Consider the following 222474-nt stretch of genomic DNA (forward strand, 5'->3'; position numbering starts at 1 on the left):
CCGAGCAGGGCATCGCCCAGGAGGATCTGGGCATCCTGCGCGCGGGCGGTGTTGCGGGCGGCGATCACCTCGCGCGCCGCGGCCTCGGCGGCGCCGCGCACCGCCGAGCGCACCCTGGCCGATGGCCAGACGGCGCTTTCCCGCCGCGACTACGGCGCCGCCGAGGCCGCGGCGCGCGAGGTGATCGCCGCCCGCAACACCGCCCGCGCGCAGGATGCCCAGATCCTCCTGGGCGATGCCCTGCTCGGCAAGCGGGAGTTCCAGAACGCCGCCCTGGCCTATGACGACGCCTATCGCCGCAACCGCAGCAGCGGCCGTGCGCCCGAGGCGATGCTGGGCCTGGCCAATTCCTTCCTGGGCTTCGGCGCCAAGCGCGAGGCCTGCGCCACGCTGGATGACCTGCGCAGCGAGTTCCCGCGCCTGTCCGGCGGCCTCGCCGACCGCGCCGCCGAGGCCCGCAAGCGCGGCGGCTGCCGCTGATCCTGGAAAGCGGGGGCGCCGCCGGCACCCCGGATTTCGAAGCTCGGCTTGGCGCCCTCGGGCCTTTCGGCCCTGCGCCTCGGATGGCGGTGGGCGTCTCCGGCGGCCCGCATTCCCTGGCCCTGGCGCTGCTGGCCGCGCGCTTCTGCGCCGCGCGCGGCGGCGACGCGCTGGCGCTCATCGTCGATCACGGGCTGCGCGACGGGAGCGCGGCGGAGGCCGCCTGGACGGCCCGCACCCTGGCCGGGCGCGGCATCGCCTCCGAGATCCTGACCCTGGGCCTGCCGCGTGGCCCCGCCTTGCAGGAGCGCGCCAGGGCGGGCCGCCTCGCGGCGATGCTGGCGCGCTGCGGCGCGCTCGGCCGCCCCTGGCTGCTGCTCGGCCAGCACCGCATGGACCAGGCGGAGACGGTGCTGTTCCGCGCCCTGCGCGGCAGCGGCGCGGCGGGCCTCGCCGGCATGGCGCCCTGGCGCGCGGCGGAGGCGGCGGTGATCCTGCGCCCGCTGCTGGGCCTCCCCCCGGTGGCGCTGGAGGCGCTGCTGCGGCGCGAGGGCCTCTCCCCGCTGCGCGACCCCTCCAATGCCGATCCGCGCTTCACGCGCGTCGCCCTGCGCGCCGCCCTGGCGGACCCGGATGGCACCGGAACGCGCGTCGCCGCTCTGGCCGGGGCGGCGGCGGCCTTCGCCCGGCGCCGCGCGCAGCAGGAGGCGGCGGTGGCGGAGCGCCTCGCCGGTGCTCTCCATCTGGCCCCGGAAGGCTGGGCGCGGCTGGACGCGGCGGCGCTGGGCCGGGACGCGGTGGCGGCCTCCGCCCTGGCGGCGCTGCTGCGGCTGCTCTCTGGCGCCGAGCACGCTCCGGCTTCGGCGGCGGTGCGGGCCCTGCTGTCGCGTGGGCAGGGCACGCTGCACGGGGTTCTGTGGTCGGACGGGGTGCTGTGCCGGGAGCCCGCCGCCTGCGCGCCGCCGGTTCCGGCCGCACCGGGGGCGATGTGGGATGACCGCTGGCGCCTGCGGGCCACCTGGCAGGCGCCGGAGGCAGAGGAGGGGTTGTGGCTCGGTGCGCTGGGCAGGGCAGGGGCGGCGGCCCTGCCGCGCGCTGTGCGGCGTGGCCTGCCGGCGCGGGTGCTGGCCGGGCTGCCGGCGCTGTGGAGGGGCGGGGAGGCGGTCTCGGTCCCGCCGCTCGGCCTCGGATGGCCGGTGGCTGCCGATTTTGCTCCCTCTGGCGGGCCGTTGTGCGCCTATAAATAACGTCTGTGCAAGATGACGTGCGCGGCAAGGTTTCAGAATGGTGCCGGGCGCCCTATCTTGTCATGGCGCTGGGCCAGGATGCCTCCTCGGGCCGGCACACGGATGGGAACCGCACGGTGAACAATTTCGGCCGCAATCTGGCGCTCTGGGTGATCGTGGCGCTGCTGCTCGTGGCGCTGTTCAATCTCTTTCAACCTTCTTCCTCCACCCGCCAGACCGGCCAGCAGGTCGCCTACAGCGACTTCCTGAACGAGGTGAATGGCGGCCGGGTGCGGGACGTGACCATTCAGGGCCGCACCCTCACGGGGCAGCTTTCGGACGGCCGCACCTTCAGCACCTACACGCCCGAGGACCCCGCCCTGGTCAGCCGCCTGACCGACAAGGGCGTGCGGGTGGTGGCCAAGCCGGAGGAGAGCGACGTCAACCCGCTCTTCCACTACCTCCTCTCCTGGTTCCCGATGCTGCTGCTGATCGGCGTCTGGATCTTCTTCATGCGCCAGATGCAGGGCGGCGGCGGCCGGGCCATGGGCTTCGGCAAGAGCCGCGCCCGGCTGTTGACCGAGAAGCAGGGCCGCGTCACCTTCGAGGACGTGGCCGGCATCGACGAGGCGAAGGGCGAGCTGGAGGAGATCGTGGACTTCCTGCGCGACCCGCAGAAGTTCCAGCGCCTCGGCGGCAAGATCCCGAAGGGCGTGCTGCTGGTGGGCCCGCCCGGCACCGGCAAGACGCTGCTCGCCCGCGCCATCGCCGGCGAGGCGAATGTGCCCTTCTTCACCATCTCGGGCTCCGACTTCGTCGAGATGTTCGTGGGCGTCGGCGCCAGCCGCGTGCGCGACATGTTCGAGCAGGGCAAGAAGAACGCCCCCTGCATCATCTTCATCGACGAGATCGACGCGGTGGGCCGCCATCGTGGCGCCGGCCTCGGCGGCGGCAACGATGAGCGCGAGCAGACCCTGAACCAGATGCTCGTGGAGATGGACGGCTTCGAGGCGAATGAGGGCGTCATCCTCATCGCCGCCACCAACCGGCCGGACGTGCTGGACCCGGCGCTGCTGCGCCCCGGCCGCTTCGACCGCCAGGTGGTGGTGCCGAACCCCGACGTGTCGGGCCGCGAGAAGATCCTCCGCGTCCACATGCGGAAGGTGCCGTTGGCGTCCGACGTCGATCCCAAGACCATTGCGCGCGGCACGCCGGGCTTCTCGGGCGCCGACCTCGCCAACCTCGTCAACGAGGCGGCGCTGCTGGCCGCCCGCTCGGGCCGCCGCACCGTCGGCATGCACGAGTTCGAGATGGCCAAGGACAAGGTGCTGATGGGCGCCGAGCGCCGCAGCCTGGTGATGTCGGACGACGAGAAGAAGATGACGGCCTATCACGAGGCCGGCCATGCCCTCGTCGCCCTGCACGAGCCGGAATGCGACCCGGTGCACAAGGCCACCATCATCCCGCGCGGCCGGGCACTGGGCCTCGTCATGTCCCTGCCCGCGGGCGACCGCTACAGCAAGCACAAGAGCAAGCTGAAGGCGGAGCTGGCGATGGCCATGGGCGGCCGCGTCGCCGAGGAGCTGATCTTCGGCGCGGACAAGGTTTCCAACGGCGCCTCGGGCGACATCAAGATGGCCACCAACCAGGCCAAGATGATGGTCACCGAGTGGGGCATGAGCGAGAAGCTCGGCATGATCGCCTATGGCGACAACAGCCAGGAGGTCTTCCTCGGCCACTCCGTGACGCAGTCGAAGAACGTCTCGGAGGCCACCGCGCGGGAGATCGACAGCGAGGTGCGGGCGATCATCGACGACGCCTATGCCCGCGCCAAGCACACGCTGCAGACCAACATCGAGGAGCTGCACGCCCTGGCCAAGGGCCTGCTGGAATACGAGACCCTCTCGGGCGACGAGATCCGGCAGGTGATCAAGGGCGAGCCGGTGGTGCGCAACCGCCCCGACGAGCCGACCGCCGCCGGCCGCGGCAGCGTGCCCAGCTCCGGCCGGCCGACGCGGCCGGGCGGCTTCGGCAACCCGGCGCCGCAGCCGGGCGCCTGAGGCGCCCCTGGTCCTGCGGCGGGAAGCTGCGATAAGGAAAGGGCTCCGGAGACGGGGCCCTTTTTCTTTGGCCGGTCGCGAGGGACGGGAAGATGGTCGAACGTTGGATCGAGCCGGCCGGCCTGCTGCATGGGCCGGTGGCACTCCAGGCGGTGCGCGACGGGCACGCCCTGCCGCTGGCCGGCGGCCCCGCCGCCTTCCCGCTGGCGCGGCTGATCGAGGAGGGGCGGGACCTCGGCATCCACCCCGTCGCGGAACTGCCCGGCGATGGCTGGGAGGCGCTGCTGCCGCCGCTGACGCGCCGCCCTCTGCCCTTCGCCGGCCTGCCGAACGACCGCCCGCTGGTGATGGGCATCCTCAACACCACGCCCGACAGCTTCTCCAATGGCGGCCAGCACCTCGACCCGCGCGCCGCCATCGCCGCCGGCCACGCCATGCTGGAGGCGGGGGCGGACATCCTCGACATCGGCGGCGAGAGCACCCGCCCCGGCGCCCCGCCCGTCGGCCCGGAGGAGGAGATGGCGCGGGTGCTGCCCGTGGTGCGGGAACTGGCCAAGGCGGCGGTGGTGAGCGTGGACACCCGCCACCCCGCCACCATGCGCGCCGCCCTGGATGCGGGGGCCGAGATCATCAACGACGTCACCGCGCTGCGGCAGGAGCCCGCCTCCATCCAGGTGGTGCAGGAGGCGCGGGCGCCGGTGGTGCTGATGCACATGCCGGTGCTGGACCCGCGCCGCATGCAGCAGGAGACGAACTACGCCGATGTGGTGCTGGAGGTGGCCCGCTTCCTGCGCCAGCGGGTGGAGACGGCCGAGGCGCTGGGCATCCCGCGCGGGCGCATCGCCATCGATCCCGGCCTCGGCTTCGGCAAGACGGGGGCGCAGAACCTGCTGCTGATGCAGCGCCTGCCGCTGCTGGCGGGCATCGGCTGCCGCATCCTGGTCGGCGCCTCGCGCAAGCGCTTCATCGGCCAGGTGACGGGGGTGGAGGAGGCGGCCGGGCGGCTGGCCGGCAGCCTGGCCGTGGCCCAGGCCGCGGCCAGCGCGGGGGCCAGCATCCTGCGCGTGCACGACGTGGCCGCGACGGTGCAGGCGCTGCGCATGTGGCGGGCCTGCACCGACGGCGCCGCGGCCGAACTGGGCTGAGGGCGGCCTCGCTTGCGCGCGGCCTCCCGGCGCCGCTACAGCAACCCACGGGGATTGGAGAGGAAGCCCGGCATGAGTGAAGCGGTGCGCCGCCTGTTCGGCACGGACGGCATCCGGGGTGTCGCCAACCGGGCGCCGATGGACGCCTCCACGGCGCTGCGCCTCGGCCAGGCCGCCGGCCGCTTCTTCAATCGCGGCGCCCACCGGCACCGCGTCGTCATCGGCAAGGATACGCGCCTCTCGGGCTACATGCTGGAGCCGGCGCTGACGGCGGGCTTCGTCGGCGCGGGCATGGACGTGGTGCTGGTCGGCCCGCTGCCGACGCCCGCCATCGCCATGCTGACGCGCTCCCTGCGGGCCGACCTCGGCGTGATGATCTCGGCCAGCCACAACCCGTTCGAGGACAACGGCATCAAGCTGTTCGGCCCCGACGGGCTGAAGCTCTCCGATGCCGAGGAGGCGGAGATCGAGGCGCTGATGGCGGGCGATCTCTCCGCCCAGCTCGTTGGCCCCTCCCGCCTCGGCCGCGCCAGCCGGCTGGAGGATGCGCCGGGCCGCTACATCGAGGCGGTGAAGGCGAGCTTCCCCAAGGGCCGCAGCCTCGCCGGCATGCGCATCGTCGTCGATTGCGCCAATGGCGCCGCCTACAAGGTGGCGCCCACCGTGCTGTGGGAGCTGGGCGCCGAGGTGGTGCCGGTGGGCGTTGCGCCGGACGGCTTCAACATCAACCGCGAATGCGGCTCCACCGCCCCCGCCCGCATGGCGGAGCTGGTGCGCGAGCGCCGCGCCGATCTCGGCATCGCCCTCGATGGCGACGCGGACCGGCTGGTGCTGGCCGACGAGAAGGGCCAGATCATCGATGGCGACCAGATCCTGGCCGTGGTGGCGCAATCCTGGGCGAAGCAGAAGCGGCTGCACGGCAAGGCGGTGGTGGCCACCGTCATGTCCAATCTCGGGCTGGAGCGCTTCCTGAAGGGGCAGGGGCTGGAGCTGCTGCGCACCAAGGTGGGGGACCGCTACGTCTCCGAGCGGATGCGCGAGACGGGCTGCAACCTCGGCGGCGAGCAGTCCGGCCATATGATCCTGAGCGATTTCGGCACCACGGGCGACGGGCTGGTGGCCGCGTTGCAGGTGCTGGCCGTGCTGGCGGAGGAGAGGCGGCCGGCCAGCGCCATCTGCCGCTGCTTTACGCCGCTGCCGCAGCGCCTGGTGAATGTCCGCTACGCCGGCGTGAGCCCGCTGAAGGACGCCGCCGTGCAGGAGGCGATCACCGCCGCCGAGGCGCGGCTCGCCCAGCGCGGCCGGGTGCTGATCCGCGCCAGCGGCACCGAGCCGGTGATCCGCGTGATGGCCGAGGCGGAGGAGGAGGCGCTGGTGGAGGAGACGGTGCAGGGCCTGGCCGCGCTGATCCGCGCCCGCGCCGCCGCCGGCGCCGTGGCCGAGCGCCCCGCGCCCGACGCCACGGTGGAGGGCGGCGCGTGATGCGGGGGCGCGTCCTTATCATCGCCGGCTCCGATTCCGGGGGCGGCGCCGGCATCCAGGCGGACATCAAGGCCTGCACGGCGCTCGGCGCCTATGCGGCCACCGCCATCACGGCGCTGACGGCGCAGGACACGCTGGGCGTCCATGCCGTCCATGGCGTGCCGCCCGATTTCATCCGCCTGCAGATCCGCCTCAGCCTCGAGGATATCGGCGCCGACGCGCTGAAGACCGGCATGCTGGCCGATGTGCCGACCATTGAGGCGGTGTGCGACGCGGTCACGGCGCATGGGCGCGGCATCCCGCTCGTCGCCGATCCGGTGATGGTGGCCAAGGGCGGCCATGCCCTGCTGGCGCCGGAGGCGGTGGAGACGCTGCGCCGCCGCCTGCTGCCGCTCGCCGCCCTGCTGACGCCCAACCTGCCGGAGGCCGAGGTCATCACCGGCCAGCCGGTCTCCACCGTGGAGGAGATGAAGGCTGCGGCACGGCGGATGCTGGCGATGGGCACCCCCGCCGTGCTGCTGAAGGGCGGCCACCTGCCGGGCGAGACGCTGGTGGACGTGCTGGCCACCGCCGAGGGCATCGAGACCTTCGAGAGCCCGCGCATCGACAGCCGCCACACCCATGGCACGGGCTGCACCCTGGCCTCCGCCATCGCCGCCGGGCTGGCGCAGGGGATGCCGATGCGGGACGCGGTGGCGCGCGGCCGCGCCTATGTGCAGGCGGCGCTGCGCTCCGCGCCCGGCCTCGGCCGTGGCCACGGGCCGCTGAACCACGCGGTGACGCTGGACCCGGCGCGACTCGCAACCCTGGCATGACGCGGCGCCGCCTTCGCGCCTGCGGCATGGCTCGGGCAAGCTGGGCCGCGACAACGCCCGGACCAAGCCGCCATGAGCCTGCCGCCCCCGCCCACCACCCCGCCGCCTGACCGGCTGCCGCGCAGCGTCCCGGTCTATCAGGTCGATGCCTTCGCCGAGCGCCCCTTCGCTGGCAACCCCGCCGCCGTGGTGCCGCTCGATGCCTGGCTGCCGGATGCGCTGATGCAGGCCATGGCGGCCGAGCACAATCTCAGCGAGACGGCCTTCTTCGTCCCCGATGGCCCGGGCCAGTGGCATCTGCGCTGGTTCACCCCCATCACCGAGGTGGCGCTCTGCGGCCACGCCACCCTGGCCACCGCCTTCATCCTGGCCAGCGAGATGGGGCAGGAGGGGGCGCTGCGCTTCCGCACCGCCTCCGGCATCCTCGGTGTCAGCCGGGAAGGGGAGCGCTTCGTGCTGGACTTCCCGGCGAACCCGCCGCGCCGCGCCGCCTGCGCGCCGCAGGGCCTCGCCGCCGCGCTCGGCGCCGTGCCGCGCGAGGTGTGGAAGGCGCGGGACTGGATCTGCCTGTTCGACAAGGCCGAGACGGTGCGCGCCCTGGCGCCGGACCACAACCGCATCGCCACCCTGCCGGACCCCGGCGCCGCCGGCTCCCGCGTCATCGCCACCGCGCCGGGGGATGACGGGGTGCACGACATCGTCTCGCGCTACTTCGCCGCTCGTGTCGGCATCAACGAGGATGCGGTGACGGGGGCGGCGCATGTGCAGCTTGTGCCGCTCTGGGCGGAGCGGCTGGGGCGGGAGCGGCTGGTCTGCCGGCAGGCCAGCGCGCGCGGCGGCACGCTGTGGTGCGAGCGGGCGGGGGAGCGTATCCGCATGGGCGGGCACGCCGTGCTCTACGCCCGCGGCAGCGTGGTGCTGCCGCCCGCTTGATCGTGGCGGCCGGCGGGCGCAAACCCGCCCCGCCTTCCTGAAGCAGTGAGTTCCATCGCATGGCGCAGCCCCACCCCAAGCCGACCCGCCGCCCGGCCAATCCGTGCTTCTCCTCCGGCCCCTGCGCCAAGCGGCCGGGCTGGTCGCTGGCGGCGCTGGAGGGCGCGCTGCTCGGCCGCAGCCACCGCGCGAAGGACCCCAAGGCGCGGCTGGCCGAGGTCATCGCCCTGTCCCGCTCCGTGCTGCGCATGCCGGAGGGCTGGCGCCTCGGCATCGTGCCGGCCTCGGACACGGGGGCGGTGGAGATGGCGCTGTGGTCGCTGCTGGGGCCGCGCGGGGTGGATGTGCTGGCCTGGGAAAGCTTCTCCGCCGAATGGGCCAACGACATCACGAAGCAGCTCCGCCTGCCGGATGTGCGGCTGATCCAGGCGCCCTACGGCCAGCTGCCCGACCTCGCGCGGGTGGACCCGGCGCGGGATTGCGTCTTCGTCTGGAACGGCACCACCAGCGGCGTGCGCCTGCCCGATGCCGGCTGGATCAGCGCGGAGCGCGAAGGGCTCGCCATCTGCGATGCCACCTCCGCCGCCTTTGCCATGGATCTGGACTGGCGGAAGCTCGATGTCGTCACCTGGTCCTGGCAGAAGGTGCTGGGCGGCGAGGCGGCGCATGGCATGCTGGCCCTCTCGCCGCGCGCGGTGGAGCGCCTCGAATCCCACAGCCCCGCTTGGCCGCTCCCAAAAATCTTTCGCCTGACCAAGGGCGGCCGGCTGATCGAGGGCATCTTCCAGGGCGACACCATCAACACCCCCTCCATGCTCTGCGTCGAGGATGCGCTGGATGGGCTGCGCTGGGCTGAGGGCATCGGCGGCCTGCCGGCGCTGGTGGCGCGCTCCGAGGCCAATCTCGCCGCCGTGGCGGATTGGGTGGCGGGGCAGGACCGCTTCGCCTTCCTGGCCGAGCGGCCCGAGACCCGCTCCTGCACCTCCATCTGCCTGAAGCTGGTGGCGCCGTGGTTCGCCGCGCTCGACGAGGCCATCCAGGCCCGCGCCACGAAATCCCTCGCCGCGCGGCTGGAGGCCGAGGGGGCCGGGCTGGACGTGGCGCCCTATCGCGATGCCCCGCCCGGCCTGCGCCTGTGGGGCGGCGCCACGGTGGAGACGGACGACCTGCGCGCCCTGCTGCCCTGGGTGGACTGGGCCATGGATGCGGTCGAAGCCGAGTTCCGCCCGGCTTGAGGCCGGGGAGGCAGGGCTGTTTTGCGGAACAGCCTGCCTCTCCGGGGCGTGAGCGCGGAAATATCTTCTGTTTTTCGGGAAAAGACAGAAGGGGCTTCTGAATCGCGCCCCCGCCGCCGCCTACTTCGGTAAGAACGCCTGACGCAAATTCCCTACCCTGTGGCCACGGATCAACGCCGAGGCCACAGCCATGCGTCTGGCATCATCGCTCGCCAACAGCCCCTCCGGGCCACGCTGGGTCCTGGTGTTCCTGTTCCTCTGCGCGCCGCTGCTCTTCGCCAGCAACATGGTGGCGGCCCGCTGGCTGAGCGGCTCCGTACCGCCGGTGACGCTGGGCTTTGGCCGCTGGCTGGTGGCGGCGCTGGTGCTGCTGCCGGTGGTGTGGGCGCCGCTGCGGCAGGGCGCGCTGCGGCAGGCGCCGCCCGGCGTGCTGGCGCTCCTGGCGCTGCTCGGCGGCGTGGTCAGCGTGGCGCCGCAATACGGCGCGGCGGCCTATACCAGCGCCGGCAACATCGCCCTCATCGCCGCCATGTCGCCGCTGCTGGTGGCGCTGATCGAGCGGGTTGTCTGGGGGGTGCGGCTGCGGCTCTCCGTGGTGGCGGGCATCGCCTGCGCCTTCACCGGCATCGCCGTCGCCACCTTCCGGGGCGATCTTGCCGCGCTGCTGCGGCTCGAGTTCAACCCGGGCGACGCGCTGATGTTCTTCGCCATCCTGGCCTGGGCCGGCTACACGGCGCTGCTGCGGCACCGCCCGGTGGCGCTGCCGCCGCTGCTGCTGCTGTGGGCGGTGGCGGCGGGCGGCGCGCTCGGCATGGCGCCGCTGATGCTGCTGGAATGGTCCAGCCTCGGCGTGCCGCATCTGGGCGTGCGGGCGGTCTGGGGCATGCTGTTCCTCGGGCTGGTGGCGGGGGTGGGGGCCTATGGCGCCTTTGCGCGCGTCGTCAGCCAGGTCGGCGCCGCCCGGGCCAGCATGTCCATGTACCTGATCCCGGCCTATGCGCTGGCGCTGGGCGCCACGCTGCTGGGCGAGAGCCTGCATGGCTACCACGCCGTGGCCATGGCGCTGGTGCTGGGCGGCGTGGCGCTGGGCACGCTGCGCCCCCGCCCCCTGTCGACATGAGCCGCCGCCGCCCCAGATAAGCCTGGCCGGACAGGTTCCGTCCGGCCGGGAAACGGGAGGGAGAGACATGGCGACGAACCGGCTGCTGCCACGCCTGGCAGGTGGCTTCGCGATGATGGTGCTCGGCGCCTCCGGGGCGGCCGCGCATCATGGCTGGTCCTGGGCGGAATCGGAGCAGATGGAGCTGCGCGGCACCGTCCGCGAGGTGCGGATCGGCCCGCCGCACCCCACCCTGCGGGTGGAGACCGCGGATAACGGCGTCTGGACCGTGGAACTCGGCAATCCCTCGCAGACCCAGCGGGCGGGCTTCGCCGAAGGCTCGGCCAAGGTGGGCGACAGCATCACCGCCATCGGCAACCGCGCCCGCGAGGGCGACGAGAAGCGGATGAAGGCCGTGCGCCTGCGCACCGCCGACCGCATCTACGACATCTATCCGGAGCGCATCCGCGGCAACTGAGGGCGCGGCCTTGGAATGGATCGAGGCCCTGGCGGCCTGGCCGGGTGCCGCGCTGCGGCGCTCGGCCATCGCCTATCCGCTGGCCAATGCGGCGCACATCTTGTCGATTGGGGTGCTGCTGGGCGCCATCGTCACGCTGGACCTGCGGCTGCTGGGGGTGTTCCGCGGCGTGCCGCTGCCGCATCTGGCCGGGCCGCTGGCGCGGATGGCGGGGTGGGGGCTGGGCTTCGCGCTGCTCACCGGGCTGCTGCTGTTCAGCGTCTCGCCCGGCGCCTATCTCGGCAACGCCGCCTTCCAGATCAAGCTGGCCCTGGTGCTGGCCGGCACGCTGAACGCGCTGGCGCTGCACCGCGGCGCCCCCTGGCGCCGCGCCCTGGCGGAGGGCGAGACGGGCGCCGCGCTGCGCGTGGCGGCGCTGCTCTCGCTGCTGGTCTGGACGCTCGCCGTGCTGGCGGGACGATGGATCGGCTTCCTCTGAGTTGACGCCCGGCGCCGGGCCCGCGCAGATGGGCTGCTCCCGTGCCGGGGGCCAGGAGCGAACCCCATGCCCGCCGCACCGGAAGAGGATTTCCCCCGCGCCGTCCTGGTGCCCGAGTTGCTGGTCGCCAGCCTCGGGGCCAGCCTGCGCTTCTGGCGCGACCTGTGCGGCTTCCGGGTGGCCTATGCGCGGCCCGAGGAAGGCTTCGCCTATCTCGACCGCGGCGGCGCGCAGGTCATGCTGGAGGAATGGGGCAGGGGAAGGAACTGGATCACCGGCCCGCTGGAGGCGCCGCTCGGCCGGGGGCTGAACCTGGAGATCACGGTGCCCACCCTCGCGCCGGTCCTGGAGGCGCTGGAGCATGAGGGCTGGCCGCTCTTCATGCCGCCCGAGGAGAAATGGTACCGGGCCGGGGAAGCCGAGCTCGGCGTGCGGCAGTTCCTGGTGCAGGACCCGGATGGCTACCTGCTCCGCTTCTCCGCGCCGCTCGGCCGGCGGCCATGGGCCGGGCCGGAGGCGTAGGGCCGCATTTTCCGCGCCCCGCGCCGTGCCCCGCGCGCCCCGATCCGCTATAGCTCCGCGCCCTGAACAGGCGGAGCCCGGGATGACAGTGGAATGACGGTCGGCATCGACATGGGCAGGACGACGGCGGGGCAGGCGGGGATGCTCGACCTGGAGGAGCTGCTCGCCACCCGTCTTCTCGTGCAGGGCAATTCCGGCTCCGGCAAGTCGCACCTGCTGCGCCGGCTGATGGAGCAGTCCGCCCCCTGGGTGCAGCAGGCGGTGATCGACCCGGAGGGCGATTTCGTCAGCCTGGCCGACCGCTTCGGCCATCTGGTGATCGACGCCTCCCAGCACACCGAAGGCGCCTTGCAGCGCGCCGCCGACCGCGTGCGGGCGCACCGCGTCTCGGTGGTGCTGAACCTCGAGGGGCTGGACGCGGACGGCCAGATGCGCCACGCCGCCGCCTTCCTCGGCGGGCTGTTCGATGCCGAGCGCGACCACTGGTCGCCGATGCTCGTGGTGGTGGACGAGGCACAGCTCTTCGCCCCCGCCGCCGCCGGCGAGGTGTCGGACGAGGCGCGCCGCGCCTCGCTCGGCGCCATGGCCAACCTGATGTCGCGCGGGCGCAAGCGGGGGCTGGCCGGCATCATCGCCACGCAGCGCCTGGCCAAGCTGGCCAAGAACGTGGCCGCCGAGGCCAGCAACTTCCTGATGGGCCGTACCTTCCTCGACATCGACATGGCTCGCGCCGCCGACCTGCTGGGCATGGAGCGCCGCCAGGCGGAGATGTTCCGCGACCTGCCGCGCGGCAGCTTCGTGGCGCTCGGCCCGGCGCTCTCCCGCCGGCCGCTGGCCATCCAGATCGGGCCGGTGGAGACGGAATCGCGCGGCACCAACCCGGGGCTGGTGCCGCTGCCGCAGACCGCGCCGGAGGATGCCCGCGAGCTGATCCTGGCCGCCACGGCGGAACCCGAGGCGCCGCGCCCGCCGCCGCGCCGCGCCCCCGCGCCGCCGCCGCCCGACATCCTGACCCAGCTCGCCCAGGCCCGCCCCACCATGCCCGCCCCGCGCGCCGAGCCGGAGCCGACGCCCGAGGAACGCGCCGCCCGCAAGCGGAGGCTCGACGAGATCCTGCGTCAGGTGCTGGCGGAGCCGGAGGCGTCCTTCCGCAGCACCTCCGTGCTGTACCAGGATTTCCTGGTGCGGCTGCGCATCCATGCCGTGCCCGGCAAGCCGCCGGAGATCCCCGCCTTCCGCCGCATGCTGGCGGTGGCGCGCGCCGGCATCAGCGCCGAGGCGGCGGAGGGCGAGGAATGGCAGCAGGCCGAGGCCCGCGCCGGCGCCCTGCCGGAGGACATGCAGGGCGTGTTCCTGATGCTGGCCCGCGCCGCGCTGGAGCGGCTGCCCTGCCCGCCGGATGCGGCCATCGCCCAGGCCTATGGCACGCGCTCCGTGGGGCGGGCGCGGCGGGTGCTGGCCTATATGGAGGAGCAGGGGGCCATCGTGCTGCGGCCGGACGCGCAAGGGCGGCGCATCCTGGCGCTGGTGGGCCTTGGCTGGGAGACGGCGCCGGGCGACCCCGGCGCCGCCGGCTGATCAGAGCAGGATCTCCACCAGCGAGGCGACCTTCTGCCCCAGCTCCCGCGTGGCATCGAAGAAGGTGACCACCTGGTAGGTGGCGACGAACCCGGCCGCGTAGAACAGGCCGGGCGAGAGGCGCTGGAAGCGCAGCGCCCCCTCGAACAGCCGGCGGGTGAGGCCCGAGCGGATCACCAGCGCCGCCACCGCCAGCCCCAGCACCGCCCCGCCCAGGATGTCGCTGGGATAATGGAAGCCGGCATAGACGCGCGGGATGCAGGCCACCACCAGCGCCCACAGGAAGGCCAGCGCGCCCAGCCTGCGCGAGGCCATGAAGATGCCGAGCGCCATGGCGAAGGTCATGGCCGCGTTATCGCTGGGGAAGGAGCTGTAGTTGGCCAGGTAGCCTTCCTCCAGCCCCAGCAGCGCGTTGATCCCCAGGTCGAGGTTGTGGATGGGGCGCGGCCGCTCCCACATCACGTTCTGCACCAGGCGGGAGAGCAGCGCGGCCAGGATGGCGCCGCCCAGCCCGGCGAAGGCCAGATAGCGGCCGTCCCGCCGGCGGGGGCCGAGGTCGGTGAACCACATCCACCAGTAAGCGGCGACGAAGGGCGCCGTCTTGAACAGGTGATTGTTGGTCAGGGTGAAGATGATCCGGTCGGCGGCGAAGCTCTCGCCGGCAAAGCCGTTGAAGAAGTGGAGAACCCAGAGGTCCAACGCCTGCAGCATACCCGTTCTTATCCTTGGGCCCGCATTCTGGGCTGCGTGTTGCGCCGCCATGGTCCGGTTTTGCTCGGCACATTCCGGACCACGGATTGTCAGGCCGGGCCGTCCTGCCCGCCATTGTCCTGAAACAATTCCGTCACAATGGGGAAGCCAAACGAAGCTTGGCAAGAAGAGCAGGAGGCATGGCCGGTCACAGCGTGGTCAGGGCCGTCTCAGCGGGGCGGCACGACGCCTCGTGCAACCGCCTCGAATTCGCTACGCCTGGTTGCGAAGCGCGTCTTCTCTTCTGTGCATACAGTTGTGGTGCGGCCGCGAGGCGTTTCCACGATAGCAAAAAGCGTGCGCAATTCCTGGCCGCGTTGCGGAAGGTCGGGCCGCGGGCGCAAATCGGCCACCAGCAGGACGCCTTCAAGGCCGCTGTGGGCGAAGGCTTCCACGCTGATCACGTTGTAGAGCGGTTGGAGCGTGGCCATCAGCACGCGCTGCCATCCCGGCGCGCGGGCGAGGCGGTTCAGGTCCTCCTGGCGCAGCGATTCGTTCTGCGGCGCGGGCACGAAGGCAACCTGGCAGCCGGTGTCGCTGTCCTGCGGGCGGCGCACCGCCATGCGGGCCTGCTGCGCGCCCTGCACCGCCATGGGTGTCGCGGCATAGCCGGGCGGCGGATCGACGGCGAGGCCGGTGGCGGCATCGCGCAGGGGCTGGGCGGCGGCCGGCGCCGCCACCGACAGCGTGGCCAGCAGGAAAGCCGCGGCCGGAAAGGTTCTCATGCCGCGCAGGGAAGGCCCGGCGGGCCGGGCTGTAAAGGCCGGCACCGTCGCAGGGCCGGCTAGTCCGCGCGGGGTGGCTGGTCCGCCGGCTGGGCGAGGGCGTCGCGCACCACGGAGCGGAACTCGCGCCGGTGCAGTTCCCGCAGCACCAGCAGGCTGCTCAGGATCAGCGCCACGGGGTGCAGGATCCAGGCCAGCGCGGCCAGCCCGAAATAATAGGCGCGCAGCCCCGTGTTGAAGTGCCGCGCGGCGCGGTTGGCCACCTCGGCCGCCACCAGCGCGTGCGGGATGGCCGCCGCCGTGCGGTCCAGCCCACCCACGCAGATGCTGCAGTAGTTGAACTGCCGCAGCGCCCAGGTCAGCTCGAAGAAGGCGCGCACGAAGATGAAGATGAGCAGGAAGATCCGGATCTCCCAGGCCGCGTCGTCGGGCGGCACCTCGGCGAAGGGCACGGCGCCGAAGACGCGGCGGCCGAGATCCGGCGTGCCCAGTATCGCCACCAGCGCGCCGAGGATGAAGATGCTGGTGTTTGCCAGGAAGGAGGTGGAGGTCATCAGGTTGCCGATGATGCTGATATCGGCGATCCGGTTCTCCCGCTCCGGCACCTGCCGCATCCAGCGGCGGCGGTGCTCGTCCATCGCGGCGATGACGCTGCGGGCGCGGATGCTGGGCACCCGGTCCACCACGGCGGAATAGCCGATCCAGCAGGCGGTGAAGACGGCGAGGGCGAGCCAGTCGAGGGCGGTCAGCGGCAGGAGCATGACCCGCTGCATAGCATTGCCGTGACCCCTGCCGCAGCCCTCCAGGCGTGGCTTGTGGCGGGCGGCCTGGCGGGCGAAGCCAGGGCGCAACCATCCGCCGGGACCCTTCATGCCGATTCCCCCCGACCCGCGCGCGGCGCGGCTGGCCATCCGCCTTGTCTTCCTGGTCAATGGCGCAGTGCTGGCGGGCTGGGCGCCGCTGGTGCCGCTGGCCAAGGCGCGGCTGGGGCTGGATGAGGGGCAGCTCGGCCTGGTGCTGCTGGCGCTCGGCGCGGGCGCGATCCTGGCCATGCCGCTGGCGGGAATGCTGATCGCGCGGCATGGCAGCCGGGCGGTGAGCATCGCGGCCGGGCTGGCCTTCGCCGCGCTGCTGCCGCTGCTGGCGCTGGCGCCCGACTCGCCCGCGGCGGGGGCGCCGCTGCTGGCCCTGGCGCTGTTCGCCTTCGGTGCCGCCAACGGGCTGATGGACGTGGCGATGAATGCCCAGGCGGTGGCGGTGGAGGCGAAAGGCACGCGGCCCATCATGTCCTCCATCCACGGCATCTTCAGCATCGGCGGCCTGCTGGGGGCGGTCTCCGTCAGCCTGATGCTGCGTGCCGGCCTCTCGCCGGTGGCGGCGGCGCTGGCCCTGGGCGCGGCGGCCATGGCGCTGCTGGCGGCGCAGGCCCGCGCCCTGCTGCCGCGCGCCGAGGACCGGCCGGGCGATGGCCATGGCTTCGCCCTGCCGCGCGGGCCGGTGCTGGCCTTCGGGCTGCTCTGCTTCATCATGCTGCTGGCGGAGGGCTCGATGATCGACTGGAGCGCCGTCTACCTGGTGCAGCAGCGCGGCATGGAGGTGGCGCTGGCCGGGCTCGGCTTCGGCGCCTTCTCGGTGGCGATGGCGGCGGCCCGGCTTTCGGGCGACGCGCTGAACGCCCGGCTCGGGCCGGTGCGGCTGCTGCGGGGCGGGGCGCTGCTGGCGGCGCTGGGGCTGGCCGTGGTGGTGGTGGTGCCGCAGGCCTGGGGGGCGCTGCTGGGCTTCGTGCTGGTGGGGCTTGGCATCGGCAATGCCGTGCCGCTGCTGTTCAGCGCCGCGGGCCGGCTGCCGGGGGTGGCGCCCGGCACCGCCATCGCCGCGGTGGCGACGCTGGGCTATGCCGGGCTGCTGGCCGGCCCGGCGCTGATCGGCTTCGCCGCGCGGCTCACCAGCCTGCCCGTGGCGCTGGCCGGGGTGGCGCTGCTGGTGCTGGCCGTGGCGGCGTGGGCCGGCATCGCGCGCAACGAGGCCGGCCGCTGAGGGGAGGCTACTCCTTCCCCTCCGCCGTGCGGCGCGACCAGATGCGTGCATCGATGTGCGGCGCCACCTCCGGCATGCTCTGCGCCAGGAACACCGGCAGCTGGCCGGCTTTGCGCTGTTCCAGATAGTCGCGCGTCAGCCGTGCCACCTGGCCGGAGAGCAGCAGGATGGCGACGAGGTTGATGGTGGCCATCAGCCCCATCGAGGCATCGGCGGCGTTGAACACGCTGGCCACGCTCTCCATCGCGCCCCAGAACACCATGCCGAGCAGCGCCAGCCGCAGCACCGCGCGGCCCAGCCGGCCATTGCCGCCGAGGAAGGTGAGGGCGCTCTCGGCATAGGCGTAGTTGCCGATGATCGAGGTGAAGGCGAAGAAGAAGATGGCCACCGCCACGAAATAGGGGCCGGCGGCGCCGATATGCGCCTCCATCGCCGCCTGGGTAAGCTGGGTGCCGGTGGGGCCGCCGGCCGGGTCCAGCGTGCCGGAGAGCAGGATCAGCAGCGCCGTGGCGGTGCAGATCAGCAGCGTGTCGATGAACACGCCGAGCGCCTGCACGAAGCCCTGGCTCGCCGGGTGGTGCGGGTCGGGCGTGGCGGCGGCGGCGATGTTGGGGGCGCTGCCCATACCGGCCTCGTTGGAGAACAGGCCGCGCTTCACGCCGTTCAGCATGGCGGCCGCCATGGCGCCGGCCACGCCGCCCGCCGCCGGCTCCAGCCCCAGCGCGCTGCGGAAGATGAGGCCGAGCATCGCCGGCACCTCGCCCGCGTGGGACAGCACCGCGTAGAGCGCCACCGCCAGATAGGCCACCGCCATGAAGGGCACCACCACCGAGGCCACGCGCGCGATCAGCCCGATGCCGCCGAAGATGATGACGCCCGAGAGCACCGCCAGCCCGAGCCCGGTGGCGGGCTTGGGCAGGCCGAAGGCGCCCTCCATGGCATCGGCGATGGAATTGGCCTGCACGGCGTTGAACACCAGTCCGAAGGAGAGGATGAGGCAGGCCGAGAACAGCGCCCCCGCCCAGGGCGCGCCGAGCCCGCGGGCGATGTAGAAGGCCGGCCCGCCGCGATACTGCCCCTCGCCGTCGCGGATCTTGTAGAGCTGCGCCAGGCTGCTCTCGGCGAAGGCGGTGGCCATGCCGAGCAGCGCCACCAGCCACATCCAGAAGATGGCGCCGGGTCCGCCCAGCTGCAGCGCCACTGCGACACCCGCGATGTTGCCGGTGCCGACGCGCGAGGCAAGGCTGGTGCACAGCGCCTGGAAGGGCGAGATGCCCGCGCGGTCCGCTGCGCGGGAGCCGCTGACGGCGCGCAGCATCTCGGGGAAGTGGCGGATCTGCAGGAAGCCGAGGCGCAGCGTGAAATAGGCGCCCACGGCCAGCAGGCCATAGATCAGGACATAGTCCCAGAAGATGGTGTTCAGGAAACCGATGATGCTGTCCATGGCGCCGGCCGTTCCTCCCCGCGCGGGCGGAGGCGGCGGTATGCGCGCGGCCCGTCCCGGCTGAGGGATGAAGCGCACAGCCCGCGCTCGCGTTGCCCGCCGCCGCGGCGAAAGCGGCGGCCATGAAAAAGGGCGGGCGCCATGAAGGCGCCCGCCCGCGTCAGGCCCGCAAGGGCGGGAGCCTCAGAGGCCCATCTTCTTCTTCAGGTTCTCGTCCAGCTTGGCCAGGAAGTTCTGGGTGTTCAGCCAGGGCTGGTCCTTGCCGATCAGCACGGCGAGGTCCTTCGTCATGTGGCCGCTCTCGACGGTCTCGATGCAGACCTGCTCCAGCGCGTTGGCGAAGTCGGTGACGTCCTGGGTGCCGTCGAACTTGCCGCGATAGGCGAGGCCGCGGGTCCAGGCGAAGATCGAGGCGATCGGGTTGGTGCTGGTCTCGCGGCCCTTCTGGTGCTCGCGGTAGTGGCGCGTCACCGTGCCGTGGGCGGCTTCCGACTCAACCGTGTTGCCGTCCGGGGAGAGCAGCACCGAGGTCATCAGGCCGAGCGAGCCGAAGCCCTGCGCCACGATGTCGGACTGCACGTCGCCATCGTAGTTCTTGCAGGCCCAGATGTAGCCGCCTTCCCACTTCAGGGCGGAGGCCACCATGTCGTCGATCAGGCGGTCCTCGTAGGTCAGGCCGCGCTTCTCGAACTCGGCCTTGAACTCGGCGTCGTAGATGGCGCGGAAGATGTCCTTGAAGGTGCCGTCATAGGCCTTCAGGATGGTGTTCTTGTGGCTGAAGTAGACCGAGTAGTTGCGCGCCAGGCCGTAGTTGAAGGAGGCGCGGGCGAAGCCCTCGATCGACTTGCTCAGGTTGTGCTGCATCATCGCGGCACCGGCACCCTTGAAGTCGAACTGGCCGATCTCCTGCGGCTCGCCGCCCTCGGGGGTGAAGGTCATCTTCACCGTGCCGGCGCCGGGCACCTTCATCTCCACCGCGCGGTAGATGTCGCCATAGGCGTGGCGGCCGACGACGATCGGCTTCGACCAGTGCGGCACCAGGCGGGGCACGTTCTGGCAGATGATCGGCTCGCGGAAGATGGTGCCGTCGAGGATGTTGCGGATGGTCCCGTTCGGGGACTTCCACATCTTCTTCAGGCCGAACTCCTTCACCCGCGCCTCGTCGGGCGTGATGGTCGCGCACTTCACGCCCACGCCGTACTGCTTGATGGCGTTGGCGGCGTCGACCGTCACCTGGTCATCGGTCTGGTCGCGGTACTCGATGCCGAGGTCGTAGTACTTCAGGTCCACATCCAGGTAGGGGACAATCAGCTTGTCCTTGATGAACCCCCAGATGATGCGGGTCATCTCATCGCCGTCGAGCTCGACGACGGGGTTCTTCACCTTGATCTTGGCCATGCTGATCCTCGTCTGGACGCCTGCGTTCGCCGCCAGGGCCGCAGGAGAGGCGGCCGGGACATTCTGGCGACAGGGTGGCGCGGACAATCGCACCGGGCGCTGAACGGGGCAAGGGTGCCATGGGCCGATCCGGTGCCAGGGCGAGAGGGGCCAGGGCGAGCGGCGGACAACTGCCGGGGCCGGGGCGCGTTAAGGGGTTCCCGGACCCAATCCCGAACCCGGCAACAAGGAATTCCCGCGCATGAGCATCTTCGGCTCCATCCTGTCCAAGATCACGGGCCGCAAGCCCCAGGCGGCGGAGCCCGCCGCCACCGCCCCGGTGGCCGACGAGCAGCCGAAGCCCTCCGCCGCCGACATCCCCGCCGGTTCCGCCGCCACCCCCAGCGCGGCTCCCACCACCCCGCCCGGCCCGGTCTCCGCCATGCCGAGCGGCGCCGCGGCGGCGACGCCGGCCCCGGGCGTCGCCACCGCCCCGGCCGAGCCTGTGGATGTGGAGGCGGTGCTGAACGACATGGCCGCCAAGAACGGCCAGTCGCTCAACTGGCGCACCTCCATCGTCGACCTGATGAAGCTGCTCGGGCTGGACAGCAGCCTGGAGAACCGCAAGGCGCTGGCGCGCGAGCTGGACTATTCCGGCGACATGGGTGACTCCGCCAGCATGAACATCTGGCTGCACAAGCAGGTGATGCGCAAGCTGGCCGAGAATGGCGGCAAGGTGCCGGCCGACCTCAAGGACTGAGTAGCGGCCCCGCCTTGCCCCTACAGGGGCAGGGCGGACCGCCCTCAGGCGCCTTCGGCCGGATCGTAGAGCACGCCGGCCGCGCTGAAGCCGCCATCCACGTTCAGCACATGGCCGGCGAGGATCACCGCTGCTTCCGCGAAGTTCATCGTCCCTTGATCCTCAAGGGCGATGAAGCGGCCTGGCGAATCGCCGGGAGGCCGCAGGCCGGTGGGCGGCCTTCTCCCGGCCGCCCCTGGCCGGTGCGGCGCGCAGGGCGCCGCACCGGCCATGCCGCGGTGGCTCAGACCACCTGGCGGGCGCGCAGCGCGGCGATCTCCTCGGCCGAGAGGCCCATCCCGGCCAGGATGGCGTCGGTGTGCTCGCCCAGGGCGGGGGGGTGGCTCACCACCTCGCTCGGCGTGCGGCTGAGGCGGAAGGGCTGGCCCACATAATCCTGCGCCGCGTTGCTGCCGCCGTTCAGGTGGCGGGCGATGCCCAGATGCTTCACCTGCGGGTCCGCGAACATCTGGTCGATGGCGTAGATCGGGCCGCAGGGCACGCCGGCGGCGTTCAGCTTCTCAACCCAGGCGGCGCTGTCATCGGTGACGGTGACGGCCTCGATCTCGGCGTTCAGCGCGTCGCGATTCTGGCTGCGGGTGCTGCCGCTGGCGAAGCGCGGGTCCTGCGTCCACTCCGTCTTGCCCAGCACCTGGCAGAGCCGCTCCCAGATACGCTGGCCGGAGGCGGCGATGTTCATGTGCCCGTCGCGGGTCTTGAACACGCCCGTCGGGATGCTGGTGGGGTGGTTGTTGCCGGCCTGCTTCGGCACCTCGCCCGCCTGCAGCCAGCGCGCCGCCTGGAAGTCCAGCATGAAGATCTGCGCTTCCAGCAGCGAGGTCTGCACCCACTGGCCCTTGCCGCTCACCTCGCGCTCCAGCAGCGCCACCATGATGCCCTGCGCGGCGAACAGCCCCGAGCAGAGATCGGCGATGGGGATGCCCACGCGCACCGGCCCCTGGCCCGGCAGGCCGGTGATCGACATCAGACCGCCCATCCCCTGCGCGATCTGGTCGAAGCCGGGGCGGTTGGCATAGGGCCCGTCCTGGCCGAAGCCGGAGATTGAGGCGAGGATGATGCGCGGGTTGACCGCCGCCAGCGCCTCGTAGTCGATGCCGAGGCGGGACTTCACGTCGGGGCGGAAATTCTCCACCACCACGTCCGCCTTCTCGACCATGCGCTTGAACAGGGCGACGCCGTCCGGGTTCTTCAGGTTCAGCGTCATGCCGCGCTTGTTGCGGTGCAGGTTCTGGAAATCCGGGCCCTGGCGCGGGCCGCCCATCGGGTCGCCAGCGTCGATGCCCTCGGGCATCTCGATCTTGATGACCTCCGCGCCCCAGTCGGCCAGCTGGCGGACACAGGTGGGCCCCGAGCGGACCCGCGTCAGGTCCAGCACGGTGAAGCGCGAGAGGGCCGTGGAAGCCTTGGGGTGGGCATGCGTCATCATGTGTTCTCCCTGGAGCGGGAGGCTAGCACCCGTTCAGCCTTGTGCAAACTGTTAACAGAGGACATCCGGTGTCCGTTGCTGACAGTAGACAGAAGGGGGGCGGATTTGGCAGTTTGGTCCCCATGGCCGAAAGCTCCGTCTCCCCGCTCCACATCGTCCGCACCCAGTCGCTCGCCTCGCTCGTCGCCGACGAGCTGGAGCGCATGATCCTGTCGGGGGAGATACCACCGGGCACGCGCCTGAACGAGCAGGCGCTGGCGGCGCGGCTCGGCGTCAGCCGCGGGCCGGTGCGTGAGGCGGTGCGCGGGCTGGACCGCTCCGGCCTGGTGGTGACGGTGGTGAACCAGGGCTCCTTCGTGCGCCAGCTCAGCGCCGAGGAGGCGATGGATGTCTACGACCTGCGCGTGGCCCTCACCGGCTATGCCTGCGAGCGCCTGGCCGGCCGCGCCACGCCGGAGCAGATCGCCACGCTGGAGGCCATGGTGCGGGGCATGGAGGCGGCGGCCGAGGCCGATGACGCCGCCCGCTACTACGCGCTGAACCTCGATTTCCATTCCGCGCTGATGAGCATGGGCGGCAGCAGCCGCGCCGTCCGCCTCTACGACGACCTGGGCAAGGAGCTGACGCTGTTCCGCCGCCGCGCCCTGGTGGTGCGGGAGAACATGCGCGAGTCGAATGCCGAGCACGCCAAGATCCTGCGCGCCCTGACCGACGGCGATGGCGCCGCGGCGCGTGTGGCGGGCGAGGCGCATATCCGGGGTGGCAAGCGGCGCTTCGCCACCTCCACCCCAACCGGGGGCACCGAGCCCCCCGGCCAGAAGCGGCCCGGCGAAGCGGCCGCGCGAGGAGAGGAAGACCATGTTCGAGACGAGGATTCCGCCGGATGACACCACCCCCGGCGCCTGGAGCCGCCGCCGGGCGCTGACCGGGCTCGGCGCCCTGGGCGCGGGGCTGCTGGCCGCCCCCGCCCTGCTGCGCGCCCAGCCCGCCTTCGGCAGCCGCCCGATCGAGGTGGTGACGCATGCCGGCGTCGGCGGCGGCACCGACATCACCGCACGCATGATGACGGCCCAGGCCCCCGCCGTGCTGGGGATGGACTTCACGGTGGTGAACAAGACCGGCGGCAGCGGCGCCGCCGCCCTGGCCTATGCCGCCAGCCGGCCGAAGGACGGCCACACCCTGCTGCTGATCACGCAGACCCACCTCATCACCATGCTGCGCAGCAAGTCGCCGCCGGTGCAGATCGAGGACATCGTCGGCATCGCCCGCGCCACGGAGGACCCGCAATTCGTCATGGTGCGGGCCGACAGCCCGCTGCGCTCGGCCGACGAGCTGGCCTCGGTGGGGCAGAAGCGGCCGCTGCGCTTCGGCATCACCCATGCCGGCAGCGTGGACCATGTGGCGGTGGCGGGCTTCTCCAAGGCGGCCGGAATCCAGCACGCCGCCGTGCCCTTCCGCGGCGGCGGCGACATCGTGGTGAACGTGGTCGGCGGCAACATCGACATCGGCCTGCTCAACTTCGCCGAGGCGGAGGCGCAGATCCGCGCCGGCGAGGTGAAGCCGCTGATGGTGCTGGCCGCCAGCCGCGTCTCCTCCGCGCCCGACGTGCCGACGGCCAGGGAGCTGGGCATCGACTTCACCGCCGCCACCACCCGTGGCTTCTGCGTGCTGAAGGGCACGCCGGAGGACCGCGTGGCGAAGCTGTCGGACGGGCTGGTGAAGGCGATGAAGACGCCGGTCTACCAGACCTACCTCAGCAGCTCCGGCCAGTCGGCCGAGAGTGTGGCGGGCCGGGCGGTCTGGCAGGCGCAGATTGAGGATTTCTGGAAACAGGGCAAGGATGCCCTGGCGGCCCTGGGCATCCCCACGGGCTGAGCCAGAAGGCCGCGCCATTGGGCGGGCGGGGGAGGGGCCTCCGCCGCCCGCCAGGAGACCCATGCCCATGACCGCCGCAGCCGCCGACCTCGTGGCCTGGCGCCGCCACCTGCACACCATCCCGGAGCTGGGCTTCGCCGAGCATGAGACGGCCACCTTCGTCGCCGCCCGGCTGGCGGAGATGGGCTGGTCGGTGGCGGCGGGGGTGGGCGGCACCGGCGTGGTCGGCACGCTGCAGGCGGGCCGGGCGCCTCGCACCGGCGGCCCGCGCGCCATCGCGCTGCGGGCCGACATGGATGCGCTGCCGATCGCCGAGGCGGTGGCCCGGCCCCATGCCTCGCGCCATGCGGGGCGGATGCATGCCTGCGGGCATGACGGGCACATGGCCATGCTGCTCGGCGCGGCGCGCGAACTGGCCGCGCGGCCGGATTTCCACGGCACGGTCCACCTGATCTTCCAGCCCGCCGAGGAGCATGGCCGCGGCGCCGCCGCCATGCTGGCCGACGGCCTGCTGGAGCGCTTCCCCTTCGACGAGGTCTACGGGCTTCACAACATGCCGGGCCTGCCCTTCGGCCGGTTCGCCACCCGCCCCGGCGGGCTGATGGCGGCGGAGGACAATTTCGAGATCGTGGTGGAGGGCGTCGGCACCCATGCGGCGCGGCCGCATATGGGGCTCGATCCGCTGGTGGTCGGCGCCGAGATCGTGCTGGCGTTGCAGGGCATTGTCGCGCGGCGGCTGGACCCGGTGGCGCAGGCGGTGGTCTCGGTCACCGAGTTCCTGACCGACGGGCAGCGCAACGTGCTGCCCGGGCGGGTGACGCTGCGCGGCGACACGCGCAGCTTCGACCCCGCCGTCAGCGCCATGATCGAGGCACGCATGGCGGCCATCGCCGCCGGCCTCTGCCAGGCGCATGGGGCGGGGCACCGCTTCCTCTACACGCGCGAGTTCCGCCCGACCGTGAACAGCGCGGCGCAGACGGCCTGGGCCCTGGATGCCGCGCGTGCCGTGGCGGGAGCAGAGGGAGCAGAGGGGGCGGAGGGGGATTGCGCGCCCGTCCTGGCCTCGGAGGATTTCGGCGCCTTCCTGGAGCGCGTGCCGGGCAACTTCATGTTCCTGGGCAGCGGGCTGGCGGGCGAGACGGGCGGCGTGCCGCTGCACAACGCGGCCTATGATTTCCAGGACGGGCTGCTGCCCCTGGGCGCGGCCTATTTCGCCACCCTGGCGCGTCAGAGGCTGGCCGGCTGAGGCCGCTACCAGCGCCTGCCATAGCCGCCATGGCCATAGCCACCATGGCCGTAGCCATGCGAAGGGCGGCCATAGCCGTGCCCGCGGCCGTAGCCATGGCCGCGCGACGGGCGGCGGTAATGCCGGCGGTCGTCATCGTCGTTCAGCGAGCCCGCGATCAGACCCGCGGCCAGGCCGGCACCGGCGCCCAGCGCCAGGGTGCTGCCCCAGTCGGTCGAGCCGTCCGGGTTCTGGCAGCCGGTCAGGGACAGCATGCCGGCCAGAGCCAGGGGAGCCAGGATGCGACGCATGGTGGAACCTCCTCCGATCCTTCGCAACCTAGCGCACGGTCAAGGCGGCATGGCAGCGGAACCGGGGCGTTCCTGTGGCGCATCGTGGCAATCGGGGCGCCGACGCCGCGCTTTCCCCTCCACCTCCTCCTGCGCCGCCCCGCCCTTCAGCCCCGCGCGCCGGAGAAGGCGTTGAAGGTCTGCAGCGTGTAGGTGTCCTTCACCCCCTCCACCGACTGCACCTTCTCCACCACGAACAGGCCAATATCGCGGTCGTTCTCCAGGTAGAACTTGCCCAGCAGGTCGTACTGGCCGGAGATGGAGTGCATCTCCGACAGCTCCTCGATGGTGTCCGCCATCTCGCGGGCCACCTGGTAGGCCTTGCCCATCTCACATTTCAGCATGACGAAAATGGCGCGCATCGCTTCCCAACCCTTGCCTGAGTGCCCGGCTCCGCCGCGCGGCGGCGGGGCCGGGGCCAGCATCGCCCGATCCTGGCCCCGCGCACAGGACCTAGAGCAGATGCCCGCCGCGATGAAGGCCCGGCCGGAGCGGGGAGAGGGCGGACCGGCGGCGGGCGGTGGCATGGCAGGGGTCCGTTAACGGCCGCCCTCCCAGGCTGGCCGCCTTGCCCAACCCAGCCTGCGAGGCCCCTCCGCCCATGACCATCCCTGGTCTTTCCCCGGCCCTGACGGCCGCCCTGGCAGCCGCACCGCGCCGCCTGCTGCCCGCCCTGCTGCTCTGCCTCGCCACCTGGCCAGCCCTGGCCCAGGGGCGGCAGGACTTCACCCTCATCAACCGCACCGGCTACGAGATCCGCGAGGTCTATGTCGGCCCCACCCGCAGCGACAGCTGGGGCCGCGACGTGCTGGGCGACGGCGTGCTGCCCGCCAATGCGCGCCGCGAGATCCGCTTCTCCGCCCGCACGCGGGACTGCATGTTCGACATCAAGGTGGTCTACAGCGACGACGACAGCACCGCCGAGTGGCGCAACCTCGACCTCTGCTCCATCTCGCGCATCTCTCTCTACTGGGACGCCAAGCGCCAGGTCAGCCGCGCCGAGTGGGAGTGAGCGCCCTCCGGAAATCCCCTGGAAATCACGCCAGGGCCGGGTAGCCCTGCCGCGCGCCCTCGGCTAGCTTGCCGCCCTGGTTGTCATATGACTGGCCGAGGGAACGAGACCATGGACGGGATGAGCACAGTTGGCCGCACGGGCGGCCAGCTTCTGGCCGACGCGCTGGTGGCGCAGGGCGTCACGCACGCCTTCTGCGTGCCGGGCGAATCCTATCTCGACCTGCTCGACGGCCTCTACGCCAACAGCGACAAGATCAGCCTCACCACCTGCCGCTTCGAGGCGGGCGCGGTGAACATGGCCGAGGCCCATGGCAAGCTCACCGGCCGCCCGGGCGTGGCCCTCGTCACCCGCGGCCCCGGCGCCGCCCATGCCGCCATCGGCGTGCATGTGGCGATGCAGGACAGCACGCCGCTGGTGCTGATCGTCGGCCAGATCCCCTTCGCCGAGACGGACCGCGAGAGCTTCCAGGAGGTGGATTACCGCCGCATGTTCGGCTCCGTCGCCAAGTGGGTGACGCAGATCGACGACGCCGCGCGCATTCCCGAGCTGATGGCGCATGCCTTCGATGTCGCGACCAGCGGCCGCCCCGGCCCGGTGGTGGTGGCCATCTCGGAGGAGATGCAGAAGGCCCAGGTGCAGGTGCCCGATATCGGTCCCGCCGAGGTGGCGGCGGCCCACCCCTCGCCGGCGGCACTGGAAAAAATGCTGGCCATGCTGGACGCGGCCGAGCGCCCGCTGGTGGTGCTGGGCGGCTCCCGCTGGAGCGCCGAGACGCGCCGCATCGTGCGCGAGTTCTGCGTGGCGCGGGACCTGCCCGTGGCCGTCGGCTTCCGCCGCCAGAGCCTCTATGACTGCACCCTGCCCAACTATGCCGGCGACCTCGGCGTCGGCGCCGATGCCGGGCTGGTGGCCAAGGCGAAGCAGGCCGACCTGATCCTGGCCCTTGGCACCCGCATCGGCGAGCCGGTGAGCCAGGGCTACACCCTGTTCGACATGGCGGGCCAGGGGCCGCAGAAGATCATCCACGTCTACCCGGACCAGGCCGAGATCGGCCGCGTCTACCGCCCGGCGCTCGGCATCACCGCCGAGATCAACGCCTTCGCGGAGGCGCTCGCGAAGCTGCCGGCACCCACCGGCCCGGCCCGCTGGTCGGCCTGGACGCAGGAGGTGCACGCCGCCCGCGTCAAGCAGGCCGAGGCGCCGGACTATGCCGGCCCGCTCAACCTCGCCCGCGAATTGCAGGCGCTGGAGAAGGTGCTGCCGGCCGACACCATCTTCACCTGCGACGCCGGCAACTTCGCCACCTGGCCCAACCGCTTCATGCACATGACGGAGCAGCAGGAGTTCCTGGGGCCCACCAACGGCGCCATGGGCTATGCGGTGCCGGCGGCGATCGGCGCCAAGATCAGCTTCCCCGGGCGCACCGTCATCGGGCTGGTGGGGGATGGCGGCTTCCTGATGACGGGGCAGGAGATCGCCACCGCCTTCCAGTCGGGCGTGGCGCCCATCGTGCTGGTGTTCAACAACGGCATGTACGGCACCATCCGCATGTACCAGGAGCGCGCCTATCCCGGCCGCGTCTCCGGCACCAAGCTGACCAACCCCGACTTCACCAAGTTCATCGAGAGCTTCGGCGGGCATGGCGAACTGGTGGAGAAGGATGGCGAGCTGGTGCCCGCCTTCCAGCGCGCCGTGGCCAGCGGCAAGCCCGCCGTCATCGAGGTGCGGATCAACCCGGAGCAGGTGACGCACCGCGCCACCATCAGCGACCTGCGCGCGCAGGGGAACACCAAGAAGCACTGACAGGCAGTCCGGGGGAGTGAACTCCCCCGGGCCCCCTCCTTTTTCTGTCAGGCTGCCGCAGTCGGGTTGAGAAGCGGGACGCTCTGACCGCAGCGTCCCGCCTCTCCGCCAGCCCGCGGCAGCCTTGCAGACTCAATCGCCGAGGGCGGCGCCCTCGCGGCGGGGATCGGCGCCACCGAGCAGGCCCTGCGGCGTCACCACGATGGCCTGCAGGCCCGAGGGCTGCGGGCGGATATCGGTCTTGTGGCCGCGCGCCTGGAGCTCGCCGGCCAGGGTGGCGGCGGGGCTGCCGGCCTCCAGTTCCACCGCGCCGCCCAGGCTGTTGACGCGCGGCAGCGAGACGGCGGCCTGCGGGTCCAGCTTCCAGTCCAGCAGCCCCAGCAGCGTCTGCGCCACATAGCCGATGATGCGCGCCCCGCCCGGCGAGCCGAGGCTGGCCACCAGCTTTCCTTCCGCGTCGAACACCAGCGTCGGCGCCATGGAGGAGCGGGGGCGCTTGCCGCCCTCCACCCGGTTGGCCACGGGGCGGCCCTCCATCTCGGGGCGGAAGGAGAAGTCGGTCAGCTCGTTGTTCAGCATGAAGCCGCGCACCATCAGCCGGGCGCCGAAGGCATCCTCCACGGTGGTGGTCATGGAGAGGGCGTTGCCCGCCGCATCCACCACCGAGACATGGCTGGTGCCGTGCTCCGGCTGCTCCGGCTGGGGCGCGAGGCCGGCCTGCCGCCAGCGCGGATTGCCGGGGCGAACGGCGGGGGCGGCGCGGTCCGCGTCGAGAAGCTGGGCGCGCAGGGTGAGGTAGCTGTCTTCCGTCAGCCCGCGCACGGGAACGGGCACGAAGTCGCTGTCGGCGAGGTAGAGGTTGCGGTCGGCATAGGCGAGGCGGCTGGCCTCCGCCAGCAGGTGCGCCGCCTGCGGCCCGCGCGGGTCGAGCCGCGCCATGTCGAAATGCTCCAGCAGGCCGAGGATCTGCGCCACCGCGACGCCGCCCGAGGAGGGTGGCGGGAAGCCGCAGACGCGCCACACCCGGTAGGGGGTGCAGAGCGGCTCGCGCTGCTTGGGGCGGTAGGCGGCGAGGTCGGCCTCCGTCATGCCGTTGCCGGCGCCGCCATGCCGCGCCACGGCGGCCACGATGCCGCGCGCCACCGGCCCTTCCGTCAGCGCCTTGCTGCCCTGGGCGGCCAGGGCGCGCAGCGTCTCGGCCAAGGCGGGGTTGCGGAGCACATGGCCGGCGGGGAGGGGGCTGCCATCGGGCGCCAGGAAATAGGCCGCTGAAGCCGGGTCCTGCCGCAGCCGCGCCGCATCGGCGGCGATGGTGCCGGCCAGGCGGGGAGAGATGGGGAAGCCCTGCTCCGCCAGCCGGATGGCGGGGGCGAAGAGATCGGCCCAGGGGAGCCTGCCTTCCGCCTTGTGAGCGGCCTCCAGCATCGGCATCACCCCCGGCACGCCGACGCTGCGGCCGGAGAGCACCGCCTCGTAGAAGGTCAGCGGCGTGCCGTCGGCGCGCAGGAACAGGGTGGGCGTGGCGGCGGCGGGGGCGGCCTCGCGCCCGTCCCAGGCGGAGAGGGCGCGGCCGGCTGCGTTCCAGTGCAGCAGCAGCGCGCCGCCGCCGAGGCCGGAGGATTGCGGCTCCACCAGCGTCAGCACCGCCTGGATGGCGATGGCGGCATCGACCGCCGCGCCGCCCTGTCGCAGCATCGCGCGCCCGGCTTCGGCGGCCAGCGGGTGGGCGGCGGCCACCATCTGCCGCTCGGCCCGCACCGGGGCGCGGCTGCCGGCGAGCGCACCCGGCATGGATTGCGTGTCCTGCGCCCGGGCCGGCGGGGTGGCGGGCAGGGCGAGCAGCCATGCGCCAAGGAACAGGGAGAGGCGCGTCATCGGTCGATTCCTCCGCGGGACCGTGCCAGGATAGGCGGGTTGCGGCCGGGCTTGCATCCGGCGGCGCTGGCGTCACCTATGGAGCATGACCCTCCAGGCGACGGAAAAGGCGTGATGGAACAGGACGAAACGGGCGCTGGCGGCCGCATCCGCCAGAAGCTGGTGGAGACGAAGCAGGCCTGGGCCAAGGCCGGCCGGCTGCTGACCGGCGAGACCGCCCGCCCTGAGGAGCAGCGCCTGCCCCCCGGCCAGCGCCTGGTGAAGGACTTCCCCGTTCTCGACCTCGGCATCCAGCCCGACGTGCCGGAGGGCGCCTTCCGGCTGACGCTGGACGGGCTGGTGGAGAACCCGGTGACGCTGGACTGGGCCTGGCTGAGCGAGCTGCCGCAGGAGGATCGCTTCAACGACATCCACTGCGTCACCCAGTGGTCGCGCTACGACAACACCTGGACCGGCGTGCCGGTGCAGGCGCTGCTGGACCTGGCGCGGCTGAAGCCGGGCGCGAAGTTCGTCAGCTTCGAGGCCTATGACGGCTACACCACCAACCTGTCGCTGGAGGATTTCGCCCGGCCCGAGAATCTGCTGGCGCATTCCTGGGAAGGCGAGCGCCTGACCCGCCAGCATGGCGGGCCGCTGCGGGTGGTGGTGCCGCATCTCTATCTCTGGAAGAGTACCAAGTGGGTGAAGCGCATCACCTTCCTATCGGCGAACCAGCCGGGCTTCTGGGAGGTGCGCGGCTATCACGACCGGGGCGACCCGTGGCTGGAGGAACGCTATGGCTGAGCTTCCGCGCCGCGCCATCCTGCGCGCGGCGCCCCTTCTGGCGGTGCCGCTGCGCCCCGCGCGCGCGGCCGACGAGGCCGCCCGGGGCCATGATTTCCGCTTCGAGGACATCGATGGCGGCGAGATCGACCTCGGCGATTTCCGCGGCAAGCCCCTGCTGGTGGTGAACACCGCCAGCTTCTGCGGCTTCGCCCGGCAGTTCGAGGGGCTGCAGGCGCTGCACGACAGCTACGGCCCGCGCGGCCTGCTGGTGCTGGGCGTGCCCTCCAACGACTTCAACCAGGAAGCGGCCGACCGCAAGACCATCAAGGATTTCTGCGAGGCCACCTTCCGCGTCGCCTTTCCGATGGCGGCGCCCTGCCACGTGAAGGGGCCGCAGGCGCATCCCTTCTTCGCCTGGGCCGCCGCGCGCAGCACGGCGCCGCGCTGGAACTTCTTCAAGTATCTCGTGGCGAGGGACAGCCGCCTGTTGCAGGCCTTCCCGAGCAATGTGGAGCCGGACGCGCCCGCCTTCCGGCAGGCGATCGAGGCGGCGCTGGCGTGAGCGCGGCCTGGCGCCCGATGGCGCCCGGAGACCTGCCGGCGGTGAGCCGCATCGCCGCCGCCGTGCATCCCGGCTACCCGGAGGAGGATGCGGTGCTGGCCGAGCGGCTGGCCCTCTTCCCCACGGGCTGCTGGATGCTGGAGGGGGCGGGCGGCCTGCTGGGCTACGCCATCAGCCATCCCTGGCACCGGGCCCGCCCGCCGGCCCTGAACACCCGGCTCGGCGCGCTGCCGGAGAACCCCGGCACCCATTACGTGCATGACGTGGCGCTGCTGCCGGAGGCGCGCGGCCAGGGTGCCGCCGGCCGCCTGATGCCGCTGCTGCTGGAGGCCGCGCGGGGCCTGCCGGAGCTTTCCCTGGTGGCGGTGGGCGGCTCCGTGCCCTTCTGGCGGCGCCAGGGCTTCCAGCTGGTGGACGACCCCGCCCTGGCCGCGAAGCTGCGCAGCTACGATGCCGAGGCGCGCTTCATGGCCCGCCCGGCCGGTCCTCCGGGAGCGGCGGCCTGAGCGGCCCGGCAGGGCCGCGGCACGGCTTCACGCTGAAAATGACAGGCTTGTCATGACAGGTGCTGCCGCTCCCATGGCCGGCTGGTGGCGGAACAGGGGCGGCCGCGCCGGAATCGCCGCGCTCCACGGAAACATTTTGTTTCGGTTATTCAATTCCATATCATTTTCGCCTTCTCCTCCGCCCTGCCTAGACTGAGCAGGTGATTGCCGGAAATTCATCCGCGTGACGCGGGCCCGGTCTGTCTGGCGATCCTCCGGCTTCTTCGGGCCTCCCTGGCCGGAGCGGCTGCCGCGATGGAGGGGCTGGAAGCCTGGATGCCGCACACGCAGAGCCCCGGGCGGGAGCCCACCCTGTCCGTCTTCGATGCCGTCGTGATCCTGGTGGGCATCGTCGTCGGCATCGGCATCTTCAGGACGCCCTCGCTGGTGGCCGCGCATGTGGAGAGCGAGGCCGCCTTCATCGCCGTCTGGGTGGCGGGAGGTGTCGTCACCCTGGTCGGCGCACTCTGCTACGCGGAGCTGGCGGCCGCGCACCCGCATGCCGGCGGGGAATACCATTTCCTCTCCCGCGCCTATGGCCGGCCGGTGGCCATGCTGTTCGGCTGGGCCCGCGGCACGGTCATCCAGACGGGCGCCATCGCCGGGGTGGCCTTCGTGCTAGGCGACTACGCGGCCCGCGCCCTGCCGGCCGGGCCGCACGGCCCCGCCCTCTACGCCGCCCTCGCGGTCATCGTGCTGACGGGGGTCAACGTCGCCGGCACGTTCCAGGGCAAGACGCTGCAGATCGCCGTCACGATCCTCGAGATCGCCGCCATCCTGGCCATCATCGCCTTCGGCCTGTCCGGCACCGCCACGCCGCCCGTGCCGCCGGCGGAGACCGCCCCCGCCCAGGCCGCCGGGCTGGGCATGGCGATGATCTTCGTGCTGCTCACCTATGGGGGCTGGAACGAAGCGTCCTACCTGACCGGCGAACTTAGGGACGCACAGCGGAGCATTCCGCGCGTGCTGCTGGCCGGCACGGCGTTCATCGTGGCGCTCTATGTTCTGGTCAACCTGGCGCTGCTGATGGTGCTGGGGCTGGAGGGGCTGCGCGCCTCGCCGGCGGTGGCCGCCGACATGATGCAGCGCGTCGCCGGCCCTGCCGGCGCCGGGCTCGTCACCGCCGCCATCGTCGTCGCGGCGGTGTCGACGCTGAACGCCACGATCTTCACCGGCGCCCGCACCTGCGCCGCCATGGCGGAGGACATCACCGTCCTCGCCCGGCTCGGGCGCTGGAGCGGGCGCGGCCGGACCCCGGCCAACGGCCTGCTGGCGCAGGGCGCCATTGCCCTGGCGCTGGTCGGGCTGGGGGCCGTCACGCAGGATGGCTTCCGCACCATGGTGGATTACACCGCGCCGGTCTTCTGGGCCTTCCTGCTGCTCGTCGGCATCGCGCTCTTCGTGCTGCGCCGGCGGGAGCCGCGCCGCGTGCTGCCCTACCGGGTGCCGCTCTACCCCCTCACGCCGCTGCTCTTCTGCCTGACCTGCCTCTACATGCTGCATGCGAGCATCGCCTACACCGGCATGGGTGCGCTGGCCGGGTTGGCCGTCGTCGCCGCCGGCACGCCGCTGCTGCTGTTCCGCCGGCGGGAGGAGGGGAAACCCGATGCAACCCTGCCGGCCGGGAAGGCCGCGCTGTCCCGCCCGACACGCTGACGATGGAGAGATCCGCCATGACACGCCTGCCCCTCCTCGCCACGGCCTGCCTCTTCTCCTTCTGGGGTGGGCAGCCCGCCGCCGCCCAGCCTGCCATCGGCACGCCGGCACCCGCCTACGCCCCCTCGGTCGGCCAGACCGGCAAGGACGTCGTCTGGGTGCCGACCCATCAGGAGCTGGTGGACCGGATGCTCGACATGGCCAAGGTCACGGCCGAGGACTACGTGGTCGATCTCGGCTCCGGCGACGGGCGGACGGTGATCACCGCCGCCCGGCGCGGCGCCCGGGCGCACGGCATCGAGTACAACCCGGATCTGGTGGCGCTGTCGCAGCGCAACGCGCAGGCGGCGGGGGTGGCCGGCCGCGCCACCTTCGCCCAGGGCGACATCTTCCAGTCGGATTTCTCCGACGCCACGGTCGTCACCCTCTTCCTGCTGCAGACGCTGAACGAGCGGCTGCGGCCGACCCTGCTGGCGATGAAGCCCGGCACCCGGGTGGTCTCCAACACCTTCACCATGGGCGACTGGGAGCCGGACCAGTCCTTCGAGCGGGATGGCCAGTGCACCAGCTTCTGCCGCGCCTATCTCTGGATCATCCCCGCCCGGGCCGGGGGGGCGTGGCAACTGGGGGAGGAGGGCCGGCTCACCCTGGAGCAGACCTTCCAGATGCTGAGCGGCACCCTGACGCGCGAGGGCCGCGAGCTGCCCCTCAGCGAAGCCCGGATGACGGGCGACCGCATCACCTTCACCGCCGGCGGGCAACGCTATTCCGGCACGCTGGAGGGCGACCGGATCGCCGGCCAGATCGAGGGCGGCGGCGCGTGGAGCGCCACCCGCGCCGCGCGCTGAGCGGGGGGAAGGGCGGGAGCAGTGGGGCTCCCGCCCTTCCTGTCACTCGAAGCGGTTGTTGCGCGGGAAGCCGTTGGGCGGCTGGCGGCCGGCGCCGGCGCGGTTGCCGCGCCAGGTGGTGAGGTCGGTCTCCAGCCGCATCCGCTCGCCGATGCGCCAGGTGAGGCCGGCCGTCCCCTGGAACACCTTCACGTCCGAGAGCCGCCCATCGCGGTAGCCCTGCAGCGCCACGCCGCGGCCGCGCGTCATCTCCGGCACCTGCTCCAGCGGGAAGACCAGCAGCTTGCGGTTGGTGCCGATGATGGCCACCGTGTCGCCCTCCACCGGCACGCAGGCGGCCGCCTCGTGGCCGGCCTCCAGCGTCAGCACCTGCTTGCCGGTGCGCTTCTCGGCCACCAGATCCTCGGAGCGGATGACGAAGCCGCGCCCGTCATCGGCGGCCACCAGGTACTTGCGGCCCTCCTTCCAGACGAACAGCTCAACCACCTCGTCCTCGTTGGTGAGGTCCACCATCAGCCGCACCGGCTGGCCGTCGCCACGGCCGCGCGGCAGGGCCTCGGCCTTGATGGTGAAGCTCTTGCCGTTGGTGGCGAAGAGGCAGAGGCGGTCGGTGGTCTCGGCGTGCAGGGCGATGCGGAGCCGGTCGCCCTCCTTGAACTTGTGCTCCGTCTCCAGCGGCACATGGCCCTTCAGCGCGCGGATCCAGCCCTTCTCGGAGAGGATGACGGTGACCGGCTCGCGCTCGACGAAGGCGCGCTCGTCGATCACCACGGCGGCGGGGGCGGTGTCGATGGCGGTGCGGCGGCGGCCGAGCTCCGTCTCCTCGCCAAATTTCTCCCGCGTCGCGGCGATCTGCTCGGCGAGCTTCCTCCAGCGCAGCTTCTCGCTGCCGAGCAGGGCCTGCAGGGATTTCTGCTCCGCGCTGAGCTTCTTGTGCTCCTTGCGGATCTCCATCTCCTCCAGCTTGCGCAGGGAGCGCAGCCGCATGTTCAGGATCGCCTCGGCCTGCATGTCGGTCAGGCTGAAGGTGCTGATCAGCACCGGCTTGGGCTGGTCCTCCTCGCGGATGATGCGGATCACCGCGTCGAGGTTGAGATAGGCGATGAGGTAGCCGTCCAGGATCTCCAGCCGGCGGGCGATGGCGTCCAGCCGGTGCTGGCTGCGGCGCACCAGCACCTCGTGCCGGTGGTCGAGCCAGGAACGCAGGACCTCCTTCAGCCCCATCACGCGCGGGGTGCGGCTGGCATCCAGCACGTTCATGTTCAGCGAGAGGCGGGATTCCAGCGGGGTCGCGCGGAACAGCGTCTCCATCAGCACCGCCGGCTCCACCGTGCGGTTCTTCGGCTCCAGCACGATGCGCACCACGTCGGTGCTCTCGTCCCGCACATCGGCCAGCAGGGGGAGCTTCTTCTCCTCCATCAGCTGCGCGATCTGCTCGATCAGGCGGGACTTCGCCACCTGGTAGGGGATCTCGGTGACCACCACCTGCCAGGTGCCGTTCTTCAGCGCCTCGCGCTCCCACCGGGCACGGACGCGGAAGCCGCCGCGGCCGGTGGCATAGGCCTCGCGGATCGCCTCCGGCGATTCCACCAGCACGCCGCCCGTGGGGAAGTCCGGCCCCCGCATGTGGCGCAGCAGCTCGTCGATCTCGGCCTTCGGGTTCTCGATCAGCGCCAGCGCGGCGGCGCAGAGCTCGCCCGCATTGTGCGGCGGGATGGAAGTGGCCATGCCCACCGCGATGCCGTTGGCGCCATTGGCCAGCAGGTTGGGGAAGGCGGCGGGCAGGACGATCGGCTCCTGCTCCTCGCCATCATAGGTGGCGCGGAAATCGACCGCGTTCTCCTCGATGCCTTCCAGCATCGCGCTCGCGATGGCGGTGAGCCGCGCCTCGGTGTAGCGCATGGCCGCGGCGTTATCGCCGTCGATATTGCCAAAATTGCCCTGGCCCTCGACCAGCGGGTAGCGGGCGGCGAATTCCTGCGCCAGCCGCACCATGGCCTCGTAGATCGAGGCATCGCCATGCGGATGGTACTTGCCCATCACGTCGCCGACGATGCGGGCGCATTTCTTGAAGCCCGCCGCCGGGTCCAGCCGCAGCTGGTGCATGGCCCAGAGCAGCCGCCGGTGCACCGGCTTCAGCCCGTCCCGCACATCCGGCAGCGAGCGCGCCGTGATGGTGGACATGGCATAGGCCAGGTACCGCTCCGAGAGGGCGGCGGAAAGGTTGGTCGGCCTTACGGCGCCGCCTTCGGGCAGTGTGGTCAGGTCGTCGGGCATGGCGGTACTCCAGCACTCTCGGCACGCGCATGTGTCGGGGAGGGGCTAGCGCAGCGGGGCGCGTCGCACCAGGGGCTTCCCGCCGGAATAGAACAAAAAATGAACGAACAGCCAAGCCTCACAACGCCGTGTGACCGGGCCCGCAGGGGCTGACGCCGGCGAAGCGCGGCGGCCATAGTGGCAGCCGACCAACCCAAGAAAAACAAGAACGAATTCGGGAGAAATTCAGGAATGAGCGCCAGCGCGGACGCCATTGTACAACGCGGCATCGAGGCCGAGGACGATCCTTATCGCCTCACCAAGGACGGGGTCATGGAGCCCCCGGTCGGTTGGAGGCACTCGCTGAAGCATCTGGGGCCGGGGTTGATCCTCAGCGCCTCCATCGTCGGCTCGGGCGAGCTGATCGTCACCACCACCCTTGGCGCCACGGTGGGCTTCGCGCTGCTGTGGATGGTCATCTTCAGCACCTTCGTGAAGGTGGCGGTGCAGATCGAGCTGGCCCGCTGGTGCATCTCCACCGGCCAGCCGGCGCTCACCGGCTACAACAAGGTGGGGCCGCATGTCGGGCGGCTGAGCTGGATCAACCTGCTCTGGGCGCTCATGGCGCTCTCCAAGGTGCTGCAGATGGGCGGCGTGGTGGGTGGCGTGGCCCTGGCCATGAGCATCCTGCTGCCGCTTTCCGGGCCGCCCATGGGCGCCACCTCGATCACCATCTGGACCGTCATCGTCGCGGTGGGCAGCATCGCGCTGCTCTACAGCAACAAGTACAGCCGCATCGAGCGCGGCGCCGGCATCCTGGTGGTGATCTTCTCCTTCATCACCATCGGCATCGCCCTGGGCCTGCCCTTCACCCCCTACGCCTATTCGATGGACGACATCGCCAGCGGCCTGTCCTTCGCCATCCCGGCGGGGGCGGTGGGCGCCGCCATCGCCATGTTCGGCATCACCGGCGTCGGCGCCGACGAGCTGACCTTCTACACCTACTGGTGCATCGAGAAGGGCTATGCCCGCCATGTCGGGCCCAATGACGGCAGCGAGGCCTGGCAGCGCCGCGCCAAGGGCTGGATCAGCGTCATGTACAAGGACGCCTTCCTCTCCTGGGTCATCTACACCTTCGGCACCATCGCCTTCTTCATCATGGGCGCCGCGGTGCTGAACCCGCAGGGCGTGGTGCCGCAGGGCAACGAGATGATCACCGCCCTCTCGCGCATGTACACCGACACGCTGGGCCAGTGGGCCGGCACGGTGTTCCTGCTGGGCGCGGTGGTGGTGCTGGGCTCCACCCTGTGGGCGGCGGTGCCGAGCTGGTCGCGCATGTACGTCAACCTGCTGGCTGAGATGGGCGTGCTGGAATGGCGCGACACGGCGGCCCGGCTGCGCTGGATCCGCATCTTCACCATCGCCCTGCCGCTGATCTGGGGCGCCGCCTACCTGTTCATGCGCTCGCCGGTGCTGATGGTGCAGATCGGCGGCATCGCCACCGGCATCTTCCTGCTCGCCGTGGTGGTGGCGGTGTGGCACCTCCGCCGCACCGAGACCGATCCGCGCCTCTACGGCAGTGGTCCGTTCAACGCGCTGCTGGTGGTCAGCAGCATCGCCATCGTGCTGCTTGGCATCTACACGGGGCTGAGCGCGCTCAAGCTGGTCTGAGGCAGGGCCAGGGGGCGCAGCCCCCTGGATCCTTCCCTTGTCACGGCGCGATGCGCCTCTCCTCCAGCAGGCGGGTCAGCATCTCGATCTGCCGCTCCTGCTTTTCCAGCAGCGCCGTCATCTGCTCGGCGCGCAGCCGGTCCAGCTTCTCGTGCAGGGCCATGATCTCGATCTCGGCCTTCAGGTTCACCTCGTAGTCATGCGCCGCCACCAGCCGGTCCTTCGCCGATTGCCGGTTCTGGCTCATCATGATGATCGGCGCCTGCAAGGCCGCGATCATCGAGAGCAGCAGGTTCAGGAAGACGAAGGGGTAGGGGTCGAAGGGCTGGCGCAGCAGCCAGAGATTGGCGCCAGTCCAGAGCACCAGCAGCAGCAGGCTGAGCAGGATGAAGCTCCAGGAGCCGCCGAAGCTGGCCACCTTGTCCGCCACCCGGTCGCCGAAGCTCAACTTCTCGGAGAAGGCCTCGTTGGTGTCGTGGCTGAGCGGGCGGCGCTCCAGCGCGCGGCTCAGCGCGCGGTGCTCGGCCTCGCCCAGCGCCTCGCCGGCGCCGAACCAGCGCGCGGCGGCCTCGCGGAACTCCGGCTTCGGGGATTCGGACATGGCGGCGGCTCCGGGGCGCGGGGAAGCTTTCAGGGGCGGGCGTGGAACCACTGGCCCAGCGCCAGCCAGGGCCGCGCATCCCAGAAGCGGCTGGCCTGGCCGGAGGTGGAGGGCATCACCCAGACGGGCGGGAAATCCGCCGGCCCCTCCACGCGGCCATAGGGGATGGCGCCGGTGCGGCGGCCGAGGAAGGCGGCGGCCGGCGCCTTGGCGGTGAAGGCCACCGCCTGCGGCCGCACCGCGCGGATGCGGGCGGCGAAGCCCGCCGGGTCGTAGGCGCCGGGGGGGAGCTGGTCGTCATTGCCGGCGGCGTGCTTGGCCATGTCGGTCAGGCCGATGCCGTGACGCAGGAGCTCCGGATACTCGGCCGGCGCCAGCCGCCGCGGCGTCAGCCCCGCCTGGTGCAGGATGCCCCAGAAGCGGTTGCCCGGATGCGCGTAGTAGGCGCCGCGCGCCGCCGAGACGAGGCCGGGCGCCGAGCCGCAGAACACCAGCCGCAGCCCGGGCGCCAGCAGGTCGGGCAGCACCGGGTCTGACATAGTGGGGTCAGGCATCGGCGGGAGCCTCGGGCGGCGGTGGCAGCAGGGCCTGGATGCGCGTCTCCAGCCATTCCCGCGCCGCCGGCACGGGGCGGTGGCGGCTGCCGAAGGCGTCGCGCGTCAGGAAGTGCCCGGTCAGCCGCAGCCCGGCGAGCCATTCGGCCGGGTCCGCCTCGGCCTGCCCGCCCTGCAGGAACAGCGGCAGCGGCAGAAGCCGCCCGGCATAGGGCGCGGCAGCCTCGGCGCTCACCGCCCGGCCGCTGCGGGGGGAGACATGGGTGAGGTGCCCGGCCGTGCCGGTGACGGCGCAGGCGGAAAGGTCCAGCCCATAGCCCAGCGCCTCCAGCAGCAGCGCCTCCCAGCGTATGTAGTCGGCCAGCAGGGCCGGGGCGCCGCGCCCGAGATTGGCCATCAGCGCCAGCAGGCCGGAGAAGACGCGCGGCTGTGCCTCGCGCTCCGGCAGCGCGTCGGCGGCGAGGGCACAGGCGGAGTTGAGCAGGGCGAGGGCGAGGGGGTCGTCCAGCGCCAGGGCGGCGGTGGGGTGCACCATCTCGCCGCTGAAGGCGCCGAGCTGCTCGGAGAGCCGCGCCACCCAGCGCACCTCGACCAGGTTGCCCGGCTGCCACAGCCCCGCCTGGGCGCGGGAGGCGCCGCCCTTGGCCAGCCCCAGGTGCCGCCCCTGCGCCTCGGTCAGCACGCCGACGACGGCGCCGCCCTCGCCATGCGGGCGGGCCTCCAGCACGATGGCGGGGGCCTGCCACTCCATGGGCTCAGGCCGCGATCGCCGGAAGCGTGGATCGCCGGCTCAACACCCCGGCCCCTAGCCCGCGTCGTCCAGGCCGATGGCGCGCAGCCGGGCGCGCTCCTCGTCCCAGCCCTGGCGTTCCTTGACGTTGAGGAACAGGTGGACGCGGCGCTCCAGCAGCTTCTCCAGCTCGGCGCGCGCCCGGCGGCCGATCTCCTTCACCTTGGAGCCGCCATCGCCGATCAGGATCGCCTTCTGCGTGGCGCGGCCGACATAGATGGTGCAGTCGATCCGCACCGAGCCGTCGCGCCGCTCCTGCCACTGCTCGGTCTCCACCGTGGCGTGGTGCGGCACCTCCTCATGCGTCTGCCGCAGGATCTGCTCGCGCACGATCTCGGCGGCCAGCATCCGCTCCGGCAGGTCGGAGAGCTCGTCCTCCGGGAACAGCCAGGGGCCGTAGGGCAGGCGGACGGCCAGCGCCGTCATCAGCCGGTCCAGCCCGTCGCCCTTCTCGGCGCTGATCATGAAGGTCTCCTCGAAGGAGAGCTGCTCGTTCAGCGTGGCGGTCAGCGGCAGCAGCCGCTTGGTGTCGATCAGGTCGGACTTGTTCAGCACCAGCCAGATCGGCACCTTGCTGCGCTTGAGGACGGAGATGATGGATTCCACCGCCTCCGTCATGCCGGCGCGCGCATCGACGATCAGCAGCGCCACATCGGCGTCCTGCGCGCCTTCCCAGGCGGCGGCGACCATGGCGCGGTCGAGCCGCCGGCGGGGTGCGAAGATGCCCGGCGTGTCGGTCAGCACGATCTGCGTGCGGTCCTGCATCACCACGGCGCGGATGCGGAAGCGGGTGGTCTGCGGCTTCGGCGAGACGATGCTCACCTTGCTGCCGGCCAGCCGGTTCACCAGGGTGGACTTGCCGGCATTCGGCGCGCCCACCACGGCGACAAGGCCGCAGCGCGTCGGCGCCTCCGGTGTTCCGGCGGCGGGCGGGGGGGTGTTCGGGGTGTCGTTGGGCGGTGTGTCGTCGGTCATGTCTTGTTGCGTCCTGCCAGCCAGGCCTCGGCCGCCGCCTGCTCGGCCGCGCGCTTGGATTCGCCCTGTCCCTCCGCCTCGCGCCCGGCGGCGCGGACGGCCACGACGAAGACCGGCATATGGGACGGCCCGGTGGTGGAAACCAGCCGGTATTCGGGGAGGCCCTCGGCGCGCCCCAGCGTGTATTCCTGCAGCCGGCTCTTGGCCGACATGGGCGGGGTCGGGTCGGCTTCCATGAAGGCGCCCCATTCGCGGCGGATGAAGCCGCGCGCCACCTCCAGCCCGGCATCGAGATAGAGGGCGCCGATCAGCGCCTCGGTCGCGTCGGCGATGACGGTGAAGCGGCCGCGCAGGCCCGTGCGCCCCTCGGCGGGGGGGATGCGCAGCGCGGCGGGCAGGCCGATCGCCTCGCCCACCTTGGCCAGCGTCTCGGCCGCGACCAGCACGGAGAGGCGCTTGCCGAGCGCCCCCTCGCGCTCCTCGGGGAAGCGCTCGGCCAGCCATTCGGCCATCACCAGCGCCAGCACGCGGTCGCCCAGGAATTCCAGCCGCTCGTTGGAATCGAGCATGCCGCGCCTGGGATCGGCAGCGGAGCGGTGGGTGAGGGCGTGCGAGAGCAGCCCCGGATCGTTGAAGCTGTGGCCGATGCGGGACAGGAAGGCCGCCCCGTCCGGCAGGGCGGGACCGGCCTTGCTCATGCCGCCCGCTCCCTCACCGCACGCCCGAGAAGATGCGGTCCCAGCGCACCGCGAAGGGCCAGGCCCAGACTTCCCACCACGCCGCCGTGCCATCGACCGAGAAGAAGATCATCTCGGCGCGGCCCACCAGGTTCTCCACCGGCACGAAGCCCACCGCGTTCATCTCGCGGCTGTCGAGGCTGTTGTCGCGGTTGTCGCCCATGGCGAAGACATGGCCGGCCGGCACCACGTATTCGGTGGTGTTGTCGTACTGCCCGTCATCCGAGGCTTCCAGGATCTCGTGCCGCACGGGCGCGCCGCCGCCGGCGGCGGGCAGCGTCTCGCGGTAGCGGCGCACCGTCATGCGCGGGCCGTCGCCCTCCACCGTGTAGAGGCCGAGCCCCTCGCGCGGCACTTCCTGTCCGTTCAGGAACAGCCGGCCGCCGCGCACCTGGATCCGGTCGCCGGGCAGGCCGACGATGCGCTTGATGTAGTCCGTGCTGTTGTCGCGCGGGTACTTGAACACCGCCACGTCGCCGCGCGCCGGCAGCGAGCCGAAGATGCGGCCCTGGAACAGCTCCGGGCTGAACGGCATGGAGTGCCGCGAATAGCCATAGGCGTATTTCGAGACGAACAGGTAGTCGCCCACCAACAGGGTGGGGATCATGCTGCCCGAGGGAATGTTGAAGGGCTCGAAGGCGACGGTCCGGATGCCGACGGCGATAAGCCCGGCATAGACCACGGTCTTGATGCTTTCGAGCCAGCCGCCGGTTTTCTTCGTCATCGGATGGTGTGCGCGAGGCCCTGCTTCGGTACGCCGCGCCAGCCGCCGCGACCCAGGAGGGGGGTAGAGCGCGGCGCGGGGGGCGCTGTCAAGGAAGGGCGGGAGTCGGGCGGAGGGCGCCGGCCGCCCCGGCGCCGCCCGGAGCGCCCGCTGCCAGGCCGAAGGCACCGGCCAGCAGGCTGAGGGATTCGCGCCGCGCCGCCGGGTCGTGCACCGGTGTCAGCACCGCCACCTCCTCCGCGCCGAGTTCGGCCGCCAGCGCCTCCAGCCGCGCCTTCACCTGCTGCGGCGTGCCGATGATGGCCCGCGCCTGCATCCGCGCCAGCTTCTCCCGCTCCGCCTCGGTGTAGGGGTGCGCCGCGGCCTCCTCGGGCGTCGGCAGGGGCGGGTAGATGCCGCGGTCCCGCGAGAGGCGCCACAGCGCGCGGGAGGAGAACAGCCGCGCCGCCTCCGCCTCCGTGGCGGCGCAGAGGGCGAAGACGGCGATCGCCGCGCGAGGCGCCGGCAGCCGCCCCGCCTCGGCGCGGAAGCCCTGGCGGTAGAGCGACAGCGCCTGCTCTGCCCCCGCGCCATCGGTGATGAAATGCGCGAAGCAGTAGGGCAGGCCGAAATAGGCGGCGAGCTGGGCGCCGTAGTCGGAGCTGCCCAGCATCCACAGCTCCGGCCGCGTCGGCACCTCGGGCTGGGCGTGGACGTCGCGGAAGGGGTGGTTCACCGGCAGCCCCTCGCCGAGCCAGCCCAGCAATTCCTGCACCTGGGCCGGAAAGCGGTCGCCCTGGCCCAGCAACCCCTGCGCGGCAGCCGGGTTCAGCGCATAGGCGGTGCGCCCGTCGCTGCCCGGCGCGCGCCCCACCCCGAGGTCGATCCGCCCCGGCGCGATCGCCTCCAGCACGCGGAACTGCTCGGCCACCTTCAGCGAGGAATAATGCGGCAGCATCACCCCCGCCGAGCCGACGCGGATGCGCCGCGTGGTGGCGGCGATGGCGGCGATCAAGATCTCGGGTGCGGCGCCGGCATGGCTGCGGCTGTTATGGTGCTCCGCCAGCCAGTAGCGGGCGTAGCCCAGCGCATCGGCATGCTGCGCCATGGCCAGGGTCTCGCGGATCGCCGCGTCGGCGCCGCGGCCGGAGGCGATGGTGGACTGGTCGAGGATGGAGAGAACGAGTGCCATGGCGGCAGGTTAGCGCCTTGCCGTCCCACGAAAAGGAAAAGCTGCCATGGGGGAGGAAACCGCCAGCCGCGCCATGGTCGCGGCGCATACCGCCGTGATGCGCCGGCAGTTCGCGCTGCTGGGCTCCAGCCGGCTGCCGGCGGTGCGCGGGATGGAGCGGATCTGGTGCTTCATGGAGGCGGTGCGGGCCGCCCAGCGCGGCACGCGGCTGACGCAGAAGGATCTCTATGCCCTGAGCTCCGGGGCGCTGAGCATGGCCACCCTCTCCCGTGCCGTGGCCGACGGGGTGGAGCTTGGCTACCTGATGCAGCGCCCGGCGCCGGAGGACAGCCGGGTGCGGCTGATCGAGCCCACCCCTCTCGGCCTGCGCCGCCTGGCGGAGCTGGCGCCGGAGGCGATGGAGGAACTGCGCGCCGTGCTGGCCGGGGAGGAGGAGGACAGCACCCCGGCGGCCGACTAGGGCCGGCCCCCTCCGCCGCGGCCCGGGGGAGGCGCTGCGGCCTGCCCCGCCGCCGGGGCGCCCGCGCGCCCGGGGTGGCGGTGCGGCTGGTGGTCGAGCGGGCCTTCCACGAGCCAGTCCGCCCCGTCGGCGGTGGCGAAATCCGGCCCCAGCGGCGCCTTGCCGGCGCCGCCCGGCAGGTCCAGCACATAGGCCGGCCAGGCCAACCCGGTGAGCCGCCCCCGCAGCGCCCGCAGGATGGCGCGGCCCTCCGCGACCGGCACCTCGAAGCGCGCCGTGCCGGGGGCGCGATCCAGCTGGTGCAGGTAGTAGGGCTTCACCTGCGCGGCCAGCATGGCGCGGAACAATGCCGCCAGCGCCTCGGGGCTGTCGTTCACCCCGCGCAGCAGCACGCTCTGGCCGAGCAGCGCCACGCCGGCGCGGCGCAGCACCCGCAGCGCCGCCCGCGCGGGAGCGGCGAACTCCCGCGCGTGGTTGGCGTGCACGCAGAGGAACAGCGCCTTCTCGGTGCCCGCCAGGGCCTCGGCCAGGGCGGGCGTCACCCGCTCCGGCGCCGAGACGGGCACGCGCGAGTGCAGCCGGATGATGTCCAGATGCGGAATGGCCGAGAGCCGCGCCAGGATGTGCGCGAGGCGCCGGGGCGAGAGCATCAGCGGGTCGCCGCCGGTCAGGATCGCCTCGCGCACGGTCGGGGTGGCGGCGAACCAGTCCAGCGCCGCCTCCAGCTCCGCCTCCGAGAGCAGCCCGCCATCCGGCCCCACCACCTCGCGCCGGAAGCAGAAGCGGCAATAGACGGGGCAGGCCAGCAGCGGCTTCAGCAGGGCGCGGTCCGGGTAGCGGTGCACCACGCCCTTCACCGGGGTGAAGGGGGCGTCGCTGGTCGGATCGCTGCGCTCCTCGGGAAGGGTGGTCAGCTCGGCGATGTCGGGCACATATTGCCGGGCGATGGGGTCGGCCGGGTCGGCGCGGTCGATCAGCGCCTGCACCGCCGGGGTGAGGGCGATGGCGTAGGTCTCGGCCAGCCGCTCCAGCCCGGGCGCCAGATCGGGCGGCACCAGCCCGGCTTCCACCAGGGCGGCGGCGTCGCGCAGGGTGCGGGGCTTCAAAGGCGGGGAACCGTCGGGCATGGTGCGCGCGCCTTACGCCCGGAGGCCGCAGCGCCGCAATGCCCGATCCCGCAACCCAGCCTTCCCTGCCCGTGTGGCACCCCGAGAGCCTGGCCCGCCGCCTGCCGGCGCTGCGCCGCCGTGCCCGCCTCGCCGCCGAGACCCGCGCCTTCTTCGCCGCGCGCGGCTACACCGAGGTGGAGACCCCCGCTCTGGTGCCGGCGCCGGGGATGGAGGTGCACCTCGCCGCCTTCCGCAGCGAGTTCCGCCCGATACTGGGTGAGGGCGGCTTCCCGCTCTGGCTGCGCACCTCGCCGGAGCTGGCGATCAAGCGGCTGCTGGTGGCGGGCTGCGGGCCGGTGTTCGAGATCGCGCGGGTGTGGCGCAATGGCGAGGTCAGCCCGCGCCACGCGCCCGAATTCACCATGCTGGAATGGTACCGCCCCGGCGCCACGCTGGCGGGGCTGATGGACGAGACGGAGGAATTCTGCCGCGCCGTGCTGCCGCCGCGCGTGGCCTTCGGCGGCGTGGAGACCGACCTGGCGGCGCCCTTCGAGCGGCTCACCGTGGCCGAGGCCTTCGCCCGCCATGCCGGCGGCCTCGACATCCTGGCCACGCTGGACGCGGCGGGGGAGGGCGACACGGCGGCGCTGCACGCGGCCGCCCGCGCCGCCGGCTTCACGCCGCGGCCGGCCGAGAACTGGGAGGATCTGTTCTTCCGCATCCTGCTGGAGCGGGTGGAGCCGGCGCTGGGCCGGGTGCGGGCCACCTTCCTCACCCACTGGCCGGCGCCCCAGGCGGCGCTGGCCCGGCGCGACCCGGCCGATCCGCGCGTGGCGCTGCGCTTCGAGCTGTTCATGGCCGGCATCGAACTGGCCAATGCCTTCGACGAGCTGACGGATGCGGCGGAGCAGGCCACCCGCTTCGCCCGCGACGTGGCCGAGCGCCAGCGCCTGTATGGCGAGGGCTGGCCCGTGGACGGGGATTTCCTGGCCGCCCTGGCGCAGGGCATGCCGCCCACCGCCGGCATCGCGCTCGGCTTCGACCGGCTGGCCATGCTGGCGGCGGGGGCGGGCAGCGTGGCGGAGACGCTGTGGCTGGGCCACTGGCCCTATCCGGCAGGTCCCCTCGCGGATGAAACCGGGGAAGGGTCTTCAGGCCCCTGAATCCCGGAACGATTCCCGGAAGAGTTCGCCGCCCCGCTCAGCGCCAGCGGGACAGCCAGCCCCGGCGCGGCGCCTCGCCCCCGGCGCGGCGCGCGCTGAGGGCCAGGGCGGCGGGGAACTCCACCGCGTTCAGCGTGACCGAATCGAAGCCCGCCTCGATCACGCCGCGCCAGGCATCGGCGCCGTATTCGGTCTGCACCCGCCAGTCCTCGCCGCTCTGCGCCGGGTCGCCATGGTAGCTGGGAGGCAGCCCGGCCCGGCTGCGACTCATCCGCCCGACGATGATCGGCACCGTGTAGGCCAGCGTGCCGCCCGGCCGCAGCACGCGGTGGCATTCGCGCAGCGCGGCCGCCGGGTCCGGCACATGCTCCAGCGTGTCGGAATGCAGCACGGCGTCGAAGCTCGCATCGGCGAAGCTCAGCGCCTGCATGTCCTCCTGCGGATAGGTGGCGAGGCGGTAGCCGGGCATGGGCTTCAACGCCTCGCCCAGGCCGGCGGCGCCGTTCAGATCCAGCACCCGCAGCCGGCGCGCGGCGCGGCTGGTGGCGAAGCGGGCCAGCACCGGCCCGCCTTCCCAGGCCGCGAGCAGGGCGCGCGCCAGCGCCATGGCGCGCAGATTGCCGCCGCAGGCGAGGCAGGTGCGGCCCTGCTGCCGGTCGATATAGGCGGCCTCCTCGGCCGACAGCTCCCACTCCGCGATCAGGCCGGGCCACAGCACCGGCCGGTCCTCGAAGGCGGTTCCGCCGCAGATGGCGCAGAAGGTCATGCCCGGCCTCTCCCTACCAGCTGGTGCCCGGCGCGCGCAGCCCGCCGACGGTGAAGCCCGCATGCCGCGCCACGAAAGGCATCAGCCGCTCCAGCGCGTGCAGCATGGTGCCGTCATAGGGCAGCGGCTCCTCCGGATAGTCCTCCCAGCCCAGATCCAGGGCCAGCAGCGGCCGCAGCGCCGCGGGGCGGGCCCAGAACATGGTGCCGAGCGGGAAGTCGAAGGCCTCGTCCAGCGGCTGCGGCAGGCCCATCCGCGACGCCAGCGCCTCGGCCACCGCCCGGTTGCCGTCCCAGCCGACGATGTGCGGGTCCTCCGCCATCAGCAGGCCCAGCGCCGGACGCGCGGCGAAGGCCGCGGCGGCGAGGTCGAGCATGGCGTGCTCGCCGCCCACCAGATTCTCCCACAGGAAATCGCACCAGACGCGCCCCAGCGTCGTATCGACCGAGATGCTCTTCTTGCCGTGCACATGCCCCACCACGTCGTAGCCGCCTTCGGCGATCTCCCGCGCGAAGCCGGTGAGGAAGGGGCCGATGTCGCGGCCGCGGTTCGGCACCAGCCGCACCGTCACGGCGCCATGGTGGTGGCGGAAGGCATGCCGCAGCGTGGCGGCCTTGCCCTCGCTGTCGGTGGACAGCAGCAGGTCGCAGGCGTTGCGGTTGGCGGCGAGGCGGCTGGCCAGCTCCGGTGCCATGTCGGTGTAGTGGAAATGCGCCTGCAGCGCCATGCGCGGGGCCGCCCCCGGCGCGGGCGGCGGGCTGGCGGGCGAGAACACCTCGCGCAGCCAGGGGCCGGCGGGGCGGCCCTGCTCCAGCCAGTGCGTCACCGGCTCCGCCTCGGCCTGCGGGCCATCCAGCCCGTGGGCGCGGGCATAGACCTGCGGCTGGAAGCCGGCGAAGGGCCGCCGCAGCAGCGGCGTGGGCGAGGCCTCCCGGATGCCGGACCACAGCGCCCATTGCCGCACGGCCAGCCGCTCGGCCGCGCCCGGCTCCTCCGGCGCGGTGCCGGGGGCGAAGGCCATGTCCGGATCGACCAGGCCGGAATCGATCAGCCGGTCGGTCCGCGCGCGGCGGGCCGGGTCGGCGGCGGCGCGGCCCCAGGCGTCGATCTGCCGCACATAGGCGTCCATGTCGTAGGCCCGGGCGCCGACGCGGGCGACCTGCTCGCGGCTGGCCGCCCGCAGCGCCGGGTCCTCCGCCAGCCGGCAGAGCGCCTGCGCGGCGGCATGGGCATCGAGATGCGGCACCACCATCCAGGCGATGTCCGGGTCGGAGGCCAGGATCTCGGCCGTGCCGCAGGCGCCGGCGAAGCAGACCGTCGGAATGCCGCGGGTGACGGCGTCGATGCCCACATTCGGCTGCGGGTCGAGCCGCGAGCACATGAAGAAGGCGTCGGTGGCGGCATAGACCGGCTCCAGGTCGCTCACGGCGTCCATGAAGGCGAAGCTGTCCCCCAGATCCGACTGCGCGATCTGCTCGGCCAGGTAGGAGGAGTAGGTGTTGTCCTTCTCCGGGTCATAGCCATGGCCGATCCAGACGAAGCGCAGCTTCAGGTCGGGCCGCAGCCGCCGGGCGGTGGCGGCGGCGGCGATGAACAGGTCCACCCCCTTGCGGATGTGCACGAAGCCGGCCCCCAGCACCAGGAAGGCGTCCTCCATGCCGGGCGGGCGCAGGATGGCCCGCTGCCGCTCCGACAGGGGCTCGGCCTCGCCCGCGGGCATGGTGGGGTCGGAGCGGCCCTGCGGCATGATGTGCACGCCGCGCCGCTCGCGCAGCTCGGGGAAGGCCTCGAAGGAGGAGCGGGCGACGACCTGCGCCGGGAACACCACGTGCTCGGCATGGTCGTAGATGTCGCGCATCCGCCGCAGCGGCCGGGTGTAGGTGGCGAATTCGTGCACCAGCGCCACCACGGGCACGCCGAGCCGCGTCAGGGGCGGCACCATCAGGTGCGTCTCGATGCTGTTGGCCACCGCGTAGAGCGGCTGGTACAGCGCCACCAGCCGCTCGGCGATGCGCTGCATCTCGGCCGCCTTCCATTCCTCCCAGACCAGCGGGCCGATGACGACGCTGGCCATGCGGGCGAAATCGGCCTCCAGCTCGCCGCCATGCATCATCAGGCAGACGATGCGGTAGTCCCGGGAGAGGCGGCGGATCAGGTTCCAGCCCAGCACCGGCGCGCCGGTGCGCGAGCCGTCATGCGAGATGAACAGCATCACCGGCCGCCCGTCTTCCGGCAGGGGCGGGAAGCTGAGGCGGTTCACCACCGGGCGGGCGGGGCGGCCTTCGCGCTGGCCGTGCTCGATGTAGTGCAGCAGCGGATGCACGCCCGCGGCCGCGAGGTCCGGGTTGCTTTCCAGGTAGAAGACGGGGTCGAAGCTGTCGCCCGGCTGCCAGCCCAGCAGCTCCCCGATCAGCACGTAATGCGTCACTGGGTCCAGGCCCGCGGGCAGCTGGCGGCCATAGGCCGCCTCGTCGAACACCGCGCCGGCGCGGATGCGGTCGGCGAGCACCTGGGCCTCGGCCGGGTTGCGCGGCAGGGGGCTCGGCGTCATCAGCGACAGCTCGGCCCAGACCAGGCCGGGCGGGCCATCGTGGCCGGACGCGCTGTAGTAGGGCCGCAGGAAATCGCTGGAGAAGCCGGGGCCGGGTTCCAGCCCCAGTCGCCAGCCGGTGCTCAGGTAGTGGCCGGCGGCGTCCGCCATCTCCGGCAGGTCGGCCTCGGCGCGGTAGAACAGCTCGTCCAGCACGCCGGATTCGCGCAGCAGCGCGGCATCCTCGGCGCTGGACGGCGAGGCGGCGGGGTCCAGCGCCGCGCTCACGGGCGGCCCTGCCCGACGAGGCGGTCGCGCAGCCTGTGCCGCAGCGGCCGTGGCACCAGGCGGGCCAGATGCAGCACCCCCAGGCGGTGCAGCCGGGCGATCCGCTGCGCGCGCATCTCGGCCTCCTGCGCATCCTGCCGTGCCCGCTCGGCCGCCTCCAGCCGCAGGCGCTCCAGCTCGGCCATCTCGGCTTCCGTGGCGCCGGTGTTGCCGGCCGGCACCGCGCCGCGCGGCGGGCGCCGCCGGAAGGCCTGCCGCAGCGCCGCGTGCTGGCGCCGCAGCCGCTCCATCTCCCCTTGCAGCCCTTCCGCTTGGCCGTGGAGCAGGCCGATCTCCTCCCGCGCCGCGCTCAGCTCGTCCTGCAGGCGGGCGATGGTGGCGACGTTGTTCCGGGCATTCTCCTCGTAGATGGCGGCCTGCGTGGCATAGGCCGCGAGCTCCCGCCGCGTCGCCTCCGGGATCTCGCCCACGGGGGGGAGCGTGCTCGCCTGCACCAGGCCCTGGATCTCGCTGGTCTCGATGAAGAGCGAGTTCGGCACGTCATCCACCGCCGAATCGGAGGCGACGGCGATGAGGTAGGGGGGGCGGGGCAGGGCGCCGCTGGCCTCGTAATGCGCCGGGCCGCGCTTCTCGAAGGTCAGGGTGCGGGCCGGGCCGGTGCCGTCATCCGCCACCAGGGCGGAGCCCATCATCGGCCGCTGCGCGAGGAGATGCACCCGCGGGAAGAAGCGGCGCAGCAGCGCCTCGAATTCCGGGCGGGACAGCTCGTTCACATGGTAGGGGTTGGCCGCGCTGCCGGGCGGCGAATACACGTCCCGCTCGGGGGAGGAGATGATGAGGCGCCCGCCGGGGCGCAGCACCCGGCGCACCTCCGCCATGAACTGGTCGTGCTCGTAGAAATGCTCGAGCGTCTCGAAGGAGACCACGGCATCGACGCTGGCATCGGCCGCCGGCAGGCGGCGCGCGTCGCCCTGCTGGTAGCGCAGGTTCGCGGCGGGGTAGGCCCGCGCCGCGTGCTCCACCGCCTGGGCCGAAAGCTCCACGCCCAGCACGGAGCGCGCCGCCTGCGCCAGCAGGGCGGAGCCATAGCCTTCGCCCGCGGCCACATCCAGCACGTCCAGGCCGCGGCACAGGCTGCGCGCCAGGAAGTAGCGGTGCAGGTGCTCGATCTCGACCTGCCCGGAGGTGGCGGTGGTCAGACGCTCGCCCGTCCACTCCAGAGGCGCCGCGGGCATCACCCGTTCGAAGATCTCACCCACGCGCTTGGTCTCCCTTCCGCTGTTCTGCTGCCCGCATGACGCGGCCGGGCGGGCCGCGTCGCCTATCTCAGCCCATGGTCGAGAGCGTGGCCGCGCCGGCCAGGTCGCTCAGGGTCCGGCTCATGCCCTCGGCGAAGGACAGGCGGGGCGCCCAGCCCAGCACGTCGCGCGCCCGGCGGATGTCCAGCACGCTGACCGGCACGTCGAAGGCCCTGCCGGGCTCGCGCCGCACGGCCAGGCGGCGGCCGAGGCGCGCCTCCAGCTCCGCGATGATGGTGTTGAGGCTGGTGCCCTGGCCGCTGCCGATGTTGACGACCCAGTTCTCCCCGACCTCGGGGCAGGTGGCCAGCGCCGCCATGCCGGCCGCCGCGTCGGCGATGTGGATGAAGTCGCGCACCACCTCGCCATCGCCCCAGATGGTGATGGGCTGGCCGGTGAGGGCATGGTGCAGGAAGGTGGTGGCGGCGCCCTGGCCGCGCGCGAGGTCCTGCCCGGCGCCGAAGGGATTGGCGAGCCGCGCCACCCGGCAATCCAGCCCGTAAAGGGCGCGGTAGAGGCCGAGATACAGCTCCACCGCCGCCTTGCCGGCGCCATAGGCGGTGATCGGCGCGAGGGTGTGCTCCTCCGGCACCGGAACCTGGCGCAGCCGGCCATAGACCGTGCCACCGGAGGAGGAGAAGACCAGCCGCGGCGCCGCCTTGCCCCGCCGGCGCATGGCCTCGAGCAGGGCGAGGGTGGGGGTGGTGTTCAGGGCGAGGTCGCGGGCAGGGTCGGCATTGGCGCTGGCCGGCAGCGAGGCCCAGACATAATGGTGCACCACCGCCACGCCTTCGAGCATGGCGTCCCAGTCGGCGGTGGCCAGGTCGGCGGTGCAGTGGCCGATGCGGTGGCGGACCGCCTCGGGGTAGGTGACGGAGAGCGGCGCCCTGTCGCAGAGCATGACCGTCTCCCCGGCCTCGGCCAGGAGCAGCGCCACATGGCGGCCGATGAAGCCGCAGCCGCCAAGGATGAGATGATGGCGGGTCCCGGTCATGGCGCGAAGGAATCCAAGCTTTGTCTTTCCGTGAACAGGGCCATGAGCAGAACGCCGGGCCCTGAGGGGCCCCCGCGCTTATAGGCGAGGTGGGGAGGGCGCGCCACCACCCCTCCCAGCGCGGCTCGGGACGTGGCCCAGGGGAGCGTGGCCCGGGGGAGTGTGGCTCAGGGCGTGGCGGCGGTGGCCAGGGTGGCGGTGCCCGCCTCCGGCATGCCGCCGCGCGGCAGCGGGCGCCAGGTGCCGCCGGCCAGGATCTCGCTGGGGTGGAAGCGCGCCTTGTAGGTCATCTTGCGGCTCTGCGGCACCCAGTAGCCGAGATAGACGTAGGGCAGCCCCAGCTCCACCGCCCGCCGCACCAGCCACAGGATGATGAAGGTGCCGAGCGAACGCTTCTCCAGCTCCGGCTCGTAGAAGGAGTAGACGGCCGACAGCCCGTCGCTCAGCCAGTCGGTCAGGCAGCCGCCGAGCAGCCGGCCATCGGCGTCGCGGAACTCCACCAGCCCGGTGGTGATCGGCGTGTCCTCCACCATGGCGCGGTAGTCGTAGAAGCCCATCGCCGCCATGTCGCCATCCTGGTGGCGGCTGCGCTGGTAGCGCTGGAACAGCGAGAACTGCTCGGCCGTGGCGCGCGCCGGGGCGGGGCTGCCCTGCACCCCCTCATTGGCGCGGGCGACGCGGCGCTGCGTGCGGTCCGGCCGGAAGCCGGCGGCGTCGATGCGGATGGGAATACAGGCCTGGCAGCCCGGGCAGACCGGCGAATAGGCGATGTTGTGGCTGCGGCGGAAGCCGGCGCGCGAAAGCCGGTCGTGCAGCGGCTCGGCATCGGGGCCGGTCAGCTCGGTCACGATCTTCCGTTCCAGCCGGCCGGCCAGGTAAGGGCAGGGCAGCGGCGCGGTGGTGTAGAAGAATTGCGGGCGGCGGGTGGAGCGGTGCAGCATCTGTTCCCCTACTTTCCCTGCCCGCGCGCCACGATGCAACGGTGGATGCGCACCTTCCGCCGCCTCATTCGCCCGTGGCCCCGCCGGGCACCAGGGTGAACTGGCCGCCCGCCTGCTCCGGCACGGCGCCGAGGCGCAGCAGCCGCGCCCCTTCCGCGCCCTGTCCCGCCCAGAGCGGCGCCTGGTCTCCCCAGTGGCGGGAGAGCGGGTGGCCCGACTGCCCGGTGGCGATCACCGCCCAGGCGCCGTCGGGCGTGGCGAGGTCGAACACGGCGCGCAGGCCGGGGCCGTGCACGTGGCGGAAGCCGCCATCCATGCCGCCGCGGTTGACCGTCTCGCCATCGCCCGGCGTGGGCAGGGCGATGGCCGTCCAGCCGCCGAGGCCGGGGAGGAAGCGCAGCAGCGGGTGCTCGAACCGCACTTCATGCGCATCCCCCCAGCGCCAGGCCGCGGGGTCCGGGCCGAAGCGCGCCACCAGCGCCTCCACCGCCTCGGTCAGCGCGGCGGCGGCGAGCGCGGCACAGGCGCCGCCGGGGGCGAATTCCGGGGCCGGGCGGGGCGCGCCAGCTTCGGCGGCGGGGCGGCACCAGTGCGCGCCGCGCCCGTCCGGGTGCAGCACGAAGCGCAGGAACTCCGCCGTGGGCGGCCAGCCGCCCTCCGGCACGCCGCCATGCGCCAGCGCCATGCGGGTGGCCAGCTTCCACCAGGCGTTGAAGATGAGCGGCTGCGGCCGGTCCACCGCCATCTCGCCCTCCCAGCCCAGCAGCAGGTCGCGCGCCACGCCGGCCGGGCCGCCGGGGCGGGGCAGGGCCAGCAGCACCGGCAGCACCTCCCGCGCGAACAGGCTGGTGGCATCCTGCTGGATCGCCGCCTGGTCCTGCGGCGTGTGGCGCCCGCGCTGCGCCAGCAGGCCGTGGATGCGGCGGAAGCGCCAGTCGCCATGCCAGTCGCGGCCGAGATAGGGCTCCGCGCCCTCCGGCTGCACGCGGTTGTTGGCGTTCACCAGTGCGCCGCCGGCGGGGCGCTCGGCATGGGGCAGCGCGTCGAAGGGCAGGAAGCCGGCCCAGTCATGGCTGCCATCCCAGCCGGGCGCGGGCAGGCTGCCATCGCCCGCGCGGCGCAGCGGCGTGCGGCCGGTGAGGTACATGGCGATGCCGCCCGCCGCCTCCGCCACCATCAGGTTCTGCGGCGGCGCGGTGATGCGGGCGGCCGCCGCCCGCGCCGTGGCGAGGTCGCCCGCGCGGTTCAGCGCCAGCAGCCCGGCGGCGGCGCTGTCGCCCGGCTCCAGATTGGCCATTTGCACCGCGAGCACCGTGCCGTCCGCCGGGCTGCCCTCCAGGTCGGAGATCACCGGGCCGTGCCGCGTCTCGCGCACCCGCAGCACCTGCTCCTCCTGGCCGCGGATGGCGATGCGCTCCTCCCGCACGGCGAAGGGGCGGGGGCCGTCCGGCGTCTCGTAGCCCTCGGCGCCGGAGAGGCGCTCGATGAACAGGTCCTGCGTGTCGGAATGGGTGGTGGTGAAGCCCCAGGCCAGGCTCTCGTTGCGGCCGATCACCATGAAGGGCACCCCCGGCGCGGTGGCGCCCGCCAGGAAGCGGCCGCCCGGCAGCTCGATCCGCGCCAGATACCACAGGATCGGCGCCTGGAAGCCGAGATGCGGGTCGGACGCCAGCAGCGCGCCGCCACTGGCCGAGCGGGCGGGCGCCAGCGCCCAGGCGTTGGAGGCGACATTGGGCAGCGGCGCATCCTCGGGGAAGCGCGGCAGGGCGGCGGCGAGGCGCGCCATCCGCCCCGGCTCCAGCAATCCCGGCTCCAGCGCCGCCTGCCGCTCCGCCGCGCCATCGGGGCGGCCGGGGCTGTCATCGGCCGGCCACAACTCGGCCAGCCGCGCGGGCGGCAGCAGGGCGGCGAGGCGGGCGCGGTCCAGCTCCGTGCGCCAGTTGTTGGAAAGCCACAGCCCCATGGTCTTGGCCCAGAGCAGCGAATGCGCCGGCTGCCACGGCTCCGGCACGCCGAGCGCCAGGAATTCCGGCGCGGCGAGGCGGCCGCGCGCGCCGATCCAGGCGTTCACCCCCTCGGCATAGGCCTCCAGCACGGCGCGCGTGTCGGGCGGCAGGGCGTCGTAATCGGCCTCGGCGCGCTGGCGGAGCCCGAGGGTGCGGTGGAAGCGGTCCAGCCGCAGCGCCGCCGGGCCGGCGATCTCGGCCAGGCGGCCGCTGGCGTTGCGGCGCATCAGCTCCATCTGGAACAGCCGGTCCCGCGCATGCAGCCAGCCCAGCGCGCGCGCCGCGTCCGCCTCGGTGCGGGCGGTGATGCGGGGGATGCCGTGCGAATCCTCCACCACCTCCACCGGGGCGGAGAGGCCGGGCAGGCCGATGCGCCCCGCGCGCGGGGGCAGGCTGGCCCAGAGCAGCCCGGCCGCGCCGAGGCCGGCCAGGATCAGGATCAGGGCGGCGGCGATCAGGCCGCGACGGAAGAAGCGGCGCAGCCGGCCGGGGCGTCTCTGCATGCTTCCCGATGTGGGGCGGAAGGCGCGCGGCCACAGCCCGGCTTGCGCCGTTTCACGCCTGCGTGAAGAGTGGCGCGATGCGCCGCACGCCCGAGACACGCGCCGCCGCCACGATGCGCGGCCAGCAGGCGGAGGAAGCCGTGGCCGCCCGGCTTGAGGCGGCGGGCTGGGCGGTGCTGGCGCGCCGCCTCCGGGGCGCGCGCGGCGGCCCCGCCGGAGAGATCGACCTCGTCGCCGAGCGGGAGGGGCTGCTGGCCTTCATCGAGGTGAAGGCGCGGGCGGAGCTGGCGGGCGCCGCCCTGGCGCTCGGCCCCCGCCAGCGCGCCCGCCTGCTGGCGGCGGCGGAGGCCTGGATGGCGGCGAACCCCGGCCATGGCGCGGCCGGCGTGCGGTTCGACGTGGTGCTGGTGGACGGGGCCGGGCGGATGCGGCGCATTGCCGATGCCTTCCGGCAGGAAGGATAGGCGCCGCCTCAGGGCACCAGCCGCACCGCCGCGATGATGACGATGGCCTGGGCGTAGGGATACTCGTCGGTCATGGTCAGGCTGACCTGGGCGCCGTAGCCCTGCGGCGTGATGGCGTCCAGCCGCTGCGCCGCGCCGCCGGTGAGGCGCAGCGAGGGCTGGCCGGTGGAGAGGTTCACCACCCCAAGGTCGCGCCAGAACACGCCCGCCCGGAAGCCGGTGCCGAGCGCCTTGGAGGCCGCCTCCTTGGCGGCGAAGCGCTTGGCATAGGTGGCGGCGCGCAGCTTGGGCGTGCGCGATTCCGCCTTCTTGCGCTCCAGCGGGGTGAAGACCCGGTCGAGGAAGCGGTCGCCGTAGCGCTCGATGGAGCGCTCGATGCGGCGGATGTCGACGATGTCGTTGCCGAGGCCGATGATCATGCCAAGGCTTTAGAGCAGAATCCCGCTAGGCAAAATCACCTCCGGGACAGCTCAGCGCTTGCGCACGAACTCCGTGCGCAGCACCAGCCCCTTGATGCTCTCATGCTTGCAGTCGATCTCGTCCGGGTCGTCGGTCAGGCGGATCGAGCGGATGACGGTGCCCTGCTTCAGCGTCTGGTTGGCACCCTTCACCTTCAGGTCCTTGATGAGGGTGACGGAATCGCCATCGGCCAGCAGGTTGCCCGCCGCGTCGCGCGGCTGCGGCCGGGCCGCCTCGGCGGCGGCGGCCAGCTCGGCGGCCGGGCGCCACTCGCCGGTGGCCTCGTCATAGACATACTCGTCGCTGCTCTCGGCCATGGCCGGCTCTCCCGCGGATAAGGCGCGGGTTCTCCCCCCGCCGGGGGAGGCCGGCAAGGGGTCTCAGCCCTTGCTGCGCTCCACCTGGATGATGCCGGGGCAGGCGCGCAGCGCCGCCACCACGTTGGAAAGGTGGCGCAGGTCGCTCACCTCCAGGTCCACCACCACCTCGGCATAGTCCGGCGCGCGGTGGGCGAAGCGGAGGTTGTGCAGCTTGCCGTTCTGCTTGGCGATGACGACCGTCATGGCGGCGATGGCCGAGTCCTCGTTGGCCGTCACCACGTCCAGCCGGCCGAGATGCGCGCCGCCCGAGCCGGCCTCGTAGTCCCAGTCGATGTCGAGGAAGCGCTCGGGCGTGGCGGAGAAGGCCTCAAGGTTGTGGCAGTCATGCTTGTGCACCGTCACCCCCTTGCCGGTGGAGACGATGCCGACGATGCGGTCCCCCGGCACGGGGTGGCAGCAGCCGGCGAACTGCACCGCCATGCCCGCGACCAGGCCGGTGATGCCGGAGCTGGCCTCCCGCCGCCGCTCGGGGCGCATGACGGTGGCGCCGGGCTTGCCGCGGGCGCGGGCCAGCGGCAGGTGGTCCATCGGCCGCGGCGGGCCGCGCAGCTCGGGGATGGCGGCGTGCAGCACCTCCCGCGCCGAGAGGTTGCCGTTGCCGACGGCGACGCACAGCTCCTCGAAGCCCGGCTGCTTGAAGGCCTTGAGGGCGGGTTCCAGCAGCTTCTCGGAGAATTCCAGCCCCTCCTGCCGGAAGGCCTTGGCGATGGCGCTGCGCCCCTGCTCCTGGAACTCCGTTCGCTGCCGCGCCATGACGAAGCGCTTGATGCGCGCCTTGGCCTTGCCGGTGACGACGAAGCGCTCCCAGGCCGGGTTCGGCGTGCCGCCGCGCGCGGTGATGATCTCGACCTGGTCGCCATTCTCCAGCTGGTGGCGGAGCGGCACGATGCGGCCGTTGATCTTGGCGCCGACGCAGGCATCGCCCACCTGGCTGTGCACCTGGTAGGCGAAGTCGATCGGCGTGGCGCCGCGCGGCAGGGCGATCAGGTCGCCCTTCGGCGTGAAGCAGAAGACCTGGTCCTGGTGCAGGGCGAGCTTGGTATGCTCCAGGAACTCCCCCGGCTCGGCGGCGGATTCGAGGATCTCCAGCAGCTCGCGCACCCAGGGGTAGCGGCGCTGCTTCGGCGCCTCGGCCGTGGGGCTGCCGCCCTGCTTGTACATCCAGTGCGCGGCCACGCCGTACTCGGCGATCTCGTGCATGTCCGGCGTGCGGATCTGCACCTCGATCTTGGCGTTGCGACGCTCCGGCACCGTGACGCCGGTGTGCAGCGACTGGTAGCCATTGGGCTTGGGCGTCGAGATGTAGTCCTTGAACCGCCCGGGCACCACGCGGTAGGCGGAGTGGATGGCGCCCAGCGCCGCGTAGCAGTTCGCCTTGTCCGTGGTGACGACGCGGAAGGCCATGATGTCCGAGAGCTGCTCGAACTCCACCTTCTTCTCGTGCATCTTCATCCAGATCGAGTAGGGCGATTTCTCGCGCCCCGTCACCTCGACCACCGGCACCTCCGCCTCCCGCAGCCTGGCCTTGAGGTCGGTGGCGACGTCGTCGATCAGGTCGGCGCCCTGGCCGCGCAGGAAGGCGAGGCGGGCGGTGATGGTCTGGTAGGCATCCGGCTGCAATTCCCGGAAGGAGAGGGATTGCAGCTCGGTCTTCACCGCGTCCATGCCGATGCGCTCGGCCAGCGGCGCGTAGATCTCCATCGTCTCGCGGGCGATGCGGGCGCGGCTCTCCGGCTTCGGCTTGAAGTGCAGCGTGCGCATGTTGTGCAGCCGGTCCGCCAGCTTCACCAGCAGCACGCGGATGTCCTCGCTCATGGCGAGGACGAGCTTGCGGAAGTTCTCCGCCTGCTTGGTCCGCTCCGATTGCAGCTCCAGCCGCGTCAGCTTGGTGACGCCGTCGATCAGCCGGGCGATGTCGGCGCCGAAGCGCTTCTCCAGCTCCGGCAGGCCGAAGCTGGTGTCCTCCACCACGTCGTGCAGCAGGGCGGTGGCGATGGTGGCGGTATCCAGCCGGTAGCCGGCCAGGATGCCGGCCACGGCCAGCGGATGGGTGATGTAGGGGTCGCCATTCTCCCGCGCCTGGGAGGCGTGCGCGGTGGCGGCGATGTTGTAGGCGGATTCCAGCAGCGCCACATCGGCGCGCGGATCATAGGCGGCGACCCGCCGGGCCAGCTCGGTGCCCGGCGTCTCCACCGGCGGCGGCGGCGCCGGCACGGCGATGGCGGGGCCGGATGGCAGCCCCTCGGGCGCACGCGGCGCCGGGTTGAAGCTCGGCCCGGCGCCGGGTTTCAAGCGCGCCCCCGGCTCAGCGGCGGCCGCCGCCGCCGCCGAGCTGGGCGGCAATCGCCGCCTCGATGTCGTCGGGCGAGAGATCCTCGAGGCCGGCGCCCTCGGGCGAGTTGTCCTCGCTCACATCCATCACGCCGAAGATGTTCTCGTCGGTGGCGATGAGGTCGATCACCTCCTCCTCCACCGGCTCCGGCTCCGGCGCGCGCAGCAGGGACTTCACGAGGTCCTCGTGCAGCGCGTCCAGCTCCACCGTCTCGTCGGCGATCTCGCGCAGGGCAACGACGGGGTTCTTGTCGTTGTCCCGGTCGACCGTCAGCTCCTCGCCCCGGCTGATGTTGCGGGCGCGCTGCGCGGCGATCAGGACCAGCTCGAAGCGGTTCGGGATCTTCAGGATGCAGTCTTCGACCGTGACGCGGGCCATGGGCGGCCTCCAACTCAAAATCTGTGCTGAACGCCTGAGATAGCCACCGCATCCGCGAATAGCAAGCTTCTGGCGCCTTTGTGCGCCGCGCGGCCGGCGCGGCGGCCGCGTCAGAGAGGCCGCATCGGCGCCGCCGGCAGTTCCGCCAGCAGCGCTTCCACGCTGCGGCCGAGGCGCGGGTGCACCCAGCCCGGCGCCACCTCGGCCAGCGGCTCCAGCACGAAGCGGCGCAGATGCGCGCGCGGGTGCGGCAGCACCGGGTCCGGCGCGTCGCGCACCGTCTCCCCCATGGCCCCCATGGCGATGATGTCGAGGTCCAGGGTGCGCGGGGCGTTGGGGTAGGGGCGCTGGCGGCCGGCCGCCTGCTCCAGCGCCTGCAGCGCCGCCAGCAGCACCGCGGGACCGAGGCCGCCGGCGCAGCGCGCCACGCCGTTCACATACCAGGGCGCGCCGGGCAGGGGTGGCTCCGGCGCCGTCTCCCACCAGCGCGAGACGGCCTCCAGCCGCAGGCCGGGAATGCCGTCCAGCGCCGCCGCGGCGGCCTCGCAGGTGGCGCGCGGGGCGCGGCCATCCGTGCCGGGGAGGTTGGCGCCGAGCGCGATCAGGATCATGCGGGGGGTTCCGGCCGGGCGTTGCGGCGCCCCCATGCCACGGAAGCGCGCCGCCATGGAAGGGTGCCCTGCCGCGTCAGGCGGCCCGCACCTGGTCGCGCCCGCCATGCTTGGCGGCATAGAGGGCCGCGTCGGCCCGGTGGATCAGCGCCTCGAGCGACTCGCCGCGCTGCCAGGCGGCGACGCCGCCGCTCACCGTCACCACCAGGCGGCCGCCCTCCCAGGACACCGGGTTCTCCGCCTGGGCGGCGCGGATCCGCTCGGCGATGGCGCGGCCCCCCGACGCATCGCAGCCCGGCACCAGCAGCATGATCTCCTCGCCGCCATGCCGGCCCAGCAGGTCCTGCGGCCGGCAGAGGCGGGCGGCCAGCCGGCAGAAGCCGACCAGCGCCGCATCCCCCGCATTGTGGCCATGGGTGTCGTTGAGCTGCTTGAAGCGGTCGAGATCGAACAGCACGAGGGCGAAGCCGGGGCCGCCATGCTCCGCCTCCGCCAGGATCTGCGCCGCCCGCTCGGCGAAGCGGCGGCGGTTGAGCAGGCCGGTCAGCGGGTCGGTGCCGGCCAGCCGGTCCAGGCGGCGGTTGGCGGCGCGCAGCTCGCGGGTGCGCTCATCCACCAGCCGGGTCAGCTCACGCTGGCGGTGGCGCAGATAGGCGGTGCGGCCCTGCACCAGCCCCATCACCGCCAGCCCGCAGACCATCAGCGCCAACAGGCCGAACCAGGTGCTCTCAAACCAGCGCGGCGGCACAGCCAGGACCAGCGAGGTCTCGGCCGCGGGGCCGGCGCCCACGGGTCCGGTCCAGGCGCGCACCTGCAGGCGGTGCAGGCCGGGAGGCAGACGCTCGAAATGGGCGGCGGGGTCCTCCGGGTTGGCCTCGGTCCATTCCTGGTCGAGGTCAGCGAGGCGGTAGGCGTAGCGCGTGCCGGCGGGGGCGTGGAAGTCGAGCAGGGCGAAGTCCACCCGCAGCCGCCGCACGCCTGTGGGCAGGTCGAGCCGCGTGCCGGCGGTGGGGGCGAGGCCTGGCGGCATCGCGTGGCCATCCAGCGCCATGCCGGTGAAGCCGATGCGCGGCGGCGGGCGGGGCTGCTCGGCCCGCCCGGGCAGCACGATGGAAAGGCCGCCCAGCCCGCCGAACAGCAGCTCGCCCCCCGGCGCCCGGGCGGCGGAGCGTGGCAGGTAGGTGCGCACCCGCACCCCGTCGCGCATGGTCAGCACGCGGGCCGGCCCGCCATCGGCCGGGATCATCGTCAGGCCCCGGGCGGTGGAGGCCCAGATCCGGCCCTTCGCATCCGGCAGCAGGGCGGCCACGCTGTTGTCGCTCAGCCCCTGGCGGGTGGTCAGGGTGCGGAAGCGCGGCGCCTCGCCCGGCGGCGGCGGCCAGCTGCCGACCACCCCCACCCCGCCGCCGAAGGTGCCGACCCAGATCCGCCCCCGCGCATCGGCCAGCACGGAGCCGATGTTGTCGTGCGGCAGGCTGTCGGGCCGGCCGGGGTCGTGCCGCAGGGTGATGGGCTCGGCACTGCCGGATAACGAGGCGGAAGGCGGAAAGAGGCTGAGCCCCCCCGCCGTGCCAACCCAGGTGCCGGCGGCGCCGATCTGGTCGATGCCGTGCACCGGCGTATCGGCCAGGCCGCTGTCCGGCGTGATGCCGCGCTGCCAGCGGCGCAGCACCCGCCCCGCCGCGTCCAGCCGGAGCATCCCCTCCTGGGTGCCCACCAGCAGCCCGTCGCCATCCCGTGCCAGCGCGTTCACCACCTCGCCCTCCAGGGCGGGAATGGCGGAGGGCGTGACCTCCAGGCTGCGGCCGTCGATGCGCGCCACGCCGCGGGCGCCCGCCAGCACGCTGCCATCCGGCAGCGGCAGCAGCGCCTGCACCTCGCGCGCCGTCTGCGGGTCTTCCAGCTGCAGCCGGTGCAGCGCGCCCGTGGCGGGGTCCAGCACGTCGATGCGGCCCTGGCCGAGGCCCAGCCAGGCGCGGCCCTGCCGGTCCACCGCCACGCTGTGGACGTTCTGGTCCGAGAGGGTGAGCGGCGACAGGGGCGAGGGCAGCACGGAGAGCACGGCCCGCGCCTGGGTGTCGTGCCGGTTCACGCCGCGCTCGGTGGCGATCCAGACATTGCCCGAGCGGTCCCGCAGCATCGCCCGCACCGCGTCGCCGGAGGGCGAGACGGGCAGGGCGGGGTCGTGCTGGATCAGGGTGGGGGCGTGCTCGCCATCCACCGCGATGATGCCGATGCCGTCGGTGGCGGCCCAGAGGAGGCCGGGGCTGGGCTCCAGCAGGGCGGTGATGGTGCGGCCGCCCGCCTGGCCCTGGCGGCCGGACAAGCCGGGGCGGGAATGCACCACGCCGTCCTCGACCCGGCCCAGGCCGCTGCGGCCCGTGCCGAACCACAGCCGCCCCGCCGCGTCCTGCAGCAGCGACCACACCGCGTCCTCCGCCATCTCGCGCGCCAGGGCGGTCTCGGCCTCCAGCGGGCGGAAGATGGCCTTGTCCGGCAGGCGGCGGCGCAGCCCGGCGCCGCTGCCCACCCAGAGTGTCCCGTCCGCCTCCTCCAGCACCGAGAGGGCGCTGAGCTGCGGCCAGCCGGGTACGGGCTCTATGCGTTCGGCGCCGGCCGGCCAATGGGCCAGCCCGGCCTCGCTGGCCACCCAGGCGCCGCCGTCGCGCGCAGGGGCGAGGGCGAGGATGCGGCTCCAGCCCGGTGCCCTGTCCGGCGGCTCGATGGCGATGAAGGCGTCCGTGTTGGGGTCGAAGCGCGCCAGTCCGCCGGCATGGGTGCCGACGAGCAGCCCGCCATCCGGCAGGGCGAGCAGCGCCCGCACATGGTTGTCCGGCAATCTGTCGCTCTCGCCCGGGCGCGCCACATAGGGCTGCACGCGGTAGCCGTCATGCCGGGCGAGACCCCCCAGCGTGCCGATCCAGATCGCCCCCTGGCGGTCCTGCGTCAGGGCGGTGGCGGTCTCGTAGGGCAGGCGGCGGGCGGCCGCGATCGGCTCGAACACCCGGGTGGCGAAAGCCTCCCAGTGCGAGGCGGCGGCGGCCGGCGCGAGCCCGGAAAGGGCCAGAGCCGCGAGCAGACAGCCCACCAGCCGCAGCGGGACGCTGCGCGGCAAGGTATGGAACCCGAGACGGCCGGCCGGCTAGCGCCGCCCGGCGAACTCCGGATTGAGGCGCAGCGCGTCCGTCGTGTCGAAATCGCGCAGCACGGCGTCGTCCGCCATTTCCACCTCCACCACGCGGTCAGCGTATTTGCCGGCCAGATGGCGGGCTCCCACATCACCCGTGATCTGCATCATTTCCGGAAGAAACTCCCGCGACCAGAGCATTGGATTACCCTGTTTCCCGCGGAAGGTGGGCATCACGATAGCGCGGCCCTCCTCCGGGTCGAAGGCGGCGAGCAGCCGGTCGAGCATCGGGCCGGTGATCAGCGGCATGTCGCCCAGGCAGATGAGCACCCCCTCCGCCTCCGGCGGAAGCGCGGCGAGCCCGGCCTTCAGCGAGGCGGAGAGGCCCTCGGCATAATCCTCCGTCTGGGCGATCAGCACGGGGCGGCCGGCCAGCGCCTCCTCCACCCGCTCGCGCTCGTAGCCGGTGACGGCGATGACCGGCCGGGCGCGGCTGTCCAGCACGTTGGCGACGACGCGCGCCACCATGGGCACGCCCTTGTTGTCCGGCACCAGCAGCTTGTTGAGCGGCGCCATGCGGCGGGAGCGGCCGGCGGCCAGCACCAGCGCCGCCACCAGCAGCGGCCGGCGCGGCGCGGCGCCGGTGGGGGCGTTGCGCGGCGCCGCCTCGCGCGGCAGCGGCCGCGCCTCGATCTCCTTCAGCAGCCCGCCGACGCCCATGCCGGCGATCTCCCGGCTCCCCACCGGCAGGCCGGCGAAGAGGCGCTGCAACACCCAGTCGAAGCCGTTGAGCTTGGGGCTGCGGGCGCAGCCGGGCAGCACCAGGGCCGGGATGGTGCCGATGCGGCCGAGGCAGAGCAGGTTGCCGGGATCGACCGGCATGCCGAAATGCTCGATCCGCCCGCCGGCGCGGACGATGGCGGCGGGGCCGACATCGCGGCGGTCCACCACCGCCGATGCGCCGGCGATCAGCAGCATCTCCGCCCCCGCGCGCTTCAGCCGGGCCAGCGCCTCGGCGATGGCGGCCTCCTCGTGGCGGCAGCGCTCGGGCGGCAGGAGCTGGCCGGCGAGGCCCGCGATGCGCGCCTCGGTCGCCTCCACGGCGCCTTCCATGATGCTTTCCTTGAGGCCGGGCAGCTCGGTCAGCACCAGCCCCACCTTCAGCGGGCGGAAGGGATGGATGGCCAGCGCCTGGCCGGAGCGCGCCACGGCCTCGGCCACCTGCAGCACGCCGCCCGGCACGGCGAAGGGGATGACCTTCACCGTGGCCAGCATCTCCCGCGCCGAGACGGGGGTGTGGTTGGGCAGGGTGGCGAGCGTCAGGCTCTCGTCCAGCGCGTTGAGGCGGTTGACCAGCGCCTCGTTCACCACCAGCAGCCCGGCGGCGTCGGCCTGCAGGTTCACCCGGCCGGTGGCGGCGCGGGTGCGGGCCAGCAGCGGCCCCATCAGCGCCTCGCCGATGCGGTGGGCGGCCTCGTTCTCCGGCACGTCGCCGCTTTCCAGCCGGGCGGCGATCACCTCCCGCTTGCCGGCCTCGCGCAGCGCGGCGATGGCCTCGGCATCCAGCACCGTGCCCTTCTTCAGCACCCGGCCGGGCAGGCGCAGCGTGTGGGCGAGCACGGCGCCCTGGGCGTCGTCGAGCGGCGTGGGGCCGAACTGCATGGCTTGGGCCTATCGGTCGGCGAGGGCGGCGCCGCGGCGGCGGGCGACGATCTCGGCCATGATGGAAAGGGCGATCTCGGGCGCCGTGACGGCACCGATGGACAGGCCCACGGGGGCGGCGATGCGCGCCATGGCCTCCTCCGGCAGCCCGGCCTCGGCCAGCCGCGCCACGCGCTTGGCATGGGTGCGCCGGCTGCCCAGCGCGCCGATGTAGAAGGCGGGGCTGCGCAGCGCCACCTCCAGCGCCGGGTCGTCCAGCTTCGGGTCGTGGGTGAGGGTGACCACGGCGGTGCGGGTGTCGGGGGCCAGGGCCTGCATGGCCTCGTCCGGCCATTCGTCGACCAGCGTCACGCCGCCGCCGAAGCGCTCCTCGGTGGCGAAGGCGCGGCGCGGGTCGACCACGGTGACGGCGAAGCCCAGGCCCAGCGCCATCGGCACCAGCGCCTGCGCCACATGCACCGCCCCCACCACGATCAGCCGCAGCCGCGGGTTGTGCGGCTGGATGAACCAGGGCGCGCCCTCATGCGCCAGGTTGGTGGCGGCGTCGGCGGCCAGCGCGGCCTCGGCGGCGGCGGCCAGCGGCGCGGGCAGGCCGTCCTCCGGATGGAGGTACTGGGTGCCGTCGGAGAGGCGCGTGGCCACCGCCACGGCGCGGCCGGCGGCGCGCGCGGCCTGGAGGCGGGCGAGGAAGGCCGCCTTCACGCCACCCGCTCCCCCTCGAGCTTCTCGACGAAGACCTTCAGCTTGCCGCCGCAGGCCAGCCCCACCTCCCAGGCGCGCTCGTCGCTGATGCCGAAATCGAGCAGCTGCGGCGTGCCCTCGGCCATCGTCTTGCGGGCGGCCTCGGCCACCGCGCCCTCGATGCAGCCGCCCGAGACGCTGCCCGCCATCCGGCCGGAGGCGGTGACGGCGAGGTTGGAGCCGGCAGGGCGGGGCGAGCTGCCCCAGGTCTCCACCACGGTGGCCAGCGCCACCGTCTCGCCCTCGGCCAGCCAGCCGGCGGCGGTGGCGAGGATGTCTTCCTGGTCGCTCATCGTGATCCTCCGACAGGTTGGCCCATGGGCTGGCGTGGCGCGGGGCCGGAGAGGGTCCGCACCAGCGCGCGCAGGCTCTCGATGTTGTGGACCGGGCGGTGCTCATGCACCAGGGGGAGCATGGTGCGTATGCCCTGCGAGCGGGGCTGGAAGCCGCTGTAGCGCAGCAGCGGGTTCAGCCAGATCAGCCGGCGGCAGGAGTGGCGCAGCCGCTCGGTGGCGGCGGCGAGGCGGGCGAGGTCGGCCGCGTCGCCGCGCTCCAGCCCGTCGGTGATCAGCAGCACCACGGCGCCCTGGCCGAGCACGCGGCGGCCCCATTGCCGGTTGAACAGGTCCAGCGCCTCGCCGATGCGGGTGCCGCCCGACCAGTCCGGCACCAGGTGGCTGACCATCTCGAAGGCCACCTCGGCGTCGCGGTGCCGGAGCGGGCGGGTGATGTTGGTCAGCCGGGTGCCGAACAGGAAGGTGGAGACGCGGTCCCGGTCGTTGGTCACGGCGTGCAGGAAGTGCAGCAGCACCTGGGCGTAGCGCGCCATGCTGCCGGAGATGTCGCAGATGGCAACCAGCGGCGGCGGCCGCTCCACCCGGCGGGAGCGGTGCAGCGCCGAGACCTCGCCGCCCTGGCGCATGGCGTGGCGCAGCGTGGCGCGCAGGTCGGCGCGCGGCCCGGCGGGGTCGGGGCGGAAGCGGCGTGTCGGCCGCTTGTCGAGCGGCAGGGCGAGGCGGCGGATCTCCTGCCGCGCCGCCGCCAGCTCGGCCGCGCCCATCGCCTCGAAATCCATTTTTGCGAGTGCCTCGCTGGCGCTCACCGTCAGGCTGGCATCGACCTCCCGCTCGGGCTTCTGCGGCGGCGGCGGCGGCGGGGCCTGGCCGCCCAGCGCCGCGGCCAGCCGCCGGCCGTCCGGCGGCGGCTTGGGCGGCGGCTGGCCCTGGCTCAGCGCGTCCATGGCGGCGGCGTGGCGGCCGGCCTCGGGGTCGCGCCACCAGAGGCGGAAGGCGTGGTCGAACAGGTGCTGGTGCTCGTGCCGGTGCACCAGCGTGGCACGCAGCGCCGCCTGGGCCTGCCGGCGGTCGGCGAGGTCGATGCGGGTCAGCGCCTCGGCGCCGGCCAGCATCTCGGCCGGGCCGATCGGCAGGCCGGCGCGCCGCAGCAGCCGGCCGAAGCCGAGCAGGTTGGCGGCCAGCGCGCCGGCGGGCGGCGCGCCGCTCATGCCGGAAGGCGGCCCGTCACCGCTCCGGGCATCAGAAGGGCATGGCCGGGGCGGGGGGCTGCTTCACCGCCTCCACCAGCCTCGCCGTCTCGGCACCGCGCAGCTTGGCGATGTCGTCCTGGTACTTCAGCAGCGCGCCCAGGGTCTCGTCCACCAGCACCGGCTCCAGCTCGGTGGCGTCCAGGGCGCGCAGCGCGTTGGCCCAGTCGATGGTCTCCGCGACGCCCGGCAGCTTGAAGAAATCGCCGCCGCGCAGCTTCTGCACGAAGGCCACCACCTGCGCCGAGAGCGCCTCCGGCAGGCCGGGGGCGCGGCTGGCCAGGATGGCGCGCTCGCGCAACGCATCCGGGTAGTCCACCCAATGGTAGAGGCAGCGGCGGCGGATGGCGTCGTGCACCTCCCGCGTGCGGTTGCTGGTCAGCACCACGATGGGCGGCGTCTCGGCCCGCACGGGGCTGTGCTCGGGGCCCAGCTCCGGGATGGAGAGCTGGAAATCGGCCAGGATCTCCAGCAGGAAGGCCTCGAAGGGCTCGTCCGCGCGGTCCAGCTCGTCGATGAGCAGCACGGCGGGCGGGCCGGAGAGGGCGGCCAGCAGCGGCCGCTCCTGCAGGTAGCGCCGGTCGTAGATGCCGGCCTCCAGCCGGGCGCGGCCCGCTTCGCCCTGCGTCTCGCCGGCGGCCTCGGCCAGGCGGATGGCCATGAGCTGGCGCGCATGGTTCCACTCATAGGCCGCCGCCTGCAGGTCCAGCCCATCATAGCATTGCAGCCGCACCAGCCGGCGGCCGAGGCCGCTGGCCAGCACCTTGGCGATCTCCGTCTTGCCGGTGCCCGGCTCCCCCTCCAGGAAGAGGGGGCGGCCCATGACCAGCGCCAGATGCACGGTGGTGGCCAGCGCGCGGTCGGCCACATAGCCGCCGAGGGCCAGGAGCCTTTCCGTCTCCGCGACGGAACCGGGCAAGGCGGAACCGGGCGGCGGCGAGGCCGGGGAGGAGGCGGGCATCGGCGCCATGGCTCAGCCGAGCACGAACAGCAGGAACAGGATCACCAGGAACACCGCCGAGCCGCCCCAGAACAGCAGCGGCAGGCCCATGATCTCGGCCGGCAGAAGCTGGAAGATGGAGAGGCCGGGCGAGGGCGCGGCCACCGGCGTGGCATAGCCGCGCTTCGGCGCGCGCTCGTGGCTGGTGTGGCCGCCCGTCTGCAGCGTGGCGGGCTTGCCGCCGGGCGGGGTCTCGCCGGCATGCTCGGCCAGACCCGCGCCGATCAGCGTGGCGGCGCCGAGGCGCTCCACCGGCGCGGCGTCGCCCACCTCGGTGCCACGGGCGGGGGTGGGCACGGCGCCGGGGGGCAGGTCCGGCTCCTGCGAGGGGCGCGGGGGGGCGCCGGCGGCGGCGGAGCCGGGGGTGGGCGCCGCCTCGGGCGGGGTGGAGACGATGGCGGCGAAGCGGTCGAAGAACTGGTCGGCCATCTGCTTGGCCGTGCTGTCGATCAGCCGGGCGCCGAGCTGCGCCATCTTGCCGCCCACCTGCGCCTTGGCGTTGTAGCGCAGCAGGGTGGTGGTCGGGCCCTGCTCCTCCAGCGCCACGTCGGCGCCGCCCTTGGCGAAGCCCATGGCGCCGCCATTGCCCTCGCCGCCGATGGTGTAGGAGACGGGCGGGTTGATGTTGGTGAGCTGCACCTTGCCGGTGAACTTCGCCGCCATCGGCCCGATCTTCACGGCAACCCGTGCCTGGAAGCTGTCATCGCCCGTGCGCTCGACCGACTCGCAGCCGGGGATGGCGGCGCGCAGCACCTCGGGGTCGTTCAGCCCCTCCCAGACCGTCTCGCGCGGCGCCTCGATACGGCGTTCACCGGTCATCTCCATGGCGACTCTCCCTCTCTGCTGTGCGGAAGCTAAGGCGGGCCGGCGCCGGGGGGAAGGGTGGCGCGGCCGATGGTGTGTTCGGGGGCGGGTGGTGCCCCGGCCGGGGCTGGTGTAGGGGCGGTGGCCGGGAAAATTGCCGCGGCCGCCCTTGGGGCCGGCCGCCCGAATCTGAAGGAAACGGTCGATGCCGGGGGTCTGGTCGCGCCGCGGGGTCGCGCGTGTGGGGGCGGCGCTGCCCTCGATTCTGGTCGGGCTGATGGCCGCCGCCCCGGCGCTGGCGGCCCAGGGGGCAGTGCAGGCGGTAGGGCCGGGGGCGGCGGAGCACGCGGCGCCGGCCCTCTCGGCGCTGTGGGCGCTGCCCTTTGCCGGCGTGCTGCTCTCCATCGCGCTGATGCCGCTGCTGGCGGGGCATCTCTGGCATCACCACTACGGCAAGATCGCCGCGGGCTGGACGGCGCTGTTCCTGCTGCCCTACGCGCTGGCCTTCGGCGCCGGTCACGCCTGGCATGAGTTCACGCACGTCCTGGTGGGCGAATACCTGCCCTTCATCACCCTGCTCCTCGCGCTCTACACCACGGGCGGCGGCGTGCTCCTGAAGGGCAACCTGGTCGGCACGCCGGGCACCAACACGGCGCTGCTGGCGGTGGGCACCGCCATCGCCAGCCTGATGGGCACGACCGGCGCCTCGATGGTGCTGATCCGGCCGCTGCTGCGGGCCAACGCCGGGCGGCAGCGGAAGATGCACAGCTTCGTCTTCTTCATTTTCCTGGTCAGCAACATCGGCGGCAGCCTGACACCGCTCGGCGACCCGCCGCTCTATCTCGGCTTCCTCAAGGGGGTGAGCTTCTTCTGGCCCACCACCAACCTGTTTGCGCCCTTCCTGTTCTGCACCGCGCTGCTGCTGGCGCTGTACTGGGTCATCGACACCCTGGCCTACGGGCGCGAGCGCAAGGCGCCGATCGCCCCCGCCGCCGAGCGCGCGACGCATGCCGACCATGCCGAGGCGCCGCCCGGCGAGAAGCTCGGCATCGATGGCTGGGTGAACGTGGCGCTGATCGGCGCGGTGGTGGCCGGCGTGCTGATGCAGGGCGTGTGGCTGCCGGGCGAGATCTCGCTGCTCGGCCAGCCGATCGGGCTGGAGCGGGTGGTGGCGATGGCGCTGTTCCTGGCCATCACCGCCGCCTCGGTCTGGCTGACGCCGGCGCGCATCCGCGAGGCCAATGGCTTCACCTGGGGGGCCATCCTGGAGGTGGCCAAGCTGTTCGCCGCCATCTTCCTCACCATGGCGCCGGTGCTGGCCATGCTGAAGGCCGGCGCCCACGGCCCGTTCGCCGGCTTGGTGGCGCTGACCTCGGACGCCGCCGGCCAGCCGCTCCCGGCCATGTATTTCTGGCTGACCGGCGCGCTCTCCTCCTTCCTCGACAACGCGCCGACCTACCTCGTCTTCTTCAACATGGCGGGCGGCGACGCCGCCACGCTGATGGGGCAGGGGGCGCTGACGCTCGCCGCCATCTCCTGCGGCGCGGTGTTCATGGGCGCCAATTCGTATATCGGCAACGCGCCCAACTTCATGGTGAAGGCCATCGTCGAGGAGCAGGGCGTGCGCATGCCGAGCTTCTTCGGCTATTGCGGCTGGGCGCTGGTGTTCCTGGTGCCCACCTTCGTCCTGGTCACGTTCCTGTTCTTCTGAGACCGCCCGAGAGGAAACCGCCCATGCCCTACGTCATCGCCGACGACCTGCCCGAAGCCCCCGCCGGCCAGCGCTTCCGCGCGCTGCTGGAGCGGCCGCAGATCCTGCGCATGCCCGGCGCGCATCTCGGCATCGCGGCGCTGCTGGCGAAGCAGGCGGGGTTCGAGGCGCTCTACATGTCGGGCGCCGCCATGTCCGCCACCATGGGCCTGCCCGATCTCGGCATGATCACGGTCGATGACGTGTCCTGGCACATCCGCCAGGTGGCGCGCGCCTCGGCCCTGCCGGTGCTGGTCGATGGCGACACCGGCTATGGCGAGGCGCTGAACGTGATGCACATGGTGCGCAGCTTCGAGGAGGCCGGTGCCGCCGCCGTGCACCTCGAGGACCAGCTCCTGCCCAAGAAGTGCGGCCACCTGAACGACAAGAAGCTGGCCGATGCGCGCGACATGGCCGCCAAGGTGGCCGCCGCCCGCAAGGCGCGCCGCCACCTCTACCTGATCGCCCGCACCGATGCCGCGGCCAGCGAGGGCATGGACGGCGCCGTGGCCCGCGCGAAGCTCTACCTGGAGGCCGGCGCCGACGCGATCTTCCCCGAGGCGCTGACCACGCGCGAGATGTTCGAGGAGTTCGCCCGCCGCATGCCGGGGGTGAAGCTGCTGGCCAACATGACCGAGTTCGGCCGCACCCCCTTCTTCACCGCTGAGGAATTCGAGGCCATGGGCTATTCCATGGTCATCTGGCCGGTGAGCCAGCTCCGCGTCGCCGCCCGCGGGATGGAGGAGCTGTATGCCGCCATCGCGCGGGATGGCGGCACCCACAAGATGATCAACCGGATGCAGACCCGCGCCGAGCTGTACGAGACCATCGGCTACCACGACTACGAGTCGCTCGACTCCACCCTGGTGAAGACCATCGTGCCCGAGGGCATGCCGCAGGACCGCTGATCAGCCGGCCAGCACCTCCGCCAGCGCCTCGGCGGCGGGGGAGAGGCTGGCGCCGCGGCGGCGCAGCAGCACGATGCGCCGCCGCAGCAGCGGCGTGTCGATCGGCCGTGTCTCCAGCAGCGGCGCCACGCGCAGCTCCACGGCGGTGGCAGGCAGCACGGCGATGCCGAGCCCGGCCCGCACCAGCGCCACCGCCGTGCTCATGTAGGTGGCCTCGTAGGCCGGGCGGACGCTGAGGCCGGCGGCGGCGAAGGCCTGCTCCACCAGGGCGCGCAGGCTGCTCTCCGGGTCGGTCAGCACCAGCGGCGCGGCGGCCAGCGCCGGCAGGGTGAGGTTCGCCGTGGCGGCGAAGGCATGGCCGGGCGGCAGCACCGCCACCAGCGAATCCTCGAAGAGCGGCGTCTCCTCCAGCTCCGGCTCCGGCCCGGCGGCGTGGCCGATGCCGAGCTCCGCCTCGCCCGCCTTCACCAGCGCCGCCACGCGCCGCGCGACCGCGTCCCGCACCATCACCCGGATGCCGGGATGGGCGGCCCGCAGCCGCGCCAGCGCCCCCGGCAGCAGGTTGGCCGCCACCGAGGGCAGCACCGCCAGATGCACCACGCCCGAGCGCCGCTGCGCCTGCTCCCGCGCGCCGGTCACCACCGTCTCCAGCTCGTCCAGGATGCGCTGGAAGGAGAGCGCCAGCGCCTGCCCCGCCAGGGTGGGCCGCACCCCGCGCGCCGAGCGGTCGAACAGCGCCACGCCGAGGCTTTCCTCGAGGGCGCGGATCTGCAGGGTGAGGGCGGGCTGCGAGACGTGCAGCCGCGCCGCCGCCCGGCCGAAGCTGCCTGTCTCCACCGCCATGGTCAGGGCGCGGATCTGCCGCAGGGAGTAGCTCATAATTTTTCCCTATGACTGCGCCAGGAAAAACTCAATGGACTTATGGCCGGCGGCACGGCGAGATGGCCGGGAAGGGGCCGGCTGAGCCCCAACCGGTTGGAGACGGCACCATGACCCACCCCACGCTTCGCCGCCGCGCCCTGCTGGGCGGCGGCCTCGGCCTCGCCGCCCTGCCGCTCGCGGCGCCCGCCCTCCGCGCGCAGGAGGCGTGGCCGAGCCGCCCCATCCGCATGGTGGTGCCCTTCGGCGCCGGCACCAGCACCGACATCATGACGCGCCTCGTCTCCGTCCCGATGTCGAAGACGCTGGGCCAGCCCGTGGTGGTGGAGAACCGTGCCGGCGCCGGCGGCGTGGTGGGCAGCGACGGCGTGGCGAAGGCGGCCCCCGACGGCTACACCCTCTGCATGGGCAGCATCGCCTCGCATTCGGTGAACGTCTCGCTGATGCCGAACATGCCCTACGACGTGCTGCGCGACTTCACGCCGATCTCCCTGGTGACGGAGGCGCCGAACCTGCTGGTGATCTCGCCCAAGGTGCCGGCGAAGACGCTGCCCGAGTTCATCACCTGGGCGAAGCAGCAGCGCGGCGGGGTGAGCTACGCCTCGGCCGGCAACGGCACCTCCAGCCACCTGGCGGGGGAGCTGCTGAAGCTGCGCACCGGCGCGCCGCTGGAGCACGTGCCCTACCGCAGCGGCGCCCAGGCGGTGACCGACGTGATGGCCGGCAACGTGCCGATGATCGTCTATCAGGTGACGGCGGTGCTGCCCTTCGTGCGCGAGGGCACGCTGCGGGCGCTGGCCTCCACCTCCGCCGCGCGGCTGGAACTGACGCCGGAGATCCCCACCGCCATCGAGCAGGGCATCGCCGAGTTCGACGTCGCCGCCTGGCACGGGCTGTTCGCCCCCGCCAGCCTGCCGGCGCCGGTGCGGGACCGGATCTACGGTGCGCTGAAGGCGGCGCTGGATTCGCCCGAGCTGCGCGCCCAGCTGCGCGAGCAGGGGCTGCAGCCCGTGGGCATGGCGCCCGCCGAGTTCCGCCCCTGGCTGGAGGCCGATATCGCCAAGTGGCGCGAGGTGGTGCGCGTCTCCGGCGCCCGCGCGGATTGAGGGCGGCAGGCATGGCTCCCGACACCCTCCTCCGCATCGGCTGCGGCTCCGGCTTCTCCGGCGACCGGATCGACGCGCCCGGGCCAGTGGTCGATGCGCTGATCGCCGCCGGCGGGCCGGCCGCGCTGATGCTGGAGGTGCTGGGCGAGCGCACCCTGGCCCTGGCCCAGCGTGAGCGGCTGCACCGCCCCGAGGCCGGCTACGAGCCGGCGCTGATCGACCTGCTGCGGCCCATCCTGGCGCGCTGCGTGGCGCATGGCATCCCCATCGTCACCAATGGCGGCGCCGCCAATCCGCGCGGCGCGGCGCAGGCGGTGCTGGCGCTGGGGCGGGAGCTCGGGCTGCCCGCGCTCCGCATCGGCGTGGTGGAGGGGGACGACATCCGCGGCACGGACGCGCTGGACGACCTCGACCCCTGGGAGGGCGATGCCGGGGCGGTGCTGGAGCCGGCACGGGTGATCGCCGCCAATGTCTATCTCGGCGCGGCGCCGATCGCCGAGGCGCTGCGCGGCGGCGCGCAGGTGGTGATCACCGGCCGCTGCTCCGACCCTGCCCTGGCGCTCGGCCCCATGCTGGCGCATTTCGGCTGGAGCGAGGATGACTGGGACCGCCTCGCCGCCGGCACCATGGCCGGGCACCTGCTGGAATGCGGCTCGCAGATCACGGGCGGCTACTTCGCCGACCCCGGGGTGAAGGACGTGCCGGGGATGGCCACGCTCGGCTTCCCCATCGCCGAGATCGGCGCGGATGGCGCGGTGCTGATCACCAAGCCCGCCGGCACCGGCGGCGTGGTGGACCGCCGCACCGTGACCGAGCAGCTTCTCTACGAGCTGCACGACCCCTCGGCCTACCTCACCCCCGATGTGGTGCTGGACATCACCGGCGTGCGCATCACCGAGGAGGCACCGGACCGGGTGCGGGTCGCCGGCGCGCGCGGGCGGCCACGTCCGGAGCAGCTGAAGGCCACGGTCAGCCTGCCCGGCGGCTGGCTGGGCGAGGGCGAGATCTCCTATGCCGGCCCCAATGCCCGCGCCCGCGCCGAACTGGCCGGCCGCACCCTGCGCGAGCGGCTGCGGATGCTGGGGCTGGAGGCCGCGGCGCGGCTCGACCTGATCGGCGTGGTCAGCGTCTTCGCCGGCGATGACGGGGTGCCGGCCGGCACCGGGGATCTGGCGCCGGCCGATCTGCGGCTGCGCCTCGCCGTGGCCACCGAGACCCGCGCCGAGGCGGAGCGGGCGGTGCGCGAGGTACTCTCCCTCTACTGCTGCGGCCCGGCCGGCGGCGGTGGCGTGCGCACGCGGGTGGTGGACCGCATCCGCACCCTCTCCTTCCTGGTGCCGCGCGAGCGGCTCGCCCCCCGCGTCATCCTGCTGGAGCTGGAAGCATGAGCGCCGTGCCGCTGTATCGCCTCGCCCACGCCCGGGCGGGGGACAAGGGCAACCGCCTGAACATCGCCCTCATCGCCCACCGCGCGGAGGACTGGCCGCATCTCGCCGCGCAGGTGACGGAGGCGCGGGTGCTGGCGCATTTCGCGCATCGCGGCGCCAGCGCCGTGCGGCGGCACGACCTGCCGGGCCTCGGCGCCTTCAACTTCGTCATCGAGGATGTGCTGCAGGGCGGCGTGAACGGCGCGCTGAACCTGGACGGGCATGGCAAGTCGCTCTCCTTCCACCTGCTCGCCCTGGAGGTGGAGCCGCCCGCGCCGGGCTGAGGCGGCACCCCCTGTTGCTCCCCCTGGGCGGCGGCGGCGCGCCTGCTAGACTTCGCGGCATGGGAACGAAACGCCGAGACCTGCTGCTGGCGGCCGCCATGGCGCCGCTGGCCGCCCGCCTGAGCCTGCCCCGCCCCGCCCTGGCGCAGCCTGCCACCGCGGCGGAGCCGCCCCCCGTGCTGCTGATCCACGGGAATGGCGACCACGCCGCGCTGTGGATGACCACGCTGTGGCGCTTCGAATCGAATGGCTGGCCGCGCGGGTGCCTCGCCGCCCTCAACCTGCCCGACCCGCTGGCGCGCGACGACGACGCCATCCCGCAGCCCCGGCGCAGCGGCACGGAGGATTTCCGCCGCGCGGTGGAGGAGGCCGTGGTGGCGCTTCGCCAGCGCACCGGGGCCGCGCGGGTTGCGCTGGTGGGCAACAGCCGTGGCGGCTACCCGATCCGGGATTTCGTGGTGCATGGCGGCGGCGCCCCGCAGGTCTCCCACGCGGTGCTGTGCGGCACGCCGAACCGGGGCGTCTATGACTGGGAGTGGAACCGCAACCGCGAGTTCAACGGCCGCTCGGATTTCCTGCGCCGGCTGAACGGCGGCGAGACCGATGTGGTGCCCGGCACCGCCTTCCTCACCCTGCGGAGCGACGGCAACGACGTCTACACCCAGTCCGACGGCGCCGCCTATGGCCGCCCTGGCACGCCCACCGGCATCGACGCCACGGGGCCGGCGCTGCGCGGCGCGACCAACCTGGTGCTGGGCCAGCTCGACCACCGCGAGGTGGCCTACCACCCGCGCGCCTTCCGCGAGATCTACCGCTTCATCGCGGGGCGGGAGCCGGAGCGGCTGGCGATCGTGCCCGAGGCGCGGCCGGTGCTGGATGGCATCGTCAGCGGCACGCCGGAGGGCGTGCAGACCAACCGCCCCTTGCCCGGCGCCACCGTGACGGTGTGGCGCACCGACCCGGAGAGTGGCGCGCGGACGGGCGAGGCGCTGCACTGCCGCACCACGAGCGAGGATGGCCGCTGGGGCCCCGTGGCCGTGGCCCCCGACTGGACCCTGGAGTTTGAGGTGGCCGCGCCCGGCCATCCGGTTACGCATTTCTACCGTTCGCCCTTCCCGCGTTCTTCCGAGGTGGTGCATCTGCGCCCGGCGCGGCCGATCTCGGCCGAGGACCGCGCGGCGGGAGCGGTGCTGCTGTTCACCCGGCCGCGCGGCTATTTCGCCCGCCCGCGCGACGCCATCATCCTGGATGGCCGGGAGCCGGAGCAGGTGCCCCTGGGCCTGGCCCGCGTGGCGACGGTGACGCTGCGCCGCCCGGTGGCCGAACTGGGCCGCACGGTGGTCGCCCAGTTCAATGAGGAGCGCGTGGCCGCCCGCCTCTGGCCCGTGGCCGAGGACCGCGTGACGGTGGCCGAGCTGACATCCTGACTCGAAGAAAAAAGAAGGGGGCCCGGGGGAATTCATTCCCCCGGCCTTGTTGTTCAGGCTGCCGCCAGTTCCGCCAGCACCGCCGCCGTATCGGCCCCCAATGCCGGCGCTGGCGCCACCCAGGCGCCGAGCCCTGGCAGGCTGGGCATCGGCATCTCGCCCAGTTCCGGCTGCGCCATCATCGGCGCCGCGCCAACCGCCCGCACATGCGGGTCCGCCAGCCAGTCCAGCGGGGTGTTCACCTTCTCCGCCAGCAGCCGGGCGGCGTGCAGGGCGCGCAGCCAGTGTTCAACGCTCTCGCGGGCGAAGATCTCGCGCAGCAGGGGGAGCAGGGCGTCGCGGTTCCGGTCGCGGTCCGCGAAGGTGGCGAAGCGCGGGTCCTGCGGCAGGTCCGGCCGGCCGATGGCGCCGCAGAGCGCGACGAACTCGGCCTCGCGCACCAGCGCCACCATCACCCAGTTGCCGCAGGCGGCGCGGTAGCTGCCGGCGGGCACGTTCAGCGCGGCGGGCGCCTGGCCGAGCAGCCCCGCCTCGGCGATCGGCATGGCCAGCAGGGCGGCGGTGCCCGCCATCAGCGAGATGTCCAGCACGCGGCGGCGCGGCGCCGCGTCGAGCTGGCGCTGGGCCAGAGCGGCCTGCACGGCGGCGAAGGCGGAGATGCCGGTGACGACATCGGCCACCAGGCAGCCCACCTTGTGCGGCGCGCCGTCGGCGCCCGTGTTCAGCGCCACCAGCCCGGTATAGGCCTGCGCCACCGAATCGGTGCAGGGCCGCTCGGCATAGGGGCCGGTCTGGCCGAAGCCGGAAATGGAGAGGCAGACGGCATTCTCCGGCGTCGCCTCCGGCCCCAGCCCGAGGCGGGCGGCGACGCCGGGGCGGAACGCCTCGATCAGCACGTCCGCCCGCGCGGCGAGGGCGCTGGCGGCGGCGCGGCCCTCGGGCGACTTCAGGTCCAGCACCACGCTGCGCTTGCCGCGGTTGAAGGTGGTGTGCATCACCGACTGACCGTCGCGCCGGGTGGAGAGGCCGCGCGACCAGTCGCCTTCCGGCGGTTCCAGCTTGATGACATCGGCGCCGGCGGCCGCCAGCAGCATGCCGCAATAGGGCCCGGCGATGCCCTGGCCCGCATCCAGCACGCGCAGCCCGCGATAGGGCTTCAGCCCGTGGTCCATTGCATTTCCTCCCTCATCGTGCGGCGATGGTGGGACGAGACAAGAAAATAGGGAAGGGAACCTCCATCCATGCGCATCACCCGCAGGGCGGCGCTCGCCGCCATGCCCATGCTCGCCGCGCTGCCGCCCGCCGCCTCCGTGGCACAGGGGAGCTGGCCCACGCGCCCCCTGCGCTTCGTCGTGCCCTACCCGCCGGGCGGGCCGACCGACATCCTGGGGCGGGTGGTGACGCAGCAGCTTTCGCAGCGCCTGCCGCAGCCGGTGATCGTGGAGAACCGCAGCGGCGCCTCGGGCATCGTCGGCAGCGGCGAGGTGGCGCGGGCGGCGCCGGATGGCGCCACCTTCCTGGTGAACGCCTCGCTGCACGTCATCATCCCGCACCTCAACCCGCAGATGCCCTTCGACACGCTGGCGGCCTTCGAGCCGGTGACGAACATCGCCCGCGTGCCGCTGATGCTGGTGGTGAACAAGGACCTGCCCGTGCGCTCGGTGCCGGAGCTGATCGCCTGGCTGAAGCAGAACGGGGGGCGGGCCGCCTACGGCTCCTCCGGCATCGGCGCGGCGCCGCATCTGGCGGGGGAGCTGTTCAAGCAGCTCACCGGCACGCAGATGGCGCATGTGCCCTATCGCGGCTCCGGCCCGGCGCTGGCGGACCTGCTGGCGGGCAACATCCAGCTGATGTTCGATTCGATGCCCAGCAGCGCCGGCGCGGTGCGGGACGGGCAGTTGCGGGCGCTGGCGGTGAGCACCGCCGGCCGCGTCGCCGCCTTCCCCGACCTGCCCACCGTGGCCGAGGCAGGGGTGCCGGGCTACGAGATCGCCACCTGGTACGGCATCTGGGCGCCGGCCGGCACGCCGGCCCCGGTGGTGCAGGCCCTGCAGCAGGCGGTGGCGGCGGCGGTGGCCACGCCCGAGGCCCGCGAGCGCCTCGCCACGCTCGGCGCCGACCCGGTGGCCGACACGCCCGAGGCCTTCGCCGCCTTCACCCGCGCCGAATACGCCCGCTGGGGCAAGCTGGTGCGCGACGCGAAGATCGAGGCCCAATGAAGGAGACTCCGTGATGCGCGCCATCGTCTGCGAATCCTGGCGCGACTTCGACGCGCTGGAGATGAAGGAGATCCCGCCGCCGCCGCTGCGGCCGGCGGGCGTGCGGCTGCGGGTGGAGGCGGTGGGCGTCTCCTTCGCGCAGCAGCTTGTCGTCGCGGGCAAGTACCAGCGCCGGCCGCCGCTGCCCTTCGTGCCGGGTACCGAGGTGGTGGGCACGGTGCTGGAGGCGGCGCCGGACGCCGTGGCGCCGCCGCCCGGCACCCGCGTCTTCGCGGCGCTGGACTGGGGCGGCATGGCGGAGGAGGCGGTGGCGGACGACATCCATGTGGTGCCGCTGCCCGCCACCCTGGCCGATGGCCCGCAGGCCGCCGCCGCCGTGGCGATGCCGATCAGCTACCCCACCGCCGCCTCCGCCCTGCTCTGGCGCGGAAGGCTGGAGCCGGGGCAGTGGGTGCTGGTGCAGGGGGCGGGGGGTGGCGTCGGCCTCGCCGCGCTGGAGGTGGCGCGGGCGGTGGGGGCGCGCGTCATCGCCCGGGCGGGTGCCGCCAAGCACCCGATGCTGCATGCGCGCGGCGCCGATGTGGTGCTGGACAGCGCCGCGCCCTTCCGCGAGGCCACGCGGGCTGCCACGGGCGGGGAGGGCGTCGCGCTGGTGCTGGACACGCTGGGCGGCGAGGCCTTCGACGAGGGGCTGCGCTGCCTGGCCGATGGCGGCACGCTGCTGACGCTGGGCTATGCCGGCGGCGCCATTCCGCAGCTGGGCGTGAACCTGCTGCTGCTGAAGAACATCGGCGTGGCCGGGCTGAACTGGGGCACCTATCTCGGCTGGTCGCCCGGCGACAACCGCCGCGCCCACGCGCCGCGCGTGCGCGCGCTGTGGGAGCAGCTGATGACGTGGTGGGCGGCCGGCCAGCTCCGCCCGGAGGTGCATGCCGCGCTGCCCCTGGAGCGGTTCCGCGAGGCGATGGCGATGGTCCGCGACCGCCAGGCCGTGGGCCGCGTGGTGCTGACCCCCTGATGGCGGGGTCCGGGGGGATACCATCCCCCCGGCGGGGGTCCAGGGGGCGGCGCCCCCTGGCGCTTCAGTGCCCGGCGGCCAGCGTCGCCCCCGGCTTGTCATGGACGCCGAGCCGCTCGACCATGGCCGCGCTGGCCTCGTTCATCCCTTCCACCGCCACCTCGACGCCGCGGTTGCGGAAGCCCAGCACCACGCGGTCCAGCGCGCCGATGCCGCTGATGTCCCACAGATGCGCCTGCCGCACGTCGATGACGACGCGGGCGAGATCCTCCTTCAGGTCGAAGGCGGCGATGAAATCCTCGGCCGAGGCGAAGAACACCTGCCCGAGCACGGTGTAGCGCCGCTCGCGCCCGTCGGCCGAGAGGGTGGAGGAGATGCTGAACATCCTCCGCACCTTGCCGGCGAAGAAGATGCCGCTGAGTAGCACGCCCGCCAGCACGCCCTTGGCGAGGTCGTGCGTGGCGAGCACCACGGCGACGGTGGCCAGCATCACCACCGAGGAGCTGCGCGGATGCGTCAGCAGGGTGCGCAGCGAGGCCCAGTTGAAGGTGCTGATCGAGACCATGATCATCACCGCCACCAGCGCCGCCATGGGGATGCGGCGGACGAGGTCGCCCAGCGCCAGGATCAGGAACAGCAGCACCACGCCCGCCACCAGGGTGGAGAGCCGCGTGCGCCCGCCCGAGCGGACGTTGATGACCGATTGCCCGATCATGGCGCAGCCCGCCATGCCGCCCAGGAAGCCGGTGGCGAAGTTGGCGACGCCCTGGCCCACGCATTCGCGGTTCCGCTGGCTGCCGGTGTCGGTCATCTCGTCGACCACGGCCGCCGTCATCAGCGATTCCAGCAGGCCCACCGCCGCCAGCGTGGCGGAGTAGGGCAGGATGATGCGCAGCGTCTCGAAGGTGAAGGGCACGTCGGGCAGGAAGAAGTGCGGCAGCGCGTCCGGCAGGGCGCCCATGTCGCCCACGGTGCGGAGGTCGAGTCCCAGCGCCCAGGCCAGCGCCGTCAGCACGATGATGCAGACCAGCGGCGAGGGCACCGCCGTGGTCAGGCGCGGCAGCAGGTAGATGATGGCGAGGCCCGCCGCCACCATCGGGTAGGTGAGCGCCGGCACGCCGATCAGCTCCGGCAGCTGGGCCATGAAGATGAGGATGGCCAGCGCGTTGACGAAGCCCGTCAGCACCGAGCGGGAGACGAAGCGCATGACGCGCCCGAGCCGCGCCGCGCCGGCCAGCACCTGGAGGATGCCGGTGAGGATGGTGGCGGCGAAGAGGTATTGCAGCCCGTGGTCCTTCACTAGGCTGACCATCACCACGGCCATGGCGCCGGTGGCGGCCGAGATCATGGCCGGGCGCCCGCCCGCGATGGCGGTGATGACGGCGATGGAGAAGGAGGCGTAGAGCCCGACCTTGGGATCGACGCCGGCGATGATCGAGAAGGCGATGGCCTCCGGGATCAGCGCGAGGGCGACGACGAGGCCGGAGAGCAGGTCGGCACGGACATTGCCGAACCATTCGGCGCGCAGCCGCGCGGGATTGAGCATGAAGGGGAACTTCCGGGAAGCGGGGACGAAAGGAGCGCCAGCCACGCACGGCGTAGGACGCGCCAGTCTGGCGCGGCATAACGCGGCGGATCAATCAGGGCTGGCGTCGGCCTACATCGGACTTGTCGTCTCTCCGGGAGGAGGCGCCTTGTGCGGCGCAGCAAATCGGCTCCGCCTTAACGCCGTTCCAGGGGCGGCGCAACCCTGCTCAGCCCCCCGCCAGCCGCAGCGCCAGCCCGGCCAGCGCCGCCAGCGCCAGCACCTTGGCCACGCCCATGCGCAGCCCGAGCAGGGCGATTCCCGCCAGCACCGCCAGCCCCAGTGCCGCCAGGTCCAGGCTGGCCGGCACCGGCAGTTCCAGCCGCAGAGGGCCGGCCTGCCAGGGGGTGCGCTCCGTGAAGATCAGGCGCAGCGCGAACCAGGCCGCCAGGTTGGCGATGACGCCGACCACCGCCGCCGTCACCGCGGCCAGGGCGCCGCGCAGCCGGGGCATGGCGTGCAGCCGCTCGATGAAGGGGGCGCCGAGGAAGATCCAGGCGAAGCAGGGCGCGAAGGTGACCCAGAGGGTCAGCAGCGCGGCGGCCACGGCGCTGACCGGCCCCTGCTGCCAGCCAGCCAGGAAGCCCACGAACTGCAGCACCAGGATCAACGGCCCCGGCGTCGTCTCGGCCAGGCCGAGGCCGGCCAGCATCGCCTCGGCCGAGAGCCAGCCGTAATGCTCCACCGCCTCCTGCGCCACATAGGCCAGCACCGCGTAGGCGCCGCCGAAGGTGACCACGGCCATGCGGGCGAAGAACCAGGCGACATCGCCGAACAGCCCGGTGCCCATCAGCAGCGCCACGGACCACGCCCAGAGCGCCAGCACGGCCAAGCCGGTGCGGCGGGCGCTGCGCGCCATGCGCTGCGGCCGGCCCGGCTCCTCGGCCAGCAGGCGGTCGATCATGGCCGGGGGGCCGGATGCCGACACGGCGCCGGCGGCGGGCGCGAAGGTGGCGGGAAAGGCGGCGCCGAGCAGCATGGCCGTGCCCACCACCAGCGGGAAGGGCAGGTTGAAGGCGAACAGCGCCAGGAACGCGCCGAGCGCCAGCAGGAGGGCGAGCGTGCCGTGCAGCGCGCGCCGCGCCACCTTTAGCAACGCCTCCACCACAAGCGCCAGCACCGCGCATTGCAGGCCGAAGAACAGCGCCTCGACCGCCGGCACCCGGCCGAGCGTGACATAGAGAAAGGACAGCGCGAGCATCACCGCCGCGCCGGGCAGGATGAACAGCAACCCGGCCAGCAGGCCGCCGCGGACGCCGTGCATCAGCCAGCCAAGATAGGTGGCGAGCTGCTGCGCCTCCGGCCCCGGCAGCAGCATGCAGAAATTGAGGGCGTGCAGGAAACGGGCCTCGCCCACCCAGCGTTGCTCCTCCACCACCTCGCGGTGCATCAGCGCGATCTGCGCCGCCGGGCCGCCGAAGGAGAGACATCCGATTCGCCACCAGAGGCGGGCGGTCTTGCCAAGGCTGGGATAGGAACTCGGCTCTCCGTCGCGCATCGCTGCCACCTTCTTCCGGCGCAGGCGTTTAGACAGGAAGGCGGGACGGGAGGGAAGGGGCGTGGAGGGCCTGAAAAAGCGGACGGCGCCCGGACATGGCCTGGGCGCCGTCATACGCTCTTTCTCCGTCCCTTTAGCGGGACTGTTCCTCCCCAAACTCGGCCTGCAGAGCAATCCCGAGAGACCTCATCTTAACAGGTCTTGTATAAGACACAAGTCTATCTTCTGGAACGCCTTGATCCGGCTACGCAGATCGTGAACAGAGCATTTCCAGATCCTGTGACGGCCGAAGGACCATGCTGCTCTCCATGCCGATGACCGCTGCCCGATGACGGCCACTTCCTCCCGATCCCGCCTGGATGCCCGCCCGCTCTATCGCCAGGTGGAGGAGATCCTGCTCGGTCGGATCGTCGGCGGCACCTGGCCTCCGGGCCACCTCCTGCCGGCCGAGCCGGAGCTGGCGAGCGAGCTGGGCGTCTCGCAGGGCACTGTCCGCAAGGCGCTGGCCGCGCTCGAGCGCCGCCACCTGATCGACCGCCGGCAGGGCCGCGGCACGACGGTGGCGAAGCACACCAGCGACACGGCCCGCTTCCACTTCTTCCGCGTGCGCGACCTCAGCGGCCGCGCCGTGGTGTCGCGCATCATGATCATCTCCTGCGCCCAGGGGCAGGCGGCGCCATGGGAGGCGGCGGCGCTGGGGCTGGAGACGGGTGCCCCGGTCTACCACCTGCGGCGGATTCGCATGCTGGACGGCAGCCCGCGAATCTTCGAGCGCTGCACCCTCTCCGGCGCCGTCTTCTCCGGATTCGCGCTGCCGCCGGGCGAGCAGCCCTCCGAGCTCTACGTTTATTTCCAGCGTACCCATGGCGTGACGGTGGAGCGCGCCGAGGAGGAGCTGTCGGCCGCCGGCGCCGATGCCGAGACGGCCGCCGCCCTGGGCAAGCCGGAGGGCACGCCGCTGCTGATGGTGCAGCGTATCGCTTATGATGTGGCGGACCGGCCGGTGGAAGTGCGGCTCTCCATGATCGACACCGAGCGGCACCGCTACGCCGTCCGGCTGGACTGAGAATCAGCGCCCCCGGCCGGCCCTGCGGCCGGCTCTCCGGCGGCCCCCGCCGCGTGGCGGCCGGCGCATGGCGCTTGCACCCGGGGGGGTGGGGTGGTAATGGCGCGGCCTTCCTGATTTACCGCTGACTACGACAGCACGTTAAGAAGAGAGGCCCGGCGCCATGGCCGTTCCGAAAAAGAAGGTTTCGCCCTCCCGCCGCGGGATGCGCCGCAGCCACGAGGCCCTGTCCACCCAGGCACACCACGAGTGCCCCAACTGCGGCGAGCTGAAGCGCCCGCACCATATCTGCGCCTCCTGCGGCCACTATGACGGCCGCGAGGTCGTTGCCGCCGGCAAGGCCCTGAAGGCGGCGGTCCGCACCTGATTGTTCCGGCCCGCCGAGGGGATTTGACACCTTGTCGCAGGTGACACTGCCGCAGGGCAGCGCCCCGCAGCAACCGCCTGCGGGGGGCTTCGCCCTGGCCATCGATGCCATGGGCGGCGACCATGCACCGGAATCGGTGCTGGACGGTCTGGAACTCGCGGCGGAGCGGCACCCGAAGGCGCGCTTCCTGCTGGTGGGTGACGAAGCCCGGCTCGGCGCGCTGCTGGCGCGCCGGCCCAAGGCCGCGCGCGTCTGCGCCATCCGCCATGCGCCGGAATCCATCCCGGGCGACATGAAGCCGACGGCCGCGCTGCGCGTCCGCAACTCCTCCATGCGCATCGCCATCGACGCGGTGGCGGCGGGGGAGGCGGCGGGTGTCGTATCCGCCGGCAACACCGGCGCGCTGATGGCGCTCGGCAAGATCGTGGTGAAGGCGCTGCCGGAGGTTGACCGGCCGGCGCTTGCCGCCATCGGCCCCTCGGCGCGCGGCGACGTGGTGCTGCTCGACCTTGGCGCCAACATCGTCTGCGACCCGCGCAACCTCGTCGAGTTCGCCGTGATGGGTGACGCCTTCGCGCGCGCGGTGCTGGGGCTCACCAAGCCCAGCATCGGCCTGCTCAACGTGGGCAGCGAGGAGCTGAAGGGCGACGACCGTGTCCGCCAGGCGGCCGAGATGCTGCGCGAGACGGTGCTGGCCCCCAATTTCCACGGCTTCGTCGAGGGGCACGACATCACCGCCGGCACTGTCGACGTGGTGGTGACGGACGGCTTCACCGGCAATGTCGCGCTCAAGACCGGCGAAGGCGCCTTCAAGCTGGTGGGCACGCTGCTGAAGCAGGTCTTCACCTCCTCGCTGGCGGCCAAGCTCGGCTACCTTCTCGCCCGCCCGGCGCTGGACCGGCTGCGCGAGTGGATGGACCCCCGACGCTACAACGGCGCCGTGCTGATCGGCCTGAACGGCGTGGTGGTGAAAAGCCATGGCGGCACCGATGCGCTGGGCTTCGCCCATGCGGTGGACGTCGCCATGGACATGGTGAACCACCGCTTCAACGACCGCATCCGCGAGGTGCTGGCGACGCTGCCGCCGCGCGGCAAGCCCGCCGTGGCCGCCGCCGCCGAGCCCGGCGTCAACGCCCGCTGACAGGCGGCCCCTGGGACCTCGCCGCATGACCTATCGCGCCCTGATCGCCGGCACCGGCGCCTACCTCCCCGAGCTGGTGCTGGACAACGAGGCCCTGGCGGCACGCCACGGCCTCGACACTTCCGACGCCTGGATCCGCGAGCGCACCGGCATCCGCCAGCGCCACCTGGCGGCGCCGGGCGAGCTGGCCAGCGACATGGCCGCCGCCGCCGCCCGCGCCGCCCTGGCGCAGGCCGGCCTCGGGGTGGAGGCGGTGGACGCCGTCATCGTGGCCACCGCCACGCCGGATTCGGTGTTCCCCTCCACGGCGGCGCGGGTGCAGGCCAAGCTCGGCGTGACGCAGGGATTCGCCTTCGACATCGCCGCCGCCTGCACCGGCTTCGTCTATGCCCTCTCCGTGGCGGATGCGATGATGAAGGCGGGGCAGTGCCGCTGCGCGCTGGTGATCGGCGCCGAGGTGTTCTCGCGCATCCTGGACTGGGCGGACCGCGGCACCTGCGTGCTGTTCGGCGACGGTGCCGGCGCGGTGGTGCTGTGCGCCGCGGAGGCCGGCAGCACCGAGCGCGGCCTGCTCTCCTGCCATTTGCACGCCGATGGCCGGCATGGCGACATCCTGCAGGTGGAGGGCGACAGCGGCCTGCTGCGGATGACCGGCAAGGAGGTGTTCCGCCACGCCGTCAGCAAGCTGGCGAGCGTGGTGGACGAGGCGCTGCAGGCCAACGGACTCGACAAGTCGGACGTGAAGTGGCTGGTGCCGCACCAGGCCAATCTGCGCATCATCGAAGCGATGGGCCGCAAGCTCGGCCTGCCGCGCGAGCAGGTGGTGGTGACGGTGGACCGCCACGCCAACACCTCCGCCGCCTCCATTCCCCTGGCGCTGGCCGAGGCGACGCGGGACGGGCGCATCCGCCAGGGCGACCTGGTGCTGATGGAGGCGATCGGCGGCGGTCTTACCTGGGGCGCCGCGCTGGCGCGCTTCTGAGCCGGCCGGTCCCGGCTCCTCGCTGCGCTACCAGGTTTGTGACTCGTCCTCACAGGCATGCGTGTTGCGTGGAACGGCTCGGTGGCGTGAACGTTCCTGCGTGCAGATCCCGGTAACGGGTCCTCAGGCAGTGGAGCTTTCATCGAGATGTCGCCGGATATTTCCGCCGAGCCGGCCAACCGGTCCCTGGCCGACCGCAGCGAGTTGCCTTCGCGTGGCGATTGGCAGAAGGTCCAGCGCCCCGCCTACCATTCCGAGGAAGGCGAGGGCGACCGTTCCGACTGGACGACGCTGTTCAAATCCGCCCTGGTGGTGATGCTCGGCGTCGCGGGGCTGACGGCGTTTCTCTCCGGCGTGATGGCGCAGTAGCCGCCACCGGGCGCTTCCTGCCCCCGGAAGTGCCATCCTGCTGAAGCGGCCGGCAAATTGCACAGGCTCAGCGGAAATTTCATGGGGTAAGCCATACAACCGCCTCTTGGCTTCGAGGGGGGCGGCCCTGTATGGTCCGGCCGCCCTCAGGGGAAGGTTCGCGGGAACTTTTTCCCGAAGGCCGGGGGATCGAACCAATGCTGATTACGCTGCCGCCGGACTATCGGCCGTCTGACACTGAAGAATTCATGAACCCCCAGCAGCAGGAATATTTTCGCCAGAAGCTGCTGCGCTGGCGTCAGGATCTGCTGCGTGAGGCCGGAGACACGCTGGCCAGTCTGAGCGAGGGCGGTATCAGCGAGGCCGATCTGGCGGACCGCGCCAGTGTCGAGACCGACCGGGCGCTGGAACTGCGCACCCGCGACCGTGCCCGGAAGCTGATCTCCAAGATCGATCAGGCGCTGGAGCGGATCGCGAACGGCACCTACGGCTATTGCGAGGAGACGGGCGAGCCGATCGGCCTGCGCCGGCTGGAGGCGCGCCCCATCGCCACCCTCTCCATCGAGGCGCAGGAGCGCCACGAGCGCATGGAACGAATCCACCGCGACGACTGAGGGCGGGCCAGGGGAGGGGGACGCGCCCTCCTCAGCCGCCCCGCAGGCCCTGGGAGGCGCCGGCTAGGCCTAGCCTCGGCTGGATTGCCACCCTCCGGCAGCCTGCCTTGGACGAAGCCCGGCCCCTCCTTCATCATTCGCCTGCCGGTCGCGGCGCTCCGGGCCAGGAAGGCGGCGCCGGCTATGCCACGGCCGGTGCCGGCATAGCTGCCCACCCGGGCCATGCGGCCGGGCTCGCTCACCGCGAGCAGGGCGTTGCTCCGATGCCTGCCGCCCTCAGAGGCGGAAGCAGGGGCGCCTCGGGGCCGGTGATCCGTGCCTCCCGCCCCCTGCCGCCAGGATAGCGACTGCGCCGGGACAGGCCGGTCCGGCCGCGCATTCAGGCCGGAGCGGAGGGTGGCATGGATGCCGCGGATGCCCATATCCGGAGAGGCCGGCACTCCCGCCCCATCCTCTCTGCAACGAGCAGTGACATGGCTTCGCCGTGACGGACGGGGAGAGCGTTCCTACTTACCGCTTGCAATACACCCCGATCCGGTGCATCTGCGCCGCGACGGTGGGTGCGGTGAATCGCCCGGCGGTTTGGCCGCGCCCTCGGATCCGGCAGGCCCTGCGGTCCTGCGGCAGCGGTGGGCTGAGGGCAATGGTCCGGCCCCCCGAGGCCGCCGCCAAGGCTTGGGCGGTCCCGGACCGGCAAACAGAGCTTCAGGCGAGGGCGCGGAGGGAAGGCCGAGCCCATCGCGCATACCCCTTTCCCACGCGGCACCTGCCGCGTATGTCTTCCGCGCGGCAGCCGCCGCGTGACTTTTCCGCGCGGCTGGCGCCGTGCAATTTTCAGCGCGGCAGCCGCCGCGACGCGTATGGAGGCCCCCGTGGCGCGCACCCCGCTCGAGAAGATCCGCAACATCGGCATTACGGCGCATATCGACGCCGGCAAGACGACGACGACCGAGCGGATCCTGTATTACACCGGCAAGTCCCACAAGATCGGTGAGGTCCACGAGGGCAACACCACGACCGACTACATGGAGCAGGAGCGTGAGCGTGGCATCACGATCACCTCCGCGGCCGTGACGGCGATGTGGAACGACCACCGCATCAACATCATCGACACCCCCGGCCACATCGACTTCAACATCGAGGTGAACCGCTCGCTGCGCGTGCTCGACGGCGCGGTGTTCGTGATCGAGGGCGTGGCCGGCGTGCAGCCGCAGTCCGAGACCAACTGGCGCCTGGCCGACCGCTACAACGTGCCGCGCATCATCTATGTCAACAAGCTGGACCGCACGGGCGCCGACTTCTACCGCGCCGCCGCGACGCTGACCGAGAAGCTCGGCATCACCTGGGTGACGCTGCAGCTGCCGATCGGCATCGAGGACACGCTGAAGGGCATCGTCGACCTCGTCACGATGAAGGCGCTGGTGTGGGAAGGCGACGAGCTCGGCGCCAAGTACCACGAGACCGAGATCCCCGCCGACCTGGCCGACAAGGCCGCCGAGTACCGCCAGCTGCTGCTCGACACCGCCCTCTCGGTGGATGACGCGGCGATGGAAGAGTATTTCGAGAAGGGCGACGTCTCGGTCGAGACCCTGAAGAAGTGCATCAAGAAGGGCACCATCGCCGGCACCTTCCGCCCGGTGCTGTGCGGTTCCTCCTTCAAGAACAAGGGTGTGCAGCCGCTGCTGGACGCCGTGGTCGACTACCTGCCGAGCCCGGTGGACGTCGAGGGCATCAAGGTCGCCCCCGAGGAGGGCCAGGACGACGACCCCAGCGCCGAGCGCCGCGTCATCGAGATCAGCGAGCAGGCGCCCTTCTCGGCGCTGGCCTTCAAGATCATCAACGACAAGTACGGCAACCTGACCTTCATCCGGGTGTACTCGGGCGTGATCAAGCAGGGTGACACCATGCTGAACACGACCAAGGGTCACAAGGAGCGCATCGGCCGCATGTTCCAGATGCACGCCGACAAGCGCGAGGAGGTCAAGGAGATCTTCGCCGGCGACATCGTCGCGGTGGTGGGCCTGAAGGACACCGGCACGGGCGACACCCTGGCCGACCCGTCCGACCCGGTGGTGCTGGAGCGCATGGCCTTCCCGGTGCCGGTCATCGACATCTCCGTCGAGCCGAAGACCAAGGACGGCGTCGAGAAGATGACGCTCGGCCTGCAGAAGCTGGCCAGCGAGGACCCCTCGCTCCGCCTGAAGACCGACCAGGAGACCGGCCAGACCATCCTGTCCGGCATGGGCGAGCTGCACCTCGAGATCATCATCGACCGCCTGCGCCGCGAGTACGGCGTGGACGCCAACATCGGCGCGCCGCAGGTGGCCTACCGCGAGACGATCACCAAGCCGCACACCCACACCTACACGCACAAGAAGCAGTCGGGTGGTTCGGGCCAGTTCGCCGAGGTGAAGATCACCTTCGAGCCGAAGGAGCGGAACGAGGGCATCGAGTTCCACAACGGCGTCGTCGGCGGCTCGGTGCCGAAGGAGTATATCCCGGCGGTCGAGAAGGGCATCAAGGTCCAGGCCGACACCGGCGTGCTGGCCGGCTTCCCGACGGTGGACTTCAAGTACACCCTGACGGACGGCAAGTACCACGACGTCGACTCCTCGGCCCTGGCCTTCGAGATCGCCGCCAAGGCCTGCTTCCGCGAGGGCATGAAGCTGGCCGGCCCGGTGATCCTGGAGCCGATCATGGACGTCGAGGTGACCACCCCGCAGGACCATGTCGGTGACGTGGTGGGCGACCTCAACCGTCGCCGCGGCGTGATCCAGAGCCAGGATATGGCGGGCACCTCCGTCATCGTCCGCGCCCATGTCCCGCTGAAGGAGATGTTCGGCTACATCTCCAACCTGCGTGGCATGACCAAGGGTCGCGCCTCCTTCTCGATGCAGTTCCACCACTACGATCCCGTGCCGCGCAACGTGGCCGACGAGATCATGAAGCAGTCCGCCTGAGGCTGACGATGCGGCTCCGCTGGCAGCGCGGCCGCATCGAGGATCCGGGGCCCGGCGCGGCAGATCCGCACCGGGCGCTGGAATGGGTTGGTTGCGACGACGCGGGCGATCCCATCGCCCGCGTCGTTCGCGTTCGTGGGCCGGTGATGTTCCGCTGGCACTGGCGCCATGCCGTGGCGCTGGACGACGAGGCGCGGGTGGTGGAACTCCGCCCCGACATGCCGGAGGACCGCTGGCTGGTGGTGGTGCGGGAGCGCGTTGTGGGCCGCGCCAGCCTGCCGCTCGCCGCCGTGCGCCGGGCCGAGGCGATGCTGCGTGGCGGCTAGCCCCCCGCCTCAGCTCGGCAGGCAGCGGATGATGTCGCGGTGGCCGCGGGCCAGCACCGGGCGCGTGCCGTCCGGGCAGGCCATGCCGGCGTCGCGCCGGGCGGGGGCCAGCCCCGCATCCCAGGCGCCGCCGCCCGGCGCCCTGTCCATCGCGCGGTCGCAGCGGCCGGGCACGCCCTTCACCGGGGCGCCGCCATTCGGGCAGAGCCAACGGCGTATGGCCTCGAGCTGCGCGGCATTCGGCCGGCGTGGCGGCTCGGCCCAAGCGACGGGAGCCGTGCCGAGCAGGAAGAGGGCCAGCAAGGCCGCGTTGCGCCAGCGATGCGTCATGGGTCGCTGCATAGCATGCCGGGCGGCGCGGTGCCGATTTCAACATGACAAATCGGAAAGGTCTTGAACCGGAACCGGTTTGGCGCAACATCATGCTCCATGGACCCGCGATCGCACGACCGCCCTGTTCTCGACATGACGCCCGAGGGCGAATTCCGTGGCCCCGCGCCACGCCCGACGACCTGGCTTGACCGGCTGCTGATGCGCCTTGGCGGCGTGGCCGCGCTGGTGGCCATCGTCGCCGTCGGCATTGTCGTGGCCGGCATCGCGGTGGCCTTCTTCGCCCTGGCGCTGCCGGTGGCCCTGGTGGCGGGGCTGGTGGCCTTCGGCAGCCTGTGGTGGCGCGCCAAGCGCAACGGGCAGGCCTTCCGCATGTCCGCCACCATGATGCGGCGCTGACGACGGAACGCTCACCTTCTCCTTTCTCCATCAACCCGGGCCGTCTCTACGAGGTCCGGGACGATGGGCGCGTCTATACCGAGGAACAGCCCGGGCAGCCCGAGGCGGTTGGCCGCATCCGCGCCATACGCCTGTGGTGGATTGCGGCCGTGGGCGCCAACGTGGTCAGCATGGGGGCGGCCGCCGGCGGCTATATCCTGCTGGGCCTGCGGGCCGGTGCCCTGCTGGGCCTGCTGGTGATGGCGACGGTGCCGCTGCTGGCCGTGGCGCCGCTGCTCGACTGGCGCCGGCAGCGCATGGCGCGGCAGTGGCACGCCGCCCGGCCGCGCCGCTTCGGGCTCTAATTCACCGGCTGTGGCTGGCGCAGGCGCTGCCGGTAGGTCAGCGCCTCGGCCATGTGCGGCCGGGCGATCCGCTCCGCCCCCGCGAGATCGGCGATGCTGCGCGCCACCCGCAGGCAGCGGGTGAAGCCGCGGTTGGATAGCCCCAGGCGCAGCGCCGCCTGCTCGGCCAGTGCCAGCGCCTCGGGCTCTGCCAGGGGGGTGAGCGCCTCGAGCGGTGCCTCGGCATTGCTGGGCGGCCCGCCGGCGCCGAAGCGCGCCACCTGCCGCCGCCGCGCTGCCGCCACCCGCGCGGCGATGTCGCGGCTGGTCTCCCCGGACGGTGCCCGCGCCAGTTCGCCGGGCGGTATCGGCGCCATGCCGATGGTGAGGTCCATCCGGTCCAGCAGCGGGCCGGAGAGCTTGGCCTGGTACTGCTCGCCGCAGCGGGGCGCCTGGCCGCATTCGCGAGACGCCTCGCCCAGATGGCCGCAGCGGCAGGGGTTCATCGCCGCCACCAGTTGCAGCCGCGCCGGGTAGCGCACATGCGCCGCGGCGCGGCTGATGACGCATTCGCCCGTCTCCAGCGGCTGGCGCAGCGCCTCCAGGGCAGGGCGGGGAAATTCCGGCAACTCGTCCAGGAACAGCACGCCCCGATGCGCCAGGCTGATCTCGCCCGGCCGTGCCCCCGGCCCGCCGCCGATCAGCGCCGCCTGGCTGGCGGAATGGTGCGGGTCCCGGAAGGGCGGGCGGGCGGAGATGCGGCCGGATTCGATCAGCCCGGCCACGCTGCGCACCAGGCTCACCTCCAGTGCCTCCGCCGGCGTCAGGTCGGGCAGCAGGCCGGGCAGGCGGGCGGCGAGCATCGACTTGCCCGCGCCGGGCGGCCCGACGAGAAGCAGATTGTGCCGCCCGGCGGCGGCGATCTCCAGCGCCCGCTTGGCGCTCTCCTGCCCCTTCACCTCGGAGAGGCAGGGGCCGGGCGGAGCATCCCGCTCCAGCGCCGGGGGCGTGGGGGGCGTCATGAGCTGCCGCCCCGTCAGGTGCGCGATGAGCTGCCGCAGATCCTCCGCCGCCAGGATCTCGATGGAGCCGGCCCAGGCCGCTTCCGGCCCCTGTGCGCCGGGGCAGATCAGCCCCAGCCCGCGGCCCGCGGCGCCCAGCGCGGCGGGCAGGATGCCGGCCACCGGCCCGATGGCGCCGTCCAGCGCCAGCTCGCCCAGCGCGGCGAAGCCCGCCAGCTCCTCGCGCGGCACGATGTCCATCGCCGCCAGCAGCGCCAGGGCGATGGGCAGGTCGAAATGGCTGCCTTCCTTCTGCAGCCCGGCGGGGGCGAGGTTCACCAGCACCCGCTTCGGCGGCAGCGCCAGCCCCAGCCCGGTGAGGGCGGCGCGCACCCGCTCCCGGCTCTCGGCCACCGCCTTGTCCGGCAGCCCCACCAGGATGAAGGCCGGCAGGCCGGGGGCGATCTGCACCTGCACCTCCACCGGCAGCGTCTCGATGCCGGAGAAGGCGAAGCTGGCCAGGCGGGCAATGCTCATGGAACGGACGATACGGTTCCGCTCCAGAGTGTTCAACCTATTGGTTCTTCAGCGGCCCCAGCCGGTGAGGAAGCGCTCCAGCAGCCCGCCAATCTTCTCGGCATTGTAGCCGCCCTCCTGCACCACCGCCGTGGGCAGGCCGAGGCCGGAGAGCATGGCGCCCGCGCGGGCGAAGCCGTCCGCGCTGACGCGCAGGTAGCTTAGCGGCTCGTGCTCCGAGGCGTCGAAGCCGAGCGGCACCACCAGCGCCTCGGCGCCGAACTCCCGCGCCCGCGCGGCGGCGGCGGCGACGGCCTCCAGCCACGCATCGTCGCCGCTGCCCTGGGGCAGGGGCAGGTTCAGGTTGCAGCCGGCGCCCGCGCCGCCACCCGTCTCGCCGGCATAGCCGACATACCAGGGATAGTAGCCCGCCGGGTCGCCATGAACCGAGACGGTCAGCACGTCGCCGCGCTCCCAGAAGATGCCCTGTGTGCCGTTGCCATGGTGGGCGTCGATGTCGATGACGGCGACGCGCTTCGCCCCCGCCCGGCGCAGATGCTCGGCGGCGAGCGCGCTGTTGTTGACGTAGCAATGGCCGCCGGCGCGGGCGGCATAGGCGTGGTGGCCGGGCGGGCGGCTCAGCGCGTAGGTGGTGCCGCCCTGGGCCGCCACATCGGCCGCCGCCAGGGCGCAGCTCGCCGCGCCGAGGATCGATTCCCAGCTTCCGGGGCCGATCGGGCAGGCGGTGTCGGCCGTGTACCAGCCGGTGCGGCCGACGATGCCGCTGGCCATGGTGGCGCCCTGCGCCAGCATCTCGGGCGCCGGGTGCATGTTGGCCACCACCTCGGGGCCCTTCTCGGGCAGCGCCGCCCAGGCCTCGGCGGCCTCGGCGAGGAAGGCCACGTAGCCTTCGTCATGCACGGCGAGCAGCGCCTCGCGCGGGGCGGTGGGCGCCATCTCCGGCGCCGCGCCCATGGCCTCTAGCGCGGCGAGCAGGGCCTCGGCCCGCCCCGGCACCTCGAAGTTGCGGCGCACCTGGCCGCGCTGGAGGAAGAATTGCGGCGTGTGCCGCGACTGGTCGGGATGGGCAAAGGCTCGCATGAACGGAGGTTATGCCTGCCATGCGCCCTTGTCGATCCGCCCAAGGCAGGGCTAGCGTTCGTTCCAGGGAAGTTTCATCGGGAGAACCCAAATGGGTCTGTCACGTCGTGGCCTCATGGCCACAGCGATCGTTTCCCCCTGGCTGATGCGCGCCGGGGATGCGCTGGCGCAGGGCATCCAGCCCAAGCGGGGCGGCACGCTGACCACCATCGTCAATCCCGAGCCGCCGGTGCTGCATGTCGGCGTCAACAACCAGGCGCCGACGCTGATCGTCGGCGGCAAGATCTTCCAGGGGCTGCTGCGCTACAGCGCCAAGCTGGAGCCGATGCCGGAGCTGGCGAAAAGCTGGGAGGTGAGCGCCGACGGGCTGGAATACACCTTCCACCTGCAGGAGAACGTGAAGTTCCACGACGGCCAGCCGATGACGGCCGAGGACGTGGTGTTCTCCATCATGAAGTTCCACATGGAGGTCTCGCCCCGCGCCCGCGGCGTCTTCGCCCGCATCAAGGAAGGCGTGGCGGTCGACGCGAACACGGTGAAGTTCGTGCTCTCCGCGCCCTTCGAGCCCTTCCTGCTGATGTTCGACGTGACGGTCTCGGCCATCGTGCCGAAGCACCTGTTCGACGGGCAGGACTACCGGCAGGCGCCGGCGGTGCAGAAGCCCATCGGCACCGGGCCGTTCCGCTTCGTCGAGTGGCAGCGCGGCAACTTCATCAGGCTGGAGCGGTTCGACGGCTACTGGAAGCCGGGCCAGCCCTATCTCGACTCGATCATCTACCGCGTGGTGCCGGACAGCCAGAGCCGCCGCCTGGCGCTGGAGACGGGCCAGGTGCAGCTCACCCAGTCGAACGACATCGAGCCCTTCGACGTGCCGCAGATGCGCGCGCGCCCCAACCTCGAGGTGCAGACGGCGGGGTGGGAATATTTCGGCCCGCTGATGTGGCTGGAGCTGAACCACCGCGTGAAGCCGCTCGACGACGTCCGGGTGCGCAAGGCGCTGGCCCATGCGGTGAACCGCGACTTCATCGCCCAGCGCCTGTGGTTCGGCATCGGCAAGCCGGCCACCGGCCCGGTCGCCAGCTCCACCCGCTTCTACGACGCCAGCGCGAAGATGCCGGCCTACAATGTCGAGGCGGCGAAGAAGCTGCTGGACGAGGCGGGGCTGAAGCCGAACGGGCAGGGGGTGCGCTTCACCATCCGCCACCTCTCGCTGCCCTATGGCGAGGTGTTCACCCGCCTCGGCGAGTTCCTGCGGCAGTCGCTGCGGCAGGTGGGTGTCGACCTCCAGCTTGAGAGCGTCGATGTCGGCACCTGGGCGCAGCGCACGGCGAACTGGGAGTTCGATACCACCATCAACTACCTCTACCAGTATGGCGACCCGACGCTCGGCGTCGAGCGCAGCTATGTCTCCACCAACATCAAGAAGATCCTGTTCTCCAACGTGGCCGGCTACGCCAACCCGAAGGTGGACGCGCTGTTCACCCAGGCGCGCGATGCGGCCGACCCGAAGGCGCGGCAGGCTGCCTTCAGCGAGGTGCAGAAACTGCTGGTGGAGGAGGTGCCGCTGGTCTGGCTGATGGAGATGGCCTTTCCCACCATCTACGACAGGAAGCTGAACAACGTCATCACCTCGGGCGCCGGGGTGCATGCCAGCTTCGACGACGTGTTCCTGGCCTGATGGGGGCCTCGAAGCTGCCGGGCTACCTGCTGGGCCGCGTGGTGAAGGCGGCGGTCGTGGTGCTCGCGATCGTCGTCTGCAACTTCTTCCTCATCCACGCCGCCCCCGGCGACCCGGCGAGCATCATCGCCGGGCAGTCGGGCGCGGCCGACGCGAAATTCCTGGAGCAGCTGCGCGCCCAGTTCGGACTGGACCAGCCGCTGCACGTGCAGCTCTGGCTCTACCTGAAAGGCGTGCTGACGCTCGATCTCGGCTTCAGCCACCGCCAGCAAATGCCCGTCTCCACCCTGCTGTGGGACCGGCTGCCGGCGACGCTGCTGCTCACCGGCGCGGCCTTTCTCTTCGCGGTGGGTCTCGGCGTCACCATGGGGGCGCTGGCGGCGCGGCGCGTCGGCACCTGGGGGGATTCCGTCATCACCGTGCTGGCGCTGGCCTTCTACGCCACGCCGCTGTTCTGGGTAGGGCTGATGCTGGTGCTGCTGTTCAGCGTGACGCTGGAATGGCTGCCCTCCTTCGGCATGGCCTCGGTCGGCGTCGAGATGAGCGGGCTGGAGGCGGTGCTGGATGTCGGCAGGCACCTGATCCTGCCCGGGCTGACGCTCGGCCTGTTCTATGTGGCGGTCTATGCGCGGCTGACGCGCGCCACCATGCTGGAGGTGGCGGACCAGGATTTCGTCAAGACGGCGCGCGCCAAGGGCGTGCCGGAGGGGCGCATCCTGCGCCGGCACATCCTGCGCAACGCGCTGCTGCCGGTCATCACCTTCGCCGGCATCCAGGCGGGGCAGCTCGTCGGCGGCTCGATCCTGGTGGAGACGGTGTTCGCCTGGCCCGGCATCGGGCGGCTGGCATTCGAGGCGCTGCTGGCGCGCGACTACCAGGTGCTGATGGGCGTGTTCTTCTGCACCAGCGTCATGGTGGTGCTGTTCAACCTGGTCACCGACCTGCTCTACGCCCTCGTCGATCCGCGCGTGGAGGCCTCGGCATGAAGGACTTCTGGCGCAACTTCGCGCGCAACCGCGGCGCGGTGGTGGGGCTGGTCATCCTGCTCGGCGTGCTGGCGCTGGCCGCGCTGGCGCCGCTGCTCTACCCCGGCAGCCCGTGGGACATGGCGGGGATGCCCTTCGCGCCGCCGGGCGAGATGGGCATGCTGCTCGGCACGGACAGCCTGGGGCGCGATGTCGCCGCCGGCATCGCGCATGGCGCGCGCGTCTCGCTGCTGGTGGGCGCCGTCTCCACCGTGGTGGCGCTGGTCATCGGCGTCTCGCTCGGCGCCTTCGCCGGCTATCTCGGCGGCTGGGCGGATGACGTGGTGATGCGCTTCACCGAGTTCTTCCAGACCATCCCGAGCTTCGTGCTGGCCATCCTGCTGGTGGCGATCTTCACGCCCACCATTGGCAGCATCGTCTTCGCCATCGCCGTGGTGTCCTGGCCGCCGGTGGCGCGGGTGGTGCGGGCGGAGTTCCTGTCGCTGCGCTCGCGCGAGTTCGTGCAGGCCTCCGAGGTGCTGGGCAAGTCCCGCCTTGCCATCGTCTTTGGCGACATCCTGCCCAACGCGCTCTCGCCCATCGTCGTGCTCGCCTCGCTGATGGTGGCCTCCGCCATCCTGCTGGAGAGCGCGCTCTCCTTCCTCGGCCTCGGCGACCCGAACATGATGAGCTGGGGCTTCCTCATCGGCTCCGGGCGCAGCGTCATCCGCATCGCCTGGTGGATGAGCGTGTTTCCCGGCATCGCCATCTTCCTCACCGTGCTGTCGCTCAACCTGGTGGGCGAGGGGCTGTCGGACGCGCTGAACCCGCGCCTCGCGCGCAACCGCGGAGGCAAGGCATGACCCGGCTCCTCACTGTCGAGAACCTCACCGTCGCCCTGCCCGCGGGCGCCGACCGGCCGCATGCGGTGGAGGATCTCTCGCTGCATCTCGATGCCGGCGAGATCCTCTGCGTGGTGGGCGAGAGCGGCTCGGGCAAGTCGATCACCGCCAACACGGTGATGGGGCTGCTGCCCAAGGGCCTGCCGGTGACGGCGGGCCGCATCACCTTCGAGGGGGAGGAGATCCTCGGCCTCTCCGCCGAGGCGCTGCGCTCCCGCCGGGGCCGCCGCATGGCCATGGTGTTCCAGGAGCCGATGACGGCGCTGAACCCGCTGATGAAGGTGGGCGACCAGATCGCGGAAGCCCTGCAGGTGCATGGCCAGGGCCACGCGGCGCGCGCCCGCGTGCCGGAGCTGCTGGCCGCCGTGAACCTGCCGGACCCGGCGGCGATCGCGCGCATGCACCCCTTCCGCCTCTCGGGCGGCCAGCGGCAGCGCGTGATGATCGCCATGGCCCTCGCGCTCGAACCGGCGCTGCTGATCGCCGACGAGCCGACCACCGCGCTCGACGTGACGACGCAGATGCAGATCCTGCGGCTGATCCGCGAGATCCAGTCCCGCAAGGGCATGGGGGTGATGTTCATCACCCATGATTTCGGCGTGGTGGCGGAGATCGCGGACCGGGTGGCGGTGATGCAGCAGGGCCGCATCGTCGAGCAGGGGCCGGCGGCCGAGATCCTGAACGCGCCGCGGCACCCCTATACCCGCGCCCTCGTTGCCGCCGTGCCGCATGGCGCGGCCGCCGCGCGCGCCGCCATCCGCCCCGCGCCGGTGCTGGAGATGAAGGGGGTGCAGAAGACCTACCAGCGCGGCGGCTGGTTCGGCGCCCGCGCCACGGTGCGCGCCATCCACGATGCCGACTTCACGCTGAACAAGGGCGAGACGCTGGGGCTGGTGGGCGAGAGCGGCTCGGGCAAGTCGACCCTCGCCCGCTGCGTGGTGCGGCTGGTGGAGCCGGAGCAAGGAGAAATCCTGTTCCACGGCACCGACCTGCGGCCGCTCTCGCGCCAGGGCTGGCTGCCCTACCGGCGCCGCATCCAGATGGTGTTCCAGGACCCCTACGCCTCGCTCAATCCGCGCCGCAAGGTGGGGGAGGCGATCATGGAAGGCCCCATCACCCACGGCGTGCCGCGCGCCGAGGCCCTGGCACGGGCGCGCGAGCTGCTGCGGCTGGTGCGGCTCGACGAATCCGCGCTGGAGCGCTACCCGCACGAGTTCAGCGGCGGGCAGCGGCAGCGCATCGGCCTGGCCCGGGCGCTGGCGATGCAGCCGGAGCTGCTGATCGCCGACGAGCCGGTCTCGGCGCTCGATGTCTCGGTGCAGGCGCAGGTGCTGGAGCTACTCGCGGAAATCCGCCAGCGGCTGGGGCTGACCATGCTGTTCATCACCCACGACCTGCGCGTGGCCGCGCAGATCTGCGATCGCATAGCGGTCATGCGGCGCGGCGCCATCGTCGAGCTGGGCGCGACGGATCAGGTGTTTGGCGCGCCGAAGCACGAATACACCCGCGCCCTGCTGGACAGCATCCCCGGACGGGAGTGGACTCCTCCCGAACTTTCCGAATCTGCCTGAAGGACCGATCATGTCGACACTCGATTCCGGCGTCCGCCGCGCCATCCTCGACGCCGTGCAGGCGCTGGAAGGGGAGGCCGTCGCGGCGCTGGAGCGTCTGGTGCGCTGCCCCTCCACCCTGGGCAACGAGGCCTCCGCGCTCGACGAGATGGCGCGCAACTACCAGTCGCTCGGCCTCGACCCGATCCGCATCCCCACCGTGCCGGAGCAGCTGGCCGGCCACCCCGGCTTCTCGCCGCCGCTCGTCTCCTATGAGGGGCGGGACAATGTGGCCGCCGTGTTCAAGCCGCGCGAGCGGAAGGGCCGCAGCCTGGTGCTGCAGGGCCATGTCGACGTGGTGCCGGAGGGGGCCGCCGAGATCTGGGAGACGCCGCCCTACGAGCCCAGCATCCGGGCGGGGCGCATGTATGGCCGTGGCGCCGGCGACATGAAGGCGGGCGACATCTCCAACGTCATGGCCTTCCGCGCGCTGCAACTCGCGGGGCTGCAGCCGGCCGCCGAGGTGCAGTTCCACTCGGTCATCGAGGAGGAATGCACCGGCAATGGCGCGCTGGCCTGCATGATGGCGCTGCCGAAATGCGATGCCGTCATCATCCCCGAGCCCGGCCCCGGCGTGGAAGGGCTCTACACCGCCGAGGTCGGCGTCATCTGGGCCTGGGTGACGGTGACAGGCCGCCCCGTGCATGTGCGCGACATGCAGGCGGGGGTCAACGCCATCGAGGCGGCCTATGTCATCTCCCAGCGCTTCAAGGCCTATGAGGCGGAGATGAACCGGGCGGAGAACATCCACTCCTCCTTCTTCGGCGTGAACCACCCGGTCAACGTCAATTTCGGCACGGTGCAGGGCGGCGAGTGGAACAGCTCCGTCCCCACCCGCGCCAAGATCGGCCTGCGCGTCGGCATCATGATGGGCAACACGGCGAAGGCCGTGAAGGCCGATATCGAGCGGCTGGTGGCCGAGGCGGCGGCCGATGAGCGGCTGCGCGGCACCAAGGTGGCGCTGGAATTCGCCGGCTTCATGGCCGACCCCTGCGTGTTCGACAAGGAAGCCACCATCGTGAAGATGGTGCAGCGCCACTTCTCGGAGGCCAATGGCCGCGAGCTGCGCGACTATCCCGCCTCCGGCCTCACCGATGGCCGCTTCTTCGAACTGTACCAGAAGACGCCGGTGGCCTGCTTCGGGCCGGATGCCGATGCCATCCACGGCATCGACGAGAGCGTCGGCCTGGAGAGCTTCCACGCCACCACGCGCACCATCGCGCTGACCATGGCCGAGTGGTGCGGGGTGGAGAAGGCATGAGAAACCTTCCCGTCAACAATCTTCCCGTCTCCGGTGCCCGCCTCTGGGAGAGCCTGATGGAGATGGCGCGGATCGGCGCCACGGCGAAGGGCGGCTGCAACCGCCAGACCCTGACCGATCTCGACGGCGAGGGCCGCGCCCTGCTGCAACGCTGGGCGGAGGAACTCGGCTGCACCGTGCGCGTGGACCGCGTCGGCAACATGGTGATCCGGCGCGAGGGGCGGGACCCTTCGCGCCCCGCCGTGGCGATGGGCAGCCATCTCGATACCCAGCCGACGGGCGGAAAGTATGACGGCGTGCTGGGCGTCCTCGCGGGGCTCGAGGTGCTGCGCGCGCTGCACGAGGCGGGCATCGAGACAGAGGCGCCCATCGTCCTGGTCAACTGGACCAACGAGGAGGGTGCCCGCTTCGCGCCGCCGATGATGGGTAGCGGCGTCGCCATGGGCCTGTTCGAGGAGGTCGAGGTGCTGGCCAAGACCGACCCGGCCGGCGCCGTGTTCGGCGAGGAACTGCGCCGCATCGGCTGGCAGGGCGAGGCCGACCCGGCCGAGCTTCAGAAGCTCGGCGCCTATTTCGAGGTGCATATCGAGCAGGGGCCGCTGCTGGAGGCGGATGGCATCCCGGTGGGGGTGGTGGACCGCGCGCTGGGGCAGCTCTGGTACGATGTCACCGTCACTGGCGAGGACGCCCATGCCGGCTCCGCCATGGGGCCGCGGCGGGATGCGATGGTGGCCGCCGCCATCCTCGTCCAGGCGGTGGAGGAAATTGCGCGCGAGGCGGGCGGCGACGGGCGTGGCACGGTCGGTCGCCTCACCGTGGTGCCGGACAGCCGCAACGTGGTGCCGAGCCGCGTGTGGTTCAGCGTCGACTTCCGCCATGGTGACCCGAAGGCGCTGGCCCGCATGGGCGAGGCGCTGGAGGCGCGTGCCGAGGCGCTGGCCGCCGCGCGCGGCGTGGAGGTGGAGGTCGCGCCCTTCTGGGAATTCCCGCTGACGCCCTTCGACCCCACCCTGGTCGCCGCGCTGCGCCAGGCCGCCGAGGGCCGCAACCTGCCCTACCGCGTGATGCCGACCGGCATCGGGCATGACGCCGTCTATCTCGCCCGCCGCGTGCCGACGGCGATGATCTTCGTCCCCTGCGAGGGGGGCATCAGCCACAACGAGGCCGAGGCCATCACGCCCGAATGGGCGGAGGCCGGGCTGGTCGTGCTCGCCGACGCGGTGCTGGCCACCGCCGGGCGGGCGACAGGGGAGTGAAGTCCATGCGCATCGCCATCGGCGGTTTCCTGCACGAGAGCCATTCCTTCGCGCCACGCTCGACGGAGTGGGAGGATTTCGTCCATCCCGGCGGCTTCCCGGCCTTCCAGCGCGGTGCCACGCTGCTCGACACGCTGCGGCCGAGCGCGGTGCCGGCGGCCGGCGCCATCGCGGTGGGCGAGAAGCGGGGCGACACGCTGGTGCCGCTCGCCTGGGCCTTCGCCAACCCGGCCGGGCCGGTGCGCGCGGCGGCCTTCGAGCGCATCGCCGCCTGCATCGTGGCCGACCTCACCGCGGCGTTGATGGAGGCACCGCTGGACGGCGTCTATCTCGACCTGCACGGCGCCATGGTGGCCGAGGACTACCCCGATGCCGAGGGCGAGCTGCTGCGCCGCGTGCGTGCCGTGGTGGGCGCCGAGGTGCCCATCGCCGCCAGCCTCGACCCGCATTGCAACCTGACCGAGCAGATGGTGCGGCTGGCCGATGTGCTGGTGCCCTTCCGCACCTATCCGCATGTGGACATGAAGCCGGCCGGCGCCCGCGCCATGGAGCTGCTCGGCGCCCGCATCGCGCGCGGCGCGCCCTATGCCCGCGCCTTCCGCCAGCTCGACTACTGGATCTCGCTCACCGCGCAATGCACGCTGGTGGAGCCGATGAAGGGGATCATGGACCTCCGCGCCAGCCTCGCCGAGCGGCCGGGCGTGGTGGAGCTCGGCTTCTGCTTCGGCTTCCCCTATGCCGACTTCGCCGATTGCGGCGTGGCGCTGGCCTGCTACGCCGAGGACCAGAACGCCGCCGATGCCGCCGCCGACGCGCTGCTGGCCGAGCTGGCGGCGCGCGAGCCGCGCTTCGCCGGCGGCGTGGCGCCGGCGGCGGAGGGCGTGGCCGAGGCCATCGCCATCGCCGCGCGCAACCCCGGCAAGCCGGTGGTGCTGGCCGACACGCAGGACAACCCCGGCGGCGGCGGCCATGGCGACACCACCGGCCTGCTGGCCGAGCTGGTGCGGCAGGGCGCCGATGCCGTGCTGGGCCTGATCAACGACGCCGAGAGCGCGGCCGCCTGCCACGCGGCGGGCGAGGGCGCCGAGGTGACGCTGAAGCTCGGCGGCAAGTCGGATGGCGCGCCGCTGGAGGTGACGGGGCGGGTGCTGCGGCTCTCGGACGGGTGCTTCACCTGCACCGGCCCGATGACCGGCGGCAACACCGCCGATCTCGGCCCTTCGGCGCTGCTCGGCATCGGTGGCGTGAAGGTGGTCGTGGTCAGCCGCAAGATGCAGGCGCATGACCAGGCGCTGTTCCGGCACCTGGGCGTGGAGCCGGCGGCGGAGAAGATCGTGGCGGTGAAGAGCAGCGTGCATTTCCGCGCCGACTTCCAGCCGCTGGCGGAGCAGGTGATCGTCGTGGCGGCGCCCGGCCCCGTGGTGGCCGACCCGTCCTCGCTGCCCTTCCAGAATCTCCGCGAGGGGCTGCGCACCCGGCCGCACGGCGCCAACGCCTGAGAGGAGAGGGGTCGTCGTGGGGGGAGCGCGCTCCCCCCACGGGCCTCAGATCATGTTCGTCGCGCGGAAATCCATGGATTCCACGGGGTAGGCCTGCCACGCGATCGTGGCCTTCTTGCCGTAGAACATGGTCAGGTCGTGCAGGGCGGTGCCCGGCGGGTCCACCTCGTCGTAGATCTCTAGCATCCGGCGGAAGGCGCGGCGGCGCTCCGCAGTGTCGAGCGAGCTTTGCAGCACCGGGCAGAGCGCGTTGAACTCCTCGTTCGTCCAGGCCTTGATGACGCGCTGCACGTTGCTGCCGGGGCCGTAGCGGCGCACCATCGCGCCCACCGGGTCCTGCCAGAAGATCGTGTCCGAGGCGTCGCAGATGCCGAGGCCGGGCTGGTAGACCTGCGACCAGTTCTCCTTCACCTCGATCTCGACATTCAGCCCGACGGCGCCCCACATCTCCTTCAGGATCTGGGCTGTCTGGACCTGCAACGTGTAGTAGTTGTTCAGCACGCGGTAGGCGATGCGCCGGCCGCCATAGCCCGCCTCCTTCAGCAGGGCGCGGGCCCTGTCGGGCTGGAAGCCGGGGCCTTCGTAGTCGGCCAGGTAGAGATCGCCATAGCTCCTGTCCTGGTGGCCATTCGGCACCCAGGTGCGGCCGCCATAAAGGCTGTCCACGATGGCCTGCCGGTCGATCGCCATGGAGAGGGCGCGGCGGACCCGCGCATCGGCCAGGGCAGGCTCGAACTTGTTGTAGACGATGGCGCGCACGTTCTGGATGGCACCGCCCGCCACGGCGCGCCCGGCCATGGACTGGATGGTCGGAATCTGGTCGGGCGAGACCTCGGTGATGAAATCCGCCTCGCCGGTGGCCAGCTGGTTCAGGCGGCTGGCCAGCTCCGGCACGACGCGGAACTCCAGCTCGTCCACCACCGGCCGGCCGCCCCAATAGGCGTCATGCGCGGTGAAGACGAAGCGCCGGTCATAGGAGAACTCCTTCACCTTGAACGGGCCGGTGCCGACCGGCGCCTGCTCCCAGGCGGAGAAGCTGGGTGCCGCGAGGAAGGCGCGCTTGCTGATGACCTGGCTGCCCCAGCCCGCCAGGCGCCGCTCCAGCAGCGGGTCCGGCCCGGTGGTGGTGACGCGCACCGCCATCGGGCCGATGGCTTCCACGCCGGCGATGGTCGGCAGGAAGGGGCGTGTCTGCAGATAGCCCGGCGCCTTGGGGTCGGACATGCGCTCGGGGCCGAAGGTGAAGGCGACATCCTCCGCCGTCATCGGGCTGCCGTCATGGAACAGCACGCCCTCGCGCAGCGTGAACGCCATCTCGGTGGCCGAGAGGCGCTCCCAGCGCGTGGCCAGGCCCGGCACCAGCTTCGCGCCATCGCGGTAGTCGATGCCGATCAGCGTATCGTAGAGATTGTAGCCCATGCGGAAGGAGACGTTGCCGTAATCGCGGCTGGGCTCCAGCGTCGCCGTGCCGGGCGAGTTGGGCATGGCGATGACGATGCGGCGGGGCGTGGCGGCGCGCAGCGGCCGGGCGGCGAGCAGGGTGCCCGCGCCCGTCAGCACGCCGCGCCGGGTGAGGAGGAGAGACATGGGGCCTGTGTCCTTGCCGTTGCAGGCCCGCCGCGGCCCCGCATGGCCAGGGCATGCGCTGTGGCCCCGGCCGGCCCTTTTGCCCCGCAGATACCCTCGCCGCGTGACGCCGGTGTGACCGCTTGCCCGCCCGAATGATGACGTTGGCGGTGCCCGCTCAGCCCTGCGCCCGCTCAGCCCTGCGCCAGGAAGGCGCGCACCGCCTCGGCCTTCGGCATCGGCGCCACCGCGCCATACCCCGTGGTGGCCAGCGCGGCGGCGGCGTTGGCGTAGCGCGCCGCTTCCTCCAGCGTGTCCCCCGCCACGAAGCGTGCCAGGAAATTGCCGGCGAAGGTGTCGCCCGCGCCGGTGGCGTCCACCGCCTTGACCTTGCGGCCGGGCAGGGTGGTGCGCCCCTCGCGCGTGGCCACCATCACGCCATCCTTGCCGAGCTTCAGGATCACGCGCGGCGCCATCTCCAGGTAGAAATCGGCGATGGCGTCCGGCTGCTCCAGCCCGGTCAGCGCGGTGGCGTCGTCGTAGCTGGGCAGGGCGATGTCGGCCATGCGCAGCGCCGCGTGGATGGTGGCCCGCGCCCGCGGCAGCGGCCAGAGGGCGCGGCGCAGGTTGGTGTCGTAGGAGACGGTGACGCCGGCCGCGCGGGCGATCTCCATGGCGCGGAAGCAGGCATCCGCCGCGCTGGCCGAGATGGCTTGGCTGATGCCCGAGACATGCAGCACCCTGGCCGCGCGGATGGCGTCCTCCGGCATGTCATCGGGCGCCATGCGGCTGGCGGCGCTGCCGGCGCGGTAGAAGGTGAAGGCGTGCCCCTCCGGCCCGTGAGTGACGAAGTAGATGCCGGTGGGCGCGTCCTTGCGGCGGGTCACCGTGCTGGAATCCACCCCCTCGCGCGCCCAGAGCGCCATGAAGCTGTCGCCCGGCGCGTCCTGGCCGAGGGCGGTGATGTAGCCAGCCCTGGCCCCCGCGCGCGCGGCGGCGACGGCGGCGTTGGAGGTGTCCCCGCCATGGCCTTCAAGGTAGAGGGCGCGGCCCGTCTCGTCGGGCGGGAGCTGGTTGAACTCCAGCATCGGCTCGCCCAGGCAGAGGATCTCCGCCGCGCTCATGCCTGCATGATTCCGAGCGCCTCGCGCGCCGCGGCCTGCACCGCCTCGCGGTTGCCGGCGGCGATCGCCTTCTCGTCCACCAGCTTGCCGCCGATGCCGACGAAGGCGGCGCCGGCTGCGATGTACTCGCCCGCGTTGCGCGCATCGACGCCGCCCGTGGGGCAGAAATCGACGCCGGGGAACACCGAGCGCAGCGCCTTGACGTGCGCCGGGCCGCCGACCGAGCTGGCCGGGAAGATCTTGACCACGTCGGCCCCGGCGGCGCGGGCGGCACGCACCTCGGTCGGCGTCAGCGCGCCCATCATCAGGCAGGCGCCGGCCTCGCGGGCGGGCGCGGCGAGGGAGGGATCGACCCAGGGCGAGACCAGGAAGCGCGCGCCGGCCTGGATGCAGGCCTCGGCCCGGGCGGCATCCGGCACCGTGCCGGCGCCGACCAGCAGGCCCGGCTCGGCCGCCAACTCGCGGATGACGGAGAGCGCGTCCGGAATGGTCAGGGTGATCTCGAAGATGGTGATGCCGGCATCGCGCAGCCATTGCGCGGCGGTGGCAGCATGGGCGGCGGTGCTGGTGCGCACCACGGGCACGATGCGGGCGGCGCGAAAGGTGTCGATCAACGGATGCGGGGCCACGGGGACTGTCCTTCACGGCGTGCAGGGCGTGCGTCGCGCCCAGGGGCGCGGGGGCCGCAGGCTAGCCGCGCGGGGCGGGGCCGTGAAGCGGGTGGCGGCATTTTGCCGGCCGTGACCGGAAGGCGGGAAGCCAGGCGGCTTCAGGCCATCGAGGCGAGCTTGCCGGCGGTCTTTTCCAGCGTGCGCGCGGCAACGTGGGCGTGCTGCACCTTCTCGGCGGTGCGGCCGAGCGTCTCCTGGTAGCTGTGCACCTGGGTGGCGAGGCCACCCGTCGCGTCGCGCAACGCGGCGAGGTTCTGGCGGAACTCGGCGACGGCGTGCGCCTGGGCGGACAGGGCGGTCTCCAGCTTGCGCAGGGCCAGGCGGAGCCGGTCCTCCGGGGTCTGGGGGAAGGCCAGCAGGGGGGCGGGTTCAGGCTCCATGCGGGATCTCTCGGCTATATGTTAACGGGATGTGAACGGTAGCCGATCGCAAAACCTGGGATAAGTCAAAAAATAGATAACCGCTTTGCCATCTTCGCGAGCAAGGCGAGCCGAATCGCCATTCCCCCGCCGCGCCCGATCTGCTCTAACGCCCGGCCCTCGAACGGCCCGGGCATGCACCATGTCGGACATCATCGGCATCGACTTCGGCACCACGAACAGCGTCATCGCCCTGCGCGACGGGGAAGGGCGGGTGGCGACGGTGCGCTACCAGGTGGGCGGCAAGGTGCTGGACACCTTCCGCTCCCTGCTCTGCTTCTGGGTGGAGGAGACCGGCCCCTCGCGGGGGAAGCTGCAGCACGCCGCCGGCCCGCACGCCATCGAGGCCTATCTGGACGACCCGCTCGGCAGCCGGCTCATCATGTCGATGAAGAGCTACCTGGCCAGCCGCAGCTTCACCGAGACCCGCATCTTCGGCCGGAGCTACGGGCTGGAGGAGCTGATCTCGCTGTTCCTGCGCGCGCTGGCCGGGCACGCCATGGGCGGCGCCGCGCTGGGTGCCGCGCGGGTGGTGGCGGGGCGGCCGGTGCGCTTCGTGGGCGAGCAGGCGGATGACGCGCTGGCCGAGCGCCGGCTGCGCTCCGCCTTCGCCGGCGCCGGCTGGGAATCGCTCGACTTCGCGCTGGAGCCCGAGGCGGCGGGGCACCGCTTCGCCGCCGGGCTGGACGGGGCCGCGCATGTGCTGGTGGGCGATTTCGGCGGCGGCACCAGCGACTTCTCGCTGCTGCGCTACGAGCCGGGCGCGGCGCGGCGCGTCACCGCGCTGGGCCATTCCGGCGTCGGCATCGCCGGCGACGCCTTCGACTACCGGATCATCGACAACGTGGTTTCGCCGCGCCTCGGCAAGGGCGGCAGCTACCGGGTGATGGGCACGGCGCTGCCGGTGCCGCCCAGCTTCTACACCAGCTTCGCCCGCTGGCACCGGCTCTCGCTGATGCGCGCGCCGCGCACCCTGCGCGAGATCGGCGAGGTGGCGCGCGCCGCCGACCATCCGGAGCAGCTGCACCACCTGATCCGGCTGGTGGAGGACGAGGCGGGCTATGCGCTCTACCAGGCCGTCTCCGGCGTGAAGGCGGCGCTCTCCGGCGCCGAGGTGGCGGTGCTGCGCTTCCGCCACGGCGGCTTCGCGCTGGAGGAGACGGTGCGGCGGGCGGATTTCGAGGCCTGGATCGCGCCCGAGCTGGCGCAGTTCGGCGGGGCGGTGGACCAGGCCCTGGCCGAGGCCGGGCTGCCGGCGGGGGCGGTGGACCGCGTCTTCCTCACCGGCGGGTCCTCCCTGGTGCCGGCGGTGCGGCGGCTGTTCGAGGCGCGCTTCGGCGCCGAGCGGGTGGCGCATGGCGGCGAGTTCGTCTCGGTCGCCGAGGGGCTGGCGTTGATCGGCGCGGAGCGGGTGGCGGCCTAGCCGGCCTCCCACTCCGCGGGCGCCGGCCGCGTCTGGCGGCGCAGGGCGAGGGCGGCGGCGCAGGGCACGGCCAGCAGCAGCAGCACACCCGCCCAGCCCAGCCCCTGCGCCCCGCCAAGGCCCAGGCTGCCGGCCGCGCCGGCCAGCAGTGCCAGCAGCAGGCTGACCAGCCGGTGCGGCCTGCCCGTCTCGGCCGTGGGTGCCAGGGCGGCGCGCCACAATGCGGCGCCACGCTCCGGCATCGTCGCCAGGGCGGCGAGGCCGGCCAGGGCGCGGTGCCCGCGGGGCGCCAGCAGCGCCGCCTGCGCCAAGCGGAACAGCGGCAACATCAGCGCCGGCAGCAGGAAGGGCAGCAGGGGCGCGGCCTCCAGCAGGCGCGCGGCGGCCAGGGCCAGGGTCCAGGGCAGGGCGAGCACCGCCAGGGCCAGCCACAGCGCATCGCCCGCCGCGGCCGCCGGCTCGGCCAGCAGGTGGCGGCGCTGCGCCGGCGAAAGGCCGCGGTGCCGCGGGTTCAGCAGGGCGGCGCCATGCCGGCGCAGCCCGTGCAGCAGCCCCGCCACGCTGGCCTGCGGCACCGCCGGCACATGGCCGGCGGCCAGGCCATCGGCCAGCTCCAGCCCGTCCCAGCCCTGGCGCAGCAGGCGCAGCCCCAGCTCGGCCGGCTTGCAGGGGGCGGCCTCGTTCCAGCAGCCCGCCATCTCCAGCGCCGGCCGGCGGATCAGCGCCAGGGCCAGGCGCAGCGGCACGGCGCGGTGTTCGTTGCGGGCCCGCTGCACGCGCGGCCAGCGCGAGGCATCGGCCGCGTGGGCCACCCGCTCGGCCAGCAGCGCGCCCCGCTCCGGCGCGCAGGCGGTGCCCTGCACGAAGCCGAGGCCGGGGTCGCGGAAGAAGGGCACGGCGTGGCGCAGCCAGTCCGGCTGCACACGGCAGCCCGGCTCCAGCGTGGCCACCAGCGCGGCATCCGGCGCCATCTCGCGCAGGGCGAAGTTGCGCGCCGCCCGCTGCCCGGCGCCGAGATGGAAGAAGCGGAAGCGCGGGCCGAGCCGGGCGCAGTGCTCGGCCACCGGCTCCCAACTCTCGGGGCTATGGCTGCTGTCCAGCACCAGCACCTCCAGCGCGCCGTAATCCAGCTCCGCGAGGTGGTCCAGCGTGTCGCGCAGCAGGGCAGGCGGCATGTCCTGCGTCGGCAGATGCACCGAGACACGCGGCTCCGGCCCGCCTGCCTGCCCCAGCGCGGGGTGGCGGCGTCGGTAGGCGCGCGCGAACAGCGAATCGGCCAGCAGCCGCGCCTCCCACAGCAGCAGCAGCGCCATGGGCAGGAGAAGGACGAGCAGCGCCAGCCAGGCCGGATGCGACGCCAGCCCCTGCCGCGCCAGGACAGCCAGCCCGCCGGCCAGGAGTTGCCCCGGCAGCGCCACCATCAGCAGGCCGGGCCAGCGCAGGCCGCCCGCGCCGCGCAGCGCCCAGGCGCCGCCGAGCAGGCCCGCCAGCGCCGCGCCGCCTCCCCAGGCAATGGCCCCGCCGCCGCCCGCCGCCCACCATGCCGCCCCCTGCGCCAGCGCGAGCAGTGGCAGCAGCACCCAGAGCAGCGGAGCGGGCGCGTGGCCACCCCGCCCGCCCTGCCGCAGTGGCATGGGAGCGGCGGAGAGGCCGGCATTGCCCGGAACAGGGCGTAGGGCGCGTGCATTCATGGCGTTCCGACTCCAGACGGCGGTGCGCGTCGCGCGATGACTCCTCCTATGCGGGTGCCCTGCGGCGGTGGATCGGCGTCTTGATGGCAGGAATGGGGCCTGAAGGCGTGACCCATCCCGGGCGAGAGGCTAGAACCGCCGCCTGCACCCCCAACGGAGACCGCCCCGCCATGGGTATCGCCATCGAGATCGGCGTGATTTTGCTGCTCGTCCTGCTGAATGGCGTCTTCGCGATGAGCGAGCTGGCGATCGTCTCCTCGCGCCGCGTGCGGCTGCTCGGCCTGCAGCGGAGCGGACGGGCCGGCGCCAGCACGGCGCTGGAACTGGCGGAGGATCCGCAGCGCTTCCTGCCCACGGTGCAGGTGGGCATCACGCTGGTCGGCGTACTGGCGGGCGCCTTCGCCGGGCAGGGGCTGGCGCAGCGGCTGGGCGGGCTGCTGGCGCAGATCCCGGGGCTCGAGACCTATGCCAGCCAGATCGCCCTCGGGCTGGTGGTGCTGGGCATCACCTATCTCTCGCTGATCCTGGGCGAGCTGGTGCCGAAGCAGCTGGCGCTGCGCAACCCGGAGGCGGTGGCGGTGCTGGTGGCGCGGCCGATGTCGCTGCTCTCCCGCGTCGCGGCGCCGATGGTTTGGCTGCTCTCGCGCTCCTCGGCGCTGGTGCTGGGGCTGCTCGGCGCCAGCAAGCCGGTCTCCACCACCATCACGGAGGAGGAGGTGCGCGCCGCCGTGGCCGAGGGCGCCGAGGCCGGCGCGCTGGAGCGCGAGGAGCATCACATGATCGAGCGCGTGCTGCGGCTGGCCGACAAGCCGGTGCGCGCGCTGATGACGCCGCGCACCGAGGTGGAGTGGATCGACCGCAATGCCGGCCCCGAGGAGGTTGCGGCGCGGCTGCGCGCCAGCACGGTGACGCGCTTCGTGGTGGCGGACGGGCGGATCGACAACGTGGTGGGCGTGGTGGCGGCGAAGGACCTGCTGGACCAGATCCTCACCGGCGCGCCGCTGGACCTGAAGGCCGCGCTGCGCCAGGCCTCCGTGCTGCCCGACGGCCTCTCGGCGCTGGACGGGCTGGCCCGGCTGCGCAAGGACCCGCTCGGCATAGCACTGGTGATGGACGAGTATGGCAGCTTCGAGGGCGTGGTGACCGCCTCCGACCTGCTGGAGGCGATCGTGGGCGAGCTGGGCCCGGCGCCGGCGCCGCAGGCCGGCGGCGTGGTGGAGCGCCACGATGGCAGCCTGCTGCTCGACGGCATGATGGCCAGCGACGAGCTGCGCGCCCGCCTGGACCTGCCCGGCCTGCCCGGCGAGGGCAGCTACCACACCGTGGCCGGGCTGGTGCTGGCGCTGCTGCAGCGCGTGCCGCGCGAGGGCGACCGCATCGCCTGGGCCGGCTGGCGCTTCGAGATCATCGACATGGACGGGCGGCGGATCGACAAGGTGCTGGTCAGCCAGGACCCCTCCAGCACCGGCTGATCCAGCACCGGCTGAGCGGGCATGAAAAAGCCCGCGCCTCCCGGGGAGGCGCGGGCCGGGCCGTGGCCCCTCCGCCCGCGGGCGGAGGGGCAGGCCGGCTGTCAGAGGCCGGCCTGGGTGACGAACTTGGTGTTCAGGTAGGCCTCGATCGCCTCGGAGCCGCCCTCGGAGCCGTAGCCGCTGTCCTTGATGCCGCCGAACGGCACTTCCGGCAGGGCCAGGCCCAGGTGGTTGATCGTCATCATGCCGGTCTCGACCTGGCTGGCGATGGCGTTCGCCGTCTTGGCCGAGCGGGTGAAGGCATAGGCGGCGAGACCGAAGGGAAGGCGGTTGCTCTCCTCCACCACCTCGTCGAAGTCCTTGAAGGGCACCATCAGCGCCAGCGGGCCGAAGGGCTCCTCGTTCATGGCGCGCATCTCGCGCGTCAGGCCGGTGATCACCGTCGGCTCGTAGAAATAGCCCTTGTTGCCGATGCGGTTGCCGCCGGTGCGGACCTCGGCGCCCTTCTGCCGGGCATCGGCCACCAGCGCCTCCATGGCGGGGATGCGGCGGTCATTGGCCAGCGGGCCCATCTGCACGCCATCCTCCAGCCCGTTGCCCACCTTCAGCGACTTGGCATAGGCGGTGAACTTGTCGACGAACTGGTCGAACACCTTCTCCTGCACCAGGAAGCGGGTCGGCGAGACGCAGACCTGGCCGGCATTGCGGAACTTGCTGCCGGCGAGGGTCTTGCTGGCATGGTCCACATCGGCGTCGTCGAACACGATGGCGGGGGCGTGGCCGCCCAGCTCCATCGTCGCGCGCTTCATGTACTTGCCGGCCATCTCGGCCAGGTGCTTGCCCACCGGGGTGGAGCCGGTGAAGGTCACCTTGCGGATGGTGGGGTGCGGGATGAGGTAGGAGGAGATCTCCGCCGGCACGCCATAGACGAGGCCAACCACGCCCTTCGGCAGCCCGGCGTCGATGAAGCAGCGGATCAGCTCGGCCGGCGAGGCCGGCGTCTCCTCCGGTGCCTTGACGATGATCGAGCAGCCGGTGGCCAGCGCCGCGGAGAGCTTGCGCACCACCTGGTTGATCGGGAAGTTCCACGGCGTGAAGGCGGCCACGGGGCCGACCGGCTCCTTGATGACGAGCTGGTACACGCCCTCGGCGCGCGCCGGCACCACGCGGCCATAGGCGCGGCGGGCCTCCTCGGCGAACCAGTCGATGGTGTCGGCGCCGGCCATCACCTCCATCTTCGCCTCGGGCAGGGGCTTGCCCTGCTCCAGCGTCATCAGGCGGGCGATGCTGTCGGCGCGCGAGCGCAGCAGGTCGGCGGCCTTGCGCATCAGCTTGGAGCGGTCGAAGGCGGAGACCTTCTTCCAGGTTGCGAAGCCCCGCTCGGCGGCGGCCAGCGCCTCGTCGAGGTCGCTCTCATTGGCGTGCGGAACGGTGCCGATCTGTTCCTCGGTGGCCGGGTTCAGCACGGGGATGGTGCGGCCGCCGGTCGCGGCGCGCCACTGGCCGTCGATATGGAGCAGGACGTCCTGGTACATCTACAGCGTCTCCTCAACTGGTCGGGGTTGGGGCGAATGTGGACCCGCGAAACGCGAAGCACCACCCCTTGACCCGGAGTTTTCGGCCGCTCGTCGGATGATCCTGCAACGGGGTATCGAGGGGCGATCAAAAAAGGCCGGGACTTCCGCCCCGGCCTTCGTTCCGTCCGCCGAGCCGTGGCTCAGCCTTCCTGCAGCACCGCCACGCCCGGCAGCGTCTTGCCTTCCAGCCACTCCAGGAAGGCGCCGCCGGCGGAGGAGACATAGGTCATCCGCTCCGCCACGCCGGCATGGCGCAGCGCCGAGACGGTGTCGCCGCCGCCGCCGATCGTCTTCAGCCCGGCCGAGGTGGTGAGCCCCGCGGCCATCTGCGCCACCTGCACGGTGGCGGTGTCGAAGGGCGGGATCTCGAAGGCGCCGAAGGGGCCGTTCCACACCAGGGTGGAGGCGCGCTTCAGGCGGCTCTCGACCGCGGCCACCGTGCCGGGGCCGACATCGAGCGCCATCATGCCCTCGGGCACCTTGTCCGCCGCGACGGTGCGGTGCGGGGCGTTGGCGGCGAAGGCCTCGGCGACGACGAGATCCTCCGGCAGCAGCACCTCGCAATTGGCGGCCTTGGCCTCGTCGAGGATGCGGAGCGCCGTCTCGTGCATCTCCGCTTCCTGCAGCGACTTGCCCATGGACATGCCCTTGGCCGCCAGGAAGGTGTTGGCCATGGCGCCGCCGATCACCAGCACGTCCACCTTGCGCGACAGGTTGCCGAGCAGGTCGAGCTTGGTGGAGACCTTGGCGCCGCCGACGATGGCCACCACCGGCCGCGCCGGGGTGCCGAGCGCCGCGTCCAGCGCCTCCAGCTCGGCCTGCATCAGCCGGCCGGCATAGCTGGGCAGCCTGTGCGCCACGCCCTCGGTCGAGGCATGGGCGCGGTGGGCGGCGGAGAAGGCGTCGTTGACGAAGACGTCGCCGAGCTTCGCCAGCGCCTCCGCCATCGCCGGGTCGTTCTTCTCCTCGCCGGCGTGGTAACGGGTGTTCTCCAGCACCAGCACCTCGCCATCCTTCAGGGCGGCGACGGCGGCCTCGGCCACGGGGCCGATGCAGTCATCGGCGAAGGCGACGGGGCGGCCGAGCGAGCCAGCGAGCGCCTCCGCCATCGGCTTCAGCGACATCTCCGGCACCCGCTTGCCCTTCGGCCGGTCGAAGTGGCTGCACACGATGACGCGCGCGCCCTTCTCCGCCAGCTCGCGGATGGTGGGGGAGAGGCGCTCGATGCGCGTGCGGTCGGTGATCTGACCGTCGCGCACCGGCAGGTTGAGGTCGGCGCGCAGCAGGACCCGCTTGCCGGCGGGGTCGAGCTGATCGAGCGTCCGGAAACGGGCCATCGCCGCGCCCTCCCTCAGAGCTTGCCGAGATAGGCGGCGGTGTCCGACATGCGATTGGAGAAGCCCCACTCGTTGTCGTACCAGCTCATCACCCGCACCAGCCCGCCATCGACCACCTGGGTCTGGGTGGCGTCGAAGGTGGAGGAGTGCGGGTCGTGGTTGAAGTCGATGCTGACCAGCGGCGCGGTGTTGTAGCCGAGGATGCCCTTCAGCGGGCCGTTCTCGGCCGCTTCCTTCATCACGGCGTTGATCGCCTCCTTGGTCAGGCCCTCGGTGCGCTCCGGCACGAAGTCGAGGCTGACGAGCGAGACGTTCGGCGTCGGGATGCGGATGGCGGTGCCGTCCAGCTTGCCCTTCAGCTCCGGCATCACCAGGCCCACGGCCTTGGCGGCGCCCGTCGAGGTCGGGATGGCCGAGACCGCCGCGGCGCGGGCGCGGTGCAGGTCCTTGTGCAGCGTATCGACGGTGTTCTGGTCACCCGTGTAGGCGTGGATGGTGACCATGTAGCCGCGCAGGATGCCGAACTTCTCGTGCAGCACCTTGGCGACGGGCGCCAGGCAGTTGGTGGTGCAGGAGGCGTTCGAGACGATCTTGTCCTCGGCCGTCAGCGTCGTGTGGTTCACGCCGTAGACGATGGTCTTGTCCGAGTTCTCGCCGGGGGCCGAGATCAGCACCTTGCGCGCGCCGGTGCCGAGCAGCACCTGCGCCTTCTCGCGCGCGGTGAAGATGCCGGTGCACTCGGCGGCGATGTCGACGCCGTCCCACTTCAGCTTCGTCGGGTCGCGCTCGGCCGTCACCTTGATCGGGCCCCAGGTCTTGCCGTGGGCCTTGATGGTGATGCTGTCGCCCTCGACGATCACCTCGCCGGGGAAGCGGCCATGCACGCTGTCGTAGCGGAAGAGATGCGCGTTCGCCTCGACCGAGCCCAGGTCGTTGATGGCAACGAACTCGACATCGTCGCGCCCGCTCTCGCAGGCGGCGCGCAGCACCAGGCGGCCGATGCGCCCGAACCCGTTGATCGCGACCTTAACAGCCATGGTGTCTTCCCTTGTCTTTCCCGATTGGTCTTGAAGCGTCTCAGCCCAGCTTGCGCCGGACTGCCGTCACAACCGCCTCGGCCGTGATGCCGAAGTGGCGGTAGAGATCCTCGGCCGGTGCCGAAGCGCCGAAACCCGTCATGCCGATGAAGGTTGCATCACGGCCAAGCCAGCGCTCCCAGCCGAAGCCGAGCGCCGCCTCGATGCCGATGCGCAGGCCATCGCCCAGCACGGCGGCGCGGTAGCTCTCGTCCTGCAGCGCGAACAGCTCCCAGCAGGGCAGGGAGACGACGGCGGTGGGGATGCCCTCCGCCTCCAGCGTGGCGCGCGCCGTCATGGCGAGCTGCACCTCGGAGCCGGTGGCGACCAGGGTCGCCTTGCGGGCGCCGGAGGCCTCGGCCAGCACGTAGCCGCCGCGGGCGGAGCGGTTCTCGCCCGCCTCCTCGCGCAGGGCGGGGAGGTTCTGGCGGGAGAGCGCCAGCACCGAGGGGCCGTCGGCGCGGGCCACCGCCAGCTCCCAGCACTCCGCCGTCTCCATCGCGTCCGCCGGGCGGAACACATGGAGGTTGGGGATGACGCGCAGGCTGGCCAGCGTCTCCACCGGCTGGTGGGTCGGCCCGTCCTCGCCGAGGCCGATGCTGTCATGCGTCAGCACATGCACCACGCGGGCGCGCATCAGCGCGGCGAGGCGGATGGAGGGGCGCATGTAGTCGGCGAAGACGAGGAAGGTGCCGCCATAGGGGATGACGCCGCCATGCAGCGCCATGCCGTTCATGGCGGCGGCCATGCCGTGCTCGCGGATGCCCCAGTGCACGTAGCGCCCGCCCATGTTGGACGGCGAGAGCACGGGGATGCCCTTGACGTTGGTGTTGTTGGAGCCGGTGAGGTCGGCCGAGCCGCCGATCATCTCGGGGATGGCCGGCACCAGCACCTCCAGCGCGCGCTGCGAGGCGACGCGGGTGGCGATCTTCGGCTTGTCCTCGGCGAGCTTGGCGCGGTAGGCGGCGGCGGCCTCGTGCCAGCCCTCCGGCAGCTTGCCGGCCATGGCGCGCTCGAACTCGGCCTTCTGCGGGTGGTTGGCCAGGCGCTTCAGCCAGGAGCGGCGGGCGCCGGCGCAGCGGCGGCCGGCGGCCTCCCAGGCGGCCTTGATGTCCTCCGGCACCTCGAAGGGGCCGCTGGTCCAGCCCAGCGCCTGCTTGGCGGCGGCGGCCTCGGGGCCGCCCAGCGGGCTGCCATGGCTGCCGGCCGTGCCGGCCTTGGTGGGGGCGGCGAAGCCGATGATGGTGCGGCAGGCGATGATGGTCGGGCGGGTGCTGCGGGTGGCGCCTTCCAGCGCCTTCTCCACCGCCGCCGCGTCATGCCCGTCCACCCGCTTCACCGCCCAGCCATAGGCGGCGAAGCGCTTCAGCACGTCGTCGGAGCTGGCCATGTCGACCGCGCCGTCGATGCAGATGCCGTTATCGTCCCACAGCACCGTCAGCTTGTTCAGCTTGAAGTGGCCGGCGATGGAGGCGGCCTCGTGGCTGATCCCCTCCATCAGGCAGCCATCGCCGGCGATCACCCAGGTGCGGTGGTCCACCAGGCTCTTGCCGAAGCGGGTGGCGAGGTGCCGCTCGGCCAGCGCCATGCCGACGGCGTTGGCCAGCCCCTGGCCGAGCGGGCCGGTGGTGGTCTCGATCGCCGGGTGCTCGCCATATTCCGGATGGCCGGCGGCCACCGAATGCAGCTGGCGGAACTTCCGCAGGTCGTCCATCGCCATGCCGGCATGGCCGGAGAGATGCAGCCATGCGTAGAGCAGCATCGAGCCGTGGCCGGCCGAGAGCACGAAGCGGTCGCGGTCCGCCCAGCGCGGGTCGGCGGCGTCGTGCTTGAGGAACTTGCTGAACAGCACGGTCGCGGCGTCGGCCATGCCCATAGGCATGCCGGGGTGGCCGGACTTGGCCTGCTCGACGGCGTCGATGGCCAGGGCCCGGATCGCATCGGCCATCCGCCGCGTCTCGGTCACCGGCAGAGCCAGGATCTTCTGCTGCGCCGCGATGGCGGGGTTGGCGGAAGCGTCGGGAAGGGGGGCGATACTGGCCAAGGTCAAGAACCTCTCTGGCGTCGGGACGGCTATAGAGGGGCGGGGAAAAAGCGGCAACCCAACGGGCCTTCACGCCCGCATAAGCCCTGCCGGATCATAAATGATGCGCTCCCTTAGCCCGGCGGCGCCCCGCAGGCCAGCCCCGGATCGCGCGGGCCAGCCCCGCTGGAGGTGCCGCCGGGCGCCGGAAAAAGCTTCGCCCGAGGATCGTTCCGGCGGCAGGTTCCTGTTGCGGCGCAGCGCGGGGCGCGCCAGATGTTCGGCGCCATGAAGCTCCCTCTCGCCCTGCCGCGCCACCGTCCCGGCTTCCGGGAGACGGCGCTGTTCCGCCCGCAATCGGTGGTGCTGCTGGCCGACCCGGCCTTGCCGGAATCCGGCATCCTCGCCCGCAACCTCGCCACGGGCGGCTTCGCCGGGCCGATCCACGCCATCGGCCTCGCCGCCGAGGGGCTGCTGCCGGCGGAGGCGCTGGAGGCGCTGCCCGCGCCGCCCGACCTCGCCGTACTCTGCCTGCCGCCCGGGGCGCAGGAGGCGGCGATGCGGGCGCTGGCGGCGCGGGGCTGCTTCGCCGCCATCGTCCCGGTGGCCGGGCCGGACCTCGCCGCCCTGTCGGAGAGGACAGGCGTGCGGGTGCTGGGGGCGCACAGCTTCGGCCTCTGCCTGCCGCGCATCGGGCTGAATGCCAGCCTGTCGCACATCGCGCCGCGCCCGGGGCGGCTGGCGCTGCTCTGCCAGTCCGGCGCCATGGCGCGCGCCGTCATCGACTGGGCGGAGGGGGAGGAGCTGGGCTTCAGCCACATCGTCGGCATCGGCACCAACCAGGGGCTGGGCTTCGCGCTGGCCCTGGACTGGATCGCGCGCGACCCGGAGGCGGGCGCCGTGCTGCTCGACCTGCGGCGGATCAAGAACCGCCGCCTGTTCATCTCCGCCGCCCGCGCCACGGCCCGCACCCGCCCCGTGGTGGCGATCCGCCCCGGCGGGCGGCAGGCCGATGCCTCCGGCCTCGCTGATGCGGTGATGGAGGCGGCGCTGCGCCGCGCCGGCGTGCTGCGCGTGGGCGGGCTGGAGGACCTGCTGGCGGCGGCCGAGACGTTGGCGCGGGTGCGCCCGGCGCCGCGCGGCGGGCCGGACGCGCTGGCCGGCGACCGGGTGGCGATCGTCGCCAACGGCCAGGGGCCGGCGCAGTTGGCGGCCGATGCCGTGCTGCAATCCGGCGGCCGCCTGGCCGCCTGGAGCCCGGCGGCGCAGGAGGCGTTCTCGCTGGCGCTGCCGCAGGCGGCCCCCGGCAACCCGCTGCTGCTGCCGCCGCAGGAGGGGCACCGCTTGGCCGAGGCCGCCAGCCTGCTGGCCGCCCTGCCGGAGGTGGATTCGGTGGTGGCGGTGCACGCCCCCGCGCCCGGGCAGGACCAGGACGTGGCCGCCAGCGCCCGCGCCGCCGCCGCGCTGGCGGCGCGCGGCGCCCCGGTGCTGGTGGGCTGGCTGGGCCAGGCGCCGGCCGCCGCCGCCGCGCGCCGCCGTCTGGCGCTGGCCGGCCATGCCGTCTACGCCACGGCGGCGGCGGCGGTGCGCGGCGCCCTGCATCTGGCGACCGACCGCCGCAACCGCGCCGCCGCCGCCGAGCTGCCGCCGCGCGACATGCTGGAGCTGGCGCCGGACCGCGCCGCCGTGCGCGCCGTGATCGACGCCCTGCGCGCCGAGGGGCGGCTCGGCTTCACCGAGGCGGAGGCGCTGCGCATCCTGGAGGCCTACGGGCTGCCGGCGGTGCCGGGGCAGGCGGTGCCGGATGTCGATGCCGCCATCGCCGCCGCCATGCGCCTCGGCTTCCCCGTGGTGCTGAAGGTCCTGAGCCCCGACCTGCCGCGCAAGACCGAGGTGGGGGGCGTGGTGCTGGGGCTGAAGGACGTGGCCGGGCTGCGCGCAGCGGCGGCCGCCATGGTGGCGCAGGTGCGCGCCGCCCGCCCGCAGGCGCGGATCGACGGCTTCCTGGTGCAGCGCCAGGCCGGCGCCACCGGTCCGCTGCGCCCCCATGAGCTGCGCCTGCGGCTGGGCGACGACCCGATGTTCGGCCCCTGGATCGGCTATGGCCGTGGCGGCACCGCCTCCGATTTCGAGCCGGACGTGGCCTTCGACCTGCCGCCGCTGAACCGCACCCTGGCCCTGGCGCTGATCCGCCGCACCCACGGGGTGCGGCTGCTGGAAGGCTTCCGCGACCACGCGCCGGTGGACCTGACCCTGCTGGCCGACGCGCTGGTGCGCCTCTCCCAGGTCGCCATCGACTTCCCCGAGATCGAGGGGCTGATCGTCAACCCGCTGCTGGCGGACGGGAAGGGGCTGCTGGCGCTGGATGCCTCGGGCGGGCTGCGGCCGCCGGGGCAGCGCTCCATGCTCTCCGTGCCGCCCTATCCGGCCGAGCTGGCGCGGGAATGGACGGCGCGGGACGGCCGCCGGCTGCTGGTGCGCCCGATCCGCCCGGAGGACGCCGCCGCCCATGCCGAGGCCTTCCGCAACCTGGCGCCGGAGGATGTACGCTGGCGCTTCTTCAGCCAGATCAAGGAGCTGCCGCCGGCGCAGCTCGCCCGCATGACGCAGATCGACTACGACCGGGAGATGGCCTTCGTGGCGGTGGACAGCAGCGGCGAGGGGCCGCCGCGCACCGTGGGCGTGGCGCGGCTGATCCGCGAGCCGGGCGGTGCCCCCGGCGACCCGGCGGTGGGCGAGTTCGCGGTGGTGACGCTGCCGGGCTGGAAGGGTCAGGGCCTGGCCCGGCACCTGATGGAGCGGCTGCTGGAGTGGGGCCGGGGGCAGGGGCTGGAGCTGGTTGTCGGCCAGGTGCTGGCCGACAACCAGCCGATGCTGGGCTTCGTCCGCTCCCTCGGCTTCACCCTGCGCCGCTCGCCGGAGGATGACGAGGTGATGGAGGCGCGGCTGGCGCTGTAGGGCGCGTCCGCGCCGCGCCTCAGCGCGGCGCGGCCTCCTGCAGCAGCTCCCGCAGGCGGCTGGCGGCGGCGGGGCCCTTCAGCGCGTTGCGCCAGGCAGCCTCGGCCACGCGCTGGTGCACCGACACCGCCTCGTCCGCCGCCGTGATGGTGCCGACGCCGATGGCCGGGCTGGCGGTGAGGTCGGCGGGGAAGGGGCTGGTGCAGACATGCGCCCGCTCCCGCCCGCGCAGCACCATGAAGCTGCCCGCCGGCTCGGTCGGCAGCAGGCCGATCTGCAGCCCGATGGGCACGCTCTCCATCAGCGTGGCGATGCTCTCCACCTCGTCGCGCGCCGCCTGCCGGCACCGGTTGCGGGTGCGCTCCGAGAGGGCGAGGCTGCCCGCCACGCCTTCGGCCAGGAAGCCGCGCAGCGCGGTCTCCGACAGCATGGCGATGATGTTGGCGCGGCGCGACTGGTGCAGCTTCTTGCGTGCCGTCAGCAGGCCCATCGCCTGGTCGGCGGCGGCACGGGCGGGGATGCGCTCGGGCGCCGCATCGGCCGCTTCGGCCCAGGCCTCCGCCAGGGCGCCGTCGAAGGCCTCCGTGGTGGTCTGGTAGCAGAAGGCGCCGCCGACCTGCAGGATCTGGTCGGACTGCTCCTCCACCTGGCGCAGCCGCTCCTGGAAGGCGATGGGGCGGGAGAAATACTCCACCCCGATCCCGAGCAGGGAAAGGGGCGAGATCTTCAGCAACTCAGCCAGCCGCCGGATCGTGTCCAGCTTGATGACCTCGCCCTTCTCGTAGCGATACAACGCGGCCCGGGACACGCCCAGCCGCGCCGCGATCTCCTCGGCCCGCAGGCCGGACTCAAGACGGTAGGCCCGCAATTGCTGGCCGATATCGGCGAAACGCATGACACCTCTTGTCGATATCAACCGGTTCATATTCGTCTGCGGCGAAAAATCTCGCCGGACGGCGCTAGGACAGAAAATGCGGCCGGGGCGGCCTTCTGGCAACGGATAATCGCGAGATGATAAGAATCTTTCTCAAAACGAAGTGCCCTGGCGGGCCAGAATCGGCCCGCCAGGGGCCGGCCAAGCCTCAGCTTCCGGAGACTTTATGCGCCGCAAGCATTTCAAGAGCCTGAACCAAACCGGAGTGATCCCACTGCCCCCCGCCAGCGGCCGCGCAGGCCGAGAATAGCTGCTGAGTCGAGGCTGTGTTGGGCAGCGCGACCCCGAGCTCCTTCGCCGACTGCAACGCGAGGTTGAGATCCTTCTGGTGCAGGGCGATGCGGAAGCCGGGCTCGAAGGTGCGCTTGATCATGCGCTCCCCGTGCAGTTCAAGGATGCGCGAGGTCGCCAGCCCGCCCATCAGAGCCTGCCGCACCTTGGCGGGATCGGCCCCGGCCTTGCTGGCGAAGACCAGCGCCTCGCCCACCGCCTCGATGGTCAGGGCGACGACGATCTGGTTGGCCACCTTGCAGGTCTGCCCGGCGCCATTGGCCTCGCCCACCAGGGTGATGTTCTTGCCCATCGCCTGGAACAGCGGCAGGGCGCGGTCGAAGGCCGCCTGCGGGCCGCCCACCATGATGGTCAGGCTGGCCTGCCTGGCGCCCACCTCGCCGCCGGAGACGGGGGCGTCGAGATAGTCGCAGCCCTTCTCGTTGACGCGGCGGGCGAAATCCTTGGTGGCGGTCGGGCTGATCGAGCTCATGTCGATCACCAGCTTGCCGGGGGAGAGGCCCTCGGCCACGCCCTTCGGGCCGAACAGAACGGCCTCCACATCCGGCGTGTCCGGCACCATCAGGATGATCACCTCGGCCGCGGCGGCGATGGCGGCCGGGTCCGGCAGCACCTCGGCCTGGGCGCGGATCTCCTCCTTCAGGCTGGCGCGGTCGGGCACCAGCAGCGTATGGCCCGCCGACTTCAGGTGCAGCGCCATGGGATGGCCCATGATGCCGAGGCCGATAAAACCGATTTTCATCTTTGGACGTCTCCTCCGGGAAGTGCGGGCCTGGTCAGGCGGCCTTGTAGGGGGCGAACCAGCCGAGGCCGGCCACCGTCTCGCCCGCCGGCCGGTACTCGCAGCCGATCCAGCCACGGTAGCCCAGCGCGTCGATGCGATCGAACACGAAAGCCCAGTTCACCTCGCCGGTGCCCGGCTCGTTGCGCCCCGGCACGTCCGCCACCTGCATGTGCGCGATGATGGCCAGGTGCTTCTCCACGCGCTTGACGATGTCGCCCTCGCTCACCTGGCAGTGGTAGAGGTCGAACTGCAGGCCGAGCCTGTCCTCGCCCACGGCGGCGATGATGTCGGCGCCCTGCTGCATGGTGGTCATGAAGATGCCGGGGATGTCGCGCTGGTTGATCGGCTCGATCACCGCCTTCACCGCCGCCTTGGCGCATTCCTCGGCCGCCCAGGCCAGGTTGGCGCCGTAGACGGCCGTCAGCGTGTCATGCGCCACGCCGGCGGGGCGCAGGCCCGGCATGATGTGCAGGCGCGGGCAGGAGAGGGCGGCGGCGTAGTCCAGGGCCTGCTTCAGCGCCTCGCGGAACTCGGCCTGGCGGCCGGGGATGCAGGCCATGCCGCGCTCGCCCGCGGCCCAGTCGCCGGGCGGGGCGTTGAACAGCACCTGCTGCAGCCCGTTGTCCTTGAGGCGGGTGGCGATCTCGGCGGCGGGGAAGTCGTAGGGAAAGAGGAACTCCACCGCCTCGAACCCCGCCGCGCGGGCGGCGGCGAAGCGGTCCAGGAAGGGCAGTTCCTGGAACATCATGGACAGGTTGGCGGCGAAGCGCGGCATGCGGGATCTCCGGATATCGGGGGGAGCGCGGCCTCGCGCCCCGGTGCTGGCGCGGCACGCTAGAGGGCTGGGCGCGGAGTGCAAGCCCTTGTCCGACAAGCTGCCGTGCGCATCCGGCGCGCCGCTGGCGGCGGCGCCGCGGCTCAGGCACATTCCCTGCCATGAGCTCCTCCTCCTCCCCGGGTGACCGGGCGTTGCGGCCGGCCCGGATTCTGGGGCTGGCGGCCCTCTCCGCGCTGCTGCTCGGCTGTCTGCTGGTACTGCGCCCGTTCATCTCGGCGCTGCTGTGGGCGGCCATCCTGGCCTTCTGCACCTGGCCCGCCTACCGCACCCTGCGGGATCGGCTGCGCCTCTCCCCCGGCCTCGCCGCCCTGGTGATGGTGACGCTGGAGATGCTGCTGGTCGGCCTGCCGCTGCTCTTCGCTGCGCCGATCCGCGCCGAGGATGTGGAGGGGCTGCGGCGCAACGTCGAAGGGCTGGTGGCCGGCGGCTTTCCGGCGCTGAGCGACAAGCTGGCCGCCATTCCCTGGATCGGCGCCTCCCTCGCCGAGCGTTGGGACGCGCTGCAGTTCGATTTCAGCCCGCTCACCAGCCTGCTGCAGCCCTATGCCGGCGTCATCGCCCAGCAGGCGCTGGCGCTGCTGCTGGCGGTGCTCTCGGGCCTGGCCGAGCTGGTGCTGGCCATCCTGCTCTCCTTCTTCTTCTACCGCGACGGGCCGCGCATGGCGGCGGGGCTGGAGGCGCTGGTGGGCCGCATCGCCGGGCCGCAGGCGCGGCGGCTGGTGCAGCTGACCGCCAATGTCACCATCGGCGTGGTCTATGGCCTGCTCGGCACGGCGGTGGCGCAGGGGGTGCTGACCGGCCTCGGCCTCTGGATCGCCGGGGTGCCGCAGCCTGTGCTGCTGGCGGTGGTGGCGGGCGCCCTCTCGGTGCTGCCGGTCGGCGCGCCGCTGGTCTGGCTGCCGGCGGCGCTCTGGCTGTTCGGCCAGGGCTCCACCGGCTGGGGCATCTTCCTGCTGGTCTATGGCGCCTTCGGCATCAGCAGCGTGGACAACGTCATCCGCCCCTGGCTGATCAGCCGCGGCGCCGACCTGCCGCTGCTGCTCACCATCCTGGGCGCGCTGGGCGGGGTGCTGGCCTTCGGCTTCCTCGGCCTGTTCCTCGGGCCGGTGCTGCTGGCGGTTGGCTTCACCCTGCTGCGGGACTGGGCGGAGGAGGAGCCGGAAACCCTGCGGTGAGGCGGCGGGCGCCGGGGCTGGCTTTCCTTCCGTCCCTCGCGCTTCCCTTCCGTCCCTCGCGGTGGTTGATTGCGCGGCTTGACCAGGAATGCGCCGGCCTCCTAGGGACGGGACCCGAAGGCCGGGTTTGGGGACGAAAAGGCTATGTGGAACGGAAGGGCCGTGGCGCGCGCCGCCACGGCGAGGTTTGCTCGCGCGGCCGCATGGGGCGGCCGCCGGATGCGCGGGGCCGGCTGAGCGATGCCCGCCTTCATCCTCTCCCGCCTGTTGCAGGCGATTCCGGTGCTGCTGGTGGTGGCGCTGATCAGCTTCGCCATGTTCGCCTATGTCGGCGACCCGGTGGCGATCATGCTGGGCCAGGACTTCACCGAGGCGCAGCGCCAGGCGCTGGTGGCCAGCCTGGGCCTCGACCAGCCCTTCTTCGTGCAGTTCTTCAAGTTCGTGGTGAACGCGGCGCAGGGCGAGTTCGGCCTTTCCTACCGCCTCTCCCGCCCCGTGGCGGAGCTGATCGCGGAACGCGCGCCCGCCACGCTGGAGCTGGCCTTCGTGGCCGCCGCCATCGCCATGCTGGTGGGGGTGCCGATGGGGGTCTATACGGGCCTCTACCGCAATTCCTGGCTGTCGCGCTTCTTCCTGACCTTCAGCCTCATCGGCGTCTCGCTGCCCACCTTCCTCATCGGCATCCTGCTGATCCTGGTGTTCTCGGTGCTGCTGGGCTGGCTGCCGAGCTACGGCCGGGGCGAGGTGGTGCAGCTCGGCTGGTGGAGCACCGGCCTGCTCACCGCCGATGGCTGGCGCGCGCTGATCCTGCCCGCCATCACCCTCGGCCTGTTCCAGCTGACGCTGATCATGCGGCTGGTACGGGCCGAGATGCTGGAGGTGCTGCGGACGGACTATATCAAGTTCGCCCGCGCCCGCGGCCTGCCGGACCGCAGCGTGCATTTCGGCCATGCGCTGAAGAACACGCTGGTGCCGGTCATCACCATCGCCGGCCTCCAGCTCGGCTCCATCATCGCCTTCGCCATCGTGACGGAGACGGTGTTCCAGTGGCCCGGCATGGGGCTGCTCTTCATCCAGAGCGTGGGCTCGGCCGACATCCCGGTGATGGCCGCCTACCTGATGCTGACGGCGCTGATCTTCGTGGTGATCAACCTCGTGGTGGACATCCTGTACTACATCGTGGACCCGCGCCTGCGCGCCGGGCGCGGGGGGCACTGAGCCATGGCGAACGCCCTGTCGCGCGCCCTCGATTCCGACCTCTGGTATTCCTTCAGCCGCTCGCCGGTTACGGTGGCCTCGGCGGTGGTGGCGCTCGTCTGCATCCTGGGCGCCGTGCTCGCGCCCTGGATCGCGCCGCACAACCCCTTCGACCTCGCCAGCCTCAACCTGATGGACGCCTTCAACCCGCCGGCCTGGACGGAGGAGGGCAACGCTTCCTTCCTCCTCGGCACGGACGACCAGGGGCGGGACGTGCTCTCCGCCATCATGTACGGCGCGCGCGTCTCGCTCATCGTCGGCCTCTCGGCGGTGGTGTTCTCCACCGTGGTGGGGGTGGGGCTGGGGCTGCTGGCCGGCTATCTCGGCGGCACGGTGGATGCCGTGCTGATGCGCGTGGCCGACATCCAGCTCACCTTCCCCTCCATCCTGGTGGCGCTGCTGATCGACGGCATCGTCCGCGCCGCCCTGCCGCCCGAGGCGCATGAGGCGATCGCGCTCTATGTCGTGGTGTTCGCCATCGGCGTCAGCAACTGGCCGCAATTCGCCCGCACCGTGCGCGGCTCCACCCTGGTCGAGCGCAACAAGGAATACGTGCTGGCTGCCCGCGTCATCGGCCTCTCCAAGCTGCGCATCATGCTGACGCATGTGCTGCCCAACGTGCTGGGGCCGGTGTTGGTCATCGCCACGCTGAATCTCGGCTTCGCCATCCTGGCGGAGGCCACGCTCTCCTTCCTGGGTGTCGGCGTGCCGCCGACGCAGCCCTCCCTCGGCACGCTCATCCGCATCGGCAACGACTTCCTGTTCAGCGGCGAGTGGTGGATCACCCTGTTCCCCGGCATCGCCCTGGTGGCGCTGGTGCTCTCCGTGAATCTCCTGGGCGACTGGCTGCGCGACGCCCTGAACCCGAGGCTGCGCTGATGAATCCTGTCCCTGCCGCAGCCGCGGCGCCGCTTCTCGAAGTCCGCAACCTGCGCGTCGAGTTCCCGACCCGGCGCGGCACGCTGACGGCGCTGGACGACGTCTCCTTCTCCATCCGCGCCGGCGAGGTGCTGGGGGTGGTGGGCGAATCCGGCGCCGGCAAGTCGATGACGGGCGCCGCCATCATCGGCCTGCTGGAGCCGCCCGGCCGCATCGCCCGCGGCGAGATCCTGCTGGACGGCCAGCGCATCGACAACCTCCCGCGCGAGAAGATGCGGCGCATCCGCGGCAAGCAGATCGGCGCCATCTTCCAGGACCCGCTGACCACGCTGAACCCGCTCTACACGGTCGGCCGCCAGCTGCAGGAGACCATCCTCACCCACCTGCCGATGACGCCGGCCCAGGCCCGGGCGCGCGCCATCCACTGGCTGGAGGAGGTGGGCATCCCCGGTGCCGCGCAGCGCATCGACAGCTACCCGCACGAATTCTCGGGCGGAATGCGGCAGCGCGTCGTCATCGCGCTCGCCCTCTGCGCCGAGCCGCGCCTGGTGGTGGCGGACGAGCCCACCACGGCGCTCGACGTTTCGATCCAGGCGCAGATCATCGCGCTGCTCAAGCGGCTGACGCGCGACCACGGCACGGCGGTGATGCTGGTGACGCACGACATGGGCGTCATCGCCGAGACCGCCGACCGCGTGGCGGTGATGTATGCCGGCCGCGTCGCCGAGATCGGCCCGGTGCGGGAGGTGGTGAAGGCGCCCAACCACCCCTACAGCGCCGGCCTCATGGCCTCCATCCCGCCGCTGGACCGCAAGGTGGAGCACCTGGCGCAGATCGATGGCGCCATGCCGCGGCTGACCGCCATTCCGCGCGGCTGCGCCTACAACCCGCGCTGCCCGCACGTCTTCGACCGCTGCCGCGTGGAGCGGCCGGACCTGCTGGACGCCGGCACCACCCGCGCCGCCTGCTGGCTGCACGACCCCGCCTCCGAGAAGAGGGCTGCCCATGTCTGAGAACGCCGCCGGCCAGCCGCCGATGCTGGAAGTGCGGGACGTGGCCCGCTACTTCGATGTCTCCCGCCCCCTGCTGCAACGCCTGCTGGCGCGCGAGGGCAAGCGCACGCTGCGTGCCGTCGACGGGATCTCCTTCGACGTGCCGCGCGGCACCACCCTCTCGCTGGTGGGTGAGTCGGGCTGCGGCAAGTCCACCGTGGCGCGGCTGGCGGTCGGCCTCTACGGCACCACGCGGGGCGCGGTGCTGTTCGACGGCAACGACCTCTCCTCCGCCCGCGCCGATGCCGCCCAGCGCCGGCGGATGCAGATGATCTTCCAGGACCCCTATGCCAGCCTCAACCCGCGCTGGCGGGTGCTGGACATCGTGGCCGAGCCGATGCGCGCCTTCGGCCTGGTATCGGACCGGGCGGCGCGCGAGAAGCGCGTGGGCGAACTGCTCACCCAGGTCGGCCTCTCCCCGGCCGACGGGCAGAAATTCCCGCACGAATTCTCGGGCGGGCAGCGCCAGCGCATCTCCATCGCGCGGGCGCTCTCCTCCAACCCTGAGTTCCTGGTCTGCGACGAGCCGACCAGCGCGCTGGACGTCTCCGTGCAGGCGCAGATCCTCAACCTGATGAAGGATCTCCAGCGCCGCATGGGGCTGACCTACCTCTTCATCAGCCACAACCTCGCCGTGGTGCGGCAGGTCTCGGACCGGATCGGGGTGATGTATCTCGGCCGGCTGGTGGAGCTGGCGCCCTCCGAGACGCTGTTCGAGGCGCCGCGCCACCCCTACACGCGGGCGCTGATGGAGGCCATTCCGGACCTCGACATGACGGGGCGGGAGCGCATCCCCGTCGGCGGCGAGGTGCCGAGCCCGATCAGCCCGCCCTCCGGCTGCGCCTTCAACCCGCGTTGCCCGCTGGCCAATGACCGCTGCCGGCGGGAACGGCCGGAGATGACGCCGGTTGGGGCCACGCTCGTTGCCTGCCATGCCGTCGAGGAAGGGCGGGACAGGCAGTAGGTAGAAGGAAGGCCGGGGGAAGGAATTCCCCCGGACCCCCATCTTCCTTCTGTCAGTTCAGGACAGGATGTCCTCGATGCGCAGGGGCAGCTTGCGCACCCGGATGCCGGTGGCGTGGAAGATGGCGTTCGCCAGGGCAGGGGCGGTGCCGGTGATGCCGATCTCGCCCAGGCCCTTGGCACCGATCGGGCCGATCTTGTCGTCCCGCTCCTCCAGCATCTCCACATCCAGCGCGGGAATGTCGGCATTCACCGCGATGTGGTACTCGGCCATGTCGGCGTTGACGAAGGAGGCGTGGTTGCGGTCCACCTCGCTCGCCTCCAGCAGCGCGTTGGAAAGGCCCCACACCATGCCGCCCATCAGCTGGCTGTGCGCCGTGCGCGGGTTGAGGATCTTGCCGCCGGCATAGACGCCCACCATGCGCGGCACGCGGATGGTGCGGGTGCGCGGGTTGATCCGCACCTCCACGAACTGCGCGCCGAAGGCCAGGGCCGTGAAGCTCTGCATGTCCGGCCCGCCCTGCGGCGAGCCGGCACGCCAGAGCATCTTGCTCTGCTTCGCGGGCATCTCGGGATGCGCCCACTGGTCGGTGGCCTCGACCTTGCCGCGCGGCAGGCTGGAAACCGCCTCGGCCAGGCTCTGGGTCGCGTTGCCGGCGCGCACCGTGCCCTCGCTGAGCGAGAGGCTGGCGGGGGCCATGCCCTTGAAGGGGCCTTCCTCCACCTCGGTGAGCGCCTGGAACAGCGCGGCCCGCGCCTGCTCGGCCACCTTGCCCACGGCATTGCCGCTGGCCAGCGCCGTGGTGCTGCCGCCGGCCACGTTGGCGGGGTCGAAGGCGCTGTCGCCGAGGCGCACCGTCACCTTGTCCGGCGTCAGCCCCAGCCGGTCGGCGGCGATCTGCGCCAGGATGGTGTAGGTGCCGGTGCCGATGTCGGAGGCCGAGCAATGCACCTCCGCGCGCCCTTCCGAGGTCAGCCGCAGCGTGGCCGAGCTGGTGCTGATGAAGGTGGGATAGACCGCCGTGGCGCAGCCCCAGCCGATCAGGTCGCCATCCCGCGTCATGCTGCGGGGCGCGTTGCTCCGCTGGCTCCAGCCGAACAGCTCGGCGCCGCGCTCGTAGCAGCGCAGCAGCGAACGGCTGGACCAGGGCAGGCCCTTCACCGGGTCCTTCGCCGGCTCGTTGCGGCGTCGGAACTCCACCGGGTCCATCCCCAGCGCCACCGCCATCTCGTCGATGGCGCTCTCGAAGGCGAACACCGCCGGCGTCTCGGCCGGGGCGCGCATGAAGCCGGGTGCGTTCACATCCGTCCGCACCAGCCCCTCGCGGATCTTCATGCCGGGGATGTCGTAGAGCCGCGCCAGGATCTCGCCGCCGGGGAAGGAGACGTTGTCGAAGCGGCAGGTCTGGTTCTCGGTGATGTAGTGGAAGGCGCGCAGCTTGCCCTCCGCCGTGGCGCCGAGGCGGATGTGCTGCCGCGCCGCCGGGCGGAAGGAGGAGGTGGGGAAGCCCTGCTGGCGCGAGACCTGCAGGATCACCGGCCGCCCGGCCAGCTTCGCCGCGGCGCAGGCGAGCAGGGTGGTGCCCAGCACCGTCGCCTTGCCGCCGAAGGCGCCGCCGATATAGGGCGAGACCACCCGCACCTTGTCCGCCGGCATGCCGAAGGACTTGGCGATGCCCGCGCGCATGCCGCCCGCCCACTGGCTCGGCACATGCACCGTCAGGCCTCCCATCGGGTCCCACTCGGCCAGGCAGCCATAGAGCTCGATTGGGTTGTGGTGCTGCGCCGGCTCCTCGTAATCGGCCGTGACGCGCACCGCGGAGGCTTCCCACTCGGCATCGGCGTCGCCGACATCGAGGCTGCCAACCTCCTCCTCGGAAGGCGCGCCCTCGGGCAGATGGGCGACGGCGCCCGCCCGGCCCTCGTAGCGCACCGGCAGGATGCCGGCGGCATATTCGGCCTGCTCGCGCGTGTCGGCCAGCACCACGGCCACGGGCTGCCCGTGGTAGCGGATCTCGTCGCTCTCCAGCGGCCGGAAGGAGGCGTGCGCGTGGCCGCCCTCCTGCATCGGCTTGTCCTCCTCCAGCTTCGGCATGGTCCGGTGGGTCATCACCAGGCGGATGCCGGGCAGGGCGGAGACCGCCGCGTCATCGATCGCGGCGACGCGGCCGAGCGCGACGGGGGAGAGCACCAGCGCCGCGTGCAGCATGCCGGCGCGGCTGTTGTCGAGCGCGTAGCGCGCCGCGCCCGTCACCTTGGCCGGGCCGTCGAGGCGCGGCTGCGGCGTTCCGATGATGGCGTTCATGCGGCGTCTCCTTCCTCGGCGCGGCGGGCGGCGCGCAGCAGCGCGTCCTCCACGGTGCGGCGGCCCAGCTCCACCTTGAAGGCGTTGCCGGGGCGTGGGTCGGCGCCGTCCATCGCGCGGGCGGCTGCTTCCTTCATGCTGGATTCGTCGAGGCTGCGGCCGCGCAGCAGGGCTTCCGCCGCCGTGGCGCGCCACGGGGTGGTGGAAAGCCCGCCCAGCGCGATGCGCGCCTCGGCCACGCGCCCGCCTTCCATCCGCAGCGCCACGGCGGCGGAACTGATGGCGAAGGCGAAGGATTCGCGGTCCCGCACCTTGGCGTAGCAGGAGGTCCGGCCGGCCCGGTTCGCGGGGACCAGGATGGCCGTCAGGATCTCGCCGGGGCGCAGCGCCGTCTCGGCCTCGGGATGCTCGCCATAGGAGATGTGGAAGCTGTCGATGGGCATGGTGCGGCGGCCCTGCGGCCCGGCGATCTCCACCGCCGCGTCGAAGGCGGTGAGCGCCACGGCCCAGTCGCTCGGCATGGTGGCGATGCAGCGCTCGGAGCCGCCCAGCACCGCGTGCTGCCGGTTGACGCCGTCGAGCGCCGCGCAGCCGCTGCCGGGACTGCGCTTGTTGCAGGCCTGGTAGCGGGTGTCGCGGAAATACATGCAGCGGGTGCGCTGCAGCAGGTTGCCGCCCACCGTCGCCATGTTGCGCAGCTGCGCCGAGGCGGCCAGCAGCAGGCTCTCCGCCAGCGCCGGGTAGTCCTGCCGCAGCACGATGTCGTCCGCCACCTCGGCCATGCTGGCCAGGGCGCCGAAGCGCAGCGTCTCGCCGCCGGTGTCGAAGCCGCGCAGCTCCGCCACGTCCCGCAGGTCGATCAGCCGGTCCGGGCGCATCACGCCGATGCGCATCAGGTCCACCAGCGTGGTGCCGCCGGCGAGGTAGGAGGCGCCCTCCATGGCGCCGTGCCGCAGGGCATCCTCAAGGCTGCTCGCGCGGTGATAGGCGAAGGGCTGCATCACGCGCCTCCCTTGGCGGCGACGTCCTGCACCGCCTTGACGATGTTCGGATAGGCGCCGCAGCGGCAGAGATTGCCCGACATGAACTCGCGGATCTCCTCCGCGCTGCCGGCGTGGCCCTCGCGGATGCAGGCCACGGCCGAGATGATCTGCCCCGGCGTGCAGTAGCCGCACTGGAACGCATCGTGGTCGATGAAGGCCTGCTGCATCGGGTGCAGCGCCTCGCCCTCGGCCAGGCCTTCGATGGTGGTGATCTCCTGCCCCTGCGTGGCCACCGCCAGGGTCAGGCAGGCATTCATCCGCTTGCCGTCGATCAGCACCGTGCAGGCGCCGCAGGCGCCCTGGTTGCAGCCGGGCTTGGCGCCGGTGAGGCCCAGATGGTCGCGCAGCGCATCGAGCAGGGTGGTGCGCGTGTCCATGGCCAGGCGGTGGGCCTGGCCGTTGACGCGCAACGTCAGGGTCGCGATCGGCCAGTCGCCGTCGGGCGCCGGCGGCACGGCGCGGGGGGGCGCCGCGGCCGGGTGGTGGGCTTCGCTCATTTCCGTCTCCGCTTGTTGGGGATCCCGCATTTCGCGAAATCAACGCGCCGGAGACGGAGGAGGTGCGTTCACAGGGCCGTGCCACGGAGCCACGGCACGAGAGCGGAGAGGACCGGGGCGCGGCGCCCGGCCCGGCGGGCCTAGGGCAGGGTGGCGACGAAGTTCTGCTGCTCGAGGAAGTTCAGCCGCGCGGCATGATCGTCCAGCCGGCACAGCATGAAGCCGGACAGGCCGACGCCGACCCGGCGCGTATCCGCGGCGCCCAGGCGCGAGAGGTCGATGCCCTCGCCGGTATCCAGCTCCACATCCAGCGGGCCCGCATGATCGACGGGCGGCAGGTCGAGCATCAGCGTCGGGTGCTGGCCGGGCTCCACCGTCACCTCGAACTGGGCGACGGGCCTTCCCTGGCTGTGGCAGCGCAGGTTGAGGGTCAGCGGAACCGGCGGCGAATGCATCTGGAGGTAGAGGCGCAGCGCCGCGCCGCCGGCCTCCGGCGGCAGGGCCAGCCTGAGCGTGCTGAGGCCGCCACGGCACCACACGCCCCACTCCTCCAGCGGGTACCAGCCCGGCCCGTGCCGGGCCATGTCCGCCACGGCGTAGCGCAGATCGGGGCGGGTGAGCGCGCGGCGGCGACTGAGGTAGCGCTGGCCAAGTGCAAGGCTGGCACGGGCTTCCGGCGGCTGTGGCGGCAGCGCCGCCAGCGCCTGCAACGCGCTGAACACCTGGTCCTTCACCGCACTCCAGCTGCGTGGCCGGCCCTTGTCGAGCACCACCGCCTCCCGCTCGGCGCGGAAGGCGTCGTCGAACATCACCCGCTCCAGCAGGGCCTCCAGCTCGGGCATGTTCTGCGGCGTGAAGTAGAGCGCCGCCTCGCCGCCCGCCTCGGTCAGCGCGGAGTGGCGCGGCGTGACCACCACCTTGCCATGCGCCAGCGCCTCGGTGATGGGCAGGCCCCAGCCCTCGTAATGGCTGTTGTAGACGGTGAAGGCGCAGCGCTCGTAGAGCGCGTCCAGCTCCAGGTCGGAGATGCGCGAGAGCAGCACGACATGGCGCTGCAGCTCGGGCGCGTTCTGCAGCAGGTTCAGCGCCGCCTCGGCGTGCCAGCCGGCCTTGCCCACGCAGACCAGGCGCGGCACCCGGGAGGGGCCGTGCCGGCGCAGCAGCTGCAGCCAGGCGCTGAACACCAGCAGGTGGTTCTTGCGGCTCTCGATGGTGGAGACGAACAGGGCGAAGCGCTCGCCCGGCCGCAGCACGCGCAGCGCCGGCATCGACACGTCGCCCGACAGCGCGGCGACGCTGCGCGGGTCCGCGTCGAGCCGCACCACATGGCCGGGCAGGGTGAAGCCGGGCTGCAGCCGCGACATCTGCTCGGTCACGTCGCGCAGCGTGTTCTCGGAGTTGCACAGCAGGCCGTGCGCGTGCAGCCCCAGGGCGGAGAACCAGCGCGCGTAATCCTGCACCATGCTCTGCAGGCAGTGCTCGGGCACGATCAGCGGCACGCAGTCATGCACGAAGGGCACGTAGCGGACGCCGTCGCGCTCCTGCACGGCGCGCAGGGCGCGGAAATACTCCGCGAAGCCGAAGGAATTGCCGAGATTGACCAGCAGCGCCCCAGGCGCGAAGGCGATGGGCGGGGCCTTGGCCACCTTCTCGCGCAGCGTGTCGCGCGCCTCGGTCCAGTCCGGGTCCTCCGTGTCCGAGCCGGAGGCGGAGAGGGCGCAGAGCGTGGCGAAGGCCGCGCCGTCCACCGGGTGCCAGTTCAGCTCCGCCGGGTCGAAGGCGGCGAAGGAGAGCTGCAGCCCCTCCGGCGGCGCCTCGGCGATGGCGCGGTTGACGATGCCGATCTGCACCCGCTGGATGCCCGTCGGCGTCCGCGCGCCGTTGAAGTAGTCCAGCACGTCGCTGACATCGAGCACCACCGAGACGGCCGCCCCCGGCGGCGAAGACGCGGCCGCCGGGGGGGGCGCCTCCGTGGCATCCGCCACGGCGGAGGCTGTGGGCGCGGGGAGGAAGTCCGCAGGAGGCGAAACCGCGCCGCCGGGCGGGGGCTGCGCCAGCCAGGCCCCGCTGGCCCGGGCCTCACGCTGGGCCTCCGCCAGGTCAGGGTCCAGCGCCAGGGCCCGCGCATAGGCCAGCGCCGCATCCCGGCGCTGGCCCAGCAGCTTGTGGGCATGGCCGATCTGCAGCTGCAGGTCCGCATCCTCCGGCGCCTGCCGCTCGGCGTCCCGGTAGCGGTCCAGCGCGGCCTCGACCTTTCCGGCCTCTTTCAGGCAATGGCCTTCCTGCACCCGCAGGGGCCACGCCTCCGGCCGCAGCAGCACGACGCGTGCATAGAATTGCGCGGCCTGTAGCCATGCGCCCTGGTCGCGCCGGCTGTCGGCGGCGGCCAGCAGCTGGTCGGCATCGTCGGAGTTGAGCTCGGCGTCTGATGTCATTGTGTCCGGTTTCGTAATCCACGCTTCGGGGGGAAGGCAACCTCGTGTCGGCGGCTCAACGATACCATCGGCCTTAATGTTCCGGCAGGGCGCCACCACCGCGCAGCACGGCCTCGGCGGCGGCGGACCAGCCATCCCCCTCGTGCAGCACCAGCCCGGCCTGGATCTGGTCCGGCCCCCGTCCCAGCCGGTGGCCGCGCAGGAGCACGCGCCGCGCGGCCTGCCCCGCGCGTGGCCAGAAGGGGGTCAGCACCACCTCGGCGCAGCGGGCGGCGCGCAGCGTGGCCGTGGCCACGGCGAAGCGCCCCGCCGGCAGGATCAGGCTGAGGCTGCCCCGCCGCTCCAGTGGCGCCGCCAGGGTGCGGGCCCAGGCGGCGAGGTCCGGCCCGCCGCCGGCATGGGTGGCGCCGGCGCGCATCGCCTCGGGCGGCGGGCTGCCGCCGGGCCAGTAGGGCGGGTTGGCGAAGGAATGGTCCAGCCGGGGCAGGGCACGCCGAAGGGCAGGGTCGGCGATGTCGCCCTCCAGCACCGTCACCTGCGCGGCCACGCCGTTGAGCGCGGCGTTGCGGCGCGCCAGCGCGGCCAGGGCGGGCTCGCGCTCCACCGCGAAGACGCGCAGCCCCGGCACGCGCGCCATCAGGCACAGGAACACCGCGCCGCTGCCGCAGCCGCCCTCGAGCACCGTCTGCCCCGGCCGGGCCGGGATGCCGGCAGCCAGCAGCACCGCGTCCAGCCCGGCGCGCAGCCCCTGGCGCGGCTGCAGCAGGCGCACGCGGCCATCCAGCAGCCGGTCCTCGGCCAGTTCCTCCGCCGCCGCGAGGCTCACGCCGGGGCCTCGCCCGCCTGCCGCAGCACGGCCAGGGCGCGGCGATGATCCTCCTCCAGCACCGCCAGCCGGCGCGGGAAGGCACCGATGCCGCCATGCAGGGCGCTGACATGCGCGTCGAGCTGCACCGCCGTGATGCCCGCATCCGCCAATAGCGCCACCAGGAAGGAGAGACGGACCGGATCGGGGCTCTCAACCAGGACGCGCATCGGGTGTGGATCTCCGGCATGGGGCCATGGGCCGCTCGGCCGGCGCCTTGCTGCCCGGGAACCCGGTGGGTATGGTGCGCGCCCCAGCACAGAGGTCAATGGCCGCGTGAGCTTTCCCGCCGCGCCGATGCGCACCGCGCCCGATACGATGCCCAGCACCCCCCCACGCCCGGATGCCGAGGATGCGCTGACCGCCCTCATCGGCCTGGTGCGGGAGGATCTGGAGGCCTGCAACCGCCTCATCCTCGAGAAGATGCAGAGCCCGGTGCAGCTGATCCCGCAGCTGGCGGCGCATCTGATCGCGGCCGGCGGCAAGCGGCTGCGCCCGCTGCTGACCCTGGCCGCCGCCCGCCTCTGCGGCTACCGGGGCGAGCGGCATGTGGGCCTCGCCGCCTGCGTCGAGTTCATCCACACCGCCACGCTGCTGCATGACGACGTGGTGGACGAGAGCGACCTGCGCCGCGGCCAGGCCAGCGCCAACGCCGTGTTCGGCAACCAAGCCAGCGTGCTGGTGGGCGACTTCCTGTTCGCCCGCGCCTTCCAGCTGATGGTGGCGGATGGCTCGCTGGAGGTGTTGGACATCCTCTGCTCGGCCGCGGCCACCATCGCCGAGGGCGAGGTGCTGCAGCTCGTCATCCAGAACGACACCTCCTCCACCGAGGCGCAGTACCTGGACGTGATCGAGGGCAAGACCGCCGCCCTCTTCGCCGCCGCCACCCGCGTCGGCGCCGTCGTCGCCGACCGGCCGCGCATCGAGGCGGAGGCGCTGGACAGCTATGGCCGCAACCTCGGCATCGCCTTCCAGCTCGTCGACGATGCGCTGGACTACTCGGCCGAGCAGGAGCGGCTGGGCAAGACGGTGGGCGACGATTTCCGCGAGGGCAAGATTACCCTGCCGGTGCTGCTGGCCTTCGCCCGCGGCGACGAGACGGAGCGCGCCTTCTGGCGCCGCGTGCTGGAGGAGCGGGAGCAGGGCGAGGACGACCTTGCCCATGCGCTGGCCCTGATGCAGCGCCACCGCGCCTTCGACGACACCATCGCCCGCGCCCGCCACTATGGCGACCAGGCCCTGGCGGCGCTGCAGGGCTTCCCCGACTGCGCCGAGAAGCAGGCGCTGATGGACATCGTCGAGTTCTGCATCGCGCGGGCGCGCTGAGGCGGGGGAGGGGAAAGCCCCTCCGCCTCCACGTATCCCTGAGAAGCCCCTGGGCGCTGCCACCGCAGCGCCCTTTTTTATGCCTTGCGGGGCGGGGTGGCGGCCTTCTATCGTTGTGACATGTCAGTGACACTGAGAGAGACCTGTCATGTCGATGCTGCTGCCCGTGGAGATGCCGCCCTCGCTCACCGAGCAGGCCGTCACGGCACTGCGGCGTGAGATCCTGACCACCCGCCTGCGCCCCGGCGAGACGCTGAGCGAGACCGCCGCCGCCCAGATGCTGGGGCTCGGCAAGGCACCCGTGCGCGCCGCCCTGGCCCGGCTGGCCGAGGAGGGGCTGGTGCAGGCGGTGCCGCGCCGGGGCTGGATCGTCTCCCTCGTCACCATCCGCGACATCCACGAGGTGTTCGGCCTGCGCCTGCTGCTGGAGCCCGAGGCGGCGCGCCGCGCCGCCGGGCGGGTGGATGCCGAGGCGCTGCGCCGGCTCGACGCCGTCTGCGCCTGCGGCTACCGCCCGGAGGACGAGGAGAGCACCCACGCCTTCCTCGACGCCAACAAGGCCTTCCACGTCGCCGTGGCCGAGCTGTCGGGCAATGGCAGGCTGGCGCGGCAGATCGACCGGCTGCTGGACGAGAGCACCCGGATGCTGGCCCTCGGCCTGCGCCGGCGGGACCGCACGGGCGAGATGGCGCATGAGCACCACGCCCTGACCGAGGCGCTGGCCCTCGGCCGCGCCGAGGAGGCCGCCGCCATCATGCACGAGCAGGTCGCCGCCTCGCAGGCCATGGTGCTGGCGGCGCTCACCGCCCCCGATTCCGCCACCGTCATCTGAAGGCCGCGCGCCCATGTCCTTCATCGCCCCGAATCCCGCGCCGCCGGCCAAGCCCTTGGCCGCCCCCCTGGCCGCCATGCTGGCCGACATCGCCGCCGCCGCCCGCGCGCCGGAGGCGGAGCGGCCGGGCCGCGTCGCCGCCGCCATCGCCCCCTACCTGGCGGTGCCCGACCTGCTGGCGCCGGGGGCCTGCCCCTGCAATCCGGAGCGCTATGTGCGCCACCTGCTGTACGCCGACCCGGCCGGTGGCTACGCGGTGGTGGCGCTGGCCTGGCGGCCGGGGCAGATGAGCCCGGTGCACGCCCACCGTACCTGGTGCGCCCTGGGCGTGTACCGTGGCACGCTGACGGAAGGGCACTACGCCCCCGGCACCAGCGGCACCCCCCGCCAGACCGGCAGCGTGCTGCGCCCGCGCGGCGCCACCTGCCACGGCCCCGCCGACCCCGAGCTGATCCACCGCCTCGCCAATCTCAGCGGCGAGGAGGCGGTCTCCATCCATGTCTATGGCGTGCCCTATGAGCGCTTCGGGGCGGATGTGAATCTGGTCTACGCCGATTGATGGGCGCAGTCTGGACGGCAGACCGATAGCCGGAAGGAAGCCCCGCCTTGGCCGAGACCGCCGCCGACCTGCCCCCCAGCCTCTGGGCATCGAGCGCCCCGCCGCCGCCGCCCACCGGCCCGCTCCCGGGCGAGACCCGCGCCGATGTGGCGGTGATCGGCGGCGGCTTCACCGGCCTCTCCGCCGCGCTGCACCTGGCCGAGGGCGGCGCCGACACGGTGCTGCTGGAGGCGGCGCAGATCGGCTTCGGCGCCTCGGGCCGCAACAACGGGCAGGTCATCCCCAACCTGTCGCGGCTGGACCCGGACGACATCGTGGCGGGCGTGAAGCCGGAGCATGGCGGGGCGGAGAAGGGGGAGCAGTTCGTTGCCCTGATCCGCGACAGCGCCAGCCTGGTCTTCGACCTGATCCGCCGGCACGGCATCGCCGCCGAGGCGGTGCAGAATGGCTGGTTCCAGCCGGCGCACCGCCCCTCGCGCATGAAGGTGGCGGAGCGGCGCGTGGCGCAATGGGACCGGCGCGGCGCCCCGGTGCGCCTGCTGGGGCGGGAGGATACGGCCCGCCTCGCCGGCAGCGAGTTCTGGCATGGCGGCTGGGAGAACCCGACCGGCGGCCGCATCAACCCGATGGGCTTCGCGCGTGGCCTCGCTGCCGCCGCCATCGCCGCGGGGGCGCGGGTGCATACCGGCAGCCCCGCCACCGCCATCGCCCGCACGGAAGCCGGCTGGCGGGTGGAGACGCCGCGCGGCGCCGTGCTGGCGCAGCGCCTGATCGTCGCCACCCATGCCTACACGCCGCCCGGGCTGTGGCCGGGGCTGGAGCGCAGCCTGGTGCCGGTGCGCTCCTACCAGATGGCCACCACGCCGCTCTCCGACAACGTCCGCAAGACCATCCTGCCCGAGGGCCACGCGCTCTCCGACACCCAGGGCGACCTGCACTTCTTCCGCTTCGACGCCTCGGGGCGGCTGATCACCGGCGGCGGGCTGATCCTGCCCTTCGGCTGGGACGGGCGCATCCGCGCGCGCATCCGGGCCCGGCTCCGGAGCGTGTTCCCGCAGATCGGCGATTTCGACTTCACCCATGCCTGGTGGGGCTACATCGCCGCGACGGACGACAAGGCGCCGCATCTCTACGAGCTGGCGCCGGGGGTGCTGGCCTGGACGGGGTGCAATGGCCGCGGCGTGGCGCTGGCCACCGCGCTGGGGCGGGAGATGGCGCGGGCCAGCCTGGGCAAGCCGCTCTCCGAGATCGCGGCGCCGGTGGAGACGCTGCGGCGGATCGCCGGCCATGCCTTCGCGCCGCTCGGCGTCGCCTGGAACCAGGCGCTGTTCCGCTGGAAGGACCGGCGCGACTGAGGGGCAGGGCCGGGGAAGCGCCCCGGCCCCGGCCGCGTCACGCCGGGTGCTGGTCCGGCGCCGCGTCGCTGTTGAGGGCGATGTACTTGGGCAGGCCGATCTGGCGGATCAGCTCGAACTGCGTGTCCACGAAGTCGGCATGCTTCTCCTCGTCGATGAGGATGCGGACGAACAGGTCGCGGGAGACGAAGTCGCGCGCGCTCTCGCAGTAGGCGACAGCCTCGCGCAGGTCGGCGATGGCCTTCTCCTCCAGCTTCTGGTCGCAGCGGAGGACTTCCTCGACATTCTCGCCGATCAGGATCTGGTTCAGCCGCTGCACGTTGGGCAGGCCGCCGAGGAAGAGGATGCGGTTGATCAGCTCGTCCGCGTGCTTCATCTCCTCGATCGATTCGGCGTATTCGTGCCGGCCGAGCTTGGTGACGCCCCAGTTCTCCAGCATGCGGGCATGCAGGAAGTACTGGTTCACGGCGGTCAACTCATTGGTGAGCTGGGTGTTGAGGTGCTCGATCACCTTGGGGTCGCGCAGCATGGCGGCTCTCCGTCACGAAATGTCCGGACGACAGAGTGGCCGCGCGGCCGGAAACCGTCAAGTTATTGTATTTCCTTGAAAACGCGAGTGAGAGACGATCTCAGTCGCCCACCGCCACCTGGCTGGCGCCGGCCGGCTGGTCGCGGATGATGGACAGCATCGTGCCGGTGCAGCAGCCGCATTGCGCGTTGCAGTTGCAGGCGGCGTAGACCTCCTTCGGCCGACGCGCGCCGTCGGCGATGGCGTTGCGGATCTGGGTGTCGGTCAGGCCGTTGCAGAGGCAGACATACATGAAGGGCACCGCGTCGGAAGGGACGACGCGGTTGATAGCCATTCGCACTTCCAATTGCAAGTCAGTCGCAATCTCGGAGCGTGTCGAGAACGGCCCGCCCGTAGCGCTCCAGCTTGGTGGCGCCGACGCCGGGGATGGTGCCCAGCGCCGCCAGGCTGTCCGGCCGGCTGGCGGCGATCTCGGCCAGCGTCCGGTCCTGGAAGATGACATAGGCCGGCACGCCCTGGGCGAGGGCGGTGCGGCGGCGCCAGTCGCGCAGCGCGGCGAAGCACGGGTCGCCCGCGCCGGCCGCGACGGCGGCATCGGCGGCGCGGGCGCGGGGCATGGGGCGGCTCGCCGGCGCCACCAGCTCCTCGCGGAACATCACCGGCTGCTCGCCCTTCAGGATCGGGCGGGCGGCGTCGGTCGGCACCAGCTCGCCATGGTTCTCCACCGCCACGTCCAGCGCGCCCTGCGCCACGAGCTGGCGGGCGATGCCCTTCCACGCCGTCTCCGTCAGGTCGCGCCCGACGCCGAAGGTGGGCAGCTGGTCGTGCCCGAACTGCGCCACCTTGGCCGTGGTCTTGCCCTGCAGCACGTCGATCAGGTGGCCGAGGCCGAAGCGGCGGCCGGTGCGCAGCACCGCCGAGAGCAGCTTCTGCGCCGCCACGGTGCCGTCGAACAGGCGGGGCGGGTTCTGGCAGATGTCGCACTGGCCGCAGGGCTCGGGCGCGTCCTCGCCGAAGCAGCGCAGGAGAAGCTGGCGGCGGCAGGTGGCGGCCTCGGCGATCGCCACCATGGCATCGAGCCGCTGCCGCTCCACGCGCTTCTGGTCGTCGCCCGCGCTGCTCTCGCCGATGCGGTGGCGGGCCAGCGCGATGTCGCCCGCGCCGTAGAGCAGCAGCGCCTGGGCCGGCAGCCCGTCGCGCCCGCCGCGGCCGATCTCCTGGTACCAGCTCTCCGGGCTGCGCGGCAGGTCGGTGTGCGCCACCCAGCGCACGTCGGGCCGGTCGATGCCCATGCCGAAGGCAATCGTGGCGGCCATCACCACCGCGTCGCCGCGGGCGAAGCGGCGGTGCGCCTCGCGCTTCTCGCCCGGCTCCAGCCCGGCGTGGAAGACGAGGGAATCATGGCCGTCGGCGCGCAGCCACTCGGCGGTCTGCTCGGCCTTGCGGCGGCTGCCGCAATAGATCAGCCCGGCGCCGGTGCCGTCGCCGGCGCGGCGGATGAACTGGCGGATCTGCGTCCGCTCCTGCTCGCGCGGCTGGGCGGCGATGAAGATGTTCGGGCGGTCGAAGCTGGCGCGGAAGAGGGGGCTGTCCTCCAGCCGCAGCTGCCGCTGGATGTCCTGCACCGTGCGCGGGTCGGCGGTCGCGGTCAGCGCCAGGCGCGGCACGGCGGGGAAGCGCTCGGCCAGCACGGTCAGGCCGCGGTACTCGGGGCGGAAGTGATGGCCCCACTGGCTGACGCAATGCGCCTCGTCGATGGCGAAGAGGGCGAGGCACATCTCGTCGAGCCGCGCCAGCGTCTCCTCGTTCACCAGCCGCTCGGGCGAGACGTAGAGCAGCTTCAGCGAGCCGTCGTTCAGCGCGCGCCGTACCGCGCGCGCCTCGTCGGGGTCGAGGTCGGAGTGGAGGGCGGCGGCGGGGATGTCCTGCTGCCGCAGCGCCGCCACCTGGTCCTCCATCAGCGCGATCAGCGGCGAGACGACGACGCCAAGCCCCGGCCGGCACAGCGCCGGCACCTGGAAGCACAGGCTCTTGCCGCCGCCGGTCGGCATCAGCACCAGGCCGGAGCCGCCCGCCACGGCATGGCGGACCACCTCCTCCTGCATGCCGCGGAAGCCGGTGTGGCCGAAGACCCGGTGCAGGACCTCCAGCGGCTCTTGCGTCTCCCGCATGAAGTCTCCGTTCAGCGCGAAGTCTCCGTTCAGCGCGCCGGGGCCTGCCCGCCCAGCACGATCTCCACCCGGCGGCTTTCCAGCGGCATCATCTCGAAGGGCACCGGGCCGCGCGGCGCCACGCTGATGCGCGCGGCCGGCACGCCCTGCTCGCGCAGCGCGCCCGCCACACGCTCGGCGCGGGCGGCGGAGAGGGCGCGGTTGTAGGCCCGCCCGCCATCGGGGTCGGCAAAGCCCATCACCCGCACCGGCAGGCTGGCATCGGCCTGCGCCTTGCGGGCGGCGTCGGCCACCACGGCCTGCGCCGCCTCGTCCAGCGCGGCGCTGTCCTCGGTGAAGAACACGACATGGACGGGCGCCTGCGATGCCTCGCCGCCGGGCATGGCGCAGCCCGCGAGCAGCGGCAGGGCGAGGAGGCCGAGTAGGAAGGGGCGGCGCATGCGCGCGTTCTCCGGTGGGGAGTCGATGGGGACGGCGCAGAGATGCGCGGCGGGCGGCGCAACGTCAACCGCGCGCCCGGAAAGGGCTGGCCTGCGCCGCGGCCACGCACTAGGTTCCGCGCCTTTCACGCAGGGGAGGGGCGGATGGCGCCGTTGTCGCTCGGCATCGTGGGCTTCGGGATCATGGGGGAGCGGCTGGTGCGCACCGCCTTCCCGCATCCGGAAATGCGGCTGGCAGGCGTTTGGGATCCTTCGCCCGAGGCGGCGGCGCGGCTGGAGGCGGCGGCGCCCGGCGTGCCGATGCTGGCCGACGCGGCGGCGGTGATCGCGGCCTGCGACGCGCTCTACATCGCGGCGCCGCCGGCCGCGCACATCCCGCTGGCGCGCGCCGCGCTGGCGGCCGGCCGCGCCGTGTTCCTGGAGAAGCCGCTGGCCACCGGCCTGGAGGAGGCGGAGGCCTTCGTGGCCGAGGCGGAGGCCGCCGGCGCGCGGGCGGCGGTGAACTTCCCCATGGCCTCCTCGCCGGCGGTGGCGCAGCTTTCCGCCTGGCGGCAGGCCGGGGCGGTGGGGGCGCCGCAGCGGCTCGAGATCGTCACCGAGTTCGGCCGCTGGCCGCGCGGCTGGCAGAGCGACGCGGCGGGCTGGCTCGCGCGCCGTGCCGAGGGCGGCTTCACCCGCGAGGTGGTGTCGCATTTCCTGTTCCTGACGCGCCGCCAGCTCGGCCCGCTGGTGCTGCATTCGGCCCGTGTCACCTATCCGGCCGGCGACGGCGCCGAGACGGCGATCGAGGCGGAGCTGAGCGCCGGCGGCGTGCCCGTGACGCTGCGGGGCGGCGTCGGCCGCATCGCGGAGGACGAGGCCAACAGCTGGACGCTGACCGGCGCGGCGGGGGCGATCCGCCTGCGCAACTGGTCGCTGGCCGAGAAGTTGGAGGCGGGCGGCGAATGGCGCCAGGCGCCGGATGCGCTGCCCAACGAGGCGATGCGCCCGATGGTGCTGCGCGGGCAGGTGGAGAAGCTGGCCGCGCTGACCCGGGGGACGCCGCAGAGCCTCGCCACGCTGCGGGAGGCGCTGGAGGTGCAGCAGGTTGTGGAGACGCTGTTGCGCTCCTGAAAATTTCACGGCTGCGGCGCGGGAAACCTCCACAAAAGCTTCTTCATTTCGGTTTCGGACACGCTTGAGTTGTGATATACCTTTGGTTGCGCGCAACGGCTCCGCTTCCCGTGCCAGGAGGGAAACAGAGCCGGTGCGCCACCTGCCGGAGAGGGACGGCAGGCGGCGTTGTGGCGGGGGGCATGATGCCAGTGCGGCTGCTCCACACGAGAATGTGGTTCAACGATGCAATCTGGTTACGATTCGTGGCTCGACATGAAGCGGGGTCGTTGCGCATCACAGGGCGACACGCTTCCACCGGGCCGCATGGCTTCCGGTTCGGCCTTCTCGGCGGGCCGGAAGGTCCGGAGGGAGGCCTGGAGCTAGGGGCTTTCCCGAAAGCTTTGCGGGCGCTGCATGTCCGCCTCCCTAACTCCACTCTGGCGACAAAATAAGCGGGATCGTATCGAAACCATAGCCATCCCGCTCCGATTAAGCCTCCCGGAACGACCGTTTCCTGGATTGCCGGCCGGCATGCGGCCGATACCGTTTCCAATCGCTCTGTCGGGCCCGTCAGCCGGGCGGGCAAAGCCTGTTGAGGACATAAACCTGAAATGCCTGTTCATAACGCTCCGGATCAGTTGATCGGTATTCTTCGCGATACCGTTGTCGCCTTGGTGCGGCGCGATGGGCACGATCTTTCCGCGCGGCAGTTGGGCGTCTTCCTGACCGTCTACATGGGCGAGGGGCCGCACACCGTGCGTGGCCTGGCGGCGACGCTGAACGTCTCCAAGCCGGCGATCACCCGTGCGCTGGACCGCCTGGGCGAGCTCGATCTGGCGCGCCGCAAGACCGACCCGCAGGACCGCCGCAGCGTCCTGGTGCAGCGCACCGTCAAGGGCGCCGCCTTCCTGCGGGAGATCCGCGGTATCATGGTCGAGGCGGACAGCGTGGCGCATGCCGTCTCGCCCTCCGAGCCCGCCAACACCGAGAGCGCCGCGCGCCGCGCCGGCTGAAGGCCGTCTCCGGAACCGCCTGCCGCTCCGGCACCAAGGCCGGCAGCGCGGGCGGTTCTCCGCGCATTCCACGTGGCATCTCCCTTCGCGGTGCCCGGCCTGTAGCGCCGGCCCGGCGGATCGTCTGGAGAGGAGGGGGGTCGCGCGTCAGGCAGGATGCTTCTAGGCTGGCGGTGCTGTCATCCGCTGCCACGGAGCGTCCCGCATGCCGGATTCCCTGCCCGTCGACCCCAGCCGCCTGAAATTCGGCATCGGCCAGCCTGTGCCGCGCAACGAGGACCCGCTCCTGCTGCGCGGCCAGGGCCGCTATACCGACGACCTCCAGCTTCCCGGCCAGCTCTGGTGCGTGATGGTGCGCAGCCCCTACGCCCATGGCGTGCTGCGCGGCATCGACACCAGCGCGGCGAAGGAGGTGCCGGGCGTCGTCGCCGTGTTCACCGGCGAGGATCTGCAGGCGGCCGGCTACGGCACGCTCCGCTGCACCATCTCGCTGCCGGGGCTGACCAATATCGAGCGCCCGGTGCTGGCCACCGACAAGGTCCGTTTCGTGGGCGACCCGATCGCCTTCGTCGTCGCCGAGACGAAGGAAGCGGCGAAGGACGGCGCCGAGGCGGTTCTGCCCGACATCGACCCGCTGCCCGCGGTGACCGAGGCCTCCGCCGCCGCCGCGCCGGATGCACCCCAGCTCTACGACCACGTGCCCGGCAACCAAGTGCTCGACTTCCACTATGGCGATGCCGCCAAGGTGGCCGAGGCCTTCTCCGGAGCCGCGCATGTCACGCGGCTCTCGCTGCGCAACAACCGCGTGGTGGTCTGCGCGATGGAGCCGCGCAGCGCCATCGGCGTCTATGACGCGGAGGAGGGGCGCTACACGCTGCATGTCGGCAGCCAGGGCGTGTTCGGCCTGCGCAACCAGATGGCGGGCGACCTGCTGAAGGTGCCGGTCGAGAAGCTGCGCATCCTGACAGGCCATGTCGGCGGCAGCTTCGGCATGAAGGCCTCCGCCTATCCGGAATATCTCTGCCTGCTGCACGCGGCGAAGGTGCTGGGCCGCCCGGTGAAGTGGACCGACGAGCGCACCGGCAGCTTCCTCTCCGACCAGCACGGCCGCGACCATGAGGTGAATGCGGAGCTGGCGCTCGATGCCGAGGGCCGCTTCCTGGCCGTGCGGCTCACCAGCTTCGCCAATATGGGTGGCTACCTCGCCACCGTCGGTCCGCTGATGGGCACGCTGAACTTCACCCGCAACGTCCAGAGCAACTACGCCACGCCGCTGATCGAGGTGGCGACGCGCTGCCTGGTGACGAACACCACGCCGGTCTCCGCCTATCGCGGCGCCGGGCGCCCTGAGGGCAACTACTTCATGGAGCGGCTGATCGAGACGGCCGCCGCCGAGATGGGCCTCGACCCGATCGAGATGCGCCGGCGCAACCACATCCGCCCCGAGCAGATGCCCTACGCCGCCGCCTCCGGTTCCAACTACGATGGCGGCGAGTTCTCCGCCGTGCTGGAAGAGGCGATGCGCGCCGCCGACTGGGAAGGCTACGAGGCCCGCAAGGCGGAGAGCACCGCGCGGGGCTTCCTGCGCGGCCGCGGCGTCGGCAATTTCCTGGAGTGCACGGCGCCGCCGGCCAAGGAGATGGGCGGCCTGCGCTTCGGCGAGGATGGCAGCGTCACCATCGTCACCGGCACGCTGGATTACGGCCAGGGGCACTGGACGCCCTTCGCCCAGGTGCTGCACCAGACGCTGGGCATCCCCTTCGAGCGCATCCGGCTGGTGCAGGGCGATTCCGACCAGCTCATCGCCGGCGGTGGCACGGGCGGCTCGAAGTCGCTGATGGCCTCCGGCGCCGCCATCGTCGAGGCCTCGGCGCTGGTGGTTGAGAAGGCGCGCGCCGCCGCCGCGCATGTGCTGGAGGCGGCGGTGGCGGATATCGAGTTCGAGCCGCATGCCGAGGGCGGCGCGCGCCTGTCCATCGCCGGCACGGATCGCGGCATCGGCCTGCTGGAGCTGGCGCAGCGCCTGCGCACCGAGACGCACCTGCCGGACGGCGTGCCGGAGACGCTGGATGTCTCGCACATCTTCGACCAGGCGCCGATGGCCTTCCCCAATGGCTGCCACATCGCCGAGGTGGAGATCGACCCGGAGACGGGCGTCACCCGCATCGACCGCTACGTCACGGTGAACGATTTCGGCGTCATCGTGAATCCGCTGCTGGTGCAGGGGCAGGCGCATGGCGGCATCGTGCAGGGCATCGGCCAGGCGCTGATGGAGCGCACCGCCTACAGCGAGGATGGCCAGCTCCTCTCCGGCTCCTATTCCGACTACGCGCTGCCGCGCGCGGTGGACGTGCCGAGCTTCGAGTTCATCAGCCATGCCGTGCCGGCCAAGACCAACCCTCTCGGCGCCAAGGGCTGCGGCGAGGCGGGCTGCGCCGGGTCGCTGCCCGCGGTGATGAACGCCGTGGTCGATGCGCTTTCCGCGCGCGGCGTCACGCATATCGACATGCCGGCGACGCCGGAGACCGTCTGGCGCGCCCTGCACGCGCACGCCTGATTCCTTAGCCTGCCACCCATACGGGAGAAAACATGCCCAACCCCCCCATCGGCTTCGCCCCCGGCATCAGCCTTTCCGTCGCTTCCCGCATCGGCGAGGCGGCGCTGGCCAAGGGGCGTGAGCTGAACCTCGCGCCGCTGACCGTGGTGGTGCTGGACCAGGCGGCGCAGCCGAAGCTGCTGCTGCGCGAGGACGGCGCCAGCCTGCTGCGGCCCGAGATCGCCACCGGCAAGGCTTTCGGCGCCATGGCGCTGGGCTTTGGCGGCCGCGAGCTGGCGCGCCGCTCGGCCAAGATGCCGGGCTTCATGAACGCCTTCTCCGACCTGTGCGGCGGCCGCGCCGTGCCGGTGCCGGGCGGCGTGCTGGTGCGTGACGCGCAGGGCACCGTGCTCGGCGCCGTTGGCATCTCCGGCGATGCCTCGGACAAGGACGAGGTCTGCGCCGTGGCCGGCATCGAGGCGGTGGGCCTGGTGGCCGACACCGGCGACCCGGAATGATGAACTGACAGAAAAAAGATGGGGGTCCGGGGGAATTCCTTCCCCCGGCCTTTCTGCCTTTCAGTCCTTCCCCAGCCCCAGTTCGCGCAGCAGCTTCCTGTTGGTTTCGCTCTCCGCCTGGAAGCGCTTGTGGAAGGCGCGCCCGGTGAGGAAGGTGGGCACGGCGTTCAGCCGCTCCGCCGCCAGCCGGAAGGGTTCGCTGGTCACCGCCAGGCGGCAGGCTTCCTCGATGGCGTTGGCCGCCTCGTCCGGGATGTCGGCCGGCGCCACCAGCCCGCCGGCCGAGGTGCCCGCCACCGGCAGCCCCATCTCCTCCGTGGTCGGCACGGCCGGCAGGCCGGGCAGGCGCCGGCTGCCGAAAACCGCCAGCACCGGCAGCCCCGTGGCCGCGGGAATCGAGGGGCTTTCCACGAACACCATGATCTGCCCGCCGAGCGCCCCCTGGGCCATCGGGCCGGCGCCGGTATAGGGCACGTGCAGCCCGTCGGCCCCGGCCATGCGGAGGAGCGCGGCCAGCAGGATGTGCTGGGTGCTGCCCTGGCCGGGCGAGCCGAAGACCAGCGCCTCCGGCGCGCTGCGCGCCAGCGCCACCATGCCTTTCAGGTCGCGGAAGGGCATGTCGCGGCTTCCCACCAGCACCTGCGGGTTGTCATAGACCATGCAGAGGTAGCGGAAGCTGTCCACGCTGTAGGACAGGGATTGCAGGTGTGGCTGCGCCGTCAGCGGGTTGTTGGGCGACATGCCGATGGTGTAGCCATCCGGCCGGGCGCGGGCGACCTCGGCGTCGCCGATGGTGCCGGCCGCGCCGCCGCGGTTGACCACCACCACCGGCTGGCCGAGCGCGCGTGCCAGCTCCTGCTGCAGCGCGCGGGCCATCAGGTCGGTGTTGCCGCCGGGCGGGTAGGGCACGACCATCTGCAACGGCCGGCTGGGGAAGCGCTCCTGCGCCCGGGCCGGGAGATGGGTGGCCGCCAGCAGGGCGCCGGCGGCCAGGGCCAGCGCGAGGGCGCCGCGGCGTCGTGTTCTGCGCATGGCGCGGCCGTGCTCGGGCCGGCTCAGCCGCCGACGCGGGCGGGCTGGGGGAAGAACTCGGCGGGGCGCATCAGCGAATTGAGCTGGCTGACCAGGTAGCCGGCCTCGGCGCTGCGGCGCATGAACTCGATCCATTCCGGGTCCGCCTGCATGGCGGCGCGGCGGCGCTCGCGGTCGGCGGCGTTCTCATAGGCCCAGATATGCACGTAGCAGTTCACGTCGCCGGTCTCGGTGACGAGGTAGGCCACCGGCATGCCCAGGTGCCGCGTCTGCGCCGCCAGCCCGTATTCCTGGTACAGCGCCAGCTGCTTGCGGATGGTTCCCGGGCGGCAGACGTAAGTGCGGTGGTCGAGCAGCATGGTTCGTTTTCCTCCGTTGCCGGAGCAGCATGATCCGGGCGCCGGCCCAGAGCAACCCATGTGGCAACCCATGTGGCAGCCCATGTGGCAACCCGGGGTGGGCCGGGGTGTTGCCCCATGGGCGCCGGCACGGCGGCGGCCTGGCATTCATCGGCACGGACAGGGCGGGGTTAGTGATGGCGGAAGGCAAGGTGCGTTACGCGGTGGTGGGCGGCGGCTGGATCTCGCAGGCGGCCTTCATGCCGGCGGTGGCGCGGACGCGGAATTCCACCCTCGCCGCCATCGTCACCGGCGATGCCGAGAAGCGCGCGGCGCTCGGCGCCCGCTACGGCATCCCCGCCTATGACTATGGCGATTACGACCGGCTGCTGGCGTCCGGCGACATCGACGCGGTCTATCTCGCCACCCCCAACTGGCTGCACCGGGAGGGCACGGAGAAGGCGCTGGCCGCCGGCATCCATGTGCTTCTGGAGAAGCCGGCGGCGGCCAGCCTGGAGGATGCGGAGGCGATCCGCGATGCCGCCGCCCGTGCCCGCGCGAAGCTGATGGTGGCCTACCGGCTGCATTTCGAGCCCGCCACCCTGGCGGCGCTGGAGGTGGTGCGCAGCGGCCGGCTGGGGCAGGCGCGCCTGTTCTCCTCCGCCTTCGCGCAGATCGTGGCGCCCGGCAACCACCGCAGCAAGCACGGCTACTGGGCCGGCCCCGTGGTGGATATGGGCCCGTACCCGATCAACATGGCGCGGCACGTCTTCGGCGAGGAGCCGGTGGAGATCGCTGCCATCGGCACGCGAGACCCGGCGCTGGAGATGAATTTCGACGACACCGTCTCGGTGTCGATGCGCTTCCCCGGTGGCGGGCTGGCGCAGTTCTCGGTCAGCTATGCCGGGCGGCCGGTGGACCAGTACCGCATCCTCGGCAGCGCGGGCGATCTGGCGGTGGAGCCCGGATTCACCTTCGGCACAGGGCTGCGGCACCGGCTTTCCCTGCCGGGCGGCGTGCAGGAGGAAGGCTTCGCCGCGACCGACCAGTTCGCCGGAGAGCTGGAATATTTCTCGGATTGCGTGCTGCGCGGGCTGGACCCGGAGCCGGATGGCGAGGAAGGCTGGTGCGACATGCGCATCCTCGATGCCATCGAGCGCGCCCTGGCGCAGGGCGGGCGGGTGGCGCTGCCGCCCTTCCAGCGGCGCGCCCGGCCAGTGGCCAGCCAGCGGCGGGAGATCCCGCTGGACGCACCGCCGCCGCCCCTCGTCAACGCGCACGCCCCCGGCGAGGGATGAGCGGCGCGGCGCGGCTCAGGCCGGCACCGCCGCCGGCCGTGCCGCGTCGCGGATCGGCAGGTGCACCAGCGCGGCGAACACGCCGGCCAGGATGCTGATGATCCACATCAGGTCGTAGCTGCCGGTGCGGTCGAAGATCAGCCCGCCCAGCCAGGCGCCGGTGAAGCCGCCGATCTGGTGGCCAAGGAACACCAGGCCGAACACGGTGGCGAGCCAGCGCATGCCGAAGTTGCGGGCGCAGAGCGCCACGGTGGGCGGCACGGTGGAGAGCCACAGGATGCCCATGACGGCCGAGAAGGCCAGCACCGTGCCGGTGGTCTTGGGCGCCAGGAAGAAGATGGTCATCAGCACGGCGCGGCTGGCGTAGATCGCCACCAGCAGCTCCCGCCGCCGCCATTTCTGCGTCAGCTCCCCCGAGATCAGTGAGCCCGCCACGTTGAACAGCCCGATCAGGCTGATGGCGCCGGCGCCGACATAGCTGGGCAGGTGGCAGCTCGCCACGAAGCCCGGCAGGTGCACCGCCAGGAAGCTGACATGCAGCCCGCAGACGAAGAAGCCGAAGAACAGGCACCAGAAGGAGGTGCTGCGGAAGGCGCGGCGCAGGGTCTGGCCCGCCGTCTCCTCGGCCGCCGCGGCGGCGCGGCCCGCGGCGGTGGTGGGCGGGGGCGCGGGGCGGTCGTTCAGCGGCAGGGCCAGCGGCACCATCAGCAGCGCCGCGCCCGCCATGACCAGCAGCGCGCCCTGCCAGCCGAAGCCGGCGATGCCGAAGCCCGCCAGCGGCACCACCAGGAACTGCCCGAAGGAGGAGCCGGCGGTGCCGAGCCCGGTGGCACGGCCGCGCTGCGATTCCGGCAGCAGCCGCGTCATGCTGGCCATGATCACCGGCATTCCGGCGGCCGAGACCGCGACCCCCATGACCAGCCCGGCGAAGAAGGTGAAGAGCGGCAGCCCGTCGGACAGCGCCATACCCAGGATGCCCAGCATGTAGAGCACCGCGCCGCCGATGATGACGTTGCGGCCGCCGATCCGGTCCGCCAACTGCCCGCAGAGCGGCTGGGAGATGCCGTTGACCAGCACCTGCAGCGCGATGGCGAAGGCGAAGCCGCTGGCGGTCCAGCCATTGGCGGCGGTCATCGGCGCCAGGAACAGGCCGAAGGATTGCCGAAGCCCCATGGCCAGGGCGGCGGCGCCCACGCCGCAGAGCACCAGGATCATCATGGGGGAGAGGCGGCGCCCGGGTAGGGCGCCGGGGCCGGCCCCCTGGGCTGCGTTGGGTTCGGGCGGCATGGTGCTTCCTCGCGGGCGTCGTTGCGCGAGGATGTCGCCCTCCGCGCGGGGCGGCAAGCCCGCCGCCGGCATGGCTGGGCGGGTTGCCCCGGCGCTGGCGGCATGGGAGAGGCAGGCGATGCTGCGCACCCTGTACGACCGCATCCTCGCCCTCGCCGGCCACCGCCACGCGGAGCGCTGGCTGGCCGCCGTCTCCTTCACCGAGAGCAGCGTGTTCCCGGTGCCGCCGGATGCGCTGCTGCTGCCCATGTGCCTGTCCCGGCCGGAGCGCGCCTGGCGCTACGCGGCCATCTGCACCGTGGCCTCGGTGCTGGGCGGCCTGGCCGGCTACCTGCTGGGCTTCTTCCTCTACGAGACGCTGGCCGAGCCGCTGCTGCGCGCCTACGGCCAGGAGGGGGCGCTGGCGAATTTCGAGGCATGGTTCAGGGAATGGGGCGTGGTGGCGGTGCTGGTGATGGGGCTGACCCCCATCCCCTACAAGGCGGTGACTATCGCCGCCGGGGCCGCCGCCTTCAGCCCCGCTGCCTTCATCCTGGCCAGCCTGGTGGCGCGCGGGCTGCGCTTCTTCCTGCTGGCCGGGCTGCTGCGCCGCTACGGCGCGCCGATGCGCGACTTCGTCGAGCGCCGGCTGGCGCTGCTGACCACGCTTGCGGCGGGGTTGCTGGCCGGCGGCGTGCTGGTGCTGCGCGGGGTCTGAGCCGGCGGCGGGGCGGCCGGCGGAGAACCGGCCAGGCCCCGCGCCCAGCCGCGCCTCGTATGTCAGCCCAGCGCCTTCGCCGCCTCCATCACCGCCTTGGCATGGCCCGGCACCTTCACCTTGCGCCAGACCTTCGCCACGCGGCCGTCGCGGCCGATCAGGAAGGTGCTGCGCTCCATGCCCATGTAGGTGCGGCCATACATGGATTTCTCGACCCAGGTGCCATAGGCCTGCGCCACCGTCTTCTCCGCGTCCGAGGCGAGGGGGAAGGCGAGGCCGTACTTCTCGGCGAATTTCTCGATCGGCTTCATCGGGTCCGGCGAGACGCCGATGACGGCGAGGCCGAGGCCCTGGAGCGCCGGCAGCGCCTCCTGGAAGTCGCAGGCCTCCTTCGTGCAGCCCGAGGTGTCGGCCTTGGGATAGAAATACAGCACGAAGGGCTGCCCCTTCATGGCGGCGAGCGAGACGCTGCGCCCGCCGCTGGCCGGCAGCTCGAACGCCGGGGCGTCCATGCCTTCCTCGATGCTCATCCAGTTCCTCCTGCGAGCTGGCCGAGGCGGCGCTCGAAAATGTCGCGCACCTGCTCGGCCTGGATGCGCATCTGCTGGCGGAAGGCCGGAAGGTCAACCGCGCCCGCATCGGCGCCCGCATCGACGCCCGCCTGGCCCAGCAGCGGCGCCGTGGCGCGCAGCAGGGCGGCGGCGGTGGGGGCGGGCAGCGCCTCCTGCCGCCAGCGGCCGAGCGTCAGCCGCAGCAGGCCGAGGGTGGTGCGCCACAGCCGGTCGGCGGCGATCAGCGTCTCCGCCTCCGCCGCCGGCAGCAGCCGGGCGCGGGCGAGGTTGGCCAGGGCCAGCCGCGTGGTGGGCGCCAGCACCTTCGGCTGGCGCGCCGCATGGGCGAGCTGCAGCGCCTGGGCGATGAACTCCACCTCCACCATGCCGCCCGGCATGGCCTTGATGTCCCACGGGCCGTCCACCGGCAGGTCGCGCAGCATGCGGGCGCGCATCGCCACCGCGTCGGCGATCGCGGTCTCGCCCGCATGGGCGATGATGGCGCCGCGCACCGCCTGCCCGATGCGCCGCCGCAGCGCCGGCGGCCCCGCCACGCAACGGGCGCGGGTGAGCGCCATGCGCTCCCAGGTCCAGGCGCTCTCGGCATGGTAGCGGGTGAAGGCGGAGAGCGAGGTGGCCACCGGCCCCTTGTTGCCCGAGGGGCGCAGCCGCATGTCCGCCTCGTAGAGCTTGCCCTCCGCGCCGGGGGCGGTGATGGCGCCGATCACCTGCTGCGCCAGCCGGCTGAAATAGACGCTGGGCGGCAGGGAACGCGGCCCGCCGCGGCTTTCCTCGGCATCCTCCGGGTGGTCGTAGATCAGCACCAGGTCGAGGTCGGAGCCCGGCAGCATCTCCTGCCCGCCCAGCTTGCCCAGCGCCACCACCGCCAGCGCGCCGCCGCGCACCTTGCCGAAGCGGGCGGCGAATTCCCGCGCGACATGCGGCAGCAGGGCGCCGATGGCGGCATCCGCCAGGGCGCTGCGCGCGGCGCCGGCGGCATCGGCGTCGAGCACGCCCTCCAGCGCCGCGGCATCGATCTCGAACTTGCCTTCGGTCACCATGCGGCGGGCGCCGTCCAGCGCCTCCTCGAAGTGGCGCGCCTGCTTCAGCAGGGCGGGCAGCACGGCGGCGGCGGCGCCGGGGTCGTCGCCGCCGCCGCCGGCCAGCAACCCGTCGAGCGAGGCGGGGTTGTTGGCGAGATGGTTGGCCAGCGCCGGCGCCGCGCCGAGAATGCCCGCCACGCGCCGCAAGAGTGCCGGGTTGCGATGGAACAGCGACAGCATCTGCACCCCGGCCGCCATGCGCGAGAGCACGGTGTCGAACCGCGCCAGCGCCGCGTCCGGCTCGCGCTGCGCGGCGAAGGCGGCGAGCAGCGTCGGCATCAGCTGGGTCAGCAGCTCGCGCGCCCGCTCGCTGCGGGTGGCGCGCAGCCGGCCGTGGTGCCAGCCGCGCACCATTCCGGCCACCTGCGCGGGCTGCGCGTAGCCCATGGCGGAGAGGGTGGCGAGGGTCTCCGGGTCGTCCTGCGCGCCGGTGAAGACGAGGCTGCCGCCGGCCCCCTCCGCGCCCGTGTCGTGGCTGAGCGCCGGCTCGCGCTCGAACATCTGTGCGTAGTGCTGCTCCACCCGGTTGAGGTGGCCGGTGAGGGTGGCGGCGAAGCTGGGCGTGTCGGCGAAGCCCATGAAGCTGGCGATGCGCGCCAGCCCCTCCTCATCCTCCGGCAGGCGCTGGGTCTGGCGGTCCGCCACCATCTGCAGCCGGTGCTCGACGTCGCGCAGGAAGACATAGGCATCGGCGAGGTCAGCCGCGGCGCGGCGTTCGATGCGCCCGGCCGCGGCCAGCGCCGCCAGCGCGCCGAGGGTGGTGGGGTCGCGCAGGCCGGGGTCGCGCCCGGCCCAGATCAGCTGCAGCACCTGGGTGGTGAACTCGATCTCGCGGATGCCGCCGCGGCCGAGCTTCACGTCGTGCCCGGCCACGCGCACCTCCGCATGCGCGCCGCGCGCGCCATGCGCCACGTGGATCTGCCGCTTGATCGAATGGATGTCGGCGATCATCGCGAAGTCGAGGTGGCGGCGCCAGACGAAGGGGCGGATCTCGCTCAGGAAGTGCTCGCCCAGCGCCCGGTCGCCGCCGACCGGCCGGGCCTTGATCATCGCCGCCCGCTCCCAGTTCTGGCCGAGCGATTCGTAGTAGGAGATGGCGGTGGCGATGTTGACGGCGAGCGGCGTGGCCGCCGGGTCCGGGCGCAGCCGCAGGTCGGTGCGGAAGACGTAGCCGCCCGCCGTGCGCTCCTCCATCAGCTTCACCAGGTCGCGGGCGATGCGGACATAGAGGCCGCCGGCACGCTCGGCGTTGCAGGCGGCGGCCATGGGGTCGTAGAGGACCATCAGGTCGATATCGGAGGAGTAGTTGAGTTCGCCGCCGCCCAGCTTGCCCATGCCCAGGATGACCAGCCCCGAGCCGCGCGCCACCCCGCGCGAATCGCGGGCCCCCGCGCGCGGCAGACGCAACTCCCCACGCCCGGCCGCCTCGCGGAGCAGATGCGCGCAGGCATAGTCGATCGCCGCCTCCGCCAGGGTGGAGAGCGCGCCCGTCACCCGGTCCAGCGGCCATTGCCCGGCCAGGTCGGCGGCGGCGATGATCAGCGCCGCCTGCCGCTTGGCTTGGCGCAGCAGCGCCGCCACGGCCGGGCGCGCCGCATCCGGGTCGGCGCGGCCGAGCGGGTCCAGCGCCAGGGCGAAGGCGTCGTCCGGCCCGCGCTCGGCATAGCGCAGCAGGGTGGCGCTCTCCCGCTCGGCCAGCTCGGCCAGATAGGGGCTGTGGCCGCCCAGCGCCGCCAGCAGGGCGGTGCCGGCCGGGGTGGCGGCATAGGCCCGCTCGGCCGCGCCGCGTTCGGCGAAGGCCTCCAGCAGCCGTTGCGCGGCCATCCGGTCGTGCGGGGCGGGCAGGGTTCGGGCGGGGAGAGTCGCGGGGCGCATGGCAGGAGAGCCAACCCATGCGCCGGCTGAGCGGTCAAGCCCTGCGTTGCTGCGGCTGGCTCGGCGGCTGGCTGGGCCGCACCCTGTTGGCGCTGCTGCTGGTCTCGGGCCTCGGCCTCGCGGCGCTGTCCTGGCGGCTGTCGCAGGGGCCGCTGCACCTGCCCGTGCTGGCCTCGGTGCTGGAGGACATGGCGCCGCGGCTGGGGCTGGAGGAGGCGCTGGAGGTGGAGGATGTCGCCATCGCCTGGTCCGGCTTCCGGCAGGCGGACCGCTCTCCGCTGGAGTTGCGGATCAGCGGCGTGCGGCTGCGCGACGCCGCGGGCGCGGTGCGGCAGGAGCTGCCGGATGCCACCGTGACCCTGGCCTTCGGCGAGCTGCTGCGCGGCACGGTGATGCCGTTGCGCATCGCCGTGCAGAAGCCGAACGTGGTGCTGGAGCGCGCCGCGGATGGCAGCGTCACCCTGGCCCTCGGCCGCACCCCGCCGCAGCCCTCGCCCGAGGCGCCGGCCACCCCCTCCGCCGAGGGCGGCGATGTGCTGCGCGGCCTGATCGGGCCGGAGGCGGAGGACACGCCACTCGGCGCGCTGCGGCGGCTGGACCTCGCCGATGGGCGCCTGACCATCCTCGACCGCCAGCTGAACCTGGTCTGGCGGCTGGAGGCGGTGAATCTGGCGCTGCGCCGCCTGCCGGGCGGCGGGGCGGAGGGCGAGGGCAGCGCCGCGCTGCGCCTGCCGGATCATGGCGCGCCGCTGCCGGTGCGCCTCGCCGGCCGGGTGGAGGGCGCCCTGGAGCGGCTGGAGGGCAGCCTGTCCCTGCCGGCGCTGGAGCCGGCCCGCATCGCCCGGCTGATGCCCGCCCTGGCGCCGCTGGCGCTGTTCGACGCGCCGGCCTCGCTCGAGATCTCCGGCCGGCTGGACGGGCGGCAGGCAGGCGCCCTGCCGCAGCTTGACCTGAAGCTGGAGGCGGGGCCGGGCGGCATCGTCCATGCCGGGCGGCGCATCGCCTTCGCCGGCCTGTCGCTGGCGGCGGAAGGCAACCCGGCGGCGCTGGAGCTGCGCCGGCTGCGCCTCGCCCTGCCGGCGGTGGCGCGGGAGAACGGCACCGCCACGCCGGCGCCGCCGGTGATCGAGGCCAGCGGCCAGGCACGGCTGGAGGGCGGGCGCTGGCGCGCCGGGCTGGACCTCTCCCTGGCCACGCTCGCCGCCGCCGATCTCGGCGCCTACTGGCCGGAAGGGGTGGTCCCCGGCGCCCGGAAGTGGGTGGTGGAGAACGTCACCGGCGGTGCCTTCCAAGGTGGCCGGTTCGCGCTTGCCGCCGAGGCGGCGGCCGATCTTTCGGGGCTGCGCGTCACCGCGCTGGACGGCACGCTGGGGCTGGAGCAGGGGGTGGTGCACTGGCTGCGCCCCATCCCGCCGCTCGAGGGGGTGGCGGCCACGGCGCGCTTCGGCCTGAAGGAGATCCGCATCGAGGCCGCCACGGCGCGGCAATCGGGCACGGCGCTGAACAGCCCGGGCGCGGTGATCCGCTTCCACGGGCTGGACGGCAGCCAGGAGCAGGCCGAGATCGAGGCGAAGCTGCGCGGCCCGGTGCCGGAGGTCGTGGCGCTGATCCGCCACCCGCGGCTGAAGCTGTTCGAGAAGCGGCCGCTCGACCTGAAGGAGCCGGGCGGCCAGATGGAGGGCACGCTGCGCCTGGCCTTCCCGCTGCTGGAGGACATTCCCTCCGAGGTGCTGCGGGTGCAGGTGCAGGCGAGGCTGACCCAGTTGCGCCTGGCCGATGTGGTGCTGGGCAAGCGGCTGGAACGCGGCACCGCCGAACTCAGCGTGACCAACGCCATGCTGAAGGCCAGCGGCAACGCGCAGCTCGACGGCATTCCCACCCAGCTCAGCGTGGAGATGGATTTCCGCCCCGGCCCCGCCACCCAGGTGGTCGAGCGCATCCGCGCCGAGGCGAGGCCGGATGCCGCCCGCATCGCCGATTTCGGGCTGGACCTGGAGGGCTTCGTGGCCGGCCCGGTCGGCGTGCAGGCGGTGATGGAGAAGCGCCGCGCCGGCGACATGCGCGTCAGCATCAATGGCGACCTGCGCGAGAGCCGCATGACGCTCACCCCCTTCGCCTGGAGCAAGCCGCCCGGCCAGCCCGCCACCGCCCAGGCCGAGCTGCGGGTGGAGGGGGAATCGCTGCGGGCGGTGGAGAGCTTCCGCGTCACCGCGCCCTCGCTCTCGGCGCGGGGGCGGGTGGGCTTCGCCGCCGCCAGCCGGCCGGAGCGGGTGGATGTGACGGAAGCCGCCATCTTCGCCGGCCGCTTCGCCGCGCAGGCCTGGCCCCCGGCGCGGCCCGGCACGCCCTGGCGCTTCCGCCTGGAGGGGCCGGTGCTGGACCTCGGCCCGGCGCTGGCCGCGCAGGACGCCGCCGGTGGCGACGCGGCCGGCGGCGACGGCCCGCCCGTGGCGGTGGAAGGCCGGTTCGACCAGGTGCGGCTGGGCGAGGGGCGCGTACTGGCCGGTGTCTCCGGCCGTGCGCTGGCCGATGCACGCGGCGTGCTGCGCGAGGCCCGCTTCACCGGCCAGACCGGCCCGGGCGGCGGCTTCGACGTGGCGGTGACGCCGGATGGCGCGGGCCGCGCCCTGCGCCTGCACGCCGAGAATGCCGGCGACCTGCTGCGCGCCTTCGACGTGCTGCGCACCGTGCAGGGCGGGCGGCTGGCGGTCACCGGCCGCTGGCCGGGCAACGCCCCGGGAGCGACGCTCGGCGGCACGGCGGAGATGGAGAATTTCTCTGTCAGCGAGGCGGAGGGGATCGGCAAGCTGCTGCAGGCACTCACCGTCTATGGCGTGTTCGACGCGGTGCGCGGCCCGGGCCTCAGCTTCTCCCGCATGGTGGCGCCGTTCCGGCTGACGCCGGAGACGCTGTTCGTGCAGGAGGCGCGCGCCTTCTCCGCCTCGCTCGGCGTCACGGCGAAGGGCAGCATCCCGCGGCATGGCGGCGCGATCGATCTGGAGGGCACCATCGTGCCCGCCTATGTCCTCAACTCGCTGCTGGGGCAGATCCCGCTGCTCGGGCGGCTGTTCAGCCCGGAGCAGGGAGGCGGGCTGTTCGCCGCCACCTGGCGGATGCGCGGGCCGGTGCAGGACCCCGCCGTCTCGGTGAACCCGCTGGCGGCGCTGACGCCGGGCTTCCTGCGCGGGCTGTTCGGTGGCGGCGCCGCGCCGGGGCAGCAGCCAGCGCCACCCGCGGAACGCTGACGCGGAACCCGGCGCGGGCCGGGTTCCGCACCGGTCAGGCGGCCGGGCGCACCAGCACGTGGCGCTTGCGGCCGGCGGAGAGCTTGGCCGCGCCGTCGCGCAGATCGGCCGCCGAAACCTCCAGCGCCTCGTCGGTGATGGCGGCGTCGTTCAGCCGCAGCCCGCCCTGGCGGATCAGCCGGCGCGCCTCGCCCTTGCTGGCGGCGAAGCCCGCCTGCACGGCGAGGTCGATTGCCGGCGCCGGCAGGGGGGCGGCGATGGAGGGCAGCGTCTCGGCCGCCTGGCCCTCCTCGAAGGCGCGGCGCGCCGTCTCGGCGGCAAGCGTGGCGGCTTCCCGCCCGTGCAGCAGGGCGGTGGCCTCGGTGGCCAGGATCTTCTTGGCCTCGTTCACATCCGAGCCGGCCAGCGCGCCGAGGCGGCGCACCTCCTCCATCGGCAGCTCGGTGAACAGCGCCAGGAAACGGCCGACATCCGCGTCCTCCGTGTTGCGCCAGAACTGCCAGTAATCGTAGGGCGCGAGGCGGTCGGGGTTCAGCCACACGGCGCCGCCGGCGGTCTTGCCCATCTTGGTGCCGGAGGCGGTGGTGAGCAGCGGCGTGGTCAGGCCGAACACCTCGGCGCCGTCGCAGCGCCGGTTCAGCTCCACCCCCATGATGATGTTGCCCCACTGGTCGGAGCCGCCCATCTGCAGCGCCACCCCGTGCCGCCGCCGCAGCTCCAGGAAGTCGTAGGACTGCAGCAGCATGTAGTTGAACTCGAGGAAGGAGAGCGGCTGCTCGCGGTCCAGCCGCAGCTTCACGCTGTCCATCGTCAGCATGCGGTTGACGCTGAAGTGGCGGCCGATGTCGCGCAGGAAGGGGATGTAGAGGAGCTGGTCCAGCCAGTCCTTGTTGTCCACCATCATCGCATCCGTCGGGCCCTCGCCGAAGGACAGGAAGGCGGCGAAGGTCTTGCGGATGCCGGCCTTGTTGACCTCGATCTGCTCGTCGGTCAGCAGCGGGCGGGCCTCGTCGCGGAAGGAGGGGTCGCCGATGCGGGTGGTGCCGCCGCCGAGCAGCGCCACCGGGCGGTGCCCGGTCTTCTGCAGCAGCCGCAGCATCATGATCGAGAGCAGGTGGCCGACATGCAGGCTGTCAGCCGTGCAGTCGAAGCCGACATAGGCGGGAAGCGGCCCCTGCTTCATGCGCGCGGCCATCGCCGCCTCGTCCGTCACCTGGTGGATGTAGCCGCGCTCGCGCGCGACATGCAGGAACTCGTCCATCGTCGCCTTTGTCCGCTTCATGTCCCAGCCCGGCCCCAAGAGTTGTTCCCCGGGGGACTTCCGCTGGCGCTGCGCCCCTAGCACAGTGCGCGCCATGCTGCGAACCATTGGTCTGATGAGTGGCACCTCGCTGGATGGCGTGGATGCCGCGTGGGTTGAAACCGACGGAGACCGGATCGGCCGGGTGGGGCCGAGCCTGACGCTGCCCTACGAGCCGGAGTTGCGGCGGGACCTGCGGAAGCTGCTGGACATGGCTGGCGACCTGCCGGCCGACGACCCCTTCCTGCTCGACTGCGAGCGGCGCGTGACGGAGCGCCACGCCGAGGCGGTGATCCGCCTCGGCCAGCCGGCCGAGCTGCTCGGCTTCCACGGCCAGACCATCCTGCATCGCCCGGCGGCGGGCCGGCCGGGCGAGGGCCGCACCTGGCAGATTGGCGATGCCGCGCTGCTGGCGCGCGCCACCGGCCTCCGCGTCGCGCATGATTTCCGCAGCGCCGACGTGGCGGCGGGCGGGCAGGGGGCGCCGCTGGTGCCGATCGTCCATGCCGTGATGGCGGCGGACCTGCCGAAGCCGCTGGCCATCCTGAATTTGGGCGGTGTCGGCAACGTCACCTGGATCGGCGCCGACCACCGATTGGTGGCCTTCGACACCGGCCCCGCCAACGGCCCGCTGGACGACTGGGCGCGCCGAGCCACCGGCGCCGACTATGACAAGGACGGCCGGCTGGCGCTCGCCGGGCAGCCGGATGGCGCGGTGCTGGGGCGGCTGCTGGCGCATCCCTACCTCGCCGCGCCGCCGCCCAAATCGCTGGACCGGCTGGATTTCGACCGCGCGCTGCGCGAGGCGGGCGCGGCCGAGCTCTCCCCGGCCGATGGCGCGGCGACGCTGGTGGCGTTCTGCGCCTGCGCCGTGGCGGCGGCGGGCCGGCACTTCCCCGAGCCGCCGCGGCAATGGCTGGTGGCCGGCGGCGGCCGGCGCAACCCGGCGCTGATGCGCGCCCTGGCCAGCGCCCTGGCCGAGCCGGTGCGCCCGGTGGAGGTGGCCGGCTGGGATGGCGACGCGCTGGAAGCCCAGGCCTTCGGCGTGCTGGCAGCGCGGGTGGCGAAGGGCCTGCCGCTGACCTATCCCGGCACCACCGGCACGCCGGAGCCGCTGACGGGGGGGCGCCTGACCGCCTGACTCCGTGCCGCCCCCTCCGGGGCCGCGCGGCTCAGGCGCCGCGCGGCCGCAGCCGGGCGCGCATCGCCGCGTGCGCGGCGAGGAAGCGGGTGGCGGCGTCTGGTGCCGCGTTCCAGGGCAGCGAGACGCGGATGGCGCAGGCCGCGTCGGCCTCCAGCCCCATGGCGCGCAGCACCGGGCTCGGCCCCACCTTGCCCGAGGAGCAGGCGGCGCCGGAGGAAACCCGCACCCCGGCGAGATCCAGCGCGATCACCTGCGTCTCGGCGGGCACGCCGGGCAGCACCAGGCAGGCGGTGTTGGGCAGGCGCGGCGCCGCGCCGCCCGCCACCGGCAGGCCGGCGCCGGCCTCGATGGCGTCCCGCAGCGCGGCGAGGCGCCCGGCCTCCTCCGGCTCCAGCTGCGCCGCGGCGGCGGCGAAGCCGGCGAGGGCGGGCAGTGCCTCGGTGCCGCCACGCCGGCCGCGCTCCTGCCCGCCGCCCGGCAGCAGCGCCGGAATGTCCAGCCCCGGCCGCAGCAGCAGCGCGCCGGCCCCCTTCGGCCCGCCCAGCTTGTGGGCGGAGAGGGCGAGCGAATCAGCGCCCAGCCCTTCCAGCGTCACCGGCAGGCGGCCGGCGGCCTGCACCGCGTCCACATGCAGCAGCGCGCCATGGGCGCGGCACAGCGCCGCGGCCTCGGCCAGCGGGTGCAGCACGCCGGTCTCGTTGTTGGCGGCCATCAGGCAGACCAGGGCGGGGCCGCCCGTGGCCAGGGCGGCCTCCAGCGCGGCGAGGTCCAGCGTGCCGTCCGGCCGCACGGGCAGGGTCTCCACCGCCGGCCCGGCGCGCAGGATGGCCGGGTGCTCGGTGGCGCCGGCCAGGATGCGCCGGCCGGCGCCCAGCCCGTGCAGCGCCAGGGCATTGGCCTCGGTCGCGCCGGCGGTGAAGACGAGGTCCCGCGGCCGGCCGCCGAAGCGGGCGGCGATGGTGGCGCGCGCCTGTTCCAGCAGCTGCCGCGCCGCGCGGCCCTCGGCATGGATGGAGGAGGGGTTGCCGGTCAGCTCCAGCGCCGCCAGCACGGCCTGCCGCGCCTCGGGGCGCAGCGGCTCCGTGGCGTTGGCATCCAGGTAGAGGGAGGGCGCGCTCATGCCGGCTTCGAGGGGGCTTCCTGGGCCGGTGGGATGGCGCGGCCGCAGACCCGGCCCTCCACCACGTCCAGCAGGGTGGTGTGCTGGAGGAAGAGGCGGATCTGCTCCCCCAGCTCGTGCCACAGATCGTGCGTCAGGCAGCGCTTGCCGGCGAGGCAGCCGGGCGAGCCTTCCTCGCAGCGCGTGGCGACGATCGGCTCGTCCACGGCGTCGATGATGGTGCCGATGGCGATGCTCTCCGGCGCCAGGGCCAGGCGGTAGCCGCCCCCCGGCCCGCGGGCCGAGGCGACCAGCCCGGCGCGCCGGAGCCGCGCGAAGAGCTGCTCCAGATAGGCGACCGAGAGGCATTGCGCCTGGGCTATCTCGGACAGGCTGACGGGCCGCTCCCGGGCCGAAATGACATCTGCGCCTGCCGCATGGCTGTCATCCACCGGGGGCTGGCCTCGCGCGCGCGCGGCCAGCTCGACCATTGCCATGACAGCGTATCGTCCACGTGTAGACAGGCGCATCAATCGGTTCTTCCTGTCTGAACCGGATCGGGCCGCTCAGGGGCGGCTAGCAAGAAAGCCACACCGGGCTGATGCCCATGACATGAATTCCGTTATGAAAGCGACGATGTGTTGCCTATATTGATCGCGTCGCGGGGAGCGGAAGCCTGCCCCGGGACGACAAAGGCATGACGGACGCCAGACGCCCACGGCGCACTTGCCGTGGAGAGGGAAGCTATTGATCCCGACTGTGCGAGTCAACATTGGCCGCCGGAAGGGTGAGCCCGGTCTGTGCTGAACAGCCCCCTGTGGGGGCAGTGCCTTTGGCCGGCCCGGCCGCCCTGCGGGGACCGACGGGCCATCATGGTTTCCCAACCGGGCGCTGCCGCGCCCACCGCACTGGATGCAAGGGGACGATGCCTGAGGTGATGTTTGCCGGGCCTGATGGCCGGCTGGAGGGTCGTTACCACCACGCGAAGCAGCCCAATGCCCCTGTGGCGCTGGTGCTGCACCCGCACCCGCTGCATGGCGGGACCATGAACAACCGGGTGGTGCATGCGCTCTATACGCGCTTCCAGAATATGGGTTTCTCCACCCTGCGCTTTAACTTCCGCGGCGTGGGCCGCAGCCAGGGCCGCTACGATGGCGGCATCGGCGAGATCTCGGACGCCGCCGCGGCGCTCGACTTCCTGCAGGCGGTGAACCCGAACGCCTCGATGCTGTGGGTGGCCGGCTATTCCTTCGGCTCCTATGTCGGCATGCAGCTGCTGATGCGGCGGCCGGAGATGGGCGGCTTCGTCTCCATCTCCACCCCGGCCAGCCACTACGATTTCGGCTTCCTTGCGCCATGCCCCTGTTCCGGGCTGATCCTGCACGGGGCCGAGGACGAGCTGGTGCCGGAATCCTCCGTCCGCAAGCTGGTGGACAAGCTGAACACGCAGCGCGGCATCGCCATCGACTACCGCGTGCAGGAAGGCGCCGGGCACGTCTTCACCGCCGAACAGACGGAGAAGGTGGCCAACGCCGCCGAGGACCATGTGCGCACCATGCTGAACCGCGCCCGGATGGCCATGGCGGCCGACTGACCGCCCGGCCTCGACAACGCTGCAAAGCCCGCAAAGGGGCCGGATGGCACAAGCCTCCGGCCCCTTTTCGTTGTGGCCCGCCGGGGCTCAGGCCGCGCGCAGGGCGGGGATGAGGGCCTCCTCCATCAGCGCGTGCAGCGCGCGCGCATGGCCGCCGGCACCGCCCGAGGGCTGGTCCGGGTCCGAGGTCATGACGATGCTGGCCTCGAGCCCCGGCAGCACATGCGCCATCTGCCCGCCATAGCCCCAGGCATAGGCGCGCTCCTCGCCGCCGGGCTGGTCGAGGAACCAGCCATAGCCATGCGCGTCGCCGGTGAAGACGGAACGGGTGCGCGGTGTCCAGCAGGCCCGCACCCAGGCCTCGGGCAGCACCTCGGCACCCTGCCAGCGTCCGCCCTGGCGGTGCATCTCGGCGAAGCGCAGCAGCGCGCGGGGCGAGAGCAGCATGTCGTTGCCGCCGAAATAGATTCCCTGCGGGTCGCGCGGCCAGGGCGGGATCTCGATGCCGAGCGGCCCGCCGAGCCAGTCCCGCGCCAGCGCCAGGGTGCTGCGCCCGGTGCGCCGCGTCAGGATGGCCGAGAGCAGGTGCGAATTGCCGGTGGAATAGAGCATCGGCCCGCCCGGATCGGCCACGAAGGGGCGGGCGAGGGCGGCGCGCACCCAATCCCGGCTCGTCACCCAGGCGCCGTAATAGGGGCCGGAGGTGCGCTCCAGCCCCGCCTGCATGGACAAAAGATGGCCGATGGTGACCTGCGCCAGCCGCGGGTCGGCGTCGCGCGGCAGGCTGGCGCGCAGCAGGGGCGCGATGCGCTGCTCCGTCCCCTCCAGCACGCCGCGCGCGATGGCGGCGCCCACCAGCGCGGCGATGACCGCCTTGGAGACGGATTTCACGTTCACCGGGCGCTCCGGCGGCGGCCCGTTGAAGCGGCGCTCCAGCAGCACCGTGCCGCCGCGCGCCACGATCAGCGTGCGCAGCTGCGGCATGGCGGCCGCCTGCTCCAGCGCCGCGGCGAATGCGCCCGGTGCGGCCCTGGCCTGGCGCGCGAGCAGCAGGGCGGGCAGGGCCAGCAGGACGGAGCGGCGTGCAGCGTGGGGAGGGAGCATGCCGCCGGATATGGTCGCGCCACGCCGGGGCGGGAGGGGAGGGCGATGTATCGCATGGCGCGCCCCATCGCGGAACGCGGCCCGCGCGCGGCATGTGTCGCCCTGCGAGTTTGCAGGCGCTCACGGGAAAGTTCGCGGATGGAACGAACCGCCCTGGCTGGGTCTTGAGCGCGTGCTAGCGTCTCCGTGACAACAGGGAGACAGGACCATGATGCGTTTCGCCGCCCGTTGGGCTGCCTGCGCCACGCTGGGTTGCCTCGCCGCACTGCCTGCCGCCGCCTCGGCCAACACGCTGACCATCGCCGCGATGACCTCGCCCAGCGCGCTGGACCCGCACTACCATTCGACCAACAACAACAACATGGCGTTGCGGCAGATCTTCGATCCGCTGATCAACGAGGCGAACAACGGCAAGCTGGTGCCGGGCCTCGCCGAATCCTGGCGCGTGGTCGACGACCTGACCTGGGAGATCAAGCTCAAGCCCGGCGTGCGCTTCCACGACGGCACGCCCTTCGGGGCGGAGGATCTGGCCTTCACCTTCAACCGCGTGCCGAACGTGCCGAACAGCCCGGGGCCGTTCACGCCTTACGTGCGCAGCATCAAGTCGGTCGAGGTGGTGGACCCGGTGACGGTGCGCATCCACACGCACCAGCCCAACCCGTTCCTCGACTACGACCTGACGCGCATCATGATGCTCTCCCGCAGCATCCATGCGGATGCCACAACGGGCGGCTTCAACACCGGCAAGCTGGCGATCGGCACCGGCGCCTACCGCTATGCCGGCTTCATCCTGAACGAGCGGCTGACGCTGGAGGCCAACCCCGGTTTCCATGGCGGCAAGCCGGGCTGGGACAAGGTGGAGACGCGCTACGTCTCCAATTCCGGCGCGCGCGTCGCTGCCATCCTCGCCGGCGAGGTGGACCTGATCGACAGCGTGCCGGTGCAGGACGTGGCGCGGCTGAAGCGCGAGGCGGCCATCGAGGTCTATGGCACGGAGAGCTACGGCACCGCCTATCTCTTCCCCGACAGCGACCGCGAGAACGCCCCCTTCATCACCGACAAGCAGGGCCGCCCGCTGGCGAAGAACCCGCTGCGCGACACGCGCGTGCGCGAGGCGCTCTCGCTCGGCATCAACCGCCAGGGCATCGTGGACCGGCTGCTGGCCGGGCAGGGCGCGCCGGCCGAGCAGTTCGCGCCCCCCGCCGTGGCCGACCGCGCGCCCGGCCTGCCGCCCCTGGAGTATGACGTGGCCCGCGCGCGGAAGCTGCTGGCCGAGGCCGGCTATCCGGACGGCTTCCGCATGACCATCCACGGCCCGAACGGCTTCTTCACCAGCGATGGCGACGTGCTCCAGGCCATCGCGCAGGGCTTCAGCCGCGTCGGCGTCGAGACCCAGGTTGAGGTGCTGCCGCCGGCCAACTTCTTCACCCGCGCCACCAACCGCGACTTCGCGCTGTTCATGACCACCTACACCTCGAACCTGGCGGCCAACACGCTGCGCCAGGTGGTGATGACGCGCGACCCGGAGGCCGGCAACGGCCCCTTCAATCGCCAGCGCTACTCCAACCCGGCGCTGGACCGCCCGATCGGCGAGGCGATGCGCACCATGGACCCCGCCCGCCGCCAGGCACTGACCACCGAGGCGATGCGCGTGGCGGTGCAGGACAAGGCGGTAATCCCGGTCTTCTACCTGCGCGTCAACTGGGCCGCCCGCAAGGACCGCCTGACCTACGAGCCGAGCCCGAACTGGGACACCACCGCCCTGTTCGCCACCCCCGTCAGCCGCTGAGACCGGAGAAGATCATGCCCGAGCAATCCGTGCTGGACCGCCTGCGCCAAGCCGTCGACGCCAATTTCGACAAGGAGGTCGCCTTCCTGACCGAGCTGGTGCGCTTCCCCAGCCTGCGCGGCCGCGAGGCGCCGCTGCAGGACTGGATGGCGCGCCAGATGGCCGGCCGCGGCTATGCGGTGGACCGCTTCACCATCGCCGAGACGCCGCTGGAGGCGCATGAGAAGGCGGCGCCGATGGTCGATGTGGACCCCGCCGGCTCCGTGCAGGTGGTGGCCACGCACCGCGCCAAGGACCCCACCGGCCGCAGCCTGATCCTGCAGGGGCATATCGACGTGGTGCCGGAAGGCCCCGCCGAGATGTGGACCCACCCGCCCTATGCCGGCGTGGTGCGCGATGGCTGGCTCTATGGCCGCGGCGCCAACGACATGAAGGCGGGCGTCGCCTGCATGATCTTCGCCATGGACGCGCTGAAGGCCGCCGGGCTGGAGCCCGCCGCCGACGTGCATGTGCAGACGGTGACGGAGGAGGAGAGCACCGGCAACGGCGCGCTGGCCACCCTGGCGCGCGGCTACCGCGCCGAGGCCTGCCTGATCCCCGAGCCCACCGGCCACACCATGACGCGCGCCCATACCGGCACGCTGTGGTTCCGCATCCGCGTGCGCGGCGTGCCGGTGCATGTGGCGCAGGCGCAGACCGGCACCAACGCCATCCTCTCCGCGCTGCACATCATCCAGGCCTTGCAGCAGCACACCAAGGTGGTGAACGAGGCGGCGAAGTCCGACCGCTGGTATGCCTCCATCCAGGACCCGGTCAAGTTCAACCCCGGAATCATCCGTGGCGGCGACTGGGCCAGCTCCACCCCCTCCTGGTGCGAGGTGGATTGCCGCATCGGCCTGCTGCCCAGCACCGAGGTGAAGGATGCCATGGCGGCGGTGGAGCGCTGCATCCAGGACAGCCGCGCCGGCGACACCTTCCTGGCCAACAACCCGCCCGAGGTGACCTGGCACGGCTTCCAGGCGGACGGCTTCGTGCAGGAGCCGGGCACCGAGGCGGAGGCCATCCTCGGCGCCGTGCACCAGTCGGTGTTCGGCGAGGCGATGCAGGAGCGCATCACCACGGCGGTGAACGACACCCGCTACTATGGCCGCTACTACAACATGCCGGCGCTCTGCTACGGCCCCTCCGGCGAGGGCAACCACGGCTTCGACGAGCGCACCAACCTCGACAGCCTGCGCAAGACGACGCTGACCATCGCCGCCTTCATCGCCGACTGGTGCGGCGTGCGGGAGATCACTCCCGGCAAATAAGGTAATGTGCCGGGCGGGGCGGTGGTATTCCCGCCCCGCCCTTCCACCCTGGCGGGCGGTGGCCCATATTCGCGCCATGTCCGCACCGACCCGCCCCATCTACCTGGACAACCACGCCACCACGCCGCCCGATCCGCGCGTGCTGGCGGCCATGCGCCCCTGGTGGGAGCAGAACTTCGCCAACCCGCACAGCGTGGAGCATGCCCTCGGCCGGGCGGCGGAGGCGGCGGTGGAGGAGGCGCGTGGCCATGTGGCGGCGCTGGTCGGCGCCGAGCCGCGCGAGATCGTCTTCACCTCGGGCGCGACCGAATCCAACAACCTCGCCATCAAGGGCGCGGCCCGCTTCGCCCGGGGGCAGGGCAGCGACCGGCGCCGCATCGTCACGGTGGCGACCGAGCACAAATGCGTGCTGGAGAGCGTGCGGGACCTCGCGGCGGAGGGGTTCGAGCCGGTGGTGCTGCCGGTCGGCCCCGGCGGGCTGCTGGAGCCGGAGGCGCTGCGCGCCGCGCTGGCGGCGGCGCCGACGCTGCTGGTCTCGGTGATGGCGGTGAACAACGAGATCGGCGTGGCGCAGGACCTCGCGGCGCTGGTGCCGATCGCCAAGGCGGCGGGGGCGCTGTTCCACACCGATGCCGCCCAGGCCGCCGGGCGCATCCCGCTCGACGTGGCGGAGCTGGGCGTGGATCTGCTCTCGCTCTCCGCCCACAAGATCTACGGGCCGAAGGGGGTGGGGGCGCTCTATGTGCGGCGCCGCCCGCGCGTGCGGCTCGCGCCGCTCTTCTCGGGCGGCGGGCAGGAGCGGGGGCTGCGCTCCGGCACGCTCCCGGCGCCGCTGCTGGTGGGCTTCGGCGAGGCCGCGCGCATCGCCCGCGCCGAGGGGCTGCTGGAGCGTGGCCGCATCGCCGCCCAGCGCGCCCGCTTCCTCGCCGCTCTTTCGGAGGCGGTGCCGGGCCTCATGCTGAACGGCGACGCTTCACGTCAGGTGCCAGGCAACCTCAACATCACCTTCCCCGGCGGCGTCTCGGCCCAGGCCATGCTGGCGCGGCTGGAGGGGGTCAGCGTCTCCACCGGCTCGGCCTGTTCCTCGGCCGAGGTCGAGCCTTCCTATGTGCTGCGCGCGCTCGGCCTCACCGACTCGCAGGCGGCCGCGACCTTGCGGATCGGCATCGGGCGCTTTACTTCGCCCCCCGACGTGGACCGTGCGGCGGCCCTGCTCGCCGATGCGTGGCGCCACGCGCTTTCCGAAACCCAGGATGCGGCGGAGTAGACGACGGCGATGCCGAAGATGACGTTCATCGAGCGCGATGGTTCGCGCCGCGAGGTCGAGGCGCCGCTGGGCCTCTCGGTGCTGGAGATCGCGCACAAGCACGACGTGGACATCGAGGGTGCCTGCGAGGGCAGCCTCGCCTGCTCCACCTGCCACGTGATCGTGGACGGCGAATGGTTCGGGAAGCTCGCCGGCCCGACCGAGGACGAGGAGGACATGCTCGACCTCGCCTTCGACCTGCAGGAAACCTCCCGCCTCGGCTGCCAGCTCATCATGACCGAGGAGCTGGACGGCCTCGTCGTGAGGCTGCCCGCCGGCACCCGCAACGCGAGCTGAAGCAGAGGCCCATGTTCCCATCGCCCTACGGCGCCCCCGACGGCCTGACCAACCGGCTGCGCGAGCACTGCGCCGGGCGGTGGGATTCCTATTGCTGGCACCCCTTCGTGCAGGGGCTGGCCGAGGGCACGCTGCCGCTGCCCGCCTTCCGCCGCTACCTGGTGCAGGACTGGCTGTTCCTGATCCAGTTCGCCCGCGCCAAGGCGCTGGCCGCCTTCAAGGCTGAGAGCCTGGAGGCGATGCGCGGCAAGGCCGCCGGGCTCAACGCCCTGCTGGCCGAGATGCAGATGCACCTCCGCTACTGCGCCGATTGGGGCCTCTCGGAAGCCGATGTGCTGCGCGAGGCCGAGGCGCCGCAGACCGTCTGCTACACGCGCTGGGTGCTGGACCGCGGCATGGCGGGCGACATTCTCGACCTTGAGGTGGCGCTCGCCCCCTGCACCATCGGCTATGGCGAGATCGCGCTGCGCATCGCCGCCCATCCCGGCCGGATGCGGGAGGGCAACCCCTACCAGAGCTGGATCGACACCTACAGCGCCCCCGGCTACCAGGCGCTGGCCCGTGCCGCCGCCGAGCGGATCGACGCGCTGGGCGTGAGCCATGGCGGCGCGGCGCGCCTGCCCGTGCTCTCCGCCACCTTCGCCGAGGCCGCCCGGCTGGAATGCGACTTCTGGCAGATGGGGCTGGACGCCGCGCCATGAGGGTGCTCGTCGCCATGTCGGGGGGTGTCGATTCCTCCGTCGTCGCCGGGCTGCTGAAGGAGCAGGGGCACGAGGTGATCGGCGCCACGCTGCAGCTCTACGACCATGGCGCGGCGGTGGAGAAGAAGGGCGCCTGCTGCGCCGGCCAGGACATCCACGACGCGCGCGACGTGGCGGACCGCCTCGGCATCCCGCACTACGTGCTGGACCGGGAGAGCCGCTTCCGCGACGCGGTGATCGAGGATTTCGCGAGCGCCTACGCCCGCGGCGAGACGCCCATCCCCTGCGTGCGCTGCAACCAGACGGTGAAGTTCCAGGACCTGTTCCTGCTGGCGCGCGATCTCGGTGCCGAGGCGCTGGCCACCGGCCACTACGTGCGGCGGGTGGAGGGGCCGGACGGCCCCGAGCTGCGCCGCGCCGCCGACCCGGCGCGGGACCAGTCCTATTTCCTTTTCGCCACCACGCCGGAGCAACTGGCCTTCAGCCGCTTCCCGCTCGGCGGCTACGCTTCCAAGGCCGAGGTGCGGGCGGAGGCGGTGCGGCTCGGCCTCGCCGTCGCCGAGAAGCCGGACAGCCAGGACATCTGCTTCGTGCCCAAGGGCAGCTACCACGAGGTGGTGGCCAAGCTGCGCCCCGAGGCCGCCGAGCCCGGCACCATCGAGCACGCGGATGGAAGGGTACTCGGCACCCACCAGGGAATCGCGCGCTACACGGTGGGGCAGGGGCGGGGCCTGGGCATGGCCTCGCGCGATGGCGAGGAGCCGCTCTATGTCACCGCCCTCGATGCGCCGCGCCGCCGCGTGGTCGTGGCGCCCCGCGGCGCCCTGGCCTCGGAGCATGTGCTGGCCGGCGACGTGAACTGGCTGGTGGCGCCGCCCACGGCGCCGCTGGCGTGCCAGGTGAAGCTGCGCGCCCGCGAGGTGCCGCAGCCCGCGACCGCCGTGTGGGACGCCGCCACTGGCCTGCTGCGCGTGCGCCTGGCGGCGCCGGCCATCGCCGCGCCGGGCCAGGGCTGTGTGCTCTACGATGGCGACCGGGTGCTCGGCGGCGGCTTCATCCGCCGCAACGAAGAGGCGATTGACAGCGCCGGCGAGGCCGCCTAAATCGCGCGCCACCCGGGCAGCGCCACACGGCGACGGCTCGGATCTCTGCGGTGGTGTAGCTCAGCTGGTTAGAGCACGGCACTCATAATGCCGGGGTCGGCGGTTCAAGTCCGCCCACCACTACCAACAGGAAACGGGGCGCTGGCGGAAAGCCGGCGCCCCGTTTTTTCTTGCGTGGTTTTCTTGTCCGGCCACCCTGGTCCGCCCCGCCATTCGGTGCTTTTTCTGGCTCGTCATCTGCCAGGAGAAGCGCCATGCCCGGTTTCCGTCACGCCCTGAACAGCGGGGCCGCGCGCCTCGCCCTGCTGCCGGCCCTGGCGCTGGGCGGATTCCTGGCCGCGCCCACCACGCAGGCGCAGACGCTGCGCGTGGCCCTCTCCGCCGAGACCACCTCGGCCGACCCGCACAACTACGCGCTCACGCCCAACAACACGCTGCGCCGGCACGTCTTCGAATCCCTCACCGCGCTGGATGCCGATCTGCGCGTGCAGCCCGCCCTCGCCACGCGATGGGAGCGGGAGGACGACCTCACCTGGCGCTTCCACCTGCGCGAGGGCGTGCGCTTCCACAACGGCGCGCCCTTCGGCGCGGAGGATGTGGTGTTCAGCTTCTGCCGCGTGCTGAACAACGAATCCGAGGTGGTGCAGTCCTATTCCCGCCTCGTGCGGCCCATCGCCGCGCTGGAGGTGGTGGATTCGCACACGCTGCGCCTGCGCACCCGCGCGCCGGAGCCGCTGCTGCTGAACGACCTCTCGAATGTCGCCATCCTGCCCCGCACCCTCGTGGGCGGCGCGGCCATGGATTTCGCCGCCGGGGAGAAGTGCGGGCATGAGGGCGCCTGGCCCTCCGCCGCGCAGTTCAACGATGGCAGCGCCGCCATCGGCACCGGCCCCTACCGGCTGCGCAGCTACAGCCGCGCCGGCGCCATCGAGCTGGAGCGCAATGACGGGCATTGGGGCGCGAAGCCGCACTGGCAGGCGGTGCGTCTCACCCCCGTCACCGCCGCCGGGCCGCGCCTGGCCGGGCTGCTGGCCGGCGACCACGACCTGATCGAGAGCCCCGCCACCGGCGACCTGCCGCGCCTGCGCGAGAACCCCGGCTTCGCGCTCTCCACCAAGCCCACCACGCGGCTGATCTTCCTGCAGCTCGACACCGCCCGCAGCCCCAGCCCCTTCGTCAATGGCGGGCAGGGCGAGAACCCGCTGCGCGACGCGCGGGTGCGGCAGGCCCTCTCGCTCGCCATCGACCGCAAGGCGGTGCAGGAGCGGGTGATGGACGGCGTCGCCACCCCCGCCGGGCAGTACCTGCCTGAGGGCATGGCCGGCACCATCCCCGGCCTGCCCGTGCTGCCCCACGACCCCGCCCGCGCCCGTGCCCTGCTGGCCGAGGCCGGCTATCCGAACGGCTTCGCGCTCACCTTCCACGCCACCAACAACCGCTACATCAACGATGCCCGGCTGGCGCAGGTGGTGGCGCAGTTCTGGCAGCGCATCGGCGTGAAGGTGGAGCTGGACGCCATGCCGAGCTCCGTCTTCTTCGGCCGGCGCGGCAAGCGGGAGTTCAGCGTCTCCATGGGCGGCTGGTCGGCCGACGCCGCCGAGACGCTGATGTTCTTCCGCTCCTGGCTGATGACCACCGACCGCGAGCGCGGCCTCGGCACCAGCAACTATGGCGGCTGGTCCGAGCCGCGCTTCGACGGCCCGGCGATGCGCGCCATGGCCACCATGGACGAGGCGGCGCGCGCCGGCCTGCTGCGCGAGGCGAGCCAGGTCGCGGTGGAGCAGATGCCCGTCATCCCGGTGCATTTCGAGAACGCCGTCTGGGCCTTCCGCAAGGGCCTCGCCTATGGCGGCCGGGTGGACCAGAGCACCTCGGCCATGGAGGTGACGGCGGCGCCGTGAGGCCCCGCGCCACCCCGCCCGCCTTGTCTCCGCAGCCCCAGGATACCGACATGCCGTTCCAGGACACCCTCGCCCAGGCCCTCGCCGCGCCGGGCCGCCAGGCCATCCCCTTCACCGACGCGGCGGGCGACGCCACCCGCCCGCTGGTGCTGCACACCTACCGCCCGCAGGGCTTCACGCCGGACAGCCCGGTGGTGCTGGTGCAGCACGGCATGGACCGCAATGGCGACGAGTACCGCGACTTCTGGATCGAGGCCGCCGAGCGGCACAGCCTGCTGATCGTGGCCCCCACCTTCAGCAACGAGGCCTATCCGGGCGCCGAGCTCTACAACAACGGCCATGTGCTCGGCGCGGAGGGGCAGGTGCGGCCGCGCGCGGAATGGGGCTATGCGGTGCCGGCGCGGGTGTTCGGCCTGCTGCGCGCGGCCGGCGTCACGCGGCGGGAGAAGGCGCGGCTGTTCGGCCATTCGGCGGGCGGGCAGTTCGGCCATCGCCTGCTGGCCACCCAGCCGCACGAGGCCTTCGAGGCCGTCGCGGTCGGCAACCCCGGCTGGTACACCCTGCCGGTGCTGGAGCAGCCCTTCCCCGAGGGGCTGGGCGGCATCGGGCTGGACGAGGCGGCGCTGCGGCGCCTGCTGGCCTATCCGCTGCTGATCCTGGCCGGCAAGCAGGACACCGAGACCTCCGGCCCCAGCCTGCCCGCCCAGCCCGCCGCCGTGGCGCAGGGGCCGCACCGCTTCGCCCGCGCGCACAACTACCTCCGCGCCGGGCGCGAGGCGGCGGCGCGGCTTGGCATGGAGTGCCGGTGGCAGCTCGTGGACGTGCCGCATATCGGGCATGACGGCGCCGCAATGTCCCGCGTCTGCGCCAGCCTCTGGTTCGAGGGGCGGCTGCCGGAGGAGGCGCTGCTGGCGGCATGGGGCGGCAAGGCCGGCGCGCTCTGAGCCGGCCACCCCGCCCATAGGGGGGCGGACGCGGGAAGCCGCGAGGGAATATGGGTGTTTGACAAATACCACCATTCTATGTGGTATATTGCTTCAAGCACCATTCCCCGAGGGGTATCGTCATGTCCAGAATTCACGTCATCCACGAGAACCCCCTCTGGCTGCCGCCGCTGGCGGAAGCCTTCGACCGGATCGGCCTGCCCTGGGCGGAGATGGACCTCTCGCGCGGCACCTTCGACCTCTCCGAACCACCGCCGGAGGGCGTGTTTTACAACCGGATGAGCGCCTCCTCGCACACGCGCGGGCACCGCTACGCCGCCGAGCTGACGGCCGGCGTGCTCGCCTGGCTGGCGCGGCATGGCCGCCGCGTGGTGAACGGCTCCGCCGCGCTGGACCTGGAAGTGAGCAAGGCACGCCAGTATGCGGCGCTGGAGCAGGCCGGGCTGACCATCCCCCGCACCGTCATGGTGCAGGACGACGCCGCGGCGCTGGTCGAGGCCGCGCGCCGGCACTTCGCGCCCGGCCCGGTCATCCTGAAGCCCAACCGCGGCGGCAAGGGGCTGGGCGTGCGGCTCTTCGCCTCGGTCGAGCAGCTCGCCGCACATCTGGAGGACGCCCCGGCCGACGAGGCGCCGGTGGATGGCATCTGGCTGCTGCAGGACTACATCCGCGCCCCGCGCCCGGTGATCACCCGCGCCGAGTTCGTCGGCGGCCGCTTCGTCTACGCGGTGGAGGTGGACACCACCGCCGGCTTCGAGCTGTGCCCGGCCGAGGTGTGCGCGGTCGGCGACGCCTTCTGCCCCGCCAGCCCCGCCGCCCCCTTGGCCGCCCCGGCGCCCGCGCCGCGCTTCCGCGTGCTGCCGGAGGGCATCGAGCCGGCGCTGCGCAGCCGGCTGGAGGGCTTCCTGGCGCGCAGCGGCATCGACGTGGCGGGCATCGAGTTCATCCGCGACGAGGCCGGGCAGGTGCTGGTCTACGACGTCAACACCAACACCAACTACAATGCCGGGGCCGAGGAAGCGGCGGGCCTGGCCGGCACGCCGCGCTCCGGCTCGGGCGCCCTGGCCGCCTATCTGGCCGCCGAGCTGGGCCGCAGCCAGCGCCAGGCAGCCTGAAGGCGGGCCCGGCCGCGGCCAGGCGCCCCTTCAGGGGGTGGTGGCCGCGACCGGGGCGCTGGCCTCGCCGCACAGGCCGAGGAAGGCCTCGGGCGACATCGGCCGCCCCCAGAGCCAGCCCTGGATCTCGTGGCAGCCGATGCTGCGCGCCTGCTCCAGCTCTGACTCGGTTTCCACCCCTTCCGCCACCAGCCGCAGGTCCAGCGCCTTGGCCATGGCGCCGATGGCCTGGAGGAACACCACCCCCGCCGTGTCGCGCGCCGCGTCGCGGATGAAGATGCGGTCGATCTTCAACTCGTTGATCGGCAGGTGGCGCAGGCGGGAGAGGGAGGAATAGCCCGTCCCGAAATCGTCAATCGCCACGCTGCAGCCCTGCTGCTGCAGGCTGCGCAGGTTCTCGTCCAGCAGGCCGGGACCGCCGATCAGCGCGCTTTCCGTCAGCTCGACGCCCAGCCGGTCCCCCGGCACGCCGTGGCGCGCCAGCCGCGCGATGAGCGAGGCGGCCAGGTTCTGCCGGGCGAGCTGGGTGGGGGGGAAGTTCATCGACAGGCGCTGCCCCGGCGGCAGGCGGGAGAGCAGCGGCATCACCTGCTCGAAGACGAATTCCGTCAGCGGCTGGATCAGCCCCGTCTCCTCGGCCAGCGGGATGAAGTCGTTCGGCGGGATCAGCCGGCCATCCTCGCGGCGCCAGCGCACCAGCGCCTCGCCGCCGGTCAGCCGCCGCTGGAGGGCGGTGAAGCGCGGCTGGATCTCGATGAACAGCCCGCCCTGGTCCAGCGCCCGGCGCAGCCCCTGCGCGGTGGAGAAGCGGCGGGCGGCGGTGGCCCGCATGGCGCCGACGAAGCTGCGCACGCTGCCCGGGGCCCGCTGCTTGGCGTCCAGCAGGGCGATCTCGGCGGCTTCCAGCAGCCCGTCGGCGCGGGTGTCGTCCTGCGGCGCCATGGCGATGCCGATGGTCACCGGCGGCAGGCGGAAGCTGCTGTCCGGCACCCCCTCCGGCGCCGCGCCCTCCACCGAGACGGCGATCCGCCCGGCCAGGATCTGCGCCATCTCCGGCTCCGGCGTGTCGCGCAGCAGCACGACGAAGCGGTCGGCGCCGAAGCGCGCCAGCAGGCTGTCGTGCGGCAGCACGCGGGCGATGCGCCGTGCCGCCGCGCGCAGCATCCGGTCGCCGGCGGCGAAGCCGATGGTGTTGTTCAGCGCGCTGAAATCGACGAGGTCCACCAGCAGCAGGCTGGGCCGCGTCTCCGCGCGGTCGAGCTGCTGCGCCAGCTCCTCCTTCAGGCGGCGCTGGTTCGGCAGGCCGGTCAGCTCGTCGTTGAAGGCCAGCCGCTCGATGCGCTGCTGCGCCTCGTGGATGGCGGTGTTGTCGCGGATGACGCCGATGTAGTGCGGCGTGCCGTCCAGCTCGATGCCGCTGAGACGGAGATGGATGCGCAGCATCCGTCCGTCGCGGTGCCGCACGAAGCCTTCCTGCTCCATCTCACCCGGCTGCGGCGGGCCGATCTGGCGGTGCAGGTAGGGGTCGAGGGCGAAGGCGCCATCCCCGCGCTCCTGCGGGGCGGAGAGATGGCGGATGTGGCGGCCGTGCAGCGCCTCCGCCTCCCAGCCCAGGATCTCCGCCACCTTGTGGTTGGCATAGACGATATGGCCGGATGCATCGGTCAGCACGATGCCCTCGGCAATATGGTCCACCACCGCGCGGAAGCGCTGCTCGCTCTCCGAGACGCGCAGCAGCGCCTCCTGCACCTCGGTGATGTCGCGGCCGATGGCGTGGATCTCGACCAGCCGGCCTTCCGCGTCGAAGGCGGCGATGTCGGTCCAGCGGCACCAGCCGGGGCGGCCGCCGGCGGAGCGGGCGCGCAGCGTGTAGCTGCGGAGAGGCTCGTCCGGCTTCAGCAGGGCGCGCTGGCGCAGCAGCTCGGGCCGGGCCTCCGGGTCCAGCGCCTCCAGCGCCATGCGGCCGAGCAGCGTGTGCGGCGGGAAGCCGGCCGCGCGGGCGAAGGCGGCATTGACGAAGGTGAGGGTGCTGTCCGGCAGGCAGCGATAGACCAGCGCCTCCTGCGCCGAGACCGTGTCGATCAGCAGCTGCCCGCCGGTCTGGTGGGCCATGCGGCGGCGGGCCATCTCGCCCGGGTCGATGCCATAGCCGACCAGCCACCGCGTCTGGCCCTCGCGCCCCGGCACCGGCACCACGGCGATGTCCCAGTCGCGCGGGCCGGTGGCGTGGGGCAGGCAGGCGGTGAGGTCGATGACCTCCTGGCTTTCCCAGGCACGGCGGAAATGCGCGCAGAGCTGCCCGGCCAGCGGCGGCGGGAACAACGCCTCGAGCGGACGGCAGAGGATCTGCTCGGCGGTGGACGAGGCGGCATCGAGCAGCGCCGCGTTGACCTGGGTGAAGCGGAAACTCGCGGCGAAGCGCTCGGCCACGAAGGCGGGCAGAGGGCAGCGTGCCAGGAAGTGGTGAAGATCACCAAGAGGCATGGCGACACGAGGCCTGGCTGGCGAGGAACCGGGAGGGATGCGCAGGCAGCGGTGGGCCCTCTGACCGCCGCCTATCGGCCCCTTCCGCGGCTCAGAACCGCCGGGAGGAAAGGACCCGTCCTCCTATCAACTCCACGTTATGAATGGCAAGGGCGACTCTGCGCACGAGCCCTGCCGCTTGCGGAACCGCTCCGCCAGCCATGGCCGGCGGAGCGGTTCCGCGGCAGCCCGTTCAGGGCGCCCGGCTGGTCAGAGCGCCCGGTTGGCGCGCGCCACCACCGCCTCGAACAGCACCTGGCAGCCGGCCGCCGCCTCCTCCGGCAGGATGCTCTCCGCCTCGTTGTGGGAGAGGCCGTCCTTGCAGGGGGTGAAGATCATCGCCGTCGGCACGCTGCGCGCCACATAGACGGCGTCGTGCCCGGCGCCGGAGACGATCTCCCGCGTGCTGTAGCCAAGCCGCGCCGCGCCCTGGCGGACGAGGTCGACGCAGCCGGCATCGAAGGGCTGCATCCGGATGCGGAACAGCTCGGTCAGGTCCAGCGTGCAGCCATTGGCCTCAGCCAGCGCCTTCGCCTCGGCCGGGAAGGTGGCGGCCAGCCCCTCGATCTGCACGTCGTCCGGATGGCGGAACTCGATGGAGAAGCGCACCTCGCCCGGCACCACGTTGCGGCTGTTGGGCAGCACGTGCAGCTGGCCCACCGTGCCGCGGCCATCCTCGCCGCGCTCGCGCATCAGCGCGTCCACCCGCTCGATGACGCGCGCCGCGGCCAGCAGCGCGTCGCGCCGGGCGGAGGGGGGCGTGGTGCCGGCATGGGCGTCCTGCCCGGTGATCACCGCGTCGTACCAGACCTGCGCCTGGGCGCCGGTGACGATGCCGATCTGCTTGCCTTCGCGCTCCAGGATCGGGCCCTGCTCGATATGCAGCTCGAAATAGGCGTCGGCGGGGAAGGGCTCCGCCGGGTGCTCGCCCTTGTAGCCGATCCGCTCCAGCGCCTCGCCGACGCTGACGCCCTCCACATCCTTCAGCCCATACACCTTCTCCAGCGAATAGATGCCGGCCCAGGCGCCGCTGCCCATCAATGAATGGCCGAAGCGGCTGCCTTCCTCGTCGGTCCAGTTGACCAGCTCGATCGGTGCGTCGGTCTGGATGTTGAGGTCGTGCAGGGTGCGCATCACCTCGAGCCCGGCGATGACGCCGAGCGCGCCGTCGAACTTGCCGCCCGAGGGCTGGCTGTCGAGGTGGCTGCCCATCAGCACCGGCTTGCGGGCGGGGTCGCGCCCCTCGCGGCGGGCAAACATGTTGCCGATGGCATCGACGCGCACGGTCAGGCCCAGCGCCTCGCACCATTCGGTGAAGCGCTGGCGGCCGGCCTTGTCCACCTCCGTCAGGGTCAGCCGCTTGACGCCGCCCTTCGGCGTGGCGCCGATCTCGGCCATCGCCATCAGGCTGTCCCACAGGCGCTTGGCATCGATCCGCTGGTTGGTGCCCGACATCGGCATAATTCCCTTCATAACCGGCCGGCATCTTGCCGCCTGCCGGCCACTCTGCAAGCCTGCCGGAGCGGCACCGATGGCAGCATCGATGCCGGATGCCGCCGCGGAGAGAGACGAACCATGGCCCATGCCCTCGGCGCCCCCGGCGCCCCCGCCATCCTGCGCAACTCCGACCTCGACGCCGACGCGGTGCGGCAGGCGCGGGTGGACCTCGCCGCCTGCTTCCGCATGGCGGCGCGGCTCGGCCTGCACGAGGGGATCTGCAACCACCTCAGCGCCATGGTGCCGGGGCGGGAGGATCTGTTCCTGGTCAACCCCTATGGCCAGGCCTTCGCCGAGATCACCGCCTCCAGCCTGCTGGTCTGCGACTTCCACGGCAATGTGGTGGCGGGGCAGGGCACGCCGGAGGCCACGGCCTTCTACATCCACGCCCGGCTGCACATGAAGCACCCGCGCGCCCGTGCCGCCTTCCACACCCACATGCCCAACGCCACCGCGCTCTCCATGCTGGAGGGGCCGCCGCTGGTCTGGGCCGGGCAGACGGCGCTGAAGTTCTACGGCCGCACCGCCATCGACGAGGATTACAACGGCCTGGCGCTGGACGAGGCGGAGGGCGACCGCATCGCCGCCGCCATGGGCGAGGCGGACATCGTCTTCATGAAGAACCATGGCGTGATGGTGGTGGGCCCGACCATCGCCGAGGCATGGGACGACCTCTACTACCTGGAGCGCGCCTGCGAGGTGCAGCGCCTGGCCCTCTCCACCGGCCGCACGCTGAAGCCGGTGGCGCCCGAGCTGGCGCAGCGCACCTACGCGCAGATGCGCGAGGGCGACCGCGAGAGCGCCCGGCTGCACCTGGAGAGCATCAAGCGCATCCTGGCGCGGGAGGAACCGGGCTATCTCGCCTGAGCCCGCGGGCGAGGCCGCCCGGCAGCGCCGCGCGGGCTTCCTGTGCCTGGCCGTCACCGCCCTCGGCTGGGGGCTGACCTGGCCGATCCTGAAAGCGGTGATCCAGGAGCTGCCACCGCTCACCGCGCGCGGCCTGGGCGGGCTGCTGGCGGCGCTGGGGCTGGCGCTGCTGGCCCGCGCGCTTGGCTGGCCGCTCGCCGTGCCGGCCTCCGAGCGGCGGGCGCTGCTGGGCTTCGGGCTGCTCAATGTCAGCGCCTGGATGGGCTTCTCCACCCTCGGCCTGCTCTGGCTCGGTGCCGGCGAGGCGGCGGTGGTGGCCTACACCATGCCCGTCTGGGCGGCGATGCTGGCCTGGCCGCTGCTAGGCGAACGGCCGACGCTGCGCCGCGTGCTGGCGCTGCTGCTGGGCCTGGCCGGCGTGGCCGTGCTGATGGGCGGCGGCCTGCCGGGAGGGGCGGGCAAGACGCCCGGGCTGGTGCTGCTGCTGGCCGCCGCGCTGTGCTTCGCGCTCGGCGCGGTGATGAGCAAGCGGCGGCCGCTGGCGCTGCACCCCGTGGCGGCGGTGGTGTGGCAGGTGGCGCTGGGCACGGTGCCGATCCTCGGCCTCTCCTTCCTGCTGGAGCGGCCGGACTGGAGCCGCCCCGGCCTCATCGGCTGGGGCGGGGTGCTCTACATGGCGGCGGTGCCGCTCTCGCTCTGCTACCTCACCTGGTTCGGCGCGCTGCGGCGGCTGCCGGCTAACACGGCGGCCATGGGCACGCTGGCCACGCCGCTGATCGGCATGTTGGCCAGCGCCGCCCTGCTGGGCGAGCCATTGGGCTGGCGGCAGGGCGTGGCCGTGGCGCTCACCCTCTCCGGCGTGGTGCTGGCGCTGCGAGGGTAAAATTCCCATGCCACTGCAGGAACGGCGCGCAAAACGCTGTTCCTGAAAGATTACTACATTGAGGCCAGAAGGAAGAACCGGCGGAAGGGCAGCAGCACGGTGCCATCCGCCTGGGTGGGGTAATGCGGGCGCAGCGCCTCGCCATAGGCGGCCAGGAAGTCGGGCCGCTCGGCTTCGTCCAGCGCGTCCAGATAGGGGCGCAGGCTGCTGCCCATGGCCCATTGCACCACCGGGTCGGCGCCCTGCAGCACATGGACGTATTCGGTGAACCACATCTCCAGCCTGGCCACCCGCGGCCGCAGCAGGTTGTAGTAGTCGCCGGCCGACAGGATGGGCGGCGCCGAGGAGACGCCGCGCAGCCGCTCCGCCCAGCGTCCCTGACGGGCAATCTGGTCCTGCAGGGCGCGCAGCGGCGCGTCGTGCATGGCCGGCATCTGCACCGCCAGCGTGCCACCCGGCGCCAGCGTGCCGAGCAGGCGGGGGAACAGGCCCGCATGGTCCGGCAGCCAGTGCAGCGCGGCGTTGGAGAACAGCACGTCCACCGGCCCGGGCGGCGCCCAGCGGGCGATGTCGGCCTGGTGCGTGGCGAAGCCGGCCTCCGCCGCGCGGGCCAGCATGGCCGCCGAGCCATCCACGCCGGAGATGGTGGCGCCCGGGAAGCGCGCCGCCAGCAGCGGCAGCGCGTTGCCCGCGCCGCAGCCGAGATCGACCACCTGCACCGCGCCCGGATGGTCCAGCCGGGCGATCAGGTCGATGGCGGGGCGCAGGCGCTCGTCGGAGAAGCGGAGATACTGGGTGGGGTCCCACCCCTCGCGGTCACCGTTCATCGCAGGGTCCTGTCGAAGTGCCGTTTCACCAGCAGCAGGCCATAGGCGATCGCACCGATGAAGAGGGCGATGCCGATATGCTGGGTGGTGATCAGCGGCGTGTTGCTGCGGGCGATCAACAGCCCCATCAGGGCCAGGATGGCCACCCCAACGAGGCGCATAACGTCACTGAAGATCATCCACTAACTCCTTGATCTTCAAAAATGTCTCGAAGCAAGGGTGGGCCGGGGAAACCCCCGGTCCCGGCACCGTGGTTCAGGCCGCCGACCACCCGCCATCGATCGATAGCGCCGCGCCGTTGATGCTGCCGCTGTCCGGTCCGCAGACATAGAGCGCCATGCGCGCCACTTCCTCCACCTCAACCCAGCGCTTGCTGGGCTGCTTGGCGAAGAGGTGGTCGTTCAGCGCGGATTCCTCGCTGATGCCGTTCTTCTCGGCCAGGGCGCCGACCTGCTTCTCCGCCAGCGGCGTGCGGACGAAGCCGGGGCAGATGGCGTTGCAGGTGACGCCGCCACGGGCGATCTCCAGCGCCACCGTCTTGGTCATGCCCACCACCCCGTGCTTGGCCGCCACATAGGCCACCTTCTCCGGCGAGGCGACGAGGCCGTGGATGGAGGCGATGTTGACGATGCGGCCCCAGCCCCGCGCCTTCATCCCCGGCAGCAGCGCCTTGATGGTGTGGAAATTGGCCGAGAGGTTGATCGCGATGATCGCGTTCCACTTGTCGTCCGGGAAGTCCTCCACCGGGCTGGTGAACTGGATGCCGGCATTGTTCACCAGGATGTCCACCTGGCCGAGCACCTTCTCCGCCTCGGCGCACATGGCACGGAGCTGGGCGGGGTCGGACAGGTCGGCGGGCGAATGCTCGGGCTCGGGGCCGTTGCCGGCCTTGGCCACGGCGCGCCGGGCGTTGGCGATGTCCTCGGCGCTGCCGAAGCCGTTCAGCATGACGCGCGCGCCCGCCGCCGCCAGCATCGTGGCGATGCCGAGGCCGATGCCGCTGGTGGAGCCGGTGATCAGGGCGGTGCGCCCGGCGAGGGTCTGTTCCATGCGAGAGGCTTTCCTGTTCCTGTGGCGGAGGGTGAGCGGCGGAGGCGGCGCCGGGCGGTCAGCGCAGGCGCGCGGCCAGCCCCGACCAGAGGCGGGCGAAGCCGCCCGCCGGCTGCGGGGTGGAGACCATCGCGGCGGCACGCCGGGCGGCCTCCGCGCGGGTGGCGTGGGGCAGCATGGCCTCGGCCAGGGCGGAGAGGGGCAGCTTCCGCCCCATCATCAGCCCCAGCACCGCCGCCACCTCGCCCGCGCCGGCGCCGACGATGCCGGCGCCGAGCAGGCGGCCCGACCCGTCCAGCACCAGCTTCACCTGGCCCTCGGTGTCGCCCTCGGCGATGGCGCGGGGATTCTGGGCGAAGGGCTGGCGGGCCACCTGCACGGCATGGCCGGCGGCGCGCGCCTCCGTCTCGGTCATGCCCAGCTGCGCCAGCTCCGGCGCGGTGCGGACGAGGCGGGGCAGGGCGGCGTAGTCCAGCCGCGCCGGCAGGCGGTGCAGCATGCCGCGGGCGACCACGCGCGCGTGCTGGGCGGCGGCGTGGGTGAGGCCGCACGGCCCCAGCCCCTCGGGGTCGGCCACCGCGCCGGCGGCCCAGATCCGGCGGTTGTCCGGGCTGCGCAGGTCCCGCCCAACCGCCACGCCGCGCGGCGTGGCCCGCAGGCCGCCCGCGGCGAGGTCGAGCGCCGCCAGGCGCGGCGCATGGCCCATGGCGAAGAAGATGTGCGAGCCGCGCACCAGTGCGCCATTGTCCAGCCGCAGCGCCACGCCGTCCGGGGTACGCTCGGCATCCACGACATGGCTGTTCTCCAGCACTTCCACCCCGTCGCGCCGCAGCGCCTCCCGCACCGCCAGGCGCAGCTCGGGGTCCTCTTCGGCGAGGATGTTGGGGCGCAGCTCGATCAGCGTGACTCGGCAGCCGAGGCAGGCATGGGCCTGCGCCATCTCCACTCCCACCGTGCCGCCGCCCAGCACCAGCAGGTGGCGCGGCGCCTCCTCCAGCGCGAGCAGCGTCTCGCTGGTCAGCCAGGGCAGGTTCACCAGCCCCGGCAGGTCCGGCACCACCGGCGCCGTGCCGGTGGCGATGACGGCGCGGCGGAACCCGTAGGTGCGTCCGCCGGCCTCGATGCGGTCGGGCGCGATGAAATGCGCGCTGGCCCGCACCACCGTGACGCCCTGGCTCTCCAGCCGCTCGCCCGATTCCTGCGGCGCCGCCTGCGCGATGGCCTGCCGCACATGCCGCCGCACGCCCTGCCAGTCCACCCGGACGCCCTCCGCATGGATGCCCAGGGCGCCGCCGCCGCGCGCCTCGGCGGCGCGGCGGGCGGCGGCCAGCAGCGCCTGGGCGGGCACGCCGCCGGTGTTCAGGCACGCCCCGCCCATGCGATCGCGCTCGAACAGCACCACGTTGCGGCCGAGCGAGGCGGCGATGGCGGCCACCGAGAGGCCGGCGGCGCCGGCGCCGATGATCGCCACGTCATGGTCGGGCATGTCGGTCTCTGCTCCTCGTCTGGAAATGGGCACCCGCGCCCGGGGCGGCGCGAATCCGGGCGCCGCGCCAGGATGCGCGGCCCGCGGCGTACTGCAAGCGCCCCCGCCCTGGCGAGGGCGACCCGGAGCGGCGCCCGGGGCGCAGCGCCAGGCCTGCGGCAGAGGGCGGGGAGGCGGGTTGCGGGAGCATGTCGCGGCACAGATGGGGCCAGCGCCGCCCCGCCGGAAGGGCCGTGCGGAGCCGAGAGCGGTTGACGGGACGCGATGCGCCTCCCTATACGTCGCCACCTTCGCCGGCCGCCCCTGCGGGACGTCCGGCCTGTGCCGCAGCGGTCCTGGGAAGGGCGGCGCGGATCTGACCCTGACCAGTGGAGTAGCGCGTCGTGAAGCGTACCTATCAGCCCTCGAAGCTCGTCCGGAAGCGCCGGCATGGTTTCCGCGCCCGCATGGAGACGGTGGGCGGCCGCAACGTGCTGGCCAACCGCCGCGCCAAGGGCCGCAAGAAGCTCTCCGCCTGAGCGGCGGCGCACCCCGCGCAGCCTAGCCCATGGCCTCGCCGCCCCGACTCAAGCGGCGGCGCGAATTCCTTCGCGTCGCCGGCAAGGGCAGCCGCGCCGCAAGGCCGAGCCTGGTGTTGCAGGCCCTGCCGGGAACGGCGGGGCCGCTTCGCGTTGGCTTCACCGCCACCAAGAAGCTGGGCAACGCCGTGGTGCGCAACCGCGCCAAGCGCCGCCTGCGCGAGGCCGCCCGGCTGACCCTGGGCCGCGACGCGCCGGAAGGGTGGGACCTCGTGCTGATCGGGCGCGACGGCACCGCCGGGCGGCGCTTCGCGCTGCTGCTGGCCGACCTGCGTGGCGCGCTGCGCCAGGCCGGCGTCCTGAAGCCATGAACCGGTTGGCCGGCCACCGCCGCGCCAGCCCAGCCGCCTGGGTGCTGAAGGGCGCGGTGCGCACCTACCAGCTTACCCTGCGCGGGGTGATCGGCAGCCATTGCCGGTTCTACCCGCATTGCAGCGCCTATGCGATCGAGGCGCTGGACACCCACGGCGCGGCGCGCGGCAGCTGGCTTGCCGCGCGGCGTATCCTGCGCTGCCACCCCTGGCATCCCGGCGGCTACGACCCGGTGCCAGCGGTGACGGCGCCGGACGCGACCGAGCCGGCGCCCGACACGGCGCCGCCCCCATGCCCGCCGCCCCGCGCGGTGGCCCACACCAAGGCCTGACGGCACGGATCCGATGGACCAGAAGCGACTCTTCGCGGCGATTGCGATTTCGATCGGCATCCTGCTCGCCTTCGACCTCTGGAAGCGCGAAACCACCCCGCCGCCCGCCGATGCGCCGGCCGCGGTCTCGCAGCAGGCACCCGTGCCCGCCGCGCCGGTCGCGCCCAGCAGCCCCGGCAGCACGGATGCCCAAGCGGCCGCGCAGGCCAACCGCCCGGCGCCCGAGCGGCTGCGCATCGACAGCCCGCGCCTCTCCGGCAGCTTGCTGCTGCGCGGCGCGCGGCTCGACGACCTGGTGCTGAAGGACTACCGCGAGACGGTGGCCCCCGGCTCGCCGCTGGTGCGCATGTTTGCGCCGCGCGAGGAGCTGCAGCCCTATTTCGCCCAGTGGGGCTGGTCGGCCGCCGATGGCCGCACCCGCGTGCCGGATGGCGATACGGACTGGACGGCGAGCGGCGGCCCGCTGGCGCCCGACAGCCCGGTGACGCTCTCCTGGGAGAACGGCCAGGGCCAGACCTTCCAGATCGTGCTGAGCCTGGACCGGAACTTCATGTTCCAGGCCGAGCAGCGCGTGGTGAACAACGCCGCCGAACCGGTGCAGGTGCTGCCCTGGGCGCGCGTGCGCCGCGAGACGACGCCCCGCACGGAAGGCTTCTACATCCTGCATGAGGGCTTCGTCGGCGTGCTGAACGGCCGCCTGAACGAGCAGACCTACAGCTCCGCCAAGGAAGACGCCAACCGCGGCATCGCGCTCGAGCAGGAGACCACCGGCGGCTGGGCCGGCTTCACCGACAAGTACTGGCTCTCCGCCATCGCGCCGGTGGACACGGCGCAGCCGATGCGCGCCGCCTGGCGCCATGTGGCGGAAGGCGGGCAGGACCGCTGGCAGGTGGATTTCGCGCCGCCGTCGCCGCTCACGGTTGCAGCGGGTGCCACCGGCAGCCTGGCCACCCGGGTGTTCGCCGGCGCCAAGGAAGTGCATCTGCTGGATGCCTACCAGGACAATCTGGGCATCACGAACTTCGACAAGGCGATCGACTTCGGCTGGTTCTATTTCATGACCAAGCCGTTCTTCTACGCCCTTGATTTCCTGTTCAAGATGTTCGGCAATTTCGGTGTCGCCATCCTGGTGTTCACCGTGGCGCTGAAGCTGCTCTTCTTCCCGCTGGCCAACAAGGCCTACAAGTCCATGGCGCGGATGAAGGTGCTGACGCCGAAGATGACGGAGATCCGGGAGCGCTACAAGGACGACCCGGCCAAGGCGCAGCAGGAGATGATGGCGCTGTACCGGACGGAGAAGGTGAACCCCGCCTCCGGCTGCCTGCCCATCCTGATCCAGATCCCGGTCTTCTTCGCGCTCTACAAGGTGCTGTTCGTCACCATCGAGATGCGGCACGCGCCCTTCTTCGGCTGGATCCGCGACCTCTCGGCGCCGGACCCGACGAACCTGTTCAACCTGTTCGGGCTGATCCCGTGGGACCCGCCGGCGATGCTGCACATGCCGGTCTGGGCCATCATCATGGGCATCACCATGTTCGTGCAGCAGAAGCTGAACCCGACGCCGCCGGACCCGATCCAGGCCAAGATCTTCACCTGGATGCCGGTGATCTTCACCTTCATGCTGGCCAGCTTCCCGGCCGGGCTGGTCATCTACTGGTCCTGGAACAACCTGCTCTCGGTGGCGCAGCAATGGTACATCATGCGGCATGAGCGGGCGGCGCGGCGCCAGGAGAAGGCGCTCGCGAAGTCCGGCGCGAAGGCCAAGGGGTGAGCCCGGGCCTTCTGGAGGCGCGCGACGACGAGGAGCGCGCCGCCCTCATCGAGGCGGGGCGGCTGCTGTTCTGCCGCCCCTGCGAGTTCTACTTCGCCAGCCAGAAGCTCGAGCAGCTGCCCGAGCCGCGGCTGCCGGAGGTGGCCTTCTGCGGCCGCTCCAACGTGGGCAAGTCGTCGCTGGTGAACGCGCTGACCGGGCAAAACAGCCTGGCGCGCGTCTCCGGCACGCCGGGGCGCACCAAACAGCTCAACTTCTTCGACCTGGGCGGCCGCCTCGCGCTCGTGGACATGCCGGGCTATGGCTACGCCCAGGCCTCCCGCAGCGTGAAGGAGGACTGGCAGGGGCTGATGTTCGAATACCTGCGCGGCCGGCCCAACCTGCGCCGCGTGGTGCTGCTGCTCGATGCCCGCATCGAGACCAAGGCCTCCGACCGCGCGGCGATGGAGCTGCTGACCGACGCCGCCGTCACCTTCCAGATCGTGCTGACCAAGGCGGACAGCGCCAAGCCCTACTGGCTGCGCCAGCGGCAGGAGGAGGCGGCGGCGCTGGTGAAGGAGCACACCGCCGCGCATCCGCTGGTCATCACCACCAGCAGCGAGACGGGCGAGGGCATCCCCGAGCTGCGCGCCGAGCTGACGGCGCTGGCCGCGCCGGCCTGAGCCGGGCCGCCGGGGGCGGGGCGCCAGAGGGTGCCCCTTGACCCTCCGCCCACGCTTCCGTAAGGCGGGCCACCCACGGGACCGGACGAGCCAAGGCCATGACCGAAGAAGCGCGCAGCCAGATGGAACTCCTCGCGGAGGCGCTGCCGCTGCTGAAGCGATACGACGACCAGACCATCGTGGTGAAGTATGGCGGCCACGCCATGGGCGAGACCGCGGCGGCCGACCGCTTCGGCCGCGACATCGCGCTGCTGGAGCAGGTGGGCGTGAACCCCGTGGTGGTGCATGGCGGCGGCCCGCAGATCAACGCCATGCTGAAGCGCCTCAACGTGCAGTCCGAGTTCGTCAACGGCCTGCGCGTGACCGATGGCAATGTCGTGGATGTGGTCGAGATGGTGCTCTCCGGCACCGTCAACAAGCAGGTGGCGGATTGCATCACCCGCGCCGGGGCCATGGCGGTGGGCATCTCCGGCAAGGATGGCGGGCTGATCCGCGCGAAGAAGCTCACCCGCACCTATATCGATCCCGAGAGCAACATCGAGAAGGTGCTGGATCTCGGCTTCGTCGGCGAGCCTGAGCATGTGGACCCGCATGTGCTGGAGCTGCTGATCGGCGCGCAGATCGTGCCGGTGGTGGCACCGGTCGGGGTGGGGCCGGATGGCCAGACCTACAACATCAATGCCGACACGGCGGCCGGTGCCATTGCCGGCGCGCTGAACGCCTCCCGCCTGCTGATGCTGACGGATGTGGCCGGCGTGCTGGACGAGACCAGGACGCTGATCCCCGAGATGAGCGTGGCCGAGGCGCGCGCCGGCATCGCCGCCGGCTGGATCTCGGGCGGCATGATCCCGAAGATCGAGACCTGCATCTACGCCATCGAGAAGGGGGTGAAGGGCGCGGTGATCGTCGATGGCCGGGTGCCGCATGCCGTGCTGATTGAACTGTTCACCGAGGGCGGCGCCGGCACCCTGATCCGCCCCTGAGCGGACAGGAAAAAGGCGGGGGCGCGGGGGAATTCCTTCCCCCGCCCGTTTCCTGGCGCCGTTGACAGGATGCAGCCCCCCTAGGATACCCGCCGGACGTCTTGTTCACGCGCCGACCGACCGGGGTAGACCGACCATGGACCTTTCCGCCACCATCGCCGCGCTGTGGGAGCGCCGCGCCGAGCTTTCCCCCGCCACGAAGGGCGCGGATCGCGACACGGTCGAATCCGCGCTGGCGCTGCTCGATTCCGGCCAGGCGCGCGTGGCGGAGCCGGACGGGCAGGGCGGCTGGCGCGTCAACCAGTGGCTGAAGCAGGCGGTGCTGCTCTCCTTCCGGCTGGAGGACAGCGCGCCGATGGGCGTCGGCATGACGGCCTATGACAAGGTGCCGCTGAAGTTCCAGGGCTGGGGCGACAACCAGTTCCGCGCCGCCGGCTTCCGTGCCGTGCCGGGCGCCGTGGTGCGCCGCTCGGCCTATATCGCCCGCGGCGTGGTGCTGATGCCCTCCTTCGTGAACCTCGGCGCCTATGTCGACGAGAACACGATGGTGGACACCTGGGCCACCATCGGCTCCTGCGCCCAGATCGGCAGGAACTGCCACATCTCCGGCGGCGCCGGCATCGGCGGCGTGCTGGAGCCGCTCCAGGCCAACCCGGTGGTGATCGGCGACAACTGCTTCGTCGGCGCCCGCTCCGAGGTGGCCGAGGGTGTCATCGTCGGCGAGGGCAGCGTGCTGTCGATGGGCGTGTTCCTCGGCGCCTCCACCAGGATCATCGACCGCGCCACGGGCGAGGTGTTCATGGGCCAGGTGCCGCCCTATTCGGTGGTGGTGCCGGGCAGCCTGCCGGGCCGCCCGCTGCCGGACGGCACGCCGGGCCCCAGCCTCTACTGCGCCGTCATCGTCAAGCGCGTGGACGCGCAGACGCGCAGCAAGACCTCGATCAACGAGCTGCTGCGCGACTGAGGCCGGCCATGGACCCGCTTCCGCTCCTGCAGGACCTGATCCGCTGCCCCAGCGTCACGCCGGCGGAGGGCGGGGCGCTCGGGGTGCTGGAGGCGGCGCTCGTGCCGCTCGGCTTCACCTGCACCCGGCTGCGCTTTGGCCCGGCCGAGGGCGGGGAGGGCGAGGCGGTGGAGAACCTCTTCGCCCGGCGCGGCAGCGGCGCGCCGCATCTCTGCTTCGCCGGCCATACCGACGTGGTGCCGCCCGGCGACCCGGCGCTCTGGACCACCGACCCCTTCGGCGCCGAGCTGCGCGACGGTCTGGTGATGGGCCGCGGCGCCACCGACATGAAGGGCGGCATCGCCGCCTGGATCGCCGCCATCGCCAGCCTGCCGCGCGAGCTGCCCGGCAGCCTCTCCCTGCTGATCACCGGCGACGAGGAAGGCCCCGCCCATTACGGCACGGTGAAGGTGCTGGAATGGATGGCGGAGCACGGCCACACGCCGGACATGTGTCTGGTGGGCGAGCCCACCAGCCGCGTGGTGCTGGGCGACACCATCAAGATCGGCCGGCGCGGCAGCATGAACGCGGCGGTCACGGTGCAGGGCACGCAGGGCCACAGCGCCTACCCGCAGCGCGCCGACAACCCGGTGCACCGGCTGGTGCGGGTGCTGCACCGGCTGACGGCGCAGCCGCTGGACGAGGGGAGCGAGTGGTTCGAGCCCTCCACCCTGCAGGTCACCAGCGTCGATGTCGGCAACCCGGCGACCAACGTCATCCCCGGCGCGGCGCGGGCGCGGCTGAACATCCGCTTCAACGACCACCACAGCAGCGCCTCGCTGACCGAGGCGCTGCACGCCGCGCTGCGCGCCGAGGAGGCGCGCTACGCGCTCGAGGTCTCCTGCTCGGGCGAGAGCTTCCTCACCGCGCCCGGCCCCTTCGTCGCGGCCCTGGTGGCGGCCGTGCGGGAGGCGGCGGGGGTGGAGCCGAGGCTCGACACGGGGGGTGGCACCTCCGATGCCCGATTCGTCGCCCGCTACTGCCCGGTGGCCGAGCTGGGCGCGGTCGGCGCCACCATGCACAAGGCCGATGAATCGACGCCGGTCGAGGAGCTGCGCCAGCTTTCCCGCCTCTACGCCGCCGTGATCCGCGCGCTGCTCGGCGTGGAGCGGGCGGTCTGACGCCGGCCGAGCGCCTGGGCGAGATCCTGTGCGGCCTGCGCGGCGCGCTGGATCTGGCGCGCGGCAGGCCGGAGGCGCTGCGGTGGTTCCCCACCACGCCCGCGGGGGCGCTGCGTTCCTTCTGGGCGGCGGCGGTGTGCCTGCCGGTCTTCCTGCTGCTGCGCCTGCTGCTGGAGCCGTTGATGCTGCTCACCCCGCGGGGCGTGGCGGCGGAGGGAATCGGCTACGTCCTCGCCTGGGCCGGCTATGCGCTGCTGTCCAGGCCCCTGGTGCGGATGCTGGGACGCGGCGCCGAATGGCCGCGCTTCCTGGCGGCGTGGAACTGGGCCACGGCCTTCCAGTACGCGCTGGTGCTGCTGCTCAGCCTGCTGGCGCTGCCATTGCCGGAGCCGGCGCAGGACCTGCTGAGCCTCTTCATCATCGGCTACACGCTGTGGCTGGAATGGTTCGTGGCCCGCCTGGCGCTGCATCTGCCGGGGCTGCCCGCGACGATCCTGGTCCTGCTCGATCTCGCCCTCAGCCTGTGCGTGACCACCCTGGTGGTGGGGCTTTCCTATCCGGGATAACCTCCCCTGGTTGTATTCGGCCCGCGACAATGCTCGCGACTTCGCGCATCTGTGCTATAGTTTCCGGCAAGCGCCGGCCGCGCGGAACCTGGAGCTCGACGCAGATTTTCCGCACGGATGGCACGATGGTCCTGCCCTGCCAGACAGGGCGGAACCGTCCCGAGGAGACAAGGCAGTGCTGGAAGGGCAGACGCCACGGTCGGGGACTGCGGAGTGGCCTCGCTTGCCGTGGCGTTGGCCTTCTTTCATCCGGTGCGTGGAGATAATGCCGGCATGAGTGCGCGTATTCTGGTCGTTGACGACATTGCCGCCAATCTCCGCCTGCTCGAGGCGCGGCTGAACGCAGAATATTACGAGGTCGCACTGGCATCCTCGGGGCCGGAGGCCCTCCGCCGCGCCGAGGACTGGCTGCCGGACGTCATCCTGCTTGACGTGATGATGCCGGGCATGGACGGGTATGAGGTCTGCCGCCGGCTCAAGGCCAATTCGGTCACGGCGCATATCCCGGTGGTGATGGTGACCGCCCTGGTGGACCCGGCGGAGCGTGTCCGCGGCCTGGAGGCGGGGGCGGACGACTTCCTCTCCAAGCCGGTGGACCACGCCACGCTGTTCGCGCGCCTGCGGGCGCTGCTGCGGGTGAAGCAGGTGCTGGACGCCTTCCGCCTGCGCGCCGAGACGGCGAACGACCTGGGCTTCGAGCCGCAGCCGCGCCCCTCGGACGACATCGCCGGCGCCGTGGTGCTGCTGGCCACCGACGACCCCAACGAGGCGGAACTGATCGGCGAGGTACTGACCGCCGCCGCGGTGAGCCTGCACCAGGCGCGGGACAGCGCCGAGGCCTGGACCATGCTGGGGCAGGGCGGCTTCGACGTGGCGCTGCTCAGCCTCTCGCTGGAAGGCGATTCCGGGCTGCGCCTGGCCTCCCGCCTGCGCGCGCAGGCCTCGACGCGCGACCTGCCGGTGATGCTCATCGCCGATGCCGACCAGCGGGCGCAGCTGCTGCGCGGCTTCGACCTCGGCGCCAACGACCATGTGTTCCGCCCCGTGGACCCGAACGAGCTGCGCGCGCGGCTGCGCAACCAGGTGCGCCGCAAGCGCTACCAGGAGCGGCTGCGCGCCGACCTGGACCGCTCCCTGGAGCTGGCGGTGACGGACAGCCTGACCGGGCTGCGCAACCGCCGCTACATCACCCGCCACCTGGAAGGGCTGCTGCGCGGCGGCCAGACGGCGCTGCTGCTGCTCGACGTCGACCGCTTCAAGGCGGTGAACGATACCTATGGCCACGCGGCGGGCGATGTCGTGCTGAAGGTGGTCGCGCGGCGGATGAAGGAGCATCTGCGCGCCGTGGACGTGCTGGCCCGGTTCGGCGGCGAGGAGTTCGTCGTCGCCATGGCCAGCGCCACCGAGGAGGAGGCGATGCAGGTGGCCGAGCGGCTGCGCGCCGCGATATCCGAGGAGACGGTGCTGCTGGAGAACGGGATGTCCCTGCGCGTCACCGTCAGCATCGGGGTGGCGCTGGCGCTGCCGGGGGAGGATTTGCCGCGGCTGACCGCCGCCGCCGACGCGGCGCTCTACCGCGCCAAGGCGAATGGACGGGACCGGGTGGAACTGGCCAAGGGCGAGGACCACCACGCCTGCGATATCGGCGCCGCCTGACGGCGCCAGGGCAGGGGCCGCCCAAAGCAGCAAGGCCGCGCCCGGAGCCGGACGCGGCCTTGCCTCGATTCATCGGTCACCCGGCCCGAGGCAAGGCGCCCCGGGCCAGGGCGGACTTACTTGATCTTGGACTCCCGGAACGCGACGTGCTTGCGGGCGACGGGATCGTACTTCCGCATCTCCATCTTGCCCGTCGTGTTGCGGGTGTTCTTCTTGGTCACATAGAAGTAGCCGGTGTCAGCGGTGCTGACGAGCTTGATCAGGATGGTGTTCGACTTGGCCATGACGATCTTCCGTGGGCGCGGGGCGCACCGCTAGCAGGGGCGCCATCCGCCGGGCGGCACGTGGCCGCGCGCCCGGGTGCGACGCGAGAGGCCGCAACCTAGCCATCTGGCCGCTCCAGTCAAGAGGAAGGTGGGATTCGGCGCCCGCCCCGGCGCCGGCTGAGGGGTCCAGGGGCTCATGGGTTGAGGGCGGTGCGGTAGGCGGCGGGGTTGTCGATCAGCGCGCGGGCGGCCTGCTGGTCCAGGTCGCGCTCCTCGGCCGGCGGGCAGGCGGCGCGCAGCGCCACCACCTCGCTGGCCGGCACGGGGGCGCGGGCGCGGCGGGCGCGGTCCAGCACCGGCTGCATGGGCGAGGCGCCCTGGCCAAGCTGCTGCAGCGCCTGCTGGGTGGCTTCCAGGCCCAGGCTGGTGCACAGCGCCGGAATCACCCCCAGCCCCTGCACCGGCCAGCCCAGCGGCGCCAGCACGCGCGACCAGGAGATCAGCACCTCCGCCCCGTTCGGCAGCGGCACCACGATCTGGATCAGCCCCTTGCCCAGCGTGGCGCTGCCCACCACCACGGCACGCCCGCGGTCGCCCAGCGCGGCGGCCACGATCTCGGCGGCCGAGGCGGTGCGGCCATCCACCAGCACCACCACGGGGCGGGATTGCGCTAGGTCGCTGCCGCCGGCCTGCCACACCCGGCGGGCATCGGGGTGGCGCCCGGCGCTCTGCGCCACCACGCCGCTGTTGAGGAAGGCGTCGGCCACGCCCATCGCCTGGGTCAGGATGCCGCCACGGTTGCCACGCAGGTCCAGCACCACGCCGCGCGGCGGGCCCGGCGCCGCGAAGGCGTTGTTCAGCGCCTCGGCCAGCTGCTCGGTGGTGACGGCGGAGAAGACGCTGATGCGGGCCCACAGGATGCCGTCCAGCACATCCGTGCGCAGGCTGCGCAGCACCTCGCTTGGGCGGCGCAGCACCAGGGTCAGGCGCTGGTTGCCCCGCCGCAGGCTGAGCCGCACCTGCGTGTCGGGCGGCCCCTCCAGCAGCTCCGCGGCCTGGGTGATGCGCCGGGCGGAGACGGGAATGCCGTCGATCGCCAGCAGCGTGTCGCCCTCGCGCAGCCCGGCGCGGCGCGCCTCCCCCTCCGCCTCCAGCGCGGCGACGACGACGCTGCCGCGCGGCCCGCTGGCCACCCGCAGCCCGAGGCCGGACTGGCCCACCCGGCGTTGCCGCGCCTCCCAGGCTTCCTCGGCGGTGATGTAGCGGCTGTAGGGGTCGAGATGGTTGAACACCTCGTCGAACCCCGCCTGGATCAGCCGCTCCATCCCGGCGCGGCGCAGCTGCGGCGAATGCGCCCAGGCCTGGGCGTAAAGGCGGGAGAGGGTTTCCCCGAGCTGCTCGGCCGGTTCGCGCGCGGCCAGGTCGGGCCGCCCCTGCGGCGCCAGGGCCGAGCTGGGCAGCGGCGCCTCGGCCAGCAGGGCGCCGCCCAGATACAGCCGCAGCAGCCCGCCCTGCACCTCGGCGGTGAGGCCGGTATCCACCGCCCCCAGCCCGCGCAGCGACCACAGCGCCATCTCCTCCGGCGCCGCGACTTCCAGATGGCGCTCGATGATGGCCTCGAACGCCTCCCGCAGCACCACGCGGGTGAGGCTGCGGGAGAAGCCGGTCTCGGCCTGGGCCAGGGCGAGGCCGGGCGCCAGCGGCCCGGCCAGCAACAGGGCGAGGGCCAGCAGCCGCGCCAGCATCCGGGCGTGGAGGGCGGTGGCCCGCCCGTGGCATGGCAGGGGCGGGGTGGCGATGGCTAGCGCGGCCTGGCTCCGCGCGCCGGCGGCTTGCCGGGGGTGCCCTTGGGCGGCCCGCGCCGGATGCGGCTGCGGCGGGCGCCCGGCACCGGCGGGGTGGCACCGAGCAGCTCGAACACCAGGCCGCCGGTCAGCGGCATCGCCTCGGCTAGGCGCACCTCCACGGGCTGTCCCAGGCTGAAGGACAGGCGCGTGTGGCGGCCGGAAAGCCGGCGCGCGGCTTCCTCGTAGGTCCATTGATCGTCCGGCAGGGATGAGGACGGCACGAGTCCCCCCGCGCCGTTCTCCGTGAGCGTGACGAACAGGCCGAAGCGTGTCACCCCCGAAATCCGCGCCTCGAACATGCCGCCGACGCGGGACGCCATGTGCAGCGTCAGGTAGCGCTCCACCGCCTCGCGCTCGGCGGCGGCGGCGCGGCGCTCGGTGCGGGTGATGTGCTCCGCCGTGTCCGGCAGGCGGGCCGTCTCCGCCTCCTCCAGCCCGCCCTCGCCGAGCTTCAGGCCGCGCACCAGGGCGCGGTGGACGACGAGATCGGCGTAGCGGCGGATCGGGCTGGTGAAATGCGCGTAGCGGGCGAGCGCCAGGCCGAAATGCCCGGCATTGTCCGGCGCGTACTCGGCCTGGGACTGGGCGCGCAGCACCGTCTCGTGCACCAGCCGTGCCTCGGGCCGCTCCGCCACCTGATCGAGCAGGCGGGCGAAGTCGCGCGGGTGGATCCGGTCGGAAGCGGGCAGGCCGAGCTCCATGGCCTCGAGGAACTGGCGCAGCGCCTCCAGCTTCTCGTCGGAGGGGCGCTCATGCACGCGGTAGAGCAGGGGCTGGTGGCGGCGCTCCAGCTCCTCCGCCGCGCAGACATTGGCGGCCACCATGAATTCCTCGATCAGCCGGTGGGAATCGAGGCGCTGGCGCGGCACCACGTCGCGCACCGTGCCATCCCCGGCCAGCAGAACGCGGCGCTCGGGCAGGTCGAGGTCCAGCGTGCCGCGCCGCTCGCGCGCCGCCGCCAGGGCGGCGTAGGCGCCATACAGCGCGTCGATCTCGGCCATGGGCAGGGCGGCGTCGGTGGCCGTCCGGCTGGCCTGCACCTGCTCGTAGGTGAGGCGGGCGAGGGAGCGCATCAGCCCGCGGCCGAAGCGGTGGCCGGTCTTCTGGCCCTGGGCGTCGAAGGTCATCTCGACGAAGAGACAGCCGCGCTCCTCGCCCGGGCGCAGGCTGCACAGCCCGTTGGAGAGCGCCTCGGGCAGCATCGGCACGACGCGGTCGGGGAAATAGACGCTGTTGCCGCGCTCCCAGGCGGCGCCGTCGAGCGCGCTGCCGGGGCGGACGTAGTGCGCCACATCGGCGATGGCCACCACCACGCGCCAGCCGCCGCCCTCGGCGGTGGCCCAGACGGCGTCGTCGAAATCCCGCGCATCCTCGCCGTCGATCGTCACCAGCGGCAGCGCGCGCAGATCCTCGCGGCCTTCCGCGCCCACGGGGCGGGCGCGCTCCGCCTCGGCCAGCGCGCCGGGCGGGAAGGCCTCCGGGATGCGGTGGGCGTGGATGCAGAGCATCGAGACGGCGCGCGGCGCGTCGAGCGGCCCCAGCCGCTCGGTCACCCGCGCCGGGCGCAGGCCGAGCGGGCTGCCGGGCAGCGCCTCGGCCAGCACCAGCTCGCCGGGCTCGGCGCCCAGGCTGTCCGCGGGCGCCACGCTCCATTCCTGGCGCTGGCGGCGGTCGGTGGGCTGGATGCGCCCCTCCTGGTAGACGCCCAGGATGCGCGCCGGGCCGCCGCCGATGCGCTTGAAGGTGCGGCCCTCGTAGCGCCCGCCGCCCAGCGGCTTCACCCGCGCCAGGATGCGCTCGCCGGGGGCCAGGGCGGGCTGGCCGGGGCGCTCGGGGCGCATCAGCACGAGCGGCGGGCGGCCGCGGCCCTCCCAGCGGATCGGGCGGGCGAGGGGCTCGCCATCGGCATCGGTGCCGAACACCTCCAGCGGCACCATCTCGGGCAGGGCGCCACCCCCGGCGGGGCGGGCGCCGGCCTCGGGCACCCAGCCCTCCTCCTCCAGCGCCTTCATCAGCGCGCGCAGGGCCGGGCGCTGCTCCACGCCCAGCCCGAAATGCCGGGCGATCTCGCTCTTGCCCACGCGGCCGCTTGCCTCCCGCAGGAAGCGCCGCAGCGCCTCACGCGAGGGAAGCTCCGGGCCGGGCGCCGCGTCCTCGCCCGGCACCGGTCAGGCCTTCGCCTTGGCGGCGGCCTTCTTCGCCGGAGCCTTGGCCGTGCTGGCCTTCGCCGTGCCGGTCTTGGTCGTGCCGGCCTTCGCCGCGGCGGCCTTGGGCTTGGCCGCGGCCTTCTTAGCCGGCGCCTTGGGCTTCGCCTCGGCCGTGGCCTCCTCGGCGGCCGCCTTCTTCGGCGCGGCCTTCTTCGCGCCCTTCTTGGCGCCGAGCGGCGGCAGCTTCTTGCCCTTCTCGGCCAGCAGCGCCACCGCCTGGTCGAGGGTGATCTCCTCCATCGTCAGGTTGCGCGGCAGGCTCGCCACCATGCCGGCATGCTGCGCGAAGGGCCCGAAGCGGCCGCGCTTGATCTCCACCGGCTCGCCATCCTTCGGGTGCGCGCCCATGGAGCGGACCTTGGCCTTGGCATCGGCCAGCAGCGCCACGGCGCGGTTGATGCCGACGGTCAGCACGTCGTCATCCTTGTCCAGCGACTTGTAGATGCTGCCCATCTTCACATAGGGGCCGAAGCGCCCGATGGCGGCCGAGATCTCCTCGCCCGTCTCGGGGTGGAGGCCCACGATGCGCGGCAGGGCGAGCAGGGCGAGCGCCCGGTCGAGATCGAGCGAATCCGGGTCCATGCCGCGCGCCAGGCTGGCGCGCTTGGGCTTGGTCGGCTTGCCCTTGGCATCGGTGCCGCCCTCGCCGAGCTGGACGTAGAGGCCGTAGGGCCCGCGCCGCAGCGTCACCGGCGCGCCGCTCACCGGATCGGTGCCCAGCTCCTTGATGCCGCCGGCCAGCGCCGCCTCGCCTTCCGGCTCGTTGCCGGGCACGCTGAGCGGGCGGGTGTGGCGGCACTCGGGGTAGTTGGAGCAGCCAATGAAGGCGCCATTGCGCCCGAGCCGCAGCCCGAGCCGGCCATTGCCGCAGGCCGGGCAGGCGCGCGGGTCGCCGCCATCGGCCGGCTGGGGGAAGAAGTGCGGCCCCAGCTCCTCGTCCAGCGCGTCGATCACGGCGCTGATCGTCAGGTCCTTGGTGGCGCCGATGGCGGCGTTGAAATCCTCCCAGAAGGCGCGCATCACCGCGCGCCAGTCGGCCCGCCCGCCGGAGATGTCGTCGAGCTTCTCCTCCATGCTGGCGGTGAAGTTGCTGTCCACGTAGCGCTCGAAGAAGTTCACCAGGAAGGCGGTGACCAGCCGGCCACGGTCCTCCGGCACGAAGCGCCGCTTGTCGATCTTCACGTAGTCGCGGTCCTGCAGCGTCTGCAGGATGGAGGCGTAGGTGGAGGGGCGGCCGATGCCGAGCTCCTCCATCTTCTTCACCAGGCTGGCCTCCGAGTAGCGTGGCGGCGGCTGGGTGAAGTGCTGGTCGGCGTTCGCCGCGGTCAGCCTGGTGGGGTCCTTCTCCCGCATGGGCGGCAGGGTGCGGGTATCGTCCTCCTCGCCGGAGGTGGCGCCGGCGGGGGCGTCGTCCACATCCTCGCGGTACAGCTTCAGGAAGCCGTCGAAGGCGATGACGCTGCCGGTGGCGCGCAGCCGGGTCTGGCCGCTGGGCTCGGCCAGGTCCACCGCCGTCTGGTCCAGCTCGGCGGACTGCATCTGGCTGGCCACCGCCCGCTTCCACACCAGCTCGTAGAGGCGGCGCTGCTCGGGCGTCAGGAAGCGCGCCACCTGCTCCGGCGTGCGGCGCACATCGGTGGGGCGGATCGCCTCGTGCGCCTCCTGGGCATTCTTGGCCTTGGAGGAATACTCGCGCGGCGCGGCGGGGATGTAGTCGGGGCCGAAGCTCTCCTTCACATGGTCGCGGATGGCGAACATCGCCTCCCGCGCCATCTGCACGCCATCCGTCCGCATGTAGGTGATGAGGCCGACCGTCTCGCCCTGGATGTCCACGCCCTCATAGAGCTGCTGGGCCTGGCGCATGGTCTGCTGCGCGCCGAAGCCAAGCTTGCGGGAGGCCTCCTGCTGCAGGGTGGAGGTGGTGAAGGGCGGCGGCGGGTTGCGCCGCACCCGCCGCTTCTCGACGCTGGCGACGCTGAAGCTGCCGGCCTCCACCGCGGCCTTGGCGCGGAGCGCGCGGGCCTCGTCCGGCAGGTCGAACTGCTCGAGCTTCCGCCCGTCCAGATGCGTCAGCCGGGCGGTGAAGGGGGCGGAGCTGGCGGTGAGGAAGCGGCCCTCCACCGTCCAGTACTCGCGCGCCTTGAACACCTCGATCTCGGCTTCCCGCTCGCAGATGAGGCGCAGCGCGACCGACTGCACGCGCCCGGCCGAGCGGCTGCCCGGCAGCTTGCGCCACAGCACGGGGGAGAGGGTGAAGCCCACCAGATAGTCCAGCGCGCGCCGGGCCAGGTAGGCCTCGATCAGCGGCGTGTCCAGGTCGCGCGGATGCGCCAGGGCGTGCTGCACCGCCCGCTTGGTGATCTCGTTGAAGGTGATGCGGTGCACCTGGACGCCGCGCAGCGCGCCCTTCTCCCGCAGCATCTCCTGCACGTGCCAGGAGATCGCCTCGCCCTCTCGGTCGGGGTCGGTGGCGAGGTAGAGGTTGCGGGCACCCTTCACCGCCTTGGCGATGGCGGCGACCTGCCTCTCGCCCCGGTCCTCGGCGGACCAGTCCATGGCGAAATCCTCGTCCGGCCGGACGCTGCCATCCTTGGCCGGCAGGTCGCGGACATGGCCGAAGCTCGCCAGCACCGTGAAGTCCTGGCCCAGATACTTGTTGATGGTCTTCGCCTTGGCCGGCGATTCGACGACGACGACGTCGGTCATGGCAGGTGTGCTGCGCTCTCTCTGGCCACCTGGGGCGGCGTTCTGGTCAGGCGTTGTCTCTACCGTAATCCGCTGCGGACCACGCGGTTGCCCGGCAGGGCTTCTATACGTCCCTCCAGCTCCAGATCGAGCAGGATTGCTTGCACCGCAGCAGGGGAGAGGTGGCAGCGTCGCAGCAACTCGTCAACCACAACTGGTGCTGCTCCTATTAAATCAAGGACTTGCGCCATCTCTGCGGGAAGCGCCGCGGGGTCGGGGCCGGGCGCGGCCGGGTGCGCGGGGGCGCGGGCGGGGCGGAACAGGGGGGCCGCGCGCGGCGCCTCGGGCAGATTCTCCAGCACGTCCTCCGCCCGCTCGACGAGGTGCGCGCCCTGGCGCAGCAGGTCGTTGGAGCCGGCGCAGCGCGGGTCGAGCGGGCTGCCGGGCACGGCGAACACCTCGCGCCCCGCCTCCAGCGCCAGCCGCGCCGTCATCAGCGTGCCGGAGCGATAGGCCGCCTCCACCACCACCACGCCCAGGCTGAGGCCGGCGATGATGCGGTTGCGGCGCGGGAAGTGCCGGGCGATGGGCGCCGTGCCGAGCGGCGCCTCGGCCACCACGGCGCCGCGCTCGGCGATCAGCCCCTGCAGCTCCAGGTGCTCGGGCGGGTAGGGCACGTCCAGCCCGCCGGGAATGACGGCGATGGTGGCGCCCGCCCGCAGCGCGCCTCGGTGCGCCGCGCCGTCGATGCCACGCGCCAGGCCGGAGGTGACGGTGATGCCGGCGGCGGCCAGCGCCTCGGCCAGTTCCTCCGCCATGCGGCGGCCAAGGCCGGAGCTGTTGCGCGCCCCCACCAGCGCCACCTGCGGCGCCAGCAGCAGCGCCGGGTCCCCCACCACGGCCAGCGCCGGCGGCGCGTCCGGCAACAGCGCCAGGAGAGGGGGATAATCCTCATCGCCCAGGAACAGGAAGCGGCCGCCCATCTCGGCCACCGCCGCCATCTCCCGCGCCACGGCGGCCTCCGGCGCGGGGCGGTAGGGGGTGCCGCCGCGCGCCGGCAGGCCGGGCACCGCCGCCAGCGCGGCGGCGCCGGAGCCGTGCCGGGCCAGCAGCTTCTGGAAGGCGATGGGGCCGATCCCCTCGGTGCGCGCCAGCCGCAGCAGGGCCAGCGCCTCGGCCGCGTTCCGCGTCACTGGTTGTTCTGGCTCTTGTTCTTCTGGCCGATGCGCGGCTCGGTGCCGGCCAGCAGGCGGCGGATGTTGTCCTGGTGGCGCCAGATGATCAGCAGCGCCAGCACCAGCGCGAAGCCGGCCAGCCGCAGGTCGCCCGAGAGCAGCGCCACCAGCGGCGCCGCGGCGCAGGCGGTGAGCGCCGAGGCGGAGGAGATGCGCGTCACCTTCGCCATGACGAACCACAGCACGGCGCAGGCCAGCCCCACCCACCAGGCGGCGGCGAGCAGCACCCCGGCGCCGGTGGCGACGCCCTTGCCGCCCTTGAAGCCCAGCCAGACAGGAAAGATGTGGCCCAGCAGCGCCGCCAGCCCGGCCACCAGCCCGGCATCGCGGCCCCACAGCGCTCCCAGCGCCAGCACCGGCACCACGCCCTTCAGCGCATCCAGCAGCAGCGTCGCCGCCGCCACCTTCTTGTTGCCGGTGCGCAGCACGTTGGTGGCGCCGATGTTGCCGCTGCCGATCTGGCGGATGTCGCCGAGCCCTGCCGCGCGGGTCAGCAGCAGCCCGTAGGGCACGGAGCCGGAGAGGTAGCCGAGCAGCGCGGCGGCGAGCAGCAGGCTCATCCGAACACCCGCCGCCCGGCCTTCCAGGTGCCCAGCACCCGGCCTTCCAGCGCCCGTCCGTCGAAGGGCGAGTTCTGCGCCTTGCCGGGCAGCTTGCCGGCCTCGACCTTCCAGGCCCGCTCGGGGTCGAGCAGCAGCAGGTCGGCCGGCGCGCCGCGCTCAAGCCGGCCCACCGGCAGGCCGAGCAGGGCGGCGGGGCGGCAGGTCAGCAGGGCCAGGGCCTGGAGCAGCGTCAGGTCGCCGCCATGCACGCGGGAGAGGGTGATGCCGAGCAGCGTGGCCAGCCCCGTGCCGCCGGCCGAGGCCTGGGCGAAAGGCAGGCGCTTGTCGTCGGCATCGGCCGGCTGGTGGTCGGAGGCGATGGCATCGATCGTGCCGTCGGCCAGGGCCGCCACCACGGCCAGCCGGTCCGCCTCCCGCCGCAGGGGCGGGGAGAGCTTGGCGTAGGTGCGGAAATCGCCGATCGCCGTCTCGTTCAGGTCGAAATAGGGCGGCGCGGTGTCGCAGGTGACGCGCAGCCCCTCGGCCTTGGCGGCCCGGATCAGGTCGAGCGCCGCGCCGGTGGAGACATGAGCGAAGTGGACATGGCCGCCGGTGATGCGGGCCAGCGCGATGTCGCGCGCCACCATGATGGCCTCGGCCGCGGGGGGGATGCCGGCGAGGCCGAGCCGGGTGGCCAGCTCGCCCTCGGTGGCGACGCCGCCGCGTGCCAGGGAAGGCTCCTCCGGGTGCTGCACCACGAAGCTGCCGAAGGCGCGGGCATAGGAGAGGGCGATGCGCATGGTGCGCGCGCTGCCGATGGCGTGGCGCCCGTCGCTGAAGGCGATGGCGCCGGCCTCGCGCAGCAGGCCGTATTCCGAGATCTCCTGGCCGGCGCAACCCTTGGTGGCGGCGCCATAGGGCAGGATGGAGAGGCTGCCGGTGGCCTCGCCCCGGCGCAGGATGAACTGCAGCAGGGCGGCGTCGTCCAGCGCCGGCTGGGTGTCGGGCAGGGCGCAGAGGGTGGTGATGCCGCCCGCCGCCGCCGCCAGCGCCGCGCTCTCGATGGTCTCGCGATATTCCGCGCCGGGCTCGCCCAGGGCGGCGCGCATGTCGACCAGCCCCGGCGCCAGCACGGCGCCGCCGCAATCGATGGTCTCGGCCCCCTCCGGGTTGCCGAGCGCGCCACCATGATCGGCGATGACGCCGCGGCTGACCAGCAGGCTGCCCGGCGCATCCAGCCCCGAGGCGGGGTCGATCAGGCGGGCGTTGATGAACAGCGTGTCGCGGGGGGTGTCGTGCATGGGGGCGGTCACAGCCGGGCGTTCCGGCGCATGTTGCGCGAGAGGATGTCGAGCACCGCCATGCGGACGGCGACGCCCATCTCCACCTGCTCGCCGATGACGCTGCGCGCCGGGTCGTCGGCAATGGCGCTGTCGATCTCGACGCCGCGATTCATCGGGCCGGGGTGCATGACGATGGCATCCGGCTTCGCATGCGCCAGCTTGGCGGCATCGAGCCCGTAGAAGCGGAAGAACTCCCGCGCCGAGGGCACCAGCCCGCCGGCCATGCGCTCCTTCTGCAGGCGCAGCATCATCACCACGTCGGCGTCGCGCAGGCCGGCCTTCATGTCGTGGAACACCTCGACGCCCATCCGCGCCGCCTCGGCCGGGATCAGCGTCGGCGGCCCCACCACGCGCACCCGGCAGTTCATGGCGCTGAGCAGGTGGATGTTGCTGCGCGCCACCCGGCTGTGCAGCACGTCGCCGCAGATGGCGACGGTGAGGTTCTCCAGCCGGCCCTTGCGGCGGCGGATGGTCAGCGCGTCGAGCAGCGCCTGGGTCGGGTGCTCGTGCGTGCCGTCGCCGGCGTTGATCACCGCGGCATCGACCTTCTGGCTCAGCAGGGCGGGCGCGCCGGACTGCGCGTGGCGCACCACCAGCAGGTCGCAATGCATGGCGTTCAGGGTGGAGGCGGTGTCGAGCAGCGTCTCCCCCTTGTTCACGCTGGACTGGCTGACGGACATGTTGATCACGTCCGCGCCCAGCCGCTTGCCCGCCAGCTCGAAGCTGGTGCGGGTGCGGGTGCTGTCCTCGAAGAACAGGTTGATCAGCGTCTGGCCCTTGAGCAGGTCGCGCTGGGTCTTCCCGCTGCGGTTGAGCAGGGCATAGGATTCCGCCAGATCCAGGAGATCGGCGATATAGGGCGGCTCCAGCCCTTGCAGGGCCAGGAGGTGCCGGTGAGGAAAGGGCAGCATGCGGGACCAGTCCGGCTAGAGGCGGGGGACCATAGCCATACGTGCGCCGCGCCGGAAGGGCCGGCCGCCACCCTCGCGCCGGCCGCAGTGCTCAGTCCGGCGCCGCCGCCTGCGGCAGGGAGAGCAGCAGGCGCAGCAATTCGCCCTGGCGGCGTGTGCCGGTCTTGGCCAGCAGCGCCTGCACCTGGCTCCGCACCGTGCTCAGCCGCACCTCCCGCGCCTGCGCCACCTCCTCCGGGCTCAGCCCCTGGGCCAGGCTGGCGGCGACCCCCGCCTCGGCCGGCGTCAGGCCGAACAGGGCCATGAGCTGATCGGGCAGGGGCGGCGGAACGTCGCGCGGGTCGGAGATCAGCAGAAGCGCCAGCGGCGCCGCGCCGGGCATAGCCACCATGGTCTGCGGCTGGAAGGGTGCCACCAGCAGCATCAGCGCCGGCAGCCCCTCGGCGCGCGGGCAGCGCAGGGTGTTGGCGCGGCGCGGCGGGCCCATGGTGGTGGCCTGCGCCAGCAGCAGGGAGAACCGCTCATCCGCCGGGCCGTAGGTCAGGCGCAGCCGGCCGCCATTGCCGGTGGTGGCGCAGCCGCTCCGCTCCTCCAGCAGCCGCCGCGCCGCCCGGTTCATGAACAGGATGCGGCGGTCGGCGGCCAGGATGACGATGCCCCCCGTCATGCGGTCCAGCGCCTCGAAGCCCAGGCGCTGCGAGACCTCGGCCTGCTGGAGCCGCAGCTGCACCTGGGCGGCGCGGCGCAGATGCGGCCAGAGGCGCTGCAGGGTGCGGCTTTCCTCGGCCGTGAAGGCGCCGCGCTCCCGGGCGCGCTGCAGGCCGAAGCCCAGCACCTGGCCGTCCCCCACCGGCGTCACCCCGCCGGCGACATAGAACGCCCCGTGCAGGTGATGCCGGAACAGGTCGTTGTAGATCTCGGATTGCGCCACCAGCGCGTCGGGCAGGTGGTCCTGGCTCAGCATGAGCTGGCCGGGCATGGCGCGTGCCTGGTCCATGAAGATATCGCGCGGGAAGAAGTGTGCGGCGTAATCCTGGTTCACCGCGTCGGCCACGTTGTGGGTGGCCAGCAGCCGTGTCGTTCCCTGCTGCGGGCTGGCCAGTTGCAGTGCGGCCGAGGTGGCTCCCATGAGCAGCGCCACCCGTGCCAGCAATGCCTCCCACCCGGACTCGCTGGAGCCGCCATCCGCGGCCAGCCCGTAGAGATCATCGATCAGCGCGTCGAGGCGGTCTTCAGGCATGGCCCGCGCGGCCTCTTCCGGATTGTAACAGACTCCCACAATGGAACCGGCGGCCCGTCTGACGCAAGGCTCTGGCGTGAGGGTTGCGGCGGTGGGCGAGCCCGGGCCGCGCGCTCCGCGCCTTCCCGCCCACCCCGCGCGCCTTCAGCCCTGGCGCGGGCCATCCGGGGCGCCACGCGTCGCGTCCAGCGCCGCCTGGAGCATGTAGGCCGCCGCGGCGGCATCCACCGCCTTGGCCCGCTTGCCGCGCGTCAGGTCGGCCTCCTCGATCATCATCCGGTTCACGGCGGAGGAGGAGAGGCGCTCGTCCCACAGCGCCGCCGGCAGGCCGGTGGCGGCGGAGAGGGCGATGGCCCAGTCCTTCGCCGCCTGGGCGGCCGGGCCGAAGGAGCCGTCGAGCCCCAGCGGCAGCCCGACCACCAGCCCGCCCGCCCCCTCCTTGCGCGCGATGGCGGCGATCTCGGCGGCGTTGGCGGCCAGCTTGCCGCGGGCCAGGCCCTTGTAGGGGCTGGCCAGCATCAGCAGGACGTCGGACAGCGCCACCCCGATGACGCGCTTGCCGGGGTCCAGGCCGATCAGCCTTGCCTCGCGGGGCAGGGCGGTGCGGAGTTGGCTCAGGTTGAAGATGGGCATGGCGGTGTTTATGGTCCGCCCCCGTCGTCGCGCAATTGTTCCGCGCGAACCCGATCTGATCACTCTCCGGAAGAAAACGAATGTCGCTCGACACCGCCACAGTCCGGCGCGTCGCCTCGCTCGCCCGCCTCAGGGTGGAGGAGGCCGACCTGCCGCGCCTTGAGGCCGAACTGAATGGAATCCTGGGCTGGATCGAGCAGTTGCAGGCGGTCGACACCCAAGGGGTGGAGCCGATGGCCGGCGGCGGCGCCCAGGCGCTGCGGATGCGCGAGGACCGCGTGACCGATGGCGGCATCCAGGAGCAGGTGCTGGCCAACGCGCCGGACCGCGCCGGCGCCTTCTTCGCCGTGCCCAAGGTGGTGGAGTGAGCGGCATGACGCACCCGACCGAACTGACCATCGCCGGCGCCCGCCGCGCCCTCGCCGCGCGCGAGATCAGCGCCGCGGAGCTGACGCAGGCGCATCTCGACGCCATCGCGGCGCTCAACCCGCGCCTCAACGCCTACATCACCGTGACGCCGGAACTCGCCGCCGCCCAGGCGGCCGAGGCCGATGCGGCGCTGGCGCGCGGCGAGGCCGGTCCGCTTGCCGGCATCCCGCTGGCCATCAAGGACCTGTTCTGCACCGCCGGCACCCGCACCACGGCGGGCAGCCGCATCCTCGGCGATTTCGTGCCGCCCTATGAGAGCACGGTGACGGGCAACCTGCTGCGCGACGGCGCGGTGTTCCTGGGCAAGGCGAATCTCGACGAGTTCGCCATGGGCTCCTCCAATACCTCCTCCGCCTTCGGCGCGGCCGAGAACCCTTGGAAGCGCCAGGGCGACGACACCGCGCTGGTGCCCGGCGGCTCCTCCGGCGGCTCGGCGGCGGCGGTGGCGGCGCGCCTCGCCCTCGGCGCCACGGCGACCGACACGGGCGGCTCGATCCGCCAGCCGGCGGCCTTCTGCGGCGTCAGCGGCATCAAGCCCACCTATGGGCGCTGCTCGCGCTTCGGAATCGTGGCCTATGCCTCCTCGCTCGACCAGGCGGGGCCGGTGGCGCGCACGGTGGAGGATTGCGCCATCCTGCTCGGCTCCATGGCGGGGTTCGACCCGAGGGACTCCACCAGCGCCGATGTGGCGGTGCCGGATTTCGCCGCGGCCGTCGCGCGCGGCGTGAAGGGGCTGCGCATCGGCATCCCGCGCGAATACCGGGTGGAGGGGCTCTCCCCCGAGATCGACGCGCTGTGGCGGCAGGGCATGGACTGGCTGCGCGCCGAGGGCGCCACGCTGGTGGACATCAGCCTGCCGCACACGAAATACGCGCTGCCCACCTACTACATCGTGGCGCCGGCCGAGGCTTCCTCCAACCTCGCCCGCTATGACGGCGTGCGCTTCGGCCTGCGCGAGAATGGCGAGGACCTGAAGGACCTCTACGAGCGGACCCGCGCCGCCGGCTTTGGCGATGAGGTCAAGCGCCGCATCCTGATCGGCACCTACGTCCTCTCCGCCGGCTATTACGACGCCTACTACGTCAAGGCGCAGCAGGTGCGGGCGCTGATCAAGCGCGACTTCGACCAGGCCTGGGCGCAGGTGGATGCCATCCTGACCCCCGCCACCCCCACCGCCGCCTTCGGCCGGGACGAGAACCAGGACGACCCCGTGGCGATGTATCTGAACGACGTCTTCACCATCACCGCCAACCTGGCGGGCCTCCCCGGCATGTCCGTGCCGGCGGGGCTGGATATGAAGGGGCTGCCGCTCGGCCTGCAGGTGCTGGGCCGCCCCTTCGACGAGGAGACGGTCTTCGCCGTCGGCGGCGCCATCGAGCGCGCGGCCGGCTTCCACGCGCTTCCCGCTCTGAGGGCCGCGGCATGAGCTACACGATCGAGGGCAGCACCGGCCCGTGGGAAGTGGTGATCGGGCTGGAGGTGCACGCCCAGGTCACCTCGATGGCCAAGCTGTTCAGCGGCGCCGCGACCGAGTTCGGCGCCGAGCCCAACAGCCAGGTCAGCTTCATCGATGCGGGCTTCCCCGGCATGCTGCCGGTGATCAACCGCGAATGCGTGGCCCAGGCCGTGCGCACCGGGCTCGGGTTGAACGCGCAGGTGAACCTGTGGTCGCGCTTCGACCGCAAGAACTATTTCTACGCGGACCTGCCGCAGGGCTACCAGATCAGCCAGTACCAGTACCCGGTGATCGGCACGGGGCAGATCGAGATCCAGCTCGGCGACGGCAGCACCAAGACCATCGGCATCACGCGGCTGCACCTGGAGCAGGATGCCGGCAAGTCGCTGCACGACCAGCACCCGAGCAAGAGCTACATCGACCTCAACCGCTCGGGCGTCGCGCTGATGGAGATCGTCTCCGAGCCGGACATGCGCTCCCCGGAGGAAGCCGGCGCCTACCTGACCAAGCTGCGGCAGATCCTGCGCTACCTTGGCACCTGCGACGGCAACATGGAGCAGGGCTCGCTGCGCGCCGACGTCAACGTCTCCGTCCGCAAGGCGGGGGAGGGGTTCCGCACCCGCTGCGAGGTGAAGAACGTCAACTCCATCCGCTTCGTCATGCAGGCTGTGGAGGCCGAGGCGCGCCGGCAGGTGGAGCTGTGGGAAGCGGGCGAGGAGGTGGTGCAGGAGACCCGCCTGTTCGACACCACCCGCGGCGTCACGCGCTCCATGCGCTCCAAGGAGGATGCGCATGACTACCGCTACTTCCCCGACCCCGACCTGCCGCCGCTGGTGCTGGAGCAGTCCTGGGTGGACAGCCTCAAGGCCGCCCTGCCGGAACTGCCCGACGCCCGCCGCGCCCGCTATGTCGGCGATTTCGGCCTGACGCCCTATGACGCCCATGTGCTGACTCTGGAGAAGGAGACGGCCGCCTTCTACGAGGCCGTGGCGAAGGGCCGCGACCCCAAGATGGCCGCCAACTGGATCACCGGCGATTTCTTCGCCGGGCTCAACCGCGTGGGCGCCAGCATCGGCAGCTCGCCGGTCAGCGCCGAGGACCTCGGCGCGCTGCTCGACCTGATCTCCGACAACACCCTCTCCGGCAAGCTCGCCAAGGAGGTGCTGGAGGCGATGTTCGAGACCGGCAAGGCGCCGGGCCTCATCGTCGAGGAGCGCGGCCTGAAGCAGGTGACCGACACCGGCGCGATCGAGGCGGTGATCGACCAGGTGATGGCCGCCAATGCCGGCAAGGTGGAGGAATACCGCTCCGGCAAGGACAAGCTGTTCGGCTTCTTCGTCGGCCAGACGATGAAGGCCATGCAGGGCAAGGGCAACCCGGCCCTGGTGAACGAGCTGCTGAAGAAGAAGCTGGGCTGACGCCAGCCCCGCCGCGTGCTTCCCTTCCGGCCTCGAACCATGAAGGCCGGGAGGGCCCGCCGCGCTATGATCACCCTCTACACCTGGAACACCCCCAACGGGCGCAAGATCAGCGTCGCGCTGGAGGAGATGGGGCTGCCCTACACCGTCAAGGTGGTGGACATCACCAAGGGCGAGCAGTTCGACCCCGAATTCCTGAAATTCTCGCCCAACAACCGCATCCCCGCCATCATCGACGATGAGGGGCCGGACGGGCAGCCGATCACCGTCTTCGAATCGGGCGCGATCCTGCTCTACCTCGCCGAGAAGACCGGGAAGTTCCTCCCCGCCGATCTGCGCGGCCGGGTGCAGGTCTGGGAGTGGCTGATGTGGCAGATGGGCGGCTTCGGCCCGATGCCGGGGCAGGTGCACCACTTCCTGACCCGCCCCGAGGGCCCGGCTCGCGACTACGGGCTGGAGCGCTACCGGACCGAGACGCGCCGCCTCTACGGCGTGCTGGAGCGGCGCCTCGCGGGGCGCGACTTCGTGGCCACCGAGGGCGAGCCGAGCATCGCCGACTTCGCCATCCTCGGCTGGGCCTGGCGGCATGAGCGGCACCTCGGCAGCCTCGACGAGTTCCCGGCTGTCGCCGCCTGGTATGCCCGCATGATGGCCCGCCCCGCCGTGGCGAAGGGCTTCTCCGTCCATCTGGGCTGAGCCTGGACGTGGCTGGGGAGGGGGCGCCGAACTCTATCCCCAGCTTTTTCACCCCCGGGGCCGTGAGTGTGTTTGACGTGGCCCCCGCAGAACGCTAGAAGCGGCCTCGCATACGCCGTGAAACTTCAACACCCTGCGGAGGGGTGGCCGAGTGGCCGAAGGCGGCGGTTTGCTAAACCGTTAAACGGGGATAACCCGTTTCGTGGGTTCGAATCCCATCCCCTCCGCCACCCTCTCCTGCTGACATCACAGATTTCGCGGCCGCATGAGGCCTGCTTCCCTGAAGTCGCTATGGCGCATTCAGGTATGGAATGCTGCGTGATAGGGCGGCGAGCACGTCTTCGTTCACGAGAACTTGACGGGGAGTGGCAAGGCTGTAACAGATCATTGTCAAGCCAAGCCTGCTCAAAGCCGACCTCGCCGGGAATGTTGATGCGCCTCTCGCACTTTGTCGCCCTTGCGGCAGCAACATCCGTTGCCGCGTGCCAGCAGCCTGACCAGGACTGGGCCAACAAGGCCGCCCTTCAGGCCGGCGCACCCCTGGAGAATGCCGCCGCGCTGCGGGAGGCGCAGACTGCGCGCTTCCCTGAGACCTCCGAGCAGCGCCTGCTCGTCGAGGCGACCCAGGTTCTGCAGGATCTCGGCTTCACCATCGAGGAAAGCGCCCCCCGCTACGGCGTACTCGCCGGCAGCAAGGACCGCGACGCGACCGAAGCCGGCCAGGTGGTCGGGCAGGTGGCGCTGACTGTGGGCCTGGCGCTGCTGGGCGTGCGGTACAACCCGGTCTACGACACCGATCAGGTGATCCGGGCGACGCTCACCACCCAGCCACTCGGCACGCACGACAGCCAGTTGCGCGTCTCCTTCGAGCGCATCGTCACGACGAACCAGGGCTTATCCCGGGTCGAGCGCCTCACCGAGGCGGAGTTCTCCAGCGGCTTCTTCGAGAGGGTGCGCGCCGGCCTGGCGCGCGCGGCATGAACCGGATGCGCACCATTTTGCCCCTGGCACTGCTTGCGCCGCTTCTCGCCGCCTGCGCCCAGCAGCAAACGGTCTTCGAGCCCAGCCGCAAGCCCGCCACCGAGCTGCGCGCCGCCCAGGTCCGCCTGGTGCCGGTGGATGCCGAGTCCGCCATGCGCGGCGTCATCGCCACCCTGCACGACCTCGGCTACCGCATCACCAAGGTTGAGCCGGAGGCGGGAACCGTCTCCGCCACCCGCGTCACCGCGCTGCGCATGGCGGTGGTGGTGCGCCCGCGCTCGCCAGGGGAATCCGTGGTGCGTGCGAATGCCACCATCGTCGCACCGCTGCGCGAGGCGCAGGTGGACAGCGCCGAGTTCTACCAGAAGAATTTCTTTGCCCAGCTGGCCGCGACGCTGCAGCGTGAGGTGGCCGAGGCGCCGGCGGATGTGACCGCCCCGGAGGCCCAGCGCCCCACCGCCGAACTGAACACCATCCAGGAGCGCGAGGCCGCCGCCCGCGCTGTCGCGCAGCCCGCCACGGCGAGCCCTGCAAACGGAGCTTCTTCCCGATGAATGCGATACGCCGTCTGCTGCCGGCCCTGGGCCTGGCCGCCCTCCTGGCTGGTTGTGCCTCCGCCGAGGACCATGCCCGCAGCGTCGCGGCGGGCCGCGAGGCGCAGGACCGCATGACGGTCGGCACCGTCCAGCGTGAGATCCGCGTGGGCATGAGTGGCGCGGAGGTGGCGGCGGTGCTGGGCTCGCCCAACATCGTCACCACCGACGAGCAGCGCCGCGAAACCTGGGTCTATGACCGCATCGCCACCGAGCAGGTCTATTCCAGCTCCCAGGGCGGCGCGGGGGTGCTGTTCCTGGGCGGGGCGAGCGGGCGCGCCGGGGCCGCCAGCACCTCGCAGCGGACCCTCACCGTGATCATCCGCTACGACGCGGCCGGCAAGGTGCGGGATTTCTCCTACCGCTCCTCGAGCTTCTGAGCCGGGGGCGCGGGTCATGCGGCGGCCCTCCCGCCCGCGGCGCCGTCACGTTCTGGCCGTGCTGCCATCCGCGGCGCTGGCCGGCTGCGCGCCCACGGCCGAGCAGCAGGCGGCCGCCTTCATGCCGAGCGCCGCGGCGACCGCGCTGCGCGCCCGGCAATCCCGCCGTTTCGACACGGCCGACCGGGAACTGATGCTGCAGAGCACCGTCGGCGCGCTGCAGGATCTCGGTTATCTCATCGAGGAGACGCAGGCGGCGCATGGCGTCGTCGTCGGCACCAAGAACACAAGCGGGCGCGTCCGCGCGCAGGTGGTGCTGCGGCCGGGCGCCGATGGCCGGAGCATCCTGGTCCGCGCCACCTTCCAGACCATTGTCCCGCGTCCGGGTGCCATGATCGCCATGGGGGAGACCCTGGAAGATCCGGCCATCTACCAGGGCTTCTTCGAGAAGCTGGCGCAATCCACCTTCCTCACCGCCCACGAGATCTGAGTCCTGCCCGGAAATCCCTTCATGCTCCGTTTCGCCTCCGCCATGGCCCTGCTGCCGCTGCTGGCCGCCTGCCAGATGGACAGCCGCCAGCAGGTGCTCGGCAGCGCCAACAGCCAGGCGGCGCAGCGCGCCATCTCCACCCGCGCCTTCGAGACGGCGGATAAGGCCAAGGTGTTCCAGGCGGCGCTCAGTGCACTGCAGGATCTGGGCTTCGTGGTGGACCGCGCCGACACCGTACTGGGCACCATCAGCGCCACGCGCTACGGCAATGGCGGACTGGTACGCTTCACCGTCACGCTGCGCCGCGGCGAGGGCAACCGGACCATCGTCCGCGCCTCCGGCCAGATGAACCAGTACGAGCTGTCCGATCCGGCGCCGTTCCAGCGCTTCTTCGAGACCCTGTCCCAGGCCCTGTTCCTGCAGGCCAACGCGATCGAGTAAGCGTGCATCAAGGCGGCGCCGGCATGCCGCCTTACGCCTTATCGTGTCATATGACGAATTGACACCCTCCGGCCCCAATGCCAGCCTGCTTCCGGAACAGCCTTTCCTCGCGGCACCCGCACGCATGGCGCGTGGGGCCTCCGGGGGCGGGGCGGGCGGTAAGCGGCCGTCAGTGCCGCCAAGGAGGAACCACCATGAGCACGACACGCCGCAGCCTGCTGCGGGGCGGAGCCGGCCTGGCCGGCGGGGCGCTTCTCGCCACCGGCGCGGCCGCGCAATCCTTCCCCTTCACGCCGAACCAGCGCTACCCGGACCCGGCGGTGCAGATCCTCGATCCGAGCTTCGCGCGCTACCGCATCTACAGCAGCACGCTGGAGCAGGTGGCGACCGGCATGCGCTGGGCGGAAGGGCCCGCCTACTTCCCCGAGGGCGGCTACCTGCTGTGCAGCGACATCCCGAACAACCGCATCATGAAGTATGACGAGAAGGATGGCCGCTTCACCGTCTTCCGCGAGAACGCCAACTACAGCAACGGCAATGCGCGGGACCGGCAGGGAAGGCTGATCACCTGCGAGCACTCCGTCACCCGCCGCGTCACGCGGACGGAGAAGGATGGCGGCATCACCGTGCTGGCCGACAGCTTCGAGGGCAAGCGGCTGAACGCGCCGAACGACATCGTGGTGCGCTCGGACGACACGATCTGGTTCACCGATCCGCTCTTCGGCATCAACGGCGAGTGGGAGGGCAGCCGCGCCAAGCCCGAGCAGCCGACGACGAATGTCTACCGCATCGGCACGGACGGGAAGCTCAGCGCGGTTATCACCGATCTGGTCAACCCCAACGGCCTGGCCTTCTCGCCGGATGAGAGCAAGCTCTACGTCGTGGAATGGAAGGGCACGCCCAACCGCAGCATCTGGCGCTACGACGTGCAGGCGGATGGCCGGGTGGCGAACAAGACCAAGTTCATCGACGCCGCCGACCAGGGCGCGCTGGACGGCTTCAAGGTGGACCGCGACGGCAATCTCTGGTGCGGCTGGGGCAGCAATGGCGCGCTGGAGGCCGAGCCGCGCGAGGTGGGCGGGCGCCGTGTCTACGCGCTGCGCGGCAAGCCGGAGGAGCTGGACGGGGTGATGGTGTTCAACCCCGAGGGCAAGGCCATCGGCTTCATCCGCCTGCCGGAGCGCTGCGCCAACCTGGTCTTCGGGGGCCCGAAGAACAACCGGCTCTACATGACCGCCAGCCACTCCCTCTATGCCCTGCATGTGGAGGCGCATGGCGCGGTGTAGGCCGCGCCGGCCGGAGGGAAGCCGCCCGGTCGGATCCCAGGTCAGATCCCCAGATCGGCCAGGCTGACCACCGGCACCAGCGCCCCAGCCTGCAGGGCTGGGGCGTGCGGCGGGCGCTGCAGCAGCGCATCCGCGCCCGCCAGGATGCGCAGCATGGCGCTGTCCTGCCGCGTGGCGGGCATCACCACGGCGCGGCCTTCGGCATCGGTCTCCAGCCGGGCACGCATGTATTCCTCGCGCCGGTCGTTCTCCGGCAGGCCGGCGCCGAGGCGCACCATGCGCAGCGGCAGCGGTGCCGCCGGCAGGCCGGAGAGCCGCGCCAGCGCCGGCCACAGGAACAGCACGGAGCAGACCAGCGCCGAGACCGGGTTGCCCGGCAGGCCCAGCACCGGCGTCTCGCCCAGCCGCCCCCAGATCAGCGGCTTGCCCGGCCGCATGGCGATCTTCCAGAAATCCAGCGTGAAGCCGTGCGGGGCGAGGGCGGATTGCACCAGATCGTGCTCGCCCACGCTGGCGCCGCCCGTCGTCACCAGCATCTCGCAGCGCCGCGCGGCCTCGGCCGCGGCGCCGATGGCGTCGTGGTTGTCGCCGGCGATGGGCAGCACCACCGGCACGCCCCCCGCCGCACGCACCAGCGCCGCCAGCATGTGTGCGTTGGAGGAGACGATGCCGCCCCCCGGCAGCGGCTCGCCCGGCAGCACGATCTCGTCGCCGGTTGCCAGGATGGCGATGCGCGGCGCGCGGTGCACGGCGAGCCAGGCATGGTTGCCGGCGGCGGCGAGGCCGATGTCGCGTGCCGTGAGGCGGCGCCCGGCCTCCAGCAGCGTGTCGCCCGCGCGGAAATCCATGCCGGCGCGGCGGATCCAGCGGTCGGGCCGTACCGCCTCGTTGACGCACACCGTGCCCCCGGCGGCGGTGGCGTCCTCCTGCAGCAGGATGGCATCCGCCCCCTCGGGCACCGGCGCCCCGGTGAAGATGCGCACCGCCTCGCCCGCGCCGACCGCCCCGGCGAAGGGATGGCCCGCCGGCGCCGCGCCGATGACGCGGAGCGTCGCCCCCTCCAGGGCATCGGCGGCGCGCACGGCATAGCCGTCCATGGCGGAGACATCGGCGGGGGGCTGGGTCAGGCGGGCCGCCACGGGGCGGGCCAGCACGCGGTTCCAGCCCTCGGCCAGCGGCACCGTCTCGGCGCCGCAGGGGGAGAGGGCCTCCAGGATGCGGCCGCGCGCCTCCTCCACGGAAATCATCAGGACGCCTCCCAGACCCCGGACTTGCCGCCTTCCTTGCGGGCGAGGCGGATCGCCTCGATGCGCATGCCGCGGTCGATCGCCTTGCACATGTCATAGACCGTCAGCGCCGCGACGGAGACGGCGGTGAGCGCCTCCATCTCCACGCCCGTGGGGCCGGTGGTCTTCACCCGTGCCTCGATCTCCACCGTGTCCGGCCCGGCCGGGGTGAGGTCCAGCTTCACCGAGGAGAGCGCCAGCGGGTGGCAGAGCGGGATCAGCTCGGCGGTGCGCTTGGCGGCCATGATGCCGGCGATGCGCGCCACGCCCAGCACGTCCCCCTTGCCGATGCCGCCCGCGCGGATCGTCTCCAGCGTGGCCGGCGCCATCACCACCCGCCCGCGGGCGATGGCGAGGCGGGCGGTCTCCGGCTTGCCGGAGACATCGACCATCACGGCGCGGCCCTCGGCATCGAAATGCGTCAGGCCGGCCGGCGCGCTGTCCTCGGAGGGGTCGCTCATCCCGCCTGCACCATGGCGCGGGCGGCCTCGGTCACGTCCGCCTGGCGCAGCAGGTGCTCGCCCACCAGGATGCAGCGGGCGCCGACGGCGGCCATGCGGCGCACATCCTCCGGGTCGCGCAGGCCGCTCTCGGCCACCGGGATGCGGTCGGCGGGCACCATCGGCACCAGCGCCTCGGCGGTGGCCAGGTCGGTCCTGAGGCTGCGCAGGTTGCGGTTGTTGATGCCGATGAGGCGGGTGTGCAGCCCGAGCGCGCGCTCCAGCTCGCGCTGGTCGTGCACCTCGGCCAGCACCGACATGTCCAGGCCGCGGGCGACATCCTCCAGCTCGCGCGCCTGCGCGTCGGAGAGGGCGGCCATGATCAGCAGGATGCAGTCGGCGCCCATCGCCCGCGCCTCGAACACCTGGTAGGGGTCGATCATGAAGTCCTTGCGCAGCACCGGCAGGGCGCAGGAGCTGCGGGCGGTGACGAGGTCGGCCGGCGTACCCTGGAAATATGGCGCATCGGTCAGCACGGAGAGGCAGGCGGCGCCGGCGGCCTCGTAGGCTTTGGCCAGCCCGGCGGGGTCGAAGGGCTCGCGGATCAGCCCGCCCGAGGGCGAGGCCTTCTTGATCTCGGCGATCAGCCCGATGCGGCCCTCGGCCACGGCGTTGCAGAGCGCGCCGGTGAAGTCGCGCGGCTTGCCGGCATCCTGCGCGCGCTTCTCCATCTCGCCGAGCGGCGTGGCGGCGGCCCGCTCGCGCACCTCCACCTCCTTGTCGGCCAGGATGCGGAGGAGTGTGTCGGGCAGGGTATCAGCGTTCATGGTCATCTCTTGCAGCCCTGGGCGCGGGGGGAGAAGCGTGCCGGGGCTTCTGGGGGAGGTCGGGTGGTCGGGTGCGCGGCCGGGCCTTCAGCCCGGAGAAATCTCGGCCGGCGGCGCATGGGTGGCGTGCCGCAGCCGCTCCAGCGCCGCCAGGGCCGCGCCCTCGTCGATGGCGCGGGCCGCGCGGGCGGCGGCGCCCCTCAGATCGTTTGTTTCGCTGGCGACGACAAGGGCGGCGGCCGCGTTCAGCACCACGCAATCGCGATAGGGGCCATGCGCGCCCCGCAGCAATTCCACCAGCGCGGCGGCATTCTCGGCCGGGTCGCCGCCCTTCAGCGCCGCCATCGGCGCCTCCGGCAGCCCGGCATCGGCCGGGGTGAGAGTGAATTCATGGATCTGGCCGCCGCGCAGCTCCACCACCTGGCTGGGGCCGGAGAGGGCCAGCTCGTCCATGCCCTGGCCATGCACCAGCCAGGCGCGCTCGCTGCCGGTGCGGGAGAGGGTCTCGGCCATCGGGCGCAGCCATTCCGGGGCATAGGCGCCGGTCATCTGCCGCTTCACCCGCGCCGGGCTGGTCAGCGGCCCGAGCAGGTTGAAGATGGTGCGGGTGCCGAGCTCGACGCGCGGCCCGGCGGCGTGGCGCAGCGCGGCGTGGTGGCGCGGCGCCATCAGGAACACCATGCCCGCCTCGCGCAGCACCGCCGGCAGGGCCGGCAGCGGCACGTCGAGGTTGATGCCGAGCGCCGAGAGCGCGTCCGAGGCGCCGGATTTCGAGGACAGCGCGCGGTTGCCGTGCTTGGCCACCGGCACGCCGCAGGCGGCCACCACGAAGGCCGTGGCGGTGGAGATGTTCAGCGTGCCCATGCCGTCGCCGCCGGTGCCGACGATGTCGATGGCGCCCTCGGGCGCCTCGACGGCGTTCATGCGGGCGCGCATGGCGCGCACCGCGCCGGTCATCTCGGCCACCGTCTCGCCGCGCACGCGCATGGCCATCAGCATGGCGGCGATCTGCGCCGGCGTGGCCTCGCCCTCCATGATCAGGCCGAAGGCGTGCTCCGCCTCGCTCTCGGCCAGCGTCTCGCCCTCGGCGAGGCGGGCCAGCACCGGCTTCAGCGTGTTCATGCCGCCTGCCGCTCCGGCGCGGGCAGGTCGGCGCCGGCCATGGTCAGGAAGTTGCGCAGGATGTCGTGCCCATGCGCGCTGGCGATGCTCTCGGGGTGGAACTGCACGCCCCAGATCGGCAGGTCGCGATGCGCCAGGCCCATGATCAGCCCGTCCTCGGTCCAGGCCGTCACCTCCAGCTCCGGCGGCAGCCCCTCGCGCCGCACCACCAGCGAGTGGTAGCGCGTGGCGGGGAAGGGGCTGGGCAGGCCGGCGAAGAGGTCGGTGTCGCGGTGGTGCATCGGCCAGACCTTGCCGTGCACCGGCACGGGCGCGCGCTCGACGACGCCGCCGAAGGCATCGCCGATCGCCTGGTGGCCGAGGCACACTCCCATCAGCGGCACGCGCCTCGCGGCGGCGGCGTGGATGAGGGGGAGGCAGATGCCGGCCTCGCGCGGGGTGCAGGGGCCGGGCGAGAGCAGGATGGCCTGCGGCTCGAGCGCCAGCGCCTCCTCCGGCGTCAGCGCGTCGTTGCGCCGCACCTCCACCCGCGCGCCGAGATCGCCCAGGAAGTGGTAGAGGTTGAAGGTGAAGCTGTCGTAATTGTCGATCAACAGGATCATGGTGCGCGATCCTTCTCCCCTGGGCGGGTGCGGGTCAAGCGTGGGCTGCTCGGCGTCTCTCAGCGGCGCCCGGCGGCGAAGCGGACCGCCTCCTCGGCGGCGCGGAACAGGCCGCGCGCCTTGGCCCGCGTCTCCTCGTATTCCGCCACCGGATCGGAATCGGCCACCACGCCGCAGCCGGCCTGGACATACATGGTGCCCTCCTTCACCAGCGCGGTGCGCAGCGCGATGCAGGTGTCCATGCCGCCATCGGCGCCGAAATAGCCGACGCCGCCGGCATAGAGGCCGCGCCGCGAGGGCTCCAGCTCCTCGATGATCTCCATGGCCCGCACCTTCGGCGCGCCGGAGAGCGTGCCGGCGGGGAAGCCGGCGGAGAGCGCCTCCAGCGCGCCCACGCCCGGCCGGGCGCGGCCGCGCACCTCGCTGGCGATGTGCATCACCTGGCTGTAGCGCTCGATGTTGAAGCTCTGCGTCACCTTCACCGAGCCGATCTCGGCCACGCGCCCGACATCGTTGCGGCCGAGGTCGAGCAGCATCAGGTGCTCGGCGCGCTCCTTCTCGTCGGCGAGCAGCTCCTTCTCCAGCGCCAGGTCCTGCTCGGGCGTGGCGCCGCGCGGGCGGGTGCCGGCGAGCGGGCGCACCGTCACCTCGCCATGCCGCAGCCGCACCAGTATCTCCGGGCTGGCGCCCACCGCCGCATAGCCGCCGAAGTCGAAGTAGAACAGGAAGGGCGCCGGGTTGATCCGCCGCAGCGCGCGGTAGAGGGCGAAGGGTGGCAGGGCGAAGGGCACCGAGAAGCGCTGGCTCGGCACCACCTGGAACACGTCGCCGGCGCGGATGTATTCCTTGGCCCGCTCCACGGCGGCCAGGAAGTCGGCCTTCGTGTAGTTGGAGGCGGGCTCGGGCAGGGCGGGCAGGTTGGCCGGCGGCGCCGGGCGGGGCAGGGGGCGGTCCAGCGCCGCCTCGGCCTCGTCGAGCCGCGCCTGGGCGGCGTCCCAGGCGGCCTGCGGGTCGAGGCCCGGGAAGACCGGCGCGCAGAGCGTCAGCGTGTCCCGCACATGGTCGAACACGGCGATCAGCGTGGGGCGCATCATCACCGCCTCGGGGATGCCGAGCACGTCCGGCCGCAGCGCCGGCAGCCGCTCCATGTGCCGCACCATGTCGTAGCCCAGATAGCCGAACAGCCCGGCGGCGATCGGCGGCAGCCCGGCCGGCAGCGGCAGCCGCGCGGCCTCGATGGCGGCGGCGAGGCTCTCCATCGGCGGCGCCGCCTCGGGGACAAAGGCGTGCGGGGCGGAGAGGGCGTGGCGGTTGATCTCGGCGCGGCCGTCGCGGCAGCGCCAGACGAGGTCGGGCGCCATGCCGATGGCCGAGTAGCGCCCGCGCGCCGCGCCGCCTTCGACGCT

The 222474-nt window shown here is 72.5% G+C and carries 201 protein-coding genes, 2 tRNA genes and 1 pseudogene (1 of these 204 only partly in view); 108 read left to right on the forward strand and 96 right to left on the reverse strand.

What is annotated here, in order from left to right; all coding sequences use genetic code 11:
* The 13 genes and pseudogenes from ACFOY6_RS00005 to ACFOY6_RS00065 form a co-directional block, all read left to right on the forward strand.
* Positions 1-480, forward strand: a pseudogene (locus tag ACFOY6_RS00005) (hypothetical protein); the annotation flags it as partial.
* A gap of 83 nt (positions 481-563) precedes the next feature.
* Entirely contained in the window at positions 564-1727 is a 1164-nt protein-coding gene (gene tilS / locus ACFOY6_RS00010; protein WP_379648177.1) for a tRNA lysidine(34) synthetase TilS, read from the forward strand.
* A gap of 116 nt (positions 1728-1843) precedes the next feature.
* Positions 1844-3766, forward strand: coding sequence for an ATP-dependent zinc metalloprotease FtsH (gene ftsH / locus ACFOY6_RS00015; protein ID WP_109515469.1), 1923 nt, complete (start codon positions 1844-1846; stop codon positions 3764-3766).
* A gap of 92 nt (positions 3767-3858) precedes the next feature.
* The gene (folP, locus tag ACFOY6_RS00020) at positions 3859-4911 is read left to right on the forward strand and encodes a dihydropteroate synthase (protein ID WP_379648179.1); all 1053 of its coding nucleotides are present in this window, start codon (positions 3859-3861) and stop codon (positions 4909-4911) included.
* Between the two features lie 72 nt (positions 4912-4983).
* On the forward strand, positions 4984-6393 hold the full coding sequence (gene glmM / locus ACFOY6_RS00025) for a phosphoglucosamine mutase (RefSeq protein ID WP_379648181.1): 1410 nt from the start codon (positions 4984-4986) through the stop codon (positions 6391-6393).
* Positions 6393-7208 carry a bifunctional hydroxymethylpyrimidine kinase/phosphomethylpyrimidine kinase gene (gene thiD, locus ACFOY6_RS00030; RefSeq protein ID WP_379634605.1) on the forward strand — a complete coding sequence of 272 codons (816 nt, stop codon included), beginning with the start codon at positions 6393-6395 and terminating at the stop codon, positions 7206-7208. The genes glmM and thiD overlap by 1 nt, the downstream gene beginning before the upstream one ends.
* 72 nt (positions 7209-7280) lie before the next feature.
* The gene (locus ACFOY6_RS00035) at positions 7281-8141 is read left to right on the forward strand and encodes a PhzF family phenazine biosynthesis protein (protein ID WP_379648183.1); all 861 of its coding nucleotides are present in this window, start codon (positions 7281-7283) and stop codon (positions 8139-8141) included.
* Positions 8142-8200: 59 nt separating this feature from the next.
* Positions 8201-9376 (forward strand): phosphoserine transaminase, encoded by a 1176-nt coding sequence (locus tag ACFOY6_RS00040; protein ID WP_379634601.1) that lies wholly within the window; start codon positions 8201-8203, stop codon positions 9374-9376.
* A gap of 190 nt (positions 9377-9566) precedes the next feature.
* Positions 9567-10496, forward strand: coding sequence for a DMT family transporter (locus ACFOY6_RS00045; protein WP_379648185.1), 930 nt, complete (start codon positions 9567-9569; stop codon positions 10494-10496).
* Positions 10497-10563: 67 nt separating this feature from the next.
* Positions 10564-10953: a DUF6152 family protein gene (locus ACFOY6_RS00050; protein ID WP_379634593.1), complete on the forward strand. Its 390-nt coding sequence runs from the start codon at positions 10564-10566 to the stop codon at positions 10951-10953.
* Positions 10954-10963: 10 nt separating this feature from the next.
* Positions 10964-11431 carry a DUF6644 family protein gene (locus ACFOY6_RS00055; protein ID WP_379648187.1) on the forward strand — a complete coding sequence of 156 codons (468 nt, stop codon included), beginning with the start codon at positions 10964-10966 and terminating at the stop codon, positions 11429-11431.
* Positions 11432-11497: 66 nt separating this feature from the next.
* On the forward strand, positions 11498-11953 hold the full coding sequence (locus ACFOY6_RS00060; protein ID WP_379634589.1) for a bleomycin resistance protein: 456 nt from the start codon (positions 11498-11500) through the stop codon (positions 11951-11953).
* 93 nt (positions 11954-12046) lie between these two features.
* Positions 12047-13531, forward strand: a complete 1485-nt coding sequence (locus ACFOY6_RS00065; protein WP_379648190.1) for a helicase HerA domain-containing protein — start codon at positions 12047-12049, stop codon at positions 13529-13531.
* Here ACFOY6_RS00065 and ACFOY6_RS00070 read toward each other — a convergent pair whose 3' ends face one another.
* From ACFOY6_RS00070 to ACFOY6_RS00080, 3 genes are all read right to left on the reverse strand, one after another.
* A complete protein-coding gene (locus ACFOY6_RS00070) occupies positions 13532-14242 on the reverse strand; it encodes a phosphatase PAP2 family protein (protein ID WP_181377964.1) in 711 nt (236 codons plus the stop codon). It abuts the gene before it with no gap.
* A 209-nt stretch (positions 14243-14451) separates the two neighbouring features.
* Complete coding sequence (locus tag ACFOY6_RS00075) at positions 14452-14961, reverse strand: hypothetical protein (protein ID WP_379648192.1); 510 nt, start codon at positions 14959-14961, stop codon at positions 14452-14454.
* 104 nt (positions 14962-15065) lie between these two features.
* Positions 15066-15767: a DUF599 domain-containing protein gene (locus tag ACFOY6_RS00080; RefSeq protein WP_379634580.1), complete on the reverse strand. Its 702-nt coding sequence runs from the start codon at positions 15765-15767 to the stop codon at positions 15066-15068.
* A 109-nt stretch (positions 15768-15876) separates the two neighbouring features.
* Here ACFOY6_RS00080 and ACFOY6_RS00085 point away from each other — a divergent pair, with 109 nt between their 5' ends.
* The gene (locus ACFOY6_RS00085) at positions 15877-17043 is read left to right on the forward strand and encodes an MFS transporter (protein ID WP_379648194.1); all 1167 of its coding nucleotides are present in this window, start codon (positions 15877-15879) and stop codon (positions 17041-17043) included.
* 7 nt (positions 17044-17050) lie between these two features.
* On the opposite strand, the gene ACFOY6_RS00090 is transcribed toward ACFOY6_RS00085, so the two are convergent.
* A complete protein-coding gene (locus tag ACFOY6_RS00090; protein WP_379648196.1) occupies positions 17051-18487 on the reverse strand; it encodes an alanine/glycine:cation symporter family protein in 1437 nt (478 codons plus the stop codon).
* A gap of 183 nt (positions 18488-18670) precedes the next feature.
* Entirely contained in the window at positions 18671-19885 is a 1215-nt protein-coding gene (locus tag ACFOY6_RS00095; RefSeq protein ID WP_109515287.1) for an NADP-dependent isocitrate dehydrogenase, read from the reverse strand.
* Positions 19886-20126: 241 nt separating this feature from the next.
* On the opposite strand from ACFOY6_RS00095, the gene ACFOY6_RS00100 reads away from it, so the two are divergent.
* Positions 20127-20624 (forward strand): DUF3597 domain-containing protein, encoded by a 498-nt coding sequence (locus tag ACFOY6_RS00100; RefSeq protein ID WP_109515288.1) that lies wholly within the window; start codon positions 20127-20129, stop codon positions 20622-20624.
* A gap of 283 nt (positions 20625-20907) precedes the next feature.
* Here ACFOY6_RS00100 and ACFOY6_RS00105 read toward each other — a convergent pair whose 3' ends face one another.
* Positions 20908-22107 (reverse strand): CaiB/BaiF CoA transferase family protein, encoded by a 1200-nt coding sequence (locus tag ACFOY6_RS00105; protein ID WP_379648198.1) that lies wholly within the window; start codon positions 22105-22107, stop codon positions 20908-20910.
* A 125-nt stretch (positions 22108-22232) separates the two neighbouring features.
* On the opposite strand from ACFOY6_RS00105, the gene ACFOY6_RS00110 reads away from it, so the two are divergent.
* The 3 genes from ACFOY6_RS00110 to ACFOY6_RS00120 all read left to right on the forward strand — a co-directional run bounded on the left by ACFOY6_RS00110 (position 22233) and on the right by ACFOY6_RS00120 (position 25231).
* Complete coding sequence (locus tag ACFOY6_RS00110) at positions 22233-22997, forward strand: GntR family transcriptional regulator (protein ID WP_109515289.1); 765 nt, start codon at positions 22233-22235, stop codon at positions 22995-22997.
* Entirely contained in the window at positions 22969-23985 is a 1017-nt protein-coding gene (locus tag ACFOY6_RS00115) for a Bug family tripartite tricarboxylate transporter substrate binding protein (protein ID WP_379648201.1), read from the forward strand. The genes ACFOY6_RS00110 and ACFOY6_RS00115 overlap by 29 nt, the downstream gene beginning before the upstream one ends.
* A 67-nt stretch (positions 23986-24052) precedes the next feature.
* A complete protein-coding gene (locus tag ACFOY6_RS00120; protein ID WP_379648203.1) occupies positions 24053-25231 on the forward strand; it encodes an amidohydrolase in 1179 nt (392 codons plus the stop codon).
* A 5-nt stretch (positions 25232-25236) separates the two neighbouring features.
* Here the strand turns inward: ACFOY6_RS00120 and ACFOY6_RS00125 are convergent, their stop codons facing one another.
* Together ACFOY6_RS00125 and ACFOY6_RS00130 are read right to left on the reverse strand one after the other, a co-directional pair.
* Positions 25237-25521 (reverse strand): hypothetical protein, encoded by a 285-nt coding sequence (locus tag ACFOY6_RS00125; protein ID WP_379648205.1) that lies wholly within the window; start codon positions 25519-25521, stop codon positions 25237-25239.
* 146 nt (positions 25522-25667) lie between these two features.
* Complete coding sequence (locus ACFOY6_RS00130; RefSeq protein ID WP_109515293.1) at positions 25668-25922, reverse strand: Lrp/AsnC ligand binding domain-containing protein; 255 nt, start codon at positions 25920-25922, stop codon at positions 25668-25670.
* 239 nt (positions 25923-26161) lie between these two features.
* Here ACFOY6_RS00130 and ACFOY6_RS00135 point away from each other — a divergent pair, with 239 nt between their 5' ends.
* Together ACFOY6_RS00135 and ACFOY6_RS00140 are read left to right on the forward strand one after the other, a co-directional pair.
* The gene (locus tag ACFOY6_RS00135; RefSeq protein WP_219929661.1) at positions 26162-26572 is read left to right on the forward strand and encodes an argininosuccinate lyase; all 411 of its coding nucleotides are present in this window, start codon (positions 26162-26164) and stop codon (positions 26570-26572) included.
* A 111-nt stretch (positions 26573-26683) separates the two neighbouring features.
* Entirely contained in the window at positions 26684-28378 is a 1695-nt protein-coding gene (locus tag ACFOY6_RS00140; RefSeq protein WP_379648207.1) for a thiamine pyrophosphate-dependent enzyme, read from the forward strand.
* Between the two features lie 132 nt (positions 28379-28510).
* On the opposite strand, the gene ggt is transcribed toward ACFOY6_RS00140, so the two are convergent.
* A complete protein-coding gene (gene ggt / locus ACFOY6_RS00145) occupies positions 28511-30253 on the reverse strand; it encodes a gamma-glutamyltransferase (protein ID WP_379634562.1) in 1743 nt (580 codons plus the stop codon).
* Positions 30254-30367: 114 nt separating this feature from the next.
* Between ggt and ACFOY6_RS00150 the strand changes: the two genes are divergently transcribed.
* From ACFOY6_RS00150 to ACFOY6_RS00170, 5 genes are all read left to right on the forward strand, one after another.
* A complete protein-coding gene (locus ACFOY6_RS00150; protein WP_379648209.1) occupies positions 30368-31036 on the forward strand; it encodes a sulfite oxidase-like oxidoreductase in 669 nt (222 codons plus the stop codon).
* The gene (locus tag ACFOY6_RS00155; RefSeq protein WP_379648211.1) at positions 31029-31580 is read left to right on the forward strand and encodes a glutathione peroxidase; all 552 of its coding nucleotides are present in this window, start codon (positions 31029-31031) and stop codon (positions 31578-31580) included. The genes ACFOY6_RS00150 and ACFOY6_RS00155 overlap by 8 nt, the downstream gene beginning before the upstream one ends.
* On the forward strand, positions 31577-32086 hold the full coding sequence (locus ACFOY6_RS00160; protein ID WP_379648213.1) for a GNAT family N-acetyltransferase: 510 nt from the start codon (positions 31577-31579) through the stop codon (positions 32084-32086). The genes ACFOY6_RS00155 and ACFOY6_RS00160 overlap by 4 nt, the downstream gene beginning before the upstream one ends.
* A gap of 315 nt (positions 32087-32401) precedes the next feature.
* The gene (locus tag ACFOY6_RS00165; protein WP_379634557.1) at positions 32402-33781 is read left to right on the forward strand and encodes an APC family permease; all 1380 of its coding nucleotides are present in this window, start codon (positions 32402-32404) and stop codon (positions 33779-33781) included.
* Between the two features lie 17 nt (positions 33782-33798).
* Positions 33799-34629, forward strand: coding sequence for a class I SAM-dependent methyltransferase (locus ACFOY6_RS00170; protein WP_379648215.1), 831 nt, complete (start codon positions 33799-33801; stop codon positions 34627-34629).
* Positions 34630-34671: 42 nt separating this feature from the next.
* Here the strand turns inward: ACFOY6_RS00170 and parC are convergent, their stop codons facing one another.
* Complete coding sequence (gene parC, locus ACFOY6_RS00175) at positions 34672-36906, reverse strand: DNA topoisomerase IV subunit A (protein ID WP_109515299.1); 2235 nt, start codon at positions 36904-36906, stop codon at positions 34672-34674.
* 231 nt (positions 36907-37137) lie between these two features.
* Between parC and ACFOY6_RS00180 the strand changes: the two genes are divergently transcribed.
* Positions 37138-38556, forward strand: coding sequence for an Nramp family divalent metal transporter (locus ACFOY6_RS00180; protein WP_379648218.1), 1419 nt, complete (start codon positions 37138-37140; stop codon positions 38554-38556).
* Positions 38557-38596: 40 nt separating this feature from the next.
* Here the strand turns inward: ACFOY6_RS00180 and ACFOY6_RS00185 are convergent, their stop codons facing one another.
* The 7 genes from ACFOY6_RS00185 to ACFOY6_RS00215 all read right to left on the reverse strand — a co-directional run bounded on the left by ACFOY6_RS00185 (position 38597) and on the right by ACFOY6_RS00215 (position 44108).
* On the reverse strand, positions 38597-39157 hold the full coding sequence (locus ACFOY6_RS00185) for a DUF1003 domain-containing protein (protein ID WP_109515301.1): 561 nt from the start codon (positions 39155-39157) through the stop codon (positions 38597-38599).
* A gap of 29 nt (positions 39158-39186) precedes the next feature.
* On the reverse strand, positions 39187-39711 hold the full coding sequence (locus ACFOY6_RS00190) for a mismatch-specific DNA-glycosylase (protein ID WP_245906058.1): 525 nt from the start codon (positions 39709-39711) through the stop codon (positions 39187-39189).
* Positions 39704-40462: a DNA repair protein RecO gene (recO, locus tag ACFOY6_RS00195; RefSeq protein ID WP_379648221.1), complete on the reverse strand. Its 759-nt coding sequence runs from the start codon at positions 40460-40462 to the stop codon at positions 39704-39706. Before recO ends, ACFOY6_RS00190 begins: the two co-directional genes overlap by 8 nt.
* A 54-nt stretch (positions 40463-40516) precedes the next feature.
* On the reverse strand, positions 40517-41476 hold the full coding sequence (gene era, locus ACFOY6_RS00200) for a GTPase Era (RefSeq protein ID WP_379648223.1): 960 nt from the start codon (positions 41474-41476) through the stop codon (positions 40517-40519).
* Positions 41473-42174, reverse strand: a complete 702-nt coding sequence (rnc, locus tag ACFOY6_RS00205; RefSeq protein WP_109515305.1) for a ribonuclease III — start codon at positions 42172-42174, stop codon at positions 41473-41475. The genes era and rnc overlap by 4 nt, the downstream gene beginning before the upstream one ends.
* 13 nt (positions 42175-42187) lie before the next feature.
* On the reverse strand, positions 42188-42937 hold the full coding sequence (gene lepB, locus ACFOY6_RS00210; protein WP_379634546.1) for a signal peptidase I: 750 nt from the start codon (positions 42935-42937) through the stop codon (positions 42188-42190).
* A gap of 88 nt (positions 42938-43025) precedes the next feature.
* Complete coding sequence (locus ACFOY6_RS00215; RefSeq protein WP_379648226.1) at positions 43026-44108, reverse strand: LLM class flavin-dependent oxidoreductase; 1083 nt, start codon at positions 44106-44108, stop codon at positions 43026-43028.
* Positions 44109-44154: 46 nt separating this feature from the next.
* Here ACFOY6_RS00215 and ACFOY6_RS00220 point away from each other — a divergent pair, with 46 nt between their 5' ends.
* Positions 44155-44568, forward strand: a complete 414-nt coding sequence (locus ACFOY6_RS00220; protein WP_379648228.1) for a hypothetical protein — start codon at positions 44155-44157, stop codon at positions 44566-44568.
* Here the strand turns inward: ACFOY6_RS00220 and ACFOY6_RS00225 are convergent.
* Entirely contained in the window at positions 44565-45695 is a 1131-nt protein-coding gene (locus tag ACFOY6_RS00225; protein WP_379634542.1) for a lysine-2,3-aminomutase-like protein, read from the reverse strand. The two genes, ACFOY6_RS00220 and ACFOY6_RS00225, sit on opposite strands and share 4 nt — an antisense overlap.
* Before the next feature lie 38 nt (positions 45696-45733).
* Between ACFOY6_RS00225 and epmA the strand changes: the two genes are divergently transcribed.
* Positions 45734-46840, forward strand: a complete 1107-nt coding sequence (gene epmA / locus ACFOY6_RS00230) for an EF-P lysine aminoacylase EpmA (RefSeq protein WP_379648230.1) — start codon at positions 45734-45736, stop codon at positions 46838-46840.
* 37 nt (positions 46841-46877) lie between these two features.
* Here the strand turns inward: epmA and ACFOY6_RS00235 are convergent, their stop codons facing one another.
* The 6 genes from ACFOY6_RS00235 to ACFOY6_RS00260 form a co-directional block, all read right to left on the reverse strand.
* Positions 46878-47606, reverse strand: a complete 729-nt coding sequence (locus ACFOY6_RS00235) for a class I SAM-dependent methyltransferase (RefSeq protein WP_379648232.1) — start codon at positions 47604-47606, stop codon at positions 46878-46880.
* A gap of 13 nt (positions 47607-47619) precedes the next feature.
* Positions 47620-50424: a rhamnan synthesis F family protein gene (locus ACFOY6_RS00240; protein ID WP_379648234.1), complete on the reverse strand. Its 2805-nt coding sequence runs from the start codon at positions 50422-50424 to the stop codon at positions 47620-47622.
* Positions 50421-51683, reverse strand: coding sequence for a methyltransferase domain-containing protein (locus ACFOY6_RS00245; protein ID WP_379648236.1), 1263 nt, complete (start codon positions 51681-51683; stop codon positions 50421-50423). Before ACFOY6_RS00245 ends, ACFOY6_RS00240 begins: the two co-directional genes overlap by 4 nt.
* A 67-nt stretch (positions 51684-51750) precedes the next feature.
* The gene (locus ACFOY6_RS00250) at positions 51751-52716 is read right to left on the reverse strand and encodes an NAD-dependent epimerase/dehydratase family protein (RefSeq protein ID WP_109515314.1); all 966 of its coding nucleotides are present in this window, start codon (positions 52714-52716) and stop codon (positions 51751-51753) included.
* 167 nt (positions 52717-52883) lie between these two features.
* A complete protein-coding gene (locus ACFOY6_RS00255) occupies positions 52884-53657 on the reverse strand; it encodes an arginyltransferase (protein ID WP_109515315.1) in 774 nt (257 codons plus the stop codon).
* A gap of 64 nt (positions 53658-53721) precedes the next feature.
* Positions 53722-56166: a penicillin acylase family protein gene (locus ACFOY6_RS00260; protein ID WP_379648239.1), complete on the reverse strand. Its 2445-nt coding sequence runs from the start codon at positions 56164-56166 to the stop codon at positions 53722-53724.
* 77 nt (positions 56167-56243) lie between these two features.
* Here ACFOY6_RS00260 and ACFOY6_RS00265 point away from each other — a divergent pair, with 77 nt between their 5' ends.
* Positions 56244-56630, forward strand: coding sequence for a YraN family protein (locus ACFOY6_RS00265; RefSeq protein WP_379634529.1), 387 nt, complete (start codon positions 56244-56246; stop codon positions 56628-56630).
* 8 nt (positions 56631-56638) lie between these two features.
* Here ACFOY6_RS00265 and acpS read toward each other — a convergent pair whose 3' ends face one another.
* The 12 genes from acpS to ACFOY6_RS00325 form a co-directional block, all read right to left on the reverse strand.
* Entirely contained in the window at positions 56639-57049 is a 411-nt protein-coding gene (gene acpS / locus ACFOY6_RS00270) for a holo-ACP synthase (RefSeq protein WP_109515318.1), read from the reverse strand.
* Positions 57050-57100: 51 nt separating this feature from the next.
* Positions 57101-57406, reverse strand: coding sequence for an alkylphosphonate utilization protein (locus tag ACFOY6_RS00275; protein ID WP_109515319.1), 306 nt, complete (start codon positions 57404-57406; stop codon positions 57101-57103).
* 63 nt (positions 57407-57469) lie between these two features.
* Positions 57470-59761 (reverse strand): RelA/SpoT family protein, encoded by a 2292-nt coding sequence (locus ACFOY6_RS00280; protein ID WP_109515477.1) that lies wholly within the window; start codon positions 59759-59761, stop codon positions 57470-57472.
* Positions 59762-59774: 13 nt separating this feature from the next.
* Entirely contained in the window at positions 59775-60179 is a 405-nt protein-coding gene (gene rpoZ / locus ACFOY6_RS00285) for a DNA-directed RNA polymerase subunit omega (protein ID WP_379648242.1), read from the reverse strand.
* Between the two features lie 110 nt (positions 60180-60289).
* On the reverse strand, positions 60290-60790 hold the full coding sequence (gene folK, locus ACFOY6_RS00290) for a 2-amino-4-hydroxy-6-hydroxymethyldihydropteridine diphosphokinase (protein WP_379648244.1): 501 nt from the start codon (positions 60788-60790) through the stop codon (positions 60290-60292).
* Between the two features lie 76 nt (positions 60791-60866).
* Positions 60867-63905 (reverse strand): two-component regulator propeller domain-containing protein, encoded by a 3039-nt coding sequence (locus ACFOY6_RS00295; protein WP_379648246.1) that lies wholly within the window; start codon positions 63903-63905, stop codon positions 60867-60869.
* Between the two features lie 27 nt (positions 63906-63932).
* Complete coding sequence (locus ACFOY6_RS00300) at positions 63933-65579, reverse strand: NTP transferase domain-containing protein (RefSeq protein ID WP_379648248.1); 1647 nt, start codon at positions 65577-65579, stop codon at positions 63933-63935.
* A gap of 9 nt (positions 65580-65588) precedes the next feature.
* Positions 65589-66281, reverse strand: coding sequence for an XdhC family protein (locus ACFOY6_RS00305; protein ID WP_109515324.1), 693 nt, complete (start codon positions 66279-66281; stop codon positions 65589-65591).
* Complete coding sequence (locus tag ACFOY6_RS00310; protein ID WP_109515325.1) at positions 66278-66613, reverse strand: XdhC family protein; 336 nt, start codon at positions 66611-66613, stop codon at positions 66278-66280. Before ACFOY6_RS00310 ends, ACFOY6_RS00305 begins: the two co-directional genes overlap by 4 nt.
* Positions 66610-67824, reverse strand: coding sequence for a vWA domain-containing protein (locus tag ACFOY6_RS00315; RefSeq protein ID WP_379648250.1), 1215 nt, complete (start codon positions 67822-67824; stop codon positions 66610-66612). Before ACFOY6_RS00315 ends, ACFOY6_RS00310 begins: the two co-directional genes overlap by 4 nt.
* A gap of 31 nt (positions 67825-67855) precedes the next feature.
* Positions 67856-68824 carry an AAA family ATPase gene (locus ACFOY6_RS00320; RefSeq protein ID WP_379648252.1) on the reverse strand — a complete coding sequence of 323 codons (969 nt, stop codon included), beginning with the start codon at positions 68822-68824 and terminating at the stop codon, positions 67856-67858.
* A gap of 12 nt (positions 68825-68836) precedes the next feature.
* Complete coding sequence (locus ACFOY6_RS00325) at positions 68837-69682, reverse strand: CoxG family protein (protein ID WP_245906061.1); 846 nt, start codon at positions 69680-69682, stop codon at positions 68837-68839.
* A gap of 190 nt (positions 69683-69872) precedes the next feature.
* Here ACFOY6_RS00325 and ACFOY6_RS00330 point away from each other — a divergent pair, with 190 nt between their 5' ends.
* Positions 69873-71378: a sodium:proton antiporter gene (locus ACFOY6_RS00330; RefSeq protein WP_379648254.1), complete on the forward strand. Its 1506-nt coding sequence runs from the start codon at positions 69873-69875 to the stop codon at positions 71376-71378.
* Between the two features lie 23 nt (positions 71379-71401).
* Entirely contained in the window at positions 71402-72325 is a 924-nt protein-coding gene (gene prpB / locus ACFOY6_RS00335) for a methylisocitrate lyase (RefSeq protein WP_109515329.1), read from the forward strand.
* On the opposite strand, the gene ACFOY6_RS00340 is transcribed toward prpB, so the two are convergent.
* A complete protein-coding gene (locus ACFOY6_RS00340) occupies positions 72326-73204 on the reverse strand; it encodes a LysR family transcriptional regulator (protein ID WP_379648257.1) in 879 nt (292 codons plus the stop codon).
* Between the two features lie 110 nt (positions 73205-73314).
* Between ACFOY6_RS00340 and ACFOY6_RS00345 the strand changes: the two genes are divergently transcribed.
* The 4 genes from ACFOY6_RS00345 to ACFOY6_RS00360 are packed head-to-tail and all read left to right on the forward strand — an operon-like array spanning position 73315 to position 77448.
* Positions 73315-74310: a Bug family tripartite tricarboxylate transporter substrate binding protein gene (locus ACFOY6_RS00345; RefSeq protein WP_379648259.1), complete on the forward strand. Its 996-nt coding sequence runs from the start codon at positions 73315-73317 to the stop codon at positions 74308-74310.
* Between the two features lie 11 nt (positions 74311-74321).
* Entirely contained in the window at positions 74322-75698 is a 1377-nt protein-coding gene (locus ACFOY6_RS00350) for an acyclic terpene utilization AtuA family protein (protein WP_379634507.1), read from the forward strand.
* Entirely contained in the window at positions 75695-76021 is a 327-nt protein-coding gene (locus ACFOY6_RS00355) for an AtuA-related protein (RefSeq protein ID WP_109515333.1), read from the forward strand. The genes ACFOY6_RS00350 and ACFOY6_RS00355 overlap by 4 nt, the downstream gene beginning before the upstream one ends.
* 59 nt (positions 76022-76080) lie before the next feature.
* Positions 76081-77448: a hydrolase gene (locus ACFOY6_RS00360; protein ID WP_379648261.1), complete on the forward strand. Its 1368-nt coding sequence runs from the start codon at positions 76081-76083 to the stop codon at positions 77446-77448.
* 53 nt (positions 77449-77501) lie between these two features.
* On the opposite strand, the gene ACFOY6_RS00365 is transcribed toward ACFOY6_RS00360, so the two are convergent.
* Positions 77502-78620: a CaiB/BaiF CoA transferase family protein gene (locus tag ACFOY6_RS00365; protein ID WP_379648263.1), complete on the reverse strand. Its 1119-nt coding sequence runs from the start codon at positions 78618-78620 to the stop codon at positions 77502-77504.
* Positions 78621-78689: 69 nt separating this feature from the next.
* Between ACFOY6_RS00365 and ACFOY6_RS00370 the strand changes: the two genes are divergently transcribed.
* Positions 78690-79667 carry a Bug family tripartite tricarboxylate transporter substrate binding protein gene (locus tag ACFOY6_RS00370; RefSeq protein ID WP_379648265.1) on the forward strand — a complete coding sequence of 326 codons (978 nt, stop codon included), beginning with the start codon at positions 78690-78692 and terminating at the stop codon, positions 79665-79667.
* Between the two features lie 13 nt (positions 79668-79680).
* Complete coding sequence (locus ACFOY6_RS00375; protein ID WP_379648267.1) at positions 79681-80685, forward strand: NADPH:quinone oxidoreductase family protein; 1005 nt, start codon at positions 79681-79683, stop codon at positions 80683-80685.
* A 64-nt stretch (positions 80686-80749) separates the two neighbouring features.
* Here ACFOY6_RS00375 and ACFOY6_RS00380 read toward each other — a convergent pair whose 3' ends face one another.
* Positions 80750-82231 carry a SulP family inorganic anion transporter gene (locus ACFOY6_RS00380; protein WP_379634499.1) on the reverse strand — a complete coding sequence of 494 codons (1482 nt, stop codon included), beginning with the start codon at positions 82229-82231 and terminating at the stop codon, positions 80750-80752.
* A gap of 208 nt (positions 82232-82439) precedes the next feature.
* A complete protein-coding gene (gene chrA, locus ACFOY6_RS00385) occupies positions 82440-83768 on the reverse strand; it encodes a chromate efflux transporter (protein ID WP_379648269.1) in 1329 nt (442 codons plus the stop codon).
* Between the two features lie 328 nt (positions 83769-84096).
* Between chrA and ACFOY6_RS00390 the strand changes: the two genes are divergently transcribed.
* The 8 genes from ACFOY6_RS00390 to ACFOY6_RS00425 all read left to right on the forward strand — a co-directional run bounded on the left by ACFOY6_RS00390 (position 84097) and on the right by ACFOY6_RS00425 (position 91593).
* Positions 84097-84834 carry a GntR family transcriptional regulator gene (locus ACFOY6_RS00390; protein WP_109515340.1) on the forward strand — a complete coding sequence of 246 codons (738 nt, stop codon included), beginning with the start codon at positions 84097-84099 and terminating at the stop codon, positions 84832-84834.
* A 163-nt stretch (positions 84835-84997) separates the two neighbouring features.
* Positions 84998-85201, forward strand: coding sequence for a 50S ribosomal protein L32 (gene rpmF / locus ACFOY6_RS00395; RefSeq protein WP_109515341.1), 204 nt, complete (start codon positions 84998-85000; stop codon positions 85199-85201).
* Between the two features lie 109 nt (positions 85202-85310).
* Positions 85311-86342, forward strand: coding sequence for a phosphate acyltransferase PlsX (plsX, locus tag ACFOY6_RS00400; RefSeq protein ID WP_245906075.1), 1032 nt, complete (start codon positions 85311-85313; stop codon positions 86340-86342).
* Positions 86343-86367: 25 nt separating this feature from the next.
* On the forward strand, positions 86368-87324 hold the full coding sequence (locus tag ACFOY6_RS00405; protein WP_379648274.1) for a beta-ketoacyl-ACP synthase III: 957 nt from the start codon (positions 86368-86370) through the stop codon (positions 87322-87324).
* A gap of 147 nt (positions 87325-87471) precedes the next feature.
* Positions 87472-87693: a hypothetical protein gene (locus ACFOY6_RS00410; RefSeq protein ID WP_109515343.1), complete on the forward strand. Its 222-nt coding sequence runs from the start codon at positions 87472-87474 to the stop codon at positions 87691-87693.
* Positions 87694-87890: 197 nt separating this feature from the next.
* On the forward strand, positions 87891-88307 hold the full coding sequence (gene dksA / locus ACFOY6_RS00415; protein WP_109515344.1) for an RNA polymerase-binding protein DksA: 417 nt from the start codon (positions 87891-87893) through the stop codon (positions 88305-88307).
* Positions 88308-89167: 860 nt separating this feature from the next.
* A complete protein-coding gene (fusA, locus tag ACFOY6_RS00420; RefSeq protein WP_379634491.1) occupies positions 89168-91267 on the forward strand; it encodes an elongation factor G in 2100 nt (699 codons plus the stop codon).
* Positions 91268-91275: 8 nt separating this feature from the next.
* Positions 91276-91593: a hypothetical protein gene (locus ACFOY6_RS00425; protein WP_109515345.1), complete on the forward strand. Its 318-nt coding sequence runs from the start codon at positions 91276-91278 to the stop codon at positions 91591-91593.
* 9 nt (positions 91594-91602) lie between these two features.
* Here the strand turns inward: ACFOY6_RS00425 and ACFOY6_RS00430 are convergent, their stop codons facing one another.
* On the reverse strand, positions 91603-91923 hold the full coding sequence (locus ACFOY6_RS00430) for a hypothetical protein (RefSeq protein WP_109515346.1): 321 nt from the start codon (positions 91921-91923) through the stop codon (positions 91603-91605).
* Positions 91924-92022: 99 nt separating this feature from the next.
* Here ACFOY6_RS00430 and ACFOY6_RS00435 point away from each other — a divergent pair, with 99 nt between their 5' ends.
* Both ACFOY6_RS00435 and ACFOY6_RS00440 read left to right on the forward strand, forming a co-directional pair.
* Positions 92023-92322, forward strand: a complete 300-nt coding sequence (locus tag ACFOY6_RS00435) for a hypothetical protein (protein WP_379634489.1) — start codon at positions 92023-92025, stop codon at positions 92320-92322.
* Complete coding sequence (locus ACFOY6_RS00440; protein WP_379634487.1) at positions 92262-92666, forward strand: hypothetical protein; 405 nt, start codon at positions 92262-92264, stop codon at positions 92664-92666. The genes ACFOY6_RS00435 and ACFOY6_RS00440 overlap by 61 nt, the downstream gene beginning before the upstream one ends.
* Here ACFOY6_RS00440 and ACFOY6_RS00445 read toward each other — a convergent pair.
* Together ACFOY6_RS00445 and ACFOY6_RS00450 are read right to left on the reverse strand one after the other, a co-directional pair.
* Complete coding sequence (locus tag ACFOY6_RS00445; protein WP_379648276.1) at positions 92663-94183, reverse strand: YifB family Mg chelatase-like AAA ATPase; 1521 nt, start codon at positions 94181-94183, stop codon at positions 92663-92665. The genes ACFOY6_RS00440 and ACFOY6_RS00445 overlap by 4 nt on opposite strands.
* A 48-nt stretch (positions 94184-94231) precedes the next feature.
* Complete coding sequence (locus ACFOY6_RS00450; protein WP_379648278.1) at positions 94232-95263, reverse strand: histone deacetylase family protein; 1032 nt, start codon at positions 95261-95263, stop codon at positions 94232-94234.
* A 91-nt stretch (positions 95264-95354) separates the two neighbouring features.
* On the opposite strand from ACFOY6_RS00450, the gene ACFOY6_RS00455 reads away from it, so the two are divergent.
* The 7 genes from ACFOY6_RS00455 to ACFOY6_RS00485 are packed head-to-tail and all read left to right on the forward strand — an operon-like array spanning position 95355 to position 104434.
* Positions 95355-96941, forward strand: coding sequence for an ABC transporter substrate-binding protein (locus ACFOY6_RS00455; protein WP_245906065.1), 1587 nt, complete (start codon positions 95355-95357; stop codon positions 96939-96941).
* Positions 96941-97927, forward strand: a complete 987-nt coding sequence (locus tag ACFOY6_RS00460) for an ABC transporter permease (RefSeq protein ID WP_379648280.1) — start codon at positions 96941-96943, stop codon at positions 97925-97927. Before ACFOY6_RS00455 ends, ACFOY6_RS00460 begins: the two co-directional genes overlap by 1 nt.
* Complete coding sequence (locus tag ACFOY6_RS00465) at positions 97924-98769, forward strand: ABC transporter permease (RefSeq protein ID WP_379634480.1); 846 nt, start codon at positions 97924-97926, stop codon at positions 98767-98769. Before ACFOY6_RS00460 ends, ACFOY6_RS00465 begins: the two co-directional genes overlap by 4 nt.
* Entirely contained in the window at positions 98766-100379 is a 1614-nt protein-coding gene (locus ACFOY6_RS00470) for an ABC transporter ATP-binding protein (RefSeq protein WP_379648282.1), read from the forward strand. The genes ACFOY6_RS00465 and ACFOY6_RS00470 overlap by 4 nt, the downstream gene beginning before the upstream one ends.
* A gap of 10 nt (positions 100380-100389) precedes the next feature.
* Positions 100390-101679: an ArgE/DapE family deacylase gene (locus ACFOY6_RS00475; protein ID WP_379634478.1), complete on the forward strand. Its 1290-nt coding sequence runs from the start codon at positions 100390-100392 to the stop codon at positions 101677-101679.
* Complete coding sequence (locus ACFOY6_RS00480; RefSeq protein ID WP_379648284.1) at positions 101676-102935, forward strand: Zn-dependent hydrolase; 1260 nt, start codon at positions 101676-101678, stop codon at positions 102933-102935. The genes ACFOY6_RS00475 and ACFOY6_RS00480 overlap by 4 nt, the downstream gene beginning before the upstream one ends.
* 5 nt (positions 102936-102940) lie before the next feature.
* A complete protein-coding gene (locus ACFOY6_RS00485; protein ID WP_109515355.1) occupies positions 102941-104434 on the forward strand; it encodes a M81 family metallopeptidase in 1494 nt (497 codons plus the stop codon).
* Positions 104435-104479: 45 nt separating this feature from the next.
* On the opposite strand, the gene ACFOY6_RS00490 is transcribed toward ACFOY6_RS00485, so the two are convergent.
* From ACFOY6_RS00490 to ACFOY6_RS00505, 4 genes are all read right to left on the reverse strand, one after another.
* Positions 104480-106021 (reverse strand): ABC transporter substrate-binding protein, encoded by a 1542-nt coding sequence (locus ACFOY6_RS00490; RefSeq protein WP_379648286.1) that lies wholly within the window; start codon positions 106019-106021, stop codon positions 104480-104482.
* 173 nt (positions 106022-106194) lie between these two features.
* Positions 106195-107124: a sugar kinase gene (locus tag ACFOY6_RS00495; RefSeq protein WP_379634470.1), complete on the reverse strand. Its 930-nt coding sequence runs from the start codon at positions 107122-107124 to the stop codon at positions 106195-106197.
* Positions 107121-107753, reverse strand: a complete 633-nt coding sequence (locus ACFOY6_RS00500; RefSeq protein ID WP_379648288.1) for a bifunctional 4-hydroxy-2-oxoglutarate aldolase/2-dehydro-3-deoxy-phosphogluconate aldolase — start codon at positions 107751-107753, stop codon at positions 107121-107123. The genes ACFOY6_RS00495 and ACFOY6_RS00500 overlap by 4 nt, the downstream gene beginning before the upstream one ends.
* A 140-nt stretch (positions 107754-107893) precedes the next feature.
* Positions 107894-108175 carry a hypothetical protein gene (locus ACFOY6_RS00505; RefSeq protein ID WP_379648290.1) on the reverse strand — a complete coding sequence of 94 codons (282 nt, stop codon included), beginning with the start codon at positions 108173-108175 and terminating at the stop codon, positions 107894-107896.
* Positions 108176-108356: 181 nt separating this feature from the next.
* Between ACFOY6_RS00505 and ACFOY6_RS00510 the strand changes: the two genes are divergently transcribed.
* Positions 108357-109637: an Hsp70 family protein gene (locus ACFOY6_RS00510; RefSeq protein ID WP_379648292.1), complete on the forward strand. Its 1281-nt coding sequence runs from the start codon at positions 108357-108359 to the stop codon at positions 109635-109637.
* Here ACFOY6_RS00510 and ACFOY6_RS00515 read toward each other — a convergent pair.
* Positions 109634-111328: a glycosyltransferase gene (locus ACFOY6_RS00515; protein ID WP_379648294.1), complete on the reverse strand. Its 1695-nt coding sequence runs from the start codon at positions 111326-111328 to the stop codon at positions 109634-109636. The genes ACFOY6_RS00510 and ACFOY6_RS00515 overlap by 4 nt on opposite strands.
* Before the next feature lie 170 nt (positions 111329-111498).
* Between ACFOY6_RS00515 and ACFOY6_RS00520 the strand changes: the two genes are divergently transcribed.
* Entirely contained in the window at positions 111499-112800 is a 1302-nt protein-coding gene (locus ACFOY6_RS00520) for a hemolysin family protein (RefSeq protein WP_109515361.1), read from the forward strand.
* A gap of 101 nt (positions 112801-112901) precedes the next feature.
* Here the strand turns inward: ACFOY6_RS00520 and ACFOY6_RS00525 are convergent, their stop codons facing one another.
* The 4 genes from ACFOY6_RS00525 to tkt form a co-directional block, all read right to left on the reverse strand.
* Positions 112902-114335, reverse strand: coding sequence for an NAD-dependent succinate-semialdehyde dehydrogenase (locus tag ACFOY6_RS00525; protein WP_109515362.1), 1434 nt, complete (start codon positions 114333-114335; stop codon positions 112902-112904).
* A gap of 182 nt (positions 114336-114517) precedes the next feature.
* Positions 114518-115714 carry a phosphoglycerate kinase gene (locus ACFOY6_RS00530; protein ID WP_109515363.1) on the reverse strand — a complete coding sequence of 399 codons (1197 nt, stop codon included), beginning with the start codon at positions 115712-115714 and terminating at the stop codon, positions 114518-114520.
* Positions 115715-115728: 14 nt separating this feature from the next.
* Complete coding sequence (gap, locus tag ACFOY6_RS00535) at positions 115729-116751, reverse strand: type I glyceraldehyde-3-phosphate dehydrogenase (RefSeq protein WP_109515364.1); 1023 nt, start codon at positions 116749-116751, stop codon at positions 115729-115731.
* Positions 116752-116791: 40 nt separating this feature from the next.
* Positions 116792-118834, reverse strand: a complete 2043-nt coding sequence (gene tkt, locus ACFOY6_RS00540; RefSeq protein WP_379648457.1) for a transketolase — start codon at positions 118832-118834, stop codon at positions 116792-116794.
* Between the two features lie 267 nt (positions 118835-119101).
* Here tkt and ACFOY6_RS00545 point away from each other — a divergent pair, with 267 nt between their 5' ends.
* Positions 119102-121771, forward strand: coding sequence for a bifunctional acetate--CoA ligase family protein/GNAT family N-acetyltransferase (locus tag ACFOY6_RS00545; RefSeq protein ID WP_379648297.1), 2670 nt, complete (start codon positions 119102-119104; stop codon positions 121769-121771).
* Positions 121772-121790: 19 nt separating this feature from the next.
* Here ACFOY6_RS00545 and ACFOY6_RS00550 read toward each other — a convergent pair whose 3' ends face one another.
* From ACFOY6_RS00550 to otnI, 3 genes are all read right to left on the reverse strand, one after another.
* Entirely contained in the window at positions 121791-122666 is an 876-nt protein-coding gene (locus ACFOY6_RS00550; protein WP_109515366.1) for a helix-turn-helix domain-containing protein, read from the reverse strand.
* A gap of 187 nt (positions 122667-122853) precedes the next feature.
* Positions 122854-123738, reverse strand: a complete 885-nt coding sequence (locus ACFOY6_RS00555; protein WP_379648300.1) for a 2-hydroxy-3-oxopropionate reductase — start codon at positions 123736-123738, stop codon at positions 122854-122856.
* A 34-nt stretch (positions 123739-123772) separates the two neighbouring features.
* Positions 123773-124555 (reverse strand): 2-oxo-tetronate isomerase, encoded by a 783-nt coding sequence (gene otnI, locus ACFOY6_RS00560; RefSeq protein WP_379648302.1) that lies wholly within the window; start codon positions 124553-124555, stop codon positions 123773-123775.
* Between the two features lie 161 nt (positions 124556-124716).
* Between otnI and ACFOY6_RS00565 the strand changes: the two genes are divergently transcribed.
* From ACFOY6_RS00565 to ACFOY6_RS00585, 5 genes are all read left to right on the forward strand, one after another.
* Positions 124717-125793 (forward strand): AI-2E family transporter, encoded by a 1077-nt coding sequence (locus ACFOY6_RS00565; protein WP_109515369.1) that lies wholly within the window; start codon positions 124717-124719, stop codon positions 125791-125793.
* A 240-nt stretch (positions 125794-126033) separates the two neighbouring features.
* On the forward strand, positions 126034-127011 hold the full coding sequence (locus tag ACFOY6_RS00570) for an ABC transporter permease (protein ID WP_109515370.1): 978 nt from the start codon (positions 126034-126036) through the stop codon (positions 127009-127011).
* 3 nt (positions 127012-127014) lie between these two features.
* Positions 127015-127929 (forward strand): ABC transporter permease, encoded by a 915-nt coding sequence (locus tag ACFOY6_RS00575; RefSeq protein WP_379634444.1) that lies wholly within the window; start codon positions 127015-127017, stop codon positions 127927-127929.
* Entirely contained in the window at positions 127929-128942 is a 1014-nt protein-coding gene (locus tag ACFOY6_RS00580; RefSeq protein WP_109515372.1) for an ABC transporter ATP-binding protein, read from the forward strand. Before ACFOY6_RS00575 ends, ACFOY6_RS00580 begins: the two co-directional genes overlap by 1 nt.
* Positions 128935-129945, forward strand: coding sequence for an ABC transporter ATP-binding protein (locus tag ACFOY6_RS00585; protein ID WP_109515373.1), 1011 nt, complete (start codon positions 128935-128937; stop codon positions 129943-129945). The genes ACFOY6_RS00580 and ACFOY6_RS00585 overlap by 8 nt, the downstream gene beginning before the upstream one ends.
* A gap of 57 nt (positions 129946-130002) precedes the next feature.
* Here the strand turns inward: ACFOY6_RS00585 and ACFOY6_RS00590 are convergent, their stop codons facing one another.
* The 6 genes from ACFOY6_RS00590 to ACFOY6_RS00615 form a co-directional block, all read right to left on the reverse strand.
* On the reverse strand, positions 130003-132249 hold the full coding sequence (locus tag ACFOY6_RS00590; protein ID WP_379648306.1) for a xanthine dehydrogenase family protein molybdopterin-binding subunit: 2247 nt from the start codon (positions 132247-132249) through the stop codon (positions 130003-130005).
* Complete coding sequence (locus ACFOY6_RS00595) at positions 132246-133250, reverse strand: FAD binding domain-containing protein (protein WP_109515375.1); 1005 nt, start codon at positions 133248-133250, stop codon at positions 132246-132248. The genes ACFOY6_RS00590 and ACFOY6_RS00595 overlap by 4 nt, the downstream gene beginning before the upstream one ends.
* Positions 133250-133789: a (2Fe-2S)-binding protein gene (locus ACFOY6_RS00600; RefSeq protein WP_109515376.1), complete on the reverse strand. Its 540-nt coding sequence runs from the start codon at positions 133787-133789 to the stop codon at positions 133250-133252. The genes ACFOY6_RS00595 and ACFOY6_RS00600 overlap by 1 nt, the downstream gene beginning before the upstream one ends.
* A gap of 140 nt (positions 133790-133929) precedes the next feature.
* On the reverse strand, positions 133930-136224 hold the full coding sequence (locus ACFOY6_RS00605) for a glycosyltransferase family 4 protein (RefSeq protein ID WP_379648309.1): 2295 nt from the start codon (positions 136222-136224) through the stop codon (positions 133930-133932).
* A 73-nt stretch (positions 136225-136297) separates the two neighbouring features.
* The gene (locus ACFOY6_RS00610; protein ID WP_379648311.1) at positions 136298-137050 is read right to left on the reverse strand and encodes a tRNA1(Val) (adenine(37)-N6)-methyltransferase; all 753 of its coding nucleotides are present in this window, start codon (positions 137048-137050) and stop codon (positions 136298-136300) included.
* Positions 137047-137259 carry a putative signal transducing protein gene (locus ACFOY6_RS00615; protein ID WP_109515379.1) on the reverse strand — a complete coding sequence of 71 codons (213 nt, stop codon included), beginning with the start codon at positions 137257-137259 and terminating at the stop codon, positions 137047-137049. The genes ACFOY6_RS00610 and ACFOY6_RS00615 overlap by 4 nt, the downstream gene beginning before the upstream one ends.
* Positions 137260-137386: 127 nt before the next feature.
* On the opposite strand from ACFOY6_RS00615, the gene ACFOY6_RS00620 reads away from it, so the two are divergent.
* The 4 genes from ACFOY6_RS00620 (at position 137387) to ACFOY6_RS00635 (ending at position 141161) form a co-directional block, all read left to right on the forward strand.
* Positions 137387-138415, forward strand: a complete 1029-nt coding sequence (locus tag ACFOY6_RS00620) for a polyprenyl synthetase family protein (protein WP_456316921.1) — start codon at positions 137387-137389, stop codon at positions 138413-138415.
* 148 nt (positions 138416-138563) lie between these two features.
* Complete coding sequence (locus ACFOY6_RS00625; RefSeq protein ID WP_109515381.1) at positions 138564-139247, forward strand: GntR family transcriptional regulator; 684 nt, start codon at positions 138564-138566, stop codon at positions 139245-139247.
* A 13-nt stretch (positions 139248-139260) separates the two neighbouring features.
* Complete coding sequence (locus ACFOY6_RS00630) at positions 139261-139806, forward strand: cysteine dioxygenase family protein (protein WP_379648313.1); 546 nt, start codon at positions 139261-139263, stop codon at positions 139804-139806.
* Between the two features lie 47 nt (positions 139807-139853).
* Positions 139854-141161 (forward strand): NAD(P)/FAD-dependent oxidoreductase, encoded by a 1308-nt coding sequence (locus tag ACFOY6_RS00635; protein ID WP_379648315.1) that lies wholly within the window; start codon positions 139854-139856, stop codon positions 141159-141161.
* A gap of 37 nt (positions 141162-141198) precedes the next feature.
* Here ACFOY6_RS00635 and bfr read toward each other — a convergent pair whose 3' ends face one another.
* The 4 genes from bfr to ACFOY6_RS00655 form a co-directional block, all read right to left on the reverse strand.
* A complete protein-coding gene (bfr, locus tag ACFOY6_RS00640; protein ID WP_109515384.1) occupies positions 141199-141690 on the reverse strand; it encodes a bacterioferritin in 492 nt (163 codons plus the stop codon).
* Positions 141691-141790: 100 nt separating this feature from the next.
* Positions 141791-142024, reverse strand: coding sequence for a (2Fe-2S)-binding protein (locus ACFOY6_RS00645; protein WP_245906069.1), 234 nt, complete (start codon positions 142022-142024; stop codon positions 141791-141793).
* Between the two features lie 19 nt (positions 142025-142043).
* Entirely contained in the window at positions 142044-143861 is a 1818-nt protein-coding gene (gene recQ / locus ACFOY6_RS00650) for a DNA helicase RecQ (RefSeq protein ID WP_379648317.1), read from the reverse strand.
* A gap of 29 nt (positions 143862-143890) precedes the next feature.
* Positions 143891-144301, reverse strand: coding sequence for an OmpA family protein (locus ACFOY6_RS00655; protein WP_379634413.1), 411 nt, complete (start codon positions 144299-144301; stop codon positions 143891-143893).
* 144 nt (positions 144302-144445) lie between these two features.
* Between ACFOY6_RS00655 and ACFOY6_RS00660 the strand changes: the two genes are divergently transcribed.
* The 4 genes from ACFOY6_RS00660 to ACFOY6_RS00675 all read left to right on the forward strand — a co-directional run bounded on the left by ACFOY6_RS00660 (position 144446) and on the right by ACFOY6_RS00675 (position 149463).
* Positions 144446-145414, forward strand: a complete 969-nt coding sequence (locus tag ACFOY6_RS00660; RefSeq protein WP_379648319.1) for a Gfo/Idh/MocA family oxidoreductase — start codon at positions 144446-144448, stop codon at positions 145412-145414.
* 593 nt (positions 145415-146007) lie between these two features.
* Positions 146008-146409 carry a MarR family winged helix-turn-helix transcriptional regulator gene (locus tag ACFOY6_RS00665; protein ID WP_379648321.1) on the forward strand — a complete coding sequence of 134 codons (402 nt, stop codon included), beginning with the start codon at positions 146008-146010 and terminating at the stop codon, positions 146407-146409.
* A gap of 205 nt (positions 146410-146614) precedes the next feature.
* A complete protein-coding gene (locus tag ACFOY6_RS00670) occupies positions 146615-148966 on the forward strand; it encodes a xanthine dehydrogenase family protein molybdopterin-binding subunit (protein ID WP_379634409.1) in 2352 nt (783 codons plus the stop codon).
* A gap of 32 nt (positions 148967-148998) precedes the next feature.
* A complete protein-coding gene (locus ACFOY6_RS00675; protein ID WP_109515390.1) occupies positions 148999-149463 on the forward strand; it encodes a GlcG/HbpS family heme-binding protein in 465 nt (154 codons plus the stop codon).
* A 60-nt stretch (positions 149464-149523) separates the two neighbouring features.
* On the opposite strand, the gene ACFOY6_RS00680 is transcribed toward ACFOY6_RS00675, so the two are convergent.
* Positions 149524-150495: a tripartite tricarboxylate transporter substrate binding protein gene (locus ACFOY6_RS00680; protein ID WP_379648324.1), complete on the reverse strand. Its 972-nt coding sequence runs from the start codon at positions 150493-150495 to the stop codon at positions 149524-149526.
* A 23-nt stretch (positions 150496-150518) separates the two neighbouring features.
* The gene (locus tag ACFOY6_RS00685) at positions 150519-150854 is read right to left on the reverse strand and encodes an NIPSNAP family protein (RefSeq protein ID WP_109515392.1); all 336 of its coding nucleotides are present in this window, start codon (positions 150852-150854) and stop codon (positions 150519-150521) included.
* Between the two features lie 176 nt (positions 150855-151030).
* On the opposite strand from ACFOY6_RS00685, the gene ACFOY6_RS00690 reads away from it, so the two are divergent.
* Positions 151031-152131: a Gfo/Idh/MocA family protein gene (locus tag ACFOY6_RS00690; protein ID WP_379634403.1), complete on the forward strand. Its 1101-nt coding sequence runs from the start codon at positions 151031-151033 to the stop codon at positions 152129-152131.
* A 15-nt stretch (positions 152132-152146) separates the two neighbouring features.
* On the opposite strand, the gene ACFOY6_RS00695 is transcribed toward ACFOY6_RS00690, so the two are convergent.
* Entirely contained in the window at positions 152147-153418 is a 1272-nt protein-coding gene (locus tag ACFOY6_RS00695) for an MFS transporter (RefSeq protein WP_379648326.1), read from the reverse strand.
* Between the two features lie 118 nt (positions 153419-153536).
* Here ACFOY6_RS00695 and ACFOY6_RS00700 point away from each other — a divergent pair, with 118 nt between their 5' ends.
* Positions 153537-154115, forward strand: coding sequence for a YqaA family protein (locus tag ACFOY6_RS00700; protein ID WP_379648328.1), 579 nt, complete (start codon positions 153537-153539; stop codon positions 154113-154115).
* Positions 154116-154177: 62 nt separating this feature from the next.
* On the opposite strand, the gene ACFOY6_RS00705 is transcribed toward ACFOY6_RS00700, so the two are convergent.
* Together ACFOY6_RS00705 and ACFOY6_RS00710 are read right to left on the reverse strand one after the other, a co-directional pair.
* On the reverse strand, positions 154178-154645 hold the full coding sequence (locus ACFOY6_RS00705; protein ID WP_379634399.1) for a peroxiredoxin: 468 nt from the start codon (positions 154643-154645) through the stop codon (positions 154178-154180).
* On the reverse strand, positions 154642-157644 hold the full coding sequence (locus ACFOY6_RS00710; RefSeq protein ID WP_379648330.1) for a bifunctional [glutamine synthetase] adenylyltransferase/[glutamine synthetase]-adenylyl-L-tyrosine phosphorylase: 3003 nt from the start codon (positions 157642-157644) through the stop codon (positions 154642-154644). The genes ACFOY6_RS00705 and ACFOY6_RS00710 overlap by 4 nt, the downstream gene beginning before the upstream one ends.
* 17 nt (positions 157645-157661) lie before the next feature.
* Between ACFOY6_RS00710 and ACFOY6_RS00715 the strand changes: the two genes are divergently transcribed.
* The gene (locus ACFOY6_RS00715) at positions 157662-160889 is read left to right on the forward strand and encodes a YhdP family protein (RefSeq protein WP_379648332.1); all 3228 of its coding nucleotides are present in this window, start codon (positions 157662-157664) and stop codon (positions 160887-160889) included.
* A gap of 34 nt (positions 160890-160923) precedes the next feature.
* Here ACFOY6_RS00715 and tyrS read toward each other — a convergent pair whose 3' ends face one another.
* The gene (tyrS, locus tag ACFOY6_RS00720) at positions 160924-162150 is read right to left on the reverse strand and encodes a tyrosine--tRNA ligase (RefSeq protein ID WP_456316922.1); all 1227 of its coding nucleotides are present in this window, start codon (positions 162148-162150) and stop codon (positions 160924-160926) included.
* 97 nt (positions 162151-162247) lie between these two features.
* Here tyrS and ACFOY6_RS00725 point away from each other — a divergent pair, with 97 nt between their 5' ends.
* Positions 162248-163330: an anhydro-N-acetylmuramic acid kinase gene (locus ACFOY6_RS00725; protein WP_109515485.1), complete on the forward strand. Its 1083-nt coding sequence runs from the start codon at positions 162248-162250 to the stop codon at positions 163328-163330.
* A gap of 31 nt (positions 163331-163361) precedes the next feature.
* Here the strand turns inward: ACFOY6_RS00725 and ACFOY6_RS00730 are convergent, their stop codons facing one another.
* Positions 163362-164453: a cysteine desulfurase family protein gene (locus ACFOY6_RS00730; protein WP_379648336.1), complete on the reverse strand. Its 1092-nt coding sequence runs from the start codon at positions 164451-164453 to the stop codon at positions 163362-163364.
* Positions 164450-164929: an Rrf2 family transcriptional regulator gene (locus ACFOY6_RS00735; protein ID WP_379648338.1), complete on the reverse strand. Its 480-nt coding sequence runs from the start codon at positions 164927-164929 to the stop codon at positions 164450-164452. The genes ACFOY6_RS00730 and ACFOY6_RS00735 overlap by 4 nt, the downstream gene beginning before the upstream one ends.
* Positions 164930-165357: 428 nt before the next feature.
* Here ACFOY6_RS00735 and ACFOY6_RS00740 point away from each other — a divergent pair, with 428 nt between their 5' ends.
* Positions 165358-166026, forward strand: coding sequence for an alpha/beta hydrolase (locus ACFOY6_RS00740; RefSeq protein ID WP_109515402.1), 669 nt, complete (start codon positions 165358-165360; stop codon positions 166024-166026).
* Between the two features lie 87 nt (positions 166027-166113).
* On the opposite strand, the gene ACFOY6_RS00745 is transcribed toward ACFOY6_RS00740, so the two are convergent.
* Complete coding sequence (locus ACFOY6_RS00745; RefSeq protein WP_379648340.1) at positions 166114-167130, reverse strand: serine hydrolase domain-containing protein; 1017 nt, start codon at positions 167128-167130, stop codon at positions 166114-166116.
* Between the two features lie 208 nt (positions 167131-167338).
* On the opposite strand from ACFOY6_RS00745, the gene ACFOY6_RS00750 reads away from it, so the two are divergent.
* From ACFOY6_RS00750 to ACFOY6_RS00795, 10 genes are all read left to right on the forward strand, one after another.
* Positions 167339-168919, forward strand: a complete 1581-nt coding sequence (locus tag ACFOY6_RS00750; protein WP_109515404.1) for an ABC transporter substrate-binding protein — start codon at positions 167339-167341, stop codon at positions 168917-168919.
* Positions 168920-168933: 14 nt separating this feature from the next.
* Positions 168934-170229, forward strand: a complete 1296-nt coding sequence (locus tag ACFOY6_RS00755; protein WP_379648342.1) for an ArgE/DapE family deacylase — start codon at positions 168934-168936, stop codon at positions 170227-170229.
* 76 nt (positions 170230-170305) lie between these two features.
* Positions 170306-171496, forward strand: a complete 1191-nt coding sequence (locus ACFOY6_RS00760; protein ID WP_379648344.1) for a cysteine desulfurase family protein — start codon at positions 170306-170308, stop codon at positions 171494-171496.
* A gap of 9 nt (positions 171497-171505) precedes the next feature.
* Entirely contained in the window at positions 171506-171832 is a 327-nt protein-coding gene (locus ACFOY6_RS00765) for a ferredoxin family 2Fe-2S iron-sulfur cluster binding protein (protein WP_379634378.1), read from the forward strand.
* Positions 171833-171843: 11 nt separating this feature from the next.
* A complete protein-coding gene (locus ACFOY6_RS00770; protein ID WP_379648346.1) occupies positions 171844-172533 on the forward strand; it encodes a TenA family protein in 690 nt (229 codons plus the stop codon).
* Positions 172530-173636 (forward strand): tRNA 2-thiouridine(34) synthase MnmA, encoded by a 1107-nt coding sequence (gene mnmA, locus ACFOY6_RS00775; RefSeq protein WP_379648348.1) that lies wholly within the window; start codon positions 172530-172532, stop codon positions 173634-173636. Before ACFOY6_RS00770 ends, mnmA begins: the two co-directional genes overlap by 4 nt.
* Positions 173637-173685: 49 nt before the next feature.
* Positions 173686-173762 (forward strand) — tRNA-Met (locus tag ACFOY6_RS00780).
* A 128-nt stretch (positions 173763-173890) separates the two neighbouring features.
* Positions 173891-175537, forward strand: a complete 1647-nt coding sequence (locus tag ACFOY6_RS00785) for an ABC transporter substrate-binding protein (protein WP_379648350.1) — start codon at positions 173891-173893, stop codon at positions 175535-175537.
* 50 nt (positions 175538-175587) lie between these two features.
* A complete protein-coding gene (locus ACFOY6_RS00790) occupies positions 175588-176481 on the forward strand; it encodes an alpha/beta hydrolase (protein WP_379648352.1) in 894 nt (297 codons plus the stop codon).
* A 122-nt stretch (positions 176482-176603) separates the two neighbouring features.
* Positions 176604-177596, forward strand: coding sequence for an ATP-grasp domain-containing protein (locus ACFOY6_RS00795; protein ID WP_379648354.1), 993 nt, complete (start codon positions 176604-176606; stop codon positions 177594-177596).
* A 30-nt stretch (positions 177597-177626) separates the two neighbouring features.
* Here ACFOY6_RS00795 and ACFOY6_RS00800 read toward each other — a convergent pair whose 3' ends face one another.
* Positions 177627-180080 carry an EAL domain-containing protein gene (locus ACFOY6_RS00800; protein ID WP_379648356.1) on the reverse strand — a complete coding sequence of 818 codons (2454 nt, stop codon included), beginning with the start codon at positions 180078-180080 and terminating at the stop codon, positions 177627-177629.
* A gap of 249 nt (positions 180081-180329) precedes the next feature.
* On the reverse strand, positions 180330-181574 hold the full coding sequence (locus tag ACFOY6_RS00805; RefSeq protein WP_379648358.1) for a Zn-dependent hydrolase: 1245 nt from the start codon (positions 181572-181574) through the stop codon (positions 180330-180332).
* A gap of 120 nt (positions 181575-181694) precedes the next feature.
* Between ACFOY6_RS00805 and ACFOY6_RS00810 the strand changes: the two genes are divergently transcribed.
* A complete protein-coding gene (locus ACFOY6_RS00810) occupies positions 181695-182483 on the forward strand; it encodes an aldolase (RefSeq protein WP_109515414.1) in 789 nt (262 codons plus the stop codon).
* A gap of 46 nt (positions 182484-182529) precedes the next feature.
* A complete protein-coding gene (locus ACFOY6_RS00815) occupies positions 182530-183366 on the forward strand; it encodes a DMT family transporter (protein ID WP_379648461.1) in 837 nt (278 codons plus the stop codon).
* 53 nt (positions 183367-183419) lie between these two features.
* On the opposite strand, the gene ACFOY6_RS00820 is transcribed toward ACFOY6_RS00815, so the two are convergent.
* The 4 genes from ACFOY6_RS00820 to ACFOY6_RS00835 form a co-directional block, all read right to left on the reverse strand.
* Complete coding sequence (locus ACFOY6_RS00820; RefSeq protein ID WP_379648361.1) at positions 183420-184193, reverse strand: methyltransferase domain-containing protein; 774 nt, start codon at positions 184191-184193, stop codon at positions 183420-183422.
* Positions 184190-184372, reverse strand: coding sequence for a hypothetical protein (locus ACFOY6_RS00825; protein ID WP_109515417.1), 183 nt, complete (start codon positions 184370-184372; stop codon positions 184190-184192). Before ACFOY6_RS00825 ends, ACFOY6_RS00820 begins: the two co-directional genes overlap by 4 nt.
* Before the next feature lie 76 nt (positions 184373-184448).
* Positions 184449-185243, reverse strand: coding sequence for a 3-hydroxybutyrate dehydrogenase (locus ACFOY6_RS00830; protein ID WP_379648363.1), 795 nt, complete (start codon positions 185241-185243; stop codon positions 184449-184451).
* Between the two features lie 58 nt (positions 185244-185301).
* On the reverse strand, positions 185302-186729 hold the full coding sequence (locus tag ACFOY6_RS00835; protein WP_379648365.1) for a dihydrolipoyl dehydrogenase family protein: 1428 nt from the start codon (positions 186727-186729) through the stop codon (positions 185302-185304).
* A gap of 383 nt (positions 186730-187112) precedes the next feature.
* Between ACFOY6_RS00835 and rpmH the strand changes: the two genes are divergently transcribed.
* The 10 genes from rpmH to ACFOY6_RS00885 all read left to right on the forward strand — a co-directional run bounded on the left by rpmH (position 187113) and on the right by ACFOY6_RS00885 (position 195712).
* The gene (gene rpmH, locus ACFOY6_RS00840; RefSeq protein ID WP_099093630.1) at positions 187113-187247 is read left to right on the forward strand and encodes a 50S ribosomal protein L34; all 135 of its coding nucleotides are present in this window, start codon (positions 187113-187115) and stop codon (positions 187245-187247) included.
* Positions 187248-187276: 29 nt separating this feature from the next.
* Entirely contained in the window at positions 187277-187618 is a 342-nt protein-coding gene (gene rnpA, locus ACFOY6_RS00845) for a ribonuclease P protein component (RefSeq protein WP_109515420.1), read from the forward strand.
* Positions 187615-187950, forward strand: coding sequence for a membrane protein insertion efficiency factor YidD (yidD, locus tag ACFOY6_RS00850; protein ID WP_379634357.1), 336 nt, complete (start codon positions 187615-187617; stop codon positions 187948-187950). Before rnpA ends, yidD begins: the two co-directional genes overlap by 4 nt.
* 13 nt (positions 187951-187963) lie before the next feature.
* Positions 187964-189721: a membrane protein insertase YidC gene (yidC, locus tag ACFOY6_RS00855; RefSeq protein WP_379648367.1), complete on the forward strand. Its 1758-nt coding sequence runs from the start codon at positions 187964-187966 to the stop codon at positions 189719-189721.
* Positions 189718-190383: a ribosome biogenesis GTP-binding protein YihA/YsxC gene (gene yihA, locus ACFOY6_RS00860; RefSeq protein WP_379634353.1), complete on the forward strand. Its 666-nt coding sequence runs from the start codon at positions 189718-189720 to the stop codon at positions 190381-190383. Before yidC ends, yihA begins: the two co-directional genes overlap by 4 nt.
* Before the next feature lie 98 nt (positions 190384-190481).
* Entirely contained in the window at positions 190482-191366 is an 885-nt protein-coding gene (gene argB / locus ACFOY6_RS00865) for an acetylglutamate kinase (protein ID WP_379634351.1), read from the forward strand.
* Positions 191367-191502: 136 nt separating this feature from the next.
* On the forward strand, positions 191503-192330 hold the full coding sequence (gene dapD, locus ACFOY6_RS00870) for a 2,3,4,5-tetrahydropyridine-2,6-dicarboxylate N-succinyltransferase (protein ID WP_379648370.1): 828 nt from the start codon (positions 191503-191505) through the stop codon (positions 192328-192330).
* Positions 192331-192338: 8 nt separating this feature from the next.
* Positions 192339-193490: a succinyl-diaminopimelate desuccinylase gene (gene dapE, locus ACFOY6_RS00875; protein ID WP_379648372.1), complete on the forward strand. Its 1152-nt coding sequence runs from the start codon at positions 192339-192341 to the stop codon at positions 193488-193490.
* 134 nt (positions 193491-193624) lie between these two features.
* The gene (locus ACFOY6_RS00880; protein ID WP_109515427.1) at positions 193625-194056 is read left to right on the forward strand and encodes a hypothetical protein; all 432 of its coding nucleotides are present in this window, start codon (positions 193625-193627) and stop codon (positions 194054-194056) included.
* A 273-nt stretch (positions 194057-194329) separates the two neighbouring features.
* Positions 194330-195712 (forward strand): PleD family two-component system response regulator, encoded by a 1383-nt coding sequence (locus tag ACFOY6_RS00885; protein ID WP_109515428.1) that lies wholly within the window; start codon positions 194330-194332, stop codon positions 195710-195712.
* Between the two features lie 116 nt (positions 195713-195828).
* Here ACFOY6_RS00885 and rpmG read toward each other — a convergent pair whose 3' ends face one another.
* The 10 genes from rpmG to ruvX form a co-directional block, all read right to left on the reverse strand.
* The gene (gene rpmG / locus ACFOY6_RS00890) at positions 195829-195996 is read right to left on the reverse strand and encodes a 50S ribosomal protein L33 (protein ID WP_076955738.1); all 168 of its coding nucleotides are present in this window, start codon (positions 195994-195996) and stop codon (positions 195829-195831) included.
* A gap of 176 nt (positions 195997-196172) precedes the next feature.
* Positions 196173-197723 carry a S41 family peptidase gene (locus tag ACFOY6_RS00895; RefSeq protein WP_379648375.1) on the reverse strand — a complete coding sequence of 517 codons (1551 nt, stop codon included), beginning with the start codon at positions 197721-197723 and terminating at the stop codon, positions 196173-196175.
* 56 nt (positions 197724-197779) lie between these two features.
* Positions 197780-199990, reverse strand: coding sequence for a ribonuclease R (gene rnr, locus ACFOY6_RS00900; protein WP_379648377.1), 2211 nt, complete (start codon positions 199988-199990; stop codon positions 197780-197782).
* A 3-nt stretch (positions 199991-199993) separates the two neighbouring features.
* Entirely contained in the window at positions 199994-202738 is a 2745-nt protein-coding gene (gene topA / locus ACFOY6_RS00905) for a type I DNA topoisomerase (RefSeq protein WP_379648379.1), read from the reverse strand.
* A gap of 59 nt (positions 202739-202797) precedes the next feature.
* Positions 202798-203910: a DNA-processing protein DprA gene (gene dprA, locus ACFOY6_RS00910; protein ID WP_379648381.1), complete on the reverse strand. Its 1113-nt coding sequence runs from the start codon at positions 203908-203910 to the stop codon at positions 202798-202800.
* Positions 203907-204512 carry a glycerol-3-phosphate 1-O-acyltransferase PlsY gene (plsY, locus tag ACFOY6_RS00915; RefSeq protein ID WP_109515432.1) on the reverse strand — a complete coding sequence of 202 codons (606 nt, stop codon included), beginning with the start codon at positions 204510-204512 and terminating at the stop codon, positions 203907-203909. The genes dprA and plsY overlap by 4 nt, the downstream gene beginning before the upstream one ends.
* Positions 204509-205795: a dihydroorotase gene (locus ACFOY6_RS00920; RefSeq protein WP_379648383.1), complete on the reverse strand. Its 1287-nt coding sequence runs from the start codon at positions 205793-205795 to the stop codon at positions 204509-204511. The genes plsY and ACFOY6_RS00920 overlap by 4 nt, the downstream gene beginning before the upstream one ends.
* Before the next feature lie 8 nt (positions 205796-205803).
* Positions 205804-206748 (reverse strand): aspartate carbamoyltransferase catalytic subunit, encoded by a 945-nt coding sequence (locus ACFOY6_RS00925; protein ID WP_379648385.1) that lies wholly within the window; start codon positions 206746-206748, stop codon positions 205804-205806.
* 91 nt (positions 206749-206839) lie between these two features.
* Positions 206840-207988, reverse strand: coding sequence for a helix-turn-helix transcriptional regulator (locus tag ACFOY6_RS00930; protein WP_379648387.1), 1149 nt, complete (start codon positions 207986-207988; stop codon positions 206840-206842).
* A gap of 144 nt (positions 207989-208132) precedes the next feature.
* Positions 208133-208621: a Holliday junction resolvase RuvX gene (gene ruvX, locus ACFOY6_RS00935; RefSeq protein ID WP_379648389.1), complete on the reverse strand. Its 489-nt coding sequence runs from the start codon at positions 208619-208621 to the stop codon at positions 208133-208135.
* An 80-nt stretch (positions 208622-208701) separates the two neighbouring features.
* On the opposite strand from ruvX, the gene gatC reads away from it, so the two are divergent.
* From gatC to ACFOY6_RS00990, 11 genes are all read left to right on the forward strand, one after another.
* Positions 208702-208989, forward strand: a complete 288-nt coding sequence (gene gatC / locus ACFOY6_RS00940) for an Asp-tRNA(Asn)/Glu-tRNA(Gln) amidotransferase subunit GatC (protein WP_109515436.1) — start codon at positions 208702-208704, stop codon at positions 208987-208989.
* Positions 208990-208994: 5 nt separating this feature from the next.
* A complete protein-coding gene (gene gatA, locus ACFOY6_RS00945) occupies positions 208995-210476 on the forward strand; it encodes an Asp-tRNA(Asn)/Glu-tRNA(Gln) amidotransferase subunit GatA (protein ID WP_379648391.1) in 1482 nt (493 codons plus the stop codon).
* Entirely contained in the window at positions 210473-211924 is a 1452-nt protein-coding gene (gene gatB / locus ACFOY6_RS00950; RefSeq protein ID WP_109515438.1) for an Asp-tRNA(Asn)/Glu-tRNA(Gln) amidotransferase subunit GatB, read from the forward strand. The genes gatA and gatB overlap by 4 nt, the downstream gene beginning before the upstream one ends.
* A 66-nt stretch (positions 211925-211990) precedes the next feature.
* On the forward strand, positions 211991-212620 hold the full coding sequence (locus tag ACFOY6_RS00955; RefSeq protein WP_379648393.1) for a glutathione S-transferase family protein: 630 nt from the start codon (positions 211991-211993) through the stop codon (positions 212618-212620).
* Between the two features lie 137 nt (positions 212621-212757).
* Positions 212758-212850 (forward strand) — tRNA-Ser (locus ACFOY6_RS00960).
* Between the two features lie 202 nt (positions 212851-213052).
* On the forward strand, positions 213053-213601 hold the full coding sequence (locus tag ACFOY6_RS00965; RefSeq protein ID WP_379648395.1) for a hypothetical protein: 549 nt from the start codon (positions 213053-213055) through the stop codon (positions 213599-213601).
* Positions 213602-213606: 5 nt separating this feature from the next.
* On the forward strand, positions 213607-214155 hold the full coding sequence (locus ACFOY6_RS00970) for a hypothetical protein (protein WP_109518584.1): 549 nt from the start codon (positions 213607-213609) through the stop codon (positions 214153-214155).
* Positions 214152-214574 carry a hypothetical protein gene (locus tag ACFOY6_RS00975; protein ID WP_109518585.1) on the forward strand — a complete coding sequence of 141 codons (423 nt, stop codon included), beginning with the start codon at positions 214152-214154 and terminating at the stop codon, positions 214572-214574. The genes ACFOY6_RS00970 and ACFOY6_RS00975 overlap by 4 nt, the downstream gene beginning before the upstream one ends.
* Before the next feature lie 58 nt (positions 214575-214632).
* Positions 214633-215064 (forward strand): hypothetical protein, encoded by a 432-nt coding sequence (locus ACFOY6_RS00980; RefSeq protein ID WP_379634324.1) that lies wholly within the window; start codon positions 214633-214635, stop codon positions 215062-215064.
* Between the two features lie 21 nt (positions 215065-215085).
* Entirely contained in the window at positions 215086-215505 is a 420-nt protein-coding gene (locus ACFOY6_RS00985) for a hypothetical protein (RefSeq protein ID WP_379648398.1), read from the forward strand.
* A 194-nt stretch (positions 215506-215699) separates the two neighbouring features.
* Positions 215700-216791: an SMP-30/gluconolactonase/LRE family protein gene (locus tag ACFOY6_RS00990; protein ID WP_379648400.1), complete on the forward strand. Its 1092-nt coding sequence runs from the start codon at positions 215700-215702 to the stop codon at positions 216789-216791.
* Between the two features lie 41 nt (positions 216792-216832).
* On the opposite strand, the gene ACFOY6_RS00995 is transcribed toward ACFOY6_RS00990, so the two are convergent.
* The 6 genes from ACFOY6_RS00995 to trpE form a co-directional block, all read right to left on the reverse strand.
* On the reverse strand, positions 216833-218038 hold the full coding sequence (locus tag ACFOY6_RS00995; RefSeq protein ID WP_379648402.1) for a molybdopterin molybdotransferase MoeA: 1206 nt from the start codon (positions 218036-218038) through the stop codon (positions 216833-216835).
* Positions 218038-218538, reverse strand: a complete 501-nt coding sequence (gene moaC, locus ACFOY6_RS01000; RefSeq protein WP_109518590.1) for a cyclic pyranopterin monophosphate synthase MoaC — start codon at positions 218536-218538, stop codon at positions 218038-218040. Before moaC ends, ACFOY6_RS00995 begins: the two co-directional genes overlap by 1 nt.
* Positions 218535-219344, reverse strand: a complete 810-nt coding sequence (gene trpC / locus ACFOY6_RS01005) for an indole-3-glycerol phosphate synthase TrpC (RefSeq protein WP_109518652.1) — start codon at positions 219342-219344, stop codon at positions 218535-218537. Before trpC ends, moaC begins: the two co-directional genes overlap by 4 nt.
* Before the next feature lie 87 nt (positions 219345-219431).
* Entirely contained in the window at positions 219432-220466 is a 1035-nt protein-coding gene (trpD, locus tag ACFOY6_RS01010; protein WP_109518591.1) for an anthranilate phosphoribosyltransferase, read from the reverse strand.
* Positions 220463-221068 (reverse strand): anthranilate synthase component II, encoded by a 606-nt coding sequence (locus tag ACFOY6_RS01015; protein WP_379648404.1) that lies wholly within the window; start codon positions 221066-221068, stop codon positions 220463-220465. Before ACFOY6_RS01015 ends, trpD begins: the two co-directional genes overlap by 4 nt.
* 59 nt (positions 221069-221127) lie before the next feature.
* Positions 221128-222474, reverse strand: the 3' portion of a protein-coding gene (gene trpE, locus ACFOY6_RS01020) for an anthranilate synthase component I (RefSeq protein ID WP_379648406.1). 174 nt of this gene lie beyond the right edge of the window; the window shows 1347 of its 1521 coding nt (coding positions 175-1521); the start codon falls outside the window, past its right edge; its stop codon occupies positions 221128-221130.

It is taken from the genome of Teichococcus aestuarii (assembly GCF_042651065.1).
Taxonomy (GTDB): Bacteria; Pseudomonadota; Alphaproteobacteria; order Acetobacterales; family Acetobacteraceae; genus Pseudoroseomonas; species Pseudoroseomonas aestuarii.

Excerpts from the sequence above, each read along its gene's own strand:
- ACFOY6_RS00150 (WP_379648209.1), top strand. The coding sequence starts at position 30,368 with ATGGAACAGGACGAAACGGGCGCTGGCGGCCGCATCCGCCAGAAGCTG.
- ACFOY6_RS00430 (WP_109515346.1), bottom strand. The coding sequence starts at position 91,923 with ATGACGCATCGCTGGCGCAACGCGGCCTTGCTGGCCCTCTTCCTGCTC.
- ACFOY6_RS00155 (WP_379648211.1), top strand. The coding sequence starts at position 31,029 with ATGGCTGAGCTTCCGCGCCGCGCCATCCTGCGCGCGGCGCCCCTTCTG.
- chrA (WP_379648269.1), bottom strand. The coding sequence starts at position 83,768 with ATGCGCGACGGAGAGCCGAGTTCCTATCCCAGCCTTGGCAAGACCGCC.
- ACFOY6_RS00545 (WP_379648297.1), top strand. The coding sequence starts at position 119,102 with ATGAAGCTCCCTCTCGCCCTGCCGCGCCACCGTCCCGGCTTCCGGGAG.
- ACFOY6_RS00100 (WP_109515288.1), top strand. The coding sequence starts at position 20,127 with ATGAGCATCTTCGGCTCCATCCTGTCCAAGATCACGGGCCGCAAGCCC.
- recQ (WP_379648317.1), bottom strand. The coding sequence starts at position 143,861 with ATGCGGGAGACGCAAGAGCCGCTGGAGGTCCTGCACCGGGTCTTCGGC.
- dapE (WP_379648372.1), top strand. The coding sequence starts at position 192,339 with ATGGACCCGCTTCCGCTCCTGCAGGACCTGATCCGCTGCCCCAGCGTC.
- ACFOY6_RS00165 (WP_379634557.1), top strand. The coding sequence starts at position 32,402 with ATGCCGCACACGCAGAGCCCCGGGCGGGAGCCCACCCTGTCCGTCTTC.
- gap (WP_109515364.1), bottom strand. The coding sequence starts at position 116,751 with ATGGCTGTTAAGGTCGCGATCAACGGGTTCGGGCGCATCGGCCGCCTG.
- gatB (WP_109515438.1), top strand. The coding sequence starts at position 210,473 with ATGAGCTACACGATCGAGGGCAGCACCGGCCCGTGGGAAGTGGTGATC.
- dksA (WP_109515344.1), top strand. The coding sequence starts at position 87,891 with ATGCTGATTACGCTGCCGCCGGACTATCGGCCGTCTGACACTGAAGAA.
- rpoZ (WP_379648242.1), bottom strand. The coding sequence starts at position 60,179 with ATGGCCCGCGTCACGGTCGAAGACTGCATCCTGAAGATCCCGAACCGC.
- ACFOY6_RS00405 (WP_379648274.1), top strand. The coding sequence starts at position 86,368 with ATGACCTATCGCGCCCTGATCGCCGGCACCGGCGCCTACCTCCCCGAG.
- ACFOY6_RS00770 (WP_379648346.1), top strand. The coding sequence starts at position 171,844 with ATGTTCCCATCGCCCTACGGCGCCCCCGACGGCCTGACCAACCGGCTG.
- ACFOY6_RS00275 (WP_109515319.1), bottom strand. The coding sequence starts at position 57,406 with ATGGCCGAGAGCAGCGACGAGTATGTCTATGACGAGGCCACCGGCGAG.
- ACFOY6_RS00665 (WP_379648321.1), top strand. The coding sequence starts at position 146,008 with ATGCCTGTTCATAACGCTCCGGATCAGTTGATCGGTATTCTTCGCGAT.
- ACFOY6_RS00755 (WP_379648342.1), top strand. The coding sequence starts at position 168,934 with ATGCCCGAGCAATCCGTGCTGGACCGCCTGCGCCAAGCCGTCGACGCC.
- ACFOY6_RS00460 (WP_379648280.1), top strand. The coding sequence starts at position 96,941 with ATGGGGGCCTCGAAGCTGCCGGGCTACCTGCTGGGCCGCGTGGTGAAG.
- ACFOY6_RS00470 (WP_379648282.1), top strand. The coding sequence starts at position 98,766 with ATGACCCGGCTCCTCACTGTCGAGAACCTCACCGTCGCCCTGCCCGCG.
- ACFOY6_RS00135 (WP_219929661.1), top strand. The coding sequence starts at position 26,162 with ATGACCATCCCTGGTCTTTCCCCGGCCCTGACGGCCGCCCTGGCAGCC.
- ACFOY6_RS00345 (WP_379648259.1), top strand. The coding sequence starts at position 73,315 with ATGACCCACCCCACGCTTCGCCGCCGCGCCCTGCTGGGCGGCGGCCTC.
- ACFOY6_RS00355 (WP_109515333.1), top strand. The coding sequence starts at position 75,695 with ATGAGCGCCGTGCCGCTGTATCGCCTCGCCCACGCCCGGGCGGGGGAC.
- ACFOY6_RS00680 (WP_379648324.1), bottom strand. The coding sequence starts at position 150,495 with ATGCGCAGAACACGACGCCGCGGCGCCCTCGCGCTGGCCCTGGCCGCC.
- ACFOY6_RS00685 (WP_109515392.1), bottom strand. The coding sequence starts at position 150,854 with ATGCTGCTCGACCACCGCACTTACGTCTGCCGCCCGGGAACCATCCGC.
- ACFOY6_RS00110 (WP_109515289.1), top strand. The coding sequence starts at position 22,233 with ATGGCCGAAAGCTCCGTCTCCCCGCTCCACATCGTCCGCACCCAGTCG.
- ACFOY6_RS00895 (WP_379648375.1), bottom strand. The coding sequence starts at position 197,723 with ATGCTGGCGCGGCTGCTGGCCCTCGCCCTGTTGCTGGCCGGGCCGCTG.
- ACFOY6_RS00085 (WP_379648194.1), top strand. The coding sequence starts at position 15,877 with ATGCCGATTCCCCCCGACCCGCGCGCGGCGCGGCTGGCCATCCGCCTT.
- ACFOY6_RS00975 (WP_109518585.1), top strand. The coding sequence starts at position 214,152 with ATGAATGCGATACGCCGTCTGCTGCCGGCCCTGGGCCTGGCCGCCCTC.
- ACFOY6_RS00930 (WP_379648387.1), bottom strand. The coding sequence starts at position 207,988 with ATGCCTGAAGACCGCCTCGACGCGCTGATCGATGATCTCTACGGGCTG.
- ACFOY6_RS00180 (WP_379648218.1), top strand. The coding sequence starts at position 37,138 with ATGAGCGCCAGCGCGGACGCCATTGTACAACGCGGCATCGAGGCCGAG.
- ACFOY6_RS00115 (WP_379648201.1), top strand. The coding sequence starts at position 22,969 with ATGTTCGAGACGAGGATTCCGCCGGATGACACCACCCCCGGCGCCTGG.
- ACFOY6_RS00260 (WP_379648239.1), bottom strand. The coding sequence starts at position 56,166 with ATGCAGAGACGCCCCGGCCGGCTGCGCCGCTTCTTCCGTCGCGGCCTG.
- ACFOY6_RS00480 (WP_379648284.1), top strand. The coding sequence starts at position 101,676 with ATGAGAAACCTTCCCGTCAACAATCTTCCCGTCTCCGGTGCCCGCCTC.
- ACFOY6_RS00690 (WP_379634403.1), top strand. The coding sequence starts at position 151,031 with ATGGCGGAAGGCAAGGTGCGTTACGCGGTGGTGGGCGGCGGCTGGATC.
- ACFOY6_RS00675 (WP_109515390.1), top strand. The coding sequence starts at position 148,999 with ATGCCCAACCCCCCCATCGGCTTCGCCCCCGGCATCAGCCTTTCCGTC.
- parC (WP_109515299.1), bottom strand. The coding sequence starts at position 36,906 with ATGCCCGACGACCTGACCACACTGCCCGAAGGCGGCGCCGTAAGGCCG.
- bfr (WP_109515384.1), bottom strand. The coding sequence starts at position 141,690 with ATGCTGCGCGACCCCAAGGTGATCGAGCACCTCAACACCCAGCTCACC.
- ACFOY6_RS00670 (WP_379634409.1), top strand. The coding sequence starts at position 146,615 with ATGCCGGATTCCCTGCCCGTCGACCCCAGCCGCCTGAAATTCGGCATC.
- ACFOY6_RS00715 (WP_379648332.1), top strand. The coding sequence starts at position 157,662 with ATGCGCCGGCTGAGCGGTCAAGCCCTGCGTTGCTGCGGCTGGCTCGGC.
- ACFOY6_RS00800 (WP_379648356.1), bottom strand. The coding sequence starts at position 180,080 with ATGCCTCTTGGTGATCTTCACCACTTCCTGGCACGCTGCCCTCTGCCC.
- ACFOY6_RS00620 (WP_456316921.1), top strand. The coding sequence starts at position 137,387 with ATGCGCACCGCGCCCGATACGATGCCCAGCACCCCCCCACGCCCGGAT.
- ACFOY6_RS00370 (WP_379648265.1), top strand. The coding sequence starts at position 78,690 with ATGCGCATCACCCGCAGGGCGGCGCTCGCCGCCATGCCCATGCTCGCC.
- ACFOY6_RS00095 (WP_109515287.1), bottom strand. The coding sequence starts at position 19,885 with ATGGCCAAGATCAAGGTGAAGAACCCCGTCGTCGAGCTCGACGGCGAT.
- ACFOY6_RS00645 (WP_245906069.1), bottom strand. The coding sequence starts at position 142,024 with ATGGCTATCAACCGCGTCGTCCCTTCCGACGCGGTGCCCTTCATGTAT.
- ACFOY6_RS00820 (WP_379648361.1), bottom strand. The coding sequence starts at position 184,193 with ATGAACGGTGACCGCGAGGGGTGGGACCCCACCCAGTATCTCCGCTTC.
- ACFOY6_RS00605 (WP_379648309.1), bottom strand. The coding sequence starts at position 136,224 with ATGACATCAGACGCCGAGCTCAACTCCGACGATGCCGACCAGCTGCTG.
- ACFOY6_RS00995 (WP_379648402.1), bottom strand. The coding sequence starts at position 218,038 with ATGATTTCCGTGGAGGAGGCGCGCGGCCGCATCCTGGAGGCCCTCTCC.
- ACFOY6_RS00630 (WP_379648313.1), top strand. The coding sequence starts at position 139,261 with ATGTCCTTCATCGCCCCGAATCCCGCGCCGCCGGCCAAGCCCTTGGCC.
- ACFOY6_RS00475 (WP_379634478.1), top strand. The coding sequence starts at position 100,390 with ATGTCGACACTCGATTCCGGCGTCCGCCGCGCCATCCTCGACGCCGTG.
- ACFOY6_RS00380 (WP_379634499.1), bottom strand. The coding sequence starts at position 82,231 with ATGCTCAATCCCGCGCGGCTGCGCGCCGAATGGTTCGGCAATGTCCGT.
- ACFOY6_RS00250 (WP_109515314.1), bottom strand. The coding sequence starts at position 52,716 with ATGACCGGGACCCGCCATCATCTCATCCTTGGCGGCTGCGGCTTCATC.
- ACFOY6_RS00590 (WP_379648306.1), bottom strand. The coding sequence starts at position 132,249 with ATGAACGCCATCATCGGAACGCCGCAGCCGCGCCTCGACGGCCCGGCC.
- ACFOY6_RS00315 (WP_379648250.1), bottom strand. The coding sequence starts at position 67,824 with ATGAGCGGCGCGCCGCCCGCCGGCGCGCTGGCCGCCAACCTGCTCGGC.
- ACFOY6_RS00330 (WP_379648254.1), top strand. The coding sequence starts at position 69,873 with ATGCCGGGGGTCTGGTCGCGCCGCGGGGTCGCGCGTGTGGGGGCGGCG.
- ACFOY6_RS00520 (WP_109515361.1), top strand. The coding sequence starts at position 111,499 with ATGGGTATCGCCATCGAGATCGGCGTGATTTTGCTGCTCGTCCTGCTG.
- folP (WP_379648179.1), top strand. The coding sequence starts at position 3,859 with ATGGTCGAACGTTGGATCGAGCCGGCCGGCCTGCTGCATGGGCCGGTG.
- ACFOY6_RS00805 (WP_379648358.1), bottom strand. The coding sequence starts at position 181,574 with ATGTCGGGCACCAACCAGCGGATCGATGCCAAGCGCCTGTGGGACAGC.
- ACFOY6_RS00185 (WP_109515301.1), bottom strand. The coding sequence starts at position 39,157 with ATGTCCGAATCCCCGAAGCCGGAGTTCCGCGAGGCCGCCGCGCGCTGG.
- ACFOY6_RS00600 (WP_109515376.1), bottom strand. The coding sequence starts at position 133,789 with ATGAGCGAAGCCCACCACCCGGCCGCGGCGCCCCCCCGCGCCGTGCCG.
- ACFOY6_RS00045 (WP_379648185.1), top strand. The coding sequence starts at position 9,567 with ATGCGTCTGGCATCATCGCTCGCCAACAGCCCCTCCGGGCCACGCTGG.
- ACFOY6_RS00090 (WP_379648196.1), bottom strand. The coding sequence starts at position 18,487 with ATGGACAGCATCATCGGTTTCCTGAACACCATCTTCTGGGACTATGTC.
- ACFOY6_RS00555 (WP_379648300.1), bottom strand. The coding sequence starts at position 123,738 with ATGAAAATCGGTTTTATCGGCCTCGGCATCATGGGCCATCCCATGGCG.
- acpS (WP_109515318.1), bottom strand. The coding sequence starts at position 57,049 with ATGATCATCGGCCTCGGCAACGACATCGTCGACATCCGCCGCATCGAG.
- gatC (WP_109515436.1), top strand. The coding sequence starts at position 208,702 with ATGTCGCTCGACACCGCCACAGTCCGGCGCGTCGCCTCGCTCGCCCGC.
- rpmF (WP_109515341.1), top strand. The coding sequence starts at position 84,998 with ATGGCCGTTCCGAAAAAGAAGGTTTCGCCCTCCCGCCGCGGGATGCGC.
- ACFOY6_RS00575 (WP_379634444.1), top strand. The coding sequence starts at position 127,015 with ATGGCGAACGCCCTGTCGCGCGCCCTCGATTCCGACCTCTGGTATTCC.
- fusA (WP_379634491.1), top strand. The coding sequence starts at position 89,168 with ATGGAGGCCCCCGTGGCGCGCACCCCGCTCGAGAAGATCCGCAACATC.
- ACFOY6_RS00710 (WP_379648330.1), bottom strand. The coding sequence starts at position 157,644 with ATGCGCCCCGCGACTCTCCCCGCCCGAACCCTGCCCGCCCCGCACGAC.
- ACFOY6_RS00310 (WP_109515325.1), bottom strand. The coding sequence starts at position 66,613 with ATGAGCGACCAGGAAGACATCCTCGCCACCGCCGCCGGCTGGCTGGCC.
- ACFOY6_RS00140 (WP_379648207.1), top strand. The coding sequence starts at position 26,684 with ATGGACGGGATGAGCACAGTTGGCCGCACGGGCGGCCAGCTTCTGGCC.
- lepB (WP_379634546.1), bottom strand. The coding sequence starts at position 42,937 with ATGACGAAGAAAACCGGCGGCTGGCTCGAAAGCATCAAGACCGTGGTC.
- folK (WP_379648244.1), bottom strand. The coding sequence starts at position 60,790 with ATGATCCTGATCGCGCTCGGCGCCAACCTCCCCGGCACGGATGGCCGC.
- ruvX (WP_379648389.1), bottom strand. The coding sequence starts at position 208,621 with ATGCCCATCTTCAACCTGAGCCAACTCCGCACCGCCCTGCCCCGCGAG.
- ACFOY6_RS00965 (WP_379648395.1), top strand. The coding sequence starts at position 213,053 with ATGCGCCTCTCGCACTTTGTCGCCCTTGCGGCAGCAACATCCGTTGCC.
- ACFOY6_RS00455 (WP_245906065.1), top strand. The coding sequence starts at position 95,355 with ATGGGTCTGTCACGTCGTGGCCTCATGGCCACAGCGATCGTTTCCCCC.
- ACFOY6_RS00810 (WP_109515414.1), top strand. The coding sequence starts at position 181,695 with ATGGCCCATGCCCTCGGCGCCCCCGGCGCCCCCGCCATCCTGCGCAAC.
- topA (WP_379648379.1), bottom strand. The coding sequence starts at position 202,738 with ATGACCGACGTCGTCGTCGTCGAATCGCCGGCCAAGGCGAAGACCATC.
- ACFOY6_RS00585 (WP_109515373.1), top strand. The coding sequence starts at position 128,935 with ATGTCTGAGAACGCCGCCGGCCAGCCGCCGATGCTGGAAGTGCGGGAC.
- era (WP_379648223.1), bottom strand. The coding sequence starts at position 41,476 with ATGACCGACGACACACCGCCCAACGACACCCCGAACACCCCCCCGCCC.
- ACFOY6_RS00510 (WP_379648292.1), top strand. The coding sequence starts at position 108,357 with ATGTCGGACATCATCGGCATCGACTTCGGCACCACGAACAGCGTCATC.
- ACFOY6_RS00485 (WP_109515355.1), top strand. The coding sequence starts at position 102,941 with ATGCGCATCGCCATCGGCGGTTTCCTGCACGAGAGCCATTCCTTCGCG.
- ACFOY6_RS00550 (WP_109515366.1), bottom strand. The coding sequence starts at position 122,666 with ATGCGTTTCGCCGATATCGGCCAGCAATTGCGGGCCTACCGTCTTGAG.
- ACFOY6_RS00170 (WP_379648215.1), top strand. The coding sequence starts at position 33,799 with ATGACACGCCTGCCCCTCCTCGCCACGGCCTGCCTCTTCTCCTTCTGG.
- ACFOY6_RS00425 (WP_109515345.1), top strand. The coding sequence starts at position 91,276 with ATGCGGCTCCGCTGGCAGCGCGGCCGCATCGAGGATCCGGGGCCCGGC.
- ACFOY6_RS00765 (WP_379634378.1), top strand. The coding sequence starts at position 171,506 with ATGCCGAAGATGACGTTCATCGAGCGCGATGGTTCGCGCCGCGAGGTC.
- ACFOY6_RS00625 (WP_109515381.1), top strand. The coding sequence starts at position 138,564 with ATGTCGATGCTGCTGCCCGTGGAGATGCCGCCCTCGCTCACCGAGCAG.
- ACFOY6_RS00615 (WP_109515379.1), bottom strand. The coding sequence starts at position 137,259 with ATGCGCGTCCTGGTTGAGAGCCCCGATCCGGTCCGTCTCTCCTTCCTG.
- ACFOY6_RS00215 (WP_379648226.1), bottom strand. The coding sequence starts at position 44,108 with ATGGCACTCGTTCTCTCCATCCTCGACCAGTCCACCATCGCCTCCGGC.
- gatA (WP_379648391.1), top strand. The coding sequence starts at position 208,995 with ATGACGCACCCGACCGAACTGACCATCGCCGGCGCCCGCCGCGCCCTC.
- ACFOY6_RS00325 (WP_245906061.1), bottom strand. The coding sequence starts at position 69,682 with ATGACCGGTGAACGCCGTATCGAGGCGCCGCGCGAGACGGTCTGGGAG.
- ACFOY6_RS00790 (WP_379648352.1), top strand. The coding sequence starts at position 175,588 with ATGCCGTTCCAGGACACCCTCGCCCAGGCCCTCGCCGCGCCGGGCCGC.
- ACFOY6_RS00080 (WP_379634580.1), bottom strand. The coding sequence starts at position 15,767 with ATGCTCCTGCCGCTGACCGCCCTCGACTGGCTCGCCCTCGCCGTCTTC.
- ACFOY6_RS00050 (WP_379634593.1), top strand. The coding sequence starts at position 10,564 with ATGGCGACGAACCGGCTGCTGCCACGCCTGGCAGGTGGCTTCGCGATG.
- ACFOY6_RS00740 (WP_109515402.1), top strand. The coding sequence starts at position 165,358 with ATGCCTGAGGTGATGTTTGCCGGGCCTGATGGCCGGCTGGAGGGTCGT.
- ACFOY6_RS00530 (WP_109515363.1), bottom strand. The coding sequence starts at position 115,714 with ATGGCCCGTTTCCGGACGCTCGATCAGCTCGACCCCGCCGGCAAGCGG.
- ACFOY6_RS00365 (WP_379648263.1), bottom strand. The coding sequence starts at position 78,620 with ATGGACCACGGGCTGAAGCCCTATCGCGGGCTGCGCGTGCTGGATGCG.
- yidD (WP_379634357.1), top strand. The coding sequence starts at position 187,615 with ATGAACCGGTTGGCCGGCCACCGCCGCGCCAGCCCAGCCGCCTGGGTG.
- ACFOY6_RS00595 (WP_109515375.1), bottom strand. The coding sequence starts at position 133,250 with ATGCAGCCCTTCGCCTATCACCGCGCGAGCAGCCTTGAGGATGCCCTG.
- tyrS (WP_456316922.1), bottom strand. The coding sequence starts at position 162,150 with ATGGACGAGTTCCTGCATGTCGCGCGCGAGCGCGGCTACATCCACCAG.
- glmM (WP_379648181.1), top strand. The coding sequence starts at position 4,984 with ATGAGTGAAGCGGTGCGCCGCCTGTTCGGCACGGACGGCATCCGGGGT.
- ACFOY6_RS00985 (WP_379648398.1), top strand. The coding sequence starts at position 215,086 with ATGCTCCGTTTCGCCTCCGCCATGGCCCTGCTGCCGCTGCTGGCCGCC.
- ACFOY6_RS00350 (WP_379634507.1), top strand. The coding sequence starts at position 74,322 with ATGGCTCCCGACACCCTCCTCCGCATCGGCTGCGGCTCCGGCTTCTCC.
- ACFOY6_RS00390 (WP_109515340.1), top strand. The coding sequence starts at position 84,097 with ATGACGGCCACTTCCTCCCGATCCCGCCTGGATGCCCGCCCGCTCTAT.
- plsX (WP_245906075.1), top strand. The coding sequence starts at position 85,311 with ATGGGCGGCGACCATGCACCGGAATCGGTGCTGGACGGTCTGGAACTC.
- ACFOY6_RS00970 (WP_109518584.1), top strand. The coding sequence starts at position 213,607 with ATGCGCACCATTTTGCCCCTGGCACTGCTTGCGCCGCTTCTCGCCGCC.
- ACFOY6_RS00885 (WP_109515428.1), top strand. The coding sequence starts at position 194,330 with ATGAGTGCGCGTATTCTGGTCGTTGACGACATTGCCGCCAATCTCCGC.
- ACFOY6_RS00040 (WP_379634601.1), top strand. The coding sequence starts at position 8,201 with ATGGCGCAGCCCCACCCCAAGCCGACCCGCCGCCCGGCCAATCCGTGC.
- ACFOY6_RS00190 (WP_245906058.1), bottom strand. The coding sequence starts at position 39,711 with ATGCCTGACCCCACTATGTCAGACCCGGTGCTGCCCGACCTGCTGGCG.
- ACFOY6_RS00990 (WP_379648400.1), top strand. The coding sequence starts at position 215,700 with ATGAGCACGACACGCCGCAGCCTGCTGCGGGGCGGAGCCGGCCTGGCC.
- ACFOY6_RS00300 (WP_379648248.1), bottom strand. The coding sequence starts at position 65,579 with ATGCAGTTCGGCCCCACGCCGCTCGACGACGCCCAGGGCGCCGTGCTC.
- ACFOY6_RS01015 (WP_379648404.1), bottom strand. The coding sequence starts at position 221,068 with ATGATCCTGTTGATCGACAATTACGACAGCTTCACCTTCAACCTCTAC.
- ACFOY6_RS00450 (WP_379648278.1), bottom strand. The coding sequence starts at position 95,263 with ATGCGAGCCTTTGCCCATCCCGACCAGTCGCGGCACACGCCGCAATTC.
- ACFOY6_RS00255 (WP_109515315.1), bottom strand. The coding sequence starts at position 53,657 with ATGCTGCACCGCTCCACCCGCCGCCCGCAATTCTTCTACACCACCGCG.
- ACFOY6_RS00835 (WP_379648365.1), bottom strand. The coding sequence starts at position 186,729 with ATGCCCGACCATGACGTGGCGATCATCGGCGCCGGCGCCGCCGGCCTC.
- ACFOY6_RS00695 (WP_379648326.1), bottom strand. The coding sequence starts at position 153,418 with ATGCCGCCCGAACCCAACGCAGCCCAGGGGGCCGGCCCCGGCGCCCTA.
- thiD (WP_379634605.1), top strand. The coding sequence starts at position 6,393 with ATGCGGGGGCGCGTCCTTATCATCGCCGGCTCCGATTCCGGGGGCGGC.
- ACFOY6_RS00225 (WP_379634542.1), bottom strand. The coding sequence starts at position 45,695 with ATGCCCGACGGTTCCCCGCCTTTGAAGCCCCGCACCCTGCGCGACGCC.
- mnmA (WP_379648348.1), top strand. The coding sequence starts at position 172,530 with ATGAGGGTGCTCGTCGCCATGTCGGGGGGTGTCGATTCCTCCGTCGTC.
- ACFOY6_RS00505 (WP_379648290.1), bottom strand. The coding sequence starts at position 108,175 with ATGGAGCCTGAACCCGCCCCCCTGCTGGCCTTCCCCCAGACCCCGGAG.
- trpD (WP_109518591.1), bottom strand. The coding sequence starts at position 220,466 with ATGAACACGCTGAAGCCGGTGCTGGCCCGCCTCGCCGAGGGCGAGACG.
- ACFOY6_RS00120 (WP_379648203.1), top strand. The coding sequence starts at position 24,053 with ATGACCGCCGCAGCCGCCGACCTCGTGGCCTGGCGCCGCCACCTGCAC.
- rnc (WP_109515305.1), bottom strand. The coding sequence starts at position 42,174 with ATGAGCAAGGCCGGTCCCGCCCTGCCGGACGGGGCGGCCTTCCTGTCC.
- ACFOY6_RS00340 (WP_379648257.1), bottom strand. The coding sequence starts at position 73,204 with ATGAGCTACTCCCTGCGGCAGATCCGCGCCCTGACCATGGCGGTGGAG.
- ACFOY6_RS00495 (WP_379634470.1), bottom strand. The coding sequence starts at position 107,124 with ATGAGCGCGGCGGAGATCCTCTGCCTGGGCGAGCCGATGCTGGAGTTC.
- plsY (WP_109515432.1), bottom strand. The coding sequence starts at position 204,512 with ATGAGCCTGCTGCTCGCCGCCGCGCTGCTCGGCTACCTCTCCGGCTCC.
- rpmG (WP_076955738.1), bottom strand. The coding sequence starts at position 195,996 with ATGGCCAAGTCGAACACCATCCTGATCAAGCTCGTCAGCACCGCTGAC.
- ACFOY6_RS00920 (WP_379648383.1), bottom strand. The coding sequence starts at position 205,795 with ATGCACGACACCCCCCGCGACACGCTGTTCATCAACGCCCGCCTGATC.
- ACFOY6_RS00035 (WP_379648183.1), top strand. The coding sequence starts at position 7,281 with ATGAGCCTGCCGCCCCCGCCCACCACCCCGCCGCCTGACCGGCTGCCG.
- ACFOY6_RS00375 (WP_379648267.1), top strand. The coding sequence starts at position 79,681 with ATGCGCGCCATCGTCTGCGAATCCTGGCGCGACTTCGACGCGCTGGAG.
- ACFOY6_RS00785 (WP_379648350.1), top strand. The coding sequence starts at position 173,891 with ATGCCCGGTTTCCGTCACGCCCTGAACAGCGGGGCCGCGCGCCTCGCC.
- yidC (WP_379648367.1), top strand. The coding sequence starts at position 187,964 with ATGGACCAGAAGCGACTCTTCGCGGCGATTGCGATTTCGATCGGCATC.
- ggt (WP_379634562.1), bottom strand. The coding sequence starts at position 30,253 with ATGACGCGCCTCTCCCTGTTCCTTGGCGCATGGCTGCTCGCCCTGCCC.
- ACFOY6_RS00070 (WP_181377964.1), bottom strand. The coding sequence starts at position 14,242 with ATGCTGCAGGCGTTGGACCTCTGGGTTCTCCACTTCTTCAACGGCTTT.
- ACFOY6_RS00705 (WP_379634399.1), bottom strand. The coding sequence starts at position 154,645 with ATGAGCATCGAGGAAGGCATGGACGCCCCGGCGTTCGAGCTGCCGGCC.
- ACFOY6_RS00830 (WP_379648363.1), bottom strand. The coding sequence starts at position 185,243 with ATGGAACAGACCCTCGCCGGGCGCACCGCCCTGATCACCGGCTCCACC.
- ACFOY6_RS00125 (WP_379648205.1), bottom strand. The coding sequence starts at position 25,521 with ATGCGTCGCATCCTGGCTCCCCTGGCTCTGGCCGGCATGCTGTCCCTG.
- ACFOY6_RS00660 (WP_379648319.1), top strand. The coding sequence starts at position 144,446 with ATGGCGCCGTTGTCGCTCGGCATCGTGGGCTTCGGGATCATGGGGGAG.
- ACFOY6_RS00825 (WP_109515417.1), bottom strand. The coding sequence starts at position 184,372 with ATGATCTTCAGTGACGTTATGCGCCTCGTTGGGGTGGCCATCCTGGCC.
- ACFOY6_RS00570 (WP_109515370.1), top strand. The coding sequence starts at position 126,034 with ATGCCCGCCTTCATCCTCTCCCGCCTGTTGCAGGCGATTCCGGTGCTG.
- ACFOY6_RS00265 (WP_379634529.1), top strand. The coding sequence starts at position 56,244 with ATGCGCCGCACGCCCGAGACACGCGCCGCCGCCACGATGCGCGGCCAG.
- ACFOY6_RS00580 (WP_109515372.1), top strand. The coding sequence starts at position 127,929 with ATGAATCCTGTCCCTGCCGCAGCCGCGGCGCCGCTTCTCGAAGTCCGC.
- ACFOY6_RS00445 (WP_379648276.1), bottom strand. The coding sequence starts at position 94,183 with ATGAGCATTGCCCGCCTGGCCAGCTTCGCCTTCTCCGGCATCGAGACG.
- trpC (WP_109518652.1), bottom strand. The coding sequence starts at position 219,344 with ATGAACGCTGATACCCTGCCCGACACACTCCTCCGCATCCTGGCCGAC.
- tilS (WP_379648177.1), top strand. The coding sequence starts at position 564 with ATGGCGGTGGGCGTCTCCGGCGGCCCGCATTCCCTGGCCCTGGCGCTG.
- ACFOY6_RS00490 (WP_379648286.1), bottom strand. The coding sequence starts at position 106,021 with ATGTCTCTCCTCCTCACCCGGCGCGGCGTGCTGACGGGCGCGGGCACC.
- ACFOY6_RS00745 (WP_379648340.1), bottom strand. The coding sequence starts at position 167,130 with ATGCTCCCTCCCCACGCTGCACGCCGCTCCGTCCTGCTGGCCCTGCCC.
- ACFOY6_RS00130 (WP_109515293.1), bottom strand. The coding sequence starts at position 25,922 with ATGCGCGCCATTTTCGTCATGCTGAAATGTGAGATGGGCAAGGCCTAC.
- ACFOY6_RS00235 (WP_379648232.1), bottom strand. The coding sequence starts at position 47,606 with ATGACCTTCTGCGCCATCTGCGGCGGAACCGCCTTCGAGGACCGGCCG.
- recO (WP_379648221.1), bottom strand. The coding sequence starts at position 40,462 with ATGGAGTGGCAGGCCCCCGCCATCGTGCTGGAGGCCCGCCCGCATGGC.
- ACFOY6_RS00360 (WP_379648261.1), top strand. The coding sequence starts at position 76,081 with ATGGGAACGAAACGCCGAGACCTGCTGCTGGCGGCCGCCATGGCGCCG.
- ACFOY6_RS00515 (WP_379648294.1), bottom strand. The coding sequence starts at position 111,328 with ATGAATGCACGCGCCCTACGCCCTGTTCCGGGCAATGCCGGCCTCTCC.
- otnI (WP_379648302.1), bottom strand. The coding sequence starts at position 124,555 with ATGCCGCGCTTCGCCGCCAACCTGTCCATGATGTTCCAGGAACTGCCC.
- ACFOY6_RS00955 (WP_379648393.1), top strand. The coding sequence starts at position 211,991 with ATGATCACCCTCTACACCTGGAACACCCCCAACGGGCGCAAGATCAGC.
- ACFOY6_RS00435 (WP_379634489.1), top strand. The coding sequence starts at position 92,023 with ATGGACCCGCGATCGCACGACCGCCCTGTTCTCGACATGACGCCCGAG.
- ACFOY6_RS00105 (WP_379648198.1), bottom strand. The coding sequence starts at position 22,107 with ATGACGCATGCCCACCCCAAGGCTTCCACGGCCCTCTCGCGCTTCACC.
- ACFOY6_RS00795 (WP_379648354.1), top strand. The coding sequence starts at position 176,604 with ATGTCCAGAATTCACGTCATCCACGAGAACCCCCTCTGGCTGCCGCCG.
- ACFOY6_RS00320 (WP_379648252.1), bottom strand. The coding sequence starts at position 68,824 with ATGCCCGCCTCCTCCCCGGCCTCGCCGCCGCCCGGTTCCGCCTTGCCC.
- ACFOY6_RS00760 (WP_379648344.1), top strand. The coding sequence starts at position 170,306 with ATGTCCGCACCGACCCGCCCCATCTACCTGGACAACCACGCCACCACG.
- ACFOY6_RS00735 (WP_379648338.1), bottom strand. The coding sequence starts at position 164,929 with ATGGCAATGGTCGAGCTGGCCGCGCGCGCGCGAGGCCAGCCCCCGGTG.
- epmA (WP_379648230.1), top strand. The coding sequence starts at position 45,734 with ATGCCCGATCCCGCAACCCAGCCTTCCCTGCCCGTGTGGCACCCCGAG.
- ACFOY6_RS00700 (WP_379648328.1), top strand. The coding sequence starts at position 153,537 with ATGCTGCGCACCCTGTACGACCGCATCCTCGCCCTCGCCGGCCACCGC.
- ACFOY6_RS00750 (WP_109515404.1), top strand. The coding sequence starts at position 167,339 with ATGATGCGTTTCGCCGCCCGTTGGGCTGCCTGCGCCACGCTGGGTTGC.
- rnpA (WP_109515420.1), top strand. The coding sequence starts at position 187,277 with ATGGCCTCGCCGCCCCGACTCAAGCGGCGGCGCGAATTCCTTCGCGTC.
- argB (WP_379634351.1), top strand. The coding sequence starts at position 190,482 with ATGACCGAAGAAGCGCGCAGCCAGATGGAACTCCTCGCGGAGGCGCTG.
- ACFOY6_RS00525 (WP_109515362.1), bottom strand. The coding sequence starts at position 114,335 with ATGTACCAGGACGTCCTGCTCCATATCGACGGCCAGTGGCGCGCCGCG.
- ACFOY6_RS00655 (WP_379634413.1), bottom strand. The coding sequence starts at position 144,301 with ATGCGCCGCCCCTTCCTACTCGGCCTCCTCGCCCTGCCGCTGCTCGCG.
- moaC (WP_109518590.1), bottom strand. The coding sequence starts at position 218,538 with ATGAGCGACCCCTCCGAGGACAGCGCGCCGGCCGGCCTGACGCATTTC.
- ACFOY6_RS00565 (WP_109515369.1), top strand. The coding sequence starts at position 124,717 with ATGAGCTCCTCCTCCTCCCCGGGTGACCGGGCGTTGCGGCCGGCCCGG.
- ACFOY6_RS00060 (WP_379634589.1), top strand. The coding sequence starts at position 11,498 with ATGCCCGCCGCACCGGAAGAGGATTTCCCCCGCGCCGTCCTGGTGCCC.
- dapD (WP_379648370.1), top strand. The coding sequence starts at position 191,503 with ATGGACCTTTCCGCCACCATCGCCGCGCTGTGGGAGCGCCGCGCCGAG.
- ACFOY6_RS00925 (WP_379648385.1), bottom strand. The coding sequence starts at position 206,748 with ATGCTGCCCTTTCCTCACCGGCACCTCCTGGCCCTGCAAGGGCTGGAG.
- prpB (WP_109515329.1), top strand. The coding sequence starts at position 71,402 with ATGCCCTACGTCATCGCCGACGACCTGCCCGAAGCCCCCGCCGGCCAG.
- ACFOY6_RS00220 (WP_379648228.1), top strand. The coding sequence starts at position 44,155 with ATGGGGGAGGAAACCGCCAGCCGCGCCATGGTCGCGGCGCATACCGCC.
- ACFOY6_RS00410 (WP_109515343.1), top strand. The coding sequence starts at position 87,472 with ATGTCGCCGGATATTTCCGCCGAGCCGGCCAACCGGTCCCTGGCCGAC.
- ACFOY6_RS00465 (WP_379634480.1), top strand. The coding sequence starts at position 97,924 with ATGAAGGACTTCTGGCGCAACTTCGCGCGCAACCGCGGCGCGGTGGTG.
- ACFOY6_RS00730 (WP_379648336.1), bottom strand. The coding sequence starts at position 164,453 with ATGAGCGCGCCCTCCCTCTACCTGGATGCCAACGCCACGGAGCCGCTG.
- ACFOY6_RS00065 (WP_379648190.1), top strand. The coding sequence starts at position 12,047 with ATGACGGTCGGCATCGACATGGGCAGGACGACGGCGGGGCAGGCGGGG.